This is a genomic window from Rhodopseudomonas palustris (genome assembly GCF_003226555.1).
In the GTDB taxonomy this organism is placed as follows: Bacteria; Pseudomonadota; Alphaproteobacteria; order Rhizobiales; family Xanthobacteraceae; genus Rhodopseudomonas; species Rhodopseudomonas palustris_I.
Map to the genome: position 1 here is coordinate 1,282,609 of NZ_QKQS01000023.1, position 176,093 is coordinate 1,458,701.

Consider the following 176,093-nt stretch of genomic DNA (forward strand, 5'->3'; position numbering starts at 1 on the left):
ACATCCGGGTGCCGGCGTTATCGGTGACGATCTCGTCGAGATAGGAATCGTCGGCGCCGCACAGCGCGCAGCAGCCGTCCTGGCGATAGCGCGTGAACGGATGGTCCTCGAAATCCAGCGACACCACCTGGGTATAAGGCGGGATCGCATAGATCCGCTTCTCGCGGCCGGCGCCGAACAGTTGCAGCGCCGGGCAATTGTCCATCTTGGGATTGTCGAATTTCGGCGTCGGCGACGGGTCCATCACATAGCGTCCGGCGACCTTCACCGGATAGGCGTAAGCGGTGGCGATGTGGCCGAATTTGGCGATGTCTTCGTACAGCTTGACGTGCATCAGCCCGTATTCGGCGAGCGCGTGCATCCGCCGCGTCTCGGTCTCGCGCGGCTCCAGAAAGCGCAGCGGCTCCGGGATCGGTACCTGATACACCAGCACCTGGCCTTCATGCAGTGGCGTTTCGGGAATACGGTGTCGGGTCTGGATCACGCTCGCGTCCGTCGTCGTCGTCGTCGTTGCGACGCCGGCGGTCTTGGCGAAGAATTTCCGGATCGAGATCGCGTTGGTGGTGTCGTCGCTGCCTTGGTCGATCACCTTCAGCGTATCGTCCGGGCCGAGGATCGAGGCTGTCACCTGCACGCCGCCGGTGCCCCAGCCATAAGGCATCGGCATTTCGCGGCTGGCGAACGGCACCTGATAGCCGGGGATTGCGATCGCTTTCAGGATCGCGCGGCGAATCATCCGCTTGGTCTGCTCGTCAAGATAAGCGAAGTTGTAAGTCGCTTCGGTCATTCCGCAGCCTCGCGCAGCTCGGGTTGGTCCTGGTTGAATTCGGCGCGCAGCTTGCGCAGCAGGCCAAGCTCGGACTGGAAATCGACATAGTGCGGCAGCTTCAGATGCTCGACGAAGCCGGTCGCCTGGACGTTGTCGGAGTGCGACAGCACGAACTCTTCGTCTTGCGCCGGCGCCTTGACGTCTTCGCCGAGTTCTTCCGCGCGGAGCGCTCGATCGACCAGGGCCATCGACATCGCCTTGCGCTCGCTCTGGCCGAAGGCGAGGCCGTAGCCTCGGGTGAAACGCGGCGCTTCGGTCGCCGTGCCCTTGAACTGATTGACCATCTGGCACTCGGTCAGCGCCACGCTGCCGAGCGGCACCGCGAAGCCGGCGTCTTCGGCCTCGAAGAACACCTCAACTTCGCCGAACCGGATCTCGCCGGCAAACGGATGGTTGCGGCCGTAGCCGCGCTGAGTGGAGTAGCCGAGTGCCAGCAGAAAGCCCTCGTCGGCGCGGGCGAGATTCTGCAGCCGCAGCTCGCGCCCGGCCGGAAAGTTCAGCGGCTCGCGGGTGAGATCGCCGACCGCGCCGTCATCTTCGGCCTCCGGCGACTCTTCGATCAGCCCGTCCTGGCGCAGGATGTCGGTGACCCGTGGCGTCGACGCGTCATTCGCTTCCGCCGTCGCCGGCTCGGCAGGATCGCCACCTTCGGCGAGCTGGGGATCGAGCAGCCGATGGGTGTAGTCGAAGGTCGGGCCGAGGATCTGGCCGCCGGGAATGTCCTTGAAGGTCGAGGAAATGCGCCGCCGTACCGCCATCGCGCCGGTGTCGACCGGCTCGGACGCGCCGAACCGCGGCAGCGTGGCGCGGAATGCGCGCACCAGGAAGATCGCTTCGATCAGGTCGCCGCGCGCCTGCTTGATCGCCAGCGCGGCGAGTTCGCGATCGTACAGCGAGCCTTCGCTCATCACCCGGTCGACGCCGAGCGCGAGCTGCTCGGAGATCTGGCCGAGCGTCAGCTCCGGCACGTCGCGTTTCCCGCGACGAGCGTCGGCGAGCAGCCGGTGGGCATTGTCGATGGCGCGTTCGCCGCCTTTGACTGCGACATACATCGGTCAGCTCCCTTGGCCGAGGCGCGTGGTGCGCGGGATCGCCACCACTTGGTCACCGTTCACCAGCACCACGTCGAGGCCGCGCGGAAACAACGCCGCGTTGATGCTCAGGCGCTCGAACAGGTCGGCCGGCCGCAGCGATGCCCGTAGCAGCGCCTCGCCATCGATGCCGGGGCCGTGCAGCCGGAAGCTGTCGCCGGTGCCGAGCGCCTGCACCTGAATAATGAGTGTCGTTGAACGGTCCGGATATTCGGGCGTGCCGAGTGCGAATCGGTCGAGTGGCGGCAAGGCGTCGCCGTCACCGATCAGCGCGAACGCCGCGGCCGAAGGATCCTCGGTCAAAGGCGCGCCGGTGTGAAACTTCAGCCATTGCGCCACCGTGCCGTCCGCCGCGATCGCGTCGTCGAACCAGATCGGCGTGTCGTGGTCGAACAGCGTCAGCGCCAGGGCGGCGCTTCCGTGCACCAGCGCCGCCGGTGTGCCAGCTTCGACGCTGATGCGCTGGATTCGGCCGGGCCGCGCCATCGCTTCCATCACGGCTCGGAAAGTCGATTGGGCGCCGAGCACCTTGTCGGCAAAGCCGGCGGCAAGTTCGGTGGTGGTCATGGTCAGCCCTCCCCGCGTACCAGCGTGTAGAAATCGACCTTGGTAGCCGCCGTCTGGGCCGCCTGTTCGGCGCGTGCCGCGTCGATCTCGGTGCGCAGCGGCGCGATCACCTCAGCCTCGACCGCGGCCGCATAGTCCGCTGATTGCAGCAGCGCGTCGCACAGCGCGATCAGCCTAGCCTTGGTGCGATCGCGCCCCAGCGTGTAGCCGAACCCGACCTCGCCGCTGGCGAGCCGCACCGCAGCGCGCGACACCGTCGCCTCGCCGACATTGAAGGCGGCGCCGTCGCCGCCGATCCGGCCGCGCAGCATCACCAGCCCCTGTTCCGGTTCGCGCAGCAGCGTGAACGCCGGTGGTGCCAGCGCGTCGAGGCGCGCGTCGATCGCGGCGGCGTCGGATGCTGCCAGCACCGCCATCGCGGCGCGCCGGCGCGGGATCGCGGCTTGGTCGGGGAAGTTTTGGGTGTCCGCGTGCATCACCATTGCCCAATTCAAGTTGTATATGTTAATAGACAACTTGATAGAGGCACAATGTGAAAACTCGATGACGTCGAATTCCGTGTCCATGATCACGAAAGCGTTTCTGTCATGAGAGCCGAGGCGCTGTCCTCCGGCTTAGCCCTGTGGCGCCGGGTCGCCGACGGCATCGAACTGGCGATTGCCGATGGCCGATATCTGCCCGGCGGCAAGCTGCCGGGCGAGACCGAGATCGCCGAGAATTACGGGGTCAACCGCCACACTGTGCGGCGGGCACTCGCGGCGCTGGCGGAGCGTGGATTGGTGCGCGCCGAGCGTGGCAGCGGCACCTTCGTCCGCAGTGGGCGGATCGCCTATCCGCTGCGCACCCGGACACGGTTCTCCGAGATCATCAACGCGGGTGGGCGGGAGCCCCGCGGGCAACTGATCGCCGCCGAGCGAGAGGCGGCGAGCGGCGCGCTGGCCGGCCAGCTCGATCTCGACATCGGCGCGCCGCTCATCCGGATCGAGGCGCTACGCAGCGCCGACGGTGTGCCAATCAGCCTCGGCACCACCTGGCTGTCGGCGGCGCGGTTTCCGGACGCGCCCAAAGTGTTCGCCGCCAAGCGTTCGATGACCAAGGTGCTGGCGCACTACGGCGTTGCCGATTATCGGCGGTTGTCGACCCGGATCACCGCCTCGATGGTCGATGCGGCCGATGCTGCGCGGCTGGATCTGCCGGCCGGGCGGCCGGTCCTGGTGGTGGAGAGCATCGACGTCGCCGCCGACGGCACCCCGCTGCTGACCTCCCGCGCCCGTTTTGCCGCGGAGCGGGTCGAGTTCGTGATCGAACCGGATTAGCCGGCGTCGAAGCCGCGATGACTATCCGCCATTGCCGGTGGCGAGCACGATGGCGGCATTGATGGCGATGCTGACGGCCATCAGCGTGGCGAGCAGCAAGCTCGACCGCCACGCCTTCTGCGACCTGACAGTGGTTCTGCGATCTCTCCGACTATGGATCACGTGCTGGCTGTACATGTCCGATCCTCCGTCTCGTTCAGGCCTCGCCGAACGCCCGGGAAAGATCGGCCGATCAGTATAAAGGATCGAGACGGTAATCGCCGCGTTTTGATAAGCGCGACATAAAAATGGGTGGGGCGACCGAGCCGACTATGCACCCGACGATTAGGCGACCGCCTTACGCCCAATGATCGCGAAGCGCAGCTTGCTGGAGATCCAGTCGATCGCGGCGACGGTGATCAGGATCATCAGGATCAGGAACGACACCTTCTGCCATTCCAGCACCCGGATTTGCTCGGTGAGCTGCAGGCCGATACCCCCGGCACCGACGATGCCGATGATGGTGGCGGAGCGGGTGTTGGATTCGAAGAAGTACAGCACCTGGCTCGCCAGGATCGGCACCACTTGCGGCAGAAGGCCGAACCGCACGCTGTGGACATGCGAGCCGCCGGTCGCCTTGACGCCTTCGATCGGCTTGTTGTCGGCGGCCTCGAACGCTTCGGAGAACAGCTTGCCGAAATTGCCGAAGTCCGAGCACATCACCGCAAGGATCCCGGCGAACGGCCCGAGCCCGACGACGCCGACCCAAATCAACGCCCAGATCAGCGTATCGACGCCGCGCACCATATCGAGCAGCCGCCGCGTCAGCAATTGCAGCGGCCGGATGCGCAGCACGTTCCGGGCCGCCAGGAACGACACCGGGAATGCCAGCAGTGCGCCGCCGAGCGTGCCGAGAAACGCGATCGCCAGGGTTTCACCCATCGCATGCAGATAGACTTGCGTGAGCTGCCAAGAGCCGGGGTCGGGTGGCAGCATCAGGCCGAGAAATAAGATCAGCTGGCCGAAGCCGTTGAATAGCCGGTCGAACGGGATCTCGAGCCGGATCAATCCGAACACGAACAGCGCCGCGGCCAGCGTGACCCCGCCGATCAGCTTGGCGCGCTTGATCCAATTCGGGCGGAACTGCTCGGGAAAGCGCGCGACGATGCCGGTTTCGTCGCCGAAGCTCAGAGTGCGGCGGGCGGTATTCATCGTCGCTCCTGACCGATCAGGCGGCGGCGCACACCTTCGGTGAAATAGTCGATGATCATCACGGTCACGATGATCAGCAGCAGGATGGCGCTGACGTCGCTGTAATAGAACTTGCGCACCGCCTCGATCAGGTCCTGGCCGATGCCGCCGGCACCGACGAAGCCCATCACGGCCGCGCCGCGAACGTTGATCTCGAACCTGAGCAGCGCGTAGCTGACGAAGTTCGACAACACCTGCGGTACCACGGCGAACCGCACCATTTCGAACCAGTCGCCACCGGACGACACAACGCCTTCCATCGGCTTGTCGTCGATGTTCTCCACTACCTCGGCGAACAGCTTGCCGAGCGCGCCGGTGGTGTGGATCGCGATCGCCAGCACGCCGGGCAGTGGGCCGAGCCCGAATGCCAGCACGAATACCATCGCGAATACGATGTCCGGCACGGTCCGGCAGAATTCCAGAAAGCGACGGGTGACGAACACGATCGCGCGCGAACGGACCAGATTGGCCGAGGCCAGGAAGCACAGCGCGAAGCCGGCGATTGCGCCGAGCAGCGTGCCCACATAGGCGATCAGGATGGTGTCGAGCAGCAGACCGGTCCAGCGCTTGATGCCCCAGAACCACTCGTTCAGGTCGGTCCACAGCGTGGCGAGCGCCAGCTTCGGCGCGATCGAGATGAAATACGACGGAAACCGCCAGAAATTCTCGGCCAGCTTGGCCAGATCGACTTCGCCCATCCAGGCCGCCGCGGCGATCGCGACGATCAGGAGCGCGCCGCCGAGCGCCAGCCGCCGCCGCTTCTCCGCCACCGCCGCATCGTAATGATCGGCGAGAGCGCGAAGCTGAGGGTCGGGAAGTTCGGTGACGGCGGCCTGCATTCGGATGTCCGACATGACGACGTGGGCGACCGGTCGGCCGCCCACGTCCGATGAGGTACTGGGATGGGTTACGACTTGTGCTTGCGCAGCGTGTCGACGAACTTGATCAGCTCGACCACCGGCTCGTAGTCCTTGTGGCTGGTCGCAGCATAAGGCTTGGCCTTGCCTTCATAGATCTTGTTGAAGGTTTCCGGATCGTTGGTGGCGAGATCGAGCACCGCCTTGCGGATCGCCGCCTTGAGGTCGTCCGGCAGGTCCGACAGATAGGCCATCGGCGAGTTCACGATCAGGTCCGACTTCAGGATGATGCGGAAATCCGCTTCCTTGGCCATGCCCTTGCGGTCCATCCGCTTCAGGTTGGACTCGTCCTCATTGTTCCACCAGTTGAACGCAGCATCGCAGGTGCCCTGCGCGACGCCGATCACCGCGTTCTCGTGGCTGCCGGCGTAGATCACCTTGGCGAAGAACTTATCAGGGTCGATCGACATCTTGTTCATCATGAAACGCGGCACGTTGTTGCCGGAAGTCGAGTTCGGGTCGACCAGGCAGAGGTTCTTGCCCTTCAAGTCCTCGATCTTCTGATAGGGCGAGTCCTTCTTCACATACAGCACCGAGTGATAGCCCTTGGTGCCGTCGCCGTTGACCTCGATGGCGAACGGCTCGACCTTGGCGCCGACCAGATAGGCGCGGGCGTAGGACGCCGGACCGTACATGGCGATCTGAATGTTGCCGGCGCGCTGGCCTTCGATCACTGCGGCGTAGTCGTTGGCGATCCGCAATTTCACCGGCACGCCGAGCTGCTTGGTGAGGTAGTCGGTCAGCGGGGTCCAGCGCGTGGTGGTGCCGGAGGCGTTTTCGTCCGGGATCTTGCCGAACACCAGCTCGGGATATTTCGCTTTCCAGTCCTGCGCCGGCGCAGCCTGCGCGGTGAACGCCAGCGCAGCAGCGGCGGCGACGAGAGTGCGGAGCTTGATCATGACGGTTCCTGTCTCTTCAAGTCGATGAACGGTCGAAACACGGCAACCGCACGCGGGCGTGCCGCGGCGGTGCCGGATAGGAGGCGGCGAACAGTCGCCGTCGATGTCAGGCCACGGCGACGCCGGCCAATGCGGGAGCGGGAACGCCGTGCGGCACATGCGGCGCGGCGCCGAGAACTTCGTCGGCTTCGAGGTCGTAGAGTTCGCGGGCGATCTGATCGGTGAGCGCGGCTGGTGCGCCGTCGAACACGACCCGGCCGGACGCCATGCCGATCAGCCGATCGCAATAGCCGCGGGCGAGATCCAGCGAGTGCAGATTGCACAGCACGGTGATGCCGAAGTGCTTGTTGATGCGCAGCAGCGCGTCCATCACGATCTTGGTGTTGCGCGGATCGAGCGAGGCGATCGGCTCGTCGGCGAGCACGATGTCGGGCTGCTGCACCAGCGCGCGGGCGATCGCGACCCGCTGCTGCTGGCCGCCCGAGAGCTGGTCGGCGCGCTGCGCCGCGTAAGACGCCATGTCGAACTGATCGAGCGCCGAGATCGCCAAAGCGCGGTCCTGCTCTGGCCACATCTGCGCCAGCGAGCGCCACGACGGCACTTCCGACAGCCGGCCCATCAGCACGTTGGTCAGCACGTCGAGCCGGCCGATCAGGTTGAACTGCTGGAAGATCATCGCCGAGCGTGCGCGCCATTGCCGCAGCTCGCGGCCTTGCAGCGCGGTGACATCGACCCCTTCGAACAGGATTCGGCCTTGGGAAGGCTCCGCCAGCCGGTTCAACATGCGCAGCAGGGTGGACTTGCCGGCGCCAGAACGGCCGATCACCCCGACGAAGCTGCCGCGCTCGACTGAAAACGAGGCGTCGTCCACCGCGGCTTTGCTGCCGAAACGGCAGGTCAGACCATCAACTACCAGCATGCACTGCTCCCGACACAGGTTCGGAAGGAATCGCTACCCCTGTTGTTTTGCAGCCGTGTGACAGAGCGTGTAGTTCCGCTGACACATCAAGGTATTCGCAGCGTCATTGATGCGTCACGAAGATGTCACGGGTGGCGCCGATGAGACTTTCACAGCCAATCAATGCTCACGAGAAACCCATGGCCGCGAAACTGCTATCGGTCGCGCCGACCGTCGATCCGACTGCCAAGCTGCACGACGTTACGCTGGGTGCCTATTGCGAAGTCGGTGCCCGCACCATCTTGAACGAAGTGGCGATGGGTGATTACTCCTACGTGGTCAACGATTCGCAGATCACCTACACCGGCATCGGCAAGTTCTGCTCGATCGCGGCGATGACCCGGATCAACCCCGGCAATCACCCGATGCATCGTGCCACCCAGGCGCACTTCACCTACCGCGCCAGCACCTATTTCGAGGGCGAGAGCGACGACGCCGAATTCTTCGCCTGGCGCCGGGCCCATCATGTCGAGATCGGCCATGACGTCTGGATCGGCCACGGCGCCATCGTGCTGCCGGGCCGCAATATCGGCACCGGCGCGGTGGTGGCGGCTGGCGCGATCGTCACTCGCGACGTGCCGGCCTACACGATCGTGGCCGGCAATCCGGCCCGGCCGATCCGCCGACGCTTCTCCGAGGAAGTCGCCGACCGGCTGATCGCGCTGGCATGGTGGGACTGGGATCACGACACGCTGCGCAAGGCGCTGCCCGACTTCCGGAAGCTGTCAGTGGACGAATTCGTCGACCGATATGAAGGTGCCGCCGAAGTGCAGCCGTCGGACCGGAAGCCGGCGACAGACCAGCAGGTGATGGGATGACCGAGATCGCGATCGAAGGTGGCCGGACGCTGGTCGGCGACGAGATTGCCGAGGCCTCGCTGCAGATCGCCGGAGGCGCCATCGCGGCGGTCGGCTCCGCCAGCGGCAACGCGGCGATCCGGATCGATGCGCGCGGCCTGCTGGTGCTGCCCGGCATCGTCGATCTGCACGGCGATGCGTTCGAGCGGCAAATGATGCCGCGGCCGGGAGTCGATTTTCCGATCGACGTCGCGCTGATCGACAGCGACCGTCAGGCCATCGCCAATGGCCTGACCACGGTGTTCCACGCCGTTACCTGGTCGTGGGAGCCGGGCTTGCGCAGCGCCGACAATGCCCGGCGGATGCTCGACGCGATCGAGCTGACCAAGCCGCGGCTGTCGGCCGACACCCGAATCCATCTCCGCCACGAGACCTTCAATCTCGATGCGGTCGACGAGATTGTACAATGGATCGGTGACCGCCGCGTCGATCTGTTCGCCTTCAACGACCATATGGACTCGACGTTGGCGAACCTCGACAAGCCGCACAAGCGTAACCGGATGGTCGAGCGCACCGGCCTGAGCGACGACGAATTCGACCGGATGGTCGAGCGGATCGCGGCGCGCGGCGACGAAGTGCCACAGGCAAATCGGCGTCTCGCCGCGATTGCACGTGAGGCGTCGATGCCGATGCTGTCGCACGACGACGACACCCCGGCGATGCGGCAGGGCTTTCGGGAACTCGGTGTCGGCATTGCCGAGTTTCCGACGACCGAGGAAACCGCGCGCGACGCGGCGCTGCACGGCGATTTCATCGTGTTCGGCGCGCCCAACGTGGTGCGCGGCGGCAGCCACACCGGCTGGACGAAGGCGGCCGACATGATCGCCAAGGGGCTGTGTTCGGTACTGGCGTCCGATTACTACTATCCGGCGCCGCTGCTTGCCGTGTTCCGCCTGGTGCACGACGGCATCCTGCCGCTGGAACAGGCCTGGAAGCTGATCTCGGAGAATCCCGCCCGCGCTGCAGGCCTCTCTGAGCGCGGCACGATTGCAAGCGGTCAGCGTGCCGATGTGCTGCTGGTCGACGATCGCGTTGCGCTACGGCCGCGGATTGTCGCGGTGATTGCTGGCGGCCGGCTGGTGCATGTCGACGATCCTGAACGCTTCGTGATCACGCGCAAGCTGCCGCACAGCGCTGGCGTTCCCGCGTGATCCGGCGCTATCATTGTCAGTGATGTCGAATTTTCCACGCTACGCGATTTACTATCTGCCCGCCGCGGGCAGCGCTCTGGCGCAGTTCGGTGCGGCGATGCTCGGTTACGACGTCGTCTCCGGCGACGAGGTGGCGTTTGCGCCGACGACTGCGGCGGTGGCCGACTGGCGCGAGATCACCGCCGATCCGCGCGGCTACGGCTTCCACGCCACGCTGAAGGCGCCGTTCGCATTGGCCGACGGCCGCCGTGAGAGCGAGCTGTTGTGGGCCTGCGCAACCTTTGCCGAAACGCCGCGGGCGATTCCGCTGATCGTGCCGGTGATCCGGCCGATCGGCCATTTCATCGCGCTGGTGCCGGAGGCACCCTCCGAGCTGCTGCAGCAGCTCGCTGCCGATTGCGTCCGCGACTTCGACGAATTTCGCGCAGCCTTGTCGGCGGAGGATCGCGCCCGGCGCAAGCCGGAACGGCTGACGCCGGCGCAGGTCGGGTATCTCGACCGCTGGGGCTACCCTTACGTGATGGACGAGTTCCGATTTCACATGACGCTGACCGGCTCGCTCGATCCGGCCCGCCATGACGAGTTATTGGCGCTGCTGCGCGGCCAGTTCGCGACCACCGGTATCGACCGCATCGCGATCGATCGCATCGCGGTGCTGCGCCAGGATGCGCGCGGCGAACGCTTCAAGAGCATCGCGCAATTCGAACTCCGCAGCGCCGACTATTAGCCGTCGAGGATTGAGCCGAGCCAGTCGCTGACGGCTTCGGGCATCGCGGTGACCCGGCCGGGCCACGGGTTGGTGGCGAAGCCGACATGACCGCCTTGCTCGGGTTGCCACAGCGTCACCATCGCGCCGGCCTCGTCCGGTGTCGGCAGCGAGGCGGCCGGCACGAACGGATCGTTGCGTGCGTTCACGACCAAGGCGGGGATCTTGATCTTGTGCAGATGCGGCTTGGCCGAGGCGCGGGTCCAGTAATCGTCGACACCGGCGAAGCCGTGCAGCGGCGCCGTGAAGGCGTCGTCGAATTCGCGCAACGTCGTTGCCCGCTGCACCCGTTCGCGGTCGAACAGTCCCGGATGCTGTTGCCATTTGGCCAGCGCGTTCGGAATCATCGTGCGAAGGAAGTGCCGCGTGTAGATCAGCCGATTGATGCCGCTGTCGATCGCGGCACCGGCGGCGACCAGATCGAGCGGGGCGGACACCGCCGCCACCGCGCGAGCGATCTCGGCGGCGCCGCTGCCGGCTTCCTCCGCCCAGCGCAGCAGCGCGTTGCCGCCGAGCGACACGCCAGCGGCGAGCACCGGCGCGGAGGCGCGGTCGCGAATCCGCGCCAGCAGCCAGCCGACCTCCTGGAAGTCGCCAGAGTGATACGAGCGCGGCGCCAGATTGAGTTCGCCCGAGCAGCCACGAAAGTGCGGGATCGATAGCCGCCAGCCACGTGCCAGCGCTCCTTGCGCGAACGCGATCGCGTAGCGGCTGGACGATGATCCTTCCAGGCCGTGAAACACCACCAGCCACGGCGCATCCTTTGCTCCGGACAGATGATCGACATCGACGAAATCGCCATCGGGCGCGCGCCACCGCTCGCGTACGAGCGTGATGGCTTGCGACGGCCGCGGCTGCGCGAACAGCGTCGGCCAGATGGTTTGCAGATGGCCACCGGGTAACCACCACGGGGCGCGATACGAGCGCAGGTCGGTCATGTCGAACGGAGCGGGTGAGGAGCTGTGAACGAGCGGGCCATGAAAGGACGCAGACGGCTGCAGCTATTCACCTGCCGGATGCAAAGCGCAACCGCTCGGATTGAAATTGCGGAAGCGATGCATTTGCAGATTTCGGCCGCGGCGCTTGTTATCTCGCGATTGCTGTCGTTCCGCAGCCAGCTTAAGCTCGTTGATACAACAACAAGCGATCGGCGCTGCCGTGGTCCGGATCGCACCGTGAGGAAATCGCCATGAAGGTCGCCGACCCAGCTCCCTTCCGCAATCTGTCGCCCGACGAGCTGGAATGGCTCGCCGCCGCCGAATGGGCGCAGGCCGAATTCCTCAGCGATGCGCCGAAGGGGCTGGTGATGCAGTCCGCCACCGAGATGCACGCCCGCGCCAAGCTGAAGCGCATGCTGCTCAGCCAGATCCCGACCAAACATTAGCCGGAGCCGGCGTCCGTGGGCTTGACCCGTTGCAGACGGCAGGCGCACATCGACGACGATGAGTTCCGCAACGCATCCTGATTGTCCGCCAGGTCCCGGCGCCTATGTGGTGGCGATCGCGATCACGGCTCCGCTCGCCGTCCGGCTCCGCAACGCCGTCGCGGCGCGGCTTCGGCCGGGACGTTATCTGTATTGCGGGTCGGCCTATGGACCGGGCGGGCTGCAGGCGCGGCTCGCCAGGCACTTTCGTCAACATAAATCGATCCGCTGGCACATCGATCAGCTGACGACGGTCGGCGAGGTGCTGGGCGCCTGGGCGATCGCCGGCGGCGACGAATGCGAATTGGTCGCTCGGCTCGGATTTCTGCCGGTGCCGATCGAAGGCTTCGGTGCCACTGATTGCGGCCACTGCCGCAGCCATCTGCTGCGCTGGCCGTCGCGGGTCTCAGCTCGTGCAATTCGTACCGCGCTCGCCTCCGGAGGCGAAGCGCCGGTGTGGCTGCAGGCCAGCGCTACGCCCGGGTTTCGCGCCTGATCCAGTTCAGATATTTGTCGGCGCCTGCGCTCACCGGCAGCTGGATGATCTCCGGGGTGTCGTAGGAGTGCAGCGAGGTGATCAGATCGCGTAGCTCCGCGAACTTCGCCGGCACCGTCTTGAACAACAGCAATTGCTCGGCGTCGCTGGTGATCTTGCCGTCCCACCAATAATGGCTGCTGATCCCCTGGATCTGGACGCAGGCGGCGAGCCGGGCCTCGAGTGTTGCGACTGCCAATCGTTCCGCCTCGTCCTTGCTCGGCGCGGTCACCATCACCACGCAGGCTTCGCTCAGTTCCATCGCGTCGTTCCTCCGGCGAATTTGATCCACCGCGTTGCGGGCCGGGCCCTTTGTTTGCTAGGCGCGAGCTGTTCCCTGTCAGCTTCGGAAGATCCGTCATGCCGATTTACGGCTTCGTCTGCAACAAATGCGGTCACCAGTTCGAGACGCTGCTGTTCTCCGGTGATACCGCGGTGTGTCCGGCCTGCGAGAGCACCAGCCTTGAGCAGCAATTGTCGTTGATCGCCAGGCCGGCCAAGGGCGGGCCGGAGGCGCCGATGTGCGACGGCAAGGGCGGCTGCGGCGGTTGCTGCATGCCGGACGTCTGCGCCTAGCAGGTCGGGCTGTCCCGTTGGATGCTGCGATCGTTCCACACGGAACGATCGCACGCCTCGCGTCGTTTGCACGCCGACGAGAATTCCTCCGAGGCAGGACAGACATGACGCAGATTTCCCGCACTTTCGACAGCGCCGCACAGGCCAAGGCCGCCATCGCCGAACTGAAGCAGCGCGGCTTCCGCCAGGTCGAACTGATCGAGGTGCCCGACCGCCGCGGCCCGAGCGGCGGTGGCGCGGTGGTGCGGGTCGAACCGCCGTTCGGATCGGCGCTGGCCGCAACCGCTATTCTGGATCGGCACCGCGGCAAGGAGGCGGCGCCTGTTGCCGCGAACCCGGTCCCGAATCCGGCGCCGGCAGCTCCGCCCCCGCCGCAGCCGGCGAAGGCAGACACCCCGCCGGCGCCCGGCCCCGCGAAACAGGCAACTCCTCCGGCGGCGACTGCGGCGCCACCGGCGGAACGACGGCAGGATCTGCGCGGCGGACCGCGCACGCTGTCGGAATGGCTCGGGATTCCGCTGTTGATCGATTCCAACACCTATTTCTCGGGCTTCCCGCTGCTGCTGCGGTCGTCCCGCAAGGCGCCGGCCGTCAAGTCCGACTGATCCGGCGTATGTGTCGCAAGCGTTCGGCGCCGCCGCTTCCGTCCGCCGGTCCGGCTTGCTAGCATCGGGCCGCCTCGCCGCCCGGCGGGGACCACGACATCAGCGACCCGATGACGTGCCTTGCGCGCCAGCCGGCGTGCGGCGCACGCACGCGGCAGGAGTGCAGGCCATGAAGCTCACCAGTCCCGACATCGCCGAAGGCGCCACCATCGCCCACGAGCAATTGTTCAACAGCTTCGGCTGCACCGGCGCCAACGTCTCGCCGGCGTTGAGCTGGAGCGACGCGCCGGCCGGCACCAAGAGCTTCGCTGTGACGATGTACGATCCGGATGCACCGACCGGCAGCGGGTGGTGGCATTGGGTGGTGTTCAACATCCCGGCCACGACGACCTCGCTGCCGAAAGGCGCGGGTGACGTCGCGAAGGGATTGATGCCGGACGGCACCATCCAGGGCCTGACCGATTTCGGCGTGGCCGGCTATGGCGGCCCGTGCCCGCCGCCGGGCGACAAGCCGCACCGCTATCAGATTACGGTATTTGCGGTCGACGTCGAGAAGCTGCCGAACGCCGGTGCGGCCGCGATGCCGGCATTGGTCGGCTTCGATCTCAACTTCCACACCTTGGCGAAGACGACGATCACCGGCCTGTTCGGACGCTGAGTCCGGACAGCTCCGCAGGTATCTTGCGTAACATCCGTTGCGACGATGGCCGGATTCGGTCCGGCCATCAGCCGCAGCGGAAGCGCTCTGAGACCGCGCCTGTCGGCATGGTGGTGGCGATCAGTTGCTGGCCTCTGCGTTCCGCGCCGCAGAACTGCGCGTGATCGCAGCAGCCGGACCGGCGGATACGCAGGGAATCGGCCGCCACGAGCCGTCGGGAGCGCGCTCGTACGAGGTGCATCCCGAGCTCGATGCGGTTTCGCTGGCATTGCGCTGGTCCTGCTGGCCGCGCGCCAGCGCGGGAGCGGCAGAGAGGCTCGACGCGATCAGCGCGCCGGCAAACAGCGTGGTCGTCCAAGGGTTGGTCATTCGCATGTCCGGTCCTCCATTATCGGAAACGCGGACGGAGTCCTGACGCGAGAATGTGACGATTTCTAGTAAATTGTGGTTGTTGGTGCGATGTTGCCTTAACGATCGGCAAACGTAGCGTGTTGATAGTACGCTCGCGCACGTTGATGGACGGATTCAGCGCGACAGGACGATGCGACCCGCCGCAGTGCGGTCCTGCCAATGGTGCCGCACCAATTCCGGATCGACATGATGTTCGACCGGCCAGCCGACGCACAGATAGGCGATGAATTTCCAGTCCGCTGGAACTTCGAGCTCGGTGCTGATGGCCTGCGGATCGAGGATCGAGACCCAGCCGACACCGAGCCCAAGCGTGCGCGCGGCGAGCCAGAAAGTCTCGATCATCGCCACAACGGAGTAATCGAGCGCCTCCGGCATGGTTTGCCGCCCGACGCCGAGTCCCTGCGCGGTCGTGCGATCGCAGAACAGTGCGAACTGCCGCGGCGCGACGTCGATGCCTTCGAGCTTCAGCTTGGCATATAGCGCCGCGCGTTCGCCCTGATACGCGCTCGCCGCGACCTCGTTGCAGCGCAGGAAGTTGGCGCGGATCCGTGCGCGGATCTCTGCGGTGTCGATGCTGATCCAGCGCCACGGCTGGCTGTTGCCGACCGACGGTGCGAGCTGCGCCAGATCGAGCAATTGCTCGATTAGCTCCGGCGCTACCGGATCGGTCTTGAAGCGGCGAACGTCGCGGCGCCACGCGATCAGTTCGGCAAATTTGTCGCGGAACGCTTCGTCGAACACCGGCGGATTGGCGTTGGCGGCGGCGATCTCGGCCGGATCGGTCATCGCCACCAATTTGGTCAGCGTCGTGCTCATAGCTTGCCTGCCAATACGTCGGCGAGATCGGCGACGTCGGTGAGCAGCCGTCCAGCGGAGCGCAGCAGCGGCACCGCGAGAATTGCGCCGGTGCCTTCGCCGAGCCGCAGCCGCAGATCGAGCAGCGGCGCGGCCTCCATCGCCTGCAGTGCAAGATCGTGGCCGCGCTCGGCGGAGCGGTGCGCGAACACGCAATAGTCGCGCGCTTCCGGCGCCAGCCGCACCGCGACCAGCGCGGCGGCGGTGGCGATGAAACCGTCGATGATCACCGGACGGCGCTGCGCGGCGGCGCCGAGCACCGCGCCGGCCATCATGGCGATCTCCAGCCCGCCGAATTCGGCGAGCACTTCGAGCGGTGCGGTGGCGGTGCTGCGCATCGCCGCCTTTTCGATCGCCGCCTTCTTCTTAGCCATGCCATCGGCGTCCTGGCCGGCGCCGATCCCGATGCTCTGCTCGAGCGGCGCCGGGCCGAGTCGGTGCAGCAGCAGCGACGACGAAGCCGTGTTGCCGATCCCCATCTCGCCGAGCGCGATCACGTCGGCGCCGGCGGCGATCTCGGCGCGCGCCAGTTCGGCGCCGCGGTCGAGCGCCTGGCAAGCCTCTGCGACGCTCATCGCCGGCTCGCGTGCCGCGTTGGCGGTTCCCATCCGGATCTTGGCATCGATCAGATCGGGATGCTTCGGCAGCTCGGCGGCGACGCCGGCATCGATCACCCGGACGTCGACATGGTTGGCCGCCGCAAATGCGTTGGCGGAGGCCTTGCCGGCCAGATAGGTCATCACCATCGCCACCGTCACGGCGGATGGATATTGCGACACGCCTTCTTCGGTCAGACCGTGATCGCCGGCGAAAACCATCAGCACCGCATTGTCGGCACGCGGCGACTGAGGATGCCGCATCAGCGCGAGCTCGATCGCGAGGTCTTCGATCCGCCCGAGCGAGCCGAGCGGCTTGGCTTTGCCGTCCACCCGCGCCCGGAATGTCGCTTTCAGCGACGGATCGACCGGTGTGATCGAGGGCGGCTGCCAGGTGACGAGGGTGTCGGTCGGCATCGGACGGTCCTTTGGTTCGGCGAGGCGTGCAACTGACGTGCCCGCGCAGCTTCGGTCAACACCACCTTCGCGTTGTTGACCCGCAACACGGTCGCAGATAGCGTGCACCGCGATGGTCCTTCCGTCAGGAAGGTGAAAAGGGAAGCCGGTGGGAGGCGCGATGCGTCTCGATCCCGGCGCTGCCCCCGCAACTGTAAGCGACGAGCCATCGCCGAGGCCACTGGGAAATCCTGGGAAGGCGGCGAGTGGCAACGACTCGCGAGCCAGGAGACCTACCATCGCGTATTGTGCTTTGAAGGCGTCGTCGGGGCGGGGTGCACCGGACGGAAGCAGCGCGGCAGACCGCAAGTCTCTCCCGCGCGTTCCGACAAAGCTCGATAGCTGACGCGACGATTCGAGCCCGATGGATTCCGACCCAACTGCCGATCCGAGCGCCGACCTGTCGCGCAGCCTGCCCGGCGTGCCGGTGATCGTCAGCGTCTGCACCACCTGCAAGACGACGGACGGCGTCGCCGTCGGCGCGCCGATGCTGGAGGCGGTGCGCGCCGTGCTGGCGGGTTCCGCCACCGTGCAGGTGCGCGCCGTGCAGTGCCTGTCCGCGTGCAAGCGCGCCGCCACCGTCGCTGTGTCGAGCGAAGGCGGCTACACTTTCGTGTTCGGCGATCTCGATGGCGAAAGCGGCGCCGACGCGGTGGCGGCTTTCGTGACGTCGTATCAGGGCAGCCACTATGGCCTGGTGCCGTGGCGGCAACGCCCGGAAGTCCTGCGCAAAGGCACCGTCGTCCGGCTACCGCCGCCGCAATGGTCCCCGGACGATGGGCGGGCGCCGGCATGAGCGCGCTGATCTCCACCTTCGTGCTCGGCGGCGCGCGTTCCGGCAAATCGGTGTTCGGCGAACGTCTGGTCGCAGGTAGCGGTCTCGCCAGGATCTATCTCGCCACCGCGACCGCCAGCGACGACGAAATGAGCGACCGGATCGCGCATCACCGCGCGCGCCGCGGCGACGGTTGGACCACGATCGAGGAGCCGCTCGGCTTGGTCGATGCGCTGACCCAGCACGCCGGCCGCGGTCGCGCCGTCTTGGTCGATTGCCTGACGCTGTGGCTGTTCAACCTGATGGAAGCCGGCCGCGACCCCGAGGTCGAGGCCAAGCGGCTGGCGCGCTATCTCGGCGTCGCAGCCGGCCCGATCGTGCTGGTCTCCAACGAAGTCGGCCTCGGCTTGGTCCCGGAGACGCCGCTCGGCCGCGCCTTCCGCGACGCGCAAGGCCGCCTCAATCAGACTGTCGCCGCCGCCGTGCCCAACGTCGCCTTCATCGCCGCCGGCCTGCCGCTGTGGCTGAAGCGCCAAACAGGAGAGTAGTTCATGACCGCCCGCGTTCCCGTCACGGTGCTCACCGGCTTTCTCGGCGCCGGCAAGACCACGCTGCTGCGTGCGCTGCTCAACCAGTCCAGCGGCCGCCGCATCGCGGTGATCGTCAATGAATTCGGCGATGCCGGTTTCGACGGCGCGCTGGTCGAGGATTGCGGCGCGTCGGTGTGTGCGCCGGGCGACATCGTCGAACTCACCAACGGCTGCATCTGCTGCACCGTCGCCGACGATTTCATCCCGACGATGGAGAAGCTGCTGAACCGCGACACGCCGCTCGACGCGATCGTGATCGAAACCTCCGGGCTCGCACTGCCGCAGCCGCTGCTGAAGGCGTTCGCCTGGCCGGCGGTGAAAACCCGCGCCACCGCCGATGGCGTCGTCACGGTGGTCGACGCGCTGGCGCTGAGCGAAGGCCGGGTGCCGCTCGACGACGACGCCGTGAAGGCGCAGCGCGATGCCACGCATGACGACCCGATCGAGGAAGTGTTCGAGGATCAGCTCGCCTGCGCCGATCTGGTGGTGCTGTCGAAGAGCGATCTGGTCGCGCCCGACCAGCTCGCCGCGCTCGAAGCCAAGCTGGCGAGCCGGGTGCGGCCGAACGTTCGCATCGTGCGCTCGCACGGCACGCTGGCGCCGTCGGTGCTGATCGGGCTCGATGCCGAAGCCGAGAACGATCTTGCGTCCCGCGCCGGCCATCACGCCGAAGGCGAGGAGCACGATCACGACGACTTCGACTCGCTGGTGATCACGCCGCAGCCGGCGGAGACGCTGGACGCCATGAAGGCGCGTGTCGGCGATGCGCTCGGGCTCGACGGCGTGCTGCGCGTCAAGGGCCACGCCCGCGTCGCCGGCAAGCCGGCGCCGGTGGTGGTGCAGGCGGTCGGCTCCCGCATCGATCTCGCCTTCGCCCGCCCGGATGCCGAACGCTCCGACCATCTGGTGGTGATCGGCCTCAAAGGCTTCGACACCGACGCCGCCCGGCGGGCGCTGGCGGGATAGTCTTATGCCTCTCCCCGTCATTGCGAGGAGCGAAGCGACGAAGCCATCCAGGAGCTCCGGGACGGGAGCTGGATTGCTTCGCTTCGCTCGCAATGACGTTGAGAGGGCGGTCGTGCAGCAACGGCGCTCCACATGCACCTGAAGCTCGATACCAGCGCGAGTATCGATGACGGCGACGTCGCGCGCGATCTGGGGCAGGCGACGGCCGATATCGTGGTGCTGTCGGCGGCCGACAGCGATCTGGCGGCGTTCGGCTCGGCGCGGGCCGGGATGCCGGACGATTATCCGACGCTGCAGCTCACCAATTTTCTCGCGCTCGGCCATCCGGCGTCGGTCGATCTTTATGTCGAGCGCACGCTGGCGAAAGCCAAGCTCGTCATCCTGCGGATGCTGGGCGGCGAGGCCTATTGGCCGCACGGCGTCGACAGTCTGCGGCGCGATGCGCTGGCGCGCGGGGTGCAGTTCGTCTGCGTTCCGGGCGAGATGGAGTGGAACGCGGAGCTCGCCGCGCGCAGCACCGCCGATCTAGACGACGCTCACGCGTTGTGGCGCTATTGCAGCGAGGGCGGCGCCGACAACATTCGCTTGGCGCTGCGCTATGCCGCTTGGATGATCCTGCGCGACGATTGCCCGCCGCCGCCGCGGCCGATGCCGGCGGCAGGGTTCTGGCCGGCCGAACCTCCACCGTCGCAGCGTCGCCGCGCGCTGGTGATCTTCTATCGGGCGCTGGCAGCGAGCGGGGATACCGCGGCGATCGCGGCGCTGCGCGATGCGCTGACTGCCCGCGGCCTCGACCCCACCTGTATCTTCGTCACCAGCCTCAAGGATGCGCGCTCGATCGCGTTTCTGCGCAGCGTGCTGGTCACAACGCCGCCCGACGTCATCGTCAATGCCACGGCGTTCGCGACCGCCACCACGACCGACGAGTCCGGCGTGCTGGCCTCGGCGGATTGTCCGATCCTGCAGGTGGCGCAGGCCGGGGTGACGCGCGAGCACTGGGAGCAGTCGGGCCGCGGCCTCAATCCGCGCGACCTCGCCATGCACGTCGTGTTGCCGGAGGTCGATGGCCGCCTGTTCGCCGGGGCGGTGGCGTTCAAGCAGCGCGGCGGTGATGCCGACTTCGCCCCCACCGTGTATCAGCCGCTGCAGGATCGCATCGACGCGGTGGCGGATCTGGCGCAGGCCTGGGTGCGGCTGCGGCATCAGCCACGCGAGCAGCGCCGCGTCGCGATCGTGCTCGCCAACTATCCGAATCGCGACGGACGGCTCGGCAACGGTGTCGGCCTCGATACGCCGCAATCGCTGCAGGATCTGCTGGTGACGCTGCGGTCCGAAGGCTACGCCGCAGGCGAGTTGCCGTCCGACACCGCGGCGCTGATGGAGCAGTTGCAGGGCGGCCCGACCAATGAGCTGGATGGCCGCGCGGCGCGCGAAGGTGGCGTGCGCTGGTCGGTTGCGGACTATGCGGCAGCGTTCGCGGAGCTGCCCGAGGCGGTGCGCGATGCGGTGACGGCGCGGTGGGGAGCGCCGGAGAACGATCCGCATGTCGCGGATGGCGCCTTCCGCCTGGCCCTGCATCGCTTCGGCAATGTTCTCGTCGGCGTGCAGCCGGCGCGTGGCTATGCGATCGATCCGAAATCGAGCTTTCACGATCCGGAGCTGCCGCCGCCGCATCACTATGTGGCTTTCTATCTTTGGCTGCGGCAGGCGTTCGGCGCCGATGCGGTGATCCATCTCGGCAAGCACGGCAATCTCGAATGGCTGCCGGGCAAGAGCGCCGGGCTGTCGCGCGACTGTTTTCCAGTCGCGCTGCTCGGGCCGCTGCCGCATCTCTATCCGTTCATCGTCAACGATCCCGGTGAGGGCATCCAGGCCAAGCGGCGCAGCGCCGCGGTGATCGTCGATCATCTCACGCCGCCGATGACCCGCGCCGAATTGCATGACGAGATGGCGGGGCTGGAAGCCCTGGTCGACGAATATGCGATGGCGGCCGATCTCGATCCCAATCGCGCCGACGCCATCGCCGAGGACATCATCTCGCTGGCGCGGGCGACGCGGCTCGACGAAGACGTTGCGATCGACCGCGATACCGCGACGCTGGATGCGCTGAGGGCGATCGACGCGCATCTGTGCGATCTGAAGGAGATGCAAATCCGCGACGGGCTGCACGTGTTCGGCCGCACGCCGCAAGCTTCGCAGCGCGACGAGCTTTTGGTGTCGATCGCGCGGCTGCCGCGCTCCGAGCTGAAGCCGCAGGACGCCTCGCTGCATCGGGCGTTGGCAAGCGATCTCGGATTGACGGACGCGAACGGTGCCGCTTACGATCCGCTGACCCGTGATCTCGTGACGCCCTACGCTGGCGCACGCCCGCCAGCTCTGGCGGCGCTGAGCGATCGGCCGTGGCGGACCAACGGCGATACGGTCGAGCGCGTCGAAGCGCTCGCGCTGCGGCTGGTGGCGAGCGAAGCGCCGCCGCTGCAATGGCCGCAAGCGAGGCCCGTGCTCGACTGGATCGCGACGTCGCTGCGGCCCGCGATCGAGGCTTGCGGCGATGCCGAGCGCGATGCGCTGCTGCGCGGGCTCGACGGGCGCTTCATTCGGCCGGGGCCGTCGGGGGCGCCGACCCGCGGCCGTCCCGACGTGCTGCCGACGGGACGCAATTTCTTTGCGGTCGATGTTCGCGCGGTGCCGACGCCGTCGGCATGGCGGATCGGTCAGCTCGGCGCCGAGCGGCTGATCGAATCCTATTGGCAGGAAGCCGGCGAGTGGCCGCGCTCGATCGCGCTGTCGGCGTGGGGCACCGCCAATATGCGGACCGGCGGCGACGACGTCGCTCAGGCGCTGGCGCTGATCGGCGCGCGGCCGACCTGGGAGGATGCGACCGGCCGCGTCACCGGGTTTGCGATCGTGCCGCTGTCGGAACTGCGCCGGCCGCGTGTCGACGTCACGTTCCGCGTCTCGGGCCTGTTCCGCGACGCCTTCCCGATGCAGATGGATCTGATCGCCAGCGCGGTGGCGGCGGTGGCGGCGCTCGACGAACCTGCCGACGCCAATCCGATCGCCGCGCAGGTGCGGGCCCGCAGCGAACAATTAGTTCGCGCTGGTGTCGATCCCGAGCTGGCGACCAAACAGGCCGGCGCGCGGGTATTCGGCGCGAGGCCGGGGGCTTACGGGGCCGGGTTGCAGGCGATGATCGACGACGGCGGTTGGGACAGCCGCGGCGACCTCGCCGGCGCGTACCTCGCCTGGGGCGGCTATGCCTATGGCGCGGGTCAGGAGGGTACCGAGGCGCGTGACGAATTCGCGGCGCGGCTGACAGAGATCGATCTCGTGGCGCAGGCGCAGGACAATCGCGAGCACGACATTCTCGATTCCGACGATTACTATCAGTTCATCGGCGGCCTCTCCGCGACGGTCGAAAACCTGCGCGGACAGGCGCCGCGGATCGCCCATGTCGACACCTCGCGGCCCGAGGCGCCGCTGCCGCGGACGCTGGCGCACGAGATCTCCCGCGTGGTGCGCGGACGCGCCGCCAATCCGAAATGGATTAGGGGCGTGATGCGGCACGGCTACAAGGGCGCGTCCGAGATCGCCGCCACGGTCGACTATCTGTTCGGTTTTGCGGCGTCGACCGACGCGGTCGGCAACCGTCATTTCGACCTGCTGTTCGCCGCCTATCTCGACGACGACGCGGTGCGCGAGTTTTTGCGCGAGGCGAATCCCGCGGCGCTGCGCGATATCGTGGCGCGGTTCGACGAAGCGATCCGACGCGGGCTGTGGACGCCGCGCTCCAACCGCGCCGCCGACCTGCTCGCCGAATTTCTCACGCCAAAGGAAGCTGCATGACCGATCCGTTGCCCGACCGCGACGAAAACGCCCGCCACGCCGAGAAGGCGAAGAAGCGGAAGGCCGCGCACGACAAGAAGCTGTCGGGCATGACCGACAGCAAGGGGCTGATCATCGTCCACACCGGCACCGGCAAGGGCAAGACCTCGGCTGCGCTCGGCATGGTGTTCCGCCACATCGGCCACGGCATGCCGGTCGGCGTGGTGCACTTCACCAAGTCGGAGAAGTGGAATACCGGCGAAGCCAAGCTGCTGGCCAAGTTTCCGGAACTGGCGACATTGCACATCATGGGCGAAGGCTTCACCTGGGAGACCCAGGACCGCGAGCGCGACATCGCCGCGGCGCGCGCCGGCTGGGACCGCGCCAGAGAGTTGATCCGCGACGACCGTCATCGCATGGTGCTGCTCGACGAGCTGAACATCGTGCTGCGTTACGACTATCTGCCGATCGAGGAGATCGTCGCGGTGCTGCTCGACGAAAAACCGGCCGACAAGCACGTCGTGATCACCGGCCGCAACGCCCACCCGGCGCTGATCGAGATTGCCGACCTGGTGACCGACATGACTCTGGTGAAGCACCCGTTCCGCTCCGGCGTGAAGGCGCAGAGGGGCGTGGAGTTTTGATGCCTGCCTTTGTGTTTGTCATTCCGGGGCGCCGCGCAGCGGCGAACCCGGAATCTCGACATTTTAAAACACCTCGGGATTCCGGGTTCGCGCCTGTCGGCGCGCCCCGGAATGACTGCCAAGTGGTGAGCAAGGCGCGATGACTGTTACCCCCGCGCTGATGATCCAGGGCACCTGCTCCAATGCCGGCAAGTCGACGCTGGTGGCGGGGCTGTGCAGGGCGCTGGTGCGGCGGGGGCTCAAGGTGGCGCCGTTCAAGCCGCAGAACATGTCGAACAACGCCGCGGTGACGGTGGACGGCGGTGAGATTGGCCGGGCACAGGCGGTGCAGGCGCGCGCCGCAAGACTGCCGCCCACGGTTCACATGAACCCGGTGCTGCTGAAGCCGGAGACCGACACCGGCGCGCAGGTCATCGTGCAAGGCAAGCGCTTTGGCCGGCTCGGCGCGGAGCACTTCCTCGACAAGAAGGCAGCGCTGCTGCCGCATGTCCTGGACAGCTTCGCGCAGCTCGCGCGGCAGGCCGACATCGTGCTGGTCGAAGGCGCCGGCTCGCCAGCGGAGATCAATCTGCGCGCCGGCGACATCGCCAATATGGGCTTCGCCCAGGCCGCGAAGGTGCCGGTGGTGATCGCCGGCGACATCGAGCGCGGCGGCGTGATCGCGAGCCTCGCGGGCACGCATCTGGTGCTCGACGAAGCCGAGCGGGCACTGGTCGCTGGTTATCTGATCAACAAGTTCCGCGGCGACGTGCGGCTGTTCGATCATGGGCTGACGGCGATTACCGAGCTGACCGGCTGGCCGTCGCTCGGCGTGGTGCCGTGGCTGCCGTCCGCCGCCTTGCTGCCGGCGGAGGACGCGGTCGATCTCGACCGGGCGCAGTCGTCGGCCGCGACACGCATCGTCGCCGTGCCGATGCTGGCGCGGATCGCCAATTTCGACGATCTCGATCCGCTCGGCATGGAGCCGGGCGTCAAGTTGGTGTTCGTGCCGCCGGGCACGCCGATTCCAGCCGAAGCCGACGTGGTGGTGATTCCAGGCAGCAAATCGACGCTCGGGGATCTTGCCTTCCTGCGGGCGCAAGGCTGGGACGTCGATATCGCGGCCCATGTCCGCCGCGGTGGGCATCTGCTCGGGCTGTGCGGCGGCTATCAGATGCTCGGGCGCAGCATCGCCGATCCGGACGGCGTCGACGGTGCGCCCGGCACGGTCGAGGGGCTCGGCCTGCTCGACACCGTCACGATCATGCAGGGCGACAAATCGACCACGCTGGTGCACGGCACCCACGTTGCGACTGGCGCGCCGGTCGAAGGCTACGAGATTCATCTCGGCCGCACCGAGGGACCGGATTGTGAGCGGCCGGTGGTGACGATCGGCGGACGGCCCGATGGCGCGATCTCGCGCGACGGCCGGGTGCAAGGCACCTATCTGCACGGCCTGTTCACCAACGATGAGTTCCGCCGTGCTTGGCTCTCCGGTCTCGGCATCGCCTCGCAGCTCGCTTACGACTCTCAGATCGAAACCGCTCTCGACGCGCTGGCTGATCATCTCGAAGCGCATCTCGACGTCGAGCGGATGATTGCAATCGCGCGCAGCCGTCAGAGCACGAATGCCAGTGCCGCGTAGATCGCCGCCTGCAGAGCACAGGCAGCGACCATCACCCGCAGCGCGCGGCCGATATCGGCCGGCGTCGCCTCGCTGCGCGCTTCGGCGTTGAGATAAGGATCGTCGGTGATCTTGCCGCCGTAGCTGCGCGGGCCTGCGAGCGCGACGCCGATCGCCGCCGCCATCGCCGATTCCGGCCAGCCGGCATTGGGCGAGCGATGCTTGCCGGCATCGCGCCGCATCACTGTGACCGCGTGTTTGACCGAGCCGCGGACGATCGGTGCCACCAGCGCGATCAGCAGGCCCGACAGCCGCGCCGGAACGAGGTTCAGCACGTCGTCGAGCCGCGCCGCGGCCCAGCCGAACGAGCGATGCAGCGGCGTCAGATGTCCGATCATCGAATCGGCGGTGTTGATCGTCTTGTAGATCAAGAGACCCGGCAGCCCGAGCAGCGCCAGCCAGAACACCGGCGCGACCACACCGTCGGAGAAATTCTCGGCGCTGGATTCGATCGCGGCGCGGCAGACACCGGCTTCATCGAGCGTCTGCGGATCACGGCCGACGATCAGCGACACTTTCTCGCGTGCCTCCGTGAGGCCGCCGGTCGCGAAAGCATCGCGCACCCGTGCGACGTGATCGTACAGGCTGCGCTGCGCGATCAGCGTCGCGGCCAGCACGGCCGCGACGATCCAGCCGCCGGGAAATTGCCGCAGCGGTGCTTCGAGCAACAGGCCGACCAGTCCCGCGACCGCGATCAGAAACAGCACCGCGATGATGCCGGCGATCTTCTTGGTCCGCTCCGACCAGTCGTCGCGATTGAGCGTGCGATCGAGCCAGCCGATCATCGTGCCGATCAGGACGACCGGATGCGCCAGTCGTTTCCACAGCCAGTCGGGATCGCCGATCAGCGCGTCCAGGACGAGCGCGACCACGACGATCAGCAGCGCGTGGGAATCCAGCAACATGTCATCGCTCCACGCGGGTGAATTCTTCGGTCAGCCGGTCGAGCGCATCGGCGAGCATCGGCCCGCCGCACACTGTCAGCCGCTCCGGCACCGTAATCCGCTTCGACGACGGATAGAAGCGCTGCAGCGCCGGATGCAGCACGAAGGCGCGGCCTTCGTCCTCGGCGAAATCGCTGTCGCTCGTCATCAGCAGAAAGTCCGGTCGCAGCGCCACCACGGCTTCGAGCGAGGTGAAACCGCCGCGTTGCAGGCCGAGTCCGCTCGCAGCGTTGCGCAGCCCGACAGTGTCGAGCAGCGTGCTGATCAGGCTGTCGCGGCCCGACACCCAGCCGCGCCGTGCCAGCGGCAGCACGGTGAAGCGCGTCCGCGATGCCGCCTGTTTGGCGCGAGCGACCGCAGCGTCGATCCGCGCGATCGCGGCGTCGGCGCGCTCCGGATGGCCGAGCAGATCTGCCATCTGCCGGATCTGCGCTTTGGATTCGTCGATGGTCTTCACCGAATCGAATTCGACGACGCGCAGGCCCATCTGCTTCAGGAGCTCGCGCGTGGCGCGTTTGGTGTAGCGACCGCCGACCACGACGTCCGGCTTCAGCATCAGCACGTCTTCGGCGCCGCCCGACAATTGCGGAAACTGCGCTGCCTCGGCGGCGAGGAAAGAGCGATCGGCGTCGCGTGCATACGGGCTGAGCCCGAGGATCTGATCGGGATCGGCGAGCGTCAGCAGCAACTGATCGGTGCAGGTGTTGATCGACACCACCTTGGGCGCGGCGGCTGCGCTTGCGGCAGTTGCGAGACTCGCAACTAACAGCATCATCAATCCGGCTAAAACGGCGCCGAGGCTCTCGCGCTTTGGCCGCGATGGTGGCAAGACACGGTGATGAAGCACGGCGGCGATCTCACAGCGGCGATGGTACGGCACGGCGGCGATGCCGCCGACTGGCTCGATCTGTCCACCGGAATCAATCCGCGGCCCTGGCCGATTCCGGAGATCGCTGCGGATGCGTGGCAGCGCCTGCCGTCGCAGGCCGACGAAACCGCGCTGTACGATGCCGCGCGTTTTGCCTACGAGGTGCCCGAGGAGGCCGGCATCGTCGCCGCCGCCGGCACTCAGGCGCTGATCCAATGGCTGCCGCATCTCGCCGCGCCCGGTGGCGTCGCGATCATCGGGCCGACCTATGCGGAGCACGCGCTGGCCTGGCGCAATGCCGGGCGCGAGCTCGTCGGCATCGCGTCGCTCGACGACATTCCCGAACAGGCCCGCCACGCGGTGGTGGTGAACCCGAATAATCCAGATGGCAGGGTGGTCGAGATCGACACTTTGCGCCGCGCCGCCGCGCAACTGCGCCGGCGCGGCGGCTGGCTGGTGATCGACGAAGCCTTCGCCGATGTCGATCCGTCGTTCAGTGCGGCATCGCTGACGCCCGAGCTGCCGATCGTGGTGTTGCGCTCGTTCGGCAAGTTCTACGGGCTTGCCGGGGTGCGGCTGGGATTTGCGATCGCGGGAGAAACAATCGCGCGGCGGATCAGTTTGGCACTCGGGCCGTGGAGTTGTTCCGGGCCGGCGCTGCGCATCGGCGCCGCGGCGCTGCGCGATCAAGCCTGGGCGATCGAAACCCGCGACGAACTCCGCGAACAGGCGATGCGGCTCGACGAGGTGCTGAGCGGCGCAGGACTCGATATCGTGGGCGGCACCCCGCTGTTCCGGCTGGCGCGTCACCCCGGGGCGCATCGGTTGCACGAGTCCTTGGCAAAGCAGAGGATCTGGTGTCGCAGGTTCGACTGGGCGGACGATCTGCTCAGGTTCGGCCTGCCTGCCGATACCGCGGGGTTCGATCGTCTCGCCGCCGCGCTCGCTGCGCCGCTGTAGCGGCACCGTCAGGTTCCGGACCACGGCAGGATCACGCCGCTGTCCTGATACTGTGCCCGGTAGGCGCTGACGCGGAACACCTGCTGCATGATCTCGTCCGACAGAGCCTCGCTGGGCGCGCCATGGGCGGCGAGCTGGCCGCTTGCCATCACCAGCACGGTATCGGCGAAGCGCGCGGCGAGGCCGAGATCGTGGGTGACGACGATCACCAGCGTGCCGGCGTCGGCGGTGCTGCGCAAGGTCTGCATCACGTCGAGCTGGTAGCGCGGATCGAGCGAGGCGGTCGGCTCGTCGGCGAGTACCACCGGCGCCTCGACCGCCAGCACCCGGGCGAGCGCGACGCGGCTGCGTTCGCCGCCCGACAATTCGGTGACGATGCGGTCCGCGAACTGCGCGACGTCGGTCACGGCCATCGCCCGCGTCACCGCCTCGGCATCCTGCGGCGACAGCCAGGCCGGATCGGTGGCGCCATGCGGAAACCGGCCGAGCGCCACCACGTCGCGTACCGGCAGCGGCCAATGCACCGTATGGCCTTGCGGCAGATAGCCGAACCGCTTGGCGCGCTCGCGCAGCGGCATCGGCGCCAGCGCATCGCCGCCGATCGTGATCTCGCCCTGCGCCTCGACCAGGCCGGCGAGGGCGCGCAGCAGCGTGGTCTTGCCGGCGCCGTTGGGGCCGACCAGCGCGACGAGATGGCCACGCGTCAGCGATAGCGACACGCCGCGTAGAACCTCGCGGCCGGACAGTGAGACGGCGAGATCGCGCGTGGTGAGAAAGGCGGCGGTCATGCGACGCCTCCGCCAAGCGCGCGGCGCTCGCGCACGATCAGATACAGGAAGAACGGCACGCCGATGATGGAGGTCAGCACCCCGACCTTGATGTCAGTGCTGGCCGGGATCAGCCGCACCGCGATGTCGGCGGCCAGCAGCAGCGCCGCGCCGGCGAGCGCGCTCGGCAGCAGCACGCGGGCGGGATCGTGGCCGATCAGGGGGCGTACCAGATGCGGCGCGACCAGGCCGATGAAGCCGATCGTGCCCGACACCGAGACGGCGCCGCCGACGCCGAGCGCGGTGCCGGCGATCACGATCAGCCGCAGCCGGCCAACGTCGATGCCGAGGCTTTGCGCGGTCTCTTCGCCGAGGCTGAGAGCGCGAAACGCGGCGCGCTGGCTGAACAGCAACACGCCGCCGGCGACGATGAACGGCAGCGCCAGCACGACGTGACGGAAGCTGCGGTCCTCGAGCGAGCCGAGCAGCCAGAACGCGATTTCGAGGCTGGCGAACGGATTGGCCGACAGGTTCATCACCAGCGCGGTGGCGGCGCCGGCGAGCGCGGAGATCGCGAGGCCGGCGAGGATCAGCAGCAGCAGGCTGGCGTTACGCCCGGCGATTGCCAGCAGCACGAACACCGACACGAACGCCATCGTGATCGCCGCGATCGGCAGCGCGAACGAACGGACGTCGGCGAGCCCGAGCGCGATGATCAGCACCGCGCCGAATGCGGCCGATTGCGGCGCGCCGAACAGCGACGGCGACGCCAGCGGATTGCGCAGCAGGCCCTGCAGCGCCGCGCCGGACAGGCCGAGAATGCCCCCGATTGCGAGCGCCAAAATGGTGCGCGGCAGCCGGATCTGCTGCACGATGATCTGCTGCACCTCGCCGCCGACCCCGACCAGCGCCTGCACCACGGTGAGCGGCGACAGCTTGACCGGCCCGACCGCCAGCGATCCGATCGCCAGCACGGCGACAAGCACCGCGAGCGCGGCGGTGACCGCCGCCGCGCGCGAATTCGGTCCGGAACGTTGGGTCATGCCAGGCTCATTTCTGCACGGCCGCGGCGCCCTGGTCGAGCCTGTGATAGCCGTTAAGGCGGTAGATGATGGTCGAGACGATCCAGCTCGCCACGAACAGCGCCACGATGCCGTAGCCGAGCGCGCCGAAATTCTCGTTCAGCTCGGCGATCCACTCCCAGAACGCGCCTTCGAGATGGAGCCGCCCGGCGAGCAGGCCGAGCGTCTCGATGCCGCCGATCAGCAGCGCCACCAGCACCGACACCATCGTGATGGTCATGTTGTAGTACAGCTTGCGGACCGGGTTGCGATACGCCCAGCCATAGGCGCCTAGCATCAGCACGCCGTCGAGGGTGTCGACCAGGGTCATGCCGGCGGCGAACAGCGCCGGGAACACCAGGATCGACCAGTGCGAAATGTTGCCGGAGGCGTTGGCGGCGAGGCCGAACAGGCTGATTTCGCTGGCGGTCTCGAAGCCGAGCGCGAACAACAGCCCGATCGGAAACAGCTGCCAGCTCTTGGAGACGAAGCGGAACAGCGGCCGGAACAGCCGCGCCAGCCAGCCGCGCTGCTGCAGCAGCTCGTTGATGTCGTCGTCGTGCACGAGCTCGCCGGCCTTGGCCTTCTTGAATGCCCGATACACGCCGCTCAGCACCGACAGATTCGCGATCGCGATCGCGAACAGAAACAGCGCCGACGCCGATGTGCCGATCACGCCGCCGATCTCGCGATAGCCGGAGAACCGCTCGGTGAGCGAATTGGCCGCGATTGCGATCGCCAGCGACGCCACCAGCACCACGGTGGAATGGCCGAGCGCGAAGAACAGCCCGACCGCGACCGGCCGCTTGCCCTCCTGCATCAGCTTGCGGGTGACGTTGTCGATCGCCGCGATGTGGTCGGCGTCGAGCGCGTGGCGCAGGCCGAGGCTATAGGCCAGTACCGCGGTGCCGATTAGCACCGGCTCACCCGCAAAGGCGGTCAGCGCCCAGGCCCAGGCGGCGATATTGGCGAGCACCAGGCCGCCGAGCACGGCGATCAGGCGGACGCGGAATCCATCGGAAGAAGCGGGCAGAACGAGTTCGGTCATGGCGGTCTCCGGCCGGTGAGCAGCATTCTGTCACCTGTGCGGCGGACCGCTCCAGCCGCGCGCGCCGCACGGTGGAAGATGACGCACTCAGGCCGGTCTCCTGGCTCACGGGTCGTCGCGATCCTTCGCCTTCCCGGGTCGGGGCACCCAGTGGCCGATTGAAGGACCGCTCACCGCTCACAGTTGCGGGCGCAGCGCCGGATTTGGGTTTGCGGCCATCAGCTTGGGCCCGCACCGGCTTCCCTGTGCCGGACGATTCCCGGCACACCTGAACGGGCGCGATCAAATGGAAGCGGGGGGGCTTTGTCAATCGCCGCCTTGGTCGGGCGCCCAGCGTCTCACGCGGGTGTGCTGAGCTTCAGCCCGATCATGCCGGCGACGATCATCGACAGGCACAACACCCGAACCCCACTGGCCGGCTCGCCGTACAGCGCCATGCCGACCACGATGCTGCCGGCCGCGCCGATTCCGGTCCACACCGCGTAGGCGGTGCCGAACGGCAGCGATTTCAGCGCGATGCTCATCAGGCCGAAGCTCGCCAGAATGGCGGCCAGGGTGACGACCGCGGGCCAGAACCGGGTGAAACCTTCGGAATGCTTCAGCCCCAGCGCCCAGACGATCTCCATCAGGCCCGCGGCAAACAGCGCGAGCCAGCCGGTCATGGCTTGTGGCGCGGCGGCAGCGTCAGTACCGCGAGCTGCGCATAGCCGCGATACGGCCGCTCGAACCGCAGGCCGGCACCGGTCCGGGCCGCGGCCTGCATCAGCACCGCTTCCAACCCGTCGCGCGGATTGACGTCGAACAGCGCCAGCCAGCGCCGCAGCAGGTTGCGCGCCACCGCGGGCAGGCCGCGCTGGTCGCCGAAATCGACGATGTGCAGTCTGCCGCCCGGCTTCAGATTGGCGATCGCGCGATCGATCACCGCGGTCCAGTCCGGAATCATCGACAGGCTGTAGGAGATCATGACGTGGTCGAAGCTGACCGCCTGGCCGAATACCGCCTGCGCGGCAAACGTCGTGGCGTCGCCATGCGCGACCTTGACCCGGGCCATCAGCCCGGCGCCTTCGAGCGATCCGATCGCCGAGGTCAGCATCTCGGTCGACACGTCGAAACCATAGAATTTCGCGTCGCGGTACCGCGCCGCTGCCTGGATCAGGTTGCGGCCGGTGCCGCAGCCGACTTCCAGCACGGTTTCGCCGGCTTGCGGCTGCAGCTCGGCGATCAGCTGATCGCGGCCGAGAAGATAGTACCGGCGAGTCAGATCGTAGATGTGGCGCTGATAGCGATACATCCGATTCATGCGCGAGGTCGCGTCGACCGGCCACGCCGGATCGGCGGCGAGCTCGGGGTGCGTGAGCTCGGTACGCGGAAGATCGGTGCGAGTGAGCGTTGTCATGGCCTGCCACCCTGGTTCGGCATCATCCGCCTTCCATCGCGGTTTCAGGCGACAGGGTGATGACAAAGGCGCCGCTGCTGATCGGGGCCGGAGCTGTCGCAAAACTGCAGTGTTACGCAGCTAGTTTGGATCGATTGCCACGTCGAGGATTTGATGAATACGCAGCAACTGATCGCGGACGCCGTCCGCAACAGCAAGGATCGCAGCCAGTCGACGCTGTGGGACGCTTTGTTTTCGATCTGGTTTCGCCGCCTGGTCTATACCCAGATCTGGGAAGATCCCGAGGCCGACCTCGCGGCTATGCAGTTGCCGATCGGCTCCACCATCGTGACGATCTCGTCGGGCGGCTGCAATGCGCTGTCCTACCTCTCCGCCAAGCCGGCGCAGGTATTTGCGGTCGATCTCAATGAGGCGCATCTGGCGCTGCTCAAACTGAAGCTCGCCGGCCTGCGTGCGCTGCCGGACTACGCGTCATTCTGGCAGTTTTTCGGCGAGGGCGCCGCGGCGGATAACGCCGATCTGTATCGCCGGCGGCTGCGCCCGGCGCTCGATCGCGACGCCCGCAGCTACTGGGACGAGCGCGACTTCCGCGGCCGGCCGCGCTACCGCTATTTCACCAACGGGTTCTATCGCCACGGCGCGCTCGGCCATTTCATCGGGTTTGCGCATCTGCTGGCGCGGCTCGCCAAGATCGATCTCGACGTGCTGCTGAAGGGCGCGCCGAACTCGCCGGAGCGGCAGGCAGCGCTGCAGCGCGTCGACCGGCTGTTCCATTCGCGGTTCGCTCGGCTGCTTACCGGGACGCCGGCGCTGTTGTTCAGTCTCGGCATTCCGCCGCAGCAGCGCGAACTGCTCGGCGGCGACCAGCCGCTCAACGAGGTGCTGCATCAGCGCCTGCTCCGGCTGATCGACGCCTATCCGAACGAAACCAACTACTTCGCCTGGCAGGCGCTGAGCCGCAGCTATCCCGGCCCGGGCGATCGCTGCCTGCCGCTGTATCTGCAGGAAAGCCGTTATCAGCAGATGCGCGCCGGTGCCGGCCTGGTGATCCCGGTGCACGAAAACCTGCGGGTGTTCCTGGAGAGTCTGCCGGCCCGCCAGATCGACGCCGTAGTGCTGCTCGACTCCCAGGACTGGATGGCGCCGGACGAAATCCGCGCGCTGTGGGATGCGATCGACCGCGCCGGCAAGGAGCAGGTGCGGGTGATCTTCCGCACCGCCGGGGCCGAATCGCCGCTGGAAACCGAGCCGCTGGCCCCACTGCAGCAGACCTGGCAGCGCGACGCCGAACGCAGCGCGATCGGCTTCGACCGCGACCGTTCGGGCATCTATGGCGGCTTCCACTGCTACATGCGGCGGGGCCACGCCGGGTGACCCCAGGCCGGCTGCAACGCCTCGCCGGTCGCGCAGCTTGATTCAGCTCAAGCGGCGCGGCCGCCGGTTAGCTACGTTTCTGCTGACGAAGCGTGGTGCGGATGGTTCGTGCTTCCCGCGCCGGCGACGTCTCTCCCCAGACTGACCCCGCGCTCCCGATGCGCAACCGGGAGGCGGGGTTATTGTTGTCTGGCGGTGCCGCAGCGCGGCTGCCGGGCCGCCTTGCCGAATGCCTCCTGATCGGGCAAGACTCTTGAAATTCACCCGAATTTCCAAGAGGCTGGTTTGATCGACAAGCTCGAGCTGCTCCTCGCGCTCGCCAAGGAGCGGCATTTCGGCCGTGCCGCCGAGGCTTGCGGCGTGACGCAGCCGACGATGTCGACCGGTATCAAGCAGCTCGAAGAGATCTTGGGCGTGATGCTGGTGCAGCGCGGCTCGCGGTTCCTCGGCTTCACCCCGGAGGGCGAGCGGGCGCTGGAATGGGCGCGCCGGATCGTCGCCGACAGCCGCGCGATGCGCCAGGATATTGGTGCGCTGAAGGCCGAGCTGTCCGGGGAGCTGCGGATCGCGGCGATTCCGACCGTGCTCGGCATGGTGGCGCAGCTTACCACGCCGTTTCGTGCCAAGCATCCCAATGTCCGCTTCAGCATCCTGTCCTGTACCTCGTCAGAAGTGCTGGGCCTGCTCGAAAACCTCGAAGTCGATGCCGGGCTGACCTACATCGAGAACGAGCCGGTGGGCAAAGTCCGCAGCGTGCCGCTGTATCAGGAGAGCTATCGGCTGATTACCTCGCCGGACGGAATGTTCGGCGATCGCGATCAGGTGACCTGGCGCGAGGTCGGTCAGGTGCCGCTGTGCCTGCTGACGCCCAATATGCAGAACCGCCGCATCATCGACCGGGCGCTGCGCGCCGCCGGCACCAGTGCGCAGCCGACCCTGACGTCGAACTCGATCATCGTGCTCTACACCCACGTCAAGACCGGACGCTGGGCCAGCGTGATGCCGGCCAAGCTCGCCGAAACGCTCGGGCTCGGTGACGAGGTCCGCACCATTCCGATCGTCGAGCCCAAGGTCGCCTACAGCATCGGCCTCGTCGTGCCGCCGCGTGAGCCCTACACGCCGCTGGTCGCCGCCCTGATGCAGGTCGCCCGCGAGGTCGCGCCTACGCTGCAGAGCTGATCGCGGGCGGACCTGTCCGTCATTGCGAGGAACGAAGCAATCCAGGGGCTCGCTCCCCAGGCTAGCTGGAGTGTAACGGCCACCACGAGTCATTCCGGGGCGCGAGCGACAGCTCGCGAACCCGGAATCTCCTGGCTTCACAACTGCGAGATTCCGGGTTCGCCGCCGCGCGGCGCCCCGGAATGACGGTGTCAATGCGCCTTGTCGTTGCGAATTCCTTATCGCAGCATTGGACTGCTTTATTGATCTTTTGAACAATTCTCATTCTCATCCGGCGATCCACGACGACAAAGAGCGCCGATGCACGAAGAATCATGGGAACCGGCCCGCGCCAGCGAGATCATCGCCGGGCTGACGCACAAGGAAGGCGCGACGCTGCTGATGTTGCAGGCGTTGCAGGAGGCGTTCGGCTATGTGCCGCAGGACGCCGAGCCGATGATCGCACAGGCGCTGAACCTGTCGCGCGCCGAAGTCCACGGCGTTCTCACCTTCTATCCGGACTTCCGCCGCGCCCCGCCCGGCCGCCATGTACTGAAGTTGTGCCGCGCCGAGGCCTGCCAGGCTGCCGGCGGCGACGCGCTGGCGGCGCATGTCGAGACCCGGCTCGGCGTGACCTTCGGTGCCACCACCGCGGATGGCGCGGTGACGCTGGAGCCGGCCTATTGCCTCGGCCTGTGTGCCACGGCGCCGTCGGCGATGATCGACGAGCGCGTGGTCGGCCGGCTCGACGCCGGCAAGCTGGATGCTCTGCTGACGGAGGCGCAGCGATGAGTTTGCGCGTCTTCATCCCGCGCGATTCCGGCGCGCTCGCAGTCGGCGCCGACGAGGTCGCGGCCGCGTTGCTCGATCAGGCGCATGCGCGCGAGCTGCCGGTCGATCTGGTCCGGCCCGGCTCGCGAGGGCTGTACTGGCTCGAACCGATGCTGGAGGTGGAGACGCCCGAAGGCCGCGTCGCCTATGGGCCGGTGACGCCGGACGATGTGCCGGCGCTGCTCGACGCGATTTTGAGCGACGGCCCGCATCCGCTGCAGCAGGGGTTCACGGAGGAAATTCCGTGGTTGAAGCGGCAGACCCGGCTGACCTTTGCCCGCTGCGGCATCGTCGATCCGCGTTCGATCGACGATTATCGCGCCCATGGGGGCTATCGCGGGCTCGAACGCGCGCTGAAGATGAGTTCGGACGCGATCATCGACGATGTCGTCAAATCCGGCCTGCGTGGCCGCGGCGGCGCAGGATTCCCGACCGGCACCAAATGGCGCACCGTGGCCCAGGCCGGCCGCGGCCAGAAATACATCTGCTGCAATGCCGACGAGGGCGACAGCGGCACCTTTGCCGACCGGATGCTGATGGAGGGCGATCCCTTCATGATCATCGAAGGCATGACCATCGCCGGCATCGCGGTCGGCGCTACCCGCGGCTACATCTACATCCGCTCGGAATATCCGCATGCGGCCAGCGCGATGAACGCCGCGATCGAGGCGGCGCGGCGCACCGGCTATCTCGGCGAGCACATCTGCCACTCGACGGATTCGTTCGACATCGAAGTCCGGCTCGGGGCCGGCGCCTATATCTGCGGCGAAGAGACCTCGATGCTGGAGAGCCTCGAGGGCAAGCGTGGGACGGTGCGGGCCAAGCCGCCGCTGCCCGCCCATAAAGGCCTGTTCGGCCGGCCGACGGTGATCAACAACGTGCTGACCTTCTCGGCGGTGCCGTACATTCTCGACGGCGGCGCGCAGGCCTACGCGGACTGCGGCATGGGCCGCTCGCGCGGCACCAAACCGATCCAGCTCGGCGGCAACATCAAGCACGGCGGGCTGTTCGAGGTGGCGTTCGGCATCACGCTCGGCGAACTGATCGACGACATCGGCGGCGGCACGCTGAGCGGCCGGCCGGTGCGCGCCGTCCAGGTCGGCGGCCCGCTCGGCGCTTACTTCCCGCGTGCGCTATTTGACACCCCCTTCGACTACGAAGCGTTCGCTGCGCGCAGCGGCATGGTCGGGCATGGCGGCGTCGTTGTGTTCGACGACACGGTCGACATGGCCAAGCAGGCGCGTTTCGCGATGGAATTCTGCGCGCATGAGTCTTGCGGCAAGTGCACGCCGTGCCGGATCGGCTCGACCCGCGGCGCCGAGACCGTCGACAAGATCATCGCCGGCGACAAGCCCGCCGCCAACATCGCCGTGCTCGAAGACCTCTGCAACACCATGAAGTTCGGCTCGTTGTGCGCGCTGGGCGGCCTGACGCCGATTCCGGTGCTGAGCGCGCTGACTCACTTTCCGGAAGATTTCGGCCTCGCGCCGCGCCGCCTGCAGGCCGCGGAATAAAGGACGATCGATATGGCTCTGGTACATGAAACCGATTTCGGCACGCCACGCTCGCTCTCCGAGACGATGGTAACGTTGACGATCGACGGCCGCAGCGTCTCGGTGCCCGAGGGCACCTCGATCATGCGCGCCGCGATGGAGATCGGCACAGCGATTCCGAAACTCTGCGCCACCGACATGGTCGATGCCTTCGGTTCGTGCCGGCTGTGCCTGGTCGAGATCGACGGCCGCAGCGGCACGCCGGCGTCGTGCACCACGCCGGTCGCCGACGGCCTCGTCGTCCACACCCAGACCGAGCGGCTGAAGCAGATCCGCAAGGGCGTGATGGAGCTGTACATCTCCGATCACCCGCTCGACTGCCTGACCTGCTCGGCCAACGGCGATTGCGAGCTGCAGGACATGGCCGGCGCGGTCGGCCTGCGCGACGTGCGTTATGGATACTCCGGCGAGAAGCATCCCAATCCCGGACTCGACGAATCGAATCCGTACTTCACTTACGATGCGTCGAAGTGCATCGTCTGCTCGCGCTGCGTCCGCGCCTGCGAGGAAGTGCAAGGCACTTTCGCGCTGACGATCGCGGGCCGCGGTTTCGACTCCGTGGTGTCGCCCGGCATGCAGGAAAGCTTCCTCGGTTCGGAATGCGTCTCCTGCGGCGCCTGCGTGCAGGCCTGCCCGACCGCGACGCTGAACGAGAAGAGCGTGATCGAGATCGGCACGCCGGAACGCTCGGTCGTCACCACCTGCGCGTATTGCGGTGTCGGCTGCACCTTCAAGGCCGAGATGCGCGGCGAAGAGCTGGTCCGGATGGTGCCGCACAAGGACGGCAAGGCCAATCGCGGCCATTCCTGCGTCAAGGGCCGGTTCGCCTGGGGCTACGCCAATCACAAGGAGCGCATTCTCAAGCCGATGATCCGCGGCAAGATTACTGAACCTTGGCGCGAGGTGAGCTGGAACGAGGCGTTCGCTTACGCGGCCTCCGAACTGAAGCGGATCCAGGCCAAATACGGCCGCGACTCGATCGGCGGCATCACCTCGTCGCGCTGTACCAATGAAGAAACCTTCCTGGTGCAGAAGCTGATCCGTGCCGGCTTCGGCAACAACAACGTCGACACCTGCGCCCGCGTCTGCCACTCGCCGACCGGCTACGGCCTGTCGACCGCGTTCGGCACGTCGGCCGGCACACAGGATTTCGATTCGGTCGAGCATGCCGACGTGGTGATGATCATCGGCGCCAACCCGACCGACGGCCATCCGGTGTTCGCCTCGCGGCTGAAGAAGCGGCTGCGCGCCGGCGCCAAGCTGATCGTGGTCGATCCGCGCCGCACCGACCTGGTGCGTTCGGCGCATATCGAGGCGGCGCAGCATCTGCCGCTGAAGCCCGGCACCAACGTTGCGGTACTGACCGCGCTGGCGCATGTCATCGTCACCGAAGGACTCGCCAACGAGTCCTTCGTGCGCGAGCGCTGCGACTGGAGCGAATACGAACATTGGGCGGCATTCGTCTCCGACGAGCGCAATAGCCCGGAAGCCACCGCCGCCTTCACCGGCGTCGACCCGCAAACGTTACGCGACGCGGCGCGGCTGTACGCCACCGGCGGCAACGGCGCGATCTATTACGGCCTCGGCGTCACCGAACACAGTCAGGGGTCGACCACCGTGATGGCGATTGCCAATCTGGCAATGGCCACCGGCAATCTCGGCCGGCCCGGCGTAGGCGTGAATCCGCTGCGCGGCCAGAACAACGTCCAAGGCTCCTGCGACATGGGCTCGTTCCCGCACGAGCTGCCGGGCTATCGGCACATTTCGACCGACTCGGTGCGCGAGAGCTTCGAGGCGCTGTGGAACGTCAAGCTCGACAACGAGCCCGGCCTGCGCATTCCCAACATGCTCGACGCCGCGGTCGAGGGCTCGTTCAAGGCGCTGTACGTGCAGGGCGAGGACATTCTGCAGTCCGATCCGAATACCAAGCACGTCGCCGCCGGCCTCGAAGCGATGGAATGCGTCATCGTCCACGACCTGTTCCTCAACGAGACCGCCAACTACGCCCACATCTTTTTGCCCGGCTCGACCTTCCTCGAGAAGAACGGCACCTTCACCAATGCCGAACGCCGCATCCAGCGGGTCCGCAAGGTGATGACGCCGAAGAACGGGCTCGAAGACTGGGAAGTCACGCTGCGGCTCGCGGAGGCGGTCGGCTACAAGATGACCTATACGCATCCGTCGCAGATCATGGACGAGATCGCGGCGCTGACCCCGACCTTCACCGGCGTCTCCTACGCCAAGCTCGACGAACTCGGCTCGGTGCAGTGGCCGTGCAACGAGCGCGCGCCCGACGGCACGCCGGTGATGCACATCGATGCCTTCGTTCGCGGCAAGGGCAAGTTCGTCATCACCGAATATGTCGCGACCGACGAGCGCACCGGACCGCGCTTCCCGCTGCTGCTGACCACCGGGCGGATCCTGTCGCAATACAATGTCGGCGCGCAGACACGGCGCACCGCCAACACGGTCTGGCACGACGAGGACCGGCTTGAGATCCATCCGCACGACGCTGAGCAGCGCGGCGTCCGCGACGGCGACTGGGTGCGTCTCGCCAGCCGCGCCGGCGAAACCACGCTGCGGGCGCTGATCACCGACCGCGTCGCGCCGGGCGTGGTCTACACCACGTTCCACCACCCGGACACGCAGGCCAACGTCGTCACCACCGAGTACTCGGATTGGGCCACCAATTGTCCGGAATACAAGGTCACGGCGGTGCAGGTGGCGCCGTCGAACGGTCCGTCGGAATGGCAGCGCTCCTACGAGCAGCAGGCCACCGCGGCGCGGCGGATCGCGGTGCCGGCAGAGGCGGCGGAGTGATGGCGCGTTCCTCGGTCCACACCGGCAAGACCAGGGTCTGGCGCAACGGCCGGATGCAGGATGGCGCCCGCGCCATCCCCGAGGAGACGCCGGTGGCGATCAGCTACAACGGCTCCACCCAGGCGGTGATGATGGCGACGCCGGCCGATCTCGAAGACTTCGCGATCGGCTTCAGCTTGAGCGAAGGCGTGATCGAGCGCGCCTCGCAGATCGAGAGCTTCGAGGTCGTGCCGCACGACGATGGCGTCGAACTGCGGATGTGGCTCGGCGGCGACGTCGCCGAGCGTCTGCAACTGCGCCTCCGCCATATCGCTGGTCCGACCGGCTGTGGCCTGTGCGGGGTCGATTCGATCGCCGAGGCAGTTCGTCCGGTCACCACCGTCGGCCAGGGCCGAAGCTTCTCGCCGCAGCAGATCATCGCTGCGATCGAGGCTCTGCCGCCGCTGCAGAAGCTCAACGTCGAAACCCGCGCGGTGCACGCCGCCGCCTACGCCGCGCCGGAGCACGGCATTCTGGCGCTACGCGAAGACGTCGGTCGCCACAATGCGCTCGACAAGCTCGCCGGCGCGATCGCGCGCGGCGGCATCGATCCGAGCGAAGGCATCGTGCTGCTAACCAGCCGCGTCTCGGTCGAAATGGTCCAGAAGACCGCAGCGATCGGCGCGGCGGTGCTGGTTGCGGTGTCGGCGCCGACCGCGCTGGCGGTGCGAATGGCGGAGGCCGCCGGGATTACGCTTGCCGCGATCGCCCGCGCCGACGGCTTCGAACTGTTCAGCCATCCGCAGCGTATCGTCGAGATCGATCACAAGGGAGCCGCCGATGTCGCCTGACCGGCTGGTGTACATGGCCAATCAGATCGGCGCGTTCTTCCGCAGCCAGGGGCCGGACAAAGCGGTGCCGGGTATCGCCGAGCATCTGAAGAAATTCTGGGAACCGCGGATGCGGCGAGCGATCATCGCGCATCTCGACGCCGGCGGCGACGGGCTCGCGCCCGAAGTGCGGGCGGCGGTGGAGGCTTTGAAAGTGACGACCTAGCAAAGGCGCACGGGATAACGGCCAGTCCGAAAACGGACGGTCGCAACAGGGGAAGGAAACGACATGACCACATTGGAAGGGGCCGGACGGCTGTCCGGCGCACGACCCGGCCTGTTCGATCGCGAGCGGATTATCGCCACAGCCGGCTTCAATCGCTGGCTGGTGCCGCCCGCGGCACTGTGTATCCACCTGTGCATCGGCATGGCCTACGGCTTCAGCGTGTTCTGGCTGCCGCTGTCGCGCGCGGTCGGGCTGTCGGCGCCGAAAGTGTGCACCGACATGACGATCGTGCAGGAGCTGTTCACCACCAGCTGCGACTGGCGTGTCGCCTCGATGGGCTGGATGTACACGCTGTTCTTCGTGCTGCTCGGCGCCTCGGCCGCGGTGTGGGGCGGCTGGCTGGAGCGAGTCGGTCCGCGCAAGGCCGGCTTCGTCGCCGCATTGTGCTGGGCGGGCGGCCTCGTGCTCGGCGCGATCGGCATCTACCTGCATCAATTGTGGCTGCTGTGGCTCGGCTCCGGCGTGATCGGCGGCATCGGGCTCGGCCTAGGCTACATCTCGCCGGTGTCGACCCTGGTGAAGTGGTTTCCGGATCGCCGCGGCATGGCGACCGGCATGGCGATCATGGGCTTCGGCGGCGGCGCAATGATCGGCGCCCCGCTCGCCAACATGCTGATGAACTACTTCCGCACCCCGACCGATGTCGGCGTGTGGCAGACCTTCCTGGTGATGGGCCTGATCTACTTCGTGTTCATGACCATCGGCGCGTTCTCCTACCGGCTTGCGCCGCCGAATTGGCGGCCGGACGGCTGGACCCCGCCGGAAAAGAACAACGCTTACATCACCGCTCACCAGGTTCACCTGAAAGACGCGCACAAGACCCGGCAGTTCTGGCTGATCTGGGCGGTGCTGTGCCTCAACGTCTCGGCCGGCATCGGCGTCATCGGCATGGCCTCGCCGATGCTGCAGGAGATCTTCGCCGGCAAGCTGATCGGTCTGCCCGATCTCAGCTTCAACCAGCTCTCCGCTGAGCAGAAGACCATGATCGCCGGCATCGCCGCCGGCTTCGCCGGCCTGCTGTCGCTGTTCAACATCGCGGGCCGGTTCTTCTGGGCGTCGCTGTCCGACCACATCGGCCGTAAGAACACTTACTACGTGTTCTTCCTGCTCGGCATCGCGCTGTACGCGCTGGTGCCGACGCTCGCCGCGATGGGCAGCAAGGCGCTGTTCGTGCTCGCCTTCGGCATCATCCTGTCGATGTATGGCGGCGGCTTCGCCACCGTGCCGGCCTATCTGGCCGACATCTTCGGCACCCAGTTCGTCGGCGCGATCCACGGCCGGTTGCTAACCGCCTGGGCGACCGCCGGCATCATCGGCCCGGTGGTGGTCAACTACATCCGCGAGGCGCAGATCGCCGCCGGCGTGCCGCGGGCGCAGGTCTACGATTTCACCATGTACATCCTCGCCGGCATGCTGGTGCTCGGTCTGGTCTGCAACGCGTTGGTGAAGCCGCTGGCCGACAAATGGTTCATGAAGCCCGAAGAAGTTGCTGCGCTGCAGGCCAAGGGTGCGGCCGCCAATGCCGGCGGCGGCTCCTACGGCATCGGCAAGGGCGGTCTCGACGCCCGCGCCGCGGCGTTTTGGCTGTTCGTCGGCGTTCCGCTCGCCTGGGGCGTGTGGATCACGCTGCAGAATGCGATGAAGATCTTCTGATCTACGCCAACTGCTATACTAAGTTGGTGAGCTCTTCACGTCATGCCCGGCCTCGTGCCGGGCATTGTCGTTCTTTCAACGACTGAGCCGTCATCCTGAGGCGCTCGCCCGCAGGGCGAGCCTCGAAGGATGCGGATGCGCACCCGGTCGCCGCATCCTTCGAGGCGCGCTATGCGCGCACCTCAGGATGACGACGCAGTGCGTGTATGAAGGCGAGCATCACTTCAGGCGATCGAGCCTCACGTTGCATTGCATCGATCGCAGTGCAGCGAAGTAATCGTCTCGGTCCTGTTGCGATTCATCATCAAGTATCTTCTCTCCTGCCGCTGTTGTGCTAGCCTTCGCCTGTCGGCGCACGAACGCCGCTGACGACGCATCAGACGTCGCATAATAAAATAGCGGCTGCATTGACGGCCGTGGCGAGGGAGTGAACGCGATGAAATCGGGCTTCACACGAGCCGTTGTTGCGTGCGCGGCCGTCCTGGCGATCGGGACGGTGCCACCAGCCGGCGCGCAAGGGCTGAAGAAGTACGAATCCGGCACCAAGGAATTCTGGACCAACCCGCCGCCCGATTGGTTCCTGGGCGACGAGACCGAAGCGCAGAAGGGGCTGGCACCGCCCGCAGGTCCGCCGACCGGCTCGTCCGACGCCGAACTGGCCGCGACGCTCAAGAAGATCAAGTTGCCGCCGGGCTTCAAGATTGAGGTCTATGCCTCGGGCGTGCTCGCCGCGCGGCAGATGGCGTGGGGCGACAACGGCACGCTATTCGTGGGATCGTTCGGGCTCGGCAACGTCTATGCGATCACCGATAAGGACGGCAAGAAACAGGTCAAGACCATCCTGAAGGGTCTGAAGATGCCGACCGGCCTCGCGTTCCAGAACGGCGCGCTGTACGTGGTCGATATCGACAAGCTGATCCGTTACGACAACGCCGAGGCCAATCTCGATAATCTCGGCACGGGCAAGGTCGTTTACGACGACATGCCGTCTTATGTGGCGCACGGCTGGAAATATCTCGCCGCCGACAAGGACGGCTGGTTCTACGTGCCGTTCGGGCCGCCCTTCAACATCGGGATTCCGCCGACCTCGCTGTCGCAGATCCGCCGCGTCGATCCCAAGACCGGCAATGCCGAGCTGGTCGCGCTCGGCGTCCGCAACTCGGTCGGCGGCGACGTCGATCCACGTACCGGAAAATACTGGTTCACCGAAAACGCGCGCGACTGGATCAGCGACGACATGCCGAGCGACAAGCTCAACATGATCAGCAAGCTCGGCGAGCATTTCGGCTATCCGTATTGCCATCAGGGCGACATGCCGGATCCGAAATTCGCGATGGGCCACAAGTGCTCGGAGTTCACGCCGCCGGTGCTCAATCTCGGCGCCCACGTCGCTCCGCTTGGCATGAAATTCTACACCGGCGATCAGTTTCCAGCCGAATACAAGAACAACATCTTCATCGCCGAACACGGCTCGTGGAACCGGCACAAATATCAGGGCGGCCTGATCAAGCGGGTGATCGCCGACCCGGACGGCAAGAACGCCAAGCAGGAAGACTTCGCCACCGGCTGGATCGAAGGCGATCAGGGCTATCTCGGCCGTCCCGCTGACATCGTGCTGGCCAAGGACGGCTCGATGCTGGTGGCCGACGACTGGGCCGGTGCGATCTATCGTATCAGCTACAGCAAATGAGCTCGAGCTGAGCGCGCCACCCTACGTTCGTCATTCCGGGGCGCCGCGCAGCGGCGAACCCGGAATCCATACTCCCGGGGTCCGTTGTCAGGTACGACAGTCGTCTTCGTGCTTCACCGCGAACACGGTGGTTATGGATCCCGGGCCTTCGTCCCGGCCGGCTGCGCCGACTGCGACGAATCCCGGAATGACGAACTCCAATCACAACTCTGAGCCAACAGAGGCCCCTTGCATGACTCGCCTGCTTGCCGCGCTGTCGCTGTCGTTTGCTCTCGTTCTGTGTGCTTCCCCACTTCTCGCAGGCGACATCGAGGCCGGCAAAGCCAAGGCCGGTGTCTGCGCGATCTGCCACGGCGAGAACGGCATCTCCAAGATGGAGTACACGCCGTCGCTGGCCGGACAGCCCGATCTCTATATTCAATGGCAGCTGGTGTTCTTTCGTGCCGGCACCCGCGAGAATGCCAATATGCGATCGGTGGTCGAGGATCTCAGCAACGAGGACATTCGCAATCTCGGTGCGTACTTCGCATCGCTGCCGCCGATGAAAAATCCGAAGCCGGACGAAAAGCCGGAGCTGTCGCGCAAGGGCGCCGAGGCCGCGGTGGGGCGGCGCTGCGCTTCGTGCCACACCGACAATTTTGCAGGCACCAAGGCGACCGCTCGGCTCGCCGGCCAGCGCGAGGAATATTTGATCAAGGCGCTGAACGAATTCAAATCTGGCCAGCGCTCCGGCGGCGCAATGGCGGCGATGGCCGACGTCGCCTATCAGCTCAGCGAAGAAGAGATCTACGCGCTGGCGCATTACCTTGCGCATTTGAACTAGGGCGGGATTGGGAGACTGCCAAGCAGCGCCTTCTCACCGTCGCTGGGAGGCTAAGTACGCGCCGAAATGGTCATTCCGGGGCGCGCGTGAAACGCGCGAACCCGGAATCTCGATTTAGCGGATCCAGCCCACGATAACCTCTGGATTCCGGGTTCGCTCACTGGCGTGAGCGCCCCGGAATGACGGGTGTGGGCGCTGACCTGCGACTTGATGACAGAACAGGATCACGACCTCTTCTGCCTCACTCGTTTCCTCTCAGGAACCAAACCGCGTTCCCGCCGTAGTCACGCCGGCGGATGACTCTCGTGCACCAGTTGGATCGATACGGCAGCGACGGCTTCGATCGCCGCGAGAGCCAGACGCGCCGCCGATCTATCCATCCTTCTGTGTGCGAGGTTCCATGGCTGACAAGCATCCCGAACTGAAATCCGCCAAGCTGGCAGACGTGTCGATCAAGCGGGGGGCGGGCGGCGAGACCCATCAGGTCGCGGAGGGCGAGGTTGCGTCGCTGACGACACGCCAGGGCGTGCCTGTCAGCGACGACCAAAACAGCCTCAAGCTCGGCCGGCGCGGCCCGACGCTGATGGAGGACTTTCACTTCCGGGAGAAGATCTTCCATTTCGACCACGAGCGGATTCCCGAGCGCGTCGTCCATGCCCGCGGCTTCGGCGCGCACGGTTTCTTCGAGACCACCGAGTCGCTCGCCGACATCACGGCTGCCGACATCTTCCAGCGTGCCGGAGAGAAGACCCCCGTGTTCGTGCGGTTCTCCACCGTCGCCGGCAACAAGGGCTCGTCGGATCTGGCGCGCGATGTCCGCGGCTTCGCGGTCAAATTCTACACCAAGGAAGGCAATTGGGATCTGGTCGGCAACAACATCCCGGTGTTCTTCATCCAGGACGCGATCAAGTTCCCCGACCTGATCCACGCCGCCAAGCAGGAGCCGGATCGCGGCTTCCCGCAGGCCCAGACCGCGCACGACAATTTCTGGGACTTCATCTCGCTGATGCCGGAATCGATCAACATGGCGCTGTGGATCATGTCCGATCGCACCATCCCACGCTCGTTCCGGTTCATGGAGGGCTTCGGCGTCCACACCTTCCGGCTGATCGACGCAAAGGGTAAGTCGACCTACGTCAAGTTTCACTGGAAGCCGAAGCTGGGCATGCAATCGGTGGTGTGGAACGAAGCGGTGAAGCTGAACGGCGCCGATCCGGACTTTCATCGCCGCGACATGTGGGATGCGATCCAGGCCGGCGACTATCCGGAATGGGAGCTAGGGCTGCAACTTTTCGACGACGATTTCGCGGACAAATTCGAGTTCGACATTCTCGACGCCACCAAGATCATTCCGGAAGAACGCGTGCCGATCCGCCGCGTCGGCCGGCTGGTGCTGGACCGCACCGTCGACAACTTCTTCAACGAGACCGAGCAGGTCGCGTTTCAGACCGGCAACATCGTGCCGGGGATCGACTTTACCAACGATCCGCTGCTGCAGGGCCGAAACTTCTCCTATCTCGACACTCAGCTGAAGCGGCTTGGCAGCCCGAACTTCAATGATCTGCCGATCAACGCGCCGAAATGTCCGTTCCACACCTTTCAGCAGGACGGACACATGACCCTGAACAACCCGCGCGGCCGCGCCAACTACGAGCCCAACTCGTGGGGCGCCAACGGCGGACCGCGGGAGACGCCGAAGGGCTTTCGCAGCTTCCCGACCGAGGAAGCCGGCGATAAGCGCCGCACCCGCGGCGAATTGTTCGCCGATCACTACAGCCAGGCGCGGCAGTTCTATATCAGCCAGAGCGAGACCGAGCAGACCCACATCAAGGACGCGTTCGTCTTCGAGCTCAGCAAGGTCGAGACGCCTGAAATCCGCGCCCGCGTGGTGTCGCATCTCATCAACGTCGACAAGACGCTGGCGAAGCTGGTCGCCGACGGTCTCGGCATGACGCTGCCCAAGGCGGCCGAGCCGGCCCGCAAGCCGATCACCGATCTGCCGCCCTCGCCCGCGCTCAGCATCATCAAAAATGCGCCGGGCAGCTTCAAGGGTCGCAAGCTCGGCATCCTGGTCAGCGACGGCGTGGACGCAGCGTTACTTACGGCGCTGGAGAAAGCCGCCAAGCAGCAGGGCGCATTGGTCGAACTGGTTGCCCCGACAGTCGGCGGATTCACCGCCTCCGACGGCAAGCAGCGGCCCGCCAAGCAGAAGGTCAATGGCGGCCCTTCGGTGCTGTACGATGCGGTGGCGATCCTGGTCTCGGCAGAGGGCGCCGCACAGCTGCAGCAGGAAGCGACCGCGCGCGACTTCGTCGCCGACGCTTTCGCGCACGCCAAGTTCATCGCCACCACCGAGGACGCGATGCCGCTACTGGAGAAGGCCGGTGTTGAACCTGACGGCGGCGTGATGAGTCTGGGCGGGCCCAAGGACGCAGGGCGCTTCCTGGAGCTGTGTAGCCAGCTGCGATTCTGGGAGCGCGAGCCGAAGGTCCACGCGGTTTAACTACGCGGGATACGGCGATCGGCCGCTTCCGCGCGGATCTGGTCTCGATGATAGGTGGCGCGCGGCGAGGTTGGCTTCGCCGCGCGCCTCATTCCATTTGCCGGAATACAACAAACACTCGCCGCCGCCGCGGGCTTGTTCTACACACGGAGCCATGAGCGAGCTTCGAACAACGGGCGCGTCAGGCGCGACGCAGCGGAAGATAGAGGCGGCGGCGGTCACCGAACGCATCGCGCGTTGGCGGGCGCTGGCCGCTGATCAATCCGGCGGCGATCCGTTCGCGCCGATGGCCGAGGCCGGCCTGTTCGAGATCGGTCTTCCCGGCGGCGACGCGGCGCTCGACAGCTATGGGGCGATCGCGCAGGCCGAACAGGCGATTGCGGCGGCGACCGGCGAGCTCGGCGTCGCCACCGCATTCGCCGGGCGGCAACTGATCGCGCGGTTCTTCATCGCCGGCTTTGCCGACGCGGCACAGCGCGGCGAATTGTTGCCGCGGATTGCCGCCGGGCGAGGCTGGGCCGCGGTGGCGATCTCCGAGCCCGGCGCCGGCGCGCATCCGAAACATCTTGCGACCACTGCGGAGCGGCAGGGCGACAAGTACGTCATCAACGGCCGCAAGGCGTGGATCACCAACGGTCCGGTCGCCGATCTGTTTCTGGTGCTGGCGATCACCGGCATCGAGCAGGGCCGCAAGCGTTACGGTCTGTTTCTGCTGCCGCGCGACACCGCAGGATTGACGCTGACCCCGATGCCGTCACTCGACGTGCTGAAGCCGGCGTCGCATTGCGAGCTGAGCTTTGTGAACTGCACCGTGCCGGCCTCGGCGCGGATCGGCACGATGCCGGATGCCTATCCGGCGATGGCGCTGCCGTTCCGAGACCTAGAGGACACGGTCGCGACCGCGACGACTGTCGGCTTCCTCGACTGGCTGCTGCACACGGTCGCGGCGCGGGTCGAGCCCAGCGACGATCACGCCCTGACGCTCGGCCGCTTCGCCGGGCTGCTGTCGCTGGCCCAGGCGGGAAGCGCCGCCGCGGTGCGGGCGCTGGACAGCGGCGAGCCGCCGAATGGCGCGCGCGTGATTGGCGTCCGCACTCTGGCGCGTATGCTCGTCGACGAGCTGCGCGCGCTGCTGCAGCCGGATCACCTTGACGACCAACTCACCCGGTCGCTGGCGGCGTTCGACGTGCTGGCCAATGTGGCGCGCGAGCCGCGCAAGCAGCGGCAGATCGCCCTCGGCCAATCTCTCTGGAGCAATCAAGCGCAATGACTGCGAATCTGCCGATGCAATCCATCGAGGCCGTTACCGCTGGGCTGGCGTCGGTCGGCTACATCGCCAGCCGCCAGATCGCCACGGCGGTGTATCTGGCCGAAAAGATCGAGAAGCCGATCCTGGTCGAAGGCCCGGCCGGCGTCGGCAAGACCGAGCTGGCGAAGGCGCTGGCGAGCTGGCGCGGCCTGCAGATGATCCGGATGCAGTGCTACGAGGGGCTGGACGAGGCCAAGGCGCTGTACGAGTGGAAATACGCCAAGCAGCTGCTCTACACCCAGATCCTCAAGGACAAGCTCGGCGAAGTGCTCGGCGGCGCGCAGACGCTGACGGATGCGCTCGGCCGGCTGCACGATTTCGGCGACGTATTCTTCTCCAAGGAATTCGTCGAGCCGCGACCGCTCTTGAAGGCGTTGGAGCAGCCGGAGGGCTGCGTGCTGCTGGTCGATGAAATCGACAAGTCCGATGCCGAGTTCGAGTCGCTGCTGCTCGAAATCCTGTCCGACTATCAGGTGACGATTCCCGAGCTCGGCACCATCAGCGCTACGGTGAAGCCGTTGGTGCTGCTGACCTCGAACGGCGAACGCGACCTGTCGGACGCGCTGAAGCGGCGCTGCCTACATCTGCACATCGGCTTCCCCGAGCAGAAGCTGGAGGAGCGCATCGTCGAAAGCCGCGTGCCCGGCGCCGGCGAAACGCTGCGCCGCCAGATGGTCGGCTTCATCAACCAGATTCGCGCGCTTGATCTGAAGAAGCTGCCGTCGGTCAGCGAAACGATCGACTGGGCACGGGTGCTGGTGCTGCTGCAGGCGAGCGAACTCGACCACCAGACCGTGAAGGACACCCTCAACGTGCTGCTGAAATACGAAGCCGACATCGAGACGGCGCTGCCGCAGGTCTCCGGCTTCGTCGCCAAGTCCGGGCGCGAGGGCGTGTTCGGCTGATGCGCGAGGAGCTGCACCGCTTCTTCCGGGCGGCGCGCGGCGCCGGCGTGCGGGTGTCGCCGGCCGAGAGCATCGACGCGATGCGGGCAGTGTCCGAGGTCGGCTTCGCCGATCGCGGCCTGCTCCGCGACACCCTGCTGGTGACGCTGGCCAAGACCCAGGACGAGAAGCAGGCGCTGGCGCAGTGCTTCGATCTGTTCTTCAGCCGGCCCGAGCCGAAGAGCAATGCGGATGCCACCGACGACGTCGATCCGCAGGCGGACAGCGGATCTTCGCCGTCGCAGCCGAGCGGCAGCGGCGCGCCGGGGCAGGGCGGCGGCGAAGGCTCGGCGCCGCCGGAGCTCGGCGAACTGGCGCAGATGCTGCTGGCGCAGGATCGCAGCGCGGTCGCGGCGGCGCTCGCCGGTGCTGCCAATGAAGCCTCGCTGTCCAACATCCGGTTCTTCACCCAGCGCGGCCTGTTTCAGAGCCGGATGATGGAGGCGCTCGGCATCGGCCGGTTGCGCGACGATCTCGACCGGCTCAAGGCCGATGATCCGGCGCAGGCCGAACGGCTCGCCGCCGCGCTCGACGGCTTGCGCGACAGCGTCCGCGAGATGGTGGCGCAGGCGCTGCTATTGTACGGCCGCGAGGAGGCCGAGAACCTGCGCCACGAGGTGCTGCGCAACGCGCCGATGATGCGGCTGGAGCGGCGCCAGGTCGAGCAGATGAAGGAGCTGATCCGTGCCATCGCGCGGCGGCTGCGCGAGCGCTACAGCAAGCCGCGCAAGCGGCAGCGCCGCGGCCATCTCGACGTCCGCCGCACCATCCGCCGCAACGCCGCCTGGGGCAACATTCCGTTCCTTACCGCCTGGAAGCGCCGGCATCGCGATCGGCTGCAGATCGTGGCGCTGTGCGATGTCTCCGGCTCGGTGGCGCAGGTGTCGGATTTCTTCCTGCTGCTGATCCACAGCCTGCACGAGGTGGTCGACGATGTCCGCTCATTCGCGTTCTCCGGCCACCTGATCGAGGTCAGCGATATCCTCGCCAAGCAGGAGCCGGAAGCGGCGATGCGCGAGATCATGTCCAAGGTCGGGTTCGGCTCGTCCGACTACGGCGCGTCGCTGGCGGATTTCGAAAAACGCTGGCTGCGTAGCGTGACGCCGAAGACCACGGTGATCGTGCTCGGCGACGCCCGCAGCAACAACCTCGATCCGCGCACCGACATTCTGCGCACCATTTCGGAGCGTGCCAAGCGCGTGGTCTGGCTCAATCCAGAAGGCCGGATGGGCTGGGGCTGGGGCGATTCGGAGATGTTCCGCTACGCGCCGTTCTGCAATGTGGTTCGGCAATGCGCCACCGCCAAGCAGCTCGAACGCGCGGTCTCGGATATCGTCGCCGCCTATCAGTAGGCGTCGGGCCACGCGGCGTGCTGTCTTGCGCCGAGCGGCTGCGCGCGCCGTTTAAATTCGCGGCAGTTAGTTGCGCCGCACAAGAGGCGACGATTGACTTCACGCCAGCGCGCGCCTTCACTTCCCTCGTCGAGACGGCCACCAAGAGCCGCCGGCCTTCCGAGGGAGAAAACCGATGAGCTTCGCTTACTTCGACTGGATCGCCCATCACGCCGAGGTCCGCCCGGAGCGGATCGCGGTGATCGATCTCGCCACCAGCCGCAGGATCAGCTACGGCACGATGGATGAGCGGGTGGACCGGCTGGCGACGCATCTGTCCACGCTCGGCGTCGGCCGCGGCGACCGCGTCGTGGTGCTGGCGCTGAACGCGGCCGAGACACTGGAGCTGCAGTTCGCGTGCTTCCGGCTCGGCGCGATCTTCGTGCCGCTCAACGTCCGGCTCACCGTGCACGAACTGTCCTACATCGTCGGCGACGCCGCGCCGCGCGTGCTGGCGCATGACGACGAGCTGGCGCCGATGGCGGCGGAGCTGAAGGCCGCGTGTAGCGTGCCGCATGTGCTGGCGTTCGGCCCGGCCTACGAGGCGGCGCTGGCGGCCTCGCCGCGTCTCGGCGCCCCCGAGCCGGTAACACTCGATGACGTCTCCACCATCATGTACACCTCCGGCACCACCGGTAAGCCGAAGGGCGCCATGATCACCCATGGCATGACCTTCATCAACGCGGTCAATCTCGGCATCCCGATCTTCGTGTCGCAGCGGACCGTATTTCTCTGCGTGCTGCCGCTGTTCCACACCGGCGGGCTGAATTGCTACACCAACCCGGTGCTGCACGCCGGCGGCACCACGCTGCTGATGCGAACCTTCGATCCCGGCGCGGCGCTGTCGATCATCGGCGATCCATCGGTCGGGCTGACGCACTTCTTCGGGGTGCCGTCGATCTATCAGTTCATGTGCCAGCACCCGGCGTTCGCGAGCACCGATCTGTCGCGGCTGCAGATCGCAGGCGTCGGCGGCGCACCGATGCCGGTGCCGCTGCTCAAGATCTGGCAGGACCGCGGCTGCGCCCTGGTGCAAGGCTACGGCATGACCGAGACCAGCCCGGCTGTGCTGATGCTCGATGCCGATGATGCGGCCCGCAAGGCCGGCTCGGCCGGCAAGCCGGTGCTGCACGGCGACCTGAAGATCGTCGGTCCCGATGGCGAGCCGGTGAAGCCGGGCGAGATGGGCGAGCTCTGGGTGAAGGGCCCGAACATCACCCCCGGCTATTGGAACCGGCCGGACGCCAACCGCACGTCGTTCACCGACGGCTGGCTGCACACCGGCGATGCGGCGCGGGTCGACGACGAGGGCTTCTACTACATCGTCGACCGCACCAAGGACATGTACATCTCCGGCGGCGAGAACGTGTACCCGGCCGAGGTCGAGGATGTGCTGTATCAATTGCCGGAGATCGCCGAGGCGGCGGTGATCGGCGCGCCCGATCCGCAATGGGGCGAGACCGGCATCGCGGTGGTTGCGCTGAAGCCGGGCCATGAGCTGAGCGAGGCCAGCCTGCTGGCGCATTGCCGCGAGCGGCTGGCGCGGTTCAAATGTCCGCAGCGCGTCAGCTTCGTCGATGCCCTACCGCGCAACGCCACCGGCAAGGTGCACAAGCCGACCTTGCGCGAGCGCATCCTGGTGCGCGAGCCGGCCGAGGCGTGATCGCGTCGCGGCGGTCGCGGCCCTGCCGCAGCCGGCGTAGGTCGTTGGACTGTCGCGGTGCGCCGGATATCCAGCGCACCGACAGACCGTGATGCGGCGTCGCGGCACGATCGGTGCCGGGCGCTAGCCCTTGCCGGCGTACAGACGGCACCAGCCGTTTTCGCTGATCGGGCTTTCGACCGTGACGCAGGAGCTCGGCGGCCGGAACTGCCGGCAGGTGCCGCAGCGCTTGCCGCCGTTCGGCGACTCCTGATAGCCCGCATCCTTGTGCGACGCCTTCTTGGTGACTTGTGCGGTCGCCGAGGCGACGCCGGTGCCGAGCAGCGCGGCGACTCCCGCGGCGCCGGCACCCGCTTTCAGCAGATTCCGCCGCGACAGCGGCTGATCGGTGGGCTTGTGTTTCATCGGTGGTCGTCCTCCCTTTGTTGACGTCGAGTTGTCGTTGCCGGCGGCGCCGTATCGGGCCGCCGGTTCTTCACCACTTCGCGTTCAGCGAGATCTGGAGATACTGCGCGTCGTAGTTCGGATTGGTCGCGCCCATGTCGATCATCCGCGCCAGCGTGGTGTCGACCAGATACAGATACGGCGACATCAGATCCTGCTGCCAATTGTCGACGCTGTTGCGTTCCCAGATGTAGCGGCCCTTGACGTAGACCTCGCCGGTCCAGCCGAGCTTCGCCACGATCGACGGGTCGATGGTGTGCCTGAGCGAGGCGTCGAGCCGCTGATAGTTGGTCGACACGGTCGGGAACGGCCGGTACACAGCGCCGCCGGCATTCGCCGCCATCGCGTAGCCGTTGTAGGGGCCGTAGTCCCAGTCCTCGTGCGAGAGCGAGATCGCGTAGCCGAGCTTGAAATCGAGCACGCCGGGAATCAGCTCCAGCGTGCTCGAGATCAGGACGGTCTGCACCTTCTCCAGCGTGTTGCTGCCGAACGCATTGATTGGGGTGGCGTTGGGCCGGCCGGTGACCGAATTGGTGAGGGTGCCGCTGCCGACCTGGAAGCGGTCGTAAGTCTCGTACAGATACGATGCCTGGATCGCGGAGCCGGGCGCGAAGGTGTAGGTGACGTCGATGCCGGCGTTCCAGGTGTTGCTCTTCTTGAGGCCGAAGAACAGCGGATCGTCTGGATAGTCCTCGAACCGCAGCCCGGCGGTCGGCGACACGACAAAGTCACGGAACACGCTGCCGCTCGGACCGGAGATGTCGAGGAAGGCGTTGGCCTTGGTCTGGTTGCGGTTGGCCATGTCGAACTTGCGCATCAGCAAGTTGGTGCCGTTGTTGGCGGTGGCGCTGTAATAGGTGTCGCGCGCCATCGCCAAGCCGTCGTAATTGTCGTAGCGGCGTTCGGAATATTGGCCGCTGGTGCGCAGCGTCGCGATGTCGTGGACCTTGAAGTCGGCGGTGACCTTGCCGATGAATTCGTTAGTGACGTTGGCGTCGCGGCGGGTACGATCCCATTGCTCCCAGCCGAAGCTGCTGCCGAGCGTCACCCATCTGGCCGGCCGCCATTGCACCTCACCGCTGGCGTTCTGCTTGGTGTAGGACATCGACAGCGACCGGCGCGGAATGCCGGCGGCGATGCCGGTCGCGGACGAATCCTCCACCACGTAGTTCGGCATCAGCAGTTCGGGCGTCTGATTGTCGTTGTCGTAGTAGCGATAGCGGGTGGTGGTGCGGAATTCCGGCGTCCATTGAGTGGTCGCGGTGGTATTGTAGAGTGCGGTGTTGACCTCGCCGTTGAGGCTCGACGCCGGCAGCGCGAAGGTGGTGATGCTGGGATTGGCGGTGAACGGGATGAAGGGATCGTTCTGCCGCATCGTGGTGTATTGCAGCGTGCTGTTCCAGCGCGTCTTGAACGGCAGGTCGATGCCGCTGGTGACCGAGGTGTTGTAAGCCTGATTGCTCGGCATCAGGCTGATCCGTGCCGCCGGCGAGAACACCCGTGGATTGGCCGGGTCGTAGAACGGGTTCTGCACCGTGAAGGCGTTGTAGCTGTTGTCGTACAGCGAGAAGCCGCCGCCGAGCTGGACGTTGTAGCGGCCGCCCCACGGCGTCGCCCCGAAATACTGGCCGCTGAGCTTGCCGATCTGGGTGGTGTCGTCGATCGGGCGCGGCGCCTGCATCTGCTGCAGTCCGGTGCCGGCGAGGCCGCCGATCGGGAAACCGGCGATCTGGGTGCCCTCGCGCTTCTCGTGCGAATAGGCGGCCTTGACGTCCCAGTTCGGGTCCGGAGTCCAGCGATAGGCGGCGGAGCCTTTGCGGCGGTCGATGCCGACGTCGATGATGCTGGTCTTGCCCGCCAGCGCGTTGGAGACGGCGGCACGCTGCGCAGGGCTGGTCGTGGTCGCCGGGGCGACGACGGACAATCCGCTGCCCGGAATGGTGACGGCCGTCGTCAAATTGCTGGTGCCGACGCCGTTCCAGATGCTCAGCGCGCTGGTGTTGTAGAGATGCGGGATCTCGTCCCAGCTCAGAGTCAGGTAGTGTTCGCCGGCCTTGGAGAAGTCGAAGATGTAGCGCTGATTGTTGTTGCCGATGTGGTCGGCACGCAGTTCGTTCCAGTAGGTGCCGTCCTTGGTCTGCAGCGTCATCCGCAGATACTCGGCATACAGCCCCGGCGCGATCCGGCCGTATTCTTCGAATTTCGAGCGGTTGTTGCGGGCGCCGCCGCCGAACGGATTGGTCGGCGACACCCACGGCGTCGCCGATTTCGGCGGGCGTTGGATGAATGTTCGCCATCCGGCTTCGAATTCACCCGAATACGTCCAGCCGCCGTGAGCGGCGTCGAAGTCGTCGACCGAGCGCGCCGGCTCCTCTTTCGCCGCCGTCTCGGCGGTCGCGCTCAACGGCATTGCGGTGATCACCGAAATTGCCGCGGACGTCAGCAGGAATTGCTTCAACGCCATTTCAAGGCCCCCTTCGCGCGAGTCGTTTCCATCACCCTTCGCGGCTTGTTGGTGTGGCAAGCGACGGCGGCCGCAGCCGTCGCTGTCCCTGGCACCGAACTATCGGTGCCAGCGCGATCCGGACGGCGAGTTCGAGCCGTGGATATTGTTGTGGCAATTCTGGCAGGCGTTCCCGACCGCCCAGCGTGCCGCCGTCGGCAGGCCCGGCTGGTTGTGCGGATTGGTGTGGCACTGCTGGCACAGCCGCTGCCGCGCGACGATCAGCAGCGACTCGTGGTTGGAGCCGTGCGGTTCGTGGCAGTTCAGGCAGTTCTCGCGCACCGGCGGATGCTCGAACAGGAACGGTCCGCGCTTATCGGCGTGGCAGGTGTAGCAGGTGTCGTTGACGGTCGCTTCCTTGAGCAGTTTCTCGGTGGCGCTGCCGTGCGGGTTGTGACAGTTGACGCAGGTGATCTTGGTCTCGCGAAGCGGCATGTGCGACGTGCGCTGCACCTGCGCCTTGCGGTCCTTGTGGCACTGGAAGCAGGTGTCCATCACCTGCACGGTCTTGAGCTGATTGCGCGGCGACACCTTGCGCATCACGGTGTGGCAATTGACGCAGGCCAGCCCGCGGGACTCGTGCTGCGAGCCCTGCCAGTAAGTCTGGTCGCCCTTCTCGTGGCAGCTCAGGCAGACGCTATTGGCCTCGGCGACGTCGAAACCGCGGCTGTCGGTCGGGCGGAACGAGCGGATGCCGCCCTTCTCGCGGCCGCCGCCGCCGTTGACGTGCGCCGAGCCGGGGCCGTGGCAGGTTTCGCACTCCATCTTGCCTTGCGGCGTGACCTTGCCGGACTTGATGTTGCGGCCCATCACGGTCTGCTGGAATTCGTCGAACAGGCCGGCGTGGCAGGTCTCGCAAGGCTTGGAGCCGACGAAGTAACGGCCGTCCGGATCGCCCGGCGCCGGCGCCACCATCGGCGCGCGGCCGTCGGCCGCCGCCTTCGGTTCGCGCTTTGCGACCATCAGCACGGGGCGCGTATCGTCGGTCTTGGCGGCGAGGAGCTCGATGAAGCCGAACCGCTGCGGTTGCTCGATCGCGTCGTCGAAGTTCTCCAGCGCCACCCAGGTCGTCACCGTGGCGGCATCGCGAACCACCTCCGGCATCTGCGCCACGTAGTCCGGCTCGCGTGCGAGCCGTGCCGCCAGGGTGCGGCGGGTCTCGTGCGAGCGCAGGATGCGTTTTTCGGCGAGCGTCGTGGCGCGCTGCCTTCCGACGAGGCGCAGCATCTGGTCGAGCTGTGGGCCGCCTTCGATCGGCGTCAGCGGCAGCGCGCTCTCGGCGGCGCCGTGCCCGGCGAAGCGGGTATCGAACCGCGGCCCGGCTGCGGAAGCGCGATGCGGCGAACTGTGCGGTGATCCATGTGGAGATCCATGTGGAGATCCATGTGCAGATCCCTGGGCGGACGAGCCGTGGCCGGAGATGTGGCCGTGCGGGCTGCCGCCCTGCGAGCCGCCGAGCGCCAGGCCGTGGGCCGGCACCGGGGTAAAGTTCTGTTCGGCCTTGCCGGCGCCCTGCAGCCCGCGCACGTAGTCGACCAGCGCGTTGATGGACGGATCGACCGCGCCGACCTGGCCGTCATGCGGCAAGGCGGTGTGTTCGACCATCGCCGGTTCGGCGCCGGCTGGCCAGGTCCCCCAGGCCAGTGCGATCGATACGAATAGCGACGAGATCCAGCTCCGGCGGCCGCGCCGATTTTGGTCGCGCGCAGCCGCCGTCCCCCGAGAGCCCCCCATTGCGTCCCCCGCAAGTGCTCAAAGCACGATGATTTTTGTCAGCCACCATCGATCGCCGTCCACGTGTCGCGGGCGACGTCGAGCCAAGATCATTTCAGTTTGAAAAAGTCCGTTGGTGCAGGTTCAGCCTGCATCACGACGCTTGCCGGAGTTGTCCGGGAAGTAATTAGTCACAATCTGTCATCAAAAGTCACATGCCGTACTAAAACGCGTATTTGATCGAGATCAATTATTCACATCTGTTAGCATATGCAGCGAACGAGCGATGTTGCGGTGGTTGAGTAGTTGTTGTCGTTCCAACTAACTCATGATTGGAACTAATCAAATTGCGCTTAGCGCAATGCGGTGTTGGTGTGGCTTGCGGTGCTCCGTGGTAGTCCGAAGTGTGTCGTTCTGTCGCAGGCGTTGAGCGTTGCGCCGATGTGGTGTGTTCTTCAGCGACTGGTCGTGGCGGCAACATAGTACTTATCTTTGCGTCAAACTTCGTCAAACTGCGTCGTTGCATGGGGCGATTGATTGTTATTATCGAGAAAACGATGATTTCGGCGTCCTGCGAGATGCTCGGTGGTGTCGCTGAGCACTTCGCCGTCGTCGGGCAGCGTCGAGACAGGAGACGTGCTGCGATCCTCTCCAGCAGTCGCGCGATCACCGGATTAATCGTTTGGTAAGTGCTCGGGCGGCCTCGGCGCATCAATCGGACGAGCCAAACTCTCGCGCCCGCCGGTCATCGAGCCGCCTTCCGCAACCGGACGAGCAAAGGCCTAGCGATCGGCGAAGATGCGGTAGCGCTGCGGATGCAGGCCAATGCGGTCGCCGACTTTCAGCGAGTGATCGCGCGGGGCGTCGATCTCGATCAGGGTCTCGCCGCCAAGGCCGTTCAGCACGATGTCCGCGCGCTGCATCGGGCCGAAGGCGCGCACAGCCTTGACGGCGCCTTCGAACACGCCGCTGCCGCTCGGGCCGACCGCGACGTCGTGGCGACGGACGAACAGCTTCGACGGACCGGCGGCGGCGTCCTGCGCGGCGAGATCGAGGTCGCGGTCGCCGAGCCGAACGCGGCCGTCACGCACCTCGACCGGCAGCACGATCGATTCGCCGATGAAGCCGTGCACGAAGGCGGAGGCTGGGCGTTCGTAGACGTCGCCGGGCGAGCCGATCTGTTCGATCCGGCCCTTGTCCATCACCACGACGCGGTTGGCGACTTCGAGCGCCTCTTCCTGGTCGTGGGTGACGAAAATCGAGGTGACGTGGATTTCCTCGTGCAGATTGCGCAGCCAGGCGCGCAGTTCCTTGCGCACCTTGGCGTCGAGCGCGCCGAACGGCTCGTCGAGCAGCAGGATGCGCGGCTCGATCGCCAGCGCGCGGGCGAGCGCGATGCGCTGGCGCTGGCCGCCGGAGAGCTGGTTCGGATAGCGGTCGGCGAGCCAGCCGAGCTGCACCAGATCGAGCAGATCGCCGACCCGCTTCTTGATCTCCGCCTCGCTCTTGCGGATCTTGCGCGGCTGCACCCGCAGGCCGAACGCGACGTTCTCGAACACGTTCATGTGCCGGAACAGCGCGTAGTGCTGGAACACGAAGCCGACATGACGCTCGGCGGCACCACGCGCCAGCGCGTCCTCGCCATCGATCGTCACGGTCCCGGCGTCCGGCCATTCCAGCCCGGCGATGATCCGCAGCAGCGTGGTCTTGCCGGAGCCGGAGGGGCCGAGCAGCGCCATCAGTTCGCCGGTTTCGACCCGCAGGTCGACATTGTCGAGCGCGCGGAAGCTGCCGAATTGCTTGACGATGTTGCGGACTTCAATGGTCATCGGGATGCTGCCCCTGTTCGATGCGGCCTTCCAGCACGGTCTTGGCGATCAGCGTCACCAGCGCGAGCAGCGCCAGCAGCGAGGCGATCGCGAACGCGGCCACCATCTGGTACTCGTTGTAGAGAATTTCGACCAGCAGCGGCATGGTGTTGGTCTCGCCGCGGATGTGGCCGGAGACCACCGACACCGCGCCGAATTCGCCCATCGCGCGCGCATTGCAAAGTAGCACGCCGTACAGCAGGCCCCATTTGATATTCGGCAGCGTGACCCGCCAGAACGTGGTCCAGCCGCCGGCGCCGAGCGAGATCGCGGCTTCCTCTTCCTGCTGGCCTTGCTCCTGCATCAGCGGGATCAGTTCGCGCGCCACGAACGGGAAGGTGACGAAGGTCGTCGCCAGCACGATCGCCGGCACGGCGAACAGGATCTGGACGCCGTGCGCCATCAGCCATGGTCCGAACCAACCTTGCGCGCCGAACAACAGCACGAAGACGAGGCCTGAGATCACGGGCGAGACCGAGAACGGCAGATCGATCAGGGTGATCAGGAAGGTCTTGCCGGGAAAGTCGAACTTGGCGATCGCCCAGGCGGCGATGACGCCGAATACCAGATTGAGGCCGACCGAAAGGCCGGCCGCAATCAGCGTCAGCTTGATCGCCGCAAGCGCCTCCTCGTCGGCCAGCGCCGACAGATAGAACGCGACGCCTTTCGACAGCGCCTCCGAGAATACCAGGATCAGCGGCAGCACCACGAAGATGGTGAGGAAGGTGAGGGCGAAGCCGATGACCAGCAGCCGTACCCAGGCCGGCTCGGTGTGGGCGGACCGGCGCCCGGCGACGGCTGGCGCGGCCGCGCCTACTGATGTGATCGCTGCACGCCTGGCTTGACTAGCGGAAACCAACGTCATGGCGTCACGCCGTGGCCAGCGACCGGGACTGCGCCCAGTGCTGGATCCGGTTGAGGACGAAGATGATCAGGAACGAGAAGATCAGCATCACCACTGCGATCGCGGTAGCGTCGGCATAACGGAATTCCGACAGCCGAATCACGATTAGCAAGGGAGCGATCTCCGAAACATTGGGCAGGTTGCCTGCGATGAAGATCACCGAGCCGTATTCGCCGACCGCGCGGGCGAAGGCGAGGGCGAAGCCGGTGAGCAGCGCCGGCGTCAGAGAGGGCAGAATGACGCGCCAGATCGTCTGCCAGCGCGAGGCGCCAAGGCATTCTGCCGCCTCTTCGAGTTCGGTGCCGAGATCGAGCAGCACCGGCTGCACCGTGCGCACCACGAACGGAATGCCGATGAAGATCATCGCCAGGAAAATGCCGAGCGGCGTGAACGCCACCTTGATGCCGAGCGCGGCCAGCGGTGCGCCGAGCCAGCCCTTCTGCGCGAACAGCGTGGTCAGCGCGATGCCGGCCACCGCGGTCGGCAGCGCGAACGGGATGTCGACGATCGCATCGAAGATCCGGCGGCCCGGGAAACGGTAGCGCACTAGCGCCCAGACGATCAAAAGCCCGGCCACCAGGTTGACGCAGGCTGCGGCGAACGCCAGGCCGAACGAGATCTTCAGCGCATGCAGGGTGCGCGGCGCCGTCACCGTCGACCAGAATTCGGCGAAGCTCAGCTCGGCGGTTTTGACGAACAGCCCCGCCAGCGGGATCAGGATCATCAGCGACAGCCAGGTGATCGTCAGCCCCATGGTGAGGCCGAAGCCGGGTAGGGAGCGCTTGCGCGAGAGCGTGTTCACAGAGGCACCTGCGCAGATCGGAGACGTGTTTTGACCAAAAGAGAAGCCGCGTAACGCGCGCTAACCTCTCCCCGCCTGCGGGGAGAGGCCGACTGGCTGAGCGAAGCAAAGCCGGTCGGGTGAGGGGGCGCTGCAACGAAGCCGAGCGGGTTAGTCTCGCGGAGAGGCCTCCTCACCCCAACCCTCTCCCCGCGCGCGGGGAGAGGGAGCGCGCCGGCAATTTTGACAGACATGTTGCCTACCACTCCTGTCGGATCGCGACCCGCGCGCTCTCAGTTCTTGTAGATCTTATCGAACACGCCGCCGTCGGCGAAGTGTTCGGTCTGTGCCTTGGTCCAGCCGCCGAACACATCGTCGATCGTGAACAGATCGACCTTGGCGAACGCGCCTTCGTGTTTCCTGGCAATCTCTGGATCGCGCGGACGGTAGAAGTTCCGTGCGGCGATTTCCTGACCGTCCTTGGAGTACAGGTATTTCAGATAGGCTTCAGCGGTCGCGCGGGTGCCCTTCTTGTCGACGACGGTATCGACGACTGCGACCGGCGGCTCGGCGAGGATCGACACCGAGGGTGCCACGATCTCGAATTTGTCGGCGCCGAATTCCTTCACGGCGAGATAGGCTTCGTTCTCCCAGGCCAGCAGTACGTCGCCGACGCCGCGTTCGACGAAGGTGACGGTGGAGCCGCGCGCACCGGTATCGAGCACCGGAACCTGCTTGTACAGCTTGGCGACGAAGTCACGCGCGGCCTCGGGCGAACCGGACGTTTTCAGCGCATAGCCCCAGGCCGCAAGGTAGTTCCAGCGCGCGCCGCCAGAGGTCTTCGGGTTCGGCGTGATCACGCTGACACCGGGCTTGAGCAGATCGTCCCAGTCCTTGATGCCCTTCGGGTTGCCCTTGCGGACCAGGAACACGATCGTCGAGGTGTAGGGCGAAGAGTTGTCCGGCAGCCGCTTCTGCCAGTCCTTTGCGACCAGTCCTCTGCCCGCGATCGCGTCAATGTCATAGGCGAGCGCCAGGGTGACGACATCGGCCTGCAGGCCGTCGATCACCGAGCGCGCCTGCGCACCCGAGCCGCCATGCGACTGCTTGATGGTGACGCGATTGCCGGTCTCCTTTTGATAATCGGCGGCGAACGACTTGTTGAGATCGGCGTATAGCTCGCGGGTCGGATCATATGACACGTTCAGCAGCGATACGTCGGCGGCATTTGCAGCGGTAGCCACCAGCAGGCCGGCGACCATGGGAATGAAACGGCGAAGCATTGTTGTCTCCATTGTGCTCGACGATATTTCTGTCGTCGGCGCGGAGAGGTGAAGGTCACGAACTAAGCAGGCCAAGTCAACGAAACGGCATTTCATTGTTCGCTTAGTTACGACAGCAATGTCCTATGAAGTCTTGACGGTGTGAATGCCGCATTCCGTCTTGCCGCGGCCGCGCCAGCGGCCGGCGCGCGCATCCTCGCCGGCTTCGGCGCGGCTGGTACACGGCATGCAGCCGACCGACAGGAAGCCCGAACCGACCAGCGGATGCGGCGGTAGTTTTGCGGCGGCGTAGATCGCGGCGATGTCGGTCGGCGTGACATTGGCGAACGGATTGAATTTCAATCGCGAACCATCGGCTTCGACCACCGGAATGTCTGCGCGCGCGCCGCCTTGAAAGCGCTTGCGGCCGTTGATCCAGCCGTCGAACGGCGTCAGCGCCCGCTTTAGCGGTTCGACCTTGCGGATCAGGCAGCATTTGTCCGGATCGGAGAACCACAATTCGCGCGCCGCATCGTCGCGATCGAGATCGGCATCGAGCGGGTTGATCGAGCGCACGTCGCGCAGGCCGAGCAGGTCGGTCAGCGTGTCGCGGTAGGCGAGGGTTTCTTCGAACAGCCAGCCGGTATCGAGAAACACAACCGGGATCGCCGGGTCGACGTCGGCCATTACTTTCAACAAAGCAGCCGACTCGGTGCCGAACGACGACACCGCCGCGAGCTTGTCGCGACCGATCTCGCGCAGCGCCGCAGCAATGATCTCGGCCGGCGAGGCGCTGCGCAGCGCCGCGTCGAGCGCCTGCGCACGCGTCTCCACGCCCGCGGAGGCGGGTGCGGAGGAAGGGAGAGAGTGCGCCAGCTCGGTCATCGGTCACTGCGTCCTGATCGTCATCGTCAACTGTCCGCCGTGGCGCCGCAGCATCGCGCCGATCCACGAAGAAGGATTGACTAGAATTATTTTCTATCTATGTATCTTGCAAGCGCGGTGAATAGAAAATTATTCCTTCTATTCGCGGTGTCAGAAATAGAAATTCCATCTCCGTTTTGCGTGTTCCAGAGATGCCCGTTCTCTCCGGCTTCGGACGGCGTCTTCGAACCCGCAAGCCACGACCCGGCCCGGTGTCGATCGGGACCGCCAATTCGGGAGCTTGTCATGACGCTCGCTGCGCGAGAAACCGCCGCTCTGGTTTCGGTCCCGGCCCCACCGCTGGAAGATCAGCTTCGCGCGATGGATCACCTCGACGCGCTGGAGGCGCAGAGCATCTACATTCTGCGCGAGGCGTTCGCGCGGCTGAAGAAGCTGGCGCTGCTGTGGTCGCTCGGAAAAGATTCCAACGTGATGATCTGGCTGGCGCGCAAAGCGTTCTTCGGCCGCGTCCCGTTTCCGGCGCTCCACGTTGATACCGGCAAGAAGTTTCCCGAGATGTACGCGTTCCGCGATACCTACGCGAAGGAATGGGATCTCGATCTGCGCGTCGACGATTGCCCGCCGATCGACAGCGTCGATCCGACGCTGCCGCCGGCCGCACGCTCCGCTGCGCGCAAAACTGAGGGCCTCAAGCTCGCGCTCGCCAAATACGGCTTCGACGGACTGATCGCCGGCATCCGCCGCGACGAGGAAGCGACGCGCGCCAAGGAGCGGGTGTTCTCGCCGCGCGGTACGGAAGGCGGATGGGACGTGCGCGACCAGCCGCCGGAGTTCTGGGATCAGTTCAACGCCTCGCCGCCGCCCGGCGCACATTTGCGCATTCACCCGATCCTGCATTGGACCGAGGCCGACATCTGGGCCTACACCAAGCGCGAAGGTATCCCGATCATTCCGCTGTATCTGGCGCAGAATGGCAAGCGCTATCGATCGCTCGGCGATCAGGACATCACTTTCCCGGTATCATCGAACGCCGCGTCGATCGATGAGATCCTGCTCGAACTCGAGACCACCAAGGTACCGGAGCGCGCCGGCCGCGCGCTCGACCACGAGACCGAGGACGCGTTCGAGCGGCTTCGCGTCGCCGGCTATCTGTGATCCGCACCCGTGAGTGACGCCATGACCATCGCCGTTCCGCCCGCCTCGCTCGCCGCCGACGCCGTTCGTCCGCTGGTGCGTATCGTCATCGTCGGCCATGTCGACCACGGCAAGTCGACGCTGGTCGGCCGCCTGCTGCATGAAACCGGCTCGCTGCCCGAAGGCAAGCTGGAGATGCTGAAGGCGGTCAGCGCCCGGCGCGGCATGCCGTTCGAATGGTCGTTTCTGCTCGACGCGCTGCAGACCGAGCGCGATCAGGGCATCACCATCGATACCACCCAGATCCGTTTCCGCACCCGCTCACGCGACATCGTGCTGATCGACGCGCCCGGCCACGCCGAATTCCTGCGCAACATGATCACCGGAGCCTCGCAGGCAGACGGCGCGGTGCTGATCATCGACGCGCTCGAAGGCGTGCGCGATCAGACCCGGCGGCACGGCTATCTGCTGCAACTGCTCGGCATCAAGCAGGTCGCCGTCGTGGTCAACAAGATGGACCGGGTCGAGTTTTCGGCGGCACGCTTCCGCGACATCAGCGACGAAATCACCGCGCATCTGACCTCGCTCGGCGTCACGCCGACCGCGGTGATTCCGATCTCGGCGCGCGACGGCGACGGCGTCGCCGCCCGCACCGAGAACATCGCCTGGTATCTCGGCCCCACCGTGGTCGAGGCGCTCGACGGCCTGACGCCAGCGCCGCCGCTCGACGCGCTGCCGCTGCGGCTCGCCGTGCAGGCGATCTACAAATTCGACGATCGCCGCATCGTCGCCGGCCGCATCGAGTCCGGGCATCTGCGGGCGGGCGACGATATCGTCATCATGCCGGCCGGCAAGATCGCCAAGATCAAGACCGTCGAAGGCTGGCCGGTGACGCCGCTCGCGGGTTCGTTCGGCGCCGGCCGTTCGGTCGGCATCACGCTCGACCGCGAACTATTCGTCGAACGCGGCGACGTGATCGGCCATGCCGGCACCGCGCCGCGCGATACCCGCCGCCTGCGCGCGCGGATTTTCTGGCTGCACGATCAGCCGCTCACCGCCGGCGCTTCGGTGCTGGTGCGGCTCGGCACTCGCGAGACTCGCGCTAACGTCGTGGCGATCGAGAAGGCGGTCGACCCGGGCGATCTCGCCAGCGAGGCCGCGACCGAGATCAAGCGCAATCATGTCGGCGAGATCGACCTGTCGCTGTCGCAGCCGGTCGCGGCCGATCCGGCCGACGACAATCCGCGCACCGGGCGGCTGGTGATCGAGATCAACGGCCGGATCGCCGGCGGTGGCTTGGTGCTCAGCGTCGACAGCGGCCAGCGCGCTGCAACCGCCGATATCGTGCCGGTCGAGTCCGCGCTGCAGCCGGGCGAGCGCGCCGCGCGCTATCGCCACGACGGCGCGGTGCTGTGGTTCACCGGGCTGCCGGGCTCCGGCAAGTCGACGCTGGCGCGCGCGCTGGAGCGGCGGCTGTTCGATCGCGGCGGCTCGCCGATCCTGCTCGACGGCGACACGTTGCGCGCCGGGCTGAACAGCGACCTCGGCTTTTCGCCGGCGGACCGTGCCGAGAACATCCGCCGCCTCGCCGAGATCGCCGCGCATCTGGCCGCCAACGGTCATGTCGCGATCGTGGCGGCGGTGTCGCCCGCGCTCGCCGACCGCGCCGCGGCGCGCCGCATCGCCGGCGACCGGTTCCGCGAGATCCACGTCGCGACCGCTGCCGAGGTCTGCGAGCAGCGCGACCCCAAGGGGCACTATGCCAAGGCGCGCGCCGGCGGCTTGCCGAACTTCACCGGGATCGGCAACGACTATCAGCCGCCGACCGCGAGTGAACTGGTGCTCGACACCGCCGGTCTTTCGGTCGGCGAAGCCGTGGCGCAGGTTGAAACCATGCTGGCGCAGACCGGCGTGCTGATCGAAGACCTGGCCGACCTCGCGGCGCATATCTGAGGCGGGCTACGGCCCCGCGACGAGCCGGTCGAGCGGAGCGGTCAAACGCCACCGCAGGCCGGATTCGAGGTAGCTGATTTCGACGTCGGCGCCGAGCGTAGCGCGGGGATTGCGGTCGATCATCACAGTGCCGAAGCCGGCACGGTTCGGCTCGCCGACCGGCGGGCCGCCTTGCTCTCGCCAAACCAGGTCGAGCTTGCGGCCATCCACCGCATCGCGGAGGTTGCAAGCGATCCGCACGGTGCCGTCGGCATTCGAAAGCGCGCCATATTTCGTCGCATTGGTGGTCAGCTCGTGGATCGCCAGCCCGATCGTTTCGGAGGCGACCGGGGAGAACAGCAACTCGCGCTCGCCCTCGATCAATACGCGGGTGCCGATCAGGTCGTTCACGGCGGCGAGCTGCGATTCGATCAATTCATCGATCGGTGTTCCTGACCAGTTGCGCTTGATCAGCAGGTCCTGGTTGCGGCTGAGCGCCTGCAGCCGCGCGCCGAGGCTTTCGGCGAAGCTGCGGTCCGCGGTGCGCATCACCATCGCCTGCACCACCGCCAGCATGTTCTTGGCGCGGTGATTGATCTCGCCCATCAGCATCTGGATCTGCTGTTCGTGCTGGCGCTGCACCGTGATGTCGGTGTTGGTCCCGAACCAGCGCCACACCTGGCCGGTGTGGTCGCGTAGCGGCATCGCGCGCGACAGGAACCAGCGATACTCGCCGTCCTTGCCGCGCAGCGGGAAGGTGTCTTCCCACTGTTCGCCGGTGTCCCAGCTGTGCTTCAGGCGGCTGCTGACACGTTCGAAGTGGTCGGGATGATGCACCGTGGTCCAGCCCTCGCCCTGCATCTGCTCGAACGTGGTGCCGGTGTAGTCGAACCAGCGGTTATTGTACCAGATCACGGTGCCGTCGCGGCCGGCGATCCAGGCGAGCTGCGGGATCGAATTGGCAAGGGTCCGGAACTGATGTTCGCTGGCAATCAGTCGGTGGCGGATCTCCAAAGTCTCGGTGATGTCGTGGGCGATCTTCGAGGCGCCGACGATGCGGCCATGGGGATCGCGCAGCGGCGACACCGTCACCGCGACATGAATCCGGCGGCCGCTTTTGTGCAGCCGCTCTGTTTCGAACTTCGGCACCATCTCGCCGGCACGGATTCGCCGCAGGATATCGTCTTCTTCGTGCTGACGGTCTGAAGGAATCAGGACGCGGATCGATCGTCCGATCATCTCGGCTGCGGTCCAGCCGAAGATGCGCTCGGCCGCCGGGTTCCAGCTCTGCACGGTTCCATCGACGTCCTTGGAAACGATGGCATCGAACGAATGCTGGACAATCGCCGCGAAGTGATGGTCGCGATGCGCGATCGAGAGAGGCCGGGATTGGCGGTTCATTCTGGCGCGGAGTTCCATTGGTTCGGACGGTCTGCCACCAGATTCGGCGGTCAGCCCTCGCGCGCAATGAACACCAGTTGGCGGTCTCCCGCTACCTCATTTGTCATACGCCTCGCGTTGCTGCCAGAACTAGCCGACCATCGCGGCCGGCTCGGCCAGGACGCAGCGCGCCATCCGGCCCGGGCCGAGTGCGACTTCGGGTGGCAGGCCGGCGGAGCAGCGCGGCTGGGCATGGGCGCAGCGCGGCGCGAACGAGCAGGACCGCGGCTTGGCGTCGAGCGACGGCGGCGCGCCGGGAATCGTCTCCAGCCGCGCGCCGCGCTTGGCGCCGTGTACCGTCGAGGCGAGCAGGCCCTGCGCGTAGGGATGCTGCGGCTCGCGCACGATGTCGCGCAACGAGCCCTGCTCGATGGTCTGTCCGGCATACATCACGGCGACTCGGTCGCAGATCTCGATCGCCACGCCGATGTCGTGGGTGACGAAGATCACCGACATGCCGAACTCGCGCTGCAACTCGCGGAGCAGCAGCAGGATCTGGATCTGCACGGTGGCGTCGAGCGCGGTGGTCGGTTCGTCGGCGAGCAGGATCTTCGGCTTGCAGGCCAGCGCCAGCGCGATCATCGCGCGCTGCCGCATGCCGCCGCTCATCTCGTGCGGATAGGCGTCCAGCCGCCGCTTCGCCGACGGGATGCGGACCACTTCCAACATCTCCAGCGCGCGGGCCATCGCCTCGCGCTTGCTCTTGCCCTCGTGACGCATCACCGACTCGGCGATCTGATCGCCGATGGTGTAGACCGGATCGAGCGCCAGCGCCGGCTCCTGGAAGATCATCGACACGGTCTGGCCGCGGAAGGTCGACAGCGCCTCGTCGTCGAGCGCCAGCACGTCCTGTCCGGCGACCTGAATGCTGCCGGTGATCGCGGTGCGCTTCTTCGGCAGCAGCCGCATCAGGGCGCGCAGCGTCACGCTCTTGCCCGAGCCGGATTCGCCGAGCAGGCCGAGCACCTCGCCCTGGCCGAGCGACAGGTTCAGATCATTGATGGCGTAGACCGTCCGCTCGCCGGTGAAGCGGACGTTGAGATCGCGGATGTCGACCAGGTTGCTCATCTACAGCTCCGGACATTGTCGATGGAAGTCGGTGGCGCGCTGCCAGCCTGCGCCAATCTGCAGCAGCATCGCTTCGTCGAACGGGCGGCCGATCAGCTGCAGCCCGATCGGCAGGCCGGCATTCGAGAAGCCGCACGGCAGCGCCAGCGACGGCAGGCCGAGATAGTTGATCGGCCGGGTGAAGCGGGTCAGCCGCTGGATCACGGCCTCGGCGTTCAGGCTGTTGCCGACATCGCTCTCCGCAATGGTCGGCGCCGGCACCGGCGACACCGGCGCCAGTACCGCGTCGACGCCGGCCACCGCCGCCACGAACTCAGCGAGCGCCACGCCGCGCCACCGCATCGCTTCCAGATAGGTAACGGCCGGAATCGCCAGCGCATTCTGCAGCCGCATCAGCACCTGCGGGCCGTAGTCCTGCGGCCGCTCGCGCATCCATTGACCGTGGAAGCCGGCGGCTTCGACCGCGAGCACGAGCTGCGCCGCGGCGCTGAGCTGGCGCTGATCCGGCAATTCCACCTCGACGACACGTGCGCCCTCGCGCACCAATGTGGCCTTGGTTTCGTCGAGCACGCGCGCGACCTCGGGGTCGAGATCGTCGACGTAGAACGATTTCGGAATGCCGATGCTGACGCCCTGCAGCGACTGCTTCGTGGCGGCCAGATAGTCCGGCACCGGGCGGTGCGAGACGGTCGGGTCGGCCGGATCGGCGCCGGCCATCAAGCCGGTGATCAGCGCACAGTCTTCGGCGGTGCGCGCCAGCGGTCCGACGGTGTCGAGCGAATGCGACAGCGGCATCGCGCCGGCGCGGCTGACCAGGCCGACGGTGGTCTTCAGCCCGGTGACGCCGCAGAAATGCGCCGGCATCCGGATCGAACCGCCGGTGTCGGAGCCGAGCGCCGCAAAGGTCAGCCGCGCGGCGACCGCCGAGCCGGAGCCCGACGATGAGCCGCCGGTGATGTGGTCGAGCCCCCACGGATTACGCACCGCGCCGTAATGCGCGTTGTGGCCGGTCGGTCCATAGGCGAATTCCGCCATCTGCAGGCTGCCGAGCCGGACCTGGCCGGCGTCCTTCAGTCGCTCCAGCGCGGTCGAGGTGGTGGTGGCGACGAAGTCGCGGCGGATCTTGGAGCCGCAGGTCACCACGAAGCCGGTCTCGTAGTACATATCCTTGTGCGCCAGCGGCACGCCGTGCAGCGGGCCTTTGCGTTCACCTTTCGCCAGTGCGGCGTCAGCCGCATCCGCTGCGGCGAGCGCGCTCTCAGGCTCGATCGCCATGAAGGCGTTGAGCTTCGGCTGCGCGCGCATGATGCGATCGAGGCAGGTCTGGGTGACTTCGCGCGACGACAGTTTCTTGGCCGCGATCGCCTCGGCGACTTCGGTCAGCGTCAGCAACGCCGGATCGCTTACGCTCATCGCGCGCCCTCGTTCTGCGCGACCATATAGGTGGACGGTTCGAGATCGAACGGCAGCGTGCCGGCGACCGGGGTGAAGCCGTCGAATGCCGGGCCGATCGAATTGGCGATCCGCGCCGCCACCTCGTCGTCGACGGCAAGTCCGGCGATCGCCGCCATCGATTTGATCGTGGCGGGGTCGGGTTTGATCATTGCTGATTTCTCCTTAGGCGGCGCGGCTGTGTCCCGAGCCGGGAATCGACATGAAGCACGCGGCCTGATGGCCGCTGTCGCCGATCGGCGACAGCTTTGGCTTGGCCTGCGAGCATAGCGCCTCCGCGAACGGACAGCGCGGATGAAACCGGCAGCCGGCCGGCGGATCAATCGGGTTCGGCGGATCGCCGGTGATCGGCGGAACCTCGGTGCGGCGGTCGGGATCGGACGACGGCATCGCCGCCAGCAGCGCCCGCGTATAGGGATGCGCAGGCTGATCCCACACGTCGTCGACCGGGCCGAGCTCGACGACTTCGCCGAGATACATCACCAGCACGCGGTCTGAGATGTAGCGCACCACGTTGAGATCGTGGCTGATGAAAAGATAGGTCAGGCCGAATTCGCGCTTCAGGTCGGCGAGCAGATTCAGCACCTGCGCCTCGACCGATTTGTCGAGCGCAGACACCGACTCGTCGAGGATCACCAGGCGCGGCGACAGCGCCAGCGCGCGGGCGATGTTGACGCGCTGGCGCTGGCCGCCGGACACTTCGTGCGGATAGCGATGCGCGAAGTTCTCGGGCCGCAGCCCGACCTTGCCGAGCAGTTCGCGCGCCAGCGCGCGGGCGCTGGCGTCGCTCATGCCGTGGACCTTCGGGCCGAACGCGATCGAGTCCTCGATCGTCAGCCGCGGATTGAGCGAGGCATAGCTGTCCTGAAACACCATCTGCATGCCGCGGCGCAGCTCGCGTAAGCTGAGCTCGCGCCCCACCTGCCGGGCGTCGAAAATGATCTCGCCTGCGGTCGTCGGCATCAGGTGCATCAACAGCCGCGCGGTGGTCGACTTGCCGCAGCCGGATTCGCCGACGATGCCGAGCGTCTCGCCCTTGGCGATCGAGAAGCTGACGTCGTCGACCGCCCGCACCGTCTTGGCGCCGCCGAACAGTCCGGTGCCGCGCACCGGGAAATGCTTGGTGAGACCGTTGACCTGCAGCAGCGGCTGGGCGGCGCCGCCGATGTCTTCGATCGGCTCGAATTTTTCGACTTCTGCGATTGCGGAAACGGCTTTGCTCATCGCCTCAGTTCCTGATGTCCATGGCGCTGCGCATCGAGTCGCTCAGCAGGTTGAAGCAGATCGACACCGCGAAGATCATCACGCCGGGCAGCGCCGCCACCCAGGGGTTGACGTAGATCGCGGTGCGCAGCGTGTTCAGCATCAAGCCCCATTCCGGCTCCGGCGGCTTGGTGCCGAGACCGAGGAACGACAGGCCGGCGGCCAGGATCATCGACACCGAGATCAGGCCGGTGGCGTAGACGAAGATCGGGCCGAGCACGTTGCCGAGCATGTGCACCCGCATGATGGTGAAGGCGCCGGCGCCGGAGGCGCGGGCGGCTTCGACGAAATCCATGTTGCGGACGCTGGTGGTGACGCTTTCCGCGACGCGGGTGATCTGCGGCACGAACACCACGGTCAGCGATACGATCGAGTTGGTGATGCCGGCGCCGAGCGCGCCGGAGATCGCGATCGCCAGCAGCACCGACGGGAAGGCGTAGAACACGTCGATCGTCCGCATGATCGCGGTGTTGACCTTGCCGCCGACATAGCCGGCGATCAGGCCCAGCGAGGTGCCGATCATGAAAGCGAAAATCACCGGCAGCACGCCGATGAACAGCGACAGCCGGCCGCCATAGACCAGCCGGGCCAGCATGTCGCGGCCGAGTTCGTCGCTGCCCAGCGGATAGTTGGCGGTGCCGATCGGTTTCAGCCGCCGGATCATCGAGCCCTGATACGGATCGGCGAGATGCAGCCACGGCGCCAGCACCGCGGCGAGCACGATCAGCAGCAGGATGATGCCGCAGGCGACCGCGATCTTATCGCGGATCAGGCGCCGGCCGACATTGGCCCAATAGCCGCGGGCTTTACCGGCGGGTGCGGTCTGCGGCGCGGCGTCGGAAGCGGTCAAACTCATCGTCGGTGCTCCCATGACGTCAGGCCCGCTTGATCCGCGGATCGATCAGCGCCTGGGCGATGTCGACCGAGAGATTGAGCAGCACGAAGAACAGCGCCAGCACCAGGATCGTGCCCTGCAGCAGCGGCAGGTCGCGCTGGAAGATCGCCGAATTGAGCAGCAGCCCGGAGCCCGGCCAGGAGAACACCGTCTCGACCAGGATCGAGCCGCCGAGCATGTAGCCGAGCTGAAGGCCCATCACGGCGAGCGCGGTCGGCGCCGCGTTCTTGACGACGTGGCCAAACACGCCGGTTTCGCGCAGGCCCTTGGCGCGTAGCGCCTCGACGAAATCCTGCGACAGGATATCGCCGGTGAGCGCCCGCACCGTGCGGGTGACGATGCCCATCGGGATGACCGAGGTGGTGATCGCCGGCAGGATCAGGAAACGGATATGCGCCCAGTCCCAGGCCCATTGCCCGGAGCCGCCGGGGCCGGCGCCGACCGCGGGCAGCCAGTTGAGCTGCACCGAGAACACGATCACCAGCACCATGCCGAGCCAGTAGTGCGGCACCGAGACGCCGGCGATGGCGATGCCGGTGGCCATCTTGTCGATCCAGGTGTCGCGGAAGTAGCCGGCGATCAGGCCGAACAGCAGGCCGAACGAAAACCCGATGATCGCCGCAGCGATCGCCAGCATCACGGTGTTGCTGACGGCGCGCATCACCTCGGCCAGCACCGGACGGCCGGTTGCGATCGAAGTGCCGAGATCGCCGTGCAGCGCCTTCCACAGCCACAGCCCGAACTGTACCGGCAGCGGCCGGTCGAAGCCGTAGGCGGTGCGCAGCTGCGCCGCGAGCTCCTGCGACGCGTCCGCCGGCAGCACGGCGACCAGCGGATCGCCGGGCGTGATGTGCACCAGCATGAAGCACACCAGCGCGACGCTGAGGACGATCGGAACGACATAAACGATGCGGCGGGCGATATAGGCGAGCACGGGACTCTCACTCGAACGAGGATGCAGTCAGTCGGATCGGGGCGTCTCCCCCCGTCATTGCGAGCGCAGCGAAGCAATCCAGTGATCAGTGCATAGGGCTGGATTGCTTCGTCGCTTCGCTCCTCGCAATGACGGGCTGGAGTTTCAGCAGTGCCTCTTACGGTGCGATCGACACCGGAGAGAAGTCGACGAACCAGCTCTTGGGCTGGACGAAGCCCTTGATCTTCGGGCTGAGCGCGCGCGGGCCGACGTCGTGGGCGACGTAAAGGAACGCGGCGTCGTCGATCGAAGCGGCGTTTAGCTCGGCTAGCACTTCGTCACGCTGCTTGTCGTCAAACGTGGTTCGCGCCTTCTTCACCAGCTCGTCGAACTTCGGGTTGTTGATGTAACCCCAATTGTTCGACACCGGCGGCGCCATCGACGACTGCAGGAAGCGAACCAGCGCGAAGAACGGGTCCATCGCCGCGTAGGTGACGTTGATCGCGTCGGAGCCGTTCGCCGACGGATCCTTGACGCCGCGGCGCCAGTTGGTGAACAGCGTGTTCCATTCGATCACGTCGAGCTTGACGTCGAAGTAACACTCCGCCAGCGCCTGCTGCAGATACTCGTTCATCGGCAGCGGCAGCATCTGGCCGGAGCCCGACGCCGAGGTCTGCACCTTGACGGTGAGTTTCTTGTTCGGGCCGTAGCCGGCTTCCTTCATCAGCTTCTGCGCCGCTGGCAGATCGTACTTGATCTGGAACGAGGGCTTGCCGCGCCAGGGATGGCCGGGCTCGAACGTACCGGTCGCCGGCACCATCAGGCCGGCGAGCAGCCCGTCGCGCATGCCTTCACGGTCGATGCACAGATTGGCGGCGCGGCGAACCCGGATGTCGTTCCAGGGCGAGCCTTCGATCCGCGAGAACTGCCACGGCCAGACGTGCGGCTGTTCGTTCTTCTCGATCTTGAAGCCGCGGGATTCAATTTCTTTCACCGCGTCGGGGGCGGGGGCTTCGATCCAGTCGACCTGGCCGGACAGCAGCGCCGCGGTGCGGGCGTTGGCTTCCGGCATCGGCAGCAGCACCATGCGGTCGACATGGGGGATGCGGTTCTTGTCCCAGTAGCCATCGTTCTTGACCAGCTCGAGCCGCTCGCGCGGCGTGAACTTCGCCATCTTCCACGGGCCGGTGCCGGACGCGTCCTTGGCGAATGCGGCCCAGGCGGCGGTCGACTTCGCTTTGGCGTCGGCGCCTTCGGCCTTGTCGTACAACGCCTTCCATTTGGTCGGGCTGGCGATGAACAGGTTGGTGAGATTGATCGGCAGGAAGCTGTCGGGCTCCTTGGTGGTGAGCTCGACCGTCATGTCGTCGATCTTCTTCGCCGACACCAGGGTCGGCATGCGCGATGCGGTCACACCGATCTGGCTGGGATCGTATTGAGGTGCTTCTTTGTTGAGCACCTTGTCGACGTTCCAAACCACGGCGTCGGCGTTGAAGTCACTACCGTCGTGAAACTTGACGCCGGGGCGCAGCTTGAAAATCCACTTTGTGTGATCATCGTCCTTCACCTTCCACTCGGTGGCGAGGCCGGGAATCACGACACTCGCTTTGGTTGCCGACGACAGGTCCCACATCGTTAGGCCGTCGTACATCGTCAGTCCGGTGAAACGATTACCTTCGAAGCCCTGATCAGGCTGTCCGAGGGTGCGCGGAATGTCCGCGGCCGTCATGCCGATGCGCAGCACGGATTCGGCGGACGCCAGCGATGGCATCATGAAGACGCTTGCCATCGACAGAGCGAGCAGCACAGCACGACGGTTGTTAAGACGAGAATTACGCATTCGACGAGAGTCCCTTTGCAGTGACTAATTGGCAGGCTGGTCAATGCAATGCATGTGCCAAGCAAAGCGGCAGACTGCCGTCGCGTGCATCCGCGATCCGAAACCGCATCCCTGAAAATGTGCGCAGACCCCCAATGCAAAACTGCGGTGCGCGCGTGGCGCGCTGGTTGCAGGCTGTTCGCCCATCGTCATCAGGAGATCAGTTGCGATGGTGCGGCTTAGGAGTTCATGGGTGCTGGGCGCGTTGTTTGCCGCGGCGAGTGCGATCGGCGCGGCGCGCGCGGAAACCGTGGTGCGTTACGGGATCTCGATGGCGGACATTCCGCTGACCACTGGTCAGCCGGATCGCGGCGCCGGCGCTTATCAGTTCACCGGCTACACCATCTACGATCCGCTGGTGGCGTGGGAGATGAACGTCGGCGACCGGCCCGGCAAGCTGGTGCCGGGGCTGGCGACCGAGTGGAAGGTCGACGACGCCGACAAGACCAAGTGGCGCTTCAGCTTACGCAAGGGCGTGAAGTTTCACGACGGCAGCGACTTCAACGCCGACGCGGTGATCTGGAATCTCGACAAGGTTCTCAACGATAAGGCACCGCAATTCGACAAGCGGCAGAGCGCGCAGGTGAAAACGCGGCTGCCCTCGGTGAAGAGCTGGGCGAAGATCGACGATTACACCGTGGAGATCACCACCAAGACCGTCGACTCGTTCTTCCCGTATCAGATGCTGTGGTTCCTGGTGTCGAGCCCGGCGCAATATGAAAAGGTCGGCAAGGATTGGGACAAGTTCGCCGCCAATCCGTCAGGGACTGGCCCCTTCAAGCTCACCAAGCTGGTGCCGCGCGAACTCGCCGAGCTGACGAAGAATAACGACTACTGGGACAAGTCGCGGCTGCCGAAGACCGACAAGCTGGTGCTGGTGCCGATGCCCGAAGCGCTGACCCGCACCAACGCGCTATTGGCGGGGCAGGTCGATCTGATCGAAACCCCAGCGCCCGACGCCGTGCCGCAGCTCAAAGCGGCCGGCATGAAGATCGTCGACAACGTCACGCCGCACGTCTGGAACTATCACCTCAGCGTGCTACCCGGCTCGCCGTGGACGGACGTGCGTTTGCGCAAGGCGCTCAATCTCGCGATCGACCGCGATGCGGTGGTCGGGCTGATGAACGGCCTCGCCAAACCGGCGGTCGGTCAGGTCGACCCGTCGAGCCCGTGGTTCGGTCATCCGTCGTTCAAGATCAAATACGATCTGGCCGAAGCCAAGAAGCTGGTGAAGGAAGCCGGCTACTCGCCGGAGAAGCCGCTGAAGACCACCTTCATCATCGCCAATGGCGGCACCGGCCAGATGCTGTCGCTGCCGATGAACGAGTTCCTGCAGCAGAGCTTCAAGGAGATCGGCATCGACGTCGAGTTCAAGGTGGTCGAACTCGAGGTGTTGTACACCGCGTGGCGGAAGGGGGCGGCCGACGAATCCAACGCCGGCATCACCGCCAACAACATCGCCTACGTCACCTCCGACCCGCTGTATGCGATCGTGCGGTTCTTCCATTCCGGACAGGTGGCGCCGGTCGGCGTCAACTGGGGAGGCTACAAGAACCCCAAGGTCGACGCGTTGATCGACGAGGCCAAGACCACGTTCGATCCCAAGAAGCAGGACGAGCTGCTGGCGCAGGCGCATTCGCTGATCGTCGACGACGCGGCGCTGGTGTGGGTGGTGCACGATACCAATCCGCACGCGCTGTCACCGAAGGTGAAGAGCTTCGTCCAGGCGCAGCACTGGTTCCAGGACGTGACCACGATCGGACTGCAGTAACCAAAACCTCAGATCGGTTCGCCAACAGAGCTGCGCACGATCGTGCGCAGCTCTTTTTTTGCGCCAAGCGCCGCTTCTTATCGCGACCAAAAGCTGAGCTTATCGACTGGCGCGATACATGCACAACATTGGGGCGCCATTTGCCTAATGTCGGCGCGGTTTGTTGCCGGATGTGTTGATCGGCCCGGGCGGATCGCTAGTCCGGGAAGTCGCGCGACGTCAGTTGCCCGTCGCCATCCTTGTCGATCGCCTTCATCCACGCCGCGCTGCCGTCGATGAATTCAGCCCGTGACACCCGGCCGTCGCCGTCAGTGTCGTTACGCGGCAGCGTCAAGCCGTCAGCGATCTGCCGGATCTTGGTCTGCTCCTCGGGCGAGAACCGCGCGATGCCGGCGTCGCGCACCTTGTCGAAGCGGGCGTATTCGTCGCGATCGAGATAGCCGTCGGCATTGGCGTCGAAGGCGTAGAACCGCTGCTCACGTCCCTGCTTGATCTCGGCCAGCGTGACGACGCCGTCATTGTTGCCGTCCCATTGCTCCAGGAAGTGCGAAAGGCTGACCGAGTCCGCGGCGATCGCCGGCGCAACAAGTGTGGCGGCCGCGATGGCCGCCAGAAGAAGACGTTTGGTCATATCGTATCCTTGCTGGTTGATCAGAACGACGCCTTGATGCCGGCGTAGAAGCCGCGGCCGTCGCCGGGCAGGAAGGCGGCCTGATCGGGCCGCGCCTGATCCACCACCAACGTGGTCGCCGCATAGGTCTTGTTGAACAGGTTGGTGATCTCGCCGAACACCCGGAAGGTCTTGTTGATCCTGTACTCGCTGCGCAGGTCGACCACGGCGTAGGGATCGGCGTACAGCGTGTTCATGTTGTCGACCGGCACCTCGGCCGGGCTCCAGCGCACCGCGCCCTGCACCATCCAGGCGTCGGTCGCCTGCAGCTGCAACTGCGCGTAGATCAGATGCGGCACCGCGCCGCCGAGCTTGTTGTTGCCGCGCAGCGGATCGTCGACGAAGCGGAAGTCCTGATAGGTGTAGGCGAGACGGCCCGACAACCGGTCGGTGAACTTGACGCCAACGCCGAGCTCGACGCCGAAATGCGTGGTGCGGTCGGCGTTGATCGCGCCGATCGAGGCGCCGGTGACGTCGCGCAAATTGAGCAGCTCGTTGTCGACCCACGCGTAGTAGGAGACGACGTCCCAGGAGAACCGATCGGCGCGGCCGCGCCAGCCGCCTTCGACCGTCACCGCGGTCTGCGCCGACAGGTTCGGCGTCGCGAACGCCGCGGCGACCAGCTTGGGGCTGGGCGGCGTCGGGCGGCCGGGGCTAGAATTCGGGGTGCCGTTGATGGTGGCGATCAGATCGTCGTGGGTCGGCGGCTCGAAGCTGTGGCTGCCGGCGATGAAGAAGGTCTGCGTCGCGTCGGGCCGATACGACAGCGCCAGGCTCGGATTCCAGCCGGAGTAGGATCGCGCGTAGCCGTTGTCCTGGCTCGGCACTGAGCCGTTCGGCAGCAGCACGGTCGGCTTGGCCGGATTGTACGCGATCGTCGGCCGCGTCGCCGCGGTGTAGCGGTCGTCGTTGTCGCGGGTCGCATAGGCGTAGGAGATCGCCGGCGACACCGTCCATTGCTGCCAGACCGGCACGTTGGCGCCAGCGTACAGCGACAACGTCTGCGCATCCAGCCGGTTGCTGCCGAACTGCGCGCCGGTCATGCCGCTCTGGTTGAGATAGTAGTCGCGGTCCGCCGATCCGACGCTGTATTGCGCGGTGGTCTCGAACAGCGGCAGCAGCGCGTCCGCCGGATTGTAGGCGTAGCGGACGAGGCCGGTGAAGTCGCCGCCCTTGGTGGCGCGCGCGCCGGAAGAGATCGGAAACCGGAAGGTGTCGTCGGTGTAAGTGTAGCCGAGCGCGATGTCGATCAGATGCGCGTCGAAGGTCGCGGTGGTGCGGTTGCCGATCATGAACTGGCTGGCGTCGCGCCGCGGCTTGTCACGCACCGCGTTGGGGCCCGGATTGATCGCGACGCCATTGACCACGGTCGGTCCAGTCGCTGTCTGCCGCGGATTGGCGAACAGCGCATCCTTGTTGATCGGGCCGGCGACGTCGAAGCCGAGATCGGTGTAGCCGAGAAAGAACCGGGTTTTGACGTTCTCCGACAGCGCGATGCCGACATTGGCGTTGAGGCTGGTGCGGTCCGACGCATTGTAGTCGCGGAAGCCGTCGCGGCGGCTGGTGTCGAATTGCAGGAACGCGTCGACATTGTCCTTCCTGGTGCCGATCTGCGCGCTGCTGTTGATCTGGCCGAAGCTGCCGCCGCTCACCGACATCTGCACGCCGGGCTGGCTCGATCCGGTCGGCGAGACGAAATTGATCGCGCCGCTCAGCACGGTGGCGCCGAGCCGGTTGGCCATGTAGCCGCGATACACTTCGATCGCTTCGGCCTGCCGCGGATTGGCGAAGCCGACGATGTAGGAGCCGTCGGCGCGGTTGATCGGCAGGCCGTTGTACAGCACCAGCACGCCGCGCTCGGCTGGGTTTTGCTGTGCCGAGCCGCGCATCTGAATCCGCGGCTGGTCGTTGGCGCCGAGGAAGTTTTGGACGATCAGTCCCGGAATGCCGGACAGCGTATTGGCGAGCGTCGGATTGCCGGCGTTAGGCATGTCCTGCTGCGACACCAGCGCGACGCCGCCCGCCAGCACGTTGAACCGCTCGCGGACCAGATCCACCGTCTGGACGGTCGAAGCGGTCTGCGCAGCGTTCGGAGTCGCAGCGGGCGCGTTGCGGCGCACCACCGAACGCGGCCGCGCCGGCGCTCGCGCCGCCTCGCGCCGCTGCTCGACCACGATGGTATCGAGCATTATAGTCGCGCCCGGGGTCGCCGATTGCGCAAAGCAGAGCTGGCTGCTCGACGTCAGCAGCGCCGCGAGGCCGATCGTCCACACCGGGCGGCGGCGCGCCGCCGTATCGACCTCGGCGGTCATCCCCTGCAAGTGACGATGTGCATCCGTATTCATTCCCAAAGCCCCGTCCATTCGATGATCGCCCGTCCTCTCGACGCGCGCGGCGGCGATGTGTCCGCCCTTTCTCGCGTGCGAAAGACCAGCCGCCGCGGCCCGTCTGCCCGGCAACGGCGGGCGACGACGATCACGGTCTTTCGGATGTGATCTCGATGGCGACCCGGCTTTCTCGATCGGCGCCGACCATATCGAGCGGCCTCGCGGCGCTGTTTGCTTTCGAGCAAACAACGCCCGGCGATGCGCGCCGCCGGGTTGGAAATCCTTGCAACTGTGACATTTATTCACGCGCCGATTAGAGGCCTTCAAAACACAGCCGGCCTGCGCGCTGATAGGGAAGAGAACGTAGGAAACGCCCGACGACAAACGCCGCACATTTACGGGTCGACGATGGACAAGGGTGCCTTCCACGCAGCCGCAACACGGAGCGGACTGTTCTCGCAACTGCCACCGGCGGAGGCCTCGCGTCTACTCGACGCGTCGAGCCTGCGACAATTTCCGGTCGGGCAGGCGCTGTTTCACCAGGGCGATACCCCGGAATATTTGTACCAGATCGTCAGCGGCCTGGTCCGTATCACACAGATCAACAGCGCAGGCGAACAGATCACGTTGCGGATCATGCGGCCGGGCGATCTGTGTTGCGTGGCGGCGTTTCGTCAGCGCTCCTATCCGGCGACAGCGACTGCGATTAAGGCCACCGCGACGCTGGCGTGGCGGACGAACTCGTTCATCGCGCTGACACAGCAGAGCCCGGCGATCGCCGACAACGTCGTCTGCATCGCCGGCGATCGCACCCGCGAGATGCTGCAGCGGGCGACCGAGATGACCGGCAAGTGTATCGCGCAGCGGATCGCCGCCTCGCTGCTGCGGCTGTCGGCCCAGGCCGGCACCGCCAACGCCGACGGCATCCACATCGAATCCCCGGTGACCCGGATCGACCTCGCCTCGATGGCCGGGCTCACGTATTTCACGGTGAGCCGCACCCTCAGCGCCTGGCAGAAGCAAGGACTGGTCAAAAGCGGCCGCCACCGCCTGACCATCCTGGACATGCCGCGGCTTGCCGAAATCGCCGAGCCGCGCGTCGGGGCGTTGTGAGGCAGGACGAGCGGTGGTTTCTTAAGGCGCTGGATCCCGATTGTTCAGCGGCGCGGTTCAGGGGCGAGACGCCGGCGCATGCCTGCGACCGGTGAATACGGGGCGGCATATAGAATTCGTTAATGCCGCTGCCCTAGTCCTAAAGTCGGTAACAAAGTCGCGAAATGATGCCGGATCACCGATGAGGGACAACCCTGCTGCTTCGGTTTTATCGGACGTGGATCGCTTGCGCCTCTATGATCGTGCGCTGAATGCGGCGCGGATCGGCGTCTGGGAGTGTGACCTCGAGACCGAGCGTTTGAGCTGGACGTCGGGGGTCTATGCCATCTTCGGCTATCCGGCGGGCAACCCGCTGCGGCGCGCTAGCATTGTCGACCTCTACATCGAGGAATCCAGGCGGCACATGGAGCTCGCCCGCGCCGACGTGATCCGCAGCGGCCGTCCGGTCACGCTCGATACCGAGATCCGAACCTGGAACGGCGAAAGACGCTGGATGCGTCTGTCGATCGATGCGCTGCGCGTGGGTGACCGTTCGGTGCGGATCTTCGGCTGCAAGCAGGACGTGACTGCCGACCGGCTGTCGATCGAACACCTCCGGAGGCAGGCTGAAACCGATCCGCTCACCGGTCTCGCCAATCGCGCGATGTTTCAGACGCGCTATCGCGAAGTGGTGGGCGATGGCCTCAATCACGGTTGCGCGTCGGCGCTGGTTCTGATCGACCTCGATGGCTTCAAGGATCTCAACGATACGCTCGGCCATCTGGCCGGCGATGCATGCCTGTGCGAGGTAGCGCAGCGCCTCCGGCGTGCATTCCAAAACGCCGGTCTGATCAGCCGGCTCGGCGGTGACGAGTTCGCCATCATCCTGCGGGCGCCGACCGATCCGGCGCGGATCGCCGAGGTGCTGCAGCGGACAATCGTGATGCTCGGCCGTCCGCTGTTCTGGAACGGTCATCGCATCAAGGTCAGCGCGTCGATCGGCGCCGCCCTGATCGGCCGCCCGCATCGACGGCGGATCACCGACCTGTTCGAAGAAGCCGACCTCGCGCTGTATCAGGCCAAAGCGGCGGGCCGCAATCGCGTGCATCTGATAGGGGACGAGGCGCGGAGCCGGGCGGCTTAGCTGGCGTGGAGTGGGCCGTTCGGGTCGGACGGGTGCGGAGTGAAGCCCGCGTGACCGAGGCTGCGGCTGCTTTGGTCAGAAGCAGCCTAGTTGGCGGGCAATTCTCACAGCCAGGATTCCTGCAGCACCGGTTGCGTCGTTGACGAGCACCGTCTCTCCCGCATTTAATCCGGCCCGCCTTGTCAACGCGGCCCAAGACGACATGCCTGGGTTGGCGATGACGGCGGCGATGGGCGTCGATACCGTCCGTATGCCACCTACTGTCCATCTGGAACGGCCGTGCGTTCGGCCGTGCTGCCGAAGGGGATCCTCGGCAGCAGAAAGTGCACCCAATCGGGCCGCCGGACTGGGCGCTCGTCGGTCAATATCAATGTCCGTTGGTATCAGTCGAGCTCCGGAGTCTCGCCGTCGGGAAGCGGGAACTGGTAGGCGTTGAGCGTCATCGACACCATTGTGTAGTAGCCGCACAGTCCGATCACTTCGACCAAGCCGCGCTCGCCGAGCAGCCGCATCGCCTCGTCATACAGCGGCTGCGGCAGCCCCTTGGCTTCGTGCAAGGCTCGGGCGACATCGTAGATCACCTGCGCCTTCGGATCGTCGAGTGATGGCGTGCGACGGTCGCGGATCGCGTCGATGATGGCCGGATCGAGCCCGCCGTCGAGCGCCATCTTCTTGTGCGCGTACCATTCGAACTGCGCGGTCCAGTGCCGCGCCGTCACCAGGATCGCGAGTTCGGATTCCGCCGCGGTCAGCGATGTGTCGTAGCGCAGGAAGGCGCCGAGCCGGGTGGCGTGCCGCGCCATCTCCGGGCTCGCCAGCCACGCCATCATCGGCGGCGGCGGGCTGCCGCGCTTGCTGGCGATCGACTCGTCGTAGATCGCGCGCTGCTCGGCGCTCATTTCGCCAGGCGAAAGCAAATTCAGGCGCATCCTCGGTTGTCCTCTTTGGCTGTCGGGCATCCGTTCCCTAGCACATCGCCGCAAGACTGCAGCGCGAGACGGATATTGAATTCCACCGCGCGACGCGCCAAGGTCGCCGCCAACAATGCATCGCCGGCGTGCAAAGCGTCGGCGCAAATGTGGATGGAAACCGCATGACCGATCTCGAACAATTCCGCGCCGAGACCCGCGCCTGGCTGGAGGCTAATTGCCCCGCCGAGATGCGCACGCCGATGCAAGGCGACGAGGACAATTTCTGGGGGGGGCGCAACGCCACCTTCGCGTCCGAAGCGCAGAAAGTCTGGTTCGAGCGGATGCGCGACAAGGGCTGGACGGTTCCGGACTGGCCGACGCAATACGGCGGCGGTGGGCTCGACGGCGCCCAGCACAAGGTGTTGCGTGAAGAGATGGCTGCGATCGGCGCCCGCCCACCGCTGTCCTCGTTCGGCATCTGGATGCTCGGGCCGGCGCTGTTGAAATACGGCAACGAGGCGCAGAAGGCCGAGCACTTGCCGAAGATCGCGCGCGGTGAGATCCGCTGGTGCCAGGGCTATTCCGAGCCGAACGCCGGATCGGATCTGGCCTCGCTGCAGACCCGCGCCGTGCCGGACGGCGACGACTTCATCATCAACGGCTCGAAGATCTGGACGTCCTACGCCAATTATGCCGACTGGATTTTCTGTCTGGTGCGCACCGATCCGGCCGCCAAGAAGCACGACGGCATCAGCTTCATTCTATTCGACATGACGTCGCCCGGCGTGACCACCAAGCCGATCCTGCTGATCTCCGGCAAGTCGCCGTTCTGCGAGACCTTCTTCGACAACGTCCGGGTGCCGCAGTCGCACGTGGTCGGCACCATCAACCGCGGCTGGGATGTGGCGAAGTATCTGCTGCAGCACGAGCGCGCGATGATCTCCGGGATGGGCGGGCGCGACGGCGGCCGGCCGCTCGGCCAGGTCGCGGCGGATTCGCTCGGCACCGACGATCAGGGCCGGCTCGACGATCCGATTCTGCGCGGCCAGATCGCCACGTTCGACGTCGACGAGGCGGCGCTTGCCTGCGCGGCGGAGCGGGCGGTCGATCTCGCCAAGGCCGGGCAACTGCATCCGGCGTTTTCCTCGGCGATGAAGTACTACGGCACCGAGCTGAACAAGCGCCGCCACGAGATCCTGATGTCGGCCGGCGGCATCGATGCACTCGAGTGGGAGAGCGAGCGCAGCCACGAAGGCGCCCGCGCCCGCGCCTGGCTGCGCACCAAGGCCAACTCGATCGAGGGCGGCACCAGCGAAGTGATGCTCGGCATCGTCGCCAAGCGCATCCTCGATCTGCCGGGGGCTTAGTAGGTGTCCTCATCCTGAGGAGCGGCCGTCAGGCCGCGTCTCGAAGGATGAGGGGCCGCGGCGCTCATGGTTCGAGACGGCGCGCTGCGCGCGCCTCCTCACCATGAGGTCCTCGTATCGTTGCAACATCATTGATCTGATCGGAAACTCACCCATGGCTCTCGTCCTCACCGAAGAACAAACCATGCTGCGCGATTCGGCGCGCGGACTGATCGGCGACAAGGCGCCGGTCGCGCATTTGCGCAAGCTGCGCGACGAGCGCGATGCCACCGGCTTCTCCCGAGAATTGTGGAAGAGTTTTGCCGAAATGGGCCTCGCCGGCCTGTTGGTGCCGGAGGAATTCGGCGGCTCGGGGCTCGGCTGCGTCGAGGCCGGCGTGGTGATGGAGGAGATCGGCCGCAACCTGACGCCGTCGCCGCTGCTGTCGACCGCGATCCTGGCGGCTTCCGCGCTCGTTCGCGGCGGCTCGGAGGCGCAGAAGAAGGCTCACTTGCCGAAGATCGCCGATGGCTCGCTGATCGCGGCGCTGGCGGTCGACGAGGGCGCCAAGCACCGGCCTGCCAAGATCGCGCTGCAGGCGACCCGCTCCGGCAACGGCTTCAAACTGAAGGGCGACAAGGCGCTGGTGGTCGACGGTCACGTCGCCGATCTGTTGATCGTCGCCGCGCGGAGCGGCGGCCAGCCGGGCGATGCCGACGGCCTGACGCTGTTCCTGGTCGACCCGAAGGCCAAGGGCGTTGCGATCGAGCGCACCGTGATGGTCGATGCGCACAACGCAGCGCGGATCAGCTTCGACGACGTCGAGGTGAATGCCGATCAGGTGCTCGGCGAGGTCGATCGCGGCGGCGCGCTGCTCGAGGCGGTGCTGAATCTCGGCCGCGCCGCGGTCGCCGCCGAGATGCTCGGCGTCGCCGACGAGGCGTTTGGCCGGACGGTCAGCTATCTCAAGGAGCGCAAGCAGTTCGGCAGACTGATCGGCGAATTCCAGGCGCTGCAGCACCGCGCCGCGCATCTCTACACTGAGATCGAAATCCTTCGCGCCGCCGTGCTCAAGGCGCTGCAGGCGGTCGACGCCGATGCGGCTCAGGCGCGTGTGGCGGTATCAGTCGCCAAGGCCAAGGCCGGTACGGTGACGACGCTCGCAGTGCAGGAAGGCGTGCAGATGCACGGCGGCATGGGCATGACCGACCAGTTCGACATCGGCCTGTTCATGAAGCGCGCCCGGGTGCTGCAGGAACTGCTGGGCGACAGCGCCTACCATGCCGAGGCGCTGGCGGAGTGGAAGAAGTACTGAGCTCCCCTTCGTCAGGACGCTTTCGTGGTCATTCCGGGGCGCGAGCGCTAGCTCGCGAACCCGGAATCCCGAGATTGTTTCGAGATCTCGCCCTGAACCGCGAGATTCCGGGCTCGCGCTGCGCGCGCCCCGGAATGACGGACGAGAGGGTGCTATCAGCGGTTGGCGTTCAACGCCAAAGACCTTCAACCCCACCCACAGTCGTCATCCCCGCGTATGCGGGGATCCAGTATTCCAGAGACTTCGTTGCTGATCGCCGGCGCTCTGCAATACTGGGTCGCCCGCCTGCGCGGGCGATGACGGCAGTGTGTTCGGCAGCGTCTCGAATCCGATCGATCACCTGATCGGCGGCGCGTACTGGATGCCGCCGTGGCTCCAGAGCTGGTTGAGGCCGCGCGGGATGCCGAGCTGGCCGACATTGCGGTCGTAGACTTCGCCGTAATTGCCGACGTGGCGGATGATGCGGGCGGCCCAGTCCTTCGACAGGCCGAGATCCTCGCCGAATGCGCCGTCGGTGCCGACCAGGCGCATCACGTCCGGCTTCTTCGACTTCAGTGCCTGGTCGATGTTCTGCGAGGTGATGCCGAGTTCTTCGGCGTTGATCATCGCGTACAGCGTCCACTTCACAATCATCATCCAGTCGTCGTCGCGCTGGCGCACCACCGGTGCGAGCGGTTCCTTGGAGATGACGTCGGGCAGGATGACGTGATCAGCGGCGTTGGCGAAGGTCTTGCGCAGTGCGTAGAGCTGCGACACGTCGGCCGTGAAGGTATCGCACTGGCCGTCTTTGTAGGCCTTCACCACGTCGTCGAACTTGTCGGCCTTGACCTCCTGATACTTCATGTTGTTGGCGCGGAAGTAGTCGGCGAGGTTGAGCTGGGTGGTGGTGCCGTTCTGGACGCAGACCTTGCTGCCGTCGAGTTCGACCGCGCCGTCGATCTTGCGCGACGCCGGAACCATGAAGCCCTGGCCGTCGTAATAGGCGACCGCCGGGAAATACAGGTCGTAATTGGTCTCGCGCGACATGCTCCAGGTCGAGTTGCGCGACAGAATGTCGACCTTGCGGCTCTGCAGTTCCTTGAAGCGCTCGCTGGCATCGAGCGGCAGGAACTTGACCTTGGTCGGGTCGTCGAAGATTGCCGCCGCCACGGCGCGGCAGAAGTCGACGTCGAAGCCGCTCCAATTGCCCTTGTCGTCGGGTGTTGCGAAGCCGGGCAGGCCCTTGTTGACGCCGCACAGCACGGCGTCGCGGCGGATGGTGCGCTTCAGCGTCTTGGTATCGTAGCGCTCATAAGTGATCGCCGCCGCCGCGATGCCGGCAGCGACCACGAGCCCGATCGCGAGCCCGGTCTGAAACGTCCGTTTGAACATGCTGAGTCTTTCGTGATGAGCCAGGAAGGCGGGCGCGAGGGGCGCGTTACAGCTCGGGCCGTTGCCGGACCACCACCTTAGTGCCGACCGGCACGCGGTCGTAAAGGTCCATCACGTCGGCATTGACCAGCCGGAAGCAGCCGGACGAAATCGCGGTGCCGATGGTGTCGGGCCGGTTGGTGCCGTGGATGCGATACACCGTCGAGCCGAGATACATCGCCCGCGCGCCGAGCGGATTGCCTGGGCCGCCGGCCATGAAGCGCGGCAGATAGGGCTGGCGCTGGATCATCTCCGGCGGTGGCACCCAGTCCGGCCATTCGGCCTTGCGCGAGATCTTCAGCAGCCCCTTCCACTGAAAGCCTTCGCGGCCGACGCCGATGCCGTACCGCAACGCGCGATTGTTGCCCTGAACCAGATACAGATAGCGTTCGGAGGTCTGCACGATGATCGTGCCGGGCGCCTCGGTGGTGCGGAAGTACACCATCTGCTTCTGCCATTCGGGCGGCAGCACGTAGCTGTCATCAGCGACCAGACCGGGCTCGTCGCCGACATCCTGCTGCTGCGTGTAGCCCGGCACGGACGAAAGCGTGATCAGGGCTGCCGCAACTGCCACCCGGCCCAACAAGCGCGGAAATTTCATGATACCCCCATCGCGAACCACCGGTGGGCTATGTATCACGTCAGCTCTTGCCGATCCACAACCGCAGCAGCAGCGAGACCAGCGTCACCGCGCCGACACCGGCGAGCCATAGCGCCACGAACCACAGCAGTCGTCGTGGCAGCGGGCTCTTCGGTTCAATCGGCGCGCTCAATGGTAGCCGGTCTCCGGATCGACCTTTCCGCGGAATACCCAATAGGCCCACGCGGTGTAGACGAGGATGATCGGCACCAGGATGGCGACTCCGACCAGCATGAAGATCTGGCTGTTCTCCGGCGCGGCGGCCTGCCAGATGGTGATGCTGCGCGGCACCACATAGGGCCACAGGCTAATGCCGAGTCCGGCATAGGACAGCGCGAACAGGCACAGGGCGAGCAGGAACGGCTGGTAATCGCGTCGCTGCGCCAGCGCCCGCAGCAGCAGCGCGGTGACGACGGCGAGCGCGAGCGGGACCTGCGCGGTGGCGAGCACGTTGGGCCAGGCGAACCAACGCTGCGAATAGTCGTAGCTGAGGAACGGCGTCGCGGCGCTGACGGCGACAATCGCAGCGAGCAGCGCGAACAGCAGCCAGCGGCTCAGCCGATAAGCCATCTCGCGCAGATCGCCGGTGGTCTTCATCACCAGCCAGGTGGCGCCGAGCAGCGTGTAGCCGACCACCAGCGCGACACCGGTGAGCAGGCTGAACGGTGTCAGCCAATCCCACCACCCGCCCGCATAGGCTCGGCCTTCCACGGTGACGCCCTGCAGCAGCGCACCGAGCGCGATGCCTTGGGCCAATGCTGCCACCAGCGAGCCGAGAAAGAACGCGAGGTCCCAGCGATTGCGTTCGCGCTGGGTGCGCCAGCGAAACTCGAACGCGACGCCGCGAAACACCAGTCCGAGCAGCATCGCAATGATCGGCGTGTACAGCGCCGGCATCAGCACCGCATAGGCCAGCGGAAACGCCGCGAACAACCCGCCGCCGCCGAGCACCAGCCAGGTCTCGTTGCCGTCCCACACCGGCGCGACGCTGTTCATGACGACGTCACGGTCGCGTTTGGAGCGGAACAGCGGAAACAGAATGCCGAGACCGAGGTCGAAGCCGTCCATCACCACATAGACGAACACCGCAAAGGCGATGATGAAGGCCCAGATCGTCGCGATGTCGTAAACAATAGTCACAGCCGAATCCTGCTCAACTGAATCTGCGGGTGGCGATCGCGGGTGCCGGCGTGATGCCGGCGGCGCGTTCGGGCGCATCGCCGCGCGGACCTTCCTCGCCATGATGCGGCGGGTGCGCCATCAGACGCAGGATGTAGACCACGCCTGCAATGAAGATGACGAAGTACACCACTATGAAGGCGATCAGCGAGGTCGCCACCGCCGGCGCCGCGAGCGGCGAAACCGAGTCGGTGGTGCGGAGCAGGCCGAACACCGTGAACGGCTGTCGGCCGGTCTCGGTGGTCACCCAGCCGGCCAGCACGGCGATGAAGCCGGCTGGGCCCATCGCCAGCGCGAACCGGTGCAGGGGGCGGGATTCGAACAGCCGGCCGCGCCAGCGCAGCCACAGGCTGAACAGGCCGAGGCCGAGCATCAGGAAGCCGAGCGACACCATCACCCGGAACGACCCGAAGGTGATCGGTACCGGCGGCCAGTCTTCGCGCGGCACGGTGTCGAGGCCCGCGAGCGGTGCGTCGAGCGAATGCTTCAGGATCAGCGACGACAGCTTGGGAATTTCCAGCGCGTAGCGCACCACGGCCGCGTCCTGGTCGGGCAGGCCGAACAGGATCAGCGGCGCGCCGTCCGGATGACTCTGGTAATGGCCTTCCATCGCCATCACTTTGGCGGGCTGGTGCTCCAGCGTGTTGAGGCCGTGGGCGTCGCCGGCGAAAATCTGGATCGGCGCCACCACCGCGATCATCCACATCGCCATCGAGAACATCATCCGCGCGCCGGGCTGCCGGGTGTTGCTCAACAGGTGATAAGCGCCGACCGCACCGACCACCAGCGCAGTCGTCAGGTAGGCGGCGAGCACCATGTGCAACAGGCGATAGGGAAACGACGGATTGAAGATCAGCTTGAACCAGTCGACCGCGACGAATTGTCCGGCGTCGTTGATGGCGTAGCCTGCGGGCGTTTGCATCCAGGAATTCGCCGACAGAATCCAGAACGCCGAAATCAACGTGCCGATCGCGACCATCATCGTGGCAAGGAAATGCAACCGCGGTCCGACAAGCTTGAGGCCGAACAGCATCACGCCGAGAAAACCCGCCTCGAGGAAGAACGCGGTCAGGACCTCGTAAGCCATCAACGGCCCGAGCACAGGTCCGGTCTTGTCGGAGAACGCCGCCCAGTTGGTGCCGAACTGATAGGACATCACGATGCCCGACACCACGCCCATGCCGAACGCGATCGCGAAGATCTTCATCCAGTAGTTGAACAGGTTGATGAAGACTTCGCGCTTGGTCCACAGCCACAGCGCTTCCAGCACAGCGAGAAAACTCGCCAAGCCGATCGAAAAGGCCGGGAAGATGATGTGAAACGACATCGTGAAGGCGAACTGGAGGCGCGCCAGCACCACCGCATCAAGACTTTCGAACATCCCACCGACCCGTAGACGTAACGGAAGATGATGTGCACATCACCGATGCGGCTATGTATCGTCGCACTGCACCAATGCCTAGTCTACCGCCGTTAACAATTGCGCGACGGCGCTGCATTCAATCGACGATGGTGCGGTTTGTTTCGGATTTGCGGGCGCGCGCATCTCGCTGCGTCAACACATCGCATCGGCATGCCTCAAACGAGCGAAAACCCGGACGAGGGGGCATCTCGTCCGGGTCCCTTGGAGGCCTACGATGGGGTGTCGGAGGCTTTGGAATTTCGCTGTCGCGCCACCGGTGTTCGAGGTCGCTGCGTCGACGGAGATCACCCTAGCAGGCCGATCTTTCCGTTCGATGTCGTCGATCGTTTCAATTGTTTCGTTTCACGATCGAGCAGCCGCATCGAATATATATCCACCACCACATCGTGGCGCGAGAGCGGCGGACAAGAACCGCTCCAAACTGCGGTCGTGCGACCAAGCGGCGCGGATCGGCCCGCATGCGACGTCAGGCCGCGAGGCTTTCGACGCCGTGCCGCTTGAGCAATTCGGCGAGCTGCTTGCGGGCGTAGAACATCCGGGTCTTCACCGTGCTCTGCGGAATGCCGACGATGCGCCCGACCTCCTCGACCGACATCTCATGATAGTAGACCAGATTGATGATCTGGCGATGCGCCGGCGACAGTTTGTCGATGCAGGCGCGCAGGATGTCGCTGGTGCGGCTGCGATCCAGTGCCGTCTCCGGCGAGTCCGAGTCGTCGGCGATCTCCAGCACGTCGTCCTGATCGATGTCTTCGTGCTGTCGCTGGCGCAGCGCGGTCAGCGCCTTGAAGCGGGCGATCGACAGCAGCCAGGTCGACACTTGGGCGCGGCCTTCGAACTGCCGGGCGGTCCGCCACACGTCGAGGAACACCTGGCTGACCAGATCTTCGGCGGTGGCGGCGTCGCGCACCATCCGCAGGATGAAGCGATACACCCTGACATTGTGCCGGGCGTACAGCGTGTGCATCGCAGTCCGGTCGCCGTCCGCAATGTTGGCGAGCAGCGTTTCATCGCTCGTGGCTCTGGCGGCGAGGATGCCCAAGCGGCCGGCGTCGTTGAGCGCAATGACGTTCTGCATGACGAGCTCCCTTCGTGCCGCACTCCCCTGCGGCGTGTTGGGAGAACTACTAGTCAGCTACCGTTTCAGGAGGTCTGCGCCGGAGCGGAAAATGGTTTCGTGCCACGCTTGAATTGTTTCGTCTCGAAGGGGGTGACGAAACATTCGGCGCAAAAAGACGAGCCAGATCAGGGCATCCGTCGATCGCGACGGGATGCCGGCGGGGTCAGGGGCGGTCGCTGGCGGGCGAGAACAAATAGCCCCCGCCGCGAATTGTCCTGATTACGGCTGGTTTTGTCGGGTCCGGCTCGATCTTGCGGCGGATCCGCATGATGCGGAGATCGACGGCGCGGTCGAACGCTTCGGCGTCGCGCGCATTGGCCAGCTCCAGCAGCCGTTCGCGCGACAGCACTCGCTTCGGATTGGCGGCGAACACCTTCAGCAGGCCGAATTCCGACGCGGTTAGCGGATGCTCGTTGCCGTCGTCGTCGCGCAGCGCCTGGGCTTCGAGATCGAGCCATTTGGTGCCGAACCGGACGAGCTGGGCGCTATCGGTCTTGACTGGACTCGCCGTCTCGGCGGCGGCCGGCTTCGGCGGTGCTGCGCGGCGCAGCACCGACCGAATGCGCGCCATCAATTCACGTAGCTCGCAGGGTTTGGCGATGTAGTCGTCGGCGCCGAGTTCGAGGCCGACGACGCGGTCGATTGGCGAGGCGGTCGCGGTCAGCATAATCACCGGGACGTTGGACCTCGCCTTGAGGTCGCGGATGATCGACAGCCCGTCTTCTTCCGGCATGTTGAGATCGAGCACCACCAGATCCGGCAGCTTGGCGGCGATCTCGGCGCGCAGGCTCTTGCCGCCGTCGCACAGCGTGACGGCGAAGCCGTGCATCTTCAGATAGTCGCCCACCATTTCGCGGGCCGGGGCTTCGTCGTCGACGACGATAATGTGCGGATTCTGGCTCATGACAGCGATGCGGCGGGCAAGGTGATGGTGAAGGTTGCGCCCTGGCCGGGACCGGGGCTCGCGGCTGTGACCTGGCCGCCGTGCATGTCGACGATCTTCTTGACGATCGACAGCCCGAGGCCGGTCGAGCTCTCGCCGGCGGTCGGCTTGGCGGACAGCCGCTGGAACCGGCCGAACAACCGGCCGAGGTCTTCCGGCGACAGACCGGCGCCTTCGTCGGAGACGCGGATCACGGTGCCGTCGTCGTCGCCGTCGACCTGGAGCGCAATCTTGCCGCCGACCGGGCTGTATTTGATGGCGTTGCTGACCAGATTGTCGATCGCCTCGCGCATCCGGTCGGAATCGCACATCGTGGTGCAGGATTCCGGCGTCGAAACCGAGATCTCCTGCTGCTTGTTCTGCGCCATCGGCCGGTTGGCCTCCGCAACCTCGCCGACCAATGCGGCGAGGTCGACCGGCTCACGCCGGATCGAGATGTCGAATGCGTCGGCCATCGCGTCCGAAATCAAATGGTCGACCATCAGGGTGAGCCGTCTGGTCGCATCGCGGATGTGATCGACCTGGGCGATCACGTGGTCTTTGGAGGCTTCGGCGCCGATCAGTTCGGTCAGCATCTCGGTCCGGCCGAGGATGACGCCGAGCGGGTTCTTCAGATCGTGGGCGACGGTGCCGAGGATCTCGTTCTTGAACGCGTTGGCGCGCTGCAGCCGCAGCCACTGCGTCGACAGCCGGCGGTTGGCCAGCGTCAACGCCCGGGTGCGCTGCGCCACCCGCTCTTCGAGCTGGGTATTCGCCTCGTGCAGTTGCCGATACAGAATGACGTTGTCAAACGCGATCGACAACCGGCCGCCGAAGATCTCGACCAGCGAACGGTCGGTCTCCGACAGTTCGCGTTCGGCCTGCAGCAGCACCACCACCTCGCGGCCGCTGCCGGTGCGAATGTACAGCACGGTGCGGTGGTCGGCGAATTCGTGCTTGCGGCGCCGGAACGCTTCCTCGACCATCTGTCGGAGATTGAGGTCGAGCGAATTGGTTTGGCCGGTCGCGCTGATGAAGCGGCTGTAGCAACCGGACCCCGCCAGAACCGCAAATTCCTCACCGGCGTCTCGCAATACAAGGATACCGGCGCAATCGACATTGAGCAGCGAGGCCAGCTGGGTCAGCACGCCCTCGGCGAGCCGCTGCATCGATTTGAAGTCGTACAGCGTCGAGGCGGCGTCGATTATGATCTCGAGCCCGCGCCGCGTCTGCACCATGCGTTCGAGTTGCTGGTAACTGCGCAGCGCGGCGGTCAGCGATGTGAACAGCTTGTCGGCGGTCAGCTCGGTCTTGGCCTTGTAGTCGTTGATGTCGTAATCGACGATGACACGTCGCTCAGGTGCCTGGCCCGGCTGTCCGGTACGCAGGATGATGCGCACGGTCTCGTTCTTCAGCTCGTTGCGGATGAACTCGACCAAGTCGAGGCCGGCAGCGTCGGTCTCCATGATCACGTCGAGCAGAACCGCGGCGATGTCGGGGTTGGCACGCATCAGTTCGCGGCCTTCGGCGCCGGAATAGGCCGACACGATTTCCAGGCCCTGGCCGTTCAGGCTGTAGTCGCTGAGCGCGAACCGCGTGCCGTCGTGAACCGCGGTGTCGTCGTCGATCACCGCGATCTTCCATTTCCGTGCGCCCGATACCTCCGGCGTCGAATCGGTGTCTTCGATCAGCTCGAGGATATCGTCCTGGTCGGCCATTGCAGGGTTCCGTCGCTGGGCGGGTCGGCTGGTGCCACGCCGCCGGTGGCGGTTTTCGGCATGATAATGCGAAAAGTCGTGCCTTGTCCTAGTCTTGATTCCAGCACCATGCGGCCGCCGAGCTGCTGTGTCACCAGATTGTAAACGATATGCAGGCCGAGGCCGGTGCCTCCCTCGTTACGGCGCGTGGTGAAGAACGGATCGAACGCCTGGCGCTGCACGTCCGGCGTCATGCCGGCGCCGTCGTCGGAAAAAACGATCTCGACGTCGTCGGCACCGCGCGATCGCGCAGTGATGGTGATCGTACCGGGCTGGTTGCCCGGGAAGGCGTGGTTGGCGGCGTTCAGAAACAGATTGGTCAGGATCTGCCCATAGGCGCCGGGGTAGCCGTCGATCAACAGCCCCTCGGGCACGTCGATACGCAGATCGATCGGTGCGCGCTTCAGCACCGGCTTCAGGCTGGCGACGATCTGATCGGTCGCCTCGTGCAGCGAGAATTGCCGGCGTTCGGCGTGCGAGCGATCGACCGCGACCTGCTTGAAGGACTGGATCAGGTCGGCGGCGCGTTGCAGATTGCTGACGAGCTGTTGGGCGGCGTCCCGCGCCGAGCGGACGAATTCGTCGAGCTGCGAGCGCCGCAGGGGCATGTCACCCTTGAGCTCCGCCTCGAACGTCGTGGCGCGGCGGGTGAAGCTCGACGCCACCGTCAGGCTGATGCCGATTGGATTGTTGACCTCGTGGGCCACCCCGGCGACCAGACTGCCGAGCGCTGCCAGCCGTTCGGCATCGATCAAATTCTGCTGCGCGGTCTTTAGTTCGAGCAGCGCGCTCTCGGCTTTCTCTTTCGATGCGCGCAGGTCGTCTTCCGCCTTGCGCTTGTCGATGGCGTTTTCGCGGAACACCTCGACGGCGCGTGCCATCGCGCCGACCTCGTCCCTGGCCTCGATGCCGGCGACGCGGCGGTCGTAATTGCCCGAGGTGATGGCGTGCATCGCGGCGAGAATCTGCTGCAGCGGCAGGCGAATGCTGAGAGCGATCACGATCCCGGCGGAGATGATGATGCCCAGGAAGATCAGCGCGATCGTGAGTACCTTCTGCGAGATGCCGGCCAGGGTGCGGTCGAACTTCTCCTGCGCCTTCTGTTCGCGTTGCCGCATCTTGACCGACAGCGCGTCGATCGCAGCGATGGTCGCGGCCTGACTGGCGTCGATCGAGTTGCGGAGCAGGTCACTGCGCTTGGCGAGCTGATCGGTCAGTTCCTGCAAGCCGTCGCTCAGCGCCGCGGTGCGCAGCTTCAGCTTCTGCAGCCCCATCCTCTGCAGATCGTTGTCGGCGAGCTCGGTCATCACCGGGATGGTTCGCACGATCATCTCGGTATTCTGTCGTGCGTCTTCGGCGGCCTGCGGCGACAGCGACAGGTAGTAGGAGTTTGCCGCGACCAGCAGGGCGGTAAACGCCTCCCGGGCTCGGCCGAGCGGCGGCAGGATCATCGCGTCGCGCTGGCCGGTGGCGCCGCCGATCACAGCGAACAACGCGGCGATGTCGCGTGCCGGTGCCTGAACCTGGTTCTCGTAGGTCGCCTTGATGGTGGTCTGCAACGCCCGCAAATCACCAAAGCCGCTGAGAAAGCGTTCGGTCGCGCGCTCCAGCTCCTCGACCGAGCCGGACAGCATTGGATCGGTCGAGGCGCGATTGGTCAGCGTCCCGAGTACCGCCTCGCGCAGCAGCAAGATTTCGGCAAACAGATCGGGGCTGGGTTGATTGATGTAGCGATGGATGAGATTCTGCAGCCTTCCGGTTTCGCTTTCCAGCAAAGCCAGGATCTTGTCGGATTCCCTGACCTGACGAACGTCGTCCCAGGCGGTGCGCAGCTCCCGCGAGCCGCTCCAGATCAGGCTGACCAGGACCAGGACCACCAGCGAGTTCAATCCCGCGATCGACAGGATTCGCCAGCGGATCGGCACGGCCCGCACCAAGCCGATCAGGCTGGTGCGTCTCCGGTTATCGGGCCGCAGCTCGGCGTCAGCTGGCTGCGAAGGCATCGGGCCCAACCCGGTCGATGATGCGTCGATGACGGTTTCCCCGATCAGCCGCAACCAGTGGGCCGCGCGCGGCGTCGGCGTGCGGAATATTGGCTCGGCTGGACAGCGGCAAGTTCAATCCCATAAGGTTAACGCCGTTCGCAGGGACCGGAGAAGTCCAGCTAAGCTAGCAGATCAGCCTGGGCGATGGCTATCGGGAGTGAGTTCGTCGGACGATGGCCGGAATGTTGGGAAGACTCGCGCAGATGGCTGCCGTCCTGGTCTGGGGCGGCGTCGGGATTGCGCCGGCCGCCGCCACGACGGAGATCGTCTGGTGGCACGCAATGTCCGGCGAACTCGGCCGGCAGCTCGAGAAACTGGCGACCGATTTCAACGCCTCGCAATCCGACTACCGGGTGGTGCCGAGCTACAAGGGCAACTACACCCAGACCGTGACCGCGGCGATCTTCGCGTTTCGTTCCTCCAGTCAGCCGGCGATCGTGCAGGTCAATGAGATCGCCACCGCCACCATGATGGCGGCGAGGGGAGCGGTCTATCCAGTCTATGAGCTGATGCGCGACGAGAACGAAACGTTCTCGCCGGACGACTACCTGCCTGCGGTCACTGGCTATTACACCGACCTGTCCGGCAACATGCTGTCGTTTCCGTTCAACGCTTCGACGCCGATTCTATATTACAACAAAACGCTGTTTCGCCGTGCCGGACTTGATCCGGAGGTGCCGCCGGCCACTTGGCCGGAGGTCGGCGCCATGGCGACGCGGCTGCGCGATGCCGGGGCGGCCTGTGGCTTCACCACCTCGTGGCCGTCCTGGGTGCATATCGAGAATTTCTCCGCCTATCACAATCTGCCGCTGGCGACGCAGTCGAACGGGCTCGGCGGGTTGGATGCGGAACTGGTGTTCAACAATCCGGTGGTGGTGCGCCATGTCGCTCAGCTCGCCGACTGGCAGAAGACCAAAATCTATGACTATGGCGGCCGCGCCACGGCGGCCGAGCCGCTGTTTCAGCAGGGCGACTGCGGCATCTTCATCGGCTCGTCGGCGACCCGTGCCGACATCCTGGCCAATGCCAAATTCGAGGTCGGCTACGGCCGCCTTCCGTACTGGCCGGACGTGGCCGGCGCGCCGCAGAACACCATCATCGGCGGCGCCACGCTATGGGTGCTGCGCGGCCGGCCGGCGGCGGAATACAAAGGGGTGGCCAAGTTCTTCGCCTACCTGTCGAAGCCGGATATCCAGGCGGCCTGGCACCAGCACACCGGCTATCTGCCGATCACCAAGGCAGCCTACGATCTCACCCGCGCTCAGGGCTTCTACGATCGCAATCCGGGGACGGCGATTTCGATCGAACAGATCACGCTGAAGCCGCCGACCGAGAATTCGCGCGGATTGCGGCTCGGCTCGTTCGTGCTGGTGCGGACCGCAATTGAAGACGAACTCGAACACGCGGTCCGCGGTGAGAAGCCCGCGCAGGCCGCAATGGATGCCGCGGTCGAACGCGGCAACAAGCTGCTGCGGCAGTTCGAACGGACCAAGCCGTAACAGCCCTACGGCGCCGTCTCGCGTCGTCCAAAAGCGCCGGCGTCGCGGCTCAGCACAGGCGATACCATCGCGACCAGGTTTTGCGCGGCGGCTTCGATCGACAGGCCTGCGGTATCGAGAACGCCGGCGGCGCGGGCATACAATGGCTCGCGGCTCTGCAGGATGGTGCGCAGCTCCTGCATCGCGGCGCGGTCGTCGGCCATCGGCCGCATGTCGCCCTGGCCGCGGACCCGCATCATGTGTTCCTCCGGCTCGGCCTTGAGCCAGATGGTATAAAACGAGGTCAGGATCTGATCGAAGGTGATCGGCTCGGACACGATGCCGCCGCCGGTCGCCAGCACCACCGGCTCGTTGTGGGCCAGCAGCCGCGTCAACGCTGCCTGCTCCATCCGGCGGAAGCCTTCCTGGCCGTACAGCGCAATGATCTCGGATACCGACAGCCCGTTCTGGCGCTCGATCTCACGGTTCAGCTCGACGAAGCTCCAGCCGATGCGGTCGGCCAGCATCTTGCCGAGAGTGGATTTTCCGGCGCCGCGCAGGCCGATCAGCGCGATTCCATGGAAAGTCGCCTGACGCTGCGTCGTGCTGCCGAACCTGCCGAGTCCGGACAACACGTCCTTGGCGTGTGCGATCTGCACCGGAGTGGCGCGCCGCACCAAGTCTCGGATTACAGGCCATTCGGCGGCAGCGTCGGGAGACGGCAGCAGATCTTCCAAGGGGGTCGCAAGCGCCTCGGAAATCCGGCGCAGCAGCACGATCGAGACGTTGCCCTTGCCGCTTTCCAATTGCGCGATGTAGCGCTCGGAAATCCCGGAGACCTTGGCCAGCACCTTGCGCGACATGCCACGCCGGCCGCGCATGGTGCGAACGTGCTGGCCGAGGTCGAGCAGAAAGCTCGCGTCGGTGTCGTCTGGCTCGACCATGTCCGTCCATTCACGTCTGTTTGGGGAAAGATAGTGCTGGCCACAAGCGCCAGCAATCGAACGAATGTCGTTCGATGCATTATAATTCAAGGCAGATGTCGTTCGATGGGACGCAACACCGCAGACGGACACCCACGTGTCTCTGGGTGCGCCGAGCGGTACGAGAGATATTGTCCGGAAGGTGCGTCCCCCGCCGCTTCAGCGGGAGACGCGAAGCGAAACGGTTACGCCCAGCCGTCGCCCTTGATGCCGGGATTGGCGAAGGCGACGCCGCCGTCGACCGTGATGGTCGAGCCGACCACATAGTCGCCCGCCCGCGAGGCCAGGAACACGGCAGTGCCTGCCATGTCCTCATCGGTCCCGATCCGGCCGGAGGGCACCCGCTGGGCCACCGCATCCGACTCGTCGCGCGCAGCCTTGTTCATATCGGAGGCGAACGGTCCCGGCGCGATGGCGGTGACCACGATATGATCCTTGATTAGCCGCACCGCCATCCGGCGGGTCAGGTGAATGAGGCCAGCCTTCGAGGCCGCGTAGGGATAGGTCTCGAGCGGGTTCACGAAGATGCCGTCGATCGAGGCGATGTTGATCACCTTGCCCGGCTGTTCGGCGCTCGCCGCGGCGCGAAGCTGCGGCGCCAGCGCCTTGGTCAGGAAGAACGGCGTCTTGACGTTGAGGTTCATCACCTTGTCCCAGCCGCTCTCCGGGAACTCGTCGAAGTCGGCCGCCCAGGCTGCGCCAGCGTTGTTGACCAGGATGTCGAGCGAGGCCTCACGACGTTTGATCTCGGCGGCCAGCATCTCGATGCCCGCCATGGTCGAGATGTCGATCGGCAGCGCGACGCACTCGCCGGGATACATTTCGGTGAGCTCATCGGCGGTCGCCTGACAGGCCGGGGCCTTGCGCGCGGTGATGTACACGCGCGACGCGCCGTAGGCGAGAAAGCCGGCCGCGATCATCTTGCCGATGCCGCGTGAGCCGCCGGTCACCAGAGCGACGCGGCCTTGCAGCGAAAACAGATCCTTGAACATGACGTCTCCCTCGGGTGTTTGGCCGCCTGTTTGCGGCGGCGGGGAGGGGTGAGTCAAGGAATCACGCCGCGACGCGGCGAAAGCCGTTCCACATCGCGGTTGCGGCGCCGGATGTCAGCACGGGCAACAGCCGGTCGTCCTGATAATGTCCGTTGAGCGAAATCCGCGGCAGCGCGGTGAGATGATCGGCGCATTCGGAAAACATCATGCCCGGCCGCGTCGTGACCGCGGTCTTGTAGCCGACGGCCTGGGCGAGGGCGAATTCGCGCGGCCCCGCCGCAGCTTTGTCGCCGTAAGGATACGCGAGATGGTCGACCGAATGTTGCAACTCGTCCTGGATGCGGGCGCGGCTGCCGGTCAGCTCGTGCGCGGCGACCAGTTCGCTCTGCCGGCCGAGCATACAATGGGTGATGCTGTGGGCTCCGATCGTCACCAGCGGGTGAGAGGCGAAGCGGCGCAGCTCGTCCCACTGCAGGCACAGTTCCCGCGCCGCGGCAGTTTCGTCGAGGCCATAACGCAGGCACATCGCCGTCATGGCGGCGTCGAGGTCGCCGCCGTTCGGCAAGCGGCGCAGCAGATCGTGCAACCGTTCGAATGCCGTCTGCTTGGCTTCGGGCGTTTGAATGTCGAAGCGCAGTTCCTGGCCGCCGATGGCGACCTCCAGCCGGCTCTGGCTAGCGATCAGCCGCTCCAGCGTTACCCACCACAATCGCCCATTACCTTCGGCGAAGTCGCTGGCGACAAATACGGTGAATGGTGCGCCGAACTCCTCGAACACCGGCAATGCGAAATCGCGGTTGTCCCGATAGCCGTCGTCGAGCGTGATGCAGGCGAAGCGCCGGCCGAAATCGCGCGCCCGCAACCTACGATGCAGCTCGTCCATCGGGACGAGATCAATCCCGAGCTCCCGCAGATGCTTCAGCGTGGCCCGCAGGAAATCCGGGGTAACCTCGAGGTGGCGATTGGGCTGAAACGAATCATCGCGGCTCGGCCGGACGTTGTGCAGCATGAAAATCGTGCCGATTCCGGACAGGAGCGGGCGCAGCACCCGATGCGCGCCCGTGTAATAGAGGGCTTCGAGCCCGGCGCGGATCATACTGTGGCGAAAATGTTTCATCGAAGCGAAGGCTATATCATGTCTGAGCCATGCTAGGAGTCCACGGCTGAAGAAACGGTTATGGCAGGGGCAACTTTGGTCGCTGTTTTCGGGAATTGCGTTTGACAGCCTTCCAACGGTTTGATTTCTCTCTGCTTCTGATCCACGGGAAGCGGAATGCGCGGACTCTACAGCTCCAGCGGTAAATGGTGGCCCGGTGCCATTCCGCTGGTCATTCTCTGGGCCGTCGCCGCTTGGACGACGATGCCTGCCGTGGAAGCAGAACTCACCGTTCGCGCTGCGGCTGCGCTCAAGGACACGATCCTCGATAAAACCAAGATCACGGCAGCGGGTCGGGACATCACATTGGTGGCCGAGGCGTTCTCCGAGGAGGGGCGCCGTGCCGCGGTGTCCGCCGTTGAGGCCGTGCCAGGGATCCGTCTGGTCAATGATCGCACCAAGCTGGTGCCGGAAGCCTCCCCTTACGTGTGGTCGATTGAACGCGACGTCGTTCGGGTGACCCTGAGCGGCAGCGCTCCGCTGCCGGCCAGCAGATCGCGGCTGTTCGACGGTGCCAAGGTCGCGTTCGCAGGCGTCGAGGTCGTCGACCATATGGCGCTGGCGCGCGGCGCGCCTCAGCGCTTCGATGCGGCGGCGATGCTGCTGATCGACCAGCTTGCCAAGCTCAAACAAGGCAAGATCACCCTCAGCGGGACCTCGGTCGCGCTGAAGGGAATGGCGAAGGATCTCGGCGGGCGCGAAGCGATTGCGGCGGCGCTTCGGAACCTGCCTGAGGGCTATACGGTCGGCGACAACGAGATCGAGGCGCCGCCCTATGTGTTCCGCGCCTACAAGGACCCCGTCGCCGGCCAGGTGACGCTCGAGGGATATGTGCCGGACAACGCCGTGCATGCCGCTCTCGCCGCCGCGACAGGTCGGAAGTTCTTCGGCGATAAGGTCGTCGATAATCTCAAGGCCAGTATCGGGGCGCCGAAGGGATTTGTCGACGCTGCCGTCCCGGCACTTGGCGCGCTGTCGCGACTGTCGACCGGCACCCTCGTGTTGTCGGACCGCGAAGTGCACCTGTCGGGCGATGCTTTCTACGACGTCGCGGCGAACCAGATCCGCGGCGGCCTCAACAAGGAACTGCCGCAAGGCTGGAAGGTGAGGATCGATCTGTCGGTCAAGCCGCAGGCGGCGCCGGTGGACGCAACGGTGTGCCAGCAATTGTTCAACGGCCTGCTGGCGAAGGGGACGGTGCAGTTCGACTCCGCCAGCGCCACCATCGACAAGGACTCTGCCAGCCTGCTCGACAGGTTGATCGAGACCGCGATGCGCTGCCCCAGCGCCAAGATCGAGGTCGCCGGGCACACCGACAGCGACGGTGATGCCGCTTTCAACCAGACGCTGTCGGAACGGCGCGCGCGCGCGGTCGTCGATTATATGGTCCGCGCCGGCCTGCCGCCCGAGCGGTTCGAGGCGTTCGGCTATGGCAGCAAGATTCCGATCGCCGAAAACGACACTGAGGCGGGCAAGGCGAAGAACCGCCGCATCGATTTCGTGGTCAGGTGACGCATGGTGGCTTTGGCGGATTTCTTCTGGGGCTGGCTGGTCGGATCGTTGCTGCTCGGCTTCGCGGTCGGGTGGATCTCGGTGGTGCATCGCGGCCCTAGCCTGTCCAAGAACGCCGGGCTCGGCGTCGGCGGGATCGCGGCGGTGCTGGTCGGGCTGTCGCTGGCCCGTCTGGTTCCCGGTCGCGGCGGTTACTGGCTCGATCTTTTCCTCGCCCTGGTCGGCGCCTATCTGATCGGATGCGCCATCGGCTCTTGGCTCCGCTACTGGGTGGTGGCGCGGCAGTCGCCGCGGCTGTGATGATGACGCCGTTGTCGACCGGCAGCTGCGACGATAGGTCCCGCGTTGCAGCAAAATCCCAATAATGGCGAAGGTGCAACCGGTTGGCTGAAGCGGAATTGAAGCGTTGTGGACCGACATCCGGCGTTGACCGAATTCCACTCGGCCTGAAAACACGCTACCAACGATGTACGGCCGGCCGAAGCTCGGCGCCAAGGCCGTGACACCAGGGGTAGAAGCGCGGGCGAAGGGGATTCGAGGTCTCGATGCGGATCGCAATACGCAGAACGATCGCAGTTCTGCGCGAGAAGCAAATCCTGCACAAACTTGGTGTTGCGGTCAGCATCGCGGTCATCGCGGCCGCTTGCTACGTTCTGTACCATATTTTGCGCGGCATCGACCTCGAGCGTGTGCTCGATGCGATGAGCCAGACCGATCCGAGCTCGATCGCGCTGGCCGCGGTGTTCGTCGCCGCCGGTTACTTCACCCTGACGTTCTACGATCTGTTCGCCGTCCATGCGATCGGCCGCGGCGACGTGCCGTACAGGGTCAACGCGCTCGCCGCCTTCACCAGCTATTCGATCGGTCATAATGTCGGCGCCAGCGCGCTGACCGGCGGCGCGGTGCGTTACCGGATCTACTCGGCCTGGGGGCTCGATGCGATCGATGTCGCCAAAGTGTGCTTTCTTGCCGGCCTGACCTTCTGGCTCGGCAACGCCGCCGTTCTCGGTCTCGGCGTCGCCTATCATCCGGAGGCGGCGTCCGCGGTCGATCAACTGCCGCCGTCGGTCAACCGCGTGCTCGCGCTGCTGATCCTGTCCGGATTGATGATTTATGTCGCCTGGGTGTCGTTCAAGCCGCGTTGCGTCGGGCGTGGCAGTTGGACGGTGACGCTGCCGGGCGGCAAGCTGACGCTGCTGCAGATCGCAATCGGCATCGTCGATCTCGGCTTCTGCGCCCTGGCGATGTACGTGCTGACGCCCGACGAACCCAATGTCGGCTTCGTCGTGGTGGCGGTGATCTTCGTGTCGGCGACGCTGCTCGGTTTCGCCAGTCACTCTCCCGGCGGTCTCGGCGTATTCGACGCCGCGATGCTGGTCGGACTCTGGCAGATGGACAAAGAAGAGCTGCTCGCCGGCATGCTGCTGTTCCGCCTGCTGTACTACATCGTGCCGTTCGTGATATCGGTGATCGTACTTGCGGTCCGGGAGATCGTGCTCGGTGCTCGGCTGAAGCGGGTTCGTCCGCTGACCGAAGCATTGAAGCCGAAACCGGTGCGCGGAGATCCCTCACCAGGTTGAGCCATGACCACCGCACCCGCGCCCGACGAGCAAACCCGCCCGGTCCGGGAAATCGTGCTCGCCGCGCCGTCTGCACCGACATCGCTGATGACGCATTGGTCCGATCGCCTCCGTCACGCCGCGATCATCTTGATCGCCGCTGCGCTCGCACTCACAGCCCTGGTGGTGTTCGCTCAACTCGCGATCGGCCCGGCACTCGCTGCCTTCGCCTGCCTGATCGCCGCGGCGCTGGTACCATGGCGGCTGCACGACGGTGCCAGTGCGCTTGATGAAACGCTCGGCGTCAGCCCTGTGGAAATGCCGGTGGTCCGTGCCATCGTCGGCGGCATGCCCGATCCGGCGGTGCTGCTCGATCGCGCCGGCCGCGTCATTCATCTCAACGCCGCGGCGGCGGAGCTCGCTCCGGCCCTGCGGGCGCGCGAACTGGCGCAGTTCGCGCTGCACAGTCCCGAGATCGTCACCGCGCTGCGCGAAGCGATCGCGACCTCGGAACCGCGCCGCGTCACCTACCTCGATCACGGCTCGATCGAGCGCTGGCTGGAACTGATGATTGCGCCGGTGCAGGTGCCGACCGCGTTCGGCGGCACCGATCAATGCATGCTGATGACGTTCCACGACCTGACGCCGCTGCGCCGGGTCGAAGAGATGCGCGCGGACTTCGTCGCCAATGCCAGTCACGAACTGCGCACACCGCTCGCCGCCTTGTCGGGCTTCATCGATACGCTGCAGGGACAGGCCCGCGATGATCCGAAGGCGCGCGAACGTTTTCTTGGAATCATGCACGCTCAGGCGACGCGGATGGCGCGGCTGATCGACGATCTGCTGTCGTTGTCCCGGGTCGAGCTCAGCGCCCACGTCCGCCCCGACGCGATGATCGATTTGAAGCCGTTGATCAAACAGGTCACCGACGGGCTCGAGCCGCTGGCCAAGGAGCGCCAGGTGGTGATCGAGCTGGAGCTTCCCGATGATGCCGCGACGATCGCCGGCGATCGCGAAGAGCTGTTGCGACTGTTCGAAAATCTGATCGAGAACGCGTTGAAATACGGCGCTTCCGGCGGGCGCGTGGTCGTCTCTGTGGTTGCCTCCGTTTCCGGTGACGGAGTACCGGAATATCGTGCGCTCGTCCGCGACTTCGGCCCCGGTATCGCACCCGAACATCTGCCCCGATTGACCGAGCGGTTCTACCGGGTCGACGTCGGCGACAGCCGATCCCAGGGCGGTACGGGGTTAGGATTATCGCTGGTGAAACATATTGTTAACCGCCACAGGGGCCGGCTTTTGATCGAAAGCGTCCTGAAAAAAGGCGCGACTTTCACCGTCTGCTTCCCTCAGGGAAAGCCCCAGGTCTGAGTCAAATATTCTTTCAATTTCATGGGCTTAGGCCAGTCACATGACTGTCATCAAACCCTCATAAAAGGTCAATCGACCGCCCGTAGACGGAGCGGGGTAAGCGCAGTCGGGCGCGCTGAGCGCTTCGCTTACAGATGGAGACCTTCCCCATGAATTTCATCAAGGCAATCGTCGCGGCCGGCATGGTTGCGGCGTCGACCTCGGCCTTCGCGGCTGACATTACCGGCGCTGGCGCCACCTTCCCGTACCCGGTCTACTCGAAGTGGGCGGATGCCTATAAGAAGGAAACCGGCAACGGCCTGAACTATCAGTCGATCGGCTCGGGCGCCGGCATCAAGCAGATCGTTGCCAAGACCGTGACCTTCGGCGCCAGCGACAAGCCGCTGAAGCCGGAAGAGCTCGAGAAGGACGGCCTGGTGCAGTGGCCGATGGTGATGGGCGCGATCGTTCCGGTGGTGAACCTGGACGGCGTCAAGCCGGGCGAGCTGGTGTTCGACGGCCCGACCCTCGCCAAGATCTATCTCGGCGAAATCAAGAAGTGGGACGACGCGGCGATCAAGAAGCTGAACCCGAAGGTCAACCTGCCGAGCGAGGCGATCACCGTGGTCCGTCGTTCGGACGGCTCGGGCACCACCTTCAACTTCACCGACTACCTGTCCAAGGTCAGCCCGGAGTGGAAGAGCAAGGTCGGTGAAGGCACCGCGGTCGAGTGGCCGGTCGGCGTCGGCGCCAAGGGCAACGAAGGCGTCGCCGGCAATGTCGGTCAGACCAAGAACTCGATCGGTTATGTCGAGTACGCCTATGCCAAGCAGAACAAGCTGACCTACACCGCGATGGTGAACAGCGTCGGCAAGACCGTGCAGCCGACGATGGCCGCCTTCCAGGCCGCCGCTTCGAACGCCGAATGGTCCAAGGCGCCGGGCTACTACCTGATCCTCACCAACCAGCCCGGTGACGCGTCGTGGCCTATCACTGCCGCGACCTTCATCCTGATGCACAAGGAGCCGGTCGACAAGGCTGCCTCCGCTGAAGCCCTCAAGTTCTTCAAGTGGGCGTTCACGAAGGGCGACAAGGCTGCCGAAGCGCTCGACTACATCCCGATGCCGGAGCCGGTCGTCAAGCTGATCGAGAAGACCTGGGCTGCGGACATCAAGAGCTGATAGACTGAATGTTGGCTGCGATCCGGCTCCGCCCGGGTCGCAGCACGACGTTCACGCGAACGACGGAATCCGAGCGACGGATTTCTCGGACTCCGGTTTTGCACCGCAGTCGGTGCAGGCGCGACGCTCGATCGCGCATCCGGTCTCAATTCAAAAAACCCCAGCCGCGAAGCGCGGTTTCGGCCCTGCACAAGGCATAGGGAGAGTGAGCGTGGCGGACATGGCGGTTGATACAACCGGATTGCAAGCGGCTGCCGGACCTTACGATCGAGCCAAGGCCCTCAGTGCCTTCAAGCTCGGCGACAAGACCTTCTATTGGGCGACGCGCGCCTGCGCGATTTCGGTGCTGCTGATCCTCGGTGGCATCATTGTTTCTCTGATCGTCGGTGCATGGCCCGCGATCCGTGAATTCGGCTTCTCGTTCCTCACTACGGCGCGCTGGGCACCGGCGAACGATCCGCCGGTCCTTGGTGCGCTCGGCCCGATCTACGGTACCTTGGTGACGTCGCTGATTGCGATGGTGATCGCGATCCCGGTCGGCCTCGGCATCGCGATCTTCCTCACCGAGCTGTGCCCGATGTGGCTGCGTCGCCCGATCGGCCTCGCCATCGAGCTGCTCGCCGGCATCCCGTCGATCATTTACGGCATGTGGGGCTTCTTCGTGCTCGGGCCGTTCCTGGCCTACCACTTCCAGCCGGCCATGATCGCGCTGTTCGAGGGCGTCCCGGTGCTCGGTGATATCTTCGCCGGTCCGCCGTCCTATCTCAGCCTGTTCAACGCCTCGCTGATCCTCGCCATCATGGTGCTGCCGTTCATCACCGCGATCTCGGTCGACGTGTTCAAGACGGTGCCCCCGGTGTTGAAGGAAGCGGCCTACGGCGTCGGCTGCACCACTTGGGAAGTGGTGCGGAGTGTGGTGATCCCCTACACGAGGGTCGGCGTGATCGGCGGCGTGATGCTGGCGCTCGGCCGTGCGCTCGGCGAGACGATGGCGGTCACCTTCATCATCGGCAATTCGTTCCGGATCACCGGCTCGATCTTCTCGCCCGGCACCACGATCTCGGCGGCGATCGCCTCCGAATTCGCCGAGAGCGACGGCCTGCACCAGTCCGGCCTGATCCTGCTCGGCCTGTTGCTGTTCATTCTGACCTTCCTGGTGCTGGCGGCCGCCCGGCTGCTGCTGCTGCGGCTCGAACTCAAGGCGGGCAAGTAAAATGACGCCGATCCATCTCGACAATCCGATCTACAAGCGGCGTCATCGCAACGACATCGTGATCAAGGTGCTGTGCTCGGCGGCGGCGCTGTTCGGCGTCACCTGGCTGGCGCTGATCCTGTTCACGCTGTTCTGGAACGGCCTTGCCGGCTTCAATCTCGAAGTGTTCACCCAGAGCACCCCGCCGCCGGGATCGACCAGCGGCGGTCTGCTCAACGCCATTGTCGGCTCGGTGCTGATGACCATTCTCGGCGTCGGAATCGGGGCGCCACTCGGGCTGTTCGCCGGCACGTATCTGGCCGAATACGGCAAATACGACAAGCTGACCTCGGTGATCCGCTTCATCAACGACATTCTGCTCAGCGCGCCCTCGATCATCATCGGCCTGTTCATCTACGGAGCCGTGGTGGTGACGATGGGCCGGTTCTCGGCGCTCGCCGGCGCGCTGGCGCTGGCGGTGATCGTGATCCCGGTGGTGGTGCGGACCACCGAAGACATGCTGCTGCTGGTGCCGAGCTCGCTGCGCGAGGCTGCCTCGGCGCTTGGTCTGCCGCGCTCGCTGGTGATCCGGCGGATCGCCTATCGGGCCGCCCGCGCCGGCCTGATCACCGGCATCCTGCTGGCGACGGCCCGCGTCGCCGGCGAGACCGCGCCGCTGCTGTTCACTGCGCTCAGCAACCAGTTCTTCAGCCTGGATCTGACCAAGACGATGGCCAACCTGCCGGTGACCATCAACAACTTCGTCCAGAGCCCGTATGCCTACTGGAAACAGCTCGCCTGGACCGGCGCGCTGCTGATCACCCTCACCGTGCTTGCCCTGAACATTGGCGCGCGCATCATCGGCGCCGAGAGGACCACGAAATGACCGAGATCTCGATCGCCACCAGCGTCCCGTCCGCGATGCCGCCGATCGGCGCCCAGCCGGACGGCCCGGCCAAGGTGACCGTGCGTGACCTCAACTTCTATTACGGCCAGAACCACGCGCTGAAGCACATCAATCTGGCGCTCGCCGCCAACCGCGTCACCGCCTTCATCGGGCCGTCGGGCTGCGGCAAGTCGACCCTTCTGCGCATCTTCAACCGGATGTACGATCTGTATCCGGGCCAGCGCGCCGAGGGTCAGGTGCTGCTCGACACCACCAACATCCTCGACGCCAAGCTCGACCTCAACCTGCTGCGCGCCCGGGTCGGCATGGTGTTCCAAAAGCCGACGCCGTTCCCGATGACGATCTACGAGAACATCGCATTCGGCGTTCGCCTGTACGAGAAGATCTCCAAATCGGAGATGGACGGGCGGGTCGAAAAGGCGCTGCGCGGCGCCGCGCTGTGGAACGAGGTCAAGGACAAGCTCAACGCCTCCGGCCTCAGCCTGTCGGGTGGCCAGCAGCAGCGTCTGTGCATCGCCCGCACCATCGCGGTGCGGCCGGAAGTGATCCTGTTCGACGAACCGTGCTCGGCGCTCGACCCGATCTCGACCGCCAAGATCGAAGAGCTGATCGACGAGCTGAAGGAGCAGTACACGATCGCGATCGTCACCCACAACATGCAGCAGGCGGCGCGCGTGTCGGAATCGACCGCCTTCATGTATCTCGGCGAACTGATCGAATTCGGTCCGACCAACAAGATCTTCACCTCGCCGAGCGATCGGCGCACCCAGGATTACATCACCGGCCGGTTCGGCTGACGCCGCGGGCGAGGAGCACGGATATGGGATTCGAACACACCACCAAGGCGTTCGACGGCGACCTGCAGGAATTGACGCGGCTGGTCGCGGAGATGGGCGGCCTGGCCGAGCGCCAGATCGTCGACTCCGTCGACGCGCTGATCCGGCGCGATGTCGCGCTAGGCTCGCGCGTGGTCGCGGCCGACGCCGAGATCGACCAGATGCAGCGCGACATCGAAGAACGTGCAGTGCTCACCATCGCCCGGCGTCAGCCGATGGCGGTCGACCTGCGCGACATCGTCGGGGCGATGCGCGTCGCCACCGATCTGGAGCGGATCGGCGATCTGTCGAAGAACATCGCCAAGCGCGTCAACGCGATCGACAGCGACTTCCATCCGCTGAAGCTGATCCGCGGCCTCGAGCATATGACCGACCTCGTGCAGTCGCAGGTCAAGGCGGTGCTCGACGCCTACACGGCGCACGATCTGCCGGCCGCGATGGTGGTGTGGAACGGCGACGAGGAAGTCGACGCGATCTGCACATCGCTGTTCCGCGAGCTGCTCACCTATATGATGGAAGATCCGCGCAACATCTCGTTCTGTATCCACCTGATGTTCTGCGCCAAGAACATCGAGCGGATCGGCGATCACGCCACCAACATCGCCGAGACGGTGTTCTACATGATCGAGGGCCAGCAGATCATGGACAAGCGTCCGAAGGGGGATATGACGACCTTCGCCAACGCGACACCCGGCAACTGACGTCGATCCGGCGGTCGCCCATGCCGGGCGGCCGCCGGAAGACGGATCGAGACGACACTGAGACGAGGACGACGATGGCTGCGCGCATTCTGGTAGTCGAAGACGAGGAAGCGCTGACGACGCTGCTGAGATACAATCTGGAATCCGAAGGTTACGAGGTCGAAACGGTGGCGCGCGGCGACGACGCCGACACCCGGATGAAGGAGCGGATTCCCGACCTGGTAGTGCTGGACTGGATGCTGCCGGGCCTGTCCGGCATCGAACTGTGCCGCCGGCTGCGGGCGCGGCCGGAAACCAAGCAACTGCCGATCATCATGCTGACCGCGCGCGGCGAGGAAAGCGAACGCGTCAGCGGGCTCGCGACCGGTGCCGACGATTACATCGTCAAGCCGTTCTCGGTGCCGGAGCTGCTGGCGCGGGTGAAGGGATTGCTGCGGCGCGCGGCGCCGGAGCGGCTCGCCACCGTGCTGGCCTATGGCGATCTCGAGCTCGATCGCGACAAGCGCCGGGTGGCGCGCTCCGGCCGGCCGATCGATCTCGGCCCGACCGAGTATCGTCTGCTCGAGTTCTTCCTGGAGCATCCCGGGCGGGTATTCAGCCGCGAGCAACTGCTCGACGGTGTCTGGGGCCGTGATATCTACATCGATGAGCGCACGGTCGACGTCCACATCGGGCGCTTGCGCAAGCTGCTCAATATCGGCCGCGAGCAGGACCCGATCCGCACCGTCCGCGGCGCCGGCTATGCCCTCGACGACCGCTTCGCCAAGGTCGAAGGCAGCCCGCTGTAGTTGTTAGCAGGTTTGCGACGCAAGGTGGGCAAAGCGTGCCCACCAAAGGCTGGTTTCAGATCACGATGATCGCGAGCGTCATGTTGTAACCCGTGGGCACGGCGCGACGCGCCTCTGCCGACCCTATCGCTTCTGCAATCGTTCAGCCGCGGCCTCAGCCCATCACAGCAGCGTCATCCTCCGCGAAGGCGGAGGATCCCGTAATTGCAGTGAGTGAGTGGAAAGTAACGGAAGCTCTGGATACTGGATCGCCCGCTTTTGCGGGCGATGACAGTTTGGCAGGGTGAGCGGCCCTGCGCTGCGCGCGCGGTGATTACCGTGTGGTCTTCGGCGTCGCGCGGCGGCGGTCGCCGACCGGCTGATAGGCGATGCGCGAGTGATGCGCGCAATAGGGCAGGCCCGGCAGCGATTTGCCGCCGCAGAAGAAGAATTCCGGGCTCGACGGGTCGCCGACCGGCCAGTGGCAGGTGGCCTCGTTGAGTTCCAGCAGCGACAGCCGCTGGTTGATCGGAACGACGTTGTCGAAGGCGACCGGATCGGGTTCGACTTCGACTTCGAAAGCGTGCGCCAGAGCGGTGTTGCCGCGGGCCACCGGACGGTTCACCCGCATCATCTGCTGCACCGGGCGTGCCTTGCGCGGCCGCGGCGCCGCCGAGGTCGGGCTCTTGGCCCGGCCTGACAGGCCCAGGCGGTGGACCTTGCCGATCACGGCGTTGCGGGTGACGTTGCCAAGCTCAGCGGCAATTTGACTCGCCGACAGCCCGCCCTCCCACAATTTCTTCAACTGCTCGACGCGTTCGTCGGTCCAGGTCAATGCCGTCATAGTTCTATCCCTTCCTGCCGCGGGCGCCGAAGGAGCGGCGCGGAACCGCGGCTGTGAGGTCGTCAAAATCTCAGCTGTCAGAATCCCTTAGCGCTCGCCGGACGACCCTTGCCGCCCCAGCGTTACGCCTCATCCGAGAACTCGAAATGGATTACAAACCGCGCACGAGATGTCGTACCCGACAGGCAAAAGGCTACAATATGCCGTGACTCCGGCGCAAGAGTCCGACCCGGTGCGTCCACACCTTCTCCTGTGAGTGAGTCCATCAAGCCACAACAAACAGCACGAGCAGTGCTTTTCTGGCCGCACTTCGTCGAAGCTCCGTGTTGACAGTGAGTTCGACGCTTCTAGAATAATCCCACGTGCCGCCTGGAAAGGCGGCACGTTTCGTTTTCGGGGTACGTTGTCCCGGACTGCGTTCGTGTCATGGGCATGACGCGGCCGGCCGGCGGCCCGCTTTTTTCCGATCGGATCGGCCATGTCTCAGAGCGCTTCAACGTCCCATCTCCTCCCGGTTTTCGCCCGAGCGGATGTCGCGTTCGAGCGCGGCGAGGGCGTCTGGCTGCACGGGACCGATGGTGAGCGCTATCTGGATTTCACCAGCGGCGTCGCCGTCAACGCGCTCGGCCATTGCCACCCGTATCTGGTCGAAGCCTTGCAGCAGCAGGCGACCAAACTGTGGCACATGTCCAACCTGTTCAAGAGCCCGGACGGCGAGAGGCTGGCGGCGCGGCTGTGCGAACAGAGCTTCGCCGACAAGGTGTTCTTCTGCAATTCGGGCGCCGAGGCGGTCGAGTGCGCGCTGAAGATGGCGCGGCACTACCACTTCTCGAAGGGCGACCCCGAGCGCACCCGGGTGATTACTTTCGAGGGCGCGTTCCACGGCCGCACGCTCGGCACGCTCGCCGCCACCGGCTCGGCAAAGTACCTGGAAGGCTACGGCCAGCCGCTCGAAGGCTTCGACCAGCTTCCGGTCGGCGACATCGACGCGTTGAAGGCTGCGATCGGTCCGGAGACTGCGGCGATCCTGATCGAGCCGCTGCAGGGCGAGGGCGGCGTGCGCTCGCCGGAGCCGGCGTTCTTCCGGGCCTTGCGCGAGCTGTGCGACGCGCACGGCCTGCTCTTGATTTTCGACGAAGTGCAGACCGGCATGGGCCGCACCGGCGAGCTGTTCGCCTATCAGCGGCTCGGCGTCGCGCCCGATATCATGTCGCTGGCTAAAGCGCTCGGCGGCGGTTTCCCGATCGGCGCCTGCCTGTCGACCGCCGAAGCCGCCAAGGGCATGGCGCCGGGCGCGCACGGCTCGACTTTCGGCGGCAATCCGCTCGCGGTTGCGGTCGCCAACGCGGTGCTCGACGTGATGCTGCAGCCGGGCTTCTTCGACCACGTCAAGAAGATGTCGCTGCTGCTGAAGCAGAAGCTCGCCGGCGTCGTCGATCGGCATCCGCGCGTGGTCAGCGAGATCCGCGGCGAAGGATTGCTGCTCGGCCTCAAGGCGGTGGTGCCGTCGCCGGAGCTGATCGCGGCGCTGCGGGCCGAGAAGCTGCTCACCGTCGGCGCCAGCGACAACGTCGTGCGCCTGCTGCCGCCGCTGATCGTCAGCGAGGCCGAACTCGACGAAGCGATCGGGCGATTGGAGCGCGCCTGCGTCACGCTTGCCGGACAGCCGACGCAGAAGGAGACGGTGTGATGAGTAGCAACATGCCGCGGCACTTCCTCGATCTCACCGAGCTGCCGACCTCGGAACTGCGCAACATGCTCGCCGCCGCCGTCGCCATGAAGGCGAAGCGCAAGGCGAACGCCGATGCCGACAAGCCGCTCGCCGGCAAGACGCTGGCGATGATCTTCGACAAGCCGTCGACCCGCACCCGGGTGTCGTTCGATGTCGGCATGCGCCAGCTCGGCGGCGAGTCGATCATGCTGACCGGGCAGGAGATGCAGCTCGGCCGCGGCGAGACCATCGCCGACACCGCGCGGGTGTTGTCGCGCTTCGTCGACATCATCATGATCCGCATCCTCAATCACGAGGCCCTGCTCGAGCTCGCCGCCAACGCCACCGTGCCGGTGATCAACGGCCTGACCCGCAAGTCGCATCCGTGCCAGGTGATGGCCGACGTGATGACGTTCGAGGAGCATCGCGGCTCGATCAAGGGCGCGACCGTGGCCTGGACCGGCGACGACAACAACGTGCTGGCGTCGTTCGCCCACGCCGCGCAGCGCTTCGAGTTCAAGCTCAACATCGCCACCCCGCCGCAGCTCTCGCCCAGCAAGGCGCTGCGCGACTGGATCAAGACCAGCGGCGCGGCGATCAGCATCGGCACCGATCCGGAGGAAGCCGTGCGCGGCGCCGACTGCGTCGTCACCGACACCTGGGTGTCGATGGGCGACAAGGACGGCGAACATCGCCACAATTTGCTCAAGCCGTATCAGGTCAACGCCAAGCTGATGTCGCTCGCCCACAAGGACGCGATCTTCATGCACTGCCTGCCGGCGCATCGCGGCGAGGAGGTCACCGACGAGGTGATCGACGGCCCGCAATCGGTGGTGTTCGACGAGGCCGAAAACCGCCTGCACGCCCAAAAGGGCATTTTGGCCTGGTGCCTCGGCGCGGTGGCGTAGTTACTCCTCCATTTTGAGCGGAGCGCTCGCAGTCCCCTTCCCCCTTGCGGGGAGGGTCGGCCGAGCGAAGCGGAGGCCGGGGTGGGGGTGCCGCGAGCACTGAGCGTGTGGCTACCCCCACCCGACCGGCCTTACGGCAAAGCCGATGCAAAGCATCGGCGTGTCTTTCTTAAGACGGCGGCCGGAGGCCGCCTTTGCACCCTCCCCGCAAGGGGGAGGGGGATTAAAGCCTGCTCCGCGGCATCGCTGCCATTCGCCCTCCAGCCCGGCCCTTTCGATCTTCGTCCTTCGCCCCCAGATAAGCGCCCATGACCTCACACAGCCCCGATCCCCGGACCACCGACAATCCCTCCGTGCGTGCGCCGTCGGCGGTGCCGATCGACGACAGCGTGCTGCCGTTCGAGGTCGGTCCGCTCGATCTGCGCGGCCGGCTGACCAAGCTCGGCCCGGCGCTCGACGAACTGCTCGCCAAGCACGCTTATCCGGCCCCTGTCGCCAAGCTGCTCGGCGAGGCGATCGTGCTGGCGACGCTGCTCGGCTCGTCGCTGAAATTCGACGGCCGCTTCATCCTGCAGACCCAGACCGATGGCCCGGTGTCGTTCCTGATCGTCGACTTCCAGGCGCCCGACCGGCTGCGCGCTTATGCACGCTACGACGAGGCCCGGCTGGAGCCCGGGCTGTCGTCCGGCGCGCTGCTCGGCAGCGGCCATCTGGCGATGACCATCGACCAGGGCCCGGACATGCGGCGCTATCAGGGCCTCGTCGCTCTGGACGGCGGCGGGCTGGAGGAAGCCGCGCACGAATACTTCCTGCGCTCGGAACAGATTCCGACGCGGGTGCGGCTCGCGGTCGGCGAGGAGTGGCGCGGCGGCGAGGGGGGCCGGCATCACTGGCGCGCCGGCGGCATGCTGCTGCAGTTCTTGCCCAAGAGCCCCGAGCGCGCCCGTCAGGCCGATCTGCATCCGGGCGACGCGCCGGAAGGCACCGTCACCCATACGGTCGAGGAAGACGATGCCTGGGTCGAAGGCCAGTCGCTGATCGCCACCGTCGAGGACGTCGAACTGATCGATCCGGCTCTGTCCGGCGAGCGGCTGCTGTTCCGGCTGTTCCACGAGCGCGGCGTGCGGGTGTTCTCGTCGCTGCCGATGAAGGCGGAATGCTCGTGCTCGCGCGAAGCCGTCGCCGGCATGCTGTCCCGCTTCGCCCCCGCCGACCGCGCCGACATGGTCAAGGACGGCAAGGTCGTGGTGACCTGCGAGTTCTGTTCATCGGTGTACGAATTTACGCCGCAAGAGGCGGGGGTGGAGTAAGTCGTAGGATGCGTTGAGCCGAAGGCGAAACGCATCACCGCTTGCATACTCTCTCCTGGGTTTCGCTTCGCTCAACCCAGGCTACGAGCGCACGATCAATTCAACGTCCGCTTCCCCTCCGGACTGTCCAGCGAGAACGCCGGGACGTCGATCTCGAAGGTTTCGCCGGTTTCGCTTTCCATCTGGTAGCGACCGGCCATGAAGCCGGAGGCGGTGGGGAGGGGGACGCCGCTGGTGTATTCGAACCGCTCGCCGGGCGCGAGCACCGGCTGTTCGCCGACCACGCCTTCGCCGCGGACTTCCTGGGTGCGGCCGGAGGCGTCGGTGATCACCCAATGCCGGGTGCGCAGTTGCACGGTTTCCTCGCCCGAATTGGTGATCACCACGGTGTAGGACCAAAAATATTGGCGGTTCTCCGCCGAGGAACGCTCAGGCAGGTAATTGGGCTCAACGGTCACTTCAATCCGGCGGGTGACGGCGCGGTACATGGCTCGACTTCCAACTTTTGGCGCAAATATAGCGAAAAGCACTGTTGAAACCAATCGTTCGGAACGATTTTCAGGTTGTGGCGGCAGCGCCTCCGCGGTTTCAACATAGTTCGGGGCTAGCCGGCATGAGCGCCGGAGCGGCAACTTATATGCTGCGTCAGGGCGTCCGTGGATGCTGTCCGACGCTTCGTCGCCGGCGCCGCGGCTGCTATAGCAACGACGGGCGCATGCCGCGCCGCAGCGGAGCCGCATGACTCCTCCCGCCACCACCGTTGTCGAGCCGGTCGCAGCTGTGCCGCCCGCAGGCGGTCCGCCGGCCGAGCCGGCTGAGCCTCCGTCGCAGCCGGCGGCCCTGCCGCCGCGCAAGGTGGTGCCGAAGCGGGAGTTGCGGCTCGACCTGTTCCGCGGTCTGGCGTTGTGGCTGATCTTCATCGACCATCTGCCGGCCAATGTGCTGACGTGGTTCACGCTGCGGAATTACGGCTTCTCGGACGCGACCGAGATCTTCATCTTCATCTCCGGCTACACCGCCGCGTTCGTCTACGGCAAGGCGATGACCGAGCTCGGCTTCGTGGTGGCCGCCGCGCGCATCCTGAAGCGGGTCTGGCAGATCTACGTCGCCCACGTCTTCCTGTTCACGATCTTTCTGGCCGAGATCTCCTATGTCGCGACCAGCTTCCAGAACCCGCTGTATTCCGAGGAAATGGGCATCCTCGACTTCCTCAAGCAGCCCGACGTCACCATCGTGCAGGCGCTGCTGCTGCGGTTTCGGCCTGTCAATATGGACGTGCTGCCGCTGTACATCGTGCTGATGTTCTTCCTGCCGCCGATCCTGTGGCTGATGCGGCGCTGGCCGGACACCACGCTGGCGCTGGCGACGCTGCTCTACGCCGCGACCTGGCAGTTCGACCTGCATCTGACCGCCTATCCGAGCGGCGCCTGGGTGTTCAATCCATATGCCTGGCAGCTGCTGTTCGTGTTCGGCGCCTGGTGCGCGATGGGCGGAGCCAAGCGGCTGTCGCGGGTGCTGGCGTCGAAAGTGACGCTGTGGCTGGCGGCCGTTTATCTGGCGGCCGCGTTCTATGTCACACTCACCTGGTACACGCCGCAATTGTTCCACACCCTGCCGAAATGGCTCGAGCAGTGGATGTATCCGATCGACAAGCCGAACCTCGACGTGCTGCGGTTCGCGCATTTCCTGGCGCTGGCGGCCCTGACGGTGCGGTTCATTCCGCGCGACTGGCCGGCGCTGAACTCGCTGTGGTTGCGGCCGCTGATCCTGTGCGGTCAGCACTCGCTGGAGATTTTCTGCATTGGCATCTTTCTCGCTTTCGCCGGCTATTTCATCCTGGCGGAGGTTGCAGGCGGTGCATTGCTGCATTTTGTCGTCAGCTTGTCAGGGATTTGCATCATGTCTGCCGCCGCATGGCTGTTCTCGTGGTACAAGAATGTGGCGAGCAAGGCCGGGTCGCGGACACCGCCGGATGCCGACCTCGCGGGAGGCGATGCAGCATGAAGGCCGTGGCGATGGCCGGCTTGGGTTGGATGGCGGCCGCGGCGTTGCTGATGGCGGTCGGACTGTCGTCTCCGGCCGTTGCGGCCCAGGACACTCCCTCTTGCGTGCCGCCGGCCTATCTGCTCGCGACCGAAGCCAAGCTGAAGGGTGTCGCAGCAGCCCTGAAGACCACCCGCAAGCTCGACATCCTGGTGGTCGGCAGCCGTTCCTCGGCCATCCTGTCGGCCGAGAACAGCTCGTATCCGGGAAGGTTGCAGGCGCTGCTGCGAGATCGGTTCCCGGGGGTGACCGTCAATGTGACGGTCGAGATGCGGCCGAAGCGGACGGCCGTAGACGTGGCCGGCGGGCTCGGGACCCTGGTCGCCGAACGCAAGCCGGTGCTGGTGATCTGGCAGACCGGGACCTACGACGCGATCCGCTCGATCGATCCGGACGAGTTCCGCACCGCCCTCGGCCAGGGCATCGATGCGGTGAAGCAGGCCGGCGCTGACATGATCTTGATGAATTTGCAGTATAGTCCCCGCACCGAGACCATGATCAATCCGGCGCCCTATCTCGACGCAATGCGGGTGGTGGCGCAGGAGCACGATGTTCCGCTGTTCGACCGTTTTGCCCTGATGCGCCACTGGAACGAGACCGGCGAATTCGATCTGTTCAGCCCGGCGCCTGGGATCGATCTGGCACTGCGCGTCCACAATTGTCTGGCGCGGGCGCTGATGGCGCTCGTGATCGAGGCGGCGCAGACCGATCCGGCGGAGGTAAGGATCCAGCGTTGATGAGAGTTCGTTTCCGGTTCACCGCCGCGGCCGCGGCGCTGCTGTCGATGATGCTGATCCTGCAGCCGACCTCGCCCGCCCTGGCGCAGGATCAGGCGGTTGCCGCCGATCCCATTCCCCAACCGGGGCAAGGCGAGATCGATGTCGCCGCGCTCGAGCGCCACAAGGGCATCGCCGGCAAGACGCTCGACAAGATCAAGGACGTCGCCCGGCAGGCGGGCGACATTCTGGCCCGGGTGCCGTGTCTGCCGCCCAAGGGCGGCGCCAAGTCGATGGGAACGCTGCCGCACGTCGCCCATAAGCTGGCCGAAGGCAGGCCGGTGGTGATCGTGGCGTTCGGCTCGTCCTCGACGCAAGGCTACGGCTCGAGTTCGCCGGCCTTCAACTATCCGAACCGGCTCGCCGCGCAGCTCCGCCGTCATTATCCGAGCTCGGCCATCACCGTGATCAACAGCGGGGTCGGCGGCGAGGACGCCCGCGACATGATGAAACGGCTCAAGTCCACGGTGCTCGACGCCAAGCCGGATCTGGTGATCTGGCAGGTGGGTACCAATGCCATTCTGCACGACCTCGCGGCCGACAAGACCGCCAGCCTGGTGGAAGAGGGGATCTCGGTGATCCAGGCGTCGCAGGCCGACGTGGTGCTGGTCGATCCGCAATACGCGCCTCGCGTCAACGAGCGCGGCGAGAACGCCGGCAAGACCGTGAAGTTGCTCGGCCGGCTCGCCGAGCTGCGCCGCGTCGGCATCTTCCCGCGGTTCGAAGTGATGAAGGAATGGCACGAGCAGTATGCGATGCCGTTCGATAAGTTCGTGATCGCCGACGGGCTGCACATGAACGACTGGGGCTATGCCTGCTTCGCGCAGTTGCTCGGCGACGGCATCATTCGCTCGGTCGGTCAGATCAAGCTCGGCACCGCGGGGCCGGGCGAAGTCACAGCGTATCGGCCGATGTGAGCCGCGTGGATCGAGGGCCCGGTTCTGATCGATCAGAATCGGAGATCTCGACTTCTTGCTGCGGCGTGTGTCCTGCGGCCGAACCAGTTTCAACGTCGCCCGAAACCGTTCTATCGCACGACCACCTTGGCGCCCTTCGGCACCCGGCCATACAGATCGATGACGTCCTGGTTCAGCATCCGGATGCAGCCGGACGACACCGCGTGTCCGATCGTCCACGGCTCTGTGGTGCCGTGGATCCGGAACAGCGTGTCCCTGCCGTTCTTGTAGAGATACAGCGCCCGCGGCCCGAGCGGGTTGTTCTCTCCCCCGTCCATGCCTTTGGCCCATTTTCCGTAGCGCTCCGGTTCGCGGGCGATCATGTTCGGGGTCGGCGTCCAGTGCGGCCACTCCGCCTTGCGGCCGACCTCGGCGGTGCCGGTGAATTCAAGCCCGGCTTTGCCGACGCCAACGCCGTAGCGCAGCGCCTTGCCGCCCTCCATCACCAGATAAAGGAAGCGCTTGCGCGGATCGACCACCACGGTGCCCGGCGGTTCGGTGGTGCTGTAGTCGACCAACTGACGGACGTAAGCGGGATCGAGATCGTCCGCAGCAACGCCGGCGATCGGGTGTTGTTCAGTGTCGATCGCGGCGTAGCGGGCCGCGACCGCGGTGCTCACGGCGGCGGTCGGCGAAGGAATTTGTTCCGTTGTCACGCAACCGCCGAGTGCGACGGCGGCGATGGCCAGAACCAGTACAGAGCGGGACAGCATTTGTTGTGATCGGCCTCGATTACTTCGCCGTCCGGCGGCCGCGCGCTTGCGCCACCACCTTCTTGAAGGCGTCGGCGTCGAGCGCGGCGGCGACCTTGTAGGGGCCGATCAGATACACGGGCGTCCCCTGCAGCCCCATCGCGTCGGCCTGCGACAGCGTCCGCCGCAGCAATGCGGTGATCGCGTCGCCATGGGCGGCGAGGTCGCTTTGCAGCTTGGTCATGTCCACGCCGGAGGCCGCAACGGCATCGCGCATCTGATCCTTTGAGATGCCGCGGCCGGGGATCGCCATCATCGCATCATGGGCTGCCTGATACTTGCCCTGATACTTCGCCCCCAGCGCCATCTGCGCGCCGTAGACCGAAGCCTCGGTGAGGATCGGCCAGTCCTTGTAGACCAGCCGGATCTTGCCGTCGCTGCGCACCACCTTCTCGAGGTCGGGCTCGGCTTTCTTGCAATACGGGCAGTTGTAGTCGAAGTAGGCCACGATGGTGACGTCGCCCTTCGGGTTGCCGGCCTCCGGCGCGTCCGGGTCGCGCAAGATCGCGTCGACGTCCACTCCCTCGGCCCAGGCCTTCGGCGCGCCGAAATACTTCACCAGCGGCACCGCCGCGAGCGCACCGAGGATCATCAGCGACTGTCTGCGATTCATATCTTCCTCCTGCAGGATGGTGGTCAGGACCGCGCGCCGAGGCGCTGCAGTGTCCGGGTGAAATCGTCGGCGGAGACTTCGCCGGTGATGCGGGCGGCGGCGATCTCGTCGCCGCGGCGAGGATCGAGAAACACCAGGGTCGGCGGGCCGATCACATCGAACCGCTTCATCAGCGCGGCGGTGTCGGCATTGGTCGCGGTGACGTCGGCGCGGATCACGGTGAGTCCGGCAAGGCGCCGCTTCACCTCCGGAGCCGCGAACACGGTGCGCTCCATCGTTTTGCAGGCGGTGCACCAGTCGGCCGAGAAGTCGATCATGATCGGTTTGCCGCGATCGCGACTGTCGGCGATCGCGGTGTCCATGTCTTGGATCGACGACACGGTGCGGGCTTCGACCGCCGCGTCCGCCTGTCTTTGGCCGAGCGTGGCGAGCGGCCGCAGCGGATCGTCGGCGCCGGCAGCCGCGCCGACGATCAATGCCGCGCCGTAGACGAACAGGGCCAGCCCGCCAGCTTTGGCCAGTCGCGAGATCGGGCCGTGCTGCCGGCCGAGCCGGTCGAAGGCGCCGAAGAACACTGCAGTTGCGATCGCCAGCGCCGCCCACAGCAAGAGACCGACAGGGCCGGGGACGATGCGGCCGATCAGCGTTGTTGCGATCGCCAGGAAGACGACGCCGAACAGCTTGCGCACCGTCACCAGCCACGGCCCCGAGCGCGGCAGGATGCCGCCGCCGAAGATGCCGACCAGGATCAGTGGAAAGCCCATGCCGAGGCCGAGCGCGAACAGCGCGGCGGCACCGCGGGCGGTGTCGCCGGTCTGCGCCACGTAGAGCAGAGCTGCGGCGAGCGGCGGTGTCACGCACGGCCCGACGATCAACGCCGAGGTGAAGCCCAGTGCCGCTGCGCCGATCAGCGGACCCGCGCGTCCGCTGATGCGACCGCTCAGCGCGTCGCCGAACCGTGCCGGCAATTGCAGCTCGAACAGGCCGAAGCTGGACAGCGCCAGCGCGACATAGATCGCCGCCATCGTCAGCAGCGCGGCCGGCGTCTGCAACGCGGCCTGCAGATTCTGTCCCGACCAGGCGGCGGCAACGCCGAGCGCCGCGTAGGCGCTGGCCATCGCCACAGTGTAGGTCAGCGCCAACGCAAAGCCGCGAACCGGCGAGATGTCCTGGCCGGCGCGCGTCAGCATCCCGGCGACGATCGGTACCATCGGCAGTACGCAAGGCGTGAACGCCAGTAGCAGGCCGAACCCGGCGAAAGCCAGCAGCAACGGCGCCCACCCCTCGGTCATCGACGGCAGCATCGAAGGCGCGGTTGCTTCCGCCGGTGGCGACGAAGCGTCCGCCTCGGTCAGCGCCGGTGCGTCCGGCCACTGGATCTGCGGCGGGGCATTGGCTGGCTCCGCCGCCGTCACCGTGTCGCTCGCAAGGTCGACATTCGCGGTCGCCGGCGGGTAGCAGATGCCACGTTCGGCGCAGCCCTGGTAACCGACCGTCAAGCGCGTGGCGCCGTTCAGCGCCGCGGCTGGAATCGTCGCGGTGACGCTGCGGTGATAGACTTCGGTCACGCCGAAGTTCGGATCGTCCTTGGTTTCGCCGGCAGGCAAGTGCGGCGCGAGTTGGGTGCCCTCCGGCGTCCGCACCACGATCTTGTCGCGGTACAGATAGACGCCCGGCGCGATCGTCCAGGTCAGCGTGACGCCATCGGCTGCCGATTGGACGCCGAGCCGGAACGGTGATTGCTTCGGCGCGGCGAATGCGGACTGTGCGGCGACGAGGGCGGCGACGAAGGCAAGAAGGCGGAAGAGACGGACGGTCATGGTTCCCTGATCGCTGGGTCGGACGCCGGCAGTCTCCGCAGCCAGCTTAAGCCAGCCTTAAGGCGGGCGTCGCAAGTCGGGATCCGAAAGGTGATGGATCGATGCGGGTCTTGGTGATCGAGGACGATGCGATGATCGCGGACGGCATTCGTGCAGGGCTGTCGCTCGCCGGTGCGAGTATCGATTGCGTCGGCACTTGCGAGGATGCACGGAGCGCGCTCGCCGCCAATGAATTCTCGGCGGTGGTGCTCGACATCATGCTGCCCGACGGCAGCGGCATCGATCTGCTGCGCGACATCCGGCGCGGCGGCGACGCGACGCCGGTGCTGCTGCTCACCGCGCTGGACGAGATCGCCGACCGTATTGCCGGGCTCGACGCCGGCGCCGACGATTATCTCGGCAAGCCGTTCGATCTCGACGAACTCTCGGCGCGGCTACGCGCGATCATTCGCCGCCGCGACGGCCGTGCGACCACTTGCCTGGAGCACGGGCCGATCTGCCTGTATCCCGCCGAGGGCAATGCCACGCTCGGCGGCGCGCCGGTGGCGTTGTCGCGGCGCGAATTCGCGGTGCTGCATGCCTTGATGGAGCGGCCCGGCGTGGTGCGGTCGCGGGCCGAGCTCGAAGAGCGGCTGTACGGCTGGGGCGACGAGGTCGACAGCAACGCGGTCGAAGTTCACATCCACAATCTACGTGCCAAGCTTGGGCGAAGCACCATCGAGACCATCCGCGGCCTCGGCTATCGGATGGCGCCGTCATGATCGGATCGCTGCGGCTGCGGCTGTTTTTCGTCCTGCTCGGCGCCACCGGCGCGGTGTGGCTTGCCGCGGTGACGTGGATCTACGCATCGAGCCAGCGCGAACTCGAGCATGTGCTGGACACGCGGCTGCAGGAAGCGGCCCGGATGGTGGTGTCGCTGGTCGGCAGCATGCAGGGGCAGGTTCCGGAAACGCTGCCGTCGATGGCCGCCCCGTCGTCACCCGCTAACTACGAGCGTCAGCTGTCCTGTCAGGTGTGGTCGGTGCAGGGCCGGATGATCGCGCGCTCGGGCGGCGCGCCGGAGCAGAAGCTCAGCGATCAGGCGTCGGGCTTTTCGGAGCGACAGATCGACGGCGAGGCGTGGCGGGTCTATGCGGCGGAGGATCCAGAGAAGGGATTTCGCGTGCTGGTCGGCGATCGGCTCGGGCTGCGCGACCGGCTGGTCACCGATCTGATCAAAGGGCTGATGTGGCCGGCGCTGCTGATTGCGCCGCTGCTCGGCTTGCTGATTTGGATCAGTGTCGGACGCGGCCTCCGGCCGCTGCAGACGATCGCGTCGGATCTCGGCCGCCGCGACGCCGACGATATGAGCCCCGTCGATGCCAGTCGCACGCCTTCGGAGGTGAAGCCGCTCACCCAGGCACTCAACACGCTGTTCGACAAAGTCGCGCTGGCTCGGCGGCACGAGCGGGAGATCACCGCCTTTGCGGCGCATGAGCTGCGTAGCCCGCTGACCGCGCTCAAGACCCAGGCTCAGGTCGCGCTCGCTGCCAATGACCCTGCCGTATCACGGGCGGCCTTGCAGCAGATCCTGCTCGCGGTCGATCGCGCCACGAGGTTGGTGCGGCAATTGTTGACGCTGGCCCGACTCGACGCGCATGCCGAGATCGACGATCGCGCCCGCATTGCGATGCGTCCGCTGATCGAGGAGGTGGTCCGCGCCACACCGCGCGCCGATGGCATCGCGGTGACGATCGACGACGAGCTTGCCGATGTGGTGTGGAACGGCAATCGCGAATGTCTCGAGCTCGCGCTCCGCAATCTGCACGAGAACGCCGTGCAATACATGCCCGCCGGCGGCGAGGCGCGTTGGCGGATCGGCGAGACACCTGGCTCGATCGTGGTCGAGGACACCGGGCCCGGCGTTGCCGCGGACGAGCTCGACAAGATCGGTCAACGCTTCTTCCGCGGCCGCAACAAGTCGGTGGTCGGCAGCGGCCTCGGTCTTGCGATCGCCTCGCTCGCGGTGGAACGCAGCGGCGCCGAGCTTCGGCTCGGCAACCGCACAGATCGCTCCGGCTTTCGCGCCGAGATCAGGCTCCGGTCGGATCGATAGCTTCGCGCTCCGCTCCTCGCATTGACGACACGGGGCCTTGATCGCTCACACCTTCTCCAGCGCCGCGACCAGATCCTCGATCAGATCGTCCTTGTGCTCGAGGCCGGCGGAGAGGCGGATGAAGCCTTCGCTGATACCAAGCTCGGCGCGCGCTTCGGGCTTGAGCCGCTGATGCGTGGTGGTGGCCGGGTGGGTGACGAGACTCTTGGCGTCGCCGAGATTGTTGCTGATCTTCACCAGCTTCAGCGCGTTCAGGAAGCGGAACGCCTCGGCCTTGCCGCCCTTCACTTCGAACCCGACCAGCGTCGAGCCGGCGCCCATCTGCTTCTTGACGGTGGCGGCCTGCGGATGGTCGGCGCGGCCCGGATACACCAGCCGCGGCACCTTCGGATGTCCGGCCAGCGCATCGGCAATCGCCGCGGCGTTGCTGGTCTGCTTCTCGACCCGGATTGCCAGCGTCTCCAGGCCCTTCAGCAGCACCCAGGCGTTGAACGGCGACAGCGACGGGCCGGTCTGGCGCAGATAGGTCTGGATGTGCTCTTCGATGAACGCCTGCGACGACAGCACCACGCCGCCGAGGCAGCGGCCCTGGCCGTCGATGTGCTTGGTCGCCGAATACACCACGACGTCGGCACCGAGCTGAAGCGGGCTTTGCCAGATCGGGGTGGCGAACACGTTGTCGACCACGAGGCGCGCGCCGCCCGCATGGGCGATCTCGGCGATCGCGCCGATGTCGAGCACGTCGAGCGTCGGGTTGGTCGGGCTTTCGAGGAAGCAGGTCCGGGTGTTGGGCCGCATCGCCCGCTGCCACTGGTCGAGATCGAGGCCGTCGACCAGCGTCGACTCGATGCCGTAGCGCGGCAGCAGATCTTCGACGATGTAGCGACACGAGCCGAACATCGCTTTCGACGCGACGACGTGGTCGCCGGCGCGCAGCGGCGCCAGGATCGCGGCCGTGACGGCGGCCATGCCGGTGGCGGTGGCGCGCGCCGCTTCGGCGCCCTCGAATTCGGCCATCCGCTGCTCGAAGCTGAACACGGTCGGGTTGGAGAACCGCGAATATTGGAAGCCGGCGTCGTCGCCGGTGAAGCGCGCCTCGCATTGCTCGGCGCTGTCGTAGACGAAGCCCTGGGTCAGGAACAACGCCTCGGAGGTCTCGCCGAACTGCGAACGCAAGCTACCTGAATGAACCAGGCGGGTTTCGCGGCGGAAATGCGCGGTGGCGGGAACGGGGATGGTCGGTTTGGTCTCGGACATGTGGTCTCCAGCGCGCCCACATCGGACGATGCGGACACAAAAAAACCGGCCTGGGGATCAACCCTCGGGCCGGGACCACAACGTCCCCGGCCTGTTTAGCGACTTGTTTAACGTGGCTGCAAGCCGGCCGGCTCAAATCACCACGGGATAAGTCGGGCTCTTAATCCTCCGCACTCTTCCCGTCAAGCCGGGCTTCGGCTAGCGGTGGACGCTCGTATCTGAGTTTCCCGGAGGGCATGGCTTGCGCTCCGAAGGACCAACATCGTGCCGTTCACCCTGCCGCCCGACGCCGACGGAATTCTGCCCGACCGCATGATCGCGGCGATGACGGAATCGGGCCTGATCCTGCCGGAATACCCGTTCGTCGAGAGCCAGATCCAGCCGGCCAGTCTCGATCTGCGGCTCGGGCTGATCGCCTACCGGGTCCGCGCCAGCTTCCTGCCGGGGCCGGACTGCACGGTCGCCGAGCGGATCGACGAGCTGAAGCTGCACGAGATCGACCTGTCGGACGGCGCGGTGCTGGAGACCAATTGCGTCTACATCGTGCCGCTGCTCGAGAGCCTGGCGCTGCCGCGCCACATCGTGGCGGCGGCCAATCCGAAAAGCTCGACCGGCCGGCTCGACGTCTTCACCCGGGTGATCGCCGACGGCACCCGCCGCTTCGACATGATCGGCGCCGGCTATCACGGCCCGCTCTATGCCGAGATCAGCCCCAAGACCTTCCCGGTCTTGCTGCGGGAAGGCTCTCGACTGTCGCAGGTGCGCTTCCGTGTCGGCCAGGCGACGCTGGAGCAGGACGAGCTCGATGCGCTGCACGACGCCGAGCGGCTGGTCGATGCCGACGATGCGGACCTCACCGGCGGCGTCGCGCTCAGCGTCGACCTGTCGGGCGAGAATTCCGACGGCTTCGTCGGCTACCGCGCCAAGCGCCATACCGGTGTGGTCGATATCGACCGCCGCGGCGGCTATGCGGCCGGGGAGTTCTGGGAGCCGATCGCGGCGCGGCCGGACGGCACGCTGATCCTCGATCCCGGCGAGTTCTACATCCTGGCGTCGAAGGAAGCGGTCCAGGTGCCGCCGGACTACGCCGCCGAGATGGTGCCGTTCGATCCGCTAGTCGGCGAATTCCGCGTGCATTATGCCGGCTTCTTCGATCCCGGCTTCGGCTACGAAGGCGCCGGCGGCTCCGGCGCCCGCGCGGTGCTGGAAGTGCGCTCGCGCGAGGTGCCGTTCATCCTCGAGCACGGCCAGATCGTCGGCCGCCTGATCTACGAAAAGATGCTGTCGCGCCCCGACGCGCTATACGGCCAGCGCATCGGCTCCAACTACCAGGCCCAAGGCCTGAAGCTGAGCAAGCATTTTAAGGCGTAGTGCTCGTCGCTGCAGCGCGCGCCGCATCGTCTTGGCGGTGCCGCGACCCGATGTTATCGTTTCCGGATGAAAACATCGCCCGCCGCAAAGGTCAGCGCCGAGCAGTTCCTCGCCTGGATGGCCGGGCAGGAGGAGCGCTACGAACTGGTCGAGGGCGAAGTGGTCGCGATGGCCGGCGCGGGCCGCCGCCATGACGCGATCGTGGTGAACCTGACGGCGGCGATCCATGCCCAGGTCCGCGGTGGTCCCTGCCAGACTTTCACGGGCGACACTTATGTTGCGACGTCTCCGACGACACGTCGGATGCCGGATCTCGGCGTCGATTGCGGCAAGCCGGACGACAGCGCGCTGGTTGCGGAGAGGCCGACGCTTCTCGTCGAAGTGTTGTCGCCGACCACAAGTGGCTTCGACGTCACTGTGAAACTCGCCGAGTATCAGACGCTGCCGTCGCTCGACTACATTCTGTTCGTCGACACCGAAATGCCGAACGCTCATTTGTATGTCCGCGGCGACGACCGGCAGTGGACCAACCGCGTGTTCAAAGGGCTCGATGCAGCGATCGAGCTGCCGAAATTGCAGGTGCGGCTCACGCTCGCCGAAATCTATGACGGTCTGCAGTTCCGCGACCGGCCGCGATTGGTCTCGGATGCAAGTCCACCTGACGGAATGAGCGGCCTTTCACAATAGCGCAAGTTGTCGGGCGCGGTCAGCGCTGCCTCTTAAGGGCCTGTGCTTCACCACCTTCTCCGCTAGTCTGCTCCCAAAAATGACAACAGCCAGGGAGCGACGATGCCCGCCTTCGACGCGCAAGCCGACCAAACCACCCCGCAGCATTCCAATCCGCAATGGCGCGGCATCGCCGATCTGTATCATGCCGTGTTCACCGGCCTGATCCTCACTCTGGTCAGTCGCCGTGGCACGGCCGATGCCGCCGAATTCGTGTTTCGGGTGTTTCGCCGCCAGCAGCAGGAGCGCTTCGTCGCCGGCCTCGCCAAGCTCGGCCTCGACCACCTGCCGCCTGCGGTGGCAGCAGCGCAATATCACTATCTGTCGAACTGGATCGGCGGCGTGCACGTCGAATACATGTACGAGAACGATCGCAAGGCGTGGATCCGCTATCCGCCGCCGCGCTGGATTTGGCGCGGTACCGCGATCTGCGGTGTGCCCAGTGAAGTTTCGAAGGCAATGCTGCGCGGCTGGCACGCCAACAACGGCGTCGCGCTCGGCAATCTCAAGCTCGGCTTCGTCTGCACCAAGCAGAGCGTCGACGGCCAGGACGGCCTGGAGGGCTATTACTACGAGGCCGACGAGCCGCTCGAACCGGATCATCGACTGCAATTCGCCCGGCATCTCGAAGCGCCGCTTTTCGATCCCGCGATGGCGCCGGCGCTGCCGGTCGACAGCTGGCCGAAGCCGCGGCTGGAGAAGGCCCACCGCAACTACGCGATGGAATATGTCCGCACCGCAGCTCCGATCGCGGTGCAGTTGTTTGGCCCGCTCGACGGCGGCTATCTGCTGCACCTCACCGGCAAGCTGATCGGGATGCAGTCTTACGACGATCTGGCGCAGGCGCTCGGACCCTCCAGCCGTGATGCCGCCGGCTTCGCCGCCTTGCTGCAGGCGTTGTTCGCCGCACAGGGCGACGACGCTGAATTGCGGAACGTCGGCGACGGTTTCGAGCTGCGACAGGCCGACTGGAAATTGATGGACGGAGTCGCCGACGGCCACCCGGCCTGCGTTCGTGTGCTCGAGGGGCTGGTCGAGGGGCTCGCTGCCGGATGCGGTCGGCGCATCGCCGTCAGTCTGGCCGGCGATCACCGCTCGACGCCGCTGCTGTGGACGGTGCGCTGAGCTGTTCCCACCTGCCCGCGGGTGGCCATGCGCGACGCGAGCATCGCGTCCGCCGAGAACGGTGATAGGAAGGTTGACGCCCGGCCGAGATCGGGCCCCGGGGGGAATGCATGTCCGATATCGCCGTGGCGGAGCTGCCACCGGTCGCGCAAGCCGCGCCGGCCCCGCCCGCGCCGACACCTCCACCTCCGAGGAATCCGCTGCTCGACGACGGCATCCTGCGGACGCTGCTGCGGCTGTCCTGGCCGAACGTCGTGGCTCTGACCGCCGGGACCTGCGTGGCCGTCGCCGAGACCTCCTATATCGGCCGGCTCGGCACCGAGGCGCTGGCCGCGATGGCGCTGGTGTTTCCGTTCGTGATCCTGACCATGACGATGTCCGGCGGCGCGATGGGCGGCGGCGTCGCCTCGGCGATCGCGCGGGCGCTCGGCTCCGGCGACGACGACCGTGCCGCGGCGCTGGCGATGCACGCGCTGCTGATCGGGCTGTGCTTCGGGCTGGTGTTCACGGTCGGAATGCTGGCGTTCGGCGAGCGGGCGCTGGCGCTGCTCGGCGGTCGCGGCGCGGTGCTGAGCCAAGCGGCCGGCTACGTTCACATCTTCTTCGCCGGCGCGGTGGTGCCGTGGCTGATGAACACGTTCGCGGCGATCCTGCGCGGCACCGGCAATATGAAGCTGCCGTCGCTGATGATCCTCAGCGCGGCGATGCTGCAGATCGTGCTCGGCGGTGTGCTCGGCCTCGGCTTCGGGCCGGTTCCGCGGTTCGGCATGCCAGGCGTCGCTGCCGGCACATTGATCGCGTTTACGATCGGCGCCTCGGTGATGGCCTGGGTGATCTTCTCCGGCCGCGCCGGCGTGAAGCCGCGGCTGGCGGGCTTGCGGATCGAGCGTGGAATGTTTTTCGACATTCTCAAAGTGGGCGCCGTGTCGTGCTTCTCGCCGCTGCAATCGGTGCTGACCATCACGATCTTCACCCACATGCTGGCGCATTTCGGCACCGCAGTGTTGGCCGGCTACGGTATCGGCGGCCGGCTCGAATTCATGCTCACGTCGATCGCATTCGCGGTCGGGATCGCCTCGGTGCCGATGATCGGCATGGCGATCGGCGCCGGCCGGGTGAAGCGCGCGCGGCAGATTGCCTGGGTCGCCGGGCTGGTGTCGTTCGTGTTCGTCGGCGTGGTCGGCACAGGAATCGCGATCTTCCCGTATCTCTGGATCGATCTGTTCACCGACGATGCCGCGGTGCGGCTCGCCGGCGAACAGTATCTGCGCGCCGCCGGGCCGATGTACGCCTTCATCGGGCTGGCGATCTCGATGTATTTTTCGGCGCAGGGAGCCGCCCGGGTGCTCGGTCCGGTCCTGGCTCAGACCGGGCGGCTGCTGTTTGTCAGCATCGGCGGCTGGCTGCTGATCCAGCACCATGGCAGCGCCGGCAGCTTCTATCTGCTGGCGGCCGGCTCGATGGTGTTGCTCGGTGTGACGTCAGCGTTGAGCGTGCTGGTGACGCGCTGGGGGCCCAAGCCGGCAGCCGTGCCGATCATCGTCTAACGGTCGGCTTGCCGCGGGGCGAACGGCAGCAGCACGTCGAACAGGGTCGGACCACTGCTCGCCAATGCGCCTTCGAGCGACAGCAGGCGGCGCCGGGTGATGACACCGCCATTGGCGCAAATGCCGCTGGTGTCGCCTGCGGCAGCCAGGACGCGATGGCAAGGCACGATCAGGGCGAACGGATTGCGGCGGATTGCCTGGCCGACCGCGTGCACCGCGCCGGACGCGCGGAGCTGCTTGGCGATGTCGGCAAAAGTCGCAGTCTCACCGCGCGGGATTGCGCGGACCGCCTGATAGACCCTGCAGTCGAATGCCGGGATGCCGCCGAGATCGAGGCCGACGTCTGAGAAATCCCACGGTTCGCCGGATAATGTCGCGGCAACGCCGTCGATGACCGGCTGAATCCAGGCCGTGGGTCCCGTTTCCCGGGCGTCGGGGCACAGCCGCAGCAGCCTGCGGCGGGTGTCGAGCTCGCGGCTTTCGGCAAGCTGCACCGCGAGCACGCCTTCGACGTCCCATGCGATCCCGCATCGGCCCATCATGGTGTCGAAGATCGTGTAGGCAGCCCCCGCCATAGGTGGACTATAGCAAGCCGCTCGCAACACGCATCCACAAAGTTAACGGATCGTTAACGCCCATGGAGGGCAGAAGTCATGCTGCAGCGCAGTTCGCGTCGCGATCGATCGGCTGCCGCGCTGCGCGACTGGAGCGGGCGAAGGGAATCGAACCCTCGTATGCAGCTTGGGAAGCTGCCGTTCTACCATTGAACTACGCCCGCGCCGGGTCGCGGCTTTCGCCGGACAGTTATTGATCTAGCCGAGACTGTCCGTCCCGCCAAGGCCTATCGGTGCCGCGGGAGGAACGAAGCCTATCCGGCTGGATTGGTCCGGCGATGCTCGATCCGATCCGCGCTCAATTGTGTCGTGTCTGTTCCGCTTCCGCTGGCGGCTGGCTGGCGCTCGCAGCCGTTGCGGCGACGCTGATCGCCGCACCCGCTTCGGCCGAAGCTCCGGAAGATATCGACCAGCTCCGGCAGCGCGCGCTCGAACTCGTCAACGCCGCCCGCCAGCAGCATGGGCTGTCGCCGCTGCAGCTTGGTGAAGCGCTGAACGACGCGGCGCAGCGTCACGCCGACGACATGTTCAAGCGCAACTACTACTCGCACAACTCGCCGGAGGGCAACGACGTCCAGGACCGTTACATCGCGGCGGGCGGCAGCCGCTGGCGGCTGGTGGCGGAGAATATCGCCCGTTGTGCCGGCTGTCGGCCGCCGGCGACCACCGGCACCGTCGAGCAGCTTCAGCAAGGCTGGATGAACAGCCCACACCATCGCGAGAACATCTTGCGCGAGGGACTGGATCGTTTTGGCTACGGTCTCGTCGACGACGGGGAGCAGGGCCTGTACGGCGTTCAGACATTTGCGGGTGCAGGCACGCCGCGCGGCTCGAGTCCGGACGACAAGCCGCAGGTGCTCGCCGAGGATCAAGTGCTGCCGCGCATGACCGATCTGATCAACCGCGCACGCAAGGCGAAAGGAGCCGGGCCGCTACAGCCGAGCCGCGCGCTGACCGAGGTTGCGACCGCCATGATGCCGCCGGAGAGCTCCGATGGCATCGAGCTGAAGGACGGCGATGCGTTCCAGAACCTGCCGGCCGATCAACGGCGCAGCTTTCGATCGATCGGCGTGATTGCAGAGGCCTGCGGCGGGTGCGGCGCCGAGGCGACGGCTGCGGATCTACGGGCGTTTCGGCGGCAGTGGCTCGACAATCCGCAATATCAGCAGCGTCTGCTCGATCCCGAGCTCACCTATCTCGGTTTTGCCCTGCAGGTCGATGGCCGCGGCCGTAAGGTTGCGCTGGCGGTGCTTGGCAAGCATCGTTGAAGGATCTCGGTTCTCGTCAGCCGCCCTGCATCCGGCGCAATTCTGATGATCGGAGGTGGCTGCGGTTGATCGGCGTCAACGCCACGCCCCCTGATCGGCGCGAAGCTCGGTTACTGCTCCATTGCAGGGGGATACGGCTATGACGAGCACCATGATGACGTTCGACATCCTGCTGTTGGCTGCGGCCGCGGCGTCGACGGTGCTGATCCTGTTCGGCGTAGTAATCGCGAGTGGTCACGAAGGTGAGCATCACCACGCCAAAGTCCGCGCGGTGTCGCACCACGACTGATCGTGTGGTCGAGTTCGCGGCCGGTATCAGGGTTTTCCGGCCGCGTTGCTCAAGTCGTGCTTGATTGTCTCGAGCAGCGAAATCAGCACGTCGGTGCGCGCAGGTACGCTATTGCGTGCAGGTGCGTCATTACGTGCAGGTGCGTCGACCGCGCCGAGTAGAGGCCGGGGCTTTTCTGTGTCGACGGCGAGGGACGGTGAAGTGAGCGGCATGCGGGGCGCTTGCAGCGAAGCGCTGCCGGAAGAAGCGCTGCCGGAAAGAGGCTTGCTGTTCGTTGCCGATGGGGCCGGTTGTCTCAGTAAAGCACGGGCCCTGATCGGAGACTTTGCCGGCCGGGCAGGCGGTGCGGGCGCATCATTTGTCCGCCGCCGTGATGGCTGGGGCATCTGCTCGGCCGTCGCGAACGGCGCAGTGCCTTCCGCCGGGGTGACGAAATCGCCGTACAACACGTCGCCGTTCCGGCCCATCCACCACAGTACGGCGCCATACACTACTACGACACCGACAAAACCGATCAGGCTGAGCTCCAGCATCAGGTTTGCTCCGTGCGAGCAGACTTGGCTGAGTGGACCACCTGGACTGTCGAGCGGAATCTATGCGCGCTGTTGCCTGCGCACGCTGGCGCTGTAACTTGGACGCTGAGCTCGGCGCACGGCGATCGCATGGTTACTCCCGGAACTAATCGATTGATTCCGGAACCGGCAGAGCGGTGCAAGCTATTTCTAGCTCAATTCAAGATTGCCGCAGCGCAAAATGAAGGCGCCGAGCAATGCCCGGCGCCTTTGTTGTCGCAAAAATGATGGCAACCGCCGACTAGTGACCGGCCAGCACCGGCAAGCCGAGCATCGAGGAGAACGGGGCCGGGCTGTTGATGAGCTGGGCCGAGGCCTTCTGATTGCTGGCGAGCGACGACCAGGCATCCTGGTTCTTGGTCAAGGACGACCACGGCTTCTGGCTCGACGCCAGCGACGACCAGGGCTTCTGCGACGCCGACAGCAACGGGCCGAACATCGACGACAAGAAGAAGTTCGGGCTGGTCAGCTCGGGGAAGATCCCGCCGAGGGTGGTACGGGACTCGGTCAGCCGCGGCGCGCCGGTCAAGCGGGTCGACGAATCCACCAGCGAGGCGCTGCTGCCGTGATGGCCGGATACGTCGCGGATCGCGCCGTGGCGGTTGAGGATCGCGTCCGCTTGGCCACCCTTGCCGAACGGCGGGTCGACCGTCACCACGGTGCCGTTCTTGTCGCTGGAGACGATCTGGGCGTTGCTGAACGAGGCGGCCTTCAGCTCCGCGACGGCCGCCTGCGCCTTAGCTGCGTCCTGGTACAGTTTGATGATCTGCGTCATTCCTACCTTCCTCTATAGCCAAGTATTAGCGCGAATTTCAGTCTTTGACCGACAATTCCCAACAATCGAAACCGGTTCCCAGCTTGGCATAATTTTGCAGCGCGGCAAGTCGTTTCAAGTATCAGGTTACCGGCAGCATCGCGCCGCAGCAGAACCTGCTCGTTTGCAGTAAATAATCACTTGCGATCAAGACAGTTCATTGGTCTTCGCCCGATTCATCGGTTCACGAATGCGTTGATCGGTAGCAGGGTATGTGTCGCAAGACGGGCAGGGGCCGCGGTGAGCCGCGAAGCGTTTGGAGGCCGCACGGACTATTCAAGCCGCCCGCCGCACAACCCCACCGTTTCACGCCGTTGACGCGTCAGCGTGCCACGACGGCAGCCACCGATTCGACAGCGCCCGGAACAAAGCGGCGCCCTGTCGCGTCTGAGACCGACACGGGAGACAGGTGAATGGAAAGTGTTGCGAGCGCGTCGTGGTGGGCGGCGGGGGTGTTGTATCAGATCTATCCGCGCTCGTTTCAGGACAGCAACGACGACGGCATCGGCGATCTGCGCGGCATCATCGATCGGCTGGGCTATCTGTCCGACCTCGGCGTCGATGCGATCTGGCTGTCGCCGATCTTTCCATCACCGATGGCGGACTTCGGCTACGACGTCGCCGATTATGTCGGCATCGATCCGATCTTCGGCACGATGGACGATTTCGATGCGCTGGTGCTCACCGCGCACGCCCGCGGGCTCAAGGTCATCCTCGATCTGGTGCCGAACCACTCCTCCGACCAGCATCCCTGGTTCATCGAGAGCCGGTCGTCTCGCGACAATCCCAAGCGTGATTGGTACATCTGGCGCGATCCGGCGCCGGATGGCGGGCCGCCGACCAATTGGCTGTCTGAATTCGGCGGCAGCGGCTGGGAGTACGATGAAGCGACCGGGCAGTACTACTATCACGCCTTCCTGAAGCAGCAGCCCGACCTCAATTGGCGCAATCCGGAGGTGCGTGCCGCGATCTATGAGGCGATGCGGTTCTGGCTTCGCAAGGGTGTCGATGGATTTCGCGTGGACGTGATCTGGCACCTGATCAAGGACGATCAATTTCGCGACAATCCGCCCAATCCGGATTTCAGGCCGGGCATGCCGCCGCACGCCGCGCTGATTCCGATCTACTCCGCCGATCGGCCAGAGACGCTGGATGTGGTGGCCGAATTGCGCAGCGTGATCGAAGAGTTCGATCATCGCCTCCTGATCGGCGAGATCTATCTGCCGATTGAACGGTTGGTCGCGTATTACGGTGCGGAGCTGAAGGGCGCGCAGCTGCCGTTCAACTTTGCGCTGTTGTCGACCCAGTGGCACGCCCGCGAGATCGCCGCGCTGATCGATCGTTACGAGCAGGCGCTTCCCTCCGGTGCATGGCCGAATTGGGTGCTGGGCAATCACGATCGGCCGCGGGTGGCGAGCCGGGTTGGTCCGGCGCAGGCGCGCGTTGCCGCGATGCTGCTGCTGACGTTGCGCGGCACCCCCACGATGTATTACGGCGATGAACTCGGCATGGAGCAGGTCGAGATCGCGCCTGAGGACGTACAGGACCCGTTCGAAAAGAACGTGCCGGGCATCGGCGTGGGCCGCGACGGCTGCCGCACGCCGATGCAGTGGGACGCTTCGGCCAACGCCGGGTTCTCCGACGCCCGGCCATGGCTGCCGCTGGCGCCTGATGCCACCCAGGACTGTGCCGCCAATCTCCGCGCAGACGCGCAGTCGATCCTCAATCTGTATCGCGCATTGCTTCGGCTGCGGCGCGAACTGCCGCAGCTGTCACTCGGAAATTATCAGCCGCTCGCCGCGGAAGGCGATCTGCTGTTGTATCGCCGGCACCATCAAGGGCAGTCGGTGCTGGTGGCGCTCAATCTGGGTCCAGATCCGATCTCGGTCGCGTCCGACGCGATCGGGCTCGACGGCGAAGTGCTGCTGTCCACCATGCTCGACCGCGCCAGCGAACGCGTCGGTGCGACGCTCGATCTGCGCGGCAATGAAGGCATCATCGTCGGCCGGGCGCCGGAGGAAGTGGTGTAACCGGCTGAGCAGCGCCCGACCTCGTCCGACAGTTTCTCCGTCATTGCGAGCGAAGCAAGACAATCCAGGGCTTCGCGCACTGAAGCGTTGGATTGTTTGGTCGGCTTCGCCTCGCAATGACGATCGGAGAGACCACCTTTGGTTCAGGTCTTTGAGCGTCCGCCGCCATCGACCTCGGTGCGGCGGAGCAGATAATCGAGGCCGCCGACCCGGAACCAGCGATAGCCGTAGCCCTCGATCAGCAACTTGTGCCGGCCGCGCGCAGCATGACTGTGATTGTCGCCGAGCAGATCGATCAAGGTGTCGCCGGCATCGTCGGGTAATCCCACTGCGAATGACACCTCGCGCGGCTGCTCGTCGAGATTGTGCACGAACAGCACCGAATTGTTTCGCCAGTCATAGCGGAGGATCAGGACGGCGGGATCGCGCGCGGCGATCACCTTGAAGTCGCCCCAGCCGATCTCCGGCACTTCTTTGCGCATCCGGATGATTCGCTCGGTCCAGTTCAGCATCGAACCGGGATCGCGGCGCTGCTGGGCGACGTTGACGTGCTCGAAACCGTAGGCGCCGTGATCGATCACCGGGATCTCCGGCTTGTCGCTCCCGGTGAAGCCACCGTGCGGCTCGGTCGACCATTGCATCGGCGTTCGCGCGCAGCGGCGCTCCGGCAGCGACAGGTCGTCGCCCATCGCGATCTCGTCGCCGTAGCGGATCACTGGTGTGCCCGGCAGCGTCATCATCAGGCTGTAGGCGAGCTCAAGCCGTCGCTGGTCGCCGCCGAGCATCGGCGCCAGCCGCCGCCGGATGCCACGGTCGTAGAGCTGCATATTCTTGTCCGGACCGAATCTCTCGAACACCGTCTGACGTTGCGACTTGGTCAGCCGTCCGAGATCCAGCTCGTCGTGGTTGCGCAGGAATAGCCCCCATTGCGCGGTTGCCGGGCGCGGCTTGGTGTCGGTGAGCGCTTTCGCCAGCGGGCCTGTGTCGGCGGCGGCGAGGGCGTAAAATAGATGCTGGTTCACATGGAAGTTGAACATCATGTGCATGCGTTCGCCGTCGTCACCGAAATAGTGCAGATCGTCTTCGGGTCGGACGTTGGCTTCGGCCAGGATGATGGCGTCGCCTTTGCGCCATTGCAGGAATTCCCGGAAGGTCCGCAGCATGTCGAATTGCTCGACCGGCTTCTTGGCCTTCGGGCCCTTGGTGGCAATCACGAACGGCACCGCGTCCATCCGGAAGCCGGAGACACCGAGCTGAATCCAGAACCCCATGATCTTCAGGATCTCTTCCTGCACATAGGGATTGGCAGTGTTAAGGTCGGGCTGAAAATCGTAGAACCGGTGGAAGTACCAAGCCTTGGCCTGCTTATCGTGAGTCCAGGTGGTCTTCTGCACGCCCGGAAACACCATGCCCTGGTCGGCGTGTGCGGGCTTCTTGTCCGACCACACGTACCAGTCGCGATAAGGCGAGTTCGGATCGGTGCGGGCCTGCTTGAACCAGGGGTGCTGGTCGGAAGTGTGATTGACCACGAGGTCGATGATCACCCGCATGCCGCGCTGCTTGCACCCGTGGGTGAATTCGACGAAGTCGCCGAGCGTGCCATAGCGCGGATCGACGCCGTAATAGTCGGAGATGTCGTAGCCGTCGTCGCGATAGGGCGACGGCTGGAACGGCATCAGCCAGATCGCGGTGACTCCGAGCCCGTGCAGATAATCCAGCCGCCGCGTCAGGCCTTTGAAGTCACCGATTCCATCCCCATTGGCGTCCATATAGGTCGCCACCGAGAGGCAGTAGATCACGCCGTTTTTGTACCAGAGGTCGTCGATCATAGGGGCTCGGCGGCTTGGGAGGAGGCGGAGGGCATGTCATTGCAAGGAGCGAAAGCGACGAGGCAATCCAGCACGCTCGCGTACAGCGCGTTTGGATTGCTTCGCTCCGCTCGCAACGACGGACAGGCTGACGTCGTTGCAATCAGGTCAGGGCGACGCCGTAGTAATCGTCGACCTCGCGGGCGCCTCGCCAGTCCCATTCGGAGCCGCGGCCGTATTTCGGCGCGCGCTCGAGCTGATCCACCGTGACCATCACCTGATAGCCCCCCAGATCGACATTGTACTTCAGCGCGGGCCAGGGCAGTGGATAATGGTCGTCGCCGATGCCGAGGAAGCCGCCGAACGACAGCACCGCGTAGGACACCCGGCCGCTGACCTTCTCGATCATCACGCGCTCGATCGAACCGATCTTTTCGCCGTCCGGCCCGTACACCGCGGTTCCCTGCACCTTGTCGCTGCCGATCAGCTTGAGGGTTTCGTTGGCTTCTGGGTTCATGCTGGTCTCCCTGTGAAGCAAAACCAACGAGCGGATCGGAAACCTGTTCCGTGTCCGAGCCCGCGTCATCGCCTCTTCACAAACGGCAGAATCGTACTTATCCTCTCTTCATCGGAAACAACGAAAGGAGGTGGTCCAGTGTCTCACTCGAAACGCTGTCACCTCGCTGGGGACGCCCGCTGAGGTTGGCTGACTGAGCATCGTTGCGGCGGGCACGAGACCCGCTCGCCGGAAGTGATGCATAGGCAGTGAGCCGCTCGGCCGAGGCGTCTCGCAGCGCCTGGGAACCAGCGAGTTACGAGGCGCGCGTCGGCGTTCACACGCCGGCGCGCGTTTGTCGTTTTGGATCATCGATGGCTCAGATGGAATGAAGCGAAATCCGGGTTCTCTCGGATGAGGCCCGCATGTCGCTGCGCTGTATGCGAGGCACAGAGATTGCTCGATCAGAACGTGCCCGCCAACGTCAGCCGTACCGCCAGCGGTTCCATCGGATGGACATGGCGGTCGTCTACGCCGCCCAGCGGCTCGCCCGGCAGCCGCGACAAATAGTAGTATTCGATCTGGTTGGTCTTGGCGTTGAACAGGTTCAGAACGTCGAGCTGAACCCGCACACCGTTGTCGAAGCGATAACCGGCGCGGGCGTTGAAGATCAGCGACGACAGCGAGCGCACGCTGTCGTCCTCGATCAGCGGCCGCGGGCCGAAATAACGCCCCTTCAGCGCACCGAACCAGCCGCGCTGCTCGCCGAGCGTGAGGCCGGCGCTCGCCACCCAGGCCGGCGCGCCGGGGATGAAATCGCCGGCTGGATCGAAGTCGGTGAATCGTGCGCGCGTGTATGCCACGTCGAGATCGAGCCCGAGCCACGAGAGTGGGCGATACTGGCTGGTCCATTCGACGCCGACCCGGCGGCTCGGCCGGCTCGCTTCGGTGGTGCCGGCGTCGCCGACGAACAGGAGTTCGGAGTCGAAATCGAGCACGAATACGGCGAGTGACGTCGTCAGCCCGGGGATCGATTTGTTACGGATGCCGAGCTCGGCGCCCTTGGAGCGCACCAGCAGCGGCACGCGATTGACCGGATCGCCGGTGTTGGGATCGACCGTGATGGTGGCGCCGCGGATGTCGTTGCTGTGCAGCCCGGTGCCGGCGTTGCCGTAAAATTCGGTGCTGGCCCAGGGACCGAGCACGATGCCGGCCTTCGGGCTGGTCATCGATGCCGAGGCGTTGCCCGAGTTCGCCGGATTATCGCTGATCACGCGCCCGGAGAAATAGTCCTGCCGCACGCCGGCGGTGGTGCGCAGCCAATCGGTCCAGCGCACGGTGGTGTCGGTCCACAGCCCGAGCGATTGCTCGGAGACATCGTCGGCGCGCACCGTCGACAGCCAGTCTCGTTGGAAGGTCTTGTTGAGGCCGACATTGATGCGGTCGGAGCGCGTCTGCAGTCCGACCCGGGTCTCCACCGGCAGGCCGGCAAACCGATAGTCGAAGCGCTGCGTTCCGTTCAGGCCGAGCACCGTGCGGCGGTCGCGCTGGTTGAACTGGTCGCCGTTCACCGGATCGTCGAGGAAATAGGTGAAGTTGTTGTAGAGCTGCAGCGACGAGTGGATCACATAGGCACTGATGTCGGTCTGGCCGATGTCGCTCGATTTCGCGAACCGGCCGGACAGGCTGTAGCGGCTGGAGATGCCGCCGTCGGTCGGATCGAGCGAGCCGTCGCGGCCGATCAGGCCCTGGTCGATTGCGCGCTGCGCCACCTGATCGGTCGAGGTCCAGCGGTTGGAATAGGCCATGCCGGTGAGCGAGAAGCCGTCGGTCGTGGTGCCTTGGCTGTAGCGGACGACGCCGTTCAGCTTGCGGACGTTGTCCGGCACGTCCCACGGGCCGTTGTAGGTGTTGGCTTCGAACGCCGCGAGCCAGGTGCCGTCGCCCACGCGGGTCGAGCCGGCGCCGAGCAGCCGGCGATAGCCGAAACTGCCGATCGTGACTTCGGCGAGGGTCTTGGGCATCGCCCGCAGATATTCGATCCCGAGCGCGCCGGCCGAGCCGAAGTCGCCGACGTCGGCGAAATACGGCCCCTTACGCACCGTCATGCTGCCGATCAGCTCGGGGATCAGAAAGTTGACGTCGGCATAGCCCTGGCCGTGGCCATGGGTCGGCATGTTCACCGGCATGCCGTCGATGGTGATGGCGAGATCGGTGCCGTGGTCGAGATTGAAGCCGCGCAGGAAATACTGGTTGGCTTTGCCTTCGCCGGAATGCTGGGTGACGACCAGTCCGGGCGCGGCTTCCAGCGCCTCGCCAGGCCGCATGAACGGCAGGGCGTTGATCTCGGCCCCGGTGATGACGCGGCTGCTTGCAGCCTGATTTTGCGGCGCGCTCAGGGGTGCGGAGGCCTGGCCCGCGCCTGGGGCTGCCGAAGACGAAGAGGCGCCCGGTGTCGGTGTCGGGACTGCCCGGCCTTGTCGTGAGGTCGCCTCGCGGGCGTGGTGCCGCTTCGGCTTCGGCTTCGCCGCGCCCGGGGCATCGATCGTGACCTGCGGCAGCGCCTGCTCGGCTCGCGCCAACCCCGTCACCACAGTAAAACTCAACACGATGCAGCCGGCCGCACAGCCGCGCATCATCTCTCGCCGGACCCTGGCCACGCACACCCCCTCGAGTCCTGCATCGCTGCAAGACGCGCCCACCCTGAATCTGTTATCGCAGGCGGTCCCGGCAGAGCGCCCACGACCGCAGCCTGCCCGGCCAGTATGACAAAGTCAATGAAACTTCATACTGACAACGTGGTAACCACCAGAGGGGGACTATCGATGCACCGCGTCACCATCACGCTCGACGACGACCTGATGGAGAAGCTCGACGCGATCATCGCGGCGCGCGGCTACCAGAACCGTTCCGAGGCGATCCGCGATCTGGCGCGGATCGGCATCCAGCAGACCGCGGCGGAGACCACCAGCGGGCATTGCGTCGGCGCGATGGTCTACACCTACGATCACTCCAAGCGCGACCTGCCGCGCAAGCTGACCCAGAGCTTCCACCATCACCACGATCTGTCGCGCGCCACGATGCACGTGCATCTCGACCACGATCAGTGCCTCGAAGTGACGATCCTCGACGGCAACGCCAGCGAGCTGCAGCACTTCGCCGACCACATCTTCGCCGAACGCGGCGTCCGCTATGGAAGGCTGGTGACGATTCCGGCGGAGCCGGAGGATAGAGACTGATAGCTAAAGAGATGCGATAGTTCGATCACACCGAGTGGCTTCGCCGCTCGGGTTTGCTGGAGGCTCCAGATCTTGAGAAGATGGAGCCACGACGAGTACGACGACGACCAAGTTTTCATCCGAGGCACGCGAGCGAGCGGTTCGGATGGTGTTGAATTACGCTGGCGAGCATTCCTCGCGCTGGGCGGCGGTGACCTCGATCGCTGCCAAGGCGCAGGAACGGAGAACCGCGAGGTCTGGCAGGCCAACGAGATCCTGCGCAAGGCCAGCGCCTATTTTGGCACGGCGGAGCTCGACGTGACGAACGGGCTCTCTTGGGAAGTTGGAGAGCGCGGTGCGTCGACGCGAAACTTGAGTAGTTTCATGTGTCTAGAAGTGGCGCACCCGACACGATTCGAACGTGTGACCTTTGCCTTCGGAGGGCAACGCTCTATCCAGCTGAGCTACGGGTGCGTGCCCCGTTCCTGTAGCCGATCGCAGTCGGATCGGCAACGGGGGAGAAAAGCGATATTTTTTCAAAGGGTAAGCGCCTCGGATGGCGGTCGCATGTTCGAATCGCGTCGGATGCGCCGAATTCCGCCGATGGCGATCGATCGTGCGCGGCTGCGGGTCGTTTGTGGTTGGGCGGCTCCTCGTGCCGCTTTGCAATCTAGACGCCCATGGCCGACTTGGTGGCAAAAGCCACGATGATCAATGCCACGACGACGAGGCCGAGCACGATCGGCATCGGCGGCGCCAGCTTGGCCGGGGATGCGGTGCCCGCCGCGCCGCGCAGCACCACAGATGAAACCGCCAAGGCGGCGCCGAGCGCTGTGCCGATCCATTCCAGCGTCGCCAGCAGCGTCGACATCGGATTGGGCGTCACCGGGAAGATGCGGCCGAGGTCGAGCAGATAGACGGCGACGAAAGCGAGCCCGGCAAGTCCAGCCCAGCCATATGCTCTGCCGGTTCTGATAACGAGATAGGCGAGCACCAGGCTTCCCAGGCCGAGCACGGTCAGAAACACGTTGAACGCGCCCAGCACCATCGCCGGATAGGCGCTGAAGTCGCGGGTTTCGACGAAGCCGCCGGGCACCATCAGCGCCAGATTCAGCGCGGACGCGATCAGAAGTGCGGGGACGACAGGGCGTGAGCTGGGCATGCGACGAAACCTCGAAATGATGCGGCGGATTGCGCCGCGGGTGCCGATGGTCGCGCCCAGCGCACGCATCGCGGTGAACAGGATGAAGATCCGGCAGCCGGGCGCCAGCGCGCTGTTTTGGCCGGATTCGTCAGGCAGGATCATGGACCACACGAGAGAGGTTGCATGGACGCGATTGAAACAGACCGGCTGATCCTGCGGAATTTTCGGATCGAGGATGCGGCCGACCTTTACGCTTATTTGCGCGAACCGAGGGCGAGTTGCTTCCTTTCGCTGAAACTGGAGGACATCGGCGCCGCGCGGGCCGAGGCCGAAGACCGCAGCCGGAGCGACGAGCACATCGCCGTCTGCCTGAAGACTTCAGGTCGGCTGATCGGCGATCTGTTCGCCGTGCCCGAGGACGATACGGTTTCGGTCGGGTGGAATCTCAACCCGGACTTCGGTGGACAGGGGTTCGCTTTCGAGGCCGCCCGAGCTTTGTTCGCGCATCTGTTCGCTGCCGGAGGCGCTCGTCGTCTCTATGCCTATGTCGAGGATCACAACACGGCGTCGCGACGTCTGTGTGAAAGACTGGGGATGCGCCAGGAGGGGCTGTTCGTGGAGTTCGTGTCGTTCAAGGCCGACGACAACGGGGTTCCGATCTACGAAAACACGATGCAGTACGCGATCCTTCGAAAGGAATGGGAAGCAAGGCCGTGAGTGGAAAACTCATGCCGTGAGGCTGTCAACCGGCGCTGCATTCCTCGCCTTGTCTGCTCGCACTAATATTGGTCGATCGGCACGATCACCTTGCCGATCGGCCAAAGCGCGATGGCGGCCAGCTTCAGGTGGGCCCAGGCGAACGGAATGCCGATGATCGTCACGGCGAGCAGCACGGCGGTGACGACGTGTCCGATCGCGAGCCACCAGCCTGCGAGTACCAGCCAGATCACATTGCCGATCACCCCGAGCGGTCCGGTGCCGATGTCTTCGCGTCCGGTGACGGTCTCCCGTGGCACCGCGGTCTGGCCGAACGGAAACAGCGTGTAGACCCCGATACTGAACGCCGCGCGCGCCCACGGCAGTCCGATGATGGTGATCGCCATGATCACCGCCGCGACCGCCCACCCGACCGCCATCCAGAAGCCGCCGAGCGCGATCCAGAGGATATTCAGGACGAGCGATACGGGAGACATCGTGAGCTCCTTGGGGTTCGCAACGATCAGATCCGTACTTCGATCAGGATCTGCACTTCGAAAATGGCTGCTTCGGCGGCTCGAAGTCAGGTGGCGAATTTAGAAGGACGCGGCGCGGGAGAAAAGCCGCATGTGATCGGCGTGTCGTTCACCCGAAAGATGCGCTGCGCAATCATCGGCGGCGAGGGCTGCTTCTCGACGAACATCGAGTTGTCCACACCCGGTTCCCGCAGCTCGAAATCGCCATGATGGCGGCGGATTGCGGTCAAAGCGGTCGGCTATGGTGGATCGTTCGCTGCATAAGGAGCCGACGCTTGCCTTACACCATCACGGCCGTTCGAGGCGACGAGAAGATGCGCTGCGTGCGCGACAGCGCGCTGATCGCGCTCGCCAAGGCGCGGATCTGGGAGAGCGAAGGCTGGGACGTGACGGTCGCCGGCGAAGACGGCGGCGCGCTCGGTCTGGCGCAACTCGACGCGCATGTGGCGGCGTATCGCGCGCTGGCGACGGCGGACGTCGTCGCGATGCCGGATCTGATCGGGCCGCGACGGCCGGCGGCCGCATCGGGGCGTGGTTTCGACGATGCGCGTGGACGCTCTACGCGGCGACAGCCGGCCCAGGAGGCAGTATCCGCCTGAGCCGGCCCCCAGCGGCCTGACGCGCGGCGCGCCTCAGCCTTCCGCCACCGCATCGCCCCACGGCTGGGCGATTTCGGTCGCGCCGCTGTTGCTGGCGCCGTGCCGCAGCACCACGCTCGGGCAGGCGAATTTCATCGGGAAGGTCTGCACCCGCGCTTCTTCGTAATCGAATTGGCTGCGGAGCGCCTCGCGCGTCGCCAGCGGCAGGCGCACGTCGCCGATCACCACCTCGCCTTCGCTGGCGTCGATCCGCGGCTGGTGGATCGCGGCGTCGAGGTCCATGCCGTAGTCGATCACGAACGACAGGATCTGCGCCACCGCCGGCAGAATGCGGCGGCCGCCGGAGGCGCCAAGCGCCAGCCTGCGGCCGTCGGGCGCTGCCGCCAGCACCGGAGTGTAGTTGGTCAGGCAGCGCTTGCCCGGCGCCAGCGAGTTCGGCCGATCCGGCTCCGGATCGAACCACATGATGCCGTTGTTCATCATGATGCCGGTGTGCGGCGTTTCGAATTTCGAGCCGAAGGTCGACAGCAGAGTCTGCGTCACCGCCGCCATGTTGCCGTCGCGATCGACCACCGAGAAATGCGTGGTGCAGGCCGGCGCCAGATGCTCGGCGCCGAGGGCGCGGCGGCCGTCGGCGTCGCCCATGTCACGCAGCCGCTCGGCATAGGCCGATTGCAGCGCGCGCGCATAGGCGGCGTAGGCATCGGCGTTCGGTTGATTGCCGCTGGGCGTCAGGCTGTCGCCGAGAACTCGCAGCGTATGCGCTAGCGTCGGCCCGGCGGTCAGCTCCGGCGTCGCGAACACCTGGCCACCGCGATACGGGATCGTCAGCGGTTGTCGCAGATGGGCGCGGAAGCCGGCCAGATCCTCGACCGACAGCGTGCCGCCTGCGGCCTGGATATCGGCGGCGAGGCTGCGTGCCAAATCGCCTTCGTAGAAGTCGCGCGGTCCTTGTTCGGCGAGCTGGGCCAGCGTCGCCTGCAGCCGGTCCTGCGGCAGGACGACGTTCGACTTGATGCCCCACGGCGCGTGCGGCGGCAGCCCGTCGACCAGATACGACGCGGCGCTGGCCTGGTAGCGCCGCAGATCGGCCGCGACGCTGCCGATCATCAGCGTGGTCCACCAGTCGATCGAAAGCCCGTCGCCGGCGAGCGCGATGCTGGGCGCCACCAGGTCGCGCCACGGCAGCTTCGCGTAGCGGCTATGTGCCTCTTCCATGCCGGCGACCACGCCCGGCACCGCGACCGCGGCCGGGCCGTGGATGTTGCGGTCGTCCTTGACCCGCGGCCACGGAAACAGATCGGACGCCGCGCCGGCGCCGGTCAGCGGATAGTCCTGGACGCGCAGGCTCTGCGGCGCCCGCATGCCGTAGTCGATCACCTCGGTGCGGTCTTCCTTGGCGCGATACAGCACCATCGCGCCGCCGCCGCCGATGCCGCTCATCCACGGTTCGAGCACGCCGAGCGCGAAGGTGGTGGCGATCACCGCGTCGATGCAGTCGCCGCCCGCGGCCAGCACGTCGGCGCCGATCTCGGCGGCTCGGCGCGACTGCGCCGCGACGATGCCGCCCTTGGCGGTAATCGCCGGCTTACGAATCTGCTGCAGATGGCTGAACTGGTCGGTCATGCGGAGGCTTTCGCTGAGATGAGACTACGGGCGGGGGGACCGACGGCAGCCGTCGGCGCCCGGTCAGTCTAGGGCCTGCCGCGCGCCGCTGCTACGACGCAGAAGCAGCCATGCCGCTCAGGCAGCGCAGGTTGAAGGGTGCGAGTCGAGCAACTTGCGGAAGGCGGTGGCGGGGACCGCCGGGCTGAACAGCCAGCCTTGCATCTGGGTGCAGCCGAGCGTGCTCAGGATCTCGCGTTGGCGCGGGGTTTCGACCCCCTCTGCGGTGGTCGTCATGCGGCGCGCCGCCGCGATATTGACCACCGCCTGCACGATCGCCGTGGAGCCTTCGGTGGTGTCGATCACGTCGATGAAGCTGCGATCGATCTTGATCTTGTCGAACGGGAAGCGCTGCAGATAGCTCAGCGACGAATAGCCGGTGCCGAAATCGTCGAGCGAGATTTTGACACCGAGCCCTCGAAGCTGCGTCAGCGTGTTCAGCGCCGCGTCGTCGTCGTGAATCAGGACCGCCTCGGTGATTTCGAGTTCGAGCCGTTCCGCCGGCAGCCCGGCCGCGCCCAGCACGGAAGCGACCAGCAGCGCCAGCGACGGCTGGCGGAATTGCACCGGCGAGATGTTCACCGCGAGCGTGATGTCGGAATCCCATTTCGCCGCCTCGGAACAGGCGGTCGCCAGCGTCCAGGCGCCGATCTCGTTGATCAGGCCGGTGTCTTCGGCGATCGGAATGAACTCGGCCGGCGAGATCATGCCGCGGGTCGGATGCCGCCAGCGTAGCAGCGCCTCGCAGCCGGTGATTGCGCCGCTGCGGAGATCGACCAGCGGCTGATAATGGATTTCGAAGCCGTGCTCGGCGATCGCGCTGCGCAGATCGAATTCGAGCTGCCGGCGGGTCTTGGCGGCGGCGTCCATCTCCGGCTCGAAGAACCGAAAGGTGCGGCGGCCTTCGGCTTTGGCGCTGTACATCGCCAGATCGGCGTTCTTCACCAACTGGTCGAGATCGGCGCCGTCACGCGGTCCGATCGCGATCCCGATCGACGCATCGGTCGAGAGTTGATGGCCGAGGCACTGGTAGGGCTGCCGGATCGACTCGTAGATGCGGTCGACCAGCGCGGTGGCGTCGTCGGCGCCACTGACCGCGATCTGGATCACGGCGAATTCGTCGCCGCCGAGGCGGGCGACAAAGTCGATCTCGCGCACACAATCGCGCAGCCGCACCGCGACCTGCTTCAGCAGTTCGTCGCCGACCGGATGGCCGAGCGTGTCGTTGATACTCTTGAACTCGTCGATGTCGATGTACAGCAGCGCGAATGGCTCACCGCGGCCGGCACGCTGCAGTTCATTCTCCAGTCTCTGCCGGAACATGGTGCGGTTCGGCAGATCTGTCAGACTGTCGAAATGCGCCAGATAGGAGATCTTTTCGTCGTAATGGGTGCGCTCGGTAACGTCCTCATGGGTGATGACCCAGCCGCCTCCGGGCACCGGGACGCTGGAGAATTCGATCGAGCGGCTGCCGATGCTGTGGATCTCGGAGATTCTTCGACTCGACAGTGTGTCGATGAGGTTCGTGGCGATGCTGTCGACATCTCCGTGCACCGAGCCGGTCGATTTGCGGTGCTCCAGTACGTCGCGCAGGCTGCAGCCCGGCTTCACGATCTCCGGCGACAGCCCGTACATGTCGAGATAGCGCTGATTGCATACCACCAGTCGCGCCTGGGCGTCGAACAGCAGCAGGCCCTGCGACATGTTGTTGATTGCGGTGTCGAGACGTTGCTTGTCGAGCAGCAACTTGCGCTGGGTGGCATGATGGTGCTTGGAGATCTGATGAACGATCAGCAGCAGGATCACCGTCACCACCAGCGCCGACACCACCGCCACCGACACGAGCAGATTGGTCTGGCTGCGCCAGCTCGCCAGCGCATCTTCGGTCGTCATGGTGGCGACCATCACGATTGGAAGTCCGCTCAGCGCGTGCGAGGCCACCAGACGCTCCTGGCCGTCGACCGGGGAGGTCAATCGCGCAGTGGTATCGCCGTCGAATAGCGCCTGCTGTAGAGTCGGACCGTCGCGGAAATTGCGGCCGATCATGCCCTCGACATGAGGATGGCGCGTCAGCAGCGTGCCGTCGCTGTGGTGCACGGCGATCGCGGAATCGCCGATCAGCGATACCTGCGACAGGAAGCGTTCGAAATGCGCCGGTGTGAGTGCGCGGGTGACGACGCCGAGAAACTCGCCGTGAGCGTCGTTCAGCCGCTGTGCCAGCACGGTGGTCCAGCCGCCTGCCAATGCGTTGTGCTCCAGCGCCACCGTGATCCGTTGCGTGGTCCCTGCTTTGTGCTCGCGGAAGTAGTCTTGTTCGGAGATCGAGATCTCCGGCACCGGCCACACGTCCGAGGCGTTGATCAGCCGGCCGGTGGCGTCGAAGATCTTCAGCGCGGTGATTTCGGTGGCGCCCCTGGCGCGGGACCGCAGCATCTGATGCGCGGCGAGCGTCGCCATCCCGCCGCTGAACGCATCGGCGGATCGTTGCTGCGCCTGGCGCGCTATCGCGACGATCTCGTTCTGGATTTCCAGAAATTCTTCGATCTCGCGGTCGTAATGCAGCGCCAGCAGCAGCGCAGTATTGGACAGTTCGCGCTCGCTGTTCTGCAGCGCCCGGTCACGGAAATTGTTCACCGTCCAGGTCGTGGTGAGGGCTATCCCAGCGATCAGGATCGCGCCGCTCAGAATGAGCCACAGGACCGGACGGTGGCGAAGCGCTCCGGCGAGCGACGGCCGATCGCTGGCGTCTGACAGGTGGCCGAGGGCCTGATCTCGGGGGCGGGGGCTCTGCATTCTGTGAAAACTACCAGCCACAAATGAGAGGCGGGTTAGCAATCACGGTAAGCGAAACTTGAATCGGGCCTCGTCTGGACCAACAAGGTCGATGCTGAGCTGTTCAATCTTGCTCACACAAGACGCGATGCGTCAACGGCGGCGAACGACGTATACGGGCGGCATCCCATAGGCAGAAGGCCGGCTGATCGCTCCGCCGGCCTTCTGAACATCATGCGCGCGGATCGCGCGCCCGATTGTTATCGGTCAGTTGATCGGCGTGCCCGGACGAGGAGCCGTGGCGCTGTTGGCGCGATAGACTTCGAACACCCCCCAGGCCGCGACGGCGAGATACAGCAGTGCCACCAGATTGCGGGGCAGGATCATCGCCAGCGCGATCATCGCTACCGCAACGGTGCAAGCTTTCACGATCTTGTTCTCGTCGACGAAGATCAGCTTGAACCGATCCCAGTTCTCCGCCTTCCACAGCGGGGGATTCATGGTCTGCAGGCCGAACTTCTCCCACGCGCCCTTGAAGCCGATTTCACGCGCCCACAACAGAAACAGCGCGATGAGGAAGGTGGCGATGGTGACGAGGGCGGCGAGAGGACCGCCGGCGTAGCCGATGACGACCACGAGGGCGATTGCAAAAGCACCGATCCAATACTGCATTGATTTACCTATTGTCACCCAGCGGAGGCGGGTGCCCTTTCAGGTTCGTCCACGCGCGCATCGCCGCGGGTGGGATGGAAAGACGGTCAGGTACGCGCACGCTGCTGCGGAGGTCGTCATCCTCGACTGCGTCCACGATCTTGAGCGCGAAACAACCGGCAAACGCCGATTCCCAGCTCATTTTGAATAGGGCAAATGAGAAAGCCCTGCCAGTCAGGCGAATTGCTGACACCGGACGTTGAATGACGTGCGGCGGGCGGTCGCAGCGGGCCGCCTCACCAGCGGCGGGAGCAGCCCTCTTGGTCTTTGGTCGCAAGCGCTGCAGGTATTCTTACCAGCGGTCAGCTTAATCACTGCGTAACGACGACTGCGAATAGTCGAGCCTGAGGGGGAGAATACCCATGCTGCAGAAGCTCGAAACCACGGATCTGAAAGAAGCCCGCCGATCGCGAATCGCGCAGTTCAGCGGTCGCGCCGCCACGTTGAAGGTCGGAGGTTCCTCGGTCACCGGCATCGTCCATGCCGTCAAGGAAGACAAAACCGGCGAGACCCCGCGCTGGATCGTCACGGTGATGTCGCAGCCGGCGCGGCGCTGATCACACCGACAGCAACTGCGACGGCGGAACGAAGTGGTGGGCGTTTTGGCCGGCCTGCGCTTTCGCCTTGGCCAGTTCGGCGCGCGCCACCACGCGCAGATGCACCTCATCCGGCCCGTCGAGAAACCGCATCGCCCGGCCCCAGGTCCATAGATAAGACAACGGCGTATCCGGCGTCAGGCCCATCGCCCCGAACACCTGCATGGCGCGATCGACGACCCGTGTCTGCAACCGCGCTGCTACCAGCTTGATCGCCGAGACATCGACCCGCGCTGCGGCGTTGCCAGCACGGTCCATCCGGTGCGCCGCCTGCATCACCAAGAGCCGCGCCTGATCGATCTCCAGCCGCGATTCTGCGATCCAGTCCTGAACGTTGGCGAAGTCGGCGAGGTGTTTGCCGAACGCCTCGCGCTCCAGCGCGCGTTCCGCCATCAGTTCGAGCGCGACTTCGCATTGGCCAATGGTGCGCATGCAATGATGCACCCGGCCTGGCCCGAGCCGGTCCTGTGCCAGTCGGAAGCCTTTGCCTTCCTCGCCGAGCAGGTTGGCGGCCGGCACCCGGACATCGCGGAACAGCAGCTCGCAATGCCCTTCGGGCGAGTGATAATGCATGATCGGGATGTTGCGGACGATCGACAGCCCGGGCGTGTCCATCGGCACCAGCAGCATCGAGTGTCGCTCGTGCGAGGTCGGCGGCAGGCTGTCGTTGGAGACGCCCATCACGATCGCCAGCTTGCAGTTCGGATGCGCCGGCCCGGTGATGAACCATTTGCGGCCGTTGACGACGTAGTGGTCGCCGTCGCGCCGGATCGTGGTGCGGATGTTGCGCGCGTCGGAAGACGCCGCGTCCGGCTCGCTCATCGCGAAGCAGGAGCGAATCTCGCCGATCAGCAGCGGATCGAGCCATTGGCTGCGCTGCTCCGGCGTTGCCGCCAGATGCAGCAGCTCCATGTTGCCGGTGTCCGGCGCATTGCAGTTGAACACTTCCGACGCCCAATGCACCCTGCCCATGATCTCGGCGAGTGGTGCGTATTCGACATTGCTCAGGCGTTGGCCGGGATCTCCGTCGCTCAGACCCGGCAGAAACAGATTCCACAGTTCCTCGGAGAACGCTTTCGACTTCAGCCGTTCGATCAGTGCGAGAGGATAGCGCCCGGCCGCCACCTCGCGATGCCAAGCAACGTTGGCCGGCTCGACGTGGAAACGCATGAAATCGGAGAGCTGCGCGCGCAGCCGTTGCACCTTGTCGCTGTGATCGAAATCCATACAGGGCTCTATGGCGAGAGAGGCGACGGAACATTCCGCCGAGGCTGGTAGCGCGGGGGCGAGCCGTCGCTGCGCCCGCGTCAATTGCGCTTGAGGCTGAGGATGTAGTGCACGATCTCCGCGGCATCGCCGGGTGCGATGATGAAGTTCGGCATATCGGTGTGGTTGGAACGTAGGAACACGTTCAGGGACAGCGCGGTGGTCGAGGGTAGATTCGCGATCCGGGAGAAGCTCGGACCTTTGCCGTCGCGGGCATCGTCCGGCTCGATCGCATGGCACTCGGCACACCATCGGGCGGCGAGCTTATGACCTGTCGAAATACCGTCCTGCGGGGCGACCGCGTCGGCGCGGTGCAGCCGAACCATCAGCAGCACCGCGACGATCAGACATCCAGTGGCAAATGATCTGCCCCACCCGAGCGACATCGCCGCGCTTAGTGACGGACGGTACCGGGCGCGACGTGGAAGTCCTTTTCCAGCGCGTCGAGCGTCACCTTGTTGGCGCAATACGCCTGGTAGTGTTCGGCGAGCGAGCCGTCGGCGATGTCGTGATCGCACTCGGCCTTGTGGCGGCACAGCGCGCAGACGCGTTCGAGATCGCGCATCACCAGCGGCTGGGCGCGGGCGATCGCGGCCTCGTCGATGCCGAGAACCTTGAGGAGCTGCGGCAGCTCTTCGACCTTGTGCGGACCCTGTCGGACCAGTTCGTCGAGGTCGGATGCGGTGACGCCGAGGTCGTGCGCGATGCGGCCGAATTCAGCGGAATCGAACTGACACATCTCGACGACTTCACGGCGGTGCTTCAGCCAGTCGGCGAAGGTTTCGATCAGCCGGTCGACGAGCGGATAGGGGCGGCTATGGGCAGGCATTTCGCCCTCCAAGATGTCTGACGGTGGCGGTACAATCGCTGAAGTATCCCGCAATCACATTGCGATAGATCAAGCAAAACGCCCTCGGAAAGTACCGGAGGTCGAAGCTGCCGAGCCAACACAATCAGTTGTTTGTTCGCTGTGCGGAATACGGTTGAGCGTCGCTACGCGATGGAGCTGATCGTCTGCTCAGCGCCGCGCGAAGGTAGCGCGGGTCAGCGGTTGGCGCGCGTTCTCGACCTGGCGACCGGGCGCGTCGGGGCGGCCGTTGGTGAACGCCGGCACGGTCGGTCGCAGCTCTTCGAGGAAGATCGGCTTGGAGTAATAGTAGCCCTGCGCGTAGCGAATTCGCGTCATCGCCTGCAGGTAAGCGAGCTCTTCGAAGGTTTCGATCCCTTCGGCGATCACCGTCATCCCGAGCGCGTCGCTGAGCGATTCGATCGCCCGCAAAATACCCTGACTACGCGGTCGCTTGTGAATGTCCGTGATGAACGAGCGGTCGATCTTGATCTCGTCGGCGGTGATATCGGCAAGCGCCGACAACGACGAATAGCCGATGCCGAAATCGTCGATCGAGATCCCGACGCCGATCTTGCGCAGCATCGGCAGAATCTCTTGCTGGAAGTGCGCCTTGGCGACGAAAGCGTCTTCGGTGACCTCGATCATGAAGCGCGTCGGGCATTCGGTTGCGGCGAGCGCTTCACAGAACGAGCGCATGAATTCCGGCGAGCCGGCTTGTTTGGCGGCGACATTGACGCTGATGCTGGCATGTTCGCCGAACGCGGCGTTGATCAGGTCGATCGATTTCATGATTTCGCCGAGCACCAAATGGGTCAGCTCGTCGATCAGGCCGAGTTCGACCGCGAGATCGACGAAGGTGCCCGGCGCCTGGATCACGCCGTTGTCGTCGCGCAGCCGCACCAGCGCTTCGATGCCCTTGATCTCGTTGGTGCGGATGTCGACCTTGGGCTGGAATGCGCAGCAGAATCGCTTGTCGAGAATGGCTTGGCGCAACGACTGCTCCACCGCCATCCGCGCCAGCGCCTCGCGCTCCATCGCGACGTTGAAGATCGCCAAGGCCCCCTTGGCGTCGCTCTTCACCCGATACATCGCGATGTCGGCGTTCTGCCGCAGCGCTTCATAGCTGCTGCCGTGATCCGGATACAGGCTGATGCCGATCGACGCGGAGGCGAACACTTCGGTGCCGTCGATGTAGAACGGCGCCTTCAACCGCTGCAGCAGGAATTCGACGTGATCGGCGACCTCGTTTTCGCTGGTCACCGGATCAAGCAGCAGCAGGAATTCGTCGCCGCTGATTCGCGACAGCACGTCGGTGTCGCGCAGCTCCAGCGACAGCCGCTTGGCGATTCCGACCAGCAGCGCATCGCCGACCGAATGGCCGTAGTAATCGTTGATGTGCTTGAAATTGTCGACATCGAGGAACGCCAGCGCGAAATGCTGCGACCGGTGGTCTTCGATCAGCGCGGTGACGTGATGCTCGATCACGGCGCGGTTCGGCAGGCCGGTGAGCTCGTCGTAATAGGCACGGCGAAACAGCTCGTCCTCGATCACCTTCTGCTCGGTGACGTCGAGAGAACTCGACAGCAGCAGTTTGCGCCCGGCGATATCCACCGGCTTGTGCGCGGTCAGCAGTGCGCGGGCCGCGCCGTCGAAGGTGAGGCGTTCCTCGCGGGTCCCGGCCTGGCCCTCGGCTAGCAGCGCGGCGCCGTCGTTGCGGCGCCGCTCAAGTGGCAGGTTGCCGACGGCGTCAGTCGCCGTCGGGGCGAGCCGATATTGCGCGGCAGCGGCGTCGTTGACGAAGATAAAGCGGCCTTCCTCGTCCTGTACAGTCACCGCCGCCGGCAGTGCGCGTACGATGTCTTTGAACAGCCGAAAGTCCTCGGCGTCAGCTGCAGCGGAATCGGACGGTGAGGCCACAGCGGGCCGATCGCCGGCGGCGTCGGTGGTTCCGATCGAGGGAGGGGCTGGTGTGGCGCTCGTCATGCGCGCAAAAGATCGCGCGGGCCGCTGTAATAATGGTTAAGTGCCGCAGCGAATGCCGGTGCGATCGTCCGATCCGTCGCGGATTTGAATTGCAGTCGAGTATTTGTCATTAACAGCTTGTCAACGCCGACAACGAAAGCGGTAGCAGGTGACACCTGCTCGATCAGGGAGCGACAAGGATGGGACGACTCGAGGGTAAGGTTGCGATCATCACCGGCGCAACCAGCGGCATCGGGTGGCGCACGGCGGAGGTTTTCGTCGCGGAAGGCGCCAGAATCGTGGTCGCGGGGCGCCGTGTCGCCGAAGGTGAGGCGCTGGCGGGGCAGCTCGGGGAGTGCTGCGTCTTCAAGCAGACCGACGTTACCGACGAGGCGCAGGTGCAGGCGCTGATCGGCACCGCGCTCGACAAATTCGGCCGGCTCGACTGTCTGTTCAACAATGCGGGCGGCCCGGCGCAGACCGGCGGCATTGAAGGGCTCGAAGTCGATCGCTTCGACGCTGCAATGGCGACGCTGGTGCGCAGCGTGATGCTGGGCATGAAGCATGCCGCACCGGTGATGAAGAAGCAGGGCTCAGGCTCGATCATCAACAATGGCAGCATCGCCGGCCGCCTTGCCGGGTTTTCATCGTCGCTGGTGTACGGCGCTGCCAAGGCGGCGGTAAACCATTTTACCAAATGCGTCGCGATGGAGCTCGGCGAATCCGGCATCCGCGTCAATTCGATTTCGCCCGGCGCGATCGCCACCGGCATCTTCGGCAAGGCGCTCGGGCTGACCACCGACGCGGCCGAAAAGACCGCGGCGACGATGCGCGAGATCTACAAGACCGCGCAGCCGATCCAGCGCGCCGGCGTTCCGGACGATATCGCTCAGGCCGCGGTGTTTCTCGCCAGCGATGAGTCGACCTTCATCAATGGTCACGATCTCGTGGTCGACGGCGGCATCACCGGCGGCCGCAACTGGACGGCGCAGCAGCAGGGCTACGTTGCCCTGCGCAAGGCGTTCGATCAGGCCGAGGGGTGAGATAGCTACTGCTCGTCATTGCGAGCGAAGCGAAGCAATCCAGAGCACCGAGTATTGCGTCTGGATTGCTTCGCTTCGCTCCTCGCAATGACGGTCGAAGTTGTTCCGCGAAATTACTTCGCCGGCGCCACCTGCACTCGCAGCCCGTCCTTCGGCTTCGGGATCGGCCACATCTGCCACGACGCCTGATAGTTTGGCGGCAACGACAGGTCGACGTTCTGCAGCAGGTGTACGGCGAAGCACTTCGCCTGCATGTAGGCGAAGTTGAGCCCCAGGCACATATGCGCGCCGCCGCCATAGGGAATCCAGGCGAAGCGGTGGCGGCCGCGCGAGGCGTCGTCGGTAAAGCGCAGCGGATCGAACTGATCGGGGTTCGGCCAGATCTCCGGCATGTGGTGGGTGTACAGCGGATTGACCGCCACCATGGTGCCGGCCGGAATCGTGTAACCCCTGAAGCTGAAGGCGCGCGTCGCCCGCCGCGGCAGCGACGGCACCGGCGGCCGCAGCCGCATCGCTTCCTTGAACGCCATCTCTGTGAGCGGCAGCGCGTCGAGCTGTTCGAAGCTGATCGGCTCGCCCGGTTTCAGCCCGAGCCCGGCAATCTCTTCGCGCAGCTTGTGCTGCCACTCTGGATGCGCGGCGAGCGCGGCAACGAACGAGGTCAGCGACGATGTCAGCGTGTCGTGCGCCGCCATCATCAGGAAGCTCATGTGATCGATGATCGCCTGGTTCGAGAGTAGCGCGCCGTCGTCGTGGGTGGCACGGCAGAGCTGCGAGAACAGATCGTCGCCGCCCTTGGCGCGACGAATCGGAATCTGTTCGGCGAAGTAAGCGACGATGCGTTGCCGGCCCTTGACGCCGCGGGCCATCGCGGTGCCCGGCCACGGCTTGCGGATCGGCGCAACTGAAGCAGCGACCATGTCAATGAAGGCGCGGTTGACCTCGTCGGTTTCGGCGCCGATCGCGGTGCCGAGGAACGAGGTCGCGGCGAGATCGAGCGTCAGCTGCTTCATCGCCGGGTAGCACAGCATCTCGCCGGGGCGATTTCGCCACTCCGCGATACGGCGGGCGATGCCGGCGTTGAGTTCGGCCAGATAGGATTGCATCGGGCCGGCTTTGAACGCCACCGACAGCGTGCGCCGGTGCAGCCGGTGCTCGTCGAAATCGAGCATCATCAGGCCGCGCGGGAACAGCCGCCCGAGGATCGGGCCCCAGCCATGGGTCGAGGAAAACAGCTTGGTATTGTCGAACAGCACCAGCTCATTGGCTTCCGGCCCGAGCAGGGTGATCGAGGTCTCGCCGAGAACGCGGCTGCGATACACCGGACCATAGGTCCGCGCCATCTTCTCGACCTCGCCTTTCGGATCGGCGAGCACCGCGAGGGTCCGGCCGATGATCGGCCAACCTTCGTCACCGGGAATGTGGGCGAGCGCGCTACGCTTCGGCGGCACTGGCCGAGCGACGAGTGACGAATCCGCGACCTGGATCGACATGGGGCCTCCTCCGGCGTGTTGCAGCGGCCATGCGGAGGTGTGCCCCCGTTCTGTGGCGCGTTGCAGTTGAAAATAGGAGGCGTCCGCGTAGCTTGGCAAGGCCAAACCGCGGCGGCGGAGGATTATGACGCTGCGGCCAGCGGCTGGCGCAACCGCTGCTCTGCCGGGCTCAGGATCGTCATCGGCGCGGCGACGCCGCGCAGCGGGTAGTCGCCAAGCGGCTCCAGCGGTGTGTCGATATGGTTGGCGGCTGCCGCCGTCACCAGGATGCTGCGGCCGTTGGTTTTCTGCAGCGCTTCGACCCGGCTGGCCTCGTTCACCGCCGGTCCGATCACGGTGAAGTCGAGCCGCTCGGCGGCGCCGATATTGCCGAAGAACACTTCGCCCTCGTGCAGCGCGATGCCGGCGCGCAGCGGCCGCCAGCCGTCGCAGTTCACGCCCGCCGGATCGATCAGGTTGAGCCGCGACAGGCCCGCCTGCGCTTCCATCGCCGCCGTCAGCGCGGCGTTGCCGGCCGCGCGCGGATTGTCGCCGAGCGGAAACACCGCCAACAGCCCATCGCCGATGAACTTCAGGACGTCACCGCCGTTGCGCAGCACCGCGTCGGCGAACACCTCGAAGTAAGCGTTGAGCAGCGCGATCATGTCGTTGCCGCACAGCCGGTCGGACAAATCGGTGAAGCCGCGCAGGTCCGACATCCAGATGATGGCGCGGATCGGCTCGCCGGCGCCGCGCTTGATATCGCCGCTCAGCACCTTGGCGCCGGCCACCGGACCGAGATAGGCGCCGAGCGCGTTGATGGCGATCCGGGTCGCGACGTGACGGCCGACATGCAGGCCGAACAGCGTCAGCAGACGCTGGAACTGCGCCAGATGGTCGTCGCTGAACCCGCCCGGCTGCGTCGTCGCCAAGGTGACGGCGTGGCGGAAGCGCTCGCCGCCCATCGGCAGCGCCAGGTATTCGGTATAACCGCCGGCCGCGAGGTCGCGCATGATCGGGAATTCCGCCTGCGCAGCGGCATCCTGGGGATTGCGCCGGATCGCCTTGCCGCCCTCGAACAGGTTGTGCAGCGGATTGAGCCGGAACGCGTCGGTATCGGCGGTCGATTGGTTGACCTGGACTTCGTCGCACAGCCCGTCGGAGGCCCGCCAATTCCAGGCGAAGCCGAGCAATTGCGGATGCAGCGTGCGGATGTGAAGCGTGGCGCGATGCACCGGCAGCCCGACCGCGTTCATCCGCCACATCAGCGATTCGAATGTCAGCAGCATCTCCGGCTCGGCGGAGGCTTCATGCAGCAGCCAGGTGTCCAGCTCGGACAGCGTAATGCTGGCGGGGATGCAGGCAGGTCCGCGCTGGCTGCGGCGGACGATGCTGACGCCGGCGGGATAGACGCGCATCGCGTCGGGTGGTGCGGTTGGATCGGTCACGCAGGAACTTTCGTTGAGGATTGCAGCAGCGAGCCGCGACGGCCTGCCGCACGAAGCGATCTTGCCCCGGCTGGCGGAATTCCCCATCTCACGGATGCGTTATCCTGGCTCCCTTGCCGGAGCGGAGACGCTGGAGGAGGACCATGAGTTACTTCAAGACCGCTCTCTTGCTGGCCGGCCTCACCGCGCTGTTCATGGGGGTCGGCTATCTGATCGGCGGCGCCAACGGCGCGCTGATTGCGCTGATCGTCGCCGCGGCGATGAACATCTTCACCTACTGGAATTCCGACCGGATGGTGCTGTCGATGTACGGCGCCCAGGAGGTCGACGAGCGCTCGGCGCCGGATCTCCACCGGATGGTGGCGGAACTGGCCGGCCGCGCCGGCTTGCCGATGCCGCGGGTGTTCATCATGGACAACCCGCAGCCGAACGCCTTTGCCACCGGCCGCAATCCGGAGAACGCCGCCGTCGCCGTCACCACCGGCCTGATGCACCAGCTCAGCCGTGAAGAGCTCGCCGGCGTGGTGGCGCACGAGCTGGCGCATATCAAGCACCACGACACACTGCTGATGACCATCACGGCGACCATCGCCGGTGCGATCTCGATGGTGGCGCAGTTCGGCATGTTCTTCGGCGGCAACCGCGAGAACAACAACGGCCCGGGCCTGATCGGCTCGCTGGCGTTGATGATCCTCGCGCCGCTCGGCGCCATGCTGGTGCAGATGGCGATCAGCCGGACCCGCGAATACGCCGCCGACGAGATGGGCGCGCGGATCTGTGGCCAGCCAATGTGGCTCGCCTCCGCGCTGGGCCGGATCGAGGCCGCGGCGCATCAGGTGCCGAACGTCGACGCCGAACGCTCGCCCGCGACCGCGCACATGTTCATCATCAACCCGCTGTCGGGGCAGGGCATGGACAATCTGTTCGCCACCCACCCGTCGACCGACAACCGGATCGCGGCGCTGCAGCGGCTCGCCGCCGAGATCGGCGGCACGACGTATCGCCCGGCCTCGGCGTTTTCGCGCAGCGCCGGTGTTGCTCCCGCGAGCGTCCCCCCGCGCGGCAGCGGCCGCAGCCCCTGGGGCGGCCAGCCGCGCGACCGCGGGCCGTGGGGTTAGTCCGCGCCGGATGATCGATGCTTCGAAGGCCCCGGTCCGCCGGGGCCTTTTTGCTTATCGGTGACGTCCATCCGTCATTGCGAGGAGCCGAAGGCGACGAAGCAATCCATAAACTCCGCACGCAGGTCTCCTGGATTGCTGCGCTCCGCTCGCAATGACGGGGAGGGAGGCAGCCTCTTGTCGAGCGACGTCTATTTACCTGGCTGGTAATCGACCCGATGATGCCGGGCTGCGACCGTGGGACAGCTCGAGCCTTGCCGGGATCCGTCGCCATGCACCAGACCATCGCTCCCACGATCGACACCTCGCGTCGCTGGCGGGTGCTGGCGATCGTTGTCGCCGCGCAGTTCATGTTCGGGGTTGACGCCTTCATCGTCAACGTCGCGCTGCCGACGATCGCGACCGAACTCGGCGCGTCGTCATCGCAGCTCGAGGCGGTGGTCGCGGTCTACCTGATCGGCTATGCGACGCTGATCGTCACCGGTGGCCGCCTCGGCGACATCTTCGGCACCAAGACGGTGTTCCTGCTCGGCGTCGCGGGCTTCACCCTCACCTCGCTGTGGTGCGGGCTGTCGCGCTCCGGTCTTGAGCTGATCCTGGCGCGGCTGGCGCAGGGCACCACGGCGGCGTTCATGGTGCCGCAGGTGCTGGCGACGCTGCATGTGCTGTTTCCCGATGCTGCGCGCGCCAAGGCGTTTGCGATCTACGGCACCGTGCTCGGGCTCGCCGGCGCCACCGGTTTTGCGCTCGGCGGCGTGTTGGTGACGCTCGATCTCGGCGGCTTTGGCTGGCGCTCGATCTTCTACGTCAACGGTCCGGTCGGGCTGATCATCATCGCGGCCGCGGCCAGGGTGATGCCGCAGACCCCACGGCGGCCGGGCACGCGGCTCGATCTCGGCGGCGCCGTGATCCTGTTTGCCGGGCTTGTCTGCGTGATCGGGCCGTTGCTGTTCGGCCGCGGTGTCGGCTGGGCCGGCTGGGTGTGGGTCGTGATGGCCGGCGGCGGTGCGATGCTGGCGCTGTTCCTGCGCCACGAGCGCCGCTTCGCTGCGCGCGGCGGCATGCCGGTGGTGGATCTGACGTTGCTCGGCGACCGCGCCTTCACCCGCGGCCTCGGCGCTGTGTTCTGCTTCTTCTTCGCCAACCAATCATTCTATCTGGTGATGACGCTGTACATGCAGCTCGAGTTGAACGTCCCACCGCTGCAGGCGGGCTTGGTGTTTCTGCCGCTGGCGCTGGCCTTCGTGATCGCGTCGAGGCACTCCGGCGCGCGCGCTCGGCGCCGCGGCACGCTGGTGCTGATCGAAGGCTGCCTGCTGCAGATCGCGGGCCTCGGCCTGATCGCCGCGACGGTGACGGTGATCGCGGCGCCGACACCGTTCATGCTGGCGCTGGCGCTGCTGGTCGCGGGCTACGGCCAGGGGCTGGTGATGGCACCGCTGTCGGGCGCGGTACTGTCGAGCGTGCAGGCGACCAGCGCCGGCTCAGGCGCGGGGCTCTACGGCACCACCACGCAGATCGCCAGCGCGGCCGGCGTCGCGGCGCTCGGCTCGGTTTACTTCACGCTGGCGCAAACCGGCTCGGGCCGCCTCGCTCTGCTCGGTACGCTGACTCTGCTGGCGTTCGCGATCGCCAGCTGTATCGGGCTGCTGCGCTGGATGCGCCGCGCCGTGGCGGTAGCGGCTTAAGCCGGCACGTTCTCGGCGAGGCACGCCACGGCGGCGTCGACGCCGCCGCGGCTGTGCGGGATGCCGAGCGCGGTCAGTGCCATCTCGATCACCCCGAGGGTGCCGAGCACCATCGGGGCGTTGACGTGGCCCATATGGGCGATCCGGAACGCCTTGTTTTGGAGTTCGCCAATGCCGACGCCGAGCACCACGCCGCACTTCTCCTTGCAGTAACGGTGCAGCGCCGCGATGTCGTGGCCCTCGGCGGTCCGCACGGTGGTGACGGTGTCGGCGCGCTCGTCCGGATGCTCGATGTTGAAGCCAAGCACGTTGCCTTCGGACCAGACGTCGACCGCGCGGCGCACTGCGCCGGCGAGCAGATGATGACGCCGGAAGGTGTTGTCGAGGCCTTCGGCGAACAGGATGTCGAGCGCCTTGCGCAGTGCGAACAATAGATGCACCGGCGCGGTGCCGGCGTATTTTTGGTAGTGCTCCGGCCCGTCGCGCTCGGTCCAGTCCCAATACGGCGTGCGCAGGCCGGCATGCTGATGCACGGCGCGGGCGCGGTCGCCGACCGCGACGAACGACAGGCCGGGCGGCGACATCAATCCCTTCTGTGATGCCGACATCGCGACGTCGATGCCCCAAGCGTCCATCTCGAACGGCATGCAGCCGAGCGACGCCACCGCATCAACCATGAACAGCGCCGGATGGTCCGCCGCCTTGATGGCGCGGCCGATCGCTTCGAGATCGTTGCGGGCGCTGGAGGCGGTGTCGACCTGCACCACCACGATCGCCTTGATCGTATGCGCGGTGTCGCGACGCAGCCGCTCCTCCACCTCGTCGGCGCGCACCGCGCGGCGCCAGTCGCCCGGCATCACCTCGACCTCGCAGCCCATCGCGCGGGCTGCGTTGCCCCAGCCGATCGCGAACCGTCCGCTCTCCAGCACCAGCACCTTGTCGCCGCGCGACAGCACGTTGCTGATCACCGCCTCCCAGGCGCCGTGCCCGTTGGCGATGTAGATATAGGACCTGCCCTTGGTGGCGAATAGCCGGCTGAGGTCGCTAAGAAGCCCCTCGCTCAGCGCCACCATCTCGTTCGAATAGATGTCGAGCGCTGGGCGATGCATCGCCTGCAGCACCTCGTCGGGCGTGGTGGTAGGTCCGGGAATCGCCAGGAATTCCCGTCCGGCGCTGACGGCCATGATGTCGGTCCCTGTGGTGAGAGATCTCGCGACCATGCCGGGCCGCGAGGTCGATTTCAAGGCGCCGGCGCGCCTGGCTCGATTGCGTCGGTGACGGTGCGGAAGATCTGGTCCTTGATCTTGGTGGCGAGCGGGCTCGGCAAGATCTCGGCCGGTTCGCTACGGGTCTTGCAGCCTTCGGTCAGGCGCACGATCCAGACTTCTCCGTCGGTGTAATAGGCATCACCTTCGCCGTTGCGGCCGTTGACGGTCGGTCCGATCCCGGAGATCTGATATTTCGCCTCGACCATTTTGGTCGCCTCGAGATCGGCGGTGAAGCGGTCACGCTCGGCGTCGATGTCGGATGCGATGTGATGCGTCACCGCGCCGGTGTAGTGACTGACGCCGACGCCGCGGTCAAAGGTGGCGCTGCCGAGCCAGACCGGGCGGCCTTCCTGGCCGCTGTCGAGCACCTTCCACAGCCGCACATGGTTGCGCCGGTCGGCGCTGTGCCCGTCGGGTTTCTCGAAGGCGAGATCCTCGCGGCGATCGAGATAATACAGGCTCGACACCGGCGCGTCCGGATAGGGACGGTCGAGCAGCACGCTGCCGGCGATCGCGATCGACGAGCGCAGCGTGATCGGATCGGCCGGGTGCCAGTTCGCCGCCAGGATCGCGCAGACGATGTCGTGCTGATCGCCGATCAGCCCGACATTGATCGGATCGCCGGGAATGCCTTGCGCCGTGCGCGTCACCATCGGCACGTCGGCGAGCCGGCGCTGATGTTCATAGTGAGTCCAGAACAGCGGCAGCGCCAGATAAGCGAGGATCGCGTAGCAGCCGATCAGCACCACCGAAATCTGCGACGCGCGCCGCAGCCGGCGCTTACGCGGCCGTTGTGGATGCGCAGGATCGTGCGCCGTCTCGTTCACCCTTCCCCCCGCAGCCGGCCGGTCGCGCTTCGATCAGCGCCGTGTCTCGCGGCAACCGGCGGCCTCGGCTTCCTCGACCGAGCAGAACCAGCGGGTGCCCTTGCTGATCTTCATCCGGATCTGTGCATACCAGCGGCTGGTCGGCTTGTGATAGATGCATTCGCCGGATCTGTTGACGTTGCCCTTGATGGTGCAGTCCGGAGAGGGCGCCACCGGTCCGGACGCCGAAGCGAGCAGAATCCGGCGGGCATCCTTCGGCGGCCTGGTGGCTCCGAGGATCGGCGTCTTGCTGCTGCGCACCCGCCACGCCCAAGGCGCGATGAACGAGCCCTGCCACAGCCCCAACTTGGCGGCGCGGGCGGCCTTCTCGTCGGCGTCGTAGGCGTGCGACGACTGCGGGGCAGCCAGGGCCCAGCCGTTTTTGACCATCCATTGCCCCGGGTCTTCACCGTCGACGTCGCATTTGGCGGTCGAGCGGCCGGCTTTGTCGACGCGCTGAACGTGGCAGGTCCAGCTCTTGCCGGCGGTATGCTGAACCAGCGCATCGCGCGCGGCGATGCCGCAAGTCCAGCGGTCGCCTTTGGTGTTGAGGCAGAGCTGATCCCGCCCTGGTGCGTCGATCCCGGCGAGGCGGATGCGGGACTTGCCGATCAGGATATGGTCGCCGTCGCGGATCTTGGGCACGCCGCTGATGTCGGCGGCCTGGGCAGCTGCTGGCAGCAGCAGGAGCAAAAGCGATAGCAGCCATGTTTTCAGCTTGAGCATGCGTCGACCTTCCCGGCAGTCACCCTGCGGCCAAACAGGTCTGGCGATTGTGCTGAATCTTGGGCCGCCCTGCCAGAGCAACGGCGGCGCGTTGCTTCAACTTCGTGCGACGCTCAGGTTTGGTGCGCCGGCTGCAGCAGTGTCTTGCGCGCCAGCGCCAGCCCCATCAGCACGAATGCCGAGGTCGCTTCCGGGCCGCCTACCAGGATGCGCGTCGGCGTCTTCATCTTGTTCCACTCATAGGCTTTGAATGGCGCGCGGCCGCCTTCGCCGAGATGGCTGAGGATACAATGCAGCGCCGGCGCGACGTGCTGAGTGTCGCCGCCGAGATGGCCGAGTGCGATCAGCGCCAGCGCGGCGTCGAACACGTTCATCTCCTTGGCGATCAGTTCGTCCTGCACATAACTGAGCACGCGCTGCCGGATCGCCTCGAATACGCCGTCCGGATCGATCGCGCGCTTGGCGGCCTCGTCCAGCGCCCGGAACGCGGCGTAGCAGCGGCCGAAATACGCGCAGTACAATTCGGGCAGATAATACACATGCGATTTCGGTTCGGCGAACGCGCCGCTCGCCACCAGGCGGCGCTGGAAATCGACAATGCGGCGCACCGTCTCCAGCCGTGACGGCGTCTCGACGATCCGCCACCGCGCGCAATTGCGGAAACTGACTTCGAGCACGTCGAGATTGAGCGTCGGATCGAGATCGTTGCCGAATGGGCGGTCGCCGGCGAGGCTGTCGATCCAGGTGACGATGCCGCCGTCGTAATCGACGTTGTCGTTGAGCGGCACGGTAACCATCGGCGCGTTGCTGCCGGCACGAACCTGATAGGCGCGGTACAGGTCGATCAGCGGCTGATCGATGATCGGATCGGACGAATTCGCCTGGGTTGCGGCCGAGATCGAGCAGGCGGTGGTGTCGCAATCCGGTACGTAAATGCCGAAGCCGAGGTTCTGTTTGACCTTGGCAAAGAACCGTGAGAAGCGCGGATGCGGTGGCGGCGCCAGCGCGGTGATCACGTCGAACGGCTCGCCGTCCGCCGTCCGCACTCGTTCGCGGCTGGTCTTCAGGCAGAACTCGGTCATGTCGGCGATCATCCGCCGGGCCGCACGGGTGTCGTCCGGCGTGCCTAGTCCGGTGTCGATGAATCCGAGCAGCGCCTCGATGTAGAACGCGTCGTAATAGGCCGAGCGATGGCGGATCTGCACCGGCGACCACATCGGCTCGGCGATCCCGCGCCAGCGCGGATTGATCACGCCTGCTGCCGGCGAGCGGGCGATGAACACCCGTGCCAGGTTGAACAGCAGCGTCGAATTCTTGTAGCAGCGTGAATTGAGCCCGGTCAGCGCCGCGATGAAAGCGCGGCCGTCTAAATCCGGATCTCCGATCAGGTTGAAGGCCGCATAGGCCGGAAGAAAGCCGTTGCGGCTCCAGGACTGCAGCAGGTGATCGCCGCAGGCCCGGATCGCGCTGTCGACGTCGGCGAGCCGTGGCGTCCGCGCCGGGGCCACCCAGCTCGGTGGATGCGGGTGCTCGAGCCTGACGGTGTCGATCAGCTCGGCGATCGGGGCCGCGATCGCCGCCCAATCGGGCTCGGCATCGTCGCGCGCGCTGATCAGCGCGTCGCGAACCGCGCGGAACCGGACCGGGTCGTGCAACTCCGGCAGCCCGGCCTTGCGCAGCAGCGGCCGCAGCGCCGGGTTGGCGAGCGCGGTCTTGTAGAATTTGGAGATGTGCGGATCGCCGTGCTTATGGCCGAGGAAAACCGGGTCGCACAAATCGTACAGCGATGGCGCTAGTTTTCTGGCGGTCAGCGCGCGGTACGCGGCGCCGGCCATCTTCAGCACATCCATGATCGTCTTCCGCGCGCCTGAACGTCTTCCAGACATTGAGAAATTGCATGGACGGGCGGGGATTACAAACCCGCCGCATCCGGCCGTGCTCCGACCCGGCGGGCCGATGGGTAGGACAGAACAACCGACGTCCAAAGGTGATTATTGTCGCAGGAATGCTCAGCGAAGCATTCGCCGACGCTAGCAATGCTTTCGCGGCTGCCGCGGTGAAAAGCAGTAGGAATAACAAAGGTCAACGGTTCGAAATGGCACCCGCCGGCTCCGGTTCGACGAGCCGAGTTCCTGACGGCTTGCCGGAACGACCTGGAGTCTTTAAGGAGTTGTTATTGTGCGGCGCCGCAAATTGAGCGCAATTCATACCCAGAACACAACCACTCATCCCTGAACCTGAACGGTAGCGACGCGACGAATGCCTGCGCGCGCCGATAAGGACGACCGACGATGAAGATCCGATTGCATCGCTTGTCACGGCGGACCCTCACCGCGGCCGCGGCCTTTGTGGGCGTGGTGTCGCTGGGGATCGGCGCTCATGCGGCGCTGAACAAGCGCCCGATCGATACCACTCGTGCCGCTCCGGCTGTCGAAGAGGCGAAGGCCTCGTCGTCGCGGTTGGCGCTGGTGATCGGCAATGGTCATTATCCGGACGCGGCGGCGCCGCTGCTGCAGCCGATCAACGACGCCCGCGCGCTCAGTGCAAAGCTGCGCGGCGACGGCTACGATGTCGACATGATCGAGGACGGCAGCCGCAACGACATCCTACGCGCGGTCGAGCGGATCAAGGTCCGCGCCCCCAAGGACGCCACCGTGATGCTGTTCTTCGGCGGCTATGGCATTCAGTCCGGTCGCGACAACTACATGATCCCGGTCGACGCCAAGATCTGGACCGAGGCCGATGTACGCCGCAGCGGCGTCAGCGTCGAGCAAGTGCTGGCGGAGCTTAAGGCTGCCGGCGCCCGCACCAGCCTCGCGGTGCTCGATGCCTCGCGCCGCAATCCTTACGAACGGCGCTTCCGCGCCTATTCGCACGGTCTGGCGCCGATCGAAGCTCCGACCAACGCGCTGGTGCTCTCGGCCGCGACGCCGGGCCAGGTGGCAGACGACGACGATGCCGCCAACAGCAGGCTGGTCGGTGAATTGATCGATTCGCTGTCGTCTCCGGCGAGCGCCGAGGCGGCTTTCACCAAGACCCGACTCGCGGTGATCAAGGCGACGAGCGGTGCCCAGGTGCCGTCGATGACGTCGTCGCTGGTCGCCGACGTGCCGTTGGTGCCGGTCGCCGACGCGACGCCCAATACCGGCGGCTGAGCTCTCTTCCCAAACTGTTGCTTCCAAAAACGAAAAGACCTGACGCGGCGCCCGCGTCAGGTCTTTTTGTTGAGCGCGCGCTGGCGCAGATTAGTTGGACTGCAGCACGAAGCGGCGGTTGTCTTTCTGCACCGGGCGGGCGTTCATCGGATACAGCTTGGCGAACGCTGCGACGTCTTCGGCCGCGACGGTGATCGGGTCGGTCAACACCATCCAGTCGACGACTTCCGAACATGGCGGCGTCGTCAGCGAGCCTTCGTAGCGATAGTAGGCGAGCTTGGTCGGCAGCAGCGCGTTCGGGTTGATCGCCGGATCGGCCTTCACCGCCGGTCCCTCGCTCTGCGGCATGGTCGCGACGATCTTGGCGAACGCCGGATTGGCCGCGCCTTCCTGCATCAGCACGCCGACCACGCCGAGCGTGCCGGACTCCATCCGGTGGACGAAGTGCACTTCCATCGGGAACGACTTGCCGTCGATCTGGTGCTCGCTGGGACAATGGAAATGGAATTGCACCAGTTTGAAGGTCGCGCCGCCCAGTTTGAGCGTCGACCCCTCGGCCATGTTGAGCTGGATGGTGTGGCCGTTGTTGACGATGGTGTCGGCAGTGTCGGCCCACTGCACCTGCAGCGGAAACAGGTTGGCGCTGACGGTCGAGCGGATGTCGACCGGCGACTGCTGTACCCCGATCGAGCAGATCTGGTTGGCGGGATCGAGGTCACCCCATTTGGCGGGCGCACCGTCGCCCTCGTAGCCCCAATGATGGGCACCTTCGGCGGCAGCGCCGGCGCTGGCGCAAAGCGGACATAGAGCAAGGCCGGCAAAGGCCTTGAGGATATTGCGACGGTCCATCGACGTCTCCCGGGTTGATGCGCGGGAACTAGCATTGCTCGACGATGGAACAAAGGGAAGTGGGACGAATGAACGACGGCGGTGTCTTCCTACTGGCTGGCCCAGACGATGCGGCCGATCCACTCGACCTCTGACGGCATCAGAGTGCGGTCTGGATGGCTGGGATTGAGCGATGTCAGTTCGATCAGCTTGGCGGTGCGGCGCTTCAATTCCTTCACCATCACTTCACCTTTGATGGTCTTCACCACCACCCGGTCGCCGCGGCGAACCGCGGCGCTGGGCGAAACCACGACGATGTCGCCGTCCCGATATGCCGGCTTCATCGAATCACCTGAGATCTGCAGCGCATAGGCGTGCTCGTCGCTGATCGACGGCAGCCCGACTTCGTCCCAGCCCTTGCCGACCGGAAAGCCGCCGTCGTCGAAATAGCCGCCGGCGCCGGCCTGGGCGAGGCCGAGCAGCGGCACCGACTGCACCACCCGCGGCCGGTCGGAGATCAGCTGCACAAAGGTGTCGATCGCGGTGTTGGTGGCCTGCAGTGCCTTGGCGACCGATTCGGTCGAAGGCCAGCGTTCGCGGCCGTCATTGGTGATCCGTTTCGACTTGTTGAAGGTGGTTGGATCGAGGCCGGACTTCTTGGCGAGCCCGGAGGGCGAGAGGCCGGATCGTTCCGCAAGCCTGTCGAGTGCGGTCCAGATCTGATCGTGCGTCAGCATTTGCATCGGAGGCACCCAGATGCGCCGTCGCGCCGGCGCGAAACGATCTTGAGACTAGGAATTATTGCCTCAATTTGCGGCATTATGCAATCCCGCCCGATGACAAAATCGCGGCCTCTTGCAGAGCTCCAGGGCGGCCGATACGGTCGTGCCGAGGTTCGGCCGATGGCCGGGCGACCGAACGCGCGCGGATCCGCTATGCCGGATTCGACTTTGCGCTCCCGACGTGCGCAACTTATTGTTTCAGCGGATGTTTCGGTCGCCCGGGGATCGGCGGGACCGATCGCCGCCGACCCTGAAACCAGCCGCAACGACGGGAATCCGCGCCCTTGCGCACGATTTACAAGATCTGTGACGCCGCGGCCTGGCGCGACGCCGAACGGGCCGGCCTGTACCGCGGCAGCGCCGACGATGCCCGCGACGGCTTCATCCATTTCTCGACCGCGCCGCAGCTCCCCGGGACGCTGGCCAAGCACTATGCCGGCCAGACCGGTCTGAAGCTGGTCGCGGTCGATGCCGATGCGCTCGGCGACCGGCTGCGCTGGGAGTCGTCGCGCGGCGGCGAGTTGTTTCCGCATCTGTACGGCGAGCTGGCGCTGTCGGCGGTCACCGGCGTGCAGGATCTCGCCACCCGCCCAGATGGCAGCCACGTCGTGCCGGAGCTCGCGTCGTGATTCGCGCGTTCGATGCCGTCTCGTTGCCGCTGCTGCGCTGGCTCGACCCGGAGGACGCGCATCGGCTCGCGATCCAGGGCCTCAAGCTGTGGCCGCCGGTCAAGCCGCGCCCCGACAATCCCAGGCTCGCGGTGCGCGCCTTCGGGCTGAATTTTCCCAATCCGGTCGGCATCGCCGCCGGCTTCGACAAGAATGCCGAAGCGCCGGATGCGCTGCTGCGGCTCGGCTTCGGCTTCGTCGAGGTCGGCACCGTGACGCCCCGGCCGCAGGCCGGCAATCCGCGGCCGCGGCTGTTCCGGCTGGACCGCGACGAAGCAGTGATCAACCGCATGGGCTTCAACAACGACGGCGCCGAGGCGGTGCTACGCCGGCTGGCGGCGCGCGCGCAATATGGCGGCATCGTCGGGGTCAATGTCGGCGCCAACAAGGACAGCGACGATCGGGTGGCGGACTACGTCAAGCTGATCGAGACCTTCGCGCCGCTGGCCAGCTACTTCACCGTCAACGTCTCGTCGCCGAACACGCCGGGCCTGCGCAATCTGCAGCAGGCCGCCGCGCTCGACGATCTGCTTGCGCGGGTGATCGACGCCCGCGAGCGGGTGCGATCGGCGGCGGGTGATACACCGGTGCTGCTCAAAATCGCGCCCGATCTGTCGCTCGGCGAACTCGACGACGTCGTGCACATCGCCCGGTCCCGCCGGGTCGACGGCATGATCGTCGCCAACACCACGCTGTCGCGCTCGCCGACGCTGCGCGAGCGGACGAAGATGAACGAACAGGGCGGGCTGTCCGGTCGGCCGCTGTTCCGGCTGTCGACCCGGATGGTGGCGGAGACCTATGTGCGCGCCGAGGGGGCGTTCCCGCTGATCGGCGTCGGCGGCATCGATTCCGGCGGCGCCGCGCTGACCAAGATCCGCGCCGGCGCGACGCTGGTCCAGTTGTATTCGGCGCTGGTCTATAAGGGCCTCGGCCTGGTCGAAAGCATCAAGGCCGACCTCGCCTCGACACTGCTCCGCACCGGTCGCGAGTCCCTGGCCGAAATCGTCGGCGCCGACGCGCCGATGATCACCGCGGAAGAATGGCCGATCTGAGCGGCGGAAGGTCTGCTGCTCACACCCCGCGTCATTCCGGGGCGCTCGCGCAGCGAGCGAACGCGGAATCCCGCAGTAATCGGCCGAAGAAGTCTGCCTCGCAGGATTGCTGAAGGGCCCTGAATCTCCAGATTCCGGGTTCGCGCTATGCGCGCCCGGAATGACGCGCTGAGAGTCTCTACAACGGCACGATCAGTCCGTCGCTCGCCGCCATGTGCGGGACGGTGTCGAGCTTGTGCAGCACCTCGTCGCCCATGTGGGTGAGGATCACGCGCTTCGGGTTGATCTGCGGCAGGTGGGTTTCCAGCACTTTCAGGCTGATGTGGTTCTTCACCGTGCGGTCGTAGGTGTAGGCCTCGCAGATGAACAGGTCGGCGTCATGCGCCGCGTCGACCAGCTGCTCAGTCCATTGCGTATCGCCGCTATAGGCGAGAATCCGCCCTTCAGCTTCGATCCGGTAGGCGAAGAACGGTCCGCCGGAATCGCCATGGATCACCGGGAACGGCGTCACCGTTACGGCGCCGAATTGTCGCTCCACGCCGGGCTCGAGGGCGATCACCTGGAGATCGAAGCTCGGCTTGGTCGCCGACGAATGCTCGAACATCGCCTCCATCAGTCGCGTCAGCCGGATCTCGATGCCTTGCGGGCCGGCGATCACCAGCGGCCGCTTGCGCTTCAGGAACTGCGCGTCGAGCATCAGAAACGGCAGCCCGCCGAAATGATCTGCGTGGAAATGCGTGATCAGAATCAGGTCGAGATCTTCGCGCAGAATCCCGTAGCGCTTCAGCGCCGGCATCGAGGTGGCGCCGCAGTCGATCAGGAAATTGACGCTCTGCCCCGAGACGTGAAAACAGGTGTTGAGCCGGCCACCGGAGCCGATCGCGTCGCCACAGCCGACAAATCGTACCTGCATTTCGCGTTCCGTCGAACTGGCTCAGATGCCGTCACTCAGCTCTAGGCCGTCTGTGCCCGGAACGTAACCCGTACCATCGCCGGATGCCGCGACCGTTGCGCGCAGGCACGCATCGGTCGCGCCCCGCCGATCGCGTTGCTAGACCAGTTCGACCTTGCCGCTGGCGAGATCGTACACGCCGCCGACCACCCGCAGTTTCTTGCTATTCACCATCTCGGCGAGGATAGGCTTCGATTCCTGCAACTGCCGGACATTGGCGCGGACGTTGGCGATGACCGCTTGATGTCGCAGATTCTCTTCCTTGCTCTTCAGCACCGGCTCGATGCCGGGCTTCATCGCCCGCACCAGATCGGCGATATGGCCGGGCAGGTCGTTGCCCTTCTGCAGCGCCGCGACGGTGGCGTTGACGGCGCCGCAATTGCTGTGGCCGAGCACCATGATCACCTTGGTGCCGAGCACCGCGGCGCCGTATTCGAGGCTGGCGAGCCCGTCGGGCGTGACGAAGTTGCCGGCGACGCGCACCACGAACAGGCTGCCTGGACCTTGGTCGAAGGCGAGCTCCGGCGCGACGCGGGAATCCGCGCAGCCGAGGATCGCGGCGAACGGCGCCTGGCTCTGCGCACGCGCAGCGCGGCCCGCCGAGAAATCACGCTCGCGCATCTGACCGGCGATGTAGCGCTCGTTGCCCTGCATCAGCTTGTCGAGCGCGGCGTCGGGCGTATCGCTCGGCGCATTCGCCTGGGTCTGCGCCTGCGCGGCGAGCGGCAGTGAGGCCGCGGCGAGCAGGCCGAGGCCGCCGGCCATCAGAGTTCGTCGCGATACATCGCTGCGGCACGTCTCGCACATTCCGTCTCTCCCTTGTTCGATCTGTTATGTAGGAGTGATGGTATTTGTGGAACTGCGATCTGCGAAGAGATGATTTCTCGCACGCGATACGGGTATCAACACCGCGTTAATTCCGCGAACCAAGTTTGAGACAAATTCAGTGCGCCGCGAAGCTGCTTCGCACCATCGCCGGATAGCGCAGCGCCTGCAGTGCGCCGCGCCAGACGTAGTGCAGCAGCAGCGCGACCCACAGGCCGGTGTTGCCGAGCGGGCGAAGCGCGAACCACGATGCCAGGAAAAGCACCAGCGACAGCAGCATCAGGTTGCGCATCTCGCGTGCCCAGGTGGCGCCGATGAACACGCCGTCATAGGCGAATGCGAACACGCCGAGCATCGGCGCCAGCGTCACCAGCCACAGATAGTCACCAGCCGAGCGGCGTAGTTCGTCGTTGGAGGTGATGAAGTCGATCAGTGCCGGTCCGGCGACGGCGTAGATCGCGCTCACCGCCAGCGCGAAGCCGAAGCCGCACAGGATCACCAGCCGCGTGGCCTTGACGAAGCCGGCGCGGTCGCGTGCGCCGAGGGTGCGACCGCACAGTTGTTCGGCGGCGTTGGCGAGGCCGTCGAGGAAGAACGCGCTGATCATCAGGAAATTGTTGAGCACCGCGTTGGTGGCGAGCACCACGTCGCCGCCGCGGGCGCCCTGCGCGGTGAAGAACAGAAACACCGCGATCAGCGCCGCGGTGCGGATCATGATGTCGCGATTGACGTCGAACATCCGCCGCAGCTGGTGCGGATCGAATAGCATCGCCCGTGACACGTCGAGCAGGCCACGGCGGCGCCAGGCGGCGATCGCCAGGCCGATCAGCAGCCCGGAACCTTCGGCAATCACCGCCGCGATCGCGGCGCCGGCAATGCCGAAATCGAACCACAGCACCAGAGTCCCTGTGGCGGCGATGTTGATCAGGTTGATGGCGATCTGCACCGCGAGCGCCAGCATGGCGCGCGCCTGCCCGACCAGCCAGCCGAGCACCGCGAAGTTCGCCAGCACCAGCGGCGCAGACCAGATCCGGATCGTGAAGTAGGTCTTGGCGGCGGCGCTGACCGCATCGCTGCCGCCCATCCCGCCGATCATAATTGCGGCGAGCGGACCTTGCAGCGCGATCAGCAACAGGCCGATGCCGACGGCGACCAGGAGGCCGCGCAGCAGATGCGCCGGCACTTCGCGCGCCTCGCCAGCGCCGAGCGCTTGCGCCGTGAACGCCAGCGTGCTCATCCGCAGGAAGCCGAACAGCCAGAACAGGCAGTCGAACAGCACCGACGCCATCGACACGCCGCCGAGCAGCGTGGCCTCGCCGAGCCGGCCGATCGCGGTGGTGGCGACGACGCCGAGCAGCGGCGTGGTCAGGTTGGCGACCATCGCCGGCCCGGCGATGGCGAACACCTGCCGGATGGTCACGGACGGATTTGCGGACTCCACGGCCGGACGAGGCGGGCGGCGATCAGCGTCCGCGCGGCGTGCTGAACAGTCGGCTGAGCAGCCAGATCGGGATCACGATCACGGCGCCGAGCAGGAAGTAACGCCACAGCCCGCTGACCGCGTCGAAGCCGAGGTCCCAGATCCGTTCGAACATCAGACGAATGCTGACGAGGATGTTCCACGGATCGAGGCCGATCGCCGCCAGCACGACGCCGACCAGGATCGACATCAGGATCAGGCGAAACGCCACAGCCATCGGCGAGCCGCCGAGAAAGCGGGTCATTCGGTCGTCGTTGGCCGGCAGATCCCGGATGTCGTCTCGCATCGTCATGGTCCTCGCGCGCGTGGCTTGGGCATCATATTCGGTGCAGGGCAGATGGGGAACCGGCGCTTTGCCGTCAATGGCCGCCGGACGCCGTCGCCGGCGGATTGGCAGCTTCCACCTTCAGCATTTGCTCCAGCGTTTCCAGCCGGTCGGCGTCCTTCGGCGGCTTGTCCCAGCGCAGCCGGTTGATACGTGGAAACCGCATCGCCACGCCGGATTTATGGCGCGGCGAGCGCTGCAGGCCTTCGAACGCCACTTCCAGCACCAAGCCTTGATCGGGCTCGTGCACGACATGACGGACCGGTCCGAACTTCTCGGTGGTGTTGCGGCGGACGAAGCGGTCGATCTGCAACAGTTCCTCGTCGGTGAAGCCGAAATACGCCTTGCCGACCGGCACCAGCTGATCGCCGCCGTCGCGGTCGGTCCAGACCCCGAACGTGTAGTCGGAATAATACGACGAGCGTTTGCCGTGGCCACGCTGCGCATACATCAGCACCGCGTCGATGATGTGCGGGTCGTGCTTCCACTTCCACCACTGGCCCTTCGGCCGGCCTGGTAGGTACAGCGCACCGCACCGCTTCAGCATCACGCCTTCGACCGCGTCGGCATCGAGCCCTGCGCCGGCACTGGCTGGATCGCGGCGTGCGGCGCGCAAACCTTCCCAGTCGTCGAAGCTGACGAGGGGGGACAGATCCACCTTGGGATCGTCGAGCCTGGCGATGAAGGCCTCCAGCCGCGCGCGCCGTTCGGCGAACGGCAGCGTGCGCAGATCCTCGTCGCCGTCGCCGAGCAGGTCGTAGGCCCGCAGATGAATCGGATACTCCTTCATCAGCTTCGGCGTGGCCGATTTACGGTTCAGCCGCTGCTGCAGCACGTTGAACGACTGCACGCGATGATCGCGCAGCACCAGCAGCTCGCCATCGATCGCACCCGGCAGGCGCAGCGACGGCAACAGATCGGGAAAGCTCCTGGTGATGTCTTCGCCGCTGCGCGAATACAGCCGCACCACTGTGTCGCCGTGCTCGTTCTGGCCGCTGACCGCCTGGACGCGAATGCCGTCCCATTTCCATTCGGCGATGTAGTCGGCCGGATTCATCCCGGCGAAGTCGGTGTCTTCGACCGCGTGCGCCAGCATCACCGGCCGGAAAGGTGCCGGATCGCGATTGACCGGCTGCGGCCCGCGGCCTTCGAGCCAGGCGAACAGCTCGCGATACGGCGGCTCGAGACCCGGCCACACCAGCTCGACGTCGTGCGGATCCTTGTCGCCGAGCGCTGCAGCAGCAGTCTTGGCGAGCCGCGCCGACACGCCGATCCGCAAGGCACCGGTCACCAGCTTGAGCAGCGCCCAGCGCCCGGTCTCGTCGAGCTCATCCAGCCACCGCGCCAACTGCGCCGGCAGCTCGGCTTTGCCGAGACTGTGCAGCGCGGTGACGATCTCGGTGAGCGTGGGGGGAGGCGGGTTGTTGTGGCCAGTGCTCGTTGCCGCGCTGAGTTCTGAAACACTGTCCTCTCCCTCTGCACGGCGAGCCCCCTCTCCCGCGTGCGGGAGAGGGTTGGGGTGAGGGCACCCCGAGGATGGCGTCCCGTCGTGGAGCCCCCCCCCCCCCCCCCCCCCCCCCCCGGGGGGGGGGGTGGGGGGGGGGG

160 protein-coding genes, 2 tRNA genes, 1 pseudogene and 3 riboswitches (1 of these 166 running past the window's edge) are annotated in these 176,093 nt (G+C 65.8%); of the genes and pseudogenes, 75 read left to right on the forward strand and 88 right to left on the reverse strand.

The genetic code is table 11. From position 1 onward, the window contains the following. The 4 genes in view from DNX69_RS18485 to phnG are tightly spaced (at most 3 nt apart) and all read right to left on the reverse strand, a layout consistent with a single transcriptional unit that may run on beyond the window. Positions 1 to 787, reverse strand: the 5' portion of a protein-coding gene (locus DNX69_RS18485) for an alpha-D-ribose 1-methylphosphonate 5-phosphate C-P-lyase PhnJ (RefSeq protein ID WP_110787367.1). The gene continues 92 nt to the left of window position 1, outside the view; the window shows 787 of its 879 coding nt (coding positions 1-787); it begins with the start codon at positions 785 to 787; its stop codon lies off the left edge, out of view. Beyond that, entirely contained in the window at positions 784 to 1,881 is a 1,098-nt protein-coding gene (locus DNX69_RS18490) for a carbon-phosphorus lyase complex subunit PhnI (RefSeq protein WP_110787368.1), read from the reverse strand. The genes DNX69_RS18485 and DNX69_RS18490 overlap by 4 nt, the downstream gene beginning before the upstream one ends. Positions 1,882 to 1,884: 3 nt before the next feature. Continuing rightward, on the reverse strand, positions 1,885 to 2,487 hold the full coding sequence (gene phnH / locus DNX69_RS18495) for a phosphonate C-P lyase system protein PhnH (RefSeq protein ID WP_110787369.1): 603 nt from the start codon (positions 2,485 to 2,487) through the stop codon (positions 1,885 to 1,887). A 2-nt stretch (positions 2,488 to 2,489) separates the two neighbouring features. Further along, complete coding sequence (phnG, locus tag DNX69_RS18500; RefSeq protein ID WP_110787709.1) at positions 2,490 to 2,963, reverse strand: phosphonate C-P lyase system protein PhnG; 474 nt, start codon at positions 2,961 to 2,963, stop codon at positions 2,490 to 2,492. A gap of 111 nt (positions 2,964 to 3,074) precedes the next feature. Between phnG and phnF the strand changes: the two genes are divergently transcribed. Further along, on the forward strand, positions 3,075 to 3,803 hold the full coding sequence (gene phnF / locus DNX69_RS18505) for a phosphonate metabolism transcriptional regulator PhnF (RefSeq protein WP_110787370.1): 729 nt from the start codon (positions 3,075 to 3,077) through the stop codon (positions 3,801 to 3,803). A 21-nt stretch (positions 3,804 to 3,824) separates the two neighbouring features. Here the strand turns inward: phnF and DNX69_RS26355 are convergent, their stop codons facing one another. The 5 genes from DNX69_RS26355 to phnC all read right to left on the reverse strand — a co-directional run bounded on the left by DNX69_RS26355 (position 3,825) and on the right by phnC (position 7,768). Beyond that, positions 3,825 to 3,980: a hypothetical protein gene (locus DNX69_RS26355; protein WP_165825280.1), complete on the reverse strand. Its 156-nt coding sequence runs from the start codon at positions 3,978 to 3,980 to the stop codon at positions 3,825 to 3,827. A 147-nt stretch (positions 3,981 to 4,127) separates the two neighbouring features. Further along, positions 4,128 to 4,994: a phosphonate ABC transporter, permease protein PhnE gene (phnE, locus tag DNX69_RS18510; protein ID WP_110787371.1), complete on the reverse strand. Its 867-nt coding sequence runs from the start codon at positions 4,992 to 4,994 to the stop codon at positions 4,128 to 4,130. Beyond that, positions 4,991 to 5,872: a phosphonate ABC transporter, permease protein PhnE gene (gene phnE / locus DNX69_RS18515; protein WP_110787710.1), complete on the reverse strand. Its 882-nt coding sequence runs from the start codon at positions 5,870 to 5,872 to the stop codon at positions 4,991 to 4,993. Before phnE (DNX69_RS18515) ends, phnE (DNX69_RS18510) begins: the two co-directional genes overlap by 4 nt. Positions 5,873 to 5,940: 68 nt before the next feature. Continuing rightward, positions 5,941 to 6,849: a phosphonate ABC transporter substrate-binding protein gene (gene phnD / locus DNX69_RS18520; protein ID WP_110787372.1), complete on the reverse strand. Its 909-nt coding sequence runs from the start codon at positions 6,847 to 6,849 to the stop codon at positions 5,941 to 5,943. Positions 6,850 to 6,955: 106 nt separating this feature from the next. After that, a complete protein-coding gene (phnC, locus tag DNX69_RS18525; protein ID WP_110787373.1) occupies positions 6,956 to 7,768 on the reverse strand; it encodes a phosphonate ABC transporter ATP-binding protein in 813 nt (270 codons plus the stop codon). A 179-nt stretch (positions 7,769 to 7,947) separates the two neighbouring features. Between phnC and DNX69_RS18530 the strand changes: the two genes are divergently transcribed. The 3 genes from DNX69_RS18530 to DNX69_RS18540 are packed head-to-tail and all read left to right on the forward strand — an operon-like array spanning position 7,948 to position 10,542. Continuing rightward, complete coding sequence (locus tag DNX69_RS18530; protein WP_110787374.1) at positions 7,948 to 8,625, forward strand: chloramphenicol acetyltransferase; 678 nt, start codon at positions 7,948 to 7,950, stop codon at positions 8,623 to 8,625. Beyond that, positions 8,622 to 9,815: an alpha-D-ribose 1-methylphosphonate 5-triphosphate diphosphatase gene (locus DNX69_RS18535; protein WP_110787375.1), complete on the forward strand. Its 1,194-nt coding sequence runs from the start codon at positions 8,622 to 8,624 to the stop codon at positions 9,813 to 9,815. Before DNX69_RS18530 ends, DNX69_RS18535 begins: the two co-directional genes overlap by 4 nt. 22 nt (positions 9,816 to 9,837) lie before the next feature. After that, positions 9,838 to 10,542: a DUF1045 domain-containing protein gene (locus DNX69_RS18540; protein WP_110787376.1), complete on the forward strand. Its 705-nt coding sequence runs from the start codon at positions 9,838 to 9,840 to the stop codon at positions 10,540 to 10,542. Here the strand turns inward: DNX69_RS18540 and DNX69_RS18545 are convergent. Then, positions 10,539 to 11,519: a YheT family hydrolase gene (locus tag DNX69_RS18545; protein ID WP_110787377.1), complete on the reverse strand. Its 981-nt coding sequence runs from the start codon at positions 11,517 to 11,519 to the stop codon at positions 10,539 to 10,541. The genes DNX69_RS18540 and DNX69_RS18545 overlap by 4 nt on opposite strands. A 251-nt stretch (positions 11,520 to 11,770) precedes the next feature. Between DNX69_RS18545 and DNX69_RS18550 the strand changes: the two genes are divergently transcribed. Together DNX69_RS18550 and DNX69_RS18555 are read left to right on the forward strand one after the other, a co-directional pair. Continuing rightward, positions 11,771 to 11,965 (forward strand): hypothetical protein, encoded by a 195-nt coding sequence (locus tag DNX69_RS18550; protein WP_110787378.1) that lies wholly within the window; start codon positions 11,771 to 11,773, stop codon positions 11,963 to 11,965. A gap of 58 nt (positions 11,966 to 12,023) precedes the next feature. Beyond that, complete coding sequence (locus DNX69_RS18555) at positions 12,024 to 12,500, forward strand: GIY-YIG nuclease family protein (RefSeq protein WP_110787379.1); 477 nt, start codon at positions 12,024 to 12,026, stop codon at positions 12,498 to 12,500. On the opposite strand, the gene cutA is transcribed toward DNX69_RS18555, so the two are convergent. After that, positions 12,478 to 12,801 (reverse strand): divalent-cation tolerance protein CutA, encoded by a 324-nt coding sequence (gene cutA, locus DNX69_RS18560; protein ID WP_110787380.1) that lies wholly within the window; start codon positions 12,799 to 12,801, stop codon positions 12,478 to 12,480. The two genes, DNX69_RS18555 and cutA, sit on opposite strands and share 23 nt — an antisense overlap. A 98-nt stretch (positions 12,802 to 12,899) precedes the next feature. Between cutA and DNX69_RS18565 the strand changes: the two genes are divergently transcribed. The 3 genes from DNX69_RS18565 (at position 12,900) to DNX69_RS18575 (ending at position 14,378) form a co-directional block, all read left to right on the forward strand. Next, the gene (locus DNX69_RS18565) at positions 12,900 to 13,115 is read left to right on the forward strand and encodes an FmdB family zinc ribbon protein (protein WP_110787381.1); all 216 of its coding nucleotides are present in this window, start codon (positions 12,900 to 12,902) and stop codon (positions 13,113 to 13,115) included. A 104-nt stretch (positions 13,116 to 13,219) separates the two neighbouring features. Next, the gene (locus DNX69_RS18570) at positions 13,220 to 13,720 is read left to right on the forward strand and encodes a hypothetical protein (RefSeq protein ID WP_110787382.1); all 501 of its coding nucleotides are present in this window, start codon (positions 13,220 to 13,222) and stop codon (positions 13,718 to 13,720) included. Positions 13,721 to 13,889: 169 nt separating this feature from the next. Next, complete coding sequence (locus tag DNX69_RS18575) at positions 13,890 to 14,378, forward strand: YbhB/YbcL family Raf kinase inhibitor-like protein (RefSeq protein ID WP_110787711.1); 489 nt, start codon at positions 13,890 to 13,892, stop codon at positions 14,376 to 14,378. Between the two features lie 120 nt (positions 14,379 to 14,498). On the opposite strand, the gene DNX69_RS26120 is transcribed toward DNX69_RS18575, so the two are convergent. From DNX69_RS26120 to cobT, 3 genes are all read right to left on the reverse strand, one after another. Next, complete coding sequence (locus tag DNX69_RS26120; protein WP_133256028.1) at positions 14,499 to 14,747, reverse strand: hypothetical protein; 249 nt, start codon at positions 14,745 to 14,747, stop codon at positions 14,499 to 14,501. Positions 14,748 to 14,903: 156 nt separating this feature from the next. Beyond that, complete coding sequence (gene bluB, locus DNX69_RS18585) at positions 14,904 to 15,605, reverse strand: 5,6-dimethylbenzimidazole synthase (RefSeq protein ID WP_110787384.1); 702 nt, start codon at positions 15,603 to 15,605, stop codon at positions 14,904 to 14,906. Beyond that, on the reverse strand, positions 15,602 to 16,657 hold the full coding sequence (gene cobT / locus DNX69_RS18590; protein ID WP_110787385.1) for a nicotinate-nucleotide--dimethylbenzimidazole phosphoribosyltransferase: 1,056 nt from the start codon (positions 16,655 to 16,657) through the stop codon (positions 15,602 to 15,604). The genes bluB and cobT overlap by 4 nt, the downstream gene beginning before the upstream one ends. A gap of 96 nt (positions 16,658 to 16,753) precedes the next feature. Next, positions 16,754 to 16,951, forward strand: a riboswitch (cobalamin riboswitch). 109 nt (positions 16,952 to 17,060) lie between these two features. Between cobT and DNX69_RS18595 the strand changes: the two genes are divergently transcribed. The 6 genes from DNX69_RS18595 to DNX69_RS18620 all read left to right on the forward strand — a co-directional run bounded on the left by DNX69_RS18595 (position 17,061) and on the right by DNX69_RS18620 (position 25,120). Further along, on the forward strand, positions 17,061 to 17,492 hold the full coding sequence (locus DNX69_RS18595) for a DUF1636 domain-containing protein (protein WP_110787386.1): 432 nt from the start codon (positions 17,061 to 17,063) through the stop codon (positions 17,490 to 17,492). Next, positions 17,489 to 18,019 (forward strand): bifunctional adenosylcobinamide kinase/adenosylcobinamide-phosphate guanylyltransferase, encoded by a 531-nt coding sequence (gene cobU / locus DNX69_RS18600; RefSeq protein ID WP_110787387.1) that lies wholly within the window; start codon positions 17,489 to 17,491, stop codon positions 18,017 to 18,019. The genes DNX69_RS18595 and cobU overlap by 4 nt, the downstream gene beginning before the upstream one ends. 3 nt (positions 18,020 to 18,022) lie before the next feature. Continuing rightward, positions 18,023 to 19,027: a cobalamin biosynthesis protein CobW gene (cobW, locus tag DNX69_RS18605; RefSeq protein ID WP_110787388.1), complete on the forward strand. Its 1,005-nt coding sequence runs from the start codon at positions 18,023 to 18,025 to the stop codon at positions 19,025 to 19,027. A 132-nt stretch (positions 19,028 to 19,159) separates the two neighbouring features. Then, positions 19,160 to 22,873, forward strand: a complete 3,714-nt coding sequence (gene cobN / locus DNX69_RS18610) for a cobaltochelatase subunit CobN (protein ID WP_110787389.1) — start codon at positions 19,160 to 19,162, stop codon at positions 22,871 to 22,873. Continuing rightward, on the forward strand, positions 22,870 to 23,496 hold the full coding sequence (cobO, locus tag DNX69_RS18615) for a cob(I)yrinic acid a,c-diamide adenosyltransferase (RefSeq protein ID WP_110787390.1): 627 nt from the start codon (positions 22,870 to 22,872) through the stop codon (positions 23,494 to 23,496). The genes cobN and cobO overlap by 4 nt, the downstream gene beginning before the upstream one ends. A 139-nt stretch (positions 23,497 to 23,635) precedes the next feature. Next, positions 23,636 to 25,120 carry a cobyric acid synthase gene (locus DNX69_RS18620; protein WP_110787391.1) on the forward strand — a complete coding sequence of 495 codons (1,485 nt, stop codon included), beginning with the start codon at positions 23,636 to 23,638 and terminating at the stop codon, positions 25,118 to 25,120. Here the strand turns inward: DNX69_RS18620 and cbiB are convergent. Together cbiB and DNX69_RS18630 are read right to left on the reverse strand one after the other, a co-directional pair. Continuing rightward, positions 25,093 to 26,064, reverse strand: a complete 972-nt coding sequence (gene cbiB / locus DNX69_RS18625) for an adenosylcobinamide-phosphate synthase CbiB (RefSeq protein WP_110787392.1) — start codon at positions 26,062 to 26,064, stop codon at positions 25,093 to 25,095. The two genes, DNX69_RS18620 and cbiB, sit on opposite strands and share 28 nt — an antisense overlap. Before the next feature lies 1 nt (position 26,065). Beyond that, complete coding sequence (locus tag DNX69_RS18630; RefSeq protein ID WP_110787393.1) at positions 26,066 to 26,878, reverse strand: ABC transporter substrate-binding protein; 813 nt, start codon at positions 26,876 to 26,878, stop codon at positions 26,066 to 26,068. A gap of 63 nt (positions 26,879 to 26,941) precedes the next feature. Here DNX69_RS18630 and cobD point away from each other — a divergent pair, with 63 nt between their 5' ends. Continuing rightward, positions 26,942 to 27,931, forward strand: coding sequence for a threonine-phosphate decarboxylase CobD (gene cobD / locus DNX69_RS18635; protein ID WP_110787394.1), 990 nt, complete (start codon positions 26,942 to 26,944; stop codon positions 27,929 to 27,931). An 8-nt stretch (positions 27,932 to 27,939) separates the two neighbouring features. On the opposite strand, the gene DNX69_RS18640 is transcribed toward cobD, so the two are convergent. From DNX69_RS18640 to DNX69_RS18660, 5 genes are all read right to left on the reverse strand, one after another. Continuing rightward, positions 27,940 to 28,719 (reverse strand): ABC transporter ATP-binding protein, encoded by a 780-nt coding sequence (locus tag DNX69_RS18640; RefSeq protein WP_110787395.1) that lies wholly within the window; start codon positions 28,717 to 28,719, stop codon positions 27,940 to 27,942. Beyond that, the gene (locus DNX69_RS18645; RefSeq protein WP_110787396.1) at positions 28,716 to 29,741 is read right to left on the reverse strand and encodes a FecCD family ABC transporter permease; all 1,026 of its coding nucleotides are present in this window, start codon (positions 29,739 to 29,741) and stop codon (positions 28,716 to 28,718) included. Before DNX69_RS18645 ends, DNX69_RS18640 begins: the two co-directional genes overlap by 4 nt. Positions 29,742 to 29,748: 7 nt before the next feature. After that, positions 29,749 to 30,807 (reverse strand): HoxN/HupN/NixA family nickel/cobalt transporter, encoded by a 1,059-nt coding sequence (locus tag DNX69_RS18650; RefSeq protein ID WP_110787397.1) that lies wholly within the window; start codon positions 30,805 to 30,807, stop codon positions 29,749 to 29,751. Between the two features lie 73 nt (positions 30,808 to 30,880). Further along, positions 30,881 to 31,094: riboswitch (cobalamin riboswitch) on the reverse strand. Positions 31,095 to 31,145: 51 nt separating this feature from the next. After that, complete coding sequence (locus DNX69_RS18655) at positions 31,146 to 31,469, reverse strand: DMT family transporter (protein WP_107354204.1); 324 nt, start codon at positions 31,467 to 31,469, stop codon at positions 31,146 to 31,148. After that, positions 31,466 to 32,203, reverse strand: coding sequence for a class I SAM-dependent methyltransferase (locus DNX69_RS18660; protein ID WP_110787398.1), 738 nt, complete (start codon positions 32,201 to 32,203; stop codon positions 31,466 to 31,468). The genes DNX69_RS18655 and DNX69_RS18660 overlap by 4 nt, the downstream gene beginning before the upstream one ends. A gap of 153 nt (positions 32,204 to 32,356) precedes the next feature. On the opposite strand from DNX69_RS18660, the gene DNX69_RS18665 reads away from it, so the two are divergent. The 15 genes from DNX69_RS18665 to DNX69_RS18735 all read left to right on the forward strand — a co-directional run bounded on the left by DNX69_RS18665 (position 32,357) and on the right by DNX69_RS18735 (position 53,010). Then, a complete protein-coding gene (locus tag DNX69_RS18665) occupies positions 32,357 to 33,577 on the forward strand; it encodes a DUF3419 family protein (protein ID WP_110787399.1) in 1,221 nt (406 codons plus the stop codon). 285 nt (positions 33,578 to 33,862) lie between these two features. Next, entirely contained in the window at positions 33,863 to 34,756 is an 894-nt protein-coding gene (locus DNX69_RS18670) for a LysR family transcriptional regulator (RefSeq protein ID WP_110787400.1), read from the forward strand. A 300-nt stretch (positions 34,757 to 35,056) separates the two neighbouring features. After that, complete coding sequence (locus tag DNX69_RS18675; RefSeq protein WP_110787401.1) at positions 35,057 to 35,527, forward strand: formate dehydrogenase subunit gamma; 471 nt, start codon at positions 35,057 to 35,059, stop codon at positions 35,525 to 35,527. After that, a complete protein-coding gene (locus DNX69_RS18680; protein WP_110787402.1) occupies positions 35,524 to 37,080 on the forward strand; it encodes a formate dehydrogenase beta subunit in 1,557 nt (518 codons plus the stop codon). Before DNX69_RS18675 ends, DNX69_RS18680 begins: the two co-directional genes overlap by 4 nt. A 12-nt stretch (positions 37,081 to 37,092) precedes the next feature. Beyond that, a complete protein-coding gene (gene fdhF / locus DNX69_RS18685) occupies positions 37,093 to 39,939 on the forward strand; it encodes a formate dehydrogenase subunit alpha (protein WP_110787403.1) in 2,847 nt (948 codons plus the stop codon). Further along, on the forward strand, positions 39,939 to 40,769 hold the full coding sequence (fdhD, locus tag DNX69_RS18690; RefSeq protein WP_110787404.1) for a formate dehydrogenase accessory sulfurtransferase FdhD: 831 nt from the start codon (positions 39,939 to 39,941) through the stop codon (positions 40,767 to 40,769). The genes fdhF and fdhD overlap by 1 nt, the downstream gene beginning before the upstream one ends. Further along, the gene (locus DNX69_RS18695; protein ID WP_164603895.1) at positions 40,759 to 40,974 is read left to right on the forward strand and encodes a formate dehydrogenase subunit delta; all 216 of its coding nucleotides are present in this window, start codon (positions 40,759 to 40,761) and stop codon (positions 40,972 to 40,974) included. Before fdhD ends, DNX69_RS18695 begins: the two co-directional genes overlap by 11 nt. 63 nt (positions 40,975 to 41,037) lie before the next feature. Continuing rightward, positions 41,038 to 42,687: an OFA family MFS transporter gene (locus tag DNX69_RS18700; RefSeq protein WP_110787405.1), complete on the forward strand. Its 1,650-nt coding sequence runs from the start codon at positions 41,038 to 41,040 to the stop codon at positions 42,685 to 42,687. A 436-nt stretch (positions 42,688 to 43,123) separates the two neighbouring features. Continuing rightward, positions 43,124 to 44,377, forward strand: coding sequence for a PQQ-dependent sugar dehydrogenase (locus DNX69_RS18705; protein WP_110787406.1), 1,254 nt, complete (start codon positions 43,124 to 43,126; stop codon positions 44,375 to 44,377). Between the two features lie 232 nt (positions 44,378 to 44,609). Next, positions 44,610 to 45,200, forward strand: a complete 591-nt coding sequence (locus DNX69_RS18710) for a c-type cytochrome (protein ID WP_110787407.1) — start codon at positions 44,610 to 44,612, stop codon at positions 45,198 to 45,200. A gap of 400 nt (positions 45,201 to 45,600) precedes the next feature. Then, complete coding sequence (locus DNX69_RS18715; protein WP_110787408.1) at positions 45,601 to 47,703, forward strand: catalase; 2,103 nt, start codon at positions 45,601 to 45,603, stop codon at positions 47,701 to 47,703. A gap of 154 nt (positions 47,704 to 47,857) precedes the next feature. Further along, on the forward strand, positions 47,858 to 48,973 hold the full coding sequence (locus DNX69_RS18720) for an acyl-CoA dehydrogenase family protein (RefSeq protein ID WP_110787409.1): 1,116 nt from the start codon (positions 47,858 to 47,860) through the stop codon (positions 48,971 to 48,973). Further along, entirely contained in the window at positions 48,970 to 49,917 is a 948-nt protein-coding gene (locus tag DNX69_RS18725) for an AAA family ATPase (protein ID WP_110787410.1), read from the forward strand. The genes DNX69_RS18720 and DNX69_RS18725 overlap by 4 nt, the downstream gene beginning before the upstream one ends. Further along, complete coding sequence (locus DNX69_RS18730) at positions 49,917 to 51,308, forward strand: vWA domain-containing protein (protein WP_110787411.1); 1,392 nt, start codon at positions 49,917 to 49,919, stop codon at positions 51,306 to 51,308. The genes DNX69_RS18725 and DNX69_RS18730 overlap by 1 nt, the downstream gene beginning before the upstream one ends. Before the next feature lie 175 nt (positions 51,309 to 51,483). Continuing rightward, the gene (locus DNX69_RS18735; RefSeq protein WP_110787412.1) at positions 51,484 to 53,010 is read left to right on the forward strand and encodes an acyl-CoA synthetase; all 1,527 of its coding nucleotides are present in this window, start codon (positions 51,484 to 51,486) and stop codon (positions 53,008 to 53,010) included. 123 nt (positions 53,011 to 53,133) lie between these two features. On the opposite strand, the gene DNX69_RS18740 is transcribed toward DNX69_RS18735, so the two are convergent. The 8 genes from DNX69_RS18740 to DNX69_RS18775 all read right to left on the reverse strand — a co-directional run bounded on the left by DNX69_RS18740 (position 53,134) and on the right by DNX69_RS18775 (position 63,370). Further along, on the reverse strand, positions 53,134 to 53,415 hold the full coding sequence (locus tag DNX69_RS18740; protein ID WP_110787413.1) for a high potential iron sulfur protein: 282 nt from the start codon (positions 53,413 to 53,415) through the stop codon (positions 53,134 to 53,136). A gap of 70 nt (positions 53,416 to 53,485) precedes the next feature. Next, positions 53,486 to 55,918, reverse strand: coding sequence for an MtrB/PioB family decaheme-associated outer membrane protein (locus DNX69_RS18745; protein ID WP_110787414.1), 2,433 nt, complete (start codon positions 55,916 to 55,918; stop codon positions 53,486 to 53,488). Between the two features lie 99 nt (positions 55,919 to 56,017). Then, entirely contained in the window at positions 56,018 to 57,691 is a 1,674-nt protein-coding gene (locus DNX69_RS18750) for a DmsE family decaheme c-type cytochrome (RefSeq protein WP_110787415.1), read from the reverse strand. A gap of 761 nt (positions 57,692 to 58,452) precedes the next feature. Beyond that, the gene (locus tag DNX69_RS18755) at positions 58,453 to 59,499 is read right to left on the reverse strand and encodes a sulfate/molybdate ABC transporter ATP-binding protein (RefSeq protein ID WP_110787416.1); all 1,047 of its coding nucleotides are present in this window, start codon (positions 59,497 to 59,499) and stop codon (positions 58,453 to 58,455) included. Beyond that, the gene (cysW, locus tag DNX69_RS18760; protein WP_110787417.1) at positions 59,489 to 60,403 is read right to left on the reverse strand and encodes a sulfate ABC transporter permease subunit CysW; all 915 of its coding nucleotides are present in this window, start codon (positions 60,401 to 60,403) and stop codon (positions 59,489 to 59,491) included. The genes DNX69_RS18755 and cysW overlap by 11 nt, the downstream gene beginning before the upstream one ends. A 4-nt stretch (positions 60,404 to 60,407) precedes the next feature. Further along, a complete protein-coding gene (cysT, locus tag DNX69_RS18765) occupies positions 60,408 to 61,244 on the reverse strand; it encodes a sulfate ABC transporter permease subunit CysT (RefSeq protein WP_110787418.1) in 837 nt (278 codons plus the stop codon). A gap of 272 nt (positions 61,245 to 61,516) precedes the next feature. Next, positions 61,517 to 62,506, reverse strand: a complete 990-nt coding sequence (locus DNX69_RS18770; protein WP_110787419.1) for a sulfate ABC transporter substrate-binding protein — start codon at positions 62,504 to 62,506, stop codon at positions 61,517 to 61,519. Positions 62,507 to 62,629: 123 nt separating this feature from the next. After that, positions 62,630 to 63,370 (reverse strand): phosphoadenylyl-sulfate reductase, encoded by a 741-nt coding sequence (locus DNX69_RS18775; RefSeq protein ID WP_110787420.1) that lies wholly within the window; start codon positions 63,368 to 63,370, stop codon positions 62,630 to 62,632. 285 nt (positions 63,371 to 63,655) lie between these two features. Between DNX69_RS18775 and cysD the strand changes: the two genes are divergently transcribed. Together cysD and cysC are read left to right on the forward strand one after the other, a co-directional pair. After that, positions 63,656 to 64,525 (forward strand): sulfate adenylyltransferase subunit CysD, encoded by an 870-nt coding sequence (gene cysD, locus DNX69_RS18780; RefSeq protein ID WP_110787421.1) that lies wholly within the window; start codon positions 63,656 to 63,658, stop codon positions 64,523 to 64,525. Between the two features lie 21 nt (positions 64,526 to 64,546). Continuing rightward, positions 64,547 to 66,457 carry an adenylyl-sulfate kinase gene (gene cysC / locus DNX69_RS18785; protein WP_110787422.1) on the forward strand — a complete coding sequence of 637 codons (1,911 nt, stop codon included), beginning with the start codon at positions 64,547 to 64,549 and terminating at the stop codon, positions 66,455 to 66,457. 6 nt (positions 66,458 to 66,463) lie between these two features. On the opposite strand, the gene DNX69_RS18790 is transcribed toward cysC, so the two are convergent. The 8 genes from DNX69_RS18790 to DNX69_RS18825 all read right to left on the reverse strand — a co-directional run bounded on the left by DNX69_RS18790 (position 66,464) and on the right by DNX69_RS18825 (position 75,307). Beyond that, positions 66,464 to 67,837: a PAS domain S-box protein gene (locus DNX69_RS18790; RefSeq protein ID WP_110787713.1), complete on the reverse strand. Its 1,374-nt coding sequence runs from the start codon at positions 67,835 to 67,837 to the stop codon at positions 66,464 to 66,466. Between the two features lie 129 nt (positions 67,838 to 67,966). Then, complete coding sequence (locus tag DNX69_RS18795; protein WP_110787423.1) at positions 67,967 to 68,944, reverse strand: ABC transporter ATP-binding protein; 978 nt, start codon at positions 68,942 to 68,944, stop codon at positions 67,967 to 67,969. Continuing rightward, positions 68,945 to 70,357, reverse strand: a complete 1,413-nt coding sequence (locus DNX69_RS18800; RefSeq protein WP_110787424.1) for an amidase — start codon at positions 70,355 to 70,357, stop codon at positions 68,945 to 68,947. Continuing rightward, positions 70,354 to 70,548, reverse strand: coding sequence for a hypothetical protein (locus tag DNX69_RS18805; RefSeq protein WP_110787425.1), 195 nt, complete (start codon positions 70,546 to 70,548; stop codon positions 70,354 to 70,356). Before DNX69_RS18805 ends, DNX69_RS18800 begins: the two co-directional genes overlap by 4 nt. Before the next feature lie 13 nt (positions 70,549 to 70,561). Continuing rightward, entirely contained in the window at positions 70,562 to 71,620 is a 1,059-nt protein-coding gene (locus DNX69_RS18810; RefSeq protein ID WP_110787426.1) for an ABC transporter ATP-binding protein, read from the reverse strand. A 4-nt stretch (positions 71,621 to 71,624) separates the two neighbouring features. Beyond that, positions 71,625 to 72,515, reverse strand: coding sequence for an ABC transporter permease (locus tag DNX69_RS18815; RefSeq protein WP_110787427.1), 891 nt, complete (start codon positions 72,513 to 72,515; stop codon positions 71,625 to 71,627). Positions 72,516 to 72,534: 19 nt separating this feature from the next. After that, on the reverse strand, positions 72,535 to 73,488 hold the full coding sequence (locus DNX69_RS18820; protein ID WP_110787428.1) for an ABC transporter permease: 954 nt from the start codon (positions 73,486 to 73,488) through the stop codon (positions 72,535 to 72,537). 157 nt (positions 73,489 to 73,645) lie between these two features. Beyond that, positions 73,646 to 75,307 carry an ABC transporter substrate-binding protein gene (locus DNX69_RS18825; RefSeq protein ID WP_110787429.1) on the reverse strand — a complete coding sequence of 554 codons (1,662 nt, stop codon included), beginning with the start codon at positions 75,305 to 75,307 and terminating at the stop codon, positions 73,646 to 73,648. Positions 75,308 to 75,515: 208 nt separating this feature from the next. Here DNX69_RS18825 and DNX69_RS18830 point away from each other — a divergent pair, with 208 nt between their 5' ends. Then, complete coding sequence (locus tag DNX69_RS18830) at positions 75,516 to 77,117, forward strand: ABC transporter substrate-binding protein (RefSeq protein WP_110787430.1); 1,602 nt, start codon at positions 75,516 to 75,518, stop codon at positions 77,115 to 77,117. A gap of 196 nt (positions 77,118 to 77,313) precedes the next feature. Here the strand turns inward: DNX69_RS18830 and DNX69_RS18835 are convergent, their stop codons facing one another. Further along, entirely contained in the window at positions 77,314 to 77,748 is a 435-nt protein-coding gene (locus DNX69_RS18835; protein ID WP_110787431.1) for an EF-hand domain-containing protein, read from the reverse strand. A 20-nt stretch (positions 77,749 to 77,768) separates the two neighbouring features. Next, positions 77,769 to 80,132, reverse strand: coding sequence for a TonB-dependent receptor family protein (locus DNX69_RS18840; protein ID WP_234827003.1), 2,364 nt, complete (start codon positions 80,130 to 80,132; stop codon positions 77,769 to 77,771). Between the two features lie 390 nt (positions 80,133 to 80,522). Here DNX69_RS18840 and DNX69_RS18845 point away from each other — a divergent pair, with 390 nt between their 5' ends. Further along, positions 80,523 to 81,227 carry a Crp/Fnr family transcriptional regulator gene (locus DNX69_RS18845; RefSeq protein ID WP_110787433.1) on the forward strand — a complete coding sequence of 235 codons (705 nt, stop codon included), beginning with the start codon at positions 80,523 to 80,525 and terminating at the stop codon, positions 81,225 to 81,227. Positions 81,228 to 81,408: 181 nt separating this feature from the next. Beyond that, positions 81,409 to 82,350 (forward strand): sensor domain-containing diguanylate cyclase, encoded by a 942-nt coding sequence (locus tag DNX69_RS18850; protein WP_110787434.1) that lies wholly within the window; start codon positions 81,409 to 81,411, stop codon positions 82,348 to 82,350. A gap of 383 nt (positions 82,351 to 82,733) precedes the next feature. On the opposite strand, the gene DNX69_RS18860 is transcribed toward DNX69_RS18850, so the two are convergent. Beyond that, positions 82,734 to 83,279 (reverse strand): carboxymuconolactone decarboxylase family protein, encoded by a 546-nt coding sequence (locus tag DNX69_RS18860; RefSeq protein ID WP_110787435.1) that lies wholly within the window; start codon positions 83,277 to 83,279, stop codon positions 82,734 to 82,736. A 164-nt stretch (positions 83,280 to 83,443) separates the two neighbouring features. Between DNX69_RS18860 and DNX69_RS18865 the strand changes: the two genes are divergently transcribed. Both DNX69_RS18865 and DNX69_RS18870 read left to right on the forward strand, forming a co-directional pair. Next, positions 83,444 to 84,628, forward strand: a complete 1,185-nt coding sequence (locus DNX69_RS18865) for an acyl-CoA dehydrogenase family protein (RefSeq protein ID WP_110787436.1) — start codon at positions 83,444 to 83,446, stop codon at positions 84,626 to 84,628. A 154-nt stretch (positions 84,629 to 84,782) separates the two neighbouring features. Further along, entirely contained in the window at positions 84,783 to 85,922 is a 1,140-nt protein-coding gene (locus DNX69_RS18870; protein ID WP_110787437.1) for an acyl-CoA dehydrogenase family protein, read from the forward strand. Positions 85,923 to 86,258: 336 nt separating this feature from the next. Here the strand turns inward: DNX69_RS18870 and DNX69_RS18875 are convergent, their stop codons facing one another. From DNX69_RS18875 to DNX69_RS18915, 9 genes are all read right to left on the reverse strand, one after another. Continuing rightward, positions 86,259 to 87,293 (reverse strand): amino acid ABC transporter substrate-binding protein, encoded by a 1,035-nt coding sequence (locus DNX69_RS18875; protein ID WP_110787438.1) that lies wholly within the window; start codon positions 87,291 to 87,293, stop codon positions 86,259 to 86,261. A 46-nt stretch (positions 87,294 to 87,339) separates the two neighbouring features. Continuing rightward, positions 87,340 to 87,933 (reverse strand): L,D-transpeptidase, encoded by a 594-nt coding sequence (locus DNX69_RS18880; RefSeq protein ID WP_110787439.1) that lies wholly within the window; start codon positions 87,931 to 87,933, stop codon positions 87,340 to 87,342. A gap of 40 nt (positions 87,934 to 87,973) precedes the next feature. After that, a complete protein-coding gene (locus DNX69_RS18885) occupies positions 87,974 to 88,105 on the reverse strand; it encodes a DUF2474 domain-containing protein (protein WP_110787440.1) in 132 nt (43 codons plus the stop codon). Beyond that, complete coding sequence (cydB, locus tag DNX69_RS18890; protein WP_110787714.1) at positions 88,102 to 89,106, reverse strand: cytochrome d ubiquinol oxidase subunit II; 1,005 nt, start codon at positions 89,104 to 89,106, stop codon at positions 88,102 to 88,104. Before cydB ends, DNX69_RS18885 begins: the two co-directional genes overlap by 4 nt. Before the next feature lie 19 nt (positions 89,107 to 89,125). Then, positions 89,126 to 90,532, reverse strand: a complete 1,407-nt coding sequence (locus DNX69_RS18895; protein WP_110787441.1) for a cytochrome ubiquinol oxidase subunit I — start codon at positions 90,530 to 90,532, stop codon at positions 89,126 to 89,128. Between the two features lie 508 nt (positions 90,533 to 91,040). Next, entirely contained in the window at positions 91,041 to 91,652 is a 612-nt protein-coding gene (locus DNX69_RS18900) for a sigma-70 family RNA polymerase sigma factor (RefSeq protein WP_110787442.1), read from the reverse strand. A 205-nt stretch (positions 91,653 to 91,857) separates the two neighbouring features. Then, positions 91,858 to 92,598, reverse strand: a complete 741-nt coding sequence (locus tag DNX69_RS18905; protein ID WP_110787443.1) for a response regulator — start codon at positions 92,596 to 92,598, stop codon at positions 91,858 to 91,860. Further along, positions 92,595 to 94,334 carry an ATP-binding response regulator gene (locus tag DNX69_RS18910; RefSeq protein WP_110787444.1) on the reverse strand — a complete coding sequence of 580 codons (1,740 nt, stop codon included), beginning with the start codon at positions 94,332 to 94,334 and terminating at the stop codon, positions 92,595 to 92,597. Before DNX69_RS18910 ends, DNX69_RS18905 begins: the two co-directional genes overlap by 4 nt. Further along, complete coding sequence (locus DNX69_RS18915) at positions 94,304 to 96,376, reverse strand: sensor histidine kinase (RefSeq protein ID WP_110787445.1); 2,073 nt, start codon at positions 96,374 to 96,376, stop codon at positions 94,304 to 94,306. Before DNX69_RS18915 ends, DNX69_RS18910 begins: the two co-directional genes overlap by 31 nt. Positions 96,377 to 96,621: 245 nt before the next feature. Here DNX69_RS18915 and ugpB point away from each other — a divergent pair, with 245 nt between their 5' ends. Beyond that, a complete protein-coding gene (gene ugpB / locus DNX69_RS18920; RefSeq protein ID WP_234827005.1) occupies positions 96,622 to 97,917 on the forward strand; it encodes a sn-glycerol-3-phosphate ABC transporter substrate-binding protein UgpB in 1,296 nt (431 codons plus the stop codon). A gap of 5 nt (positions 97,918 to 97,922) precedes the next feature. Here ugpB and DNX69_RS18925 read toward each other — a convergent pair whose 3' ends face one another. The 3 genes from DNX69_RS18925 to DNX69_RS18935 all read right to left on the reverse strand — a co-directional run bounded on the left by DNX69_RS18925 (position 97,923) and on the right by DNX69_RS18935 (position 100,988). Next, positions 97,923 to 98,840 carry a helix-turn-helix transcriptional regulator gene (locus DNX69_RS18925; RefSeq protein ID WP_110787447.1) on the reverse strand — a complete coding sequence of 306 codons (918 nt, stop codon included), beginning with the start codon at positions 98,838 to 98,840 and terminating at the stop codon, positions 97,923 to 97,925. 224 nt (positions 98,841 to 99,064) lie between these two features. Beyond that, positions 99,065 to 99,871, reverse strand: a complete 807-nt coding sequence (locus DNX69_RS18930; protein ID WP_110787448.1) for an SDR family oxidoreductase — start codon at positions 99,869 to 99,871, stop codon at positions 99,065 to 99,067. A 61-nt stretch (positions 99,872 to 99,932) separates the two neighbouring features. Further along, a complete protein-coding gene (locus DNX69_RS18935) occupies positions 99,933 to 100,988 on the reverse strand; it encodes a polysaccharide deacetylase family protein (RefSeq protein WP_110787449.1) in 1,056 nt (351 codons plus the stop codon). Positions 100,989 to 101,144: 156 nt separating this feature from the next. Between DNX69_RS18935 and DNX69_RS18940 the strand changes: the two genes are divergently transcribed. From DNX69_RS18940 to phoB, 10 genes are all read left to right on the forward strand, one after another. Continuing rightward, positions 101,145 to 102,539, forward strand: a complete 1,395-nt coding sequence (locus DNX69_RS18940) for an OmpA family protein (protein ID WP_110787450.1) — start codon at positions 101,145 to 101,147, stop codon at positions 102,537 to 102,539. A gap of 3 nt (positions 102,540 to 102,542) precedes the next feature. Beyond that, positions 102,543 to 102,839, forward strand: coding sequence for a hypothetical protein (locus DNX69_RS18945; RefSeq protein ID WP_110787451.1), 297 nt, complete (start codon positions 102,543 to 102,545; stop codon positions 102,837 to 102,839). Positions 102,840 to 103,084: 245 nt separating this feature from the next. Further along, complete coding sequence (locus DNX69_RS18950) at positions 103,085 to 104,119, forward strand: lysylphosphatidylglycerol synthase domain-containing protein (RefSeq protein ID WP_110787452.1); 1,035 nt, start codon at positions 103,085 to 103,087, stop codon at positions 104,117 to 104,119. A gap of 3 nt (positions 104,120 to 104,122) precedes the next feature. Beyond that, positions 104,123 to 105,469 carry an ATP-binding protein gene (locus tag DNX69_RS18955; RefSeq protein WP_207803161.1) on the forward strand — a complete coding sequence of 449 codons (1,347 nt, stop codon included), beginning with the start codon at positions 104,123 to 104,125 and terminating at the stop codon, positions 105,467 to 105,469. Positions 105,470 to 105,618: 149 nt separating this feature from the next. Further along, a complete protein-coding gene (gene pstS, locus DNX69_RS18960) occupies positions 105,619 to 106,629 on the forward strand; it encodes a phosphate ABC transporter substrate-binding protein PstS (protein ID WP_110787453.1) in 1,011 nt (336 codons plus the stop codon). A gap of 211 nt (positions 106,630 to 106,840) precedes the next feature. Continuing rightward, positions 106,841 to 107,842 (forward strand): phosphate ABC transporter permease subunit PstC, encoded by a 1,002-nt coding sequence (pstC, locus tag DNX69_RS18965; protein WP_110787716.1) that lies wholly within the window; start codon positions 106,841 to 106,843, stop codon positions 107,840 to 107,842. A 1-nt stretch (position 107,843) separates the two neighbouring features. Beyond that, entirely contained in the window at positions 107,844 to 108,707 is an 864-nt protein-coding gene (pstA, locus tag DNX69_RS18970) for a phosphate ABC transporter permease PstA (RefSeq protein ID WP_110787454.1), read from the forward strand. Continuing rightward, the gene (gene pstB / locus DNX69_RS18975; RefSeq protein ID WP_110787455.1) at positions 108,704 to 109,525 is read left to right on the forward strand and encodes a phosphate ABC transporter ATP-binding protein PstB; all 822 of its coding nucleotides are present in this window, start codon (positions 108,704 to 108,706) and stop codon (positions 109,523 to 109,525) included. The genes pstA and pstB overlap by 4 nt, the downstream gene beginning before the upstream one ends. 23 nt (positions 109,526 to 109,548) lie before the next feature. Beyond that, complete coding sequence (phoU, locus tag DNX69_RS18980; protein ID WP_110787456.1) at positions 109,549 to 110,265, forward strand: phosphate signaling complex protein PhoU; 717 nt, start codon at positions 109,549 to 109,551, stop codon at positions 110,263 to 110,265. Between the two features lie 74 nt (positions 110,266 to 110,339). After that, positions 110,340 to 111,053 (forward strand): phosphate regulon transcriptional regulator PhoB, encoded by a 714-nt coding sequence (gene phoB, locus DNX69_RS18985; protein ID WP_110787457.1) that lies wholly within the window; start codon positions 110,340 to 110,342, stop codon positions 111,051 to 111,053. A 313-nt stretch (positions 111,054 to 111,366) separates the two neighbouring features. Here the strand turns inward: phoB and DNX69_RS18990 are convergent, their stop codons facing one another. Then, a complete protein-coding gene (locus DNX69_RS18990) occupies positions 111,367 to 111,876 on the reverse strand; it encodes a GcrA family cell cycle regulator (protein WP_110787458.1) in 510 nt (169 codons plus the stop codon). Positions 111,877 to 112,354: 478 nt separating this feature from the next. On the opposite strand from DNX69_RS18990, the gene DNX69_RS18995 reads away from it, so the two are divergent. The 3 genes from DNX69_RS18995 to DNX69_RS19005 all read left to right on the forward strand — a co-directional run bounded on the left by DNX69_RS18995 (position 112,355) and on the right by DNX69_RS19005 (position 115,805). Beyond that, a complete protein-coding gene (locus DNX69_RS18995; protein WP_110787459.1) occupies positions 112,355 to 113,566 on the forward strand; it encodes an aspartate aminotransferase family protein in 1,212 nt (403 codons plus the stop codon). Next, positions 113,566 to 114,495, forward strand: a complete 930-nt coding sequence (gene argF / locus DNX69_RS19000; protein WP_110787460.1) for an ornithine carbamoyltransferase — start codon at positions 113,566 to 113,568, stop codon at positions 114,493 to 114,495. Before DNX69_RS18995 ends, argF begins: the two co-directional genes overlap by 1 nt. A gap of 308 nt (positions 114,496 to 114,803) precedes the next feature. Next, the gene (locus DNX69_RS19005) at positions 114,804 to 115,805 is read left to right on the forward strand and encodes an Hsp33 family molecular chaperone (RefSeq protein ID WP_110787461.1); all 1,002 of its coding nucleotides are present in this window, start codon (positions 114,804 to 114,806) and stop codon (positions 115,803 to 115,805) included. A gap of 95 nt (positions 115,806 to 115,900) precedes the next feature. On the opposite strand, the gene apaG is transcribed toward DNX69_RS19005, so the two are convergent. Beyond that, positions 115,901 to 116,293 carry a Co2+/Mg2+ efflux protein ApaG gene (apaG, locus tag DNX69_RS19010; RefSeq protein WP_110787462.1) on the reverse strand — a complete coding sequence of 131 codons (393 nt, stop codon included), beginning with the start codon at positions 116,291 to 116,293 and terminating at the stop codon, positions 115,901 to 115,903. Positions 116,294 to 116,543: 250 nt separating this feature from the next. Here apaG and DNX69_RS19015 point away from each other — a divergent pair, with 250 nt between their 5' ends. The 3 genes from DNX69_RS19015 to DNX69_RS19025 are packed head-to-tail and all read left to right on the forward strand — an operon-like array spanning position 116,544 to position 119,541. Next, positions 116,544 to 117,809, forward strand: coding sequence for an OpgC domain-containing protein (locus tag DNX69_RS19015; protein ID WP_110787463.1), 1,266 nt, complete (start codon positions 116,544 to 116,546; stop codon positions 117,807 to 117,809). An 11-nt stretch (positions 117,810 to 117,820) separates the two neighbouring features. Continuing rightward, positions 117,821 to 118,585 carry an SGNH/GDSL hydrolase family protein gene (locus DNX69_RS19020; RefSeq protein WP_425327310.1) on the forward strand — a complete coding sequence of 255 codons (765 nt, stop codon included), beginning with the start codon at positions 117,821 to 117,823 and terminating at the stop codon, positions 118,583 to 118,585. Next, the gene (locus DNX69_RS19025; protein ID WP_110787465.1) at positions 118,585 to 119,541 is read left to right on the forward strand and encodes an SGNH/GDSL hydrolase family protein; all 957 of its coding nucleotides are present in this window, start codon (positions 118,585 to 118,587) and stop codon (positions 119,539 to 119,541) included. Before DNX69_RS19020 ends, DNX69_RS19025 begins: the two co-directional genes overlap by 1 nt. 110 nt (positions 119,542 to 119,651) lie before the next feature. Here the strand turns inward: DNX69_RS19025 and DNX69_RS19030 are convergent, their stop codons facing one another. The 3 genes from DNX69_RS19030 to dsbD all read right to left on the reverse strand — a co-directional run bounded on the left by DNX69_RS19030 (position 119,652) and on the right by dsbD (position 122,765). Continuing rightward, positions 119,652 to 120,200, reverse strand: coding sequence for a L,D-transpeptidase (locus tag DNX69_RS19030; RefSeq protein ID WP_349626982.1), 549 nt, complete (start codon positions 120,198 to 120,200; stop codon positions 119,652 to 119,654). Between the two features lie 112 nt (positions 120,201 to 120,312). After that, complete coding sequence (locus DNX69_RS19035; protein WP_110787467.1) at positions 120,313 to 120,945, reverse strand: DsbA family protein; 633 nt, start codon at positions 120,943 to 120,945, stop codon at positions 120,313 to 120,315. A 23-nt stretch (positions 120,946 to 120,968) separates the two neighbouring features. After that, positions 120,969 to 122,765 (reverse strand): protein-disulfide reductase DsbD, encoded by a 1,797-nt coding sequence (dsbD, locus tag DNX69_RS19040; RefSeq protein WP_110787468.1) that lies wholly within the window; start codon positions 122,763 to 122,765, stop codon positions 120,969 to 120,971. Between the two features lie 101 nt (positions 122,766 to 122,866). On the opposite strand from dsbD, the gene DNX69_RS19045 reads away from it, so the two are divergent. Both DNX69_RS19045 and DNX69_RS19050 read left to right on the forward strand, forming a co-directional pair. After that, positions 122,867 to 123,526: a response regulator gene (locus DNX69_RS19045; RefSeq protein WP_110787469.1), complete on the forward strand. Its 660-nt coding sequence runs from the start codon at positions 122,867 to 122,869 to the stop codon at positions 123,524 to 123,526. Beyond that, a complete protein-coding gene (locus DNX69_RS19050) occupies positions 123,523 to 124,860 on the forward strand; it encodes a sensor histidine kinase (protein ID WP_207803162.1) in 1,338 nt (445 codons plus the stop codon). The genes DNX69_RS19045 and DNX69_RS19050 overlap by 4 nt, the downstream gene beginning before the upstream one ends. A gap of 45 nt (positions 124,861 to 124,905) precedes the next feature. Here DNX69_RS19050 and DNX69_RS19055 read toward each other — a convergent pair whose 3' ends face one another. After that, entirely contained in the window at positions 124,906 to 126,117 is a 1,212-nt protein-coding gene (locus DNX69_RS19055) for an O-succinylhomoserine sulfhydrylase (protein WP_110787470.1), read from the reverse strand. Between the two features lie 74 nt (positions 126,118 to 126,191). Next, a riboswitch (SAM riboswitch) is annotated at positions 126,192 to 126,271 on the reverse strand. 110 nt (positions 126,272 to 126,381) lie between these two features. Between DNX69_RS19055 and DNX69_RS19060 the strand changes: the two genes are divergently transcribed. The 4 genes from DNX69_RS19060 (at position 126,382) to DNX69_RS19075 (ending at position 130,886) form a co-directional block, all read left to right on the forward strand. Next, positions 126,382 to 127,488: a 2'-deoxycytidine 5'-triphosphate deaminase gene (locus tag DNX69_RS19060; RefSeq protein ID WP_110787471.1), complete on the forward strand. Its 1,107-nt coding sequence runs from the start codon at positions 126,382 to 126,384 to the stop codon at positions 127,486 to 127,488. Between the two features lie 66 nt (positions 127,489 to 127,554). After that, positions 127,555 to 128,175 carry a Uma2 family endonuclease gene (locus tag DNX69_RS19065; RefSeq protein WP_110787472.1) on the forward strand — a complete coding sequence of 207 codons (621 nt, stop codon included), beginning with the start codon at positions 127,555 to 127,557 and terminating at the stop codon, positions 128,173 to 128,175. A gap of 102 nt (positions 128,176 to 128,277) precedes the next feature. Then, complete coding sequence (locus DNX69_RS19070; RefSeq protein ID WP_110787473.1) at positions 128,278 to 129,339, forward strand: hypothetical protein; 1,062 nt, start codon at positions 128,278 to 128,280, stop codon at positions 129,337 to 129,339. A gap of 110 nt (positions 129,340 to 129,449) precedes the next feature. Continuing rightward, a complete protein-coding gene (locus tag DNX69_RS19075) occupies positions 129,450 to 130,886 on the forward strand; it encodes an MATE family efflux transporter (RefSeq protein WP_110787474.1) in 1,437 nt (478 codons plus the stop codon). Here DNX69_RS19075 and DNX69_RS19080 read toward each other — a convergent pair. Continuing rightward, positions 130,883 to 131,461 carry a methylated-DNA--[protein]-cysteine S-methyltransferase gene (locus tag DNX69_RS19080; protein WP_110787475.1) on the reverse strand — a complete coding sequence of 193 codons (579 nt, stop codon included), beginning with the start codon at positions 131,459 to 131,461 and terminating at the stop codon, positions 130,883 to 130,885. The genes DNX69_RS19075 and DNX69_RS19080 overlap by 4 nt on opposite strands. 129 nt (positions 131,462 to 131,590) lie before the next feature. Then, a tRNA-Gly gene (locus tag DNX69_RS19085) sits at positions 131,591 to 131,664 on the reverse strand. A gap of 114 nt (positions 131,665 to 131,778) precedes the next feature. On the opposite strand from DNX69_RS19085, the gene DNX69_RS19090 reads away from it, so the two are divergent. Continuing rightward, positions 131,779 to 132,768, forward strand: coding sequence for a CAP domain-containing protein (locus DNX69_RS19090; RefSeq protein WP_110787476.1), 990 nt, complete (start codon positions 131,779 to 131,781; stop codon positions 132,766 to 132,768). A gap of 139 nt (positions 132,769 to 132,907) precedes the next feature. After that, entirely contained in the window at positions 132,908 to 133,057 is a 150-nt protein-coding gene (locus DNX69_RS26360; RefSeq protein ID WP_165825251.1) for a hypothetical protein, read from the forward strand. Between the two features lie 26 nt (positions 133,058 to 133,083). On the opposite strand, the gene DNX69_RS19095 is transcribed toward DNX69_RS26360, so the two are convergent. Together DNX69_RS19095 and DNX69_RS19100 are read right to left on the reverse strand one after the other, a co-directional pair. After that, positions 133,084 to 133,590, reverse strand: a complete 507-nt coding sequence (locus DNX69_RS19095) for a hypothetical protein (RefSeq protein ID WP_110787477.1) — start codon at positions 133,588 to 133,590, stop codon at positions 133,084 to 133,086. A 280-nt stretch (positions 133,591 to 133,870) separates the two neighbouring features. Beyond that, a complete protein-coding gene (locus DNX69_RS19100) occupies positions 133,871 to 134,404 on the reverse strand; it encodes a hypothetical protein (RefSeq protein ID WP_110787478.1) in 534 nt (177 codons plus the stop codon). A 452-nt stretch (positions 134,405 to 134,856) separates the two neighbouring features. On the opposite strand from DNX69_RS19100, the gene DNX69_RS19105 reads away from it, so the two are divergent. Further along, positions 134,857 to 136,473 carry an alpha-amylase family glycosyl hydrolase gene (locus DNX69_RS19105; protein ID WP_110787479.1) on the forward strand — a complete coding sequence of 539 codons (1,617 nt, stop codon included), beginning with the start codon at positions 134,857 to 134,859 and terminating at the stop codon, positions 136,471 to 136,473. Between the two features lie 143 nt (positions 136,474 to 136,616). Here the strand turns inward: DNX69_RS19105 and DNX69_RS19110 are convergent, their stop codons facing one another. The 3 genes from DNX69_RS19110 to DNX69_RS19120 all read right to left on the reverse strand — a co-directional run bounded on the left by DNX69_RS19110 (position 136,617) and on the right by DNX69_RS19120 (position 141,413). Next, the gene (locus DNX69_RS19110) at positions 136,617 to 138,302 is read right to left on the reverse strand and encodes an alpha-amylase family protein (RefSeq protein WP_110787480.1); all 1,686 of its coding nucleotides are present in this window, start codon (positions 138,300 to 138,302) and stop codon (positions 136,617 to 136,619) included. A gap of 142 nt (positions 138,303 to 138,444) precedes the next feature. Further along, positions 138,445 to 138,798 carry a PRC-barrel domain-containing protein gene (locus DNX69_RS19115; protein WP_110787481.1) on the reverse strand — a complete coding sequence of 118 codons (354 nt, stop codon included), beginning with the start codon at positions 138,796 to 138,798 and terminating at the stop codon, positions 138,445 to 138,447. A gap of 443 nt (positions 138,799 to 139,241) precedes the next feature. Then, positions 139,242 to 141,413, reverse strand: a complete 2,172-nt coding sequence (locus DNX69_RS19120; RefSeq protein ID WP_110787718.1) for a TonB-dependent receptor — start codon at positions 141,411 to 141,413, stop codon at positions 139,242 to 139,244. 189 nt (positions 141,414 to 141,602) lie between these two features. Here DNX69_RS19120 and nikR point away from each other — a divergent pair, with 189 nt between their 5' ends. Together nikR and DNX69_RS19130 are read left to right on the forward strand one after the other, a co-directional pair. Then, entirely contained in the window at positions 141,603 to 142,016 is a 414-nt protein-coding gene (gene nikR / locus DNX69_RS19125; protein ID WP_110787482.1) for a nickel-responsive transcriptional regulator NikR, read from the forward strand. Positions 142,017 to 142,161: 145 nt separating this feature from the next. Further along, positions 142,162 to 142,295 (forward strand): annotated as a pseudogene (locus DNX69_RS19130) (IS3 family transposase); the annotation flags it as partial. A gap of 97 nt (positions 142,296 to 142,392) precedes the next feature. Here DNX69_RS19130 and DNX69_RS19135 read toward each other — a convergent pair. Both DNX69_RS19135 and DNX69_RS19140 read right to left on the reverse strand, forming a co-directional pair. After that, positions 142,393 to 142,469: transfer RNA gene (locus tag DNX69_RS19135), tRNA-Arg, on the reverse strand. Positions 142,470 to 142,665: 196 nt separating this feature from the next. Continuing rightward, positions 142,666 to 143,301, reverse strand: a complete 636-nt coding sequence (locus tag DNX69_RS19140; RefSeq protein WP_207803163.1) for a hypothetical protein — start codon at positions 143,299 to 143,301, stop codon at positions 142,666 to 142,668. Between the two features lie 21 nt (positions 143,302 to 143,322). On the opposite strand from DNX69_RS19140, the gene DNX69_RS19145 reads away from it, so the two are divergent. Continuing rightward, positions 143,323 to 143,856 carry a GNAT family N-acetyltransferase gene (locus DNX69_RS19145; protein WP_110787483.1) on the forward strand — a complete coding sequence of 178 codons (534 nt, stop codon included), beginning with the start codon at positions 143,323 to 143,325 and terminating at the stop codon, positions 143,854 to 143,856. 62 nt (positions 143,857 to 143,918) lie between these two features. Here DNX69_RS19145 and DNX69_RS19150 read toward each other — a convergent pair whose 3' ends face one another. Beyond that, complete coding sequence (locus tag DNX69_RS19150; protein ID WP_110787484.1) at positions 143,919 to 144,332, reverse strand: YccF domain-containing protein; 414 nt, start codon at positions 144,330 to 144,332, stop codon at positions 143,919 to 143,921. Positions 144,333 to 144,646: 314 nt separating this feature from the next. On the opposite strand from DNX69_RS19150, the gene DNX69_RS19160 reads away from it, so the two are divergent. Next, positions 144,647 to 144,970, forward strand: coding sequence for a hypothetical protein (locus DNX69_RS19160; protein WP_234827006.1), 324 nt, complete (start codon positions 144,647 to 144,649; stop codon positions 144,968 to 144,970). Positions 144,971 to 145,003: 33 nt separating this feature from the next. On the opposite strand, the gene DNX69_RS19165 is transcribed toward DNX69_RS19160, so the two are convergent. From DNX69_RS19165 to DNX69_RS19175, 3 genes are all read right to left on the reverse strand, one after another. Next, positions 145,004 to 146,596 (reverse strand): gamma-glutamyltransferase, encoded by a 1,593-nt coding sequence (locus tag DNX69_RS19165; protein WP_110787486.1) that lies wholly within the window; start codon positions 146,594 to 146,596, stop codon positions 145,004 to 145,006. Positions 146,597 to 146,713: 117 nt separating this feature from the next. Continuing rightward, positions 146,714 to 149,428: a bifunctional diguanylate cyclase/phosphodiesterase gene (locus tag DNX69_RS19170; protein ID WP_110787487.1), complete on the reverse strand. Its 2,715-nt coding sequence runs from the start codon at positions 149,426 to 149,428 to the stop codon at positions 146,714 to 146,716. Between the two features lie 246 nt (positions 149,429 to 149,674). Continuing rightward, positions 149,675 to 150,079, reverse strand: coding sequence for a hypothetical protein (locus DNX69_RS19175; protein WP_110787488.1), 405 nt, complete (start codon positions 150,077 to 150,079; stop codon positions 149,675 to 149,677). 401 nt (positions 150,080 to 150,480) lie between these two features. Between DNX69_RS19175 and DNX69_RS19180 the strand changes: the two genes are divergently transcribed. Then, a complete protein-coding gene (locus DNX69_RS19180; protein ID WP_110787489.1) occupies positions 150,481 to 150,675 on the forward strand; it encodes a hypothetical protein in 195 nt (64 codons plus the stop codon). Here the strand turns inward: DNX69_RS19180 and DNX69_RS19185 are convergent, their stop codons facing one another. From DNX69_RS19185 to DNX69_RS19200, 4 genes are all read right to left on the reverse strand, one after another. After that, a complete protein-coding gene (locus DNX69_RS19185; protein ID WP_110787490.1) occupies positions 150,676 to 151,941 on the reverse strand; it encodes an acyl-CoA dehydrogenase family protein in 1,266 nt (421 codons plus the stop codon). An 80-nt stretch (positions 151,942 to 152,021) separates the two neighbouring features. Next, the gene (locus DNX69_RS19190; RefSeq protein ID WP_110787491.1) at positions 152,022 to 152,366 is read right to left on the reverse strand and encodes a c-type cytochrome; all 345 of its coding nucleotides are present in this window, start codon (positions 152,364 to 152,366) and stop codon (positions 152,022 to 152,024) included. Positions 152,367 to 152,374: 8 nt separating this feature from the next. Next, positions 152,375 to 152,809 (reverse strand): hypothetical protein, encoded by a 435-nt coding sequence (locus tag DNX69_RS19195; protein WP_110787492.1) that lies wholly within the window; start codon positions 152,807 to 152,809, stop codon positions 152,375 to 152,377. Positions 152,810 to 152,998: 189 nt separating this feature from the next. Next, entirely contained in the window at positions 152,999 to 154,813 is a 1,815-nt protein-coding gene (locus DNX69_RS19200; protein ID WP_110787493.1) for a putative bifunctional diguanylate cyclase/phosphodiesterase, read from the reverse strand. 179 nt (positions 154,814 to 154,992) lie between these two features. Between DNX69_RS19200 and DNX69_RS19205 the strand changes: the two genes are divergently transcribed. Continuing rightward, positions 154,993 to 155,835 (forward strand): SDR family NAD(P)-dependent oxidoreductase, encoded by an 843-nt coding sequence (locus DNX69_RS19205; protein ID WP_110787494.1) that lies wholly within the window; start codon positions 154,993 to 154,995, stop codon positions 155,833 to 155,835. A gap of 113 nt (positions 155,836 to 155,948) precedes the next feature. On the opposite strand, the gene DNX69_RS19210 is transcribed toward DNX69_RS19205, so the two are convergent. Then, on the reverse strand, positions 155,949 to 157,328 hold the full coding sequence (locus DNX69_RS19210) for a cytochrome P450 (protein ID WP_110787495.1): 1,380 nt from the start codon (positions 157,326 to 157,328) through the stop codon (positions 155,949 to 155,951). A 122-nt stretch (positions 157,329 to 157,450) separates the two neighbouring features. Continuing rightward, positions 157,451 to 158,755, reverse strand: a complete 1,305-nt coding sequence (locus DNX69_RS19215) for an adenylate/guanylate cyclase domain-containing protein (RefSeq protein WP_234827007.1) — start codon at positions 158,753 to 158,755, stop codon at positions 157,451 to 157,453. Between the two features lie 143 nt (positions 158,756 to 158,898). Here DNX69_RS19215 and htpX point away from each other — a divergent pair, with 143 nt between their 5' ends. Together htpX and DNX69_RS19225 are read left to right on the forward strand one after the other, a co-directional pair. Further along, positions 158,899 to 159,873, forward strand: coding sequence for a zinc metalloprotease HtpX (gene htpX, locus DNX69_RS19220; RefSeq protein ID WP_110787497.1), 975 nt, complete (start codon positions 158,899 to 158,901; stop codon positions 159,871 to 159,873). A gap of 272 nt (positions 159,874 to 160,145) precedes the next feature. Beyond that, positions 160,146 to 161,561 (forward strand): MFS transporter, encoded by a 1,416-nt coding sequence (locus tag DNX69_RS19225; protein WP_110787498.1) that lies wholly within the window; start codon positions 160,146 to 160,148, stop codon positions 161,559 to 161,561. Here the strand turns inward: DNX69_RS19225 and DNX69_RS19230 are convergent. The 4 genes from DNX69_RS19230 to DNX69_RS19245 form a co-directional block, all read right to left on the reverse strand. After that, complete coding sequence (locus tag DNX69_RS19230) at positions 161,558 to 162,745, reverse strand: pyridoxal-phosphate-dependent aminotransferase family protein (protein ID WP_110787499.1); 1,188 nt, start codon at positions 162,743 to 162,745, stop codon at positions 161,558 to 161,560. The two genes, DNX69_RS19225 and DNX69_RS19230, sit on opposite strands and share 4 nt — an antisense overlap. Before the next feature lie 56 nt (positions 162,746 to 162,801). Continuing rightward, positions 162,802 to 163,656 carry an LssY C-terminal domain-containing protein gene (locus tag DNX69_RS19235; RefSeq protein ID WP_110787500.1) on the reverse strand — a complete coding sequence of 285 codons (855 nt, stop codon included), beginning with the start codon at positions 163,654 to 163,656 and terminating at the stop codon, positions 162,802 to 162,804. Between the two features lie 33 nt (positions 163,657 to 163,689). After that, positions 163,690 to 164,421, reverse strand: coding sequence for a thermonuclease family protein (locus DNX69_RS19240; protein WP_110787501.1), 732 nt, complete (start codon positions 164,419 to 164,421; stop codon positions 163,690 to 163,692). 113 nt (positions 164,422 to 164,534) lie between these two features. After that, on the reverse strand, positions 164,535 to 166,271 hold the full coding sequence (locus tag DNX69_RS19245) for a hypothetical protein (RefSeq protein WP_110787502.1): 1,737 nt from the start codon (positions 166,269 to 166,271) through the stop codon (positions 164,535 to 164,537). Between the two features lie 441 nt (positions 166,272 to 166,712). On the opposite strand from DNX69_RS19245, the gene DNX69_RS19250 reads away from it, so the two are divergent. Then, on the forward strand, positions 166,713 to 167,576 hold the full coding sequence (locus DNX69_RS19250; protein WP_110787503.1) for a caspase family protein: 864 nt from the start codon (positions 166,713 to 166,715) through the stop codon (positions 167,574 to 167,576). Positions 167,577 to 167,666: 90 nt separating this feature from the next. On the opposite strand, the gene DNX69_RS19255 is transcribed toward DNX69_RS19250, so the two are convergent. Beyond that, positions 167,667 to 168,425 (reverse strand): carbonic anhydrase, encoded by a 759-nt coding sequence (locus DNX69_RS19255; RefSeq protein ID WP_110787504.1) that lies wholly within the window; start codon positions 168,423 to 168,425, stop codon positions 167,667 to 167,669. An 89-nt stretch (positions 168,426 to 168,514) separates the two neighbouring features. After that, a complete protein-coding gene (locus DNX69_RS19260; protein ID WP_110787720.1) occupies positions 168,515 to 169,141 on the reverse strand; it encodes a S24 family peptidase in 627 nt (208 codons plus the stop codon). Between the two features lie 329 nt (positions 169,142 to 169,470). Between DNX69_RS19260 and DNX69_RS19265 the strand changes: the two genes are divergently transcribed. Together DNX69_RS19265 and DNX69_RS19270 are read left to right on the forward strand one after the other, a co-directional pair. Then, a complete protein-coding gene (locus DNX69_RS19265; RefSeq protein WP_110787505.1) occupies positions 169,471 to 169,815 on the forward strand; it encodes a DUF952 domain-containing protein in 345 nt (114 codons plus the stop codon). Further along, positions 169,812 to 170,906 (forward strand): quinone-dependent dihydroorotate dehydrogenase, encoded by a 1,095-nt coding sequence (locus DNX69_RS19270; protein WP_110787506.1) that lies wholly within the window; start codon positions 169,812 to 169,814, stop codon positions 170,904 to 170,906. The genes DNX69_RS19265 and DNX69_RS19270 overlap by 4 nt, the downstream gene beginning before the upstream one ends. Before the next feature lie 178 nt (positions 170,907 to 171,084). On the opposite strand, the gene DNX69_RS19275 is transcribed toward DNX69_RS19270, so the two are convergent. The 5 genes from DNX69_RS19275 to DNX69_RS19295 all read right to left on the reverse strand — a co-directional run. After that, positions 171,085 to 171,819 (reverse strand): MBL fold metallo-hydrolase, encoded by a 735-nt coding sequence (locus DNX69_RS19275; RefSeq protein WP_110787507.1) that lies wholly within the window; start codon positions 171,817 to 171,819, stop codon positions 171,085 to 171,087. A 138-nt stretch (positions 171,820 to 171,957) separates the two neighbouring features. After that, positions 171,958 to 172,665, reverse strand: coding sequence for a carbonic anhydrase (locus DNX69_RS19280; protein WP_110787508.1), 708 nt, complete (start codon positions 172,663 to 172,665; stop codon positions 171,958 to 171,960). A gap of 136 nt (positions 172,666 to 172,801) precedes the next feature. After that, positions 172,802 to 174,064 (reverse strand): MATE family efflux transporter, encoded by a 1,263-nt coding sequence (locus DNX69_RS19285; protein ID WP_234827026.1) that lies wholly within the window; start codon positions 174,062 to 174,064, stop codon positions 172,802 to 172,804. 82 nt (positions 174,065 to 174,146) lie between these two features. Further along, complete coding sequence (locus DNX69_RS19290) at positions 174,147 to 174,449, reverse strand: DUF6460 domain-containing protein (RefSeq protein WP_110787721.1); 303 nt, start codon at positions 174,447 to 174,449, stop codon at positions 174,147 to 174,149. A 73-nt stretch (positions 174,450 to 174,522) separates the two neighbouring features. Next, positions 174,523 to 176,093, reverse strand: a 1,571-nt coding sequence (locus DNX69_RS19295) for an ATP-dependent DNA ligase (protein ID WP_234827008.1), incomplete at its 5' end; no start/stop codon positions are given.

Coding starts and splice junctions, on each gene's coding strand:
- DNX69_RS18490 (WP_110787368.1), bottom strand. CDS start 1,881: ATGTATGTCGCAGTCAAAGGCGGCGAACGCGCCATCGACAATGCCCAC.
- phnH (WP_110787369.1), bottom strand. CDS start 2,487: ATGACCACCACCGAACTTGCCGCCGGCTTTGCCGACAAGGTGCTCGGC.
- phnG (WP_110787709.1), bottom strand. CDS start 2,963: ATGCACGCGGACACCCAAAACTTCCCCGACCAAGCCGCGATCCCGCGC.
- phnF (WP_110787370.1), top strand. CDS start 3,075: ATGAGAGCCGAGGCGCTGTCCTCCGGCTTAGCCCTGTGGCGCCGGGTC.
- DNX69_RS26355 (WP_165825280.1), bottom strand. CDS start 3,980: ATGTACAGCCAGCACGTGATCCATAGTCGGAGAGATCGCAGAACCACT.
- phnE (WP_110787371.1), bottom strand. CDS start 4,994: ATGAATACCGCCCGCCGCACTCTGAGCTTCGGCGACGAAACCGGCATC.
- phnE (WP_110787710.1), bottom strand. CDS start 5,872: ATGCAGGCCGCCGTCACCGAACTTCCCGACCCTCAGCTTCGCGCTCTC.
- phnD (WP_110787372.1), bottom strand. CDS start 6,849: ATGATCAAGCTCCGCACTCTCGTCGCCGCCGCTGCTGCGCTGGCGTTC.
- phnC (WP_110787373.1), bottom strand. CDS start 7,768: ATGCTGGTAGTTGATGGTCTGACCTGCCGTTTCGGCAGCAAAGCCGCG.
- DNX69_RS18530 (WP_110787374.1), top strand. CDS start 7,948: ATGGCCGCGAAACTGCTATCGGTCGCGCCGACCGTCGATCCGACTGCC.
- DNX69_RS18535 (WP_110787375.1), top strand. CDS start 8,622: ATGACCGAGATCGCGATCGAAGGTGGCCGGACGCTGGTCGGCGACGAG.
- DNX69_RS18540 (WP_110787376.1), top strand. CDS start 9,838: ATGTCGAATTTTCCACGCTACGCGATTTACTATCTGCCCGCCGCGGGC.
- DNX69_RS18545 (WP_110787377.1), bottom strand. CDS start 11,519: ATGACCGACCTGCGCTCGTATCGCGCCCCGTGGTGGTTACCCGGTGGC.
- DNX69_RS18550 (WP_110787378.1), top strand. CDS start 11,771: ATGAAGGTCGCCGACCCAGCTCCCTTCCGCAATCTGTCGCCCGACGAG.
- DNX69_RS18555 (WP_110787379.1), top strand. CDS start 12,024: ATGAGTTCCGCAACGCATCCTGATTGTCCGCCAGGTCCCGGCGCCTAT.
- cutA (WP_110787380.1), bottom strand. CDS start 12,801: ATGGAACTGAGCGAAGCCTGCGTGGTGATGGTGACCGCGCCGAGCAAG.
- DNX69_RS18565 (WP_110787381.1), top strand. CDS start 12,900: ATGCCGATTTACGGCTTCGTCTGCAACAAATGCGGTCACCAGTTCGAG.
- DNX69_RS18570 (WP_110787382.1), top strand. CDS start 13,220: ATGACGCAGATTTCCCGCACTTTCGACAGCGCCGCACAGGCCAAGGCC.
- DNX69_RS18575 (WP_110787711.1), top strand. CDS start 13,890: ATGAAGCTCACCAGTCCCGACATCGCCGAAGGCGCCACCATCGCCCAC.
- DNX69_RS26120 (WP_133256028.1), bottom strand. CDS start 14,747: ATGACCAACCCTTGGACGACCACGCTGTTTGCCGGCGCGCTGATCGCG.
- bluB (WP_110787384.1), bottom strand. CDS start 15,605: ATGAGCACGACGCTGACCAAATTGGTGGCGATGACCGATCCGGCCGAG.
- cobT (WP_110787385.1), bottom strand. CDS start 16,657: ATGCCGACCGACACCCTCGTCACCTGGCAGCCGCCCTCGATCACACCG.
- DNX69_RS18595 (WP_110787386.1), top strand. CDS start 17,061: ATGGATTCCGACCCAACTGCCGATCCGAGCGCCGACCTGTCGCGCAGC.
- cobU (WP_110787387.1), top strand. CDS start 17,489: ATGAGCGCGCTGATCTCCACCTTCGTGCTCGGCGGCGCGCGTTCCGGC.
- cobW (WP_110787388.1), top strand. CDS start 18,023: ATGACCGCCCGCGTTCCCGTCACGGTGCTCACCGGCTTTCTCGGCGCC.
- cobN (WP_110787389.1), top strand. CDS start 19,160: ATGCACCTGAAGCTCGATACCAGCGCGAGTATCGATGACGGCGACGTC.
- cobO (WP_110787390.1), top strand. CDS start 22,870: ATGACCGATCCGTTGCCCGACCGCGACGAAAACGCCCGCCACGCCGAG.
- DNX69_RS18620 (WP_110787391.1), top strand. CDS start 23,636: ATGACTGTTACCCCCGCGCTGATGATCCAGGGCACCTGCTCCAATGCC.
- cbiB (WP_110787392.1), bottom strand. CDS start 26,064: ATGTTGCTGGATTCCCACGCGCTGCTGATCGTCGTGGTCGCGCTCGTC.
- DNX69_RS18630 (WP_110787393.1), bottom strand. CDS start 26,878: ATGATGCTGTTAGTTGCGAGTCTCGCAACTGCCGCAAGCGCAGCCGCC.
- cobD (WP_110787394.1), top strand. CDS start 26,942: ATGAAGCACGGCGGCGATCTCACAGCGGCGATGGTACGGCACGGCGGC.
- DNX69_RS18640 (WP_110787395.1), bottom strand. CDS start 28,719: ATGACCGCCGCCTTTCTCACCACGCGCGATCTCGCCGTCTCACTGTCC.
- DNX69_RS18645 (WP_110787396.1), bottom strand. CDS start 29,741: ATGACCCAACGTTCCGGACCGAATTCGCGCGCGGCGGCGGTCACCGCC.
- DNX69_RS18650 (WP_110787397.1), bottom strand. CDS start 30,807: ATGACCGAACTCGTTCTGCCCGCTTCTTCCGATGGATTCCGCGTCCGC.
- DNX69_RS18655 (WP_107354204.1), bottom strand. CDS start 31,469: ATGACCGGCTGGCTCGCGCTGTTTGCCGCGGGCCTGATGGAGATCGTC.
- DNX69_RS18660 (WP_110787398.1), bottom strand. CDS start 32,203: ATGACAACGCTCACTCGCACCGATCTTCCGCGTACCGAGCTCACGCAC.
- DNX69_RS18665 (WP_110787399.1), top strand. CDS start 32,357: ATGAATACGCAGCAACTGATCGCGGACGCCGTCCGCAACAGCAAGGAT.
- DNX69_RS18675 (WP_110787401.1), top strand. CDS start 35,057: ATGCACGAAGAATCATGGGAACCGGCCCGCGCCAGCGAGATCATCGCC.
- DNX69_RS18680 (WP_110787402.1), top strand. CDS start 35,524: ATGAGTTTGCGCGTCTTCATCCCGCGCGATTCCGGCGCGCTCGCAGTC.
- fdhF (WP_110787403.1), top strand. CDS start 37,093: ATGGCTCTGGTACATGAAACCGATTTCGGCACGCCACGCTCGCTCTCC.
- fdhD (WP_110787404.1), top strand. CDS start 39,939: ATGGCGCGTTCCTCGGTCCACACCGGCAAGACCAGGGTCTGGCGCAAC.
- DNX69_RS18695 (WP_164603895.1), top strand. CDS start 40,759: ATGTCGCCTGACCGGCTGGTGTACATGGCCAATCAGATCGGCGCGTTC.
- DNX69_RS18700 (WP_110787405.1), top strand. CDS start 41,038: ATGACCACATTGGAAGGGGCCGGACGGCTGTCCGGCGCACGACCCGGC.
- DNX69_RS18705 (WP_110787406.1), top strand. CDS start 43,124: ATGAAATCGGGCTTCACACGAGCCGTTGTTGCGTGCGCGGCCGTCCTG.
- DNX69_RS18710 (WP_110787407.1), top strand. CDS start 44,610: ATGACTCGCCTGCTTGCCGCGCTGTCGCTGTCGTTTGCTCTCGTTCTG.
- DNX69_RS18715 (WP_110787408.1), top strand. CDS start 45,601: ATGGCTGACAAGCATCCCGAACTGAAATCCGCCAAGCTGGCAGACGTG.
- DNX69_RS18720 (WP_110787409.1), top strand. CDS start 47,858: ATGAGCGAGCTTCGAACAACGGGCGCGTCAGGCGCGACGCAGCGGAAG.
- DNX69_RS18725 (WP_110787410.1), top strand. CDS start 48,970: ATGACTGCGAATCTGCCGATGCAATCCATCGAGGCCGTTACCGCTGGG.
- DNX69_RS18730 (WP_110787411.1), top strand. CDS start 49,917: ATGCGCGAGGAGCTGCACCGCTTCTTCCGGGCGGCGCGCGGCGCCGGC.
- DNX69_RS18735 (WP_110787412.1), top strand. CDS start 51,484: ATGAGCTTCGCTTACTTCGACTGGATCGCCCATCACGCCGAGGTCCGC.
- DNX69_RS18740 (WP_110787413.1), bottom strand. CDS start 53,415: ATGAAACACAAGCCCACCGATCAGCCGCTGTCGCGGCGGAATCTGCTG.
- DNX69_RS18745 (WP_110787414.1), bottom strand. CDS start 55,918: ATGGCGTTGAAGCAATTCCTGCTGACGTCCGCGGCAATTTCGGTGATC.
- DNX69_RS18750 (WP_110787415.1), bottom strand. CDS start 57,691: ATGGGGGGCTCTCGGGGGACGGCGGCTGCGCGCGACCAAAATCGGCGC.
- DNX69_RS18755 (WP_110787416.1), bottom strand. CDS start 59,499: ATGACCATTGAAGTCCGCAACATCGTCAAGCAATTCGGCAGCTTCCGC.
- cysW (WP_110787417.1), bottom strand. CDS start 60,403: ATGACGTTGGTTTCCGCTAGTCAAGCCAGGCGTGCAGCGATCACATCA.
- DNX69_RS18770 (WP_110787419.1), bottom strand. CDS start 62,506: ATGCTTCGCCGTTTCATTCCCATGGTCGCCGGCCTGCTGGTGGCTACC.
- DNX69_RS18775 (WP_110787420.1), bottom strand. CDS start 63,370: ATGACCGAGCTGGCGCACTCTCTCCCTTCCTCCGCACCCGCCTCCGCG.
- cysD (WP_110787421.1), top strand. CDS start 63,656: ATGACGCTCGCTGCGCGAGAAACCGCCGCTCTGGTTTCGGTCCCGGCC.
- cysC (WP_110787422.1), top strand. CDS start 64,547: ATGACCATCGCCGTTCCGCCCGCCTCGCTCGCCGCCGACGCCGTTCGT.
- DNX69_RS18790 (WP_110787713.1), bottom strand. CDS start 67,837: ATGAACCGCCAATCCCGGCCTCTCTCGATCGCGCATCGCGACCATCAC.
- DNX69_RS18795 (WP_110787423.1), bottom strand. CDS start 68,944: ATGAGCAACCTGGTCGACATCCGCGATCTCAACGTCCGCTTCACCGGC.
- DNX69_RS18800 (WP_110787424.1), bottom strand. CDS start 70,357: ATGAGCGTAAGCGATCCGGCGTTGCTGACGCTGACCGAAGTCGCCGAG.
- DNX69_RS18805 (WP_110787425.1), bottom strand. CDS start 70,548: ATGATCAAACCCGACCCCGCCACGATCAAATCGATGGCGGCGATCGCC.
- DNX69_RS18810 (WP_110787426.1), bottom strand. CDS start 71,620: ATGAGCAAAGCCGTTTCCGCAATCGCAGAAGTCGAAAAATTCGAGCCG.
- DNX69_RS18815 (WP_110787427.1), bottom strand. CDS start 72,515: ATGAGTTTGACCGCTTCCGACGCCGCGCCGCAGACCGCACCCGCCGGT.
- DNX69_RS18825 (WP_110787429.1), bottom strand. CDS start 75,307: ATGCGTAATTCTCGTCTTAACAACCGTCGTGCTGTGCTGCTCGCTCTG.
- DNX69_RS18830 (WP_110787430.1), top strand. CDS start 75,516: ATGGTGCGGCTTAGGAGTTCATGGGTGCTGGGCGCGTTGTTTGCCGCG.
- DNX69_RS18835 (WP_110787431.1), bottom strand. CDS start 77,748: ATGACCAAACGTCTTCTTCTGGCGGCCATCGCGGCCGCCACACTTGTT.
- DNX69_RS18840 (WP_234827003.1), bottom strand. CDS start 80,132: ATGAATACGGATGCACATCGTCACTTGCAGGGGATGACCGCCGAGGTC.
- DNX69_RS18845 (WP_110787433.1), top strand. CDS start 80,523: ATGGACAAGGGTGCCTTCCACGCAGCCGCAACACGGAGCGGACTGTTC.
- DNX69_RS18850 (WP_110787434.1), top strand. CDS start 81,409: ATGAGGGACAACCCTGCTGCTTCGGTTTTATCGGACGTGGATCGCTTG.
- DNX69_RS18860 (WP_110787435.1), bottom strand. CDS start 83,279: ATGCGCCTGAATTTGCTTTCGCCTGGCGAAATGAGCGCCGAGCAGCGC.
- DNX69_RS18865 (WP_110787436.1), top strand. CDS start 83,444: ATGACCGATCTCGAACAATTCCGCGCCGAGACCCGCGCCTGGCTGGAG.
- DNX69_RS18870 (WP_110787437.1), top strand. CDS start 84,783: ATGGCTCTCGTCCTCACCGAAGAACAAACCATGCTGCGCGATTCGGCG.
- DNX69_RS18875 (WP_110787438.1), bottom strand. CDS start 87,293: ATGTTCAAACGGACGTTTCAGACCGGGCTCGCGATCGGGCTCGTGGTC.
- DNX69_RS18880 (WP_110787439.1), bottom strand. CDS start 87,933: ATGAAATTTCCGCGCTTGTTGGGCCGGGTGGCAGTTGCGGCAGCCCTG.
- DNX69_RS18895 (WP_110787441.1), bottom strand. CDS start 90,532: ATGTTCGAAAGTCTTGATGCGGTGGTGCTGGCGCGCCTCCAGTTCGCC.
- DNX69_RS18900 (WP_110787442.1), bottom strand. CDS start 91,652: ATGCAGAACGTCATTGCGCTCAACGACGCCGGCCGCTTGGGCATCCTC.
- DNX69_RS18905 (WP_110787443.1), bottom strand. CDS start 92,598: ATGAGCCAGAATCCGCACATTATCGTCGTCGACGACGAAGCCCCGGCC.
- DNX69_RS18910 (WP_110787444.1), bottom strand. CDS start 94,334: ATGGCCGACCAGGACGATATCCTCGAGCTGATCGAAGACACCGATTCG.
- DNX69_RS18915 (WP_110787445.1), bottom strand. CDS start 96,376: ATGCCTTCGCAGCCAGCTGACGCCGAGCTGCGGCCCGATAACCGGAGA.
- ugpB (WP_234827005.1), top strand. CDS start 96,622: ATGGCTGCCGTCCTGGTCTGGGGCGGCGTCGGGATTGCGCCGGCCGCC.
- DNX69_RS18925 (WP_110787447.1), bottom strand. CDS start 98,840: ATGGTCGAGCCAGACGACACCGACGCGAGCTTTCTGCTCGACCTCGGC.
- DNX69_RS18930 (WP_110787448.1), bottom strand. CDS start 99,871: ATGTTCAAGGATCTGTTTTCGCTGCAAGGCCGCGTCGCTCTGGTGACC.
- DNX69_RS18935 (WP_110787449.1), bottom strand. CDS start 100,988: ATGAAACATTTTCGCCACAGTATGATCCGCGCCGGGCTCGAAGCCCTC.
- DNX69_RS18940 (WP_110787450.1), top strand. CDS start 101,145: ATGCGCGGACTCTACAGCTCCAGCGGTAAATGGTGGCCCGGTGCCATT.
- DNX69_RS18945 (WP_110787451.1), top strand. CDS start 102,543: ATGGTGGCTTTGGCGGATTTCTTCTGGGGCTGGCTGGTCGGATCGTTG.
- DNX69_RS18950 (WP_110787452.1), top strand. CDS start 103,085: ATGCGGATCGCAATACGCAGAACGATCGCAGTTCTGCGCGAGAAGCAA.
- DNX69_RS18955 (WP_207803161.1), top strand. CDS start 104,123: ATGACCACCGCACCCGCGCCCGACGAGCAAACCCGCCCGGTCCGGGAA.
- pstS (WP_110787453.1), top strand. CDS start 105,619: ATGAATTTCATCAAGGCAATCGTCGCGGCCGGCATGGTTGCGGCGTCG.
- pstA (WP_110787454.1), top strand. CDS start 107,844: ATGACGCCGATCCATCTCGACAATCCGATCTACAAGCGGCGTCATCGC.
- pstB (WP_110787455.1), top strand. CDS start 108,704: ATGACCGAGATCTCGATCGCCACCAGCGTCCCGTCCGCGATGCCGCCG.
- phoU (WP_110787456.1), top strand. CDS start 109,549: ATGGGATTCGAACACACCACCAAGGCGTTCGACGGCGACCTGCAGGAA.
- phoB (WP_110787457.1), top strand. CDS start 110,340: ATGGCTGCGCGCATTCTGGTAGTCGAAGACGAGGAAGCGCTGACGACG.
- DNX69_RS18990 (WP_110787458.1), bottom strand. CDS start 111,876: ATGACGGCATTGACCTGGACCGACGAACGCGTCGAGCAGTTGAAGAAA.
- DNX69_RS18995 (WP_110787459.1), top strand. CDS start 112,355: ATGTCTCAGAGCGCTTCAACGTCCCATCTCCTCCCGGTTTTCGCCCGA.
- argF (WP_110787460.1), top strand. CDS start 113,566: ATGAGTAGCAACATGCCGCGGCACTTCCTCGATCTCACCGAGCTGCCG.
- DNX69_RS19005 (WP_110787461.1), top strand. CDS start 114,804: ATGACCTCACACAGCCCCGATCCCCGGACCACCGACAATCCCTCCGTG.
- apaG (WP_110787462.1), bottom strand. CDS start 116,293: ATGTACCGCGCCGTCACCCGCCGGATTGAAGTGACCGTTGAGCCCAAT.
- DNX69_RS19015 (WP_110787463.1), top strand. CDS start 116,544: ATGACTCCTCCCGCCACCACCGTTGTCGAGCCGGTCGCAGCTGTGCCG.
- DNX69_RS19020 (WP_425327310.1), top strand. CDS start 117,821: ATGGCCGGCTTGGGTTGGATGGCGGCCGCGGCGTTGCTGATGGCGGTC.
- DNX69_RS19025 (WP_110787465.1), top strand. CDS start 118,585: ATGAGAGTTCGTTTCCGGTTCACCGCCGCGGCCGCGGCGCTGCTGTCG.
- DNX69_RS19035 (WP_110787467.1), bottom strand. CDS start 120,945: ATGAATCGCAGACAGTCGCTGATGATCCTCGGTGCGCTCGCGGCGGTG.
- dsbD (WP_110787468.1), bottom strand. CDS start 122,765: ATGACCGTCCGTCTCTTCCGCCTTCTTGCCTTCGTCGCCGCCCTCGTC.
- DNX69_RS19045 (WP_110787469.1), top strand. CDS start 122,867: ATGCGGGTCTTGGTGATCGAGGACGATGCGATGATCGCGGACGGCATT.
- DNX69_RS19050 (WP_207803162.1), top strand. CDS start 123,523: ATGATCGGATCGCTGCGGCTGCGGCTGTTTTTCGTCCTGCTCGGCGCC.
- DNX69_RS19055 (WP_110787470.1), bottom strand. CDS start 126,117: ATGTCCGAGACCAAACCGACCATCCCCGTTCCCGCCACCGCGCATTTC.
- DNX69_RS19065 (WP_110787472.1), top strand. CDS start 127,555: ATGAAAACATCGCCCGCCGCAAAGGTCAGCGCCGAGCAGTTCCTCGCC.
- DNX69_RS19070 (WP_110787473.1), top strand. CDS start 128,278: ATGCCCGCCTTCGACGCGCAAGCCGACCAAACCACCCCGCAGCATTCC.
- DNX69_RS19075 (WP_110787474.1), top strand. CDS start 129,450: ATGTCCGATATCGCCGTGGCGGAGCTGCCACCGGTCGCGCAAGCCGCG.
- DNX69_RS19080 (WP_110787475.1), bottom strand. CDS start 131,461: ATGGCGGGGGCTGCCTACACGATCTTCGACACCATGATGGGCCGATGC.
- DNX69_RS19090 (WP_110787476.1), top strand. CDS start 131,779: ATGCTCGATCCGATCCGCGCTCAATTGTGTCGTGTCTGTTCCGCTTCC.
- DNX69_RS26360 (WP_165825251.1), top strand. CDS start 132,908: ATGACGAGCACCATGATGACGTTCGACATCCTGCTGTTGGCTGCGGCC.
- DNX69_RS19095 (WP_110787477.1), bottom strand. CDS start 133,590: ATGCTGGAGCTCAGCCTGATCGGTTTTGTCGGTGTCGTAGTAGTGTAT.
- DNX69_RS19100 (WP_110787478.1), bottom strand. CDS start 134,404: ATGACGCAGATCATCAAACTGTACCAGGACGCAGCTAAGGCGCAGGCG.
- DNX69_RS19105 (WP_110787479.1), top strand. CDS start 134,857: ATGGAAAGTGTTGCGAGCGCGTCGTGGTGGGCGGCGGGGGTGTTGTAT.
- DNX69_RS19110 (WP_110787480.1), bottom strand. CDS start 138,302: ATGATCGACGACCTCTGGTACAAAAACGGCGTGATCTACTGCCTCTCG.
- DNX69_RS19115 (WP_110787481.1), bottom strand. CDS start 138,798: ATGAACCCAGAAGCCAACGAAACCCTCAAGCTGATCGGCAGCGACAAG.
- DNX69_RS19120 (WP_110787718.1), bottom strand. CDS start 141,413: ATGCGCGGCTGTGCGGCCGGCTGCATCGTGTTGAGTTTTACTGTGGTG.
- nikR (WP_110787482.1), top strand. CDS start 141,603: ATGCACCGCGTCACCATCACGCTCGACGACGACCTGATGGAGAAGCTC.
- DNX69_RS19140 (WP_207803163.1), bottom strand. CDS start 143,301: ATGATCCTGCCTGACGAATCCGGCCAAAACAGCGCGCTGGCGCCCGGC.
- DNX69_RS19145 (WP_110787483.1), top strand. CDS start 143,323: ATGGACGCGATTGAAACAGACCGGCTGATCCTGCGGAATTTTCGGATC.
- DNX69_RS19150 (WP_110787484.1), bottom strand. CDS start 144,332: ATGTCTCCCGTATCGCTCGTCCTGAATATCCTCTGGATCGCGCTCGGC.
- DNX69_RS19165 (WP_110787486.1), bottom strand. CDS start 146,596: ATGACCGACCAGTTCAGCCATCTGCAGCAGATTCGTAAGCCGGCGATT.
- DNX69_RS19170 (WP_110787487.1), bottom strand. CDS start 149,428: ATGCAGAGCCCCCGCCCCCGAGATCAGGCCCTCGGCCACCTGTCAGAC.
- DNX69_RS19175 (WP_110787488.1), bottom strand. CDS start 150,079: ATGCAGTATTGGATCGGTGCTTTTGCAATCGCCCTCGTGGTCGTCATC.
- DNX69_RS19180 (WP_110787489.1), top strand. CDS start 150,481: ATGCTGCAGAAGCTCGAAACCACGGATCTGAAAGAAGCCCGCCGATCG.
- DNX69_RS19185 (WP_110787490.1), bottom strand. CDS start 151,941: ATGGATTTCGATCACAGCGACAAGGTGCAACGGCTGCGCGCGCAGCTC.
- DNX69_RS19190 (WP_110787491.1), bottom strand. CDS start 152,366: ATGTCGCTCGGGTGGGGCAGATCATTTGCCACTGGATGTCTGATCGTC.
- DNX69_RS19195 (WP_110787492.1), bottom strand. CDS start 152,809: ATGCCTGCCCATAGCCGCCCCTATCCGCTCGTCGACCGGCTGATCGAA.
- DNX69_RS19200 (WP_110787493.1), bottom strand. CDS start 154,813: ATGACGAGCGCCACACCAGCCCCTCCCTCGATCGGAACCACCGACGCC.
- DNX69_RS19205 (WP_110787494.1), top strand. CDS start 154,993: ATGGGACGACTCGAGGGTAAGGTTGCGATCATCACCGGCGCAACCAGC.
- DNX69_RS19210 (WP_110787495.1), bottom strand. CDS start 157,328: ATGTCGATCCAGGTCGCGGATTCGTCACTCGTCGCTCGGCCAGTGCCG.
- htpX (WP_110787497.1), top strand. CDS start 158,899: ATGAGTTACTTCAAGACCGCTCTCTTGCTGGCCGGCCTCACCGCGCTG.
- DNX69_RS19225 (WP_110787498.1), top strand. CDS start 160,146: ATGCACCAGACCATCGCTCCCACGATCGACACCTCGCGTCGCTGGCGG.
- DNX69_RS19230 (WP_110787499.1), bottom strand. CDS start 162,745: ATGGCCGTCAGCGCCGGACGGGAATTCCTGGCGATTCCCGGACCTACC.
- DNX69_RS19240 (WP_110787501.1), bottom strand. CDS start 164,421: ATGCTCAAGCTGAAAACATGGCTGCTATCGCTTTTGCTCCTGCTGCTG.
- DNX69_RS19245 (WP_110787502.1), bottom strand. CDS start 166,271: ATGGATGTGCTGAAGATGGCCGGCGCCGCGTACCGCGCGCTGACCGCC.
- DNX69_RS19250 (WP_110787503.1), top strand. CDS start 166,713: ATGAAGATCCGATTGCATCGCTTGTCACGGCGGACCCTCACCGCGGCC.
- DNX69_RS19255 (WP_110787504.1), bottom strand. CDS start 168,425: ATGGACCGTCGCAATATCCTCAAGGCCTTTGCCGGCCTTGCTCTATGT.
- DNX69_RS19260 (WP_110787720.1), bottom strand. CDS start 169,141: ATGCTGACGCACGATCAGATCTGGACCGCACTCGACAGGCTTGCGGAA.
- DNX69_RS19275 (WP_110787507.1), bottom strand. CDS start 171,819: ATGCAGGTACGATTTGTCGGCTGTGGCGACGCGATCGGCTCCGGTGGC.
- DNX69_RS19280 (WP_110787508.1), bottom strand. CDS start 172,665: ATGTGCGAGACGTGCCGCAGCGATGTATCGCGACGAACTCTGATGGCC.
- DNX69_RS19285 (WP_234827026.1), bottom strand. CDS start 174,064: ATGGTCGCCAACCTGACCACGCCGCTGCTCGGCGTCGTCGCCACCACC.
- DNX69_RS19290 (WP_110787721.1), bottom strand. CDS start 174,449: ATGCGAGACGACATCCGGGATCTGCCGGCCAACGACGACCGAATGACC.